This window comes from Bacteroides sp. L008, from assembly GCF_040812255.1.
Classification (GTDB): domain Bacteria; phylum Bacteroidota; class Bacteroidia; order Bacteroidales; family Bacteroidaceae; genus Bacteroides; species Bacteroides vicugnae.
The window spans coordinates 3,344,948-3,512,500 of record NZ_JBFNXO010000001.1 but is presented as its reverse complement, the minus strand read 5'-3'; the positions used below and the strand labels follow the sequence as shown (position 1 = coordinate 3,512,500).

At 41.9% G+C, this 167,553-nt stretch carries 133 protein-coding genes, 3 tRNA genes and 2 pseudogenes (2 of these 138 only partly in view); 75 read left to right on the top strand and 63 right to left on the bottom strand.

The genetic code is table 11. The features are described from left to right. The 10 genes from AB3G73_RS14060 to AB3G73_RS14015 form a co-directional block, all read left to right on the top strand. Positions 1–524 carry the 3' portion of a MotA/TolQ/ExbB proton channel family protein gene (locus AB3G73_RS14060; protein ID WP_148367038.1) on the top strand. Its footprint begins 274 nt before the window's first position, so the window shows 524 of its 798 coding nt (coding positions 275–798); its start codon lies off the left edge, out of view; the stop codon is at positions 522–524. Positions 525–557: 33 nt separating this feature from the next. After that, the gene (locus tag AB3G73_RS14055) at positions 558–1,163 is read left to right on the top strand and encodes a biopolymer transporter ExbD (protein ID WP_004296287.1); all 606 of its coding nucleotides are present in this window, start codon (positions 558–560) and stop codon (positions 1,161–1,163) included. Between the two features lie 15 nt (positions 1,164–1,178). Continuing rightward, positions 1,179–1,832: a biopolymer transporter ExbD gene (locus AB3G73_RS14050; RefSeq protein WP_122138839.1), complete on the top strand. Its 654-nt coding sequence runs from the start codon at positions 1,179–1,181 to the stop codon at positions 1,830–1,832. 26 nt (positions 1,833–1,858) lie between these two features. Next, a complete protein-coding gene (locus tag AB3G73_RS14045; protein WP_148367039.1) occupies positions 1,859–2,674 on the top strand; it encodes an energy transducer TonB in 816 nt (271 codons plus the stop codon). A gap of 3 nt (positions 2,675–2,677) precedes the next feature. Further along, positions 2,678–3,622 carry a PstS family phosphate ABC transporter substrate-binding protein gene (locus AB3G73_RS14040; protein ID WP_148367040.1) on the top strand — a complete coding sequence of 315 codons (945 nt, stop codon included), beginning with the start codon at positions 2,678–2,680 and terminating at the stop codon, positions 3,620–3,622. A gap of 21 nt (positions 3,623–3,643) precedes the next feature. Next, positions 3,644–5,110, top strand: coding sequence for a tetratricopeptide repeat protein (locus AB3G73_RS14035; RefSeq protein ID WP_167511885.1), 1,467 nt, complete (start codon positions 3,644–3,646; stop codon positions 5,108–5,110). Positions 5,111–5,282: 172 nt separating this feature from the next. Further along, a complete protein-coding gene (locus tag AB3G73_RS14030; protein ID WP_148367041.1) occupies positions 5,283–6,128 on the top strand; it encodes an ATP-binding cassette domain-containing protein in 846 nt (281 codons plus the stop codon). A 6-nt stretch (positions 6,129–6,134) separates the two neighbouring features. Further along, the gene (locus AB3G73_RS14025) at positions 6,135–6,959 is read left to right on the top strand and encodes a hypothetical protein (protein WP_367745141.1); all 825 of its coding nucleotides are present in this window, start codon (positions 6,135–6,137) and stop codon (positions 6,957–6,959) included. Between the two features lie 11 nt (positions 6,960–6,970). Then, on the top strand, positions 6,971–7,339 hold the full coding sequence (locus tag AB3G73_RS14020) for a GntR family transcriptional regulator (RefSeq protein ID WP_004296279.1): 369 nt from the start codon (positions 6,971–6,973) through the stop codon (positions 7,337–7,339). 17 nt (positions 7,340–7,356) lie between these two features. Beyond that, on the top strand, positions 7,357–8,163 hold the full coding sequence (locus tag AB3G73_RS14015) for a hypothetical protein (protein WP_195649943.1): 807 nt from the start codon (positions 7,357–7,359) through the stop codon (positions 8,161–8,163). 171 nt (positions 8,164–8,334) lie between these two features. Here the strand turns inward: AB3G73_RS14015 and AB3G73_RS14010 are convergent, their stop codons facing one another. Continuing rightward, positions 8,335–9,972, bottom strand: a complete 1,638-nt coding sequence (locus tag AB3G73_RS14010) for an alpha-galactosidase (protein ID WP_195649942.1) — start codon at positions 9,970–9,972, stop codon at positions 8,335–8,337. Between the two features lie 976 nt (positions 9,973–10,948). Between AB3G73_RS14010 and AB3G73_RS14005 the strand changes: the two genes are divergently transcribed. The 3 genes from AB3G73_RS14005 (at position 10,949) to AB3G73_RS13995 (ending at position 14,694) form a co-directional block, all read left to right on the top strand. Continuing rightward, on the top strand, positions 10,949–11,137 hold the full coding sequence (locus tag AB3G73_RS14005; protein WP_320980701.1) for a hypothetical protein: 189 nt from the start codon (positions 10,949–10,951) through the stop codon (positions 11,135–11,137). 289 nt (positions 11,138–11,426) lie between these two features. Then, on the top strand, positions 11,427–13,082 hold the full coding sequence (locus tag AB3G73_RS14000) for an ATP-binding protein (RefSeq protein ID WP_298047542.1): 1,656 nt from the start codon (positions 11,427–11,429) through the stop codon (positions 13,080–13,082). A 25-nt stretch (positions 13,083–13,107) separates the two neighbouring features. Next, positions 13,108–14,694: a hypothetical protein gene (locus tag AB3G73_RS13995; protein WP_367745140.1), complete on the top strand. Its 1,587-nt coding sequence runs from the start codon at positions 13,108–13,110 to the stop codon at positions 14,692–14,694. Between the two features lie 104 nt (positions 14,695–14,798). Here the strand turns inward: AB3G73_RS13995 and AB3G73_RS13990 are convergent. Next, positions 14,799–14,871, bottom strand: a tRNA-Pro gene (locus tag AB3G73_RS13990). Between the two features lie 13 nt (positions 14,872–14,884). Continuing rightward, positions 14,885–14,957 (bottom strand) — tRNA-Phe (locus tag AB3G73_RS13985). Between the two features lie 199 nt (positions 14,958–15,156). On the opposite strand from AB3G73_RS13985, the gene AB3G73_RS13980 reads away from it, so the two are divergent. Beyond that, a complete protein-coding gene (locus AB3G73_RS13980) occupies positions 15,157–16,425 on the top strand; it encodes a HAMP domain-containing sensor histidine kinase (RefSeq protein WP_234133713.1) in 1,269 nt (422 codons plus the stop codon). 235 nt (positions 16,426–16,660) lie between these two features. On the opposite strand, the gene gadC is transcribed toward AB3G73_RS13980, so the two are convergent. Next, positions 16,661–18,358 carry a putative glutamine/gamma-aminobutyrate antiporter GadC gene (gene gadC, locus AB3G73_RS13975; RefSeq protein ID WP_322019648.1) on the bottom strand — a complete coding sequence of 566 codons (1,698 nt, stop codon included), beginning with the start codon at positions 18,356–18,358 and terminating at the stop codon, positions 16,661–16,663. A 216-nt stretch (positions 18,359–18,574) separates the two neighbouring features. Between gadC and AB3G73_RS13970 the strand changes: the two genes are divergently transcribed. Then, positions 18,575–19,354: a potassium channel family protein gene (locus AB3G73_RS13970; protein ID WP_148367046.1), complete on the top strand. Its 780-nt coding sequence runs from the start codon at positions 18,575–18,577 to the stop codon at positions 19,352–19,354. Positions 19,355–19,516: 162 nt separating this feature from the next. Here the strand turns inward: AB3G73_RS13970 and glsA are convergent, their stop codons facing one another. Beyond that, positions 19,517–20,482 carry a glutaminase A gene (gene glsA, locus AB3G73_RS13965; RefSeq protein ID WP_148367047.1) on the bottom strand — a complete coding sequence of 322 codons (966 nt, stop codon included), beginning with the start codon at positions 20,480–20,482 and terminating at the stop codon, positions 19,517–19,519. Positions 20,483–20,490: 8 nt separating this feature from the next. Further along, complete coding sequence (locus tag AB3G73_RS13960) at positions 20,491–21,933, bottom strand: glutamate decarboxylase (protein ID WP_148367048.1); 1,443 nt, start codon at positions 21,931–21,933, stop codon at positions 20,491–20,493. A 250-nt stretch (positions 21,934–22,183) separates the two neighbouring features. On the opposite strand from AB3G73_RS13960, the gene AB3G73_RS13955 reads away from it, so the two are divergent. Then, complete coding sequence (locus tag AB3G73_RS13955) at positions 22,184–23,440, top strand: MFS transporter (protein WP_367745139.1); 1,257 nt, start codon at positions 22,184–22,186, stop codon at positions 23,438–23,440. Between the two features lie 3 nt (positions 23,441–23,443). Continuing rightward, entirely contained in the window at positions 23,444–24,340 is an 897-nt protein-coding gene (locus AB3G73_RS13950; protein ID WP_148367050.1) for a DMT family transporter, read from the top strand. A 55-nt stretch (positions 24,341–24,395) separates the two neighbouring features. Here AB3G73_RS13950 and AB3G73_RS13945 read toward each other — a convergent pair whose 3' ends face one another. From AB3G73_RS13945 to AB3G73_RS13935, 3 genes are all read right to left on the bottom strand, one after another. Further along, a complete protein-coding gene (locus tag AB3G73_RS13945; protein WP_148367051.1) occupies positions 24,396–24,788 on the bottom strand; it encodes an HIT family protein in 393 nt (130 codons plus the stop codon). 51 nt (positions 24,789–24,839) lie between these two features. Further along, the gene (gene greA / locus AB3G73_RS13940) at positions 24,840–25,304 is read right to left on the bottom strand and encodes a transcription elongation factor GreA (protein ID WP_032844195.1); all 465 of its coding nucleotides are present in this window, start codon (positions 25,302–25,304) and stop codon (positions 24,840–24,842) included. Between the two features lie 181 nt (positions 25,305–25,485). Continuing rightward, positions 25,486–26,637 carry a DUF4369 domain-containing protein gene (locus AB3G73_RS13935; RefSeq protein WP_074636488.1) on the bottom strand — a complete coding sequence of 384 codons (1,152 nt, stop codon included), beginning with the start codon at positions 26,635–26,637 and terminating at the stop codon, positions 25,486–25,488. Between the two features lie 196 nt (positions 26,638–26,833). Here AB3G73_RS13935 and pnp point away from each other — a divergent pair, with 196 nt between their 5' ends. Next, positions 26,834–28,960 carry a polyribonucleotide nucleotidyltransferase gene (gene pnp, locus AB3G73_RS13930; RefSeq protein ID WP_004323285.1) on the top strand — a complete coding sequence of 709 codons (2,127 nt, stop codon included), beginning with the start codon at positions 26,834–26,836 and terminating at the stop codon, positions 28,958–28,960. Between the two features lie 411 nt (positions 28,961–29,371). Further along, the gene (locus tag AB3G73_RS13925; RefSeq protein ID WP_367745138.1) at positions 29,372–32,356 is read left to right on the top strand and encodes a hypothetical protein; all 2,985 of its coding nucleotides are present in this window, start codon (positions 29,372–29,374) and stop codon (positions 32,354–32,356) included. Between the two features lie 433 nt (positions 32,357–32,789). On the opposite strand, the gene AB3G73_RS13920 is transcribed toward AB3G73_RS13925, so the two are convergent. Then, entirely contained in the window at positions 32,790–33,053 is a 264-nt protein-coding gene (locus AB3G73_RS13920; protein WP_148367054.1) for a hypothetical protein, read from the bottom strand. A gap of 219 nt (positions 33,054–33,272) precedes the next feature. On the opposite strand from AB3G73_RS13920, the gene AB3G73_RS13915 reads away from it, so the two are divergent. Then, entirely contained in the window at positions 33,273–33,752 is a 480-nt protein-coding gene (locus tag AB3G73_RS13915; RefSeq protein WP_217722348.1) for a helix-turn-helix domain-containing protein, read from the top strand. A gap of 29 nt (positions 33,753–33,781) precedes the next feature. Next, complete coding sequence (locus AB3G73_RS13910; protein ID WP_234133709.1) at positions 33,782–35,539, top strand: ATP-binding protein; 1,758 nt, start codon at positions 33,782–33,784, stop codon at positions 35,537–35,539. A gap of 214 nt (positions 35,540–35,753) precedes the next feature. On the opposite strand, the gene AB3G73_RS13905 is transcribed toward AB3G73_RS13910, so the two are convergent. The 13 genes from AB3G73_RS13905 to AB3G73_RS13845 all read right to left on the bottom strand — a co-directional run bounded on the left by AB3G73_RS13905 (position 35,754) and on the right by AB3G73_RS13845 (position 57,753). Next, entirely contained in the window at positions 35,754–38,036 is a 2,283-nt protein-coding gene (locus AB3G73_RS13905; protein ID WP_367745137.1) for a GH92 family glycosyl hydrolase, read from the bottom strand. 480 nt (positions 38,037–38,516) lie between these two features. Beyond that, positions 38,517–41,153, bottom strand: coding sequence for an alpha-L-rhamnosidase (locus AB3G73_RS13900; protein ID WP_259021628.1), 2,637 nt, complete (start codon positions 41,151–41,153; stop codon positions 38,517–38,519). A gap of 26 nt (positions 41,154–41,179) precedes the next feature. Beyond that, positions 41,180–42,298 carry a DUF4972 domain-containing protein gene (locus AB3G73_RS13895; RefSeq protein WP_234133706.1) on the bottom strand — a complete coding sequence of 373 codons (1,119 nt, stop codon included), beginning with the start codon at positions 42,296–42,298 and terminating at the stop codon, positions 41,180–41,182. Positions 42,299–42,302: 4 nt separating this feature from the next. Next, positions 42,303–43,418, bottom strand: a complete 1,116-nt coding sequence (locus AB3G73_RS13890) for a DUF4972 domain-containing protein (protein ID WP_234133705.1) — start codon at positions 43,416–43,418, stop codon at positions 42,303–42,305. A 19-nt stretch (positions 43,419–43,437) separates the two neighbouring features. Then, on the bottom strand, positions 43,438–45,402 hold the full coding sequence (locus tag AB3G73_RS13885; RefSeq protein WP_367745135.1) for a GxGYxYP domain-containing protein: 1,965 nt from the start codon (positions 45,400–45,402) through the stop codon (positions 43,438–43,440). Between the two features lie 33 nt (positions 45,403–45,435). Then, positions 45,436–47,688: a glycoside hydrolase family 92 protein gene (locus AB3G73_RS13880; protein WP_259021627.1), complete on the bottom strand. Its 2,253-nt coding sequence runs from the start codon at positions 47,686–47,688 to the stop codon at positions 45,436–45,438. Positions 47,689–47,699: 11 nt separating this feature from the next. Further along, the gene (locus tag AB3G73_RS13875) at positions 47,700–48,395 is read right to left on the bottom strand and encodes a DUF3823 domain-containing protein (protein WP_234133703.1); all 696 of its coding nucleotides are present in this window, start codon (positions 48,393–48,395) and stop codon (positions 47,700–47,702) included. Between the two features lie 26 nt (positions 48,396–48,421). After that, positions 48,422–50,362 (bottom strand): RagB/SusD family nutrient uptake outer membrane protein, encoded by a 1,941-nt coding sequence (locus tag AB3G73_RS13870; RefSeq protein ID WP_234133702.1) that lies wholly within the window; start codon positions 50,360–50,362, stop codon positions 48,422–48,424. 12 nt (positions 50,363–50,374) lie between these two features. Continuing rightward, positions 50,375–53,800, bottom strand: a complete 3,426-nt coding sequence (locus AB3G73_RS13865; protein WP_321027808.1) for a TonB-dependent receptor — start codon at positions 53,798–53,800, stop codon at positions 50,375–50,377. 138 nt (positions 53,801–53,938) lie between these two features. Beyond that, on the bottom strand, positions 53,939–54,940 hold the full coding sequence (locus AB3G73_RS13860; protein WP_234133701.1) for a FecR family protein: 1,002 nt from the start codon (positions 54,938–54,940) through the stop codon (positions 53,939–53,941). Positions 54,941–55,016: 76 nt separating this feature from the next. Beyond that, the gene (locus tag AB3G73_RS13855) at positions 55,017–55,610 is read right to left on the bottom strand and encodes an RNA polymerase sigma-70 factor (protein ID WP_234133700.1); all 594 of its coding nucleotides are present in this window, start codon (positions 55,608–55,610) and stop codon (positions 55,017–55,019) included. Positions 55,611–55,706: 96 nt separating this feature from the next. Beyond that, positions 55,707–56,768, bottom strand: coding sequence for a butyrate kinase (gene buk, locus AB3G73_RS13850; protein ID WP_367745134.1), 1,062 nt, complete (start codon positions 56,766–56,768; stop codon positions 55,707–55,709). A 25-nt stretch (positions 56,769–56,793) separates the two neighbouring features. Further along, complete coding sequence (locus tag AB3G73_RS13845; protein WP_195649934.1) at positions 56,794–57,753, bottom strand: phosphate acyltransferase; 960 nt, start codon at positions 57,751–57,753, stop codon at positions 56,794–56,796. 179 nt (positions 57,754–57,932) lie between these two features. On the opposite strand from AB3G73_RS13845, the gene AB3G73_RS13840 reads away from it, so the two are divergent. The 4 genes from AB3G73_RS13840 to AB3G73_RS13825 all read left to right on the top strand — a co-directional run bounded on the left by AB3G73_RS13840 (position 57,933) and on the right by AB3G73_RS13825 (position 61,251). Beyond that, positions 57,933–58,736, top strand: coding sequence for a glycoside hydrolase family 16 protein (locus tag AB3G73_RS13840; protein ID WP_367745133.1), 804 nt, complete (start codon positions 57,933–57,935; stop codon positions 58,734–58,736). A gap of 8 nt (positions 58,737–58,744) precedes the next feature. Next, positions 58,745–59,653: an LD-carboxypeptidase gene (locus tag AB3G73_RS13835; RefSeq protein WP_195357894.1), complete on the top strand. Its 909-nt coding sequence runs from the start codon at positions 58,745–58,747 to the stop codon at positions 59,651–59,653. 70 nt (positions 59,654–59,723) lie between these two features. Further along, positions 59,724–60,719, top strand: a complete 996-nt coding sequence (locus tag AB3G73_RS13830; RefSeq protein ID WP_074636473.1) for a M28 family peptidase — start codon at positions 59,724–59,726, stop codon at positions 60,717–60,719. A gap of 109 nt (positions 60,720–60,828) precedes the next feature. After that, positions 60,829–61,251 (top strand): SufE family protein, encoded by a 423-nt coding sequence (locus tag AB3G73_RS13825; RefSeq protein ID WP_074636471.1) that lies wholly within the window; start codon positions 60,829–60,831, stop codon positions 61,249–61,251. A 77-nt stretch (positions 61,252–61,328) separates the two neighbouring features. On the opposite strand, the gene AB3G73_RS13820 is transcribed toward AB3G73_RS13825, so the two are convergent. From AB3G73_RS13820 to AB3G73_RS13800, 5 genes are all read right to left on the bottom strand, one after another. Further along, positions 61,329–62,123 carry a lysostaphin resistance A-like protein gene (locus AB3G73_RS13820; RefSeq protein WP_367745132.1) on the bottom strand — a complete coding sequence of 265 codons (795 nt, stop codon included), beginning with the start codon at positions 62,121–62,123 and terminating at the stop codon, positions 61,329–61,331. A 102-nt stretch (positions 62,124–62,225) separates the two neighbouring features. Continuing rightward, positions 62,226–63,173 carry a bifunctional riboflavin kinase/FAD synthetase gene (locus AB3G73_RS13815; RefSeq protein WP_195357902.1) on the bottom strand — a complete coding sequence of 316 codons (948 nt, stop codon included), beginning with the start codon at positions 63,171–63,173 and terminating at the stop codon, positions 62,226–62,228. Between the two features lie 10 nt (positions 63,174–63,183). Then, entirely contained in the window at positions 63,184–63,807 is a 624-nt protein-coding gene (locus AB3G73_RS13810) for an HAD family hydrolase (RefSeq protein WP_367745131.1), read from the bottom strand. Continuing rightward, entirely contained in the window at positions 63,797–66,502 is a 2,706-nt protein-coding gene (locus tag AB3G73_RS13805) for a calcium-translocating P-type ATPase, PMCA-type (RefSeq protein WP_367745130.1), read from the bottom strand. Before AB3G73_RS13805 ends, AB3G73_RS13810 begins: the two co-directional genes overlap by 11 nt. A 90-nt stretch (positions 66,503–66,592) precedes the next feature. Next, complete coding sequence (locus AB3G73_RS13800; RefSeq protein ID WP_099146908.1) at positions 66,593–67,768, bottom strand: HAMP domain-containing sensor histidine kinase; 1,176 nt, start codon at positions 67,766–67,768, stop codon at positions 66,593–66,595. A gap of 222 nt (positions 67,769–67,990) precedes the next feature. On the opposite strand from AB3G73_RS13800, the gene rd reads away from it, so the two are divergent. Beyond that, positions 67,991–68,155: a rubredoxin gene (rd, locus tag AB3G73_RS13795; protein ID WP_004306971.1), complete on the top strand. Its 165-nt coding sequence runs from the start codon at positions 67,991–67,993 to the stop codon at positions 68,153–68,155. Positions 68,156–68,367: 212 nt separating this feature from the next. After that, entirely contained in the window at positions 68,368–68,988 is a 621-nt protein-coding gene (locus AB3G73_RS13790) for a hypothetical protein (protein ID WP_367745129.1), read from the top strand. Positions 68,989–69,076: 88 nt separating this feature from the next. Here AB3G73_RS13790 and AB3G73_RS13785 read toward each other — a convergent pair whose 3' ends face one another. Beyond that, positions 69,077–70,774 carry a Na/Pi cotransporter family protein gene (locus AB3G73_RS13785; protein WP_074636458.1) on the bottom strand — a complete coding sequence of 566 codons (1,698 nt, stop codon included), beginning with the start codon at positions 70,772–70,774 and terminating at the stop codon, positions 69,077–69,079. A gap of 82 nt (positions 70,775–70,856) precedes the next feature. On the opposite strand from AB3G73_RS13785, the gene AB3G73_RS13780 reads away from it, so the two are divergent. Both AB3G73_RS13780 and AB3G73_RS13775 read left to right on the top strand, forming a co-directional pair. Then, positions 70,857–72,530: a nucleoside kinase gene (locus AB3G73_RS13780; protein WP_074636456.1), complete on the top strand. Its 1,674-nt coding sequence runs from the start codon at positions 70,857–70,859 to the stop codon at positions 72,528–72,530. Positions 72,531–72,747: 217 nt separating this feature from the next. Beyond that, positions 72,748–73,149 carry a hypothetical protein gene (locus AB3G73_RS13775; RefSeq protein ID WP_099146918.1) on the top strand — a complete coding sequence of 134 codons (402 nt, stop codon included), beginning with the start codon at positions 72,748–72,750 and terminating at the stop codon, positions 73,147–73,149. Positions 73,150–73,153: 4 nt separating this feature from the next. Here AB3G73_RS13775 and AB3G73_RS13770 read toward each other — a convergent pair whose 3' ends face one another. Beyond that, positions 73,154–74,464, bottom strand: coding sequence for an acetylxylan esterase (locus tag AB3G73_RS13770; protein ID WP_167511886.1), 1,311 nt, complete (start codon positions 74,462–74,464; stop codon positions 73,154–73,156). Positions 74,465–74,677: 213 nt separating this feature from the next. Further along, the gene (locus AB3G73_RS13765; protein ID WP_195649931.1) at positions 74,678–76,051 is read right to left on the bottom strand and encodes an aminopeptidase P family protein; all 1,374 of its coding nucleotides are present in this window, start codon (positions 76,049–76,051) and stop codon (positions 74,678–74,680) included. Between the two features lie 138 nt (positions 76,052–76,189). On the opposite strand from AB3G73_RS13765, the gene rpoN reads away from it, so the two are divergent. The 5 genes from rpoN to AB3G73_RS13740 all read left to right on the top strand — a co-directional run bounded on the left by rpoN (position 76,190) and on the right by AB3G73_RS13740 (position 81,331). Beyond that, complete coding sequence (gene rpoN / locus AB3G73_RS13760) at positions 76,190–77,677, top strand: RNA polymerase factor sigma-54 (protein ID WP_074636450.1); 1,488 nt, start codon at positions 76,190–76,192, stop codon at positions 77,675–77,677. A gap of 44 nt (positions 77,678–77,721) precedes the next feature. Next, a complete protein-coding gene (locus tag AB3G73_RS13755; RefSeq protein WP_074636447.1) occupies positions 77,722–78,393 on the top strand; it encodes a phosphatase PAP2 family protein in 672 nt (223 codons plus the stop codon). A 29-nt stretch (positions 78,394–78,422) separates the two neighbouring features. Beyond that, the gene (gene gcvH / locus AB3G73_RS13750; RefSeq protein ID WP_074636444.1) at positions 78,423–78,803 is read left to right on the top strand and encodes a glycine cleavage system protein GcvH; all 381 of its coding nucleotides are present in this window, start codon (positions 78,423–78,425) and stop codon (positions 78,801–78,803) included. 51 nt (positions 78,804–78,854) lie between these two features. Next, positions 78,855–79,364 carry a 5-(carboxyamino)imidazole ribonucleotide mutase gene (purE, locus tag AB3G73_RS13745; RefSeq protein WP_004296231.1) on the top strand — a complete coding sequence of 170 codons (510 nt, stop codon included), beginning with the start codon at positions 78,855–78,857 and terminating at the stop codon, positions 79,362–79,364. A gap of 122 nt (positions 79,365–79,486) precedes the next feature. Beyond that, positions 79,487–81,331 (top strand): 4-hydroxy-3-methylbut-2-en-1-yl diphosphate synthase, encoded by a 1,845-nt coding sequence (locus tag AB3G73_RS13740; RefSeq protein WP_217722363.1) that lies wholly within the window; start codon positions 79,487–79,489, stop codon positions 81,329–81,331. Between the two features lie 76 nt (positions 81,332–81,407). Here AB3G73_RS13740 and AB3G73_RS13735 read toward each other — a convergent pair whose 3' ends face one another. Beyond that, positions 81,408–82,730: an ATP-binding protein gene (locus AB3G73_RS13735; protein ID WP_217722365.1), complete on the bottom strand. Its 1,323-nt coding sequence runs from the start codon at positions 82,728–82,730 to the stop codon at positions 81,408–81,410. A 1,637-nt stretch (positions 82,731–84,367) separates the two neighbouring features. On the opposite strand from AB3G73_RS13735, the gene AB3G73_RS13730 reads away from it, so the two are divergent. The 6 genes from AB3G73_RS13730 to AB3G73_RS13705 all read left to right on the top strand — a co-directional run bounded on the left by AB3G73_RS13730 (position 84,368) and on the right by AB3G73_RS13705 (position 91,988). Next, the gene (locus AB3G73_RS13730; protein WP_148367076.1) at positions 84,368–85,003 is read left to right on the top strand and encodes a porin family protein; all 636 of its coding nucleotides are present in this window, start codon (positions 84,368–84,370) and stop codon (positions 85,001–85,003) included. Positions 85,004–85,069: 66 nt separating this feature from the next. Continuing rightward, positions 85,070–87,016, top strand: coding sequence for a heavy metal translocating P-type ATPase (locus AB3G73_RS13725; protein WP_195649929.1), 1,947 nt, complete (start codon positions 85,070–85,072; stop codon positions 87,014–87,016). A gap of 7 nt (positions 87,017–87,023) precedes the next feature. Next, the gene (locus AB3G73_RS13720; protein ID WP_195646102.1) at positions 87,024–87,446 is read left to right on the top strand and encodes a Fur family transcriptional regulator; all 423 of its coding nucleotides are present in this window, start codon (positions 87,024–87,026) and stop codon (positions 87,444–87,446) included. A gap of 251 nt (positions 87,447–87,697) precedes the next feature. Beyond that, positions 87,698–88,942, top strand: a complete 1,245-nt coding sequence (locus AB3G73_RS13715; protein WP_217722369.1) for a hypothetical protein — start codon at positions 87,698–87,700, stop codon at positions 88,940–88,942. A gap of 98 nt (positions 88,943–89,040) precedes the next feature. After that, complete coding sequence (locus tag AB3G73_RS13710; RefSeq protein ID WP_367745127.1) at positions 89,041–91,107, top strand: TonB-dependent receptor plug domain-containing protein; 2,067 nt, start codon at positions 89,041–89,043, stop codon at positions 91,105–91,107. Between the two features lie 2 nt (positions 91,108–91,109). After that, entirely contained in the window at positions 91,110–91,988 is an 879-nt protein-coding gene (locus tag AB3G73_RS13705) for a DUF4249 family protein (protein ID WP_148367081.1), read from the top strand. A 104-nt stretch (positions 91,989–92,092) separates the two neighbouring features. On the opposite strand, the gene AB3G73_RS13700 is transcribed toward AB3G73_RS13705, so the two are convergent. Continuing rightward, the gene (locus tag AB3G73_RS13700; protein ID WP_148367082.1) at positions 92,093–93,094 is read right to left on the bottom strand and encodes a malate dehydrogenase; all 1,002 of its coding nucleotides are present in this window, start codon (positions 93,092–93,094) and stop codon (positions 92,093–92,095) included. Positions 93,095–93,279: 185 nt separating this feature from the next. On the opposite strand from AB3G73_RS13700, the gene AB3G73_RS13695 reads away from it, so the two are divergent. The 4 genes from AB3G73_RS13695 to AB3G73_RS13680 all read left to right on the top strand — a co-directional run bounded on the left by AB3G73_RS13695 (position 93,280) and on the right by AB3G73_RS13680 (position 96,950). Further along, positions 93,280–94,119, top strand: a complete 840-nt coding sequence (locus AB3G73_RS13695) for a S1 RNA-binding domain-containing protein (protein WP_195649924.1) — start codon at positions 93,280–93,282, stop codon at positions 94,117–94,119. 115 nt (positions 94,120–94,234) lie between these two features. Further along, the gene (locus AB3G73_RS13690) at positions 94,235–94,906 is read left to right on the top strand and encodes a DUF4476 domain-containing protein (RefSeq protein ID WP_367745126.1); all 672 of its coding nucleotides are present in this window, start codon (positions 94,235–94,237) and stop codon (positions 94,904–94,906) included. A 26-nt stretch (positions 94,907–94,932) separates the two neighbouring features. After that, positions 94,933–95,616 carry a DUF4476 domain-containing protein gene (locus AB3G73_RS13685; RefSeq protein WP_217722373.1) on the top strand — a complete coding sequence of 228 codons (684 nt, stop codon included), beginning with the start codon at positions 94,933–94,935 and terminating at the stop codon, positions 95,614–95,616. A gap of 14 nt (positions 95,617–95,630) precedes the next feature. After that, positions 95,631–96,950 carry a hypothetical protein gene (locus tag AB3G73_RS13680; RefSeq protein WP_367745125.1) on the top strand — a complete coding sequence of 440 codons (1,320 nt, stop codon included), beginning with the start codon at positions 95,631–95,633 and terminating at the stop codon, positions 96,948–96,950. Between the two features lie 30 nt (positions 96,951–96,980). Here AB3G73_RS13680 and AB3G73_RS13675 read toward each other — a convergent pair whose 3' ends face one another. After that, complete coding sequence (locus AB3G73_RS13675) at positions 96,981–98,930, bottom strand: transglycosylase domain-containing protein (RefSeq protein WP_259021618.1); 1,950 nt, start codon at positions 98,928–98,930, stop codon at positions 96,981–96,983. Between the two features lie 360 nt (positions 98,931–99,290). On the opposite strand from AB3G73_RS13675, the gene AB3G73_RS13670 reads away from it, so the two are divergent. Further along, positions 99,291–99,806, top strand: coding sequence for a DUF3836 domain-containing protein (locus AB3G73_RS13670; protein ID WP_195649919.1), 516 nt, complete (start codon positions 99,291–99,293; stop codon positions 99,804–99,806). A 138-nt stretch (positions 99,807–99,944) separates the two neighbouring features. On the opposite strand, the gene msrB is transcribed toward AB3G73_RS13670, so the two are convergent. The 6 genes from msrB to AB3G73_RS13640 all read right to left on the bottom strand — a co-directional run bounded on the left by msrB (position 99,945) and on the right by AB3G73_RS13640 (position 106,954). Then, entirely contained in the window at positions 99,945–100,973 is a 1,029-nt protein-coding gene (msrB, locus tag AB3G73_RS13665) for a peptide-methionine (R)-S-oxide reductase MsrB (RefSeq protein ID WP_367745124.1), read from the bottom strand. A gap of 85 nt (positions 100,974–101,058) precedes the next feature. Continuing rightward, positions 101,059–102,399 (bottom strand): TolC family protein, encoded by a 1,341-nt coding sequence (locus tag AB3G73_RS13660; protein WP_320979242.1) that lies wholly within the window; start codon positions 102,397–102,399, stop codon positions 101,059–101,061. A gap of 19 nt (positions 102,400–102,418) precedes the next feature. Further along, positions 102,419–103,519: an efflux RND transporter periplasmic adaptor subunit gene (locus AB3G73_RS13655; RefSeq protein ID WP_122136268.1), complete on the bottom strand. Its 1,101-nt coding sequence runs from the start codon at positions 103,517–103,519 to the stop codon at positions 102,419–102,421. Between the two features lie 126 nt (positions 103,520–103,645). Continuing rightward, positions 103,646–104,887, bottom strand: coding sequence for an ABC transporter permease (locus AB3G73_RS13650; protein ID WP_117512779.1), 1,242 nt, complete (start codon positions 104,885–104,887; stop codon positions 103,646–103,648). 4 nt (positions 104,888–104,891) lie between these two features. Continuing rightward, a complete protein-coding gene (locus tag AB3G73_RS13645; RefSeq protein ID WP_148367102.1) occupies positions 104,892–106,151 on the bottom strand; it encodes an ABC transporter permease in 1,260 nt (419 codons plus the stop codon). A gap of 86 nt (positions 106,152–106,237) precedes the next feature. Then, entirely contained in the window at positions 106,238–106,954 is a 717-nt protein-coding gene (locus AB3G73_RS13640; protein WP_117512775.1) for an ABC transporter ATP-binding protein, read from the bottom strand. Between the two features lie 179 nt (positions 106,955–107,133). On the opposite strand from AB3G73_RS13640, the gene AB3G73_RS13635 reads away from it, so the two are divergent. Continuing rightward, positions 107,134–108,114: an ROK family protein gene (locus AB3G73_RS13635; RefSeq protein WP_117512773.1), complete on the top strand. Its 981-nt coding sequence runs from the start codon at positions 107,134–107,136 to the stop codon at positions 108,112–108,114. Positions 108,115–108,384: 270 nt separating this feature from the next. Here AB3G73_RS13635 and rplS read toward each other — a convergent pair whose 3' ends face one another. Beyond that, complete coding sequence (gene rplS, locus AB3G73_RS13630) at positions 108,385–108,738, bottom strand: 50S ribosomal protein L19 (RefSeq protein WP_022011470.1); 354 nt, start codon at positions 108,736–108,738, stop codon at positions 108,385–108,387. 155 nt (positions 108,739–108,893) lie between these two features. Between rplS and AB3G73_RS13625 the strand changes: the two genes are divergently transcribed. From AB3G73_RS13625 to AB3G73_RS13615, 3 genes are read left to right on the top strand one after another with little or no spacing between them, the layout of a single operon-like run. Continuing rightward, positions 108,894–109,679 (top strand): 5'-nucleotidase C-terminal domain-containing protein, encoded by a 786-nt coding sequence (locus AB3G73_RS13625; protein ID WP_367745123.1) that lies wholly within the window; start codon positions 108,894–108,896, stop codon positions 109,677–109,679. A 27-nt stretch (positions 109,680–109,706) separates the two neighbouring features. Further along, on the top strand, positions 109,707–110,546 hold the full coding sequence (locus tag AB3G73_RS13620; RefSeq protein WP_148367104.1) for a bifunctional UDP-sugar hydrolase/5'-nucleotidase: 840 nt from the start codon (positions 109,707–109,709) through the stop codon (positions 110,544–110,546). Beyond that, positions 110,543–113,554, top strand: a complete 3,012-nt coding sequence (locus AB3G73_RS13615) for a glycoside hydrolase family 3 N-terminal domain-containing protein (RefSeq protein ID WP_367745122.1) — start codon at positions 110,543–110,545, stop codon at positions 113,552–113,554. The genes AB3G73_RS13620 and AB3G73_RS13615 overlap by 4 nt, the downstream gene beginning before the upstream one ends. 87 nt (positions 113,555–113,641) lie before the next feature. Here AB3G73_RS13615 and AB3G73_RS13610 read toward each other — a convergent pair whose 3' ends face one another. From AB3G73_RS13610 to AB3G73_RS13595, 4 genes are all read right to left on the bottom strand, one after another. Continuing rightward, positions 113,642–114,268 carry a porin family protein gene (locus AB3G73_RS13610; protein WP_004307005.1) on the bottom strand — a complete coding sequence of 209 codons (627 nt, stop codon included), beginning with the start codon at positions 114,266–114,268 and terminating at the stop codon, positions 113,642–113,644. Between the two features lie 15 nt (positions 114,269–114,283). Then, positions 114,284–114,919 (bottom strand): DUF4136 domain-containing protein, encoded by a 636-nt coding sequence (locus tag AB3G73_RS13605; protein WP_074558601.1) that lies wholly within the window; start codon positions 114,917–114,919, stop codon positions 114,284–114,286. A 223-nt stretch (positions 114,920–115,142) separates the two neighbouring features. Continuing rightward, the gene (locus tag AB3G73_RS13600) at positions 115,143–115,496 is read right to left on the bottom strand and encodes a MarR family winged helix-turn-helix transcriptional regulator (RefSeq protein ID WP_148367106.1); all 354 of its coding nucleotides are present in this window, start codon (positions 115,494–115,496) and stop codon (positions 115,143–115,145) included. Between the two features lie 31 nt (positions 115,497–115,527). Beyond that, positions 115,528–118,035: an FAD-dependent oxidoreductase gene (locus AB3G73_RS13595; protein WP_367745121.1), complete on the bottom strand. Its 2,508-nt coding sequence runs from the start codon at positions 118,033–118,035 to the stop codon at positions 115,528–115,530. A gap of 129 nt (positions 118,036–118,164) precedes the next feature. Between AB3G73_RS13595 and AB3G73_RS13590 the strand changes: the two genes are divergently transcribed. Next, positions 118,165–119,505: a sigma-54 dependent transcriptional regulator gene (locus tag AB3G73_RS13590; RefSeq protein ID WP_195649914.1), complete on the top strand. Its 1,341-nt coding sequence runs from the start codon at positions 118,165–118,167 to the stop codon at positions 119,503–119,505. Positions 119,506–119,541: 36 nt separating this feature from the next. On the opposite strand, the gene AB3G73_RS13585 is transcribed toward AB3G73_RS13590, so the two are convergent. Further along, positions 119,542–120,855: an aspartokinase gene (locus AB3G73_RS13585; RefSeq protein ID WP_367745120.1), complete on the bottom strand. Its 1,314-nt coding sequence runs from the start codon at positions 120,853–120,855 to the stop codon at positions 119,542–119,544. A gap of 224 nt (positions 120,856–121,079) precedes the next feature. On the opposite strand from AB3G73_RS13585, the pseudogene AB3G73_RS13580 reads away from it, so the two are divergent. Then, positions 121,080–121,526 (top strand): annotated as a pseudogene (locus AB3G73_RS13580) (MATE family efflux transporter); the annotation flags it as partial. A gap of 42 nt (positions 121,527–121,568) precedes the next feature. Next, the gene (locus AB3G73_RS13575) at positions 121,569–122,276 is read left to right on the top strand and encodes a TIGR02757 family protein (protein WP_195649912.1); all 708 of its coding nucleotides are present in this window, start codon (positions 121,569–121,571) and stop codon (positions 122,274–122,276) included. Between the two features lie 93 nt (positions 122,277–122,369). On the opposite strand, the gene AB3G73_RS13570 is transcribed toward AB3G73_RS13575, so the two are convergent. The 3 genes from AB3G73_RS13570 to AB3G73_RS13560 all read right to left on the bottom strand — a co-directional run bounded on the left by AB3G73_RS13570 (position 122,370) and on the right by AB3G73_RS13560 (position 125,890). Beyond that, positions 122,370–123,656, bottom strand: a complete 1,287-nt coding sequence (locus tag AB3G73_RS13570; protein ID WP_367745119.1) for a leucine-rich repeat protein — start codon at positions 123,654–123,656, stop codon at positions 122,370–122,372. 11 nt (positions 123,657–123,667) lie between these two features. Beyond that, a complete protein-coding gene (locus tag AB3G73_RS13565) occupies positions 123,668–124,072 on the bottom strand; it encodes a hypothetical protein (protein ID WP_234133684.1) in 405 nt (134 codons plus the stop codon). 162 nt (positions 124,073–124,234) lie between these two features. Then, complete coding sequence (locus AB3G73_RS13560) at positions 124,235–125,890, bottom strand: hypothetical protein (protein WP_148367112.1); 1,656 nt, start codon at positions 125,888–125,890, stop codon at positions 124,235–124,237. 264 nt (positions 125,891–126,154) lie between these two features. Here AB3G73_RS13560 and AB3G73_RS13555 point away from each other — a divergent pair, with 264 nt between their 5' ends. Both AB3G73_RS13555 and AB3G73_RS13550 read left to right on the top strand, forming a co-directional pair. Continuing rightward, a complete protein-coding gene (locus AB3G73_RS13555; RefSeq protein ID WP_195649909.1) occupies positions 126,155–128,041 on the top strand; it encodes an McrB family protein in 1,887 nt (628 codons plus the stop codon). Positions 128,042–128,044: 3 nt separating this feature from the next. Next, on the top strand, positions 128,045–130,351 hold the full coding sequence (locus AB3G73_RS13550; protein ID WP_195649908.1) for a DUF2357 domain-containing protein: 2,307 nt from the start codon (positions 128,045–128,047) through the stop codon (positions 130,349–130,351). A gap of 13 nt (positions 130,352–130,364) precedes the next feature. Here the strand turns inward: AB3G73_RS13550 and AB3G73_RS13545 are convergent, their stop codons facing one another. The 4 genes from AB3G73_RS13545 to AB3G73_RS13530 form a co-directional block, all read right to left on the bottom strand. Beyond that, a complete protein-coding gene (locus tag AB3G73_RS13545; RefSeq protein ID WP_229128654.1) occupies positions 130,365–131,048 on the bottom strand; it encodes a hypothetical protein in 684 nt (227 codons plus the stop codon). A gap of 12 nt (positions 131,049–131,060) precedes the next feature. Beyond that, the gene (locus AB3G73_RS13540; RefSeq protein ID WP_195649906.1) at positions 131,061–131,894 is read right to left on the bottom strand and encodes a hypothetical protein; all 834 of its coding nucleotides are present in this window, start codon (positions 131,892–131,894) and stop codon (positions 131,061–131,063) included. Further along, positions 131,854–132,111, bottom strand: coding sequence for a DUF1653 domain-containing protein (locus tag AB3G73_RS13535; protein WP_009000142.1), 258 nt, complete (start codon positions 132,109–132,111; stop codon positions 131,854–131,856). Before AB3G73_RS13535 ends, AB3G73_RS13540 begins: the two co-directional genes overlap by 41 nt. Positions 132,112–132,233: 122 nt before the next feature. Next, the gene (locus AB3G73_RS13530; RefSeq protein WP_195649905.1) at positions 132,234–132,743 is read right to left on the bottom strand and encodes a hypothetical protein; all 510 of its coding nucleotides are present in this window, start codon (positions 132,741–132,743) and stop codon (positions 132,234–132,236) included. Between the two features lie 549 nt (positions 132,744–133,292). Here AB3G73_RS13530 and AB3G73_RS13525 point away from each other — a divergent pair. Continuing rightward, on the top strand, positions 133,293–134,510 hold the full coding sequence (locus AB3G73_RS13525; protein ID WP_195650413.1) for a site-specific integrase: 1,218 nt from the start codon (positions 133,293–133,295) through the stop codon (positions 134,508–134,510). Between the two features lie 223 nt (positions 134,511–134,733). Here the strand turns inward: AB3G73_RS13525 and AB3G73_RS13520 are convergent, their stop codons facing one another. Then, positions 134,734–135,618 (bottom strand): AraC family transcriptional regulator, encoded by an 885-nt coding sequence (locus AB3G73_RS13520; RefSeq protein ID WP_322019666.1) that lies wholly within the window; start codon positions 135,616–135,618, stop codon positions 134,734–134,736. Between the two features lie 310 nt (positions 135,619–135,928). Between AB3G73_RS13520 and AB3G73_RS13515 the strand changes: the two genes are divergently transcribed. The 11 genes from AB3G73_RS13515 to AB3G73_RS13465 all read left to right on the top strand — a co-directional run bounded on the left by AB3G73_RS13515 (position 135,929) and on the right by AB3G73_RS13465 (position 149,108). Next, positions 135,929–137,158: a fimbrial protein gene (locus AB3G73_RS13515; protein ID WP_367745118.1), complete on the top strand. Its 1,230-nt coding sequence runs from the start codon at positions 135,929–135,931 to the stop codon at positions 137,156–137,158. Between the two features lie 135 nt (positions 137,159–137,293). Beyond that, complete coding sequence (locus tag AB3G73_RS13510; protein WP_367745117.1) at positions 137,294–138,202, top strand: FimB/Mfa2 family fimbrial subunit; 909 nt, start codon at positions 137,294–137,296, stop codon at positions 138,200–138,202. A 45-nt stretch (positions 138,203–138,247) separates the two neighbouring features. Next, positions 138,248–140,041 carry a DUF1566 domain-containing protein gene (locus AB3G73_RS13505; protein WP_367745116.1) on the top strand — a complete coding sequence of 598 codons (1,794 nt, stop codon included), beginning with the start codon at positions 138,248–138,250 and terminating at the stop codon, positions 140,039–140,041. A gap of 18 nt (positions 140,042–140,059) precedes the next feature. Continuing rightward, the gene (locus AB3G73_RS13500; RefSeq protein ID WP_367745115.1) at positions 140,060–141,808 is read left to right on the top strand and encodes a fimbrillin family protein; all 1,749 of its coding nucleotides are present in this window, start codon (positions 140,060–140,062) and stop codon (positions 141,806–141,808) included. Between the two features lie 25 nt (positions 141,809–141,833). Further along, positions 141,834–143,657 (top strand): DUF4906 domain-containing protein, encoded by a 1,824-nt coding sequence (locus tag AB3G73_RS13495; protein WP_367745114.1) that lies wholly within the window; start codon positions 141,834–141,836, stop codon positions 143,655–143,657. A gap of 38 nt (positions 143,658–143,695) precedes the next feature. After that, entirely contained in the window at positions 143,696–144,352 is a 657-nt protein-coding gene (locus tag AB3G73_RS13490; RefSeq protein WP_320982680.1) for a DUF1566 domain-containing protein, read from the top strand. A gap of 19 nt (positions 144,353–144,371) precedes the next feature. Continuing rightward, positions 144,372–144,701 (top strand): hypothetical protein, encoded by a 330-nt coding sequence (locus AB3G73_RS13485; RefSeq protein ID WP_320982681.1) that lies wholly within the window; start codon positions 144,372–144,374, stop codon positions 144,699–144,701. Between the two features lie 26 nt (positions 144,702–144,727). Continuing rightward, positions 144,728–145,291, top strand: coding sequence for a DUF3575 domain-containing protein (locus tag AB3G73_RS13480; RefSeq protein WP_320982682.1), 564 nt, complete (start codon positions 144,728–144,730; stop codon positions 145,289–145,291). A 30-nt stretch (positions 145,292–145,321) separates the two neighbouring features. Beyond that, positions 145,322–148,384 (top strand): hypothetical protein, encoded by a 3,063-nt coding sequence (locus AB3G73_RS13475; protein WP_367745113.1) that lies wholly within the window; start codon positions 145,322–145,324, stop codon positions 148,382–148,384. Further along, the gene (locus AB3G73_RS13470; protein WP_309569287.1) at positions 148,378–148,707 is read left to right on the top strand and encodes an HU family DNA-binding protein; all 330 of its coding nucleotides are present in this window, start codon (positions 148,378–148,380) and stop codon (positions 148,705–148,707) included. The genes AB3G73_RS13475 and AB3G73_RS13470 overlap by 7 nt, the downstream gene beginning before the upstream one ends. 2 nt (positions 148,708–148,709) lie before the next feature. Then, a complete protein-coding gene (locus tag AB3G73_RS13465) occupies positions 148,710–149,108 on the top strand; it encodes a hypothetical protein (protein WP_148367127.1) in 399 nt (132 codons plus the stop codon). Between the two features lie 195 nt (positions 149,109–149,303). On the opposite strand, the pseudogene AB3G73_RS13460 reads toward AB3G73_RS13465, so the two are convergent. After that, a pseudogene (locus AB3G73_RS13460) lies at positions 149,304–149,517 on the bottom strand (helicase); the annotation flags it as partial. Positions 149,518–149,700: 183 nt separating this feature from the next. Between AB3G73_RS13460 and AB3G73_RS13455 the strand changes: the two are divergent. The 7 genes from AB3G73_RS13455 to AB3G73_RS13425 all read left to right on the top strand — a co-directional run bounded on the left by AB3G73_RS13455 (position 149,701) and on the right by AB3G73_RS13425 (position 155,248). Further along, positions 149,701–150,000, top strand: a complete 300-nt coding sequence (locus tag AB3G73_RS13455; RefSeq protein WP_004315028.1) for an RNA-binding protein — start codon at positions 149,701–149,703, stop codon at positions 149,998–150,000. Between the two features lie 354 nt (positions 150,001–150,354). Beyond that, positions 150,355–151,428: a nitronate monooxygenase family protein gene (locus AB3G73_RS13450; protein ID WP_148367128.1), complete on the top strand. Its 1,074-nt coding sequence runs from the start codon at positions 150,355–150,357 to the stop codon at positions 151,426–151,428. A gap of 93 nt (positions 151,429–151,521) precedes the next feature. Next, positions 151,522–152,646: a DEAD/DEAH box helicase gene (locus AB3G73_RS13445; protein WP_148367129.1), complete on the top strand. Its 1,125-nt coding sequence runs from the start codon at positions 151,522–151,524 to the stop codon at positions 152,644–152,646. 56 nt (positions 152,647–152,702) lie between these two features. After that, positions 152,703–153,188 (top strand): cold-shock protein, encoded by a 486-nt coding sequence (locus tag AB3G73_RS13440; protein WP_148367130.1) that lies wholly within the window; start codon positions 152,703–152,705, stop codon positions 153,186–153,188. 60 nt (positions 153,189–153,248) lie between these two features. Beyond that, positions 153,249–153,455, top strand: a complete 207-nt coding sequence (locus AB3G73_RS13435; RefSeq protein ID WP_148367131.1) for a hypothetical protein — start codon at positions 153,249–153,251, stop codon at positions 153,453–153,455. A gap of 302 nt (positions 153,456–153,757) precedes the next feature. Beyond that, positions 153,758–154,468 (top strand): type 1 glutamine amidotransferase domain-containing protein, encoded by a 711-nt coding sequence (locus AB3G73_RS13430; protein WP_367745112.1) that lies wholly within the window; start codon positions 153,758–153,760, stop codon positions 154,466–154,468. Between the two features lie 42 nt (positions 154,469–154,510). Then, entirely contained in the window at positions 154,511–155,248 is a 738-nt protein-coding gene (locus tag AB3G73_RS13425) for a nitroreductase family protein (protein WP_164727235.1), read from the top strand. 154 nt (positions 155,249–155,402) lie between these two features. Here AB3G73_RS13425 and AB3G73_RS13420 read toward each other — a convergent pair whose 3' ends face one another. The 8 genes from AB3G73_RS13420 to sppA form a co-directional block, all read right to left on the bottom strand. Beyond that, positions 155,403–157,016 (bottom strand): hypothetical protein, encoded by a 1,614-nt coding sequence (locus AB3G73_RS13420; protein ID WP_195650403.1) that lies wholly within the window; start codon positions 157,014–157,016, stop codon positions 155,403–155,405. A gap of 1 nt (position 157,017) precedes the next feature. After that, a complete protein-coding gene (locus AB3G73_RS13415; protein ID WP_148367136.1) occupies positions 157,018–158,052 on the bottom strand; it encodes an HlyD family secretion protein in 1,035 nt (344 codons plus the stop codon). Beyond that, positions 158,049–159,362, bottom strand: coding sequence for a TolC family protein (locus tag AB3G73_RS13410; protein ID WP_148367137.1), 1,314 nt, complete (start codon positions 159,360–159,362; stop codon positions 158,049–158,051). The genes AB3G73_RS13415 and AB3G73_RS13410 overlap by 4 nt, the downstream gene beginning before the upstream one ends. Before the next feature lie 364 nt (positions 159,363–159,726). Further along, a tRNA-Phe gene (locus AB3G73_RS13405) sits at positions 159,727–159,799 on the bottom strand. A gap of 161 nt (positions 159,800–159,960) precedes the next feature. Beyond that, entirely contained in the window at positions 159,961–160,998 is a 1,038-nt protein-coding gene (thiL, locus tag AB3G73_RS13400) for a thiamine-phosphate kinase (protein ID WP_367745111.1), read from the bottom strand. Positions 160,999–161,014: 16 nt separating this feature from the next. Beyond that, entirely contained in the window at positions 161,015–161,824 is an 810-nt protein-coding gene (locus tag AB3G73_RS13395) for a purine-nucleoside phosphorylase (RefSeq protein ID WP_004327187.1), read from the bottom strand. Next, entirely contained in the window at positions 161,781–162,911 is a 1,131-nt protein-coding gene (gene lpxK / locus AB3G73_RS13390; RefSeq protein ID WP_148367140.1) for a tetraacyldisaccharide 4'-kinase, read from the bottom strand. The genes AB3G73_RS13395 and lpxK overlap by 44 nt, the downstream gene beginning before the upstream one ends. A 10-nt stretch (positions 162,912–162,921) precedes the next feature. Further along, positions 162,922–164,700, bottom strand: a complete 1,779-nt coding sequence (gene sppA / locus AB3G73_RS13385; RefSeq protein WP_074558579.1) for a signal peptide peptidase SppA — start codon at positions 164,698–164,700, stop codon at positions 162,922–162,924. A 230-nt stretch (positions 164,701–164,930) separates the two neighbouring features. Between sppA and AB3G73_RS13380 the strand changes: the two genes are divergently transcribed. Together AB3G73_RS13380 and AB3G73_RS13375 are read left to right on the top strand one after the other, a co-directional pair. Further along, positions 164,931–166,205 carry a histidine-type phosphatase gene (locus AB3G73_RS13380; RefSeq protein WP_148367142.1) on the top strand — a complete coding sequence of 425 codons (1,275 nt, stop codon included), beginning with the start codon at positions 164,931–164,933 and terminating at the stop codon, positions 166,203–166,205. Positions 166,206–166,237: 32 nt separating this feature from the next. Further along, positions 166,238–167,553, top strand: the 5' portion of a protein-coding gene (locus AB3G73_RS13375; protein WP_195650400.1) for a GH92 family glycosyl hydrolase. It continues 883 nt past the right edge of the window; the window shows 1,316 of its 2,199 coding nt (coding positions 1–1,316); the start codon lies at positions 166,238–166,240; its stop codon lies off the right edge, out of view.

Here is a 167,553-nt window from a genome sequence, read left to right as displayed (position 1 = left end):
CATTGGCTAAGTTTGTAGCTAATATCAAAGACGCTTTAGCTGCAGGTGACATGAAGAAAGCACAGGAAATCTGTGACAAACAACGTGGTTCTGTTGCTAACGTAGTAACTTCTACTTTGCGTAAGTATGAAGAAATGGAAAAGAACACTGCTCTTCCTAAAGAACAGAAGCTGTTGGCTATCCAGAAAGAACTTGAAGAAGCTACTGCTTTGGAAATGCCTATGATGCAACAAAACCTTCCGATCATCGCTACTATCACTACTTTGGGTACATTGATGGGATTGCTTGGTACTGTAATCGGTATGATCCGTTCATTTGCTGCTTTGTCTGCTGGTGGTGGTGCCGACTCTATGGCTTTGTCACAAGGTATCTCTGAAGCTTTGATTAACACTGCTTTCGGTATCTTGACTGGTGCATTGGCTGTTATCTCTTACAACTATTACACTAACAAAATCGATAAATTGACTTACGGACTCGACGAAGTCGGATTCTCTATCGTGCAAACTTTTGCTGCTACTCACTAATTCTGCGAACCCTTATAAAATCTATTATTAATCATGGGTAGAGCGCAAATTAAAAAGAAAAGTACGTTCATAGATATGACAGCTATGAGTGACGTTACTGTATTGCTTCTGACTTTCTTTATGTTGACTTCAACATTTGTGAAGAAAGAACCAGTACAAGTTACCACTCCGGCTTCCGTATCGGAAATCAAAATTCCGGAGACGAATGTACTCCAGATTCTGGTTGATCCGGAAGGAAAAATATTTATGAGCCTCGACAAGCAGCAGGATATGCAGGCTGTATTGGAGAGCATGGGTGAAGAGTATGGCATTAAGTTTACTCCGGAACAGGAGAAGAGATTTATCTTGTCTTCTACTTTTGGAGTACCTATCAGAAGTATGCAGAAATATCTTGATCTCCCGGAAGATCAACGGGATAAGATCTTAAAGAATGAAGGTATTCCATGCGATAGTGTTGACAATCAGTTTAAATCGTGGGTACGTAATGCACGTACTGCTAACGCTGATCTACGTATTGCTATCAAGGCAGACGCTACGACTCCATACTCAGTGATAAAGAACGTTATGAACTCACTTCAGGATTTGCGGGAAAATCGGTACAATCTGATTACTTCTCTCAAAGCAGAATCTGAAAATTAAAAAGGAGGAAATACAATGAGTGCTGAAGTACAAGAGAGCGGCGGAAAAAGAGGAAAAAGCAAGCAAAAGAAAATATCTGTCCGGGTGGACTTTACACCGATGGTGGACATGAACATGTTGCTGATTACTTTCTTTATGCTTTGTACCACACTGAGCAAACCTCAGACGATGGAGATAAGCATGCCGAGTAATGACAAAGATATAACTGAACAACAAAAGAGTATGGTGAAGGCTTCACAAGCAATTACGTTATTGCTGGGAGCTGATAACAAACTCTATTATTACGAGGGAGAACCTAATTATAAGGATTATACCTCGTTGAAAGAAACTAGCTACGGCGCAGATGGACTGCGTGCCGTACTTCTTCAGAAGAATGCTGTTGCTGTCAATAAAGTAAGGGAATTGAAGCAGCAAAAACTTGATCTAAAGATCACGGATGATGAATTTAAGAAGCAGGTTTCTGAGATAAAGAGCGGAAAGGATACACCGACCGTAATTATCAAAGCTACTGATGATGCTTCTTATATGAATCTGATTGACGCGCTGGACGAAATGCAGATATGTAATATTGGTAAATATGTGATAACAGATATCGCTGAAGCTGATGAATTCTTGATTAAGAATTACGATGCGAAAGGTGGATTGTCACAGAACTTAGCCGATAATTGATGTAACACCTAAAAAAGAAAAGTAAAATGGCAAAATTAGATTTAGCTTCTTCGGAATGGTGTCAACTGATTTTTGAAGGCAAAAACCAAGCATACGGCGCATATAGACTGCGTGCCAATTCAACAAAACGACATAATGTCGCTATGTTGATTGTAGTGGTCATAGCAGCGGTTGGATTTAGTATCCCTACACTGCTTAAGTTGGCAACTCCGGAGCAGAAAGAAGTGATGACAGAAGTAACTACTCTGTCAAAATTGGAAGAACCTGAAATCAAACAGGAAGAGATGAAACGCGTTGAACCGGTGGCACCTCCTCCCCCTGCATTGAAGAGTTCTATCAAGTTTACAGCTCCTGTCATCAAGAAAGATGAAGAAGTGCATGAAGACAATGAAATCAAGAGCCAGGAAGATTTGAATGCTACCAAAGTATCTATCTCCATTGCCGACGTAAAAGGTAATGACGAGGCTAACGGTAAAGATATCGCAGACCTTAAGCAGGTGGTAACACAGGCTGCACCGGAACCGGAAAAAGTTTTCGATATGGTAGAACAGATGCCGACTTTCCCCGGTGGACAGTCTGAATTGATGGCTTACCTGGGTAAGAATATCAAATATCCGACTATTGCACAGGAGAATGGAACACAAGGTCGCGTTATTATACAGTTTGTTGTGGAACGTGATGGTTCTATTTCTGACGTACATGTGGCTCGTGGTGTAGACCCTTATTTGGATAAGGAAGCTGTTCGTGTGGTAAAAAGCATGCCGAAATGGCTCCCTGGTAAGCAGAATGGAAAAGCGGTACGTGTGAAGTTCACCGTTCCGGTAATGTTTAAACTACAGTAAAGAATGATGAAGAGACAATTAAGGCTGATAGGAATTGTTGTGTTAGCGACGTTGAGTGCTTGTAACTCAAAGTCAAAAGGACCGACGGATACTTATTCTTCCGGTGTGGTATCTATCGCAGCGGATGAGAGTTTTGAACCTATCATACAAGAAGAGATAGAGGTGTTTGAAAGCCTTTACCCTTTGGCCGGGATTGTCCCTCGCTACACAACTGAAGTGGAAGCGATAAATTTACTTCTGAAAGACAGTGTCCGGTTGGCTATTGCAACCCGGACACTGACTAAGGAAGAAATGAATTCATTCCACAGCCGTAAGTTTTTCCCTCGCGAGATAAAATTGGCTACGGATGGTCTGGCATTGATTGTGAATCGTGCTAATCCGGATTCTTTGTTGAGTGTACGTGATTTCCGCCGCATCCTTACCGGTGAAGTGAAAAACTGGAAAGAGGTAAATCCGAATTCCCGTTTGAAAGGGATTCAGGTGGTGTTCGATAATAAGAACTCCAGTACCGTACGTTTTGCAATGGATTCAATCTGTGGTGGAAAAGAGTTGGCTGAAGGTAACGTCAGTGCCTTGAAAACCAACCAGCAGGTGATAGATTATGTAGCGAATAATCCCGATGCTATGGGAGTTATTGGAGTAAACTGGTTGGGGAACCGCAGTGATACAACCAATCTTTCTTTTCGCGAAGAGATCAGAGTGATGTCAGTGAGTGCAGAGGATGTAGCAACTCCTGCTAACAGTTATAAACCTTATCAGGCTTACTTGTTTTATGGTAACTATCCGTTGGCACGATCTATTTATGCATTGCTGAATGATCCTCGCAGTGGGCTGCCTTGGGGATTTGCTTCTTTTATGACATCCGACAAAGGGCAGAGGATTATATTAAAATCCGGACTTGTTCCGGCTACTCAGCCGGTACGTATTGTCCACGTGAAAGACGAATAATAACTAAAATTAGAGACTATAATGAAAAGAGTACAAATGTTTTTGGCTGGAGCGTTTATAGCAGTAGGGTCGCTCTATGCGCAATCATCTGATGCCGAATGGCAGGCCGGGGTTGCGAAATTGAAAGAAACTATTCAGACGAATCCGGCACAGGCTGCTGAAGAAGCTGAGCATCTGATTAAAGGAAAAAATAAGAAAAATGTGGAATTGCTGGTAGCTATTGGAGATGCATATCTGAATGCTGACAAGATTCCAGAAGCGCAGGAGTATGCAGCTCTTGCCAGAAAAGCGAATGGTAAATCGGCTCTTGCTTCTGTATTGGAAGGAAATATTGCCGTAAAACAGAAAAATGCGGGTCTGGCTTCTCAAAAGTATGAGGAGGCAATTTATTTCGATCCGAAATGCACGGAAGCTTATCTGAAATATGCAGATATTTATAAATCAGCCAATGCAAGTCTTGCCATTGAGAAGCTGAACCAATTGAAGGAACTGGAACCGTCCAACACAGCTGTAGATAAAAAATTAGCCGAGATTTACTATTTAAAAAATGATTTTAATAAAGCGGTAGAGGCTTATGCGAATTTTGCAATGGGACCTACTGCTACGGAAGAAGATTTGGTGAAGTATGCTTTTGCTCTATTTTTGAACCATGATTTTGATAAATCACTCGAAGTAGCTAATATGGGATTGCAAAAGAATGCCCACCATGCTGCGTTCAATCGTTTGGCAATGTATAATTATACTGACCTGAAGCGTTTTGATGAAGCGTTGAAGGCTGCAGATGTCTTCTTCAAGGAATGTGATAAAGCCGATTATTCATATTTGGATTATATGTATTATGGACATCTGCTGGAGAGTCTGAAAAAATATGATGATGCAGTGGTACAATATGAGAAAGCGGTAAAGATGGATCCGACAAAGACGGATTTATATAAGAATATCTCTTCTGCATACGAACAGAAGAATGATTATAAGAAAGCAATCAGTGCTTACCAGAAATATTATTCATCTCTTGATAAAGAAAAACAGACTCCGGACTTACAGTTCCAGTTTGGTCGACTTTATTACGGTGCTGGTACGCAACCTGATTCATTAGCAATCACTGTTGAAGAACGCAAGCAAGCGTTAATGTCCGCCGATTCTACTTTCCATGCAATTGCAGAAGCAGCGCCGGACAGCTATTTGGGTAACTTCTGGAGAGCTCGTGCCAATTCAGCACTTGACCCTGAGACAACTCAAGGACTTGCGAAACCTTTCTATGAGGAAGTGGCCGCTTTATTGGAAAGCAAAAACGATCCTCATTACAATTCAGCTTTGGTTGAATGCTACAGTTATCTTGGATATTACTATTTGTTAGCTATCGAAAATCCGGCATTGAAAGCCGAAGCAAAGGCTAATAAAGATAAATCCATCGAATACTGGAGTAAAATTCTGGCTATAGACCCCGCTAATGCTACTGCTAAAAGGGCATTGGACGGCATCAAATAGTGAATAATTTTAGTTGTTTGTCGTGACAGGAGGAGTGGAGAGTGATCTTAGCTCCTCCTTTTTTTGTACTTTTTTCTTCTTTTCTATTGGAATATTCAAAAGATTGTCTACTTTTGTGGTGTACTATTACACTAATACACCTAAAGAACATTATTCATTAAACAGAAATACTATGATTACAGTAGAAAATCTTTCATTTACTTATCGTAAATCGAAGCGTGCGGTACTACATGATTTTTCGCTTTCGTTCGAATCCGGCAGGGTATATGGACTGTTGGGAAAGAATGGCGCGGGAAAATCTACTCTTCTCTATCTGATGTCCGGCTTGTTGACTCCTAAAAACGGTAAAGTGATGTTCCACGATACAGATGTGCGCCGTCGGTTGCCGGTTACTTTGCAGGATATGTTTTTAGTTCCCGAAGAATTTGAGTTGCCTTCGGTTTCTTTGGTCAGCTATATTGAGTTGAACAGTCCTTTTTATCCTCGTTTCAGTAAGGAAGAGATGATCAAATATCTTCATTATTTTGAGATGGATATAGATATTGATCTCGGAGCGCTTTCTATGGGGCAGAAAAAGAAAGTGTTCATGAGTTTTGCGCTTGCTACGAATACCTCTCTTTTGTTGATGGATGAACCGACCAACGGGCTGGATATTCCCGGCAAAAGTCAGTTTCGTAAGTTTATAGCATCAGGTATGTCGGACGATAAAACGATTGTGATTTCCACGCATCAGGTTCGTGACATAGACAAAGTGCTCGATCATGTGTTGATTATGGATGACAGCCGTGTGTTGCTGGATGAGTCGACAAGTAATATTTGCGACAAACTTTTCTTTGTGGAGAGTGATGATCGGGAATTGGCCAAAAGTGCACTTTTTGCAATTCCTACTATTCAGGGTAACTACCTGATCCTTCCTAATGAAAAGCAGGACGAGTCGGAACTAAACCTGGAACTTCTTTTTAATGCTACACTGGCTACTCCTGAAGAGATTGCCCGATTGTTTCACACTCAAAAATAAAAGACGATGATAAAAGATACTTTTTTCAGTTTGCCTCGTTTTATAAATCTCTGCCGTAAGGAGATGGTGGAGAATTGGAGATCGAATGTGCTTCGTATGGTGTTGATGTATGGAGTGATGGCAGTGGTAATGGTTTGGAATGGATATTTTGAGTATAGAAGTACTTATAATTATCAGGAGGATCCGGCGTGGGTATTTCTTCTTGTCACTTTTATCTGGGCTTTGTGGGGATTCGGCTGTTTGAGTGCTTCGTTTACAATGGAAAAGATGAAAACGAAAACGAGCCGTACTTCCATGTTAATGATTCCGGCAACTCCTTTCGAGAAGTTTTTCTCCAGATGGTTTGTATTTACGGTTGTGTATCTGGTTGTTTTCCTGATATGTTATAAGTTGGCGGACTATACGCGCTTTGCTGTCTATTCTTTAGCCTATCCGGAGAAGGATTTTATTACTCCTGTCGACTTGTCACATTTGGTTGGTGATGAAAAATATTATACTTTATGCAGGCGAGGGTTGGAATTTGGAGCGCTGATATCAGGGTATTTCTTTGTTCAATCCTTATTTGTGTTAGGTAGCTCTATTTGGCCTAAGAATTCTTTTTTGAAAACATTTGCATCGGGAACGATTATAGGCATAGTATATTTTTTAGTGGCTGCTTTGGTGAGTAGGGGGTTGTTGGAAGGCAGTAACAAGCACTATTCAGGAGGCGTATTGGAGTCACAGGAAGTTGTCATGTGGATCGTAATTGGCGTCGGCATCTTTTTTGCGTTGGTGAATTGGACACTGGCTTATTTCCGCTTTAAGGAGTCTGAAATTATTAATAGAATGTAATACCTTAACCTATGAATTTTAAAGAAAGTAAAGCTATTTATTTACAGATTGCAGATAGAATCTGTGATGAGATATTGCTGGGGCAATATCCGGAAGAGGAGCGGATTCCTTCTGTCAGAGAGTATGCTGCCATTGTGGAGGTGAATGCTAATACGGTGATGCGTTCCTTTGACTATCTTCAGGTACAAAATATTATTTATAATAAACGTGGCATAGGGTATTTTGTAGCTTCGGGAGCAAAAGAATTGATTCATTCTCTCCGTAAAGATACCTTTTTGAAGGAAGAATTGGACTATTTCTTTCGTCAGTTGTATACGCTTGATATACCGATAAAAGAAATAGAGACAATGTATCATGAGTTTATAAAAAAGCAGAAATAGAATAAAGACGAAATATTATGAAACGTACTACTTATATATTTATAGGCCTTCTCGTTTCCGGATTGATTGTAATTGTGGCAACTATTATTTTCATATTTATGTCGGGGAAGCCGTATCAGGAAGATGGAGCCTTTTTGGGTAATGAACAGGTGAAGATGGATTTGAATGGCATACATGTTATAAAGGTGTTTACCAGCCAGGATGGAGTACCTGAAACGAGACGTGTGTTTATTAGCGGCGAAATGAAAATAGGATCTACTGCCGCTTCGTCAGGGAAAGAACAGGTTTCATATCCCAAAGGGGACTATTTGAATGTTACCCAAAAGGATGATACTTTGTTTATGAAGTTAGATCTTAATGTGAACAATAGTCCGGAAAAGTATCGGGACAGAGATTATATCTTTGTGAGTGGTTTTGATGTGAGTTTGGCTGTGGATTCGCTGGCCAGTATCATTGCTGATGCAGAAGGCTTGAAATTGAATCTGATAAATGTTGAAACAGATTCATTGTTTGTTCGTGGTAATCGTTATAACATATCATTGGATTCTTGCCGACTTGGTTCGTTTGATATTCAGGGAAATGGACTGGACTTTCATGCAAAAGATAGTAAAATTGAAAACTTCTATTTGAATTTGGATGGTGTATGGAGATGGACATTTGAGAATACGGAAGTGGGGACGGAATATCTGAGTGGCAGCGATCGTCACTCTAATGATCTGCAGAAAGGAGAATGTAAGCGGGTGGTCTGGACACCTCTGACAGAAGATGCACGTTTGCAGGTGAATGTAAGAGAGGAAGCGGTGATTATGATAACACCGGAATAAACAGGAATAAGTATGAAGAGATCAAATATGATACGGATTACTAGACAGTATCTAAACTAAAAAGGAGCAATAATGGATTTTAAAGTGCCTCCTAAAAGTAAGATGAAAAACTTTTAGGGGCACATTTATTCCGTTATTGCTCCTTTTAATAGATGAGGTTATATAGTCAAATTACAGCGCTTTCTTCAGAGTGAAGCAGTCGATATCCGGTGCCCAGTTATAACTATTACCCATGCGAATAGTGTTGTATCCGGCTTTTAATTCGACGGGAACTGTGATTTGGTTATGACCATTATCCTCTCCCAGAGAGTCGATTTTGGTAATGATGCCGTTTACGTCCAGTTCTATTTGTCGTCCTTTGCCATATAAATAATGGATGGTCATATCATAGCGTCCGCCATCTTCGCTATATACTTCCCGCCATTCGGCATAATTTTCCGGTTGTCCGCCAAGGAAACCTACTTTCATTTTGCCGGAGGCTTCCTTATCATGGGCATAAAGAATACCTTTAGGATTTTTGCCAAGGTCATTGAAAAGAGGTAAATAAGCCCATTCCGCTTCGTACAAGGTCGGTTCCAAGCGTGTTTCACCTTCTATGCGGAGAAACATGGCACTGTGTGCAGGAAGCGTTTGTTCGAAGGTACCGGAGAAGTTTCCTAAATCACTATGTTTTACCAGATCACGTACTTTTACGTTTCCTCCAAATTCCAGTGAAGAGAACGGCACGGAGAAACTGCAGATGGTATCGGAAGGATTGTAAAGAGCTACTGCACGTACATTCCCACGTTTCTGTTCAATATCTTTAACGAGTACATAGCCTTCATTTTCATGCTGCACTACATAGGCCTGCAAGCCCAGCGGATCTTGGTTGAGGGCAATCAGTTCTTTATTAGTCAGCAGTTCGAGCGAAGAATCCGGTATGTTTTCCAGATTGCATCCGATAAGCAAAGGAGAGCTCATGATACACCATAAACCGAAATGAGCTTCTTCTTCTGTCTGAGTAAGACCTTGTCCGCCTACTTTACTGTCGTTACGGAATCCGATGACCATCATATCCATGTCATTATAATGTCCGTTTCCGGCATAGGCTGACAGGTAGAGATTCTTTCCTACTACATATCTTAATGATCCCCAATGTGCATTAATATCTCCACTGATACGCCAGGAAGTTGCTGCATCTTTAGCCCAAGTGCCTGGAAAAGCCCATCGGCAGATGTTGATGGAAACATCTTTGTTTACTTTGTCTATACTGTTCCGGATGGAAGTGTATCGTTCCTTTTCATTAAGTCCCAGCGCATCTCCTCCACAATAATCAATTTTGATAAAGTCGAAACCCCAGTCGCCAAAGTACAATTGGGCGTCTTGCGGTTCGTGTCCATAGATACCAGCTCCTATACCTGCTGTATCATTGTCCCACATGGAGCCACATGTGCTGTTGCCCGCATCGGTATAGAGACCGGCTTTCATTCCCAAGCTGTGAACGTAATCCGCAATCGGTTTCATCCCATTCGGGAAACGTTGTTCGTGGGTATGCATAATCCCGTTGTCATCGCGCTTTCCGAAATAGCCGTCATCAACATTGACATAATGATATCCGGCATCTTTCAGACCTTTTTTCACCATCAGGTCGGCTTGATGCTTGATGATGTCTTCGCTGATATCTACACGAAATGCATTCCATGAACTCCATCCCATGATGGGAGGATTGACTGTCTTTTCATTCTCGGAAAGGATAGTTTGAGTCTTTGTGCAACTGATGCACATAAATGAAGCTACTGCTACTGTAAAGAGATAAATCCTGTTTTTCATGATATAATGGGTTGTTTTTTATTACATATCCGTCCTGAATTTGTTCAGGTGACTGAATAGAAATAAAGGGCAACTTGCTGTACTCCAGAAAGCTACCCTTTGTTTTTGTCGGAATGAGGCGAATTGTCGCGCAATTATTCTCTCGCAAGGGTAACTGATTATTAAATAGTTATACTCCTTAAAATCTCACGGTTAGAACTTTCTCGTCCCGATTGCATCCCGGATAACGGGGCTTCATTCTTACTATTATTTTTCATAATGTTCATCAAAATTATTGCATTGTTAATTAGTATTTTGAAACTATATAGATTATTTCTCCAAATCTGATTCGCTTACATTGGCTTAAACCTTTATATTTTATAAAATTTATAAGTCTTTCTTTTACAGTCATGTATCGGTTTGCTAAATTGTTTTTAATTGTACAGAGAGAAATTCTATAAATTGGTTGAATTTTACAGATAAATGCTCCATGTTTGCATCGTGTTATAAAAATAACACCACGAAGTTAATAAAACATCTTGTAATAACATTAGTATAAATTAAAATTTTATCAATCATGGCATTTAGTAAGTATATAAAGCTTTCCGAATTAGCAAACTGATACAATAAAACGGATTGCTGACTTGCCGAGCTCGACTACTGCATCTGTGTACCGATGGATAGCAGGTAAAGCTTCCCCACCTTTTTTTAGAAGAGAATATATCAAGGCTTTTACGATCTTAAGATTGCTGCTTGGCTGAAAGAGCAGAAAATGTCAAGACTAAGATGCAAAAGGTTGACTTTTAATTAATTAGAAAGATTGAAAATCTTTTGGTCAAAAGGATAATAAATCCTATCATAATCATTAACGTAACGGTATGGAAATGAATCAAATGCTTATGATTCTTTTTAGGCACGGATTACACGGATTTCACGGTTTTAGCGTAGTGAGTGCGCAAAGCTACCGTGTAATCTGTGTAATCCGTGCCTAAATTTTATGACTTGTTTAATTCAGAACCGTACGAAAGAGAATCAAATCATGAAAAAAAACTTATGGATTGATGTGGTTGGTTCAGTAGAAGAAGTTGAACTGATGAAATGTAAATTGTATGCTAATAATGGGACTAAAGTGGTTAGAAAACTTTATATAATATACAGCGGTATTCTGTTGTGTAATTTATACTGATATATTAATTTTTATATCAGACTATAGCTATGATGAGGCCCTCTTCGGGCTGCTAAAACAATTAAATAATACAAATTAGAAAGTTCTAATAATTTCCTATATTATAGTGTTCATGGGAATTTCAAGCATAAATCATTTCTTTCTGATAGCCTGCATATTAACCTTGGAATATACTGGGCTGAACCTATTCGTTTTGCTGTATGTTCTCTTTACATAGACGAAGAAATCAGAATCGTCACATTTGGTCGGTGAATGTGGCATATTGTTTCACTTTTAAATGTATACGAATATGAAAACTTTATTTGTTTTTCTGTTTGTTTTGCTTGCATTTTACTCCTGTGATATGGACGATCCGATTAATGCAGAAGATTCATTGGTTACAACCGATAAGGAGACTGATGCTATCGAGCTAACTGCCCAATCTGGTAGTTATCTCATCTGGCTTAATGGAGCAAGTGCAGAAACAAAGAAGATTGCAGATCAGCTGCAAGCAGTGAACCACTATGACAAGGCGTTGTCTTTTAACGATTTACCTGGAGTTGATAAGTCGGCAACATTGGTCGCGATGGCAAGAGATACACTGAATGACTTGACTATCGTTGGTAATGTTGCCGATTTTATCGCGGGTACATATACTCCTGAAATGATACAAGATGTTCGTCACAATCGTCAGGGAGTGATCCTGATTGCCAATGACAGCAAAGGCGAAGATTTGAAAGAACAAATGCTGAAACTTTTCGGACTTTATGTAGATAAGGGATATTATAAAGTTAGTTTTCCGCGTGAGCAACGGTACGCTTATTATGATGTGAATGATCCGGATGCTTTGAAGAAACTTTGTGGTACTGGAGGGCTTATTCCCAATACACGTGATATGTTTTCTGCTCCCGGACCTACAGATGATCCATCGGCTCCGGAAGTAACTGCGCGGGCATTGCATGCTATGAAGAAAATTTATATCAGCAACCGTTTTTATGTTTATACTAGCGACTACAAATATCATATGACGGGATATGAGTCGCTTTTGCCTTATACGGCGGAAATTCGGAATTACGTTCCAAGAGATGATAAAAGGTATGATGGACTGGTAGACAGGGAATGGACTATTGATGTATATAATCTACGCATTTATGCTCCGACCAATGGAGATAATATGATTGCCGTCTACAGTTCGGGTGGCAATGGATTCTCCAACAGGCTTGACAATTCACTGGTATCGCTCAACAATCCACCCATGTATGAAGTTTGGGCACTAATTTGGGGATTGCGTAACAATGCCTATACGAAGATTAATATCCGTGATGGCCAGCGCTCGCAACTGAACCTGAAACTGATTGATTTTGCACCCGGGCTGCCGGAAACCGAAAGTACCATCGGGCATTCGTACAGCAAGAGCGTAGGCTTTGATTTGGGAGTAAGCCCCGTTTTGAAAGGTGATTACTGTTGGGGGAAATCCATCACTTATCAATTATCGGAGATGACTCGGGAGGTGACTCGTACTATCACCGATGCCGAGATGGAGTATTGCTGGAAGTGGTATCCTGAAACTCTCTTTCGGGGTAGTAAGGCTATGAAAGCGAATGGCATGATTGATGGTGCTGCTATGATTTCGCCTGCATGGTATGATATTCTCTACGATCATGTGGCGGGTACTCCAGGTACGGACAATGTTTTCTGCGACTATGATAACGATTTGCAGTTTAATCAAAACCTGCTCAATTACCAACAGGAGTGTGCTATCACTGCTCGGACAACTGGGGCATCGGCAGGTGTGGTAGCTGTTGAAATTACTGATGGGATGGCGTTGCAGCGTGGAGGAGCCTGGTTCACCAGCTGGGGGCAGGCCGTCCTACATCCTTTGCCCAGTAGTGCCGGCACAGCCTATGATACAACGGTAGATGTGCATAAAACCACTACCGTATGGATTGATTATAATAATTGGTAAAACGAACTATTAAAAAGGGATTACGATGAGAACAAGAATATTATATAAGACACTCTTGCTTGCAAGCCTTTTTTTCGAGGCATGTGTACAGGATGATATCAACGATGATCCGGTGGCTAATTATAGTAACGAAGAAAAGAAAGATGTCGTCCTGATTCGTATGGGAACCGATGATGCTGAAGTAAAGGATATCACTTCCCGCCTGTTTAACAACATTCCTGCGTCTTGGGAGATTGGGAAAAAAACGATTGTTGACTATGATAAAATGGCAGATCCGGAGGCGGAGCTTAATACTGATATTAAGAACCCGGATATCTATGCGACGGTTGTATTAAATATCAATGATGTGATTTCCGGCAAATATCCGGTATCTTTATTTCGTATGCTGAAGTTTTATAAACGGGATTTCTACATTATAGCAACCGGGACTACGCAGGATCAAAAAAATGAAATGCTTTCTTTGATAGGGGTATATATGGAACCGGGCTATTATGGTATCAACTATGATAACGTTCAGCATTATCGTATCTTCCCTTCTGCCGATCCCTATGCTAAGGATAATATGATAGGCAAGGGAGTGAAATCTTTCAGCCGGAGGTTATTGACCCATTCTGTCGATAATCTGCCTGAAAGTCTGGAATTAGATCCCGGATACAATGCACAGATGGCTGACAAAGAAGCTTTGAAACGTATTGAAATTTATAATCGTATTTATGGCTATGCTCAAGGAGATATGAATTATTCCATGCAAGCGGTTCCTTATAAGATGAAAGAGGGCGCCACTCCGGATGTGATAATAGATAATGCTTGGTCAATAGATGCCTATAACTTTCAGATATATAGTAAAAACAATAACTGCATATTGAGTGTAACAAACACTGCCGGCAATGGTTTTACGGCTAATATCAAGGATTATACAACTCCCAAGGGGATTGATGTATATGCTTATATCTGGAATATGATGCGGCAAGCATCCAGTGAGGTGACAATTCACTCTGATGGAGGTATTTTTCGGGAAGTCAGTTATCAACCGCAAACGGTGAATCATGGAGCTAGTTATACAGAGAACTCTTTTTGGAAAGTATCTGTTGAAGTATCGCCCGTCAAGTTGGCAGAGAAACCTTGGGAAGCTCTTCAAGTATCATTTGGCAAAGAGTCATCTACAGATGTATCTTATAAAACTCTGTCCATGGATTATTCTTGTAAAGGACAATTTGGAAACGGGGTGTATAGTAAACTTTGGCAATTTATTCCCGGTGAGTTTTACGACAAAGCGGAAGCTTTTGTTTACGAAACAAGCGAAGGAAAGCGATGGATTGATGCTGCGCAGGCTATGACCCCCAATTACGTGACATGGGGAGGTTATACGCTACGTCAGAACTATTTAAGCCATATCAATAACAGTATGAAATTACATCAACAACAGTGTATCTATTCTTTGAGTTCAGATGCACAGCCCGGTGTCGTTTCTGTTGTCATTACTGATGCCATTGATCTGCAAAAGTCTTATGTGCATTATAACTGTGGTATCCGCTATGGGCACGATTCAGCCAAGACAGATCTCAAAATGACGAAGATGGTCTGGATTGATTTTAGACAATGGGATAATTGAAAAGCTATTAGATTAATATAGGGTAGCCGTCCCGATTTCGTCCCGGCTGTTATTGAAAAATCGGGGATAACTTTCTGCTAATCAGCTAGTTAACCCCGATTTTGTCGGAATGAGGCGACTCGAACGCCCGACCCCTACGTCCCGAACGTAGTGCGCTACCAACTGCGCTACATTCCGATTGCTTAAGAAGTGGTGCCACCAGGAATCGAACCGGGGACACAAGGATTTTCAGTCCTTTGCTCTACCAACTGAGCTATGGCACCTTTCTCGTTTGCGGGTGCAAAGATAAGTATATTTTTTAATACCGCAATAACTTAAGGGGAAATTTTTACCAATTTTAGACTCGTAGAAATATAAATGCATTTTTGCTAGAATAAATATGTAGATAAACAGCTGTTTGTGCGACATATTTTATAAATTTACGGACTGAAACGATCAAAACAATATAAACACTCTATTACTATGTCATTACTGGCGATTATTGTTATAATAGTTTTGTTAGCTGCCTTCATTTATATGTGGGCAAAGTGTCAGTCACTCCAGAAAGAGGTGCATTTGAAGGAAAACAAAGAGAATGAACTTAAAAAGTTGGCTCTGGTTTTGCAGAACATCAATGCTTACTTTTTATTGATTGACAAAGATTTTGTAGTTTGTGATACCAATTATTATTCTTTGAACCATCTTCCAGTTCAGGTAGGTGGAGTTACAAAAAGAGTGGGGGATTTGCTGCATTGTAGAAATGCGATTGCAGCCGGTGAATGTGGTCAGCATGAACAATGCAAACTATGTTGTATCCGTGCGTCTATCGGTAAGGCTTTTTGCAAGAAAGCAAGTTTTAAAAATCTGGAAGCTTCCATGAAGTTATTGAGTGAGGATGAAACGAAAGTGACTCCTTGCGATGTATCGGTATCGGGTACTTATTTGAATATTCATGGCGAAGATTATATGGTGTTGACTGTTTATGATGTGACGGAGCTGAAAAATGCGCAAAGGCTACTGTCTATTGAAAGAGAACATTCTGTTTCTGCCGATAAATTGAAATCTGCCTTTATTGCTAATATGAGCCACGAGGTACGTACACCGCTAAATGCGATTGTCGGATTTTCGGGCTTGATGGTATCGGCTTCCAGTGAAGAGGAACGAAAAATGTATGCTGATGTTATTGCAGAGAATAATGAACGCTTGTTGCGCCTGGTGAATGATATTTTTGATCTTTCTCAAATAGAATCGGGAACAGTAGATTTTGTTTATACAGATTTTGATGCCAATGATTTACTAAGAGAGTTGGAGGGAATTTTTAAAACGAAATTGAATAACTCGTCGGTGGAATTGGTTTGTGAGGCACACATACAACCTATAATGATGTATTCGGAGCGGGAACGTATCATTCAGGTATTGTCCAACCTATTACATAATGCAATGAAATTCACCGAATCGGGTGAAATTCGTTTTAGTTGTAGCCAGAAAGGAACGGAAGAAGTTTGTTTTGTTGTGTCCGATACAGGCATTGGCATACCGGAAGAGGAACAGAAAAAAATATTCTCACGTTTCATAAAACTCGATCGTGAAATGCAGGGGACAGGACTTGGGCTGACTCTTTCACAAACGATCCTCCAAAATCTGGGTGGAAGTCTCGAACTTGATTCGGAAATTAACCGGGGATCTATTTTCAGCTTTGTGTTGCCACGGGTGATAAAGCCGGAACGGATAAAGCCACAGGCAATAAAATAAGATTCTTCAATCGACAGGTATTGTATCGATTAAATGATGGGGAACATACTTCTAAATAAGAAGGCTGGAGAAAATCCCCTAAAATAAATCACCCTCACTACAACCGTGGAGTGCATCCCAAAGGTTTTATAACTGACTTTAGGGGAGCACTTCACTGTAGTGAGGGTAATTTTATAAGTTCAAGGCTGTTTGAATAACCTCTTACTTTTTTGTGAACAGGATGGACACTTAGTCTTTACGACTTAGGTGCATCCTTATCTTTGTCTCCGGTTCCCGGAGATGCTTTGCCGGAAGTAGAATTTCCACTGGATGTAGCAGAACTGCTGTTTGATGGAGTAGCACCGGAGGCGGTGGCACCAGAGGATGCCGCATCAGAAACTGCTGTACTTGTCCCGGTTGCGCCTCCTGTATGTACAGAAGTTGCGGTAGGACGGGCAGCATTAGTGTTATTTGCACTGACATTGACAGTGGCTGGTTGAGCTTGAACTTCCCAGTGGAACGGTTCGAAATTAGAGTTAGGATCTACCCAAGACGGTTTCTTGGAAGCGTAGATAATAAACGGAGCAACAACAACGATAATAGCACCGATAATCAGTACGGAGAACCAAACGGTGTTGCTACCTGTAGAGATCTGGCTGGGCGGGATGAAGCTGAGGATAAAGGCAAGTAATGATCCGCAGAAACCAAGGCCACCGACAAACCACATCAGACCGTTGCCGGATTTACCGATACGGAACGGACGGTTGAGTTTCTTCATCTTATAACGCAATGCGATAGCTCCGGAGAACATCAACAAGTACATAATCAGATAAAGAATAACTGTCAGCTGTGACAGAATCTGATAGAAGCTCTGTACGGACGGCATGACAACGAACAACAGACTTAATACAGTTACAGCGATACCTTGTACGAACAGGATATTCTTCTGTACACCCAGTTTGTTTGTTTTCTGGAAGAACGGAGGCATATATCCGGCTTTGCCTACGGCAAATATACCTTTTGACGGACCGGCAACCCATGTTAATACACCAGCCAGTACACCAAATGCAAGGGCGACGGCAATGATTGGTGACAACCAGGAAGCATGGATATACTTGAAATAGTTGTCGAAACCGACAAGCAGACTTTGAGTCAGGTTGATATCTTTTGCAGGGATAATCACACCTAATGCAAAAGTACCCAAAACGAAGATCAACACTGTGATAAGTGCACCGATGAATACGGCTTTCGGATAATTTTTAGAAGGATTCTCTACGTCTTTTACGTGGATACCCCCCATTTCCATACCGGCATAAAACAAGAAGATACTGGCAGCAAGAACGACATTGTCAAAGTTGGTAAAGTCGGGGAAGAAGCTGCTATTGAAATCCATATTGGAATGTCCGCCGCTTGCCAGATAAATGATTCCCAAGATAATCAGCAGGGCAGCCGGGATAATTGTACCGACCATACCACCGACTTTGGCAACTTTACCTACCCAGCTCATACCTTTCAGGGAAATGAAAGTAGCCAGCCAGTAGATGATAAGTACTACGACGAGCGTATAATACTTATTGTTTGCCAGTGACATGTCATGTACGTCATTCATTCCGATGAAAGCGATAGATACGGCACCAAACGTTAACACTGTCGGATACCAGATCGTACTTTCGATCCATTGTACCCAAATGGCGAGGAATCCCAGCTTTTTGCCGTAGGCTTCGCCTACCCACCGGAACACACCACCCTGTTTATCCTGAAACATCGCCGCCAATTCGGCTGCAACGAGCGATGTAGGGATTAGAAAGACAATAGCTGCAAAAAGATAATAGAAGGCCGAACTCATTCCATATACGGCCTCGGCTGGTAGTCCACGCAAGGATACTACTGCCGTAACATTCATGATAGCCAGGGTAAACACGCCTAGCTTCACTGCATTTTTAATATTCGCCATAAGTTAAGGTTTTAAGTGAAAAATATTTTAAAGTCAGTGTTATAACAACATTTTGCGTGAGATGTTTCCGCAATCTCTTTCAAAGTTCGTTAATTAACATCCCCGAAATGGGAGATTGTAATCCCGGATTTACTTCTTCCGAAACAATCGCTTTCTTCGATTGTTTCTAAACCATCTAAATAATATATGAATCATTTTATTATAAACTAAGTAGTTATGAAATCAGCGCTTTCAGATTTTATTTCCGGGAAAAAGGGAATCTATGGTATTCTTCACATTATTATATTAATAATGTCCCTATTCCTGGTTATCAGTATCTCGGTGGATACTTTTAAGGGAATACCGTTTTATACACAGTCTTCGTACATGAAAGTACAGCTATTTATCTGTCTTTGGTTTCTTTTTGATTTTGTATTGGAGTTCTTTCTGGCAAAACATAAGGGACGTTATTTGCGGACGCATTTTATCTTTTTATTGGTGGCGATTCCTTATCAGAATATTATCGCTTATTATGGGTGGACATTTTCGGATGAGATCACCTATCTGCTCCGTTTCATTCCTTTATTGAGAGGAGGATATGCACTTGCCATTGTGGTCGGCTGGTTGACTTACAACCGGGCTTCGAGCTTGTTTGTTTCTTACCTGACGATGTTGCTGGCAACAGTCTATTTTTCCAGTCTGGCATTTTTTGTGTTGGAGCATCGGGTGAATCCTTTGGTGAATGGTTATGGAGATGCTTTGTGGTGGGCTTTCATGGATGTCACTACCGTCGGCTCGAATATCATAGCGCAGACGGTGACCGGACGTGTACTTTCCGTTTTGTTGGCTGCTTTAGGCATGATGATGTTTCCTATCTTTACGGTTTATATAACCAATCTGATTCAGCAATCCAACAAACGTAGAAAACAATATTACGAGGAGGAGGAACAACAGAAAAAGGCTTCCGCACAAAAAGAATTGGCGGAAAAAGCAGCCGTGCAAAAAGCAAGTACATAATAATGTGCTTGCGGATAAGGGCAAGAACAATAGTATTCGTTACTAAATGAATGAACTCCACCTTGTCCCCCCCCAAAAAAAAAAAGGTATGGGGAATAGAAAAAGGTTACTATCGGGAGATAGTAACCTTTACCTTTCTTATAAAAGAGATAGAGAGAGTTTTTAGTCAACAACGGTGATATGGTTGTTGCTAAATACATTCAATTCCAGCTTGTTCATGATGTATTGAATAGCTAACTGCGCTTTCACGGAGTTGCCCGAACCATCCAAAGGAGGAGCAAATGCGGCAATACCGAACTGTCCGGGCAGAACACCCATCACACCGCCACCTACACCTGTTTTAGCAGGAATACCGGAAGTATACATCCAGTCGCCGGTATGTTCGTAGAAACCTACTGCGGCAATCATGGCAGTGATCTTGGGAGCTAGTGCGGCATCAAAAACCTCTTTTTTAGTCACAGGGTTCACACCACCGTTGGCGATTGTACCAGCTGCAATGGAAAGCTGCAATGCGGTAACTCCCAATGAGCATTGGCGGGTGTAAAGGTCTAATGACATATCCGGGTCATCATAAATCCGGTTGTAATTCTTCAGCAGCCATGCGATAGAACGGTTGTTGAAGTTGGTGTCCGATTCAGATTTGTACAATTCATCAATCAGTTGCGGGGCACTTCCGCATAGGTCTGTTACATTTCCTACGATGGCCTCCCATTTCCCGGCAGAGTCTCCGATAGGTTTCACCATGCTGCAGGCAGAAATGGCTCCGGCGTTTACCAGCGGAGTAGACGGATGGTCGTTCTCCAGCAAGATAGCGATGATTGAATTGAAGGGCAAGCCTGTTGCGTCCGCTCCAATCTTGTCCAGGATTTCTTTAGCACCGTATTGGCGCAGTGCCAGGATAGCCGTATGCACTTTGGATACGGATTCTATACCGAAGCGATAGTCAGTGTCTCCCACATGGATGGTCTGCCCGTTGAGCAGGCAGACACTGATTCCAAAGAGATCCTTGTTGACATTTGCCAGATAAGGAATATAGTCGGCATTCTTGCCGCCGGTATTGGTCTTTACCTGATCGTATGCCTCCTGTACCACTTCTTTCAATTGAGCGAGTGTTACTTTTTTATCCATAGATCCTTTTATTTTTTTACGGTTTTACGGCGACCACCGTGGTTGAACATCTTGGCTTCTACCGGAAGATTCTTTTCTTGAGCCATGCGGGTAGGAGTCGGATATTCCAGTTTTTCCAGTTCGGCGATGGCATTGTTGATGTCGCCCAGAAGCATATCTGCCATGTCGCGGCTGAATCCCTGACGAACAACGACACGCATCACTACATAATCTTCCAGTTTAGAAGGCAATGTGTAAGCAGGAACCATCCAACCGTGTTGAGACAATTTGTCTTGCAAATCATACAAAGTCCATTTGGCGTTCTTTGCATATTCCGGTTTCATATACCAGATGAATAGTGGGTTCACGACATCTTCGGAGTAGTTGACGAATGGAACCATCTTAGCTATTTCGCTATGGATATATTTGGCTATTTGCAGAGAGTTGTACTGCACTTCTTTGTAACCCTGGAATCCTAAACGGATGAATTGATAATATTGTCCCAGAATTTGTGCGGCCGGACGAGAGAAGTTCAAACCTACCTGTGTAATGTTGGCTCCCAGATAATTGACGCTGAATGACATTTCTTCGGGCAGATATTCTTTGCCTTTCCAACAAACCCATCCGAGTCCCGGATATACCAAACCAAACTTGTGGCCCGATACACTGATAGAAAGTACCCATTTCAAACGGAAGTCCCATTTCTTTTCCGGATACAGGAACGGAAGGATGAAACCACCACTGGCGGCATCTACGTGGATAGGAATGTCATAACCGGTCTTGGCATTGTAAGCATCCAGAGCTTTGTCCAATGCTTCGACATCATCATTCAGTCCAGTCCATGTAACACCTTGAATCGGTACGATACAGATGGTGTTTTCATCACACATTTTTAGAGCTTCTTCGGGGTCAAGAGTGGTTTTTTCAAGTGTCAAAGGCACTTCACGCATTTCGATCTGCCATAACTGTGCAAACTTTTCCCAAACAACCTGGAAACCTGTAGAAATAACAAAGTTTGGTTTATCAAACGGTTTGCCCTGTGCTTGTCTTTTCTTACGCCAACGCAACCAGGCAGCTACACCACCCAACATACATGCTTCTGAAGAACCGATAGCCAAAGCACCTGTTTTCCAAGTCTCTTTTTCAGGAGAGTTCCACAAGTTGGCAACGATGTTGATACATTTGCCGTTCATCACAGCGATACGCGGATATTCTGTTTCATCAATGTAGTTGATGTTGATGGCCTCATTCATCAGCTTGGTAGCATATTCGTCCATATAAGTGGTAACGAAAGTAGCCAGATTCAAACGGGGCTGAGTTTGAGCAAATGTTTCATCTTTCACCATTTGATAGGCGACTTCAGGAGTAGTAGGTCCATCAGGTATTTTCTCTACCGGAGAGGGTTGTAACATTCTGTCTGAACCAAATACATCGGTTTTTGCATCACCTTTTCTGAAATTTAAATCTTCCATACTAATTTGTTTTTTTTTAAAGGTTTAGGGCGATGGGGATTTTCCCCGTCGAATTTCCCACAACAACAGCAGATAGGTTTGAAAGTTTCCGGCTTTTACATTATTTGGCGTTTATTAAGGGGGTGGGTTTGCCTGCACGGAAGAACTTCCCGGGATGCTTTTAAAGCAATAAAGTCCGGATATACGTCTTTTGAACTTTATAAGAAGACTATTGTTTTCTTCAAACCTAAACTTTTAACGAATAAGCATTATGAAGATACAGACGGGACGGGGAACAATTCCTCTTATTACTTTAATTGCCATCTGGTCTATTTCGGCATTGACTTCATTGCCGGGACTGGCTGTTTCACCTATATTGGGTGATCTTACGAAGATATTTCCGGAAGCTACGGATCTGGACATACAGATGTTGACTTCGCTACCATCACTGCTCATTATTCCTTTTATATTGCTGGGTGGTAAACTGACAGAGAAAGTCGATTATGTCCGTGTATTAAAGGTCGGACTCTGGCTTTTTGCCGCGAGCGGCATTTTGTATCTGATTTCCAATCGAATGTGGCAATTAATTGTGGTAAGTGCTTTGCTCGGTATCGGTTCCGGTTTGATTATCCCTTTATCTACCGGATTGGTTTCCAGATACTTTGTAGGAACCTATCGGGTGAAACAGTTCGGATTAAGCTCCGCTATTACTAATTTCACGTTAGTGATAGCAACTGCTGTAACGGGCTATCTTGCAGAAGTCAGCTGGCATTTGCCTTTCCTTGTCTATCTCCTCCCATTGATTTCCATTCTGCTGGTAGGACATTTGAAAGAAGACCGGACGGGAGAAGTCGCTTTTACGCCCTCTCCTTCCTCTTCTGCAGATACTACAAAAGACAACGAAGCCTCCGAACAATCTACTTCCATAGATATAGGAGGCAGCAAATACGGTATTCACATCAAACATCTGATAGAGTTGATGCTCTTCTATGGCGTGATAACATATATCGTGGTAGTAGTGATCTTCAATCTACCTTTCTTAATGGAAAAGCATCACTTTTCCAGTGGCAATTCCGGATTGATGATTTCACTTTTCTTTCTGGCTATCACCGCTCCGGGTTTCTGTCTGGATAAGATCGTAGCCCTGCTGAAAGGACGTACGAAAGCATACAGCCTGCTGTCAATAGCGTTGGGACTGCTATTAATCTGGATAGCTCCAATCGAATGGCTGATTATTCCCGGATGTATCCTGGTTGGTTTGGGATATGGCATTATTCAGCCTATGCTTTATGATAAGACCACTCAGACCGCACTGCCGCAAAAGACCACATTGGCTTTGGCGTTTGTGATGATGATGAATTATCTGGCTATCTTGCTTTATCCCTTTATTGTCGATTTTTTCCAGTGGATATTCCATACCCAATCACAGGAGTTTCCTTTTATCTTTAATCTTCTGATAACTATTGTTACTCTTTTCTGGGCATATCGGCGCCGTAATACCTTTTTGTTTAACGACCAATTGAAATAAAAAATGAAGAATAAGAAACTGGAGGCCAATCTTAGCATGGCTGTCTCGAAAGTATTTAGCGGTTTAAATATGAATGCCTTAAAGTATCTTCTGCCTTTGTGGATGAGTCCATTGACGGGAGCCGCGCTTCGTTGCACATTTGCGGCGGCGGCTTTTTGGGTGATCGGGTGGTTTATGCCTCCGGAGAAATCGTCAGCCAGAGATAAATGGCTCCTCTTTCTGTTGGGGGCTTTGGGACTTTACGGTTTTATGTTTCTCTATCTGTCCGGATTGAGTAAAACAACTCCTGTTTCCAGTTCCATTTTTACCAGTCTCCAGCCTATTTGGGTTTTTCTAATGATGATATTCTTTTATAAGGAGAAGGCGGGCGCTAAAAAAATAATAGGAATTTCTATCGGTCTGATAGGAGCGTTGGTTTGCATCTTAACCCAGCAAAGCGATGATTTGGCCTCTGATGCTTTTATGGGGAATATGCTTTGTCTTCTTAGTTCTGTGGTGTATGCTGTCTATCTGATTCTTAGTCAGCGCATCCTCACGGCCATTGGAGCAATAACGATGTTGCGATATACCTTTTCCGGTGCTGCCGTGTCTGCCATTATAGTCACATTTATTACAGGATTTGATGCCCCGGTATTCTCCATGCCGTTCCATTGGACACCTTTCCTTATTCTGATGTTCGTATTGATTTTCCCTACCACTATCAGTTATATGCTGCTGCCTGTCGGTTTGAAATATCTGAAGACAACGGTCGTTGCTATTTACGGTTATCTGATTCTGATTGTGGCGACCATTGCCTCCCTTGCTCTAGGACAAGATCGCTTTAGTTGGACGCAGACGTTTGCAATCATCTTTATTTGTATTGGAGTTTATCTGGTTGAAGTAGCCGAAAGTAAAGAATAGTAAAGAAAAAAGGCATTCCATCACGGAATGCCTTTCATTATTTCATCATCATGTTTTATAGAGAGGAGTTGATTGCTTGTGCTATGGACTTGAATTCCTCGTCCGACAATTTCAGTTTCGGATTCGAAAACAGCATATCCGATTCCTTTTGAATAGGAATTAAATGAATATGTGCATGAGGCACTTCCAGTCCGATAACAGCTTCACCTACCTTTCGGCAAGGGAATGCTTTCTCAATGGCACGGGCTACTTGCTTTGCAAACACATGCATAGCAGCCAGGTCTTCATCGCTCAAATCGAAAATATAGTCTACTTCCTGTTTGGGCACTACCAATGTATGTCCCTTTACCAACGGATTGATATCGAGAAAAGCAAAAAACTTTTCGTTTTCCGCTACCTTGTAGCAGGGTATCTCGCCTGCGATGATTCTACTGAATATTGTTGCCATAACTTTTATTGATAAATTAAGGCAAGCCCCACACGGAGACCTGCCTTTACGTTAAATTGATATGTTTACTACTTCCAGTGCAATTTTACCTTGTGGAACAGTGATTTCTGCTACATCACCCACTTTCTTGCCAAGCAGACCTTGTGCAATCGGGGTATTAACGGAAATCTTTCCTTCCTTCAGGTTAGCTTCACTTTCTGAAACGATGGTATAAATCATCTTCATGCCATTCTTTACATTCTTCAGTTCCACCTTATTTAAAATCTGTACGGAATCTGTTTTCAATTTAGATTCATCGATGATTTTTGCATCTGCAATGGTAGCTTTCAATTTGTTGATACGCATTTCGAGCATACCTTGCGCTTCTTTTGCTGCATCGTATTCAGCGTTTTCAGACAAGTCTCCTTTATCTCTGGCTTCGGCTATTGCCGCAGAGATCTTCGGGCGTTCCACTGTTTCCAGTTCCTTCAGTTCCGCCATCAGTTTTTTGTAACCTTCTTCTGACATATAAGCCATGATGTTTTCCTCCTTTAATTGTTTTAAATGGTCATATAAACAAAAAAGAATTCCAACATGAGCCATGTTGGAACCCTCTTTTCATTATTTCTTTGCAAAGATAGCTTTTTATGTGATACGTGTCAAGTGAAAAAAGATGCTATGTAACATATTTAAAAGAAATATGCTAAATTATAACAACTTAGAGTAATGACTTGACAGCTGCTTCCAAATCCTTAATATCTTCGCCACGAAGCTTCAATTCGTTGTTACGATTAATCAAAAAGATAGATGGAACCTGACGAACATTATATACAGCTACGTTGGTAGAGTAAACTCCGTTTCCATCGCGCACACAGACCCATGGAAGGTTGTCTGCCGCTGTTTTCCAGTAGTGTTCGTCCGCGTCGAGAGATACCTGGTATATTTCCAGTCCTTCTTTAGCGTATGTATTATATAGTTCGCGAAGCATCAGGTTGTGAGGAGCTCCGGCAGGTGACTGGAACACAGAGAAATCAAGCAAAACGACTTTGCCTTTCAGGTCGGTCAGCTTGCGCACATTTCCTTTCACATCACGCAAGGCAATGTCGATGATGCCGGTTTCTACGATCTTATCCTGTGGAATTTCCAGTGCTTTCGTTTGCGGTTGGCGCGTGTTCTTCATTCCTTTGATTACAATATTATAAAGGTTTTTGGAACGTACCGCATGAGGGAACGAGTTGTTGAGGCTCGTAGCAACAGCAGCGAAACATTTCACATCGTCTTTATTGTTCAACGGATCGAATATCAGATAATTATTGAGCTTCTGGAACAGGGCAAAGTAAGCCGCAGCCGTGTTGGGAGCAGCGAAAATATAGTTCACCTTGACATCTTCCTTATAGTTGTTGAGCAATGTTGCCAAGCTATCTTCGAACACATCGTGCCCTATCCTGTTGCTGCGCAAGGATGCCAGCAAATCGTCCACCTCTTTTTGAAGGCGGATCTGCTTCAACGTCAGTTCTTTGATTTTATTGCTGTTTTCCGAACCTTCCACCGCATAAGCAGTAGAGAAGTCCACATACGGAGCTTTGATCTGGATCGTTTCGATAGAATCTACAGAAAAATTGATGATTTTGTCGTCAATCCGCAAACGGTAAAATTCGGGTGACTCAGGACGAGGCTGCTTGAAACTGAATGTGCCTTCCCCTTTCAGCTTTACTGAATCGAGCGGAACAATACCTTCCAGACCGGAAGCTTCGAGATAAAGCATTTTACCGTCGGCTCCTGATACATCCCCGTTCACCTGGAATTTAGGGCCGGAACTACAAGCAGTAATAGTAAGTGCGGCGAGCGCTGCAAAAGTAACCTTTTTCATATAGTGTGTGTTATTAACGAGATGCAAATATACTTCTTTTCGAGATTAGTCAAAGCATTTTGCTGTGTTCTTCATCCTAATTTTGAAAAAAAATCAGTTCACCACTAACTTTTTACCTCATTTCCACCTGATTACCACGATAAATGTATATCTTTGCAGGAATTTTGAAAGAAAAAGTATAGATAAAACAATTTTTATGATTAACCCAATTGTTAAGACAATCGAGTTACCTGATGGAAGAACCATCACACTCGAGACGGGAAAGTTGGCAAAACAGGCAGACGGTTCTGTAATGCTCCGCATGGGAAATACCATGTTGTTAGCTACTGTTTGTGCCGCTAAAGATGCAGTTCCCGGAACAGATTTTATGCCTTTACAGGTAGAGTACAAAGAAAAATTTGCGGCATTCGGCCGTTTCCCCGGTGGTTTCACCAAGCGAGAAGGTAGAGCTTCTGATTATGAGATTTTGACTTGCCGTCTTGTCGACCGTGCTCTCCGTCCTTTATTCCCCGATAATTATCACGCAGAGGTATATGTAAACATCATCCTCTTTTCTGCTGATGGTGTGGATATGCCGGATGCATTGGCAGGACTTGCCGCTTCTGCAGCACTTGCCGTTTCAGATATTCCTTTCAACGGACCGATTTCTGAAGTACGTGTAGCACGTATCGACGGTCAGTTCGTTATCAATCCTACTTTTGAACAACTGGAAAAAGCTGATATGGATCTGATGGTAGCCGCTACTTATGAGAATATCATGATGGTAGAAGGTGAAATGCACGAAGTATCCGAAGCTGAATTGCTGGAAGCAATGAAAGTAGCTCATGAAGCTATCAAGGTTCATTGTAAAGCTCAGATGGAGTTGACTGAAGAGGTTGGAAAAACAGTGAAACGTGAATACAACCATGAAGTGAACGACGAAGATTTGCGCAAGGCTGTTCGTGAAGCATGTTACGAAAAAGCTTATGCTGTTGCCGCTTCCGGAAACAATAACAAACACGAACGTTTTGCTGCTTTCGAAGCTATCCGTGAAGAATTTAAAGCTCAATTCTCTGAAGAAGAGTTGGACGAAAAGGGTGCGTTGATCGACCGCTACTACCACGATGTAGAAAAAGAAGCAATGCGCCGTTCTATCCTTGACGAAGGTAAGCGTTTGGATGGTCGTAAGACTACTGAAATCCGCCCGATCTGGTGTGAGGTTGGTCCTCTGCCTGGTCCTCACGGATCTGCTATCTTTACTCGTGGTGAAACACAATCACTGACTTCCGTTACTCTGGGTACCAAACTGGATGAGAAGATCATTGACGATGTTTTGGAACACGGAAAAGAACGTTTCTTGTTACATTATAATTTCCCTCCTTTCTCTACAGGCGAAGCAAAAGCACAACGTGGTGTAGGCCGTCGCGAAATCGGTCACGGTCACTTGGCTTGGCGTGCTTTGAAAGGACAGATTCCTGCTGACTATCCGTATGTAGTACGTGTGGTTTCAGATATTCTCGAATCTAACGGTTCTTCTTCTATGGCTACTGTATGTGCCGGAACATTGGCATTGATGGATGCTGGTGTGAAGATCAAGAAACCGGTATCAGGTATCGCTATGGGATTGATTAAGAATCCGGGCGAAGAGAAATATGCTGTATTGTCTGATATTCTGGGTGACGAAGACCACTTGGGTGATATGGACTTCAAAGTAACAGGAACAAAAGATGGTATTACGGCTACTCAGATGGATATCAAGGTAGACGGTCTGTCTTACGAAATTCTGGAACGTGCTTTGAATCAGGCAAAAGAAGGACGTATGCACATCCTGGGTAAGATTACTGAAACAATCGCTGAACCACGTGCCGACCTGAAAGAACATGCTCCACGCATTGAAACGATGACAATTCCTAAAGAATTTATCGGTGCTGTGATCGGTCCTGGTGGAAAGATCATCCAAGGTATGCAGGAAGAAACAGGTGCTGTGATTACTATCGAAGAAATTGATGGTATGGGACGCATCGAAGTTTCCGGAACAAACAAAAAATGTATTGATAATGCAATGCGCATGATTAAAGCAATCGTTGCTGTTCCTGAAGTGGGCGAAGTTTATAAAGGTAAAGTTCGTTCTATTATGCCTTATGGTGCATTCATCGAATTCTTGCCGGGCAAGGATGGTTTGCTGCACATCTCTGAAATTGATTGGAAGCGTCTGGAAACAGTAGAAGAAGCCGGAATTAAGGAAGGTGATGAGATTGAAGTAAAACTGATTGATGTTGACCAGAAAACTGGTAAATTCAAACTCTCAAGAAAAGTGTTGATGCCAAGACCGGAAAAGAAATAAAAGAGTCATATCTTCTATATAATGAATAGTCTGAAAACTTAGTTTTCAGACTATTTTTTTTAATTCCACTTCTCAGAAAGTATAGTATCAATGAGGTGATACCCTCCCCTTGAAGCGTGATTGTTCAAGGGCTTTTTTGTATATGGATGTATAGGGATCTATTCGTTGCGAATTTCGAATATCGAAACTTGGGTTTTACGGATTTTGTGAAATCCGCAAATGCTGATGCGCTGTCAATACGCTTTTTGCATTTTACAATGTATGTGCCTTTGATTTGCATAATCAGTTGTTATTCAATACGTTTATTGCTTATATCAGAAATGGATATAATTCATAGAGTTACGCGAATTCACGATATTTGCATATTGAGAATAGAGAGAGAATTTGATGTTGTGTAAAAGGAAACAATGAATGATGAAGAGTGGAAATAGAATATATAGAAATTGGCTTTATGCGTTATTGCTGATTGTCTTTTCTTCTTGTATAGATGAAACTTTCACCGAGAATACTGTGGAAGGGACATTTCTGACAGTGAGAGGGATAACACCTCTGGGAGCAACCACACACGAGGGTACTCCGGAAGACCGAGTAGTGCGCACCCTGCGTATTCTGGCATTTGACCGGACGACTGGAAATAAGATTAGTAATGTATCTTATGCTGCATCAACAGGAGATATCATTCGGCATCCTATTGATCCGGGAACGTATGATTTTGTGTTTTTGGCCAATGAACCTCCTCATATACCGGTTAAAACCAAGTTGGAAGCTATTGGTAATTACAGTGATTTGAATCATATTGCTTATCCGGCAAGTTTTTTCTCATCGGAGCAACTCATCCCGATGATGCAGGAGATAAAGAATGTAACCGTACTTTCCAATGGTCAGGGGGCCACACTGGAAAATGGTACGACAGTGTCCATGCTACTATTGGCTTTGGAACGACTTGGAGTGAGGGTAGATGTTGAACTGAAAGCAGTGGATGACTTGAATAGTGTTTTTAAAGGAGTAATATTCAGTAATATCCCCAATCTCGTTCCCTTGACGGCAGGTTATGATGGTCCGGCTATTGAACGGAATGTGGTACGTAAGTTTACCTTAACCGACGATGGGGGGTATTTTGCTGACGGCACTGCTACCGCCGAATGGGGATGGGGCAAGAAAGTCAACCGTATTATCTTGCCGGCAAGCGAACCGGCATCTGTCAATGACGAAGATGAGGCTGTGATTTTCACCGTTGATATGGTAGATAATTATAGTCCGTCTTGCGAATTGAAGATAAATTCGAGTCCGGTGAATTATAGTTTGCCTAAAAATACGAAGCTCGACTTGACAGGATATATACAAGACCCATTGCAGGTGAATATAATAGCATCGAAGTGGGAAGATGTGGATGAAGATTGGGACATAGTAGGTGTCAAAGTCTTGAATGTATCGACTTTGGAAACCGGTATTACCGATTTTAATGGGGCGCGGATCTCTTTCAGTTCCAATATGCCGATAGTGAAAGTGTTACCCGAATTGTATGTGGGTGCTACGGGAACTACTAAGGCCGAAACAGAAAAGATATTTAATGACCTTGTATTAAAGTCTAATGATACCAAAGATAATGGGGCGACGATCACATACGCCACTTCCCGTTTTCTGTACACCTATGATAAAACATCTCAAACCGGTACAGGATATATGGATGTGTTGCTTGATGAACAGAATGTGAAGGGTGCGCGGGAAACTTATCGGATTGTTTTGTCTGTTGAAGACGAAGACGGTGGCAAACTGCAAAGAGAAATAAAAGTCAATACAGTTCAAGACGGAAAACGTTTTGCATTTAATGCATACGGAACTGGGTACATAGGTGCTTTTTTTAGAGATGATGAGGTTGGTGAAAGAATTATTACCGGACAGCAGGCTAGGATAGCGGGAGCAAGCGAGCGTCCGGAAGATTTGGGAGCAATTTCTCCTTGGAAGGCGACTGTGGAATCCGGTGATTTTGTAGTCTTGAGTTCTACTCCAAGCTTCGACCCTCGTGTCGGAATGGATGATCCGGGGAATCCAGAACACTATCAGGTGCTCCCTAATGCATATAAAGGAGAGGGAGGAACCTATGTGGAAGGTAGGGGACGTGTCTATTTTCGTATTGGTGTAAAAGGGAAGAATACGGGAACAACTCCAAGGTATGCCAGAGTTAAAATTGAACGTTATGGAGGTAGATGGGGGACAGGGGACAATCAAGTGTGGTACAGTGCAGAATATCTGTATGTCCGGCAGGGGGAAGAGCCCGATTATATTATGAGGCCGGGAACTGCAGACCCTATATCTAAAGGGCCATTGCAAGGTAAATCCCGTGATTATGCTCGTAAAATATCACCTTATAATCTGACCTCTCCGGCCTATTATAACGGTAGTAATGCCCTGTATACTCCGGTGGATCATAAGCAGGCAAAGTTTGTAAAGTATCCAAGTCAGGCTGGGGCTTTCTTTCAATGGGGACTTCCCAAGAAGGCGAATCAGGATTATTTCCGGTTAGCTTATCATCCTACTGCCCTCACTGTAGACCATTGGATTAAAGATATACAGTTCCTCAATGAAACGTATAAGCTGTTTTTACCGGTATGGGGAGCGGCTCCTTCATCACCGGAAATTATATATGATTATGGATACACAGAGGTTTTTGAATCTTGTCCTGAAGGATATCACCGCCCGTCGGATGGGTATATTGATAGAGTCTCTTATAACGGACCGTATCCCAATAATTTGGATCAGAATGGCGATCATGTCATTGTTGATACCGATAAAAATGTCATAAAGGCAAATTTGGTGGATTATAGCGATGATATAGCTTTTTCCGAGTTGCGGCAATCTTTATTTATAAATCCATTAAGTGGAGATGCCGGTTTGAATTCGAATATTGGAGGATATGATGGTTCGGCGGGAGTGGGTGGAATTAAGGTAGACCGATATCAGAACTTTTGGAAGGATAGAAATAGTACAAGTGAAGCACAAGAACATATGAAATTCTCTATAGGTTTTTATGCTGATGGTTTCTTTGACCGCCGACCTGTCAAAATGGGATCGGGTGACGGGAATTATCCTTATTGTGTTTCATCGGAGAATGCGCAGGCTGCGTATATGGGAATTCTGGTCTATAATGAGTCGAATGGTGCTTCTGTTTTCTTTCCTTCGGCGGGAAGACGTCGTAATCAGAATAGTAGTCTGGAGTATGCTGGGCAGACAGGTTATTACCATACCTCTTCCATAGCTGCATCGTCTGCCGAAGATCCTCATGCTGTATGGAGTATGTTTTTGGGTAAATGGCCGAATCCGGGACTTATGTATCAGTTGCCGACATTTGGGCAGTCTATCCGCTGTGTTAAAAATGAAACATCGGGTACGAGATAACCCACAGTATATTCTAATCTGACTCTGACTTAATTTATTGCTTTGGTTAAGCCGAGTCTGTTTTTCTTTGCATTTAATCCCGTTTTTTTTAAAAAACGGGATTTTTTATTAGTAACATTCAGAGTTGACCTGTTTTATATAAAAAGAATCGGAAAGTACCCCCATACTTCCCGATTCGAAACAGTCAAAAATCGACCTTAATCAATTTATTAACTTAACACGTCGCAAAGATATGAGAAAAATTTCTTTGAAAGAGCTTTTTTGCTCAAAAAGTTTATGATACAGGCAAATATACCCGCTAATAAAGCCGCTTTTCTTGCTTTAAAACCAACACTTCGTTCCTTTTAAAGGAAGAGGCCGTTGGTTTAAAAGGAACTGATAGGGTGTTTATATAGAGATTAGGATTAATGATTTTTCGATTATATCAGTTAGTTTATAAGTTTGTTTTATACTCCTCTTCTATTCGTTTTATATGTGCGAGGTTTCTTTCCAGTAATTCATTTAGCTCGTGATTAGAAAAGCAAGCTCCTAAATAGATCGTGCTTTCTGCTTCAAAGTCAAACGATTCATTGTCTTCATTCACTACAATCTCAATTTTTCCTTGTGCATCTGTAGAGATTACTACATTGTATCTAGCCATCAATCCTTTGAGCTCTTTTATGAATCTATATTCTTTGTTTGTTAATATTCTTTTCATGTCGGTCAGCTCTTTTGTTTTGCTATTCTTTCGTGTGGTAAAGTTCGTAATTATTTAACACATTACACGCTATTTGAAGTATTCATTTTATTCTATTTGTCAGGTTGTAATATTCCTTTTATTCATATTATCACATCTATTCGTTTTTTTCGTATATTTGCTTCGAGCGAAACTTTTCATTTGTATATTTGTTGGATTTTAAAAAGAAAGAAAATAAAAATGGAAACAGAAGAATTGATTATTGGGAGAGTCCATCACGGACGCAATATACGTCGTACCCGTGTTGAAAAGAATATGAACCAGGAGGGTTTGAGTGAATTAGTACATCTCTCACAGCCTGCTGTTTCTAAATATGAGAAGATGAGAGTGATTGATGATGAAATGTTGCAACGCTTTGCACGGGCGTTGAATGTGCCTTTCGATTATCTCAAGACTTTGGAGGAGGATGCACAGACGGTGGTGTTTGAGAATAATACGGTGAATGATTCGGAACAAAACACAGGTGGAGCAAAGATTAGTATTGGTACTGTGAAATCTTATACAGAAGATACTGACAGTAGCAATGATAATCGAGTAAACAACTTCAATCCTATCGACAAAATCACTGAACTTTATGAGCGTCTTTTAAAAGAAAAGGATGAAAAGTATGCCGCTTTAGAACGTCGTTTGCAGCATATTGAAGAAAGTTTGCAGAAATAAAGAATAGATAAATTGAAAGGAATCGCAATATGATGAAACAAATACCTTACGGAATAACTGATTTTGGTAGAATCCAGAAAGAAAATTATTATTATGTGGATAAGACAATGTTCATTGAAAAAATAGAGATGCAACCACCTTATCTATTTCTGATTCGCCCTCGCCGATTTGGTAAGAGTTTGACTTTGGCAATGTTAGAGGCTTATTATGATGTTAGTTATGCTGAACAGTTCGACGAGTTGTTTGGTCAACTATACATAGGTCAGCATCCGACGAAGCTTCACAATCAGTTTCTCATTATGCGATTTAATTTCTCGGAAGTGAGTTCTAATGTCAACGAGGTAGAGCGTTCGTTTAAACTTCATTGCTGTAACAAACTACAAGAATTCGTTTACAAATACGAATATTTGCTGGGCAAAGAAATATGGAGTGTTCTCAACGAGGATATACAAGAGGATCCCGGAGCATTTTTATCTGCAATAGGTTCTTATGCTACTCGTAAGAAAAATCTTCGTATTTATTTGCTTATTGATGAATATGACAATTTCACCAATACCATTCTTTCAACCTATGGTACGGAATTCTATAGAAAAGCAACGCATGGTGAAGGTTTCATTCGTGGCTTCTTTAACGTGATAAAATCCGCTACAACAGGAACGGGCTCTGCCCTTGAACGGTTGTTTATTACAGGAGTGAGTCCGGTGACGATGGATGATGTTACTAGCGGTTTTAACATCGGGACTAATATCACAAATGATTCATGGTTTAATGATTTGGTCGGATTCAGTGAGAAAGAGTTGCGTGAGATGTTGATATATTATAAAGAGCAGGGAGTGCTTGAAGAATCTATAGATGAAATAGTTGCCATGATGAAACCTAATTATGACAATTATTGCTTTAGTGAAGACACATTAGAGCAGTGTATGTTTAATTCCGATATGACTCTTTATTTTCTGAAATCTTTTGTACTTCATCATAAAAAGCCTAAAGAAATTGTAGACCCCAACATCCGTACTGATTTCAACAAACTGACATACTTGATAAAACTTGATCACGGATTGGGAGAGAACTTTTCCGTTATAAAAGAGATAGCCGAGCAGGGAGAGATTACTACTGACATCGTTACTCATTTTTCTGCATTGGAGATGACGGATCCTAGTAACTTCAAGTCTTTGCTATTCTATTTCGGGCTTCTCTCCATTAAAGGTGTAGATATGGTGGGAAGACCCATTTTGCATGTGCCGAATTTAGTTGTAAGAGAGCAGCTGTTTAATTTCCTGATACAAGGCTACGTCAAGCATGGTATCTTTAAAATGGATATGAACAAGATGAGTGCTTTATTTGAGAATATGGCTTTCAGAGGGGACTGGAAACCGTTGTTCGATTTTATTGCCGACGCTGTTCGTGAGCAAAGCCGTATTCGTGAATATATTGAAGGTGAAGCGCATATTAAAGGCTTCTTGCTTGCTTATTTAGGAATGTATCGGTATTATCAGCTCTACCCGGAATACGAATTGAATAAAGGCTTCGCAGACTTCTTCTTCAGACCTAGTCCGTCGGTTCCCGTACTGCCTCCTTTCACCTATCTGCTTGAGGTGAAATATGCAAAAGCCGGTGCTTCGGAAAAAGAAATACGTACCCTTGCCGATGAGGCACGTGGTCAGTTGCTGCGTTATAGCGAAGACGAACTGGTGGCAGAAGCCAGAGCGAAAGGTGGGTTGAAGTTAATTACGATTGTTTGGCGTAGTTGGGAGCTTGCCTTATTGGAAGAAGTTACTCTTTCTTAAAAGACAAATTCCATAAATGTTGCTAGATGGTTTGCGGTTCATCTATTTTTTCCTGATTTTGAAACGTTGATGAATAAGGAGATAACTTTTTCCTTTTAATGAATATCTCTAATAAGTCTTGAAGAATAAAATTTGCCTCTGCTATGGATTCCCATAATAGAGGCAAACTTATCAACATGAGACTTAATTAAACAGTCTCTTGTTTTTTATGAATTTAATGAATCTTTTTTAGGACTTTAGAGAAGGAGTAAGGAAAGCTTTCCTCTTCTGTTCCTCTGCTTAAATTGGGCTGGCTTCCCATTTGGAAGTTGATGTTTCCTCCTTTTAATAAGTCTTCATGGCGTAGATAGTTCTTTTTATATTCTGTGCCGTTCAGATTTATTGTTTGAATATACATATTCTTCTTGTTGTTATCGGTTGCCTGGATGATGAGGCTGTTACTGTTTTCAAGATGTAAGGTTGCTTTTTTAAAAAGAGGAGCACCAACGACGTATTCGTCGGTTCCCGGACATACGGGGTAAAAACCTAATGCGGAGAAAACATACCATGCCGAAGTCTGCCCATTATCTTCATCTCCACAATATCCGTCAGGACCCGGTGTGTACATTTTATCCATGACCTGGCGTAGCCAATACTGCGCTTTCCAGGGTTGACCGGCATAGTTGTATAGGTAGATCATGTGTTGGATTGGTTGGTTGCCATGTGCGTAATTCCCCATATTCATGATTGTCATTTCACGAATCTCATGAATAACCTGCCCGTAATAACTTTCATCAAAGACAGGAGGTACGGAGAATACAGAATCCAGCATAGTGATAAACATATCTTTTCCTCCCATTAAGTCAATTAATCCTTGTGGATCGTGGAATACAGACCATGAGTAGTGCCAGCTGTTTCCTTCGGTAAATGCATCCCCCCATTTCAATGGTGAGAATGGAGATTGGAATGTTCCATCTTCATTTTTTCCTCGCATGAGCTTGGAGTCTTTATCGAATACATTCTTATAGTTCATCGCCCGTTTGGCAAAGAGCTGTATTTCTTTTTCCGGTCGTTTTAATTCTTTGGCTAATTGGTAGATACACCAGTCGTTGTAGGCATACTCCAAAGTTCTGGCAGTGTTTTCATTGATTTTTACGTCATAAGGGACGTAGCCTAGCTTATTATAATATTCGTATCCGCGTCTTCCTGTGGAAGATACGGTGGGATGTACGCTTTTTGTTCCATGTATTAACCCTTCGTACAAGGTTTTCACATCTTCTACTTTAATACCTTTTAAATAGGCATCTGCCAGTACGGAAGCCGAATTATTTCCTATCATGCAGTCTCTGTGTCCGGGGCTGGCCCATTCGGGGAAGAATCCGCTTTCTTTGTAGGTATTGATGAGCCCTTCCTGCATTTCTTTATTCATCGACGGATACATCAGATTCAGTAATGGGAAAAGACACCGGAAGGTATCCCAAAATCCGGTGTCGGTAAACATATATCCCGGTAGAACTTGCCCGTTATAGGGGCTGTAATGAACAGGTTTTCCGGCTTCGTCCAGTTCGTAGAATTTTCGGGGGAAAAGTAACGAACGGTATAAGCAGGAGTAGAAAGTGCGGTATTGATCGAGATTTCCTCCTCCCACTTCGATTTTTCCCAGTACCTGGTTCCATGCTTTCTGTCCTTTTTGTTTTATCTGCTCCAGATTGTCATTTCCTAATTCTTTCATATTCCTTGCAGCCTGTTCGAAGCTGATAAAGGAAGAAGCGATGCGTGCATGTACTTGTTCTCCACGTTGAGTTTTAAAACCTATAATGGCTCCTGCATGGTCAGTAGTCTGTTCGGTTGCATTTTCTTGAATACTTCCATTATTCACAGTGGCTTTATAGGTGAAAGGCTTATCGAATTGAATAATGAAATAGTTCTTGAAGTTTTCGGGAACTCCTCCGCTATTGCGTGTACTATAACCGATAATTTTGTTTTCTTCTGGGATAATCTGAATAAAAGACCCTTTGTCAAATGCATCGACTGCAATATACGAATGTTCGTTTTCCGGGAAAGTGAACCGGAAGAGTACAGCACGTTCAGTAGGAGACATCTCCGTGACAATATCGTATTCGGCCAGATACACCTTGTAGTAATAAGGAGTTGCTTCTTCTCCTTTGTGTCCGAACCAGCTAGCCCGCTTTTCTTCGTCGAATTCAGGTTTACCTACCATCGGCATAATGGAGAACTGTCCGTAATCGTTTATCCATGGGCTGGGCTGATGGGTTTGTTTGAATCCACGGATTTTATTGGCTGTATAGACATATTGCCATCCGTCTCCCATTTTTCCGGTCTGTGGCGTCCAGAAATTCATTCCCCAAGGGCGGGCAATGGCAGGGTAGGTGTTACCTGTTGATAATTCAAAAAATGATTGTGTTCCCATTAACGGATTAACGTATTGTGTCCAGTCTTTGGACTGGGCAAGAAGCGTGCAGCTAAGCACTAAAAATAATAACCAACATTTCTTCATAATTTTCTTTTTGAGTTTATAGCTTGCGAAGTAATCACAGCGTTTTCATGCGTTGCCAACGTTGAATGTTCCAACGGGTTGAGACATGACAAAAGTATAGCTTCGTGGTTAAGGTCGTGGTTAAAATCGTGGTTAATGCGATGGCTAATAGGCGCTTTTTTTATTAACCCCGCTAAAGAAACTATCGCAAAAGTATTTTTTACTATGTTATTTAACTATCTATGTGAAATAGACAAATATACCTTACTGTTATTATTTGTATTAGTGTTCTTTTTTTGTCGAACCATTTATGTGCTCAAGGCTTAAAATTTCAGAGAGACGAAAATTCGATTGAAAACAGAACCTCATACAATGACTTTGCCTATAAAAGTCGCACGTTTAAAGACTGGCTTGATATTGCCATTGACTATGCGTCCGCCCTGTAGGGAGGAAATAAGATAATAAAGGCATGAATCAACATGCCTTTATTATTCTCTTGATTCATTTTGCAGTAGTTTGTAATTCAAAGACATGTGTGCCTGGTTCCAAAGCAACTGTACGACTGTCTTTTATATTAGCAGGCATTGTGAATGTTGCTGTACAGTTAGCAGGAATTGTCACTTCATAAATAATCTTTTTCCCTTTACGTTTCCAATTGGAAACAATCAGACCACTTGGTGATTGATAGCTGATGTTGGCGTAAGTTAGCCCTTTTACAAAATGGGGGGCAAGAAGAATATGCCTGAATCCAGGGTGTTTGGAGTCCGGTTTGATTCCTCCTAAAGCTTTATAGAACCATGCCCCAATCTCTCCGAACATCATGTGATTATCTGAAAATTCACCTGCTCTTTGATAATCCCAATCCTCGATGAGTGCTGTTGCCCCGTTGCTAATCCACCATCCCCAGGAAGGATAGTCTTTTTGAGCGGCCACCTGAAAAGCAAGATCGGCATAACCATTCTCACTTAAAGCATTCAACAATGCTTTGCAACCTAATACTCCTACATCTACATGACATCCGTCTTTCTGTACTTTGTTCGCAAGATTTGCGGCTACTTTGGCTTTCATATCTTCCGGAACCACTCCCCACATAAGTGGAACACTTAATTCTGTCTGACTGCCTCCGGCATATATGCCAGTGTCCCGGTTCAGGTATTTCTTGTTAATCGCTTCTTTGATATTTTCAGCTAAAGTAGTGTATTTTTCGTAGTCATCCTGTTTCCCGAATAGCTTGGCCGCATATGCCAATATGTTGGTATCTACATAATAATAAACGGAAGAGGTTAGTTCTTTGGATGATAGTGTTTTGACAGGTACCCAGTCTCCGCGTCCCCAATCACTTAAATATTGCGGGCTATTACGATCTACATAATCTACATACCTTTTGATGTTTTCGTAACAGTCTTCCAGTAGTTTACTGTCTCCATAGAATAAATAGACATTCCAGGGAATAAGTGCGATTGTACTTGTCCAGTCAAGTCCGTTCTCTGTTCCATATCCCCATCCCGATGTCGGAATAATATCAGGGAGAACCCCGTTAGGTTGTTGTTCATCCCGATGATCTGCAAGCCACTTTTCATAGATAGTCAGTGCGTCATAGTTATACAATCCTGCTTCTATTCCCAGATGTCCGTCTCCTGTCCAACCGTTCTTTTCCCTTTGTGGGCAATCGGTAGGATATCCGAATAAATTAGAAAGATAAGACACATTTGTAGCCTTCCATATTTTATTAATGATTGGATCGGAGGTAGTTACATTTCCTACTTCCGGTACATCATTATGCATGAAATAACCGGTCAGGCATTCTTTCTTTAATTCCGTCGGCTCACTACATGACACTTCCACATACCTGAATCCTTTATAATTGAATTTAGGCATAAAGGTGTCTTTCCCTTTTCCGGAAAGGATATAAGTATCGGTTTGAAATAAATCCTCTTCATCCGTCGGACGATGGAAATTGCTGATACGTCCTAAATCTACTCTGCCGTTTGGTGAGAGCCGTTCGGCATGTATCAGCCGGACAATCGTTCCTGCTTTTCCTTCAATTTTCAGTTGTGTAACTCCTGCTATATTTCTTCCCAAATCGAATACATAGAGTGAATCATTCAATTTATTCATGTATTGTGCCGGGATTGTTTCTACATTCCGGATAGGATATAACTGTTGAGCCACTATATTCTGTGACGGAGCAGAACAAAGATTGACATTGTTCCACTGCGAATCATCAAAATTTGCGGAGTTCCATCCTAGTTGAGCCTTATTAGCATCTTGGTTTTCACCGGTATAGATGTTATTCCTTGTTATTTTCCCTCCCGATGTTTTCCATGTCAGATTGCTGGAGATGATTTCTGTAGAATTGTCATCATACGTGATTCTCAAGTCCAGGCAGAAAGTAGGTCTGTTTCTCCAGGGAGCATTGTTGAAGTTCCATACTCCCAGTGCCTGATGATTATACCAGCCATTGCCAAGGACGACTCCAATAGCGTTGTCTCCCTGATTAATATAGTCAGATACATCATACGTCACATATAATATTCTACGGTCAAAACGTGTAAACATTGGGTCCAGACGGTGATTTCCCACTTTCTCCCCATTGAGTGAAAGTTCATACAAACCTCCCACTGCGATATATGCCCGTGCAGATTTGATTTTTTTGCCAATACTAAACTCTTTTCTAAAATAGGGAGCCGGATGATATTCTTTGGATTGTCCATCACTGATCCATGCACCGTTCCAATCAGAAATATTCATCATTGCAGTCTCGAAAGACGAAACTGCAGATTGATAACGTTCGCCTTCTTTATTGCAAATCCGGACACACCAGTAATATTTGGTAAATGGTTTCAGTTCGTTACCAGCATATACTGTTTGCATTTTGTCGGAAGTAACTTCTCCAGTGTCCCATACTCTTCCGTTATTGTTTATAAGAGAGAGTGAATCTGTGTCTACCATAATACGGTATGTTTGTTGACACGCGCCTTGGCGCGTGTCTTCTAATACCCATGATAACCTCGGGTGTTTATTGTCTATACCTAAAGGGGTCACCAGATGTTCGCATTTTAAAAGGGTGGGAACACCGGTCTGTCCATATAAGTAAGAACACCCTGTTATAAATAAAAGAAATAAAATCTTTTTCATATTTATCTATGTTTCTAGTGGGCAGATTAATTTGGAATCTCGTTCCATTGATAAGCTCCGATAAGCTTAGCTGTATATTTTCCTGTTAAATCTTTTATGTTATTATTGTCTTTCGGTATGGAATTTAACGTCCATCCGCATATCAGGTCTGGTTCTTCTCCCGTCACTTCAGTTTCTCCGGAGTATAACTTCTGAATTTCCTCTCCGGTTTTTGCCGTACTCCAGATATGGATATGTTTCATACTACCATTGGCTGCTTCATTCGTTTTGGTAACTCCTTCCGGTGTTAATTGAGTGAATGCTACCATTGGAATTCCATTATCGTTACTTATGTAATATCTGTCCGGCTTATCAGATTGCTGTGAAGCTACTTCGTTTCCGTTCAGATACATCTTGGTAGTCAGTGCGCCTAGAGTTTCGTCTGTGACAATGGCGACGTGTACCCATTTGTCATAGTTGCCGTCGAAGCTATAACCCGGTTCGAACAAATCCAGATCTTTCGTTCCGTAAGTCATTCGGAAGCGTCCGTTCCATTTGTTTACTCCCCAGCCTTTTCTGATTCCGTTTGCATAATTCTCAATGAAAGTGGAAAGGATATAGGTCGTCTGATCTATGTAATCTAATTTTAGCCAGAACTCCACAGTGAATTTCTGTTGTCCGTCATTACCGAATCTTGAGAATTCCGGATGGACACCGAAGTCGATATAACCGCCTTCACGTCCCTGAACGTATAGCTCTGCCGGAGCCGGTACATAATCTTCTAGGCGGATAGTAGATTTAAAGTTGGATTTCACTTCATTAGATTCAATAATGATACGATCCATCTCGCTGGCAGTTAGCTTTTTGGAGTTCTCCTTCATCTTGGTTAATACTTCCTCTAGTCGGGTGATTTCATTATCCAGTAGCTCTTTGCTGGTTTCAGGGTAGTCTCCTTTCTTCTCGCCATAGGTGGATTCATCCCTCAAAGATTTTATATCTGTAATAATGCTTTCGAGCCTTTCAATGAAAATCTCTGTTTCCTCATTAGCATTGATAGGTGTAGATTGACATTCATCCTCCGAGCAGCCAACAAAAAATAAGGCTAGCAGTAGATATGACAATATGACTATTGCCTGTGGTTTTATATTAAAAAGTTTAGTTTTCATACTCTTATTCGTTTGATGTATTTTTTTCAACCCAAGTGTAGTTGCCTACCAGTTTAGCTGAATATTTACCGGTTAAATCTTTAATATCATTTTCATCCATAGCCAGTTTGTCAAATGTCCATCCGCAAACTAAGTCTGCTTCTTTACCGGTTACGGCAGTCTCACCGTTTTTCAGTTTGACAATTTCTTCCTGGGTCTTGGCAGAACTCCATATATGAAGATGTTTGATACTTCCATCTGCGCTTTCCCATGTTTTGAGAGCTCCTGCAGGAGTCATAGCGACGAAGGCGGTCATTGATACATTGTGGTCATTGGATATGTAATATCTTTCCGGTTTGCTGGATTGTTCGGAAGAAACCTCTTCACCGTCCATGTATATCTTTGTAGATAAAACTCCTGAACGTTCGTCGGTAACGATCGCTATATGTACCCATTTATCATAATTATCACCAAAACTGAATCCCGGTTCAAACAGGTCGACCTCTTTTATACCGTAAGTGATACGGAACCGGTTGTTATCCCGGAAACGGTTGATTCCCCAGCCCTTTCTGATACCCGCACCATAATCTTCGATGAAAGTCGATAAAATGTAGTTGGTTTGATCTGTCGATTTCAAATCTATCCAGAACTCGATGGTGAAGACTTGTTGACCGTCTTCTCCGAATCTGGAAAATTCCGGGTGTACTCCAAAATCAATATAACCTCCTTTGGAACCATAGACATATAAGTCCGCAGGAACAACCAAGTCTTCCGTTCGTATCGTATTTTTAAATTGTAGGATTAAGTTGTCCGCTTCTTCCAGCATCTTTGCCGTTGCATCGGGTAGTTCCTGGGTGTTAACTTTATTCTCTTTAATGTCTTGCAGGAAGTTTTTCAGTTTAATTTCCGCTTCTTCGAGAATAGCTCTGCTACTTTCCGGATACATTCCTTTCCGCAACCCATATTTAGCTTCGTTCTGTATGTCTGTCACTACTTTTATCTTCTTTCCTATTTGTTCAGTATATTCGTATACTTTCACTCCATTATCTTCATTGTCGGAGCAAGCACTAAAAGAGAATACAAACAATATTTGTATGACTAATAACCAGATGATCTGATGTCTTATTATGATGGTTTTCATATTCGTATACTTTTTATAGTTAGTAGATTCCTCCTTCTTGTATATACTTTTTGATTGTTGCAGCCAAATCCATCGGGAGCATGTATTCATAAGTATTTGGATAGTCACGATCCAGCTTTTCAAGTTCTTTAATCAGCCGTTCGTACATCACAACTTTTCCTGCTTCCACTCCGTAATCGGATACAAGAATATAGATATTCTTGAATATAGGTCTGCGCTCACTGGGAGATGTGGAAAGTAGTGCACGATAGACATCGCCTTCTTTGGAACATTGTTCTCCCTGATCGATACGTACAGTGCCATTCACATACTTGCAATTAGCTCCTTCTGCATTGGTACGGCTGGAACCGTCCATTACCAGGTCAAGGCCGCTTCCTTCCATGTATTGCTTGAAATTAGCCTGATTGTCCGTACTCCATAAATGGGCTGTATGGAAACCGGCTGTTGAGAGCCACTTTTTATTTAGAGCCAACCATTCATCGTATTTACCACTAAGGGCGTATTTGTCTCCGAAGATGAATTGCATACCCGAAGGACCGGCTGTTAATTCATCATTCTGTGTCATGTTCTTATAAAAGAATTCCAGCAGGTTAGGATTCAGCTCCTGTAAAACGGCAGGCATTGTTACAGCAACAGGCACCTCGCCGCGTCTCTTACCCTCTTTGAAGATCCGATATAAGATATTAGCAGCATACTGTATATTATCTCCATCGCTCAAACTGATTGAAACATATACCTTACCCGGTTGGACTTCTCCGGCAATACCCCGTCGCTGTTGGAAAGACTTGTTGGGATAGCTGCACCAGAAACTGGCATTGGCATAATAATCACTGACAACAAATCCCAGATTGTGTGTATTGATTGCCAGATTCAGGTCGTCTCCAATTGTATTCATACCGAATCCTAAAACAGAAGAACCGACCGGATAATCAATCTTATTGAAGATACGTTCCATGAGAGTCTTGTCACTTTCATTCGTTTCATTCAACCAAAATACAAAACCTTTGGATGCAGCTGCATAATCGTAAATTTTCCAGGGACTGCTGACATAGTCTCCTCTCAACCCGGCAGAGAAGCACAGTGTCTTGTGGCAATTGACAGCCAGATTATCAATAGCCCAATTATAGGCGTCATTTTTGTTGGTCCATCTGCCTCTGATATCTACGATCTCTTTATTCCAGCCTCCCAAGTCGTTGATGATATAATTTTTGAGATCTTCTGTGACAGGGATCGCATGTTCCTGTGCAGCCATCATTTGGGCGATACACCAGGTCCATTGATCGTCCGGACTCCAAACGATTAGTTTGTTGAATACATCTTTATACTTGTTGTAGAAAGCTGTGAAGCCGGGATTGTTCGTCTGGGGAGCAGTGATTAGTTGATAATTACATCCGGCATCGTTCAACTGATCTAAATGCTGGTCTTCCCATATCAGATAGGTCTTGGCAAACTCTTGATTGACTATCCCCTGCATGACTGAAGTCACCACTTTGGCAAGGCTCTCATCTTTTCTTACATCGAAAACATCCAATTCGCTTGCTGGCTTATTCTTGAAGAATAAGCCGGATTGCGGTGTCTCCTGACTATTGTAATCAATCAAAGGGTGTATCTTTTGTGCCCAATTATTTACGATACGAACGGTAATTCCTTGCGATAATTGTCCGCTGGCCGTTTCCACTTTCAGTTCAAATTGATAACTTTTCGATTGATCGTTATTGGTAATGCTGAACTTTGCCTGTTGCACTCCCTTGGCAACAGATTCCTGCTGATCGGTCTGCAGATCCTTGACGATCACGTTCTTAATGTTTTTGATATAGGGATCTATCCAAGTTACTACCGCTTTATCATCCACTAATTTAGCCTGTGCTGCTCTGACTTCATTAATAGGTTCTGTGACAGCTCCCGAACAATCCTTATCGCTGCATGACCACATAGCGGTCAATATCACCATAAGGAAAAATCTTAAACTATTTATTGTATTCATCGTATTATTTTTTATTATTTACACAATTAGTCTTTAATCATATTTTTCTGCCGATGGAGGGATACTACCAGAATTGGAACCCCAATTCTTGTTTGCCCTGTTTCCCATCGTTACTATTAATTGTCCGCCATCTTTTATATCCTCCTGTCCAAACCACGGCTTATCCCATACTTTGCCGTTGAGAGTGGCTGACTGGATATAAATATTATCGGGAGAATAATTCCGGGCTATAATTTCAAAATAGCCATTATTCCCTATATTGATTTTTACCTTCTTGAAAACTGGGCTTCCAATATTATAAGCAGGTATTCCCGGAGTTACAGGATAAAATCCCATCATTGAGAACACTACGAAGGCAGACATGCCACCACCGTCTTCATCTCCCGGAACGCCCATCAAGTCATTGCGAAACCATTGATTGAGTAACCTGCGAATCCGTTTTTGCGCCATCCACGGCTGGCCTGCATAATTGTACAGGTAGGGGATATGTAAACAGGGTTCGTTGGCCATTGAAAATTGTCCTGCATTTCCTGTATGATCGGGCAACTGTTGGTAGAAATCATATCTGTTTCTACCCAAGGGTTCTCTGAAAGTCTGATTTAGATTTCTGATGAAATTCTCATTGCCTCCCATCAGGGATATTAGGTCTGCAGGATTATGCTGCACATCCCAACGATAAATCCAACCATTGTTCTCTCCATAATAATCCCTGCAACCCTGTCCGCCAGAAAAACGGTAATCGAAAGGTTCGATGAAGTTTCCGTTTATGTCTTTCGGATGAAAGAAACCTGTAGCGTGATTATAGAGGTTACGATATGCATAAGAATCTTTCAAATACAGTTTATAATCCTGTTCTTTGTGCAAACTTTTAGCGGTTTGGGCTAAACACCATTTGTCGTAACAATCTCCTAATGTGACGGCTACGGCCTGACGCTTTTCGCCGTTATGTACCTCCTGGCAGGTTTCTGCTTCACCGGGGTGTAATGCCGGAAAGAAACCGTTTTTATGATAAAACCTATCAAGTTCGGTTAATGGAAGTTTCTGCCAGGGGAGCAATGTCTTTTCCATAATGGCTTTTTGGCAAGCTTCGTAGGCTCTCTCCAATGAAAAGTTTGTCAATCCTTTACTATATGCATCCCATATAACAGCAATAGCATGATTGCCGTTCATCCGATGGCTGTCGCCTGTTACTTCCGGGAAAGTAGGCATCCACCCTTGAGGGGTTTGCTCGGCCATACGGATGTAGGAGCTTATCATATCACATTCTATTTCAGGCTCGATGAGAACCCGTAATGGATGAGTAGCCCGGTATGTATCCCAAATCCAGTCATCGGTATAAAAGGGAATTCCGTTATCATCGTGCACCTTACAGTCGAATGCGCTGTAATATCTGCCATCTTCAGAGATGTTTATCATGCGTTCATAAGTGCGGTACAATGAAGTATAAAACACACTTTTATCGTTTTCCGTGCCTCCTTCTACTGTGATTTTACCGAGTTTCTTATTCCAGATTTTTTTTCCTTGGCTAGCTACGGTTTGCACATCATAGGTCCGGATATCACGTTTTAGGTTTTTCTTTGCCTGCTCTTCGCTGATGAAAGAGATTCCATAACGAAGGTGTATTTTCTTCTGTGCTCCAAAAGAGATGATAAGGCTTTTTCCTTGTTTTTGCTTATCATCTAGTGAACCGTTGATTAACGCTCCCGCTTTTTTATATCTCTGCTCTGTCTCTAAATATAAAAAGATTCGGGTGGGTGTTCCGTCTATGATCTGGTATCCGCTAATGCCGTCAGGAGTCACTTTTAGCAGACCGTCACGGGAGTGTATGATAATGTGGTTATCTCCCTCTTTTTCGAAGTTGATCTGATAGATACCTGCTTGATAAGACGGAGCATAATTTACATTTATATCCACTTCATCCAGATAAACAGAATAAGTATACGGGGTTAGTTTCTCCGAGTTGTATGAATAGTTGATGACCTCTTCGGGATAATAATCCCCCTGAACAGGACTGATCCGGAAGGCGGAACTACCTCTGTGACTGGTAGTAGCAACCGGCAAACCGTGAATCATATCTGATGTAAAATCACCTCTTTCAGGACAAACACGCAACATGGAATTTGGCAGGTGCACAGTAGGGTAGGTAGGAATCAACAGGTGACTGATATTCCCCATATATGGGTTCACATAGTCCACCGGAGACTTCTTTTCTGTACTGTTAGGGGCACCTGAAAGCGCCAAAGGAAATACCATGCATAATGTGCTTATTATGGTAATTAGTCTCATTGTTCTTTTTCTTATAGATTTAATTTTACAGCAGTAGCATAATTATATTTAGTCTCGCTTCCTTGAGACTGTGCTCCGATACGAAAGTAGTAACTTTTCCCGCTTAGTAATGTCGAAGAATATTCGTCCAGATTGATAGACAACTGGAATTCTTCGCCATCGGCGATTGCTCTGTTCAGTTCGATTGTCTTATTTACCAGATTTAATTTGCTGGAGACATCGATGTGAGAGTAAGCAAACAAAGAAACACGGTATACTTTGTTGCTAGTCACTTGTTCCAATTTGAACTTGGCTGTTACTACTCTGTCTTTCAATTGTATTTCTGGTTCGATAATTCTTAGATAAGGCACTACCTCAAATACTTTGAAGTTGTCTCCCGGATGAATCTTCATGTCAATCGTATCCTGTGCTACAAAGTTACCCCGGTTCAGAATGATCTTATAATTGCCCGAAAACATCAGGCTGTTATTGAATGTTCCGTCTTTCTTGATGACCATATTCTGTACGGAGGGATTTTCCCAACCTTGTTCTATGTAATAGATGCGGGAACCGTCGGAGATTTCTTGTGGAATCAGTTCTCCTGTCTTTTTATCTCTGATTTCACCCGAGAAGGTCGCATCCGGTCCGTCGAAATTATCTTTTTCGCAAGATGTAATAAGCATGATTGCTGCCAGTACAATACCAGATATAAATAAGTTTCTTTTCATATTCAAATGATTTATATTGTTCTGTATTATGGATTTTGTACCAATCCGTTTGATTCAATGCCCGGAATATCTTTATAATACCATGAATATTCGAACGTTTTTGCTTCCAGTCCCAATGGGTTGACACGAACAAAGATGTAGCAGGGAGGATTCTTTCGCAAATCAATGAAAGGTACTAATCCTTTTCTGGTTCTGGTTTGGAATTCTTTATGGAATGTACGCCAGCGAACAAGATCCCAACGCCTTTTGTTTTCAAAAGCCAGTTCGACGAAACGTTCTTTTCTGACATTGCTTTGTGTCAAGGCTATTTCATCTTTATGGGCAGCTCTTTTACGGACTTCATTCAATGCTTTTTTTCCTTTCTCTATTTCGGCGGAAGTCGGTTCGGATTTCTCGATAATTGCTTCAGCGTAATTCAGAAGAATTTCTCCGTAGCGATAGTCTATCCAATCTTGGGTACTTCTGCTCCATTCTTGTTCTACCGGATTTTCTATTTGCATAAACTTCTTGAATAAGAATCCGCTTCGGGTATAGTGTCCCAATGTCGGGTCGAATCCGGAGTATAACGTTCCGTTTTCTGCACCGTATGTATAATAAGTCAGCCCGTCTTGTCCTTTTTCAGAAGCTTGGGTACGATAGTAATAACCCGAACCGTCGGATTTTACCAACCCGCCTTGAATGATGATTTTTGTGCTTCCCCAATTTTGGCCGGGAAAAAGTACCATTGCATTTAAACGGGCGTCTCTTCCTTCAAAAGCCTTGAAAGGGTTGTCTTTGGGGAACGTCAGATAGTCGGTGGAAAGTCCGAAACCATTGTAATCATTTTCATTTCCGTCTGTACGGGTTTGGATAGGTTTCACCTTTCCTTGTCCGTCATCGGTATAATCTTCGAATGAGTCGATAAATTCCAGAGTTGGATTCATTCGTCCCGGAAAAAGGTTTAAGTTTGTTTGCCGGGGACTAAACCATACATCGTAATTATGTGCCAGAGAGGTGTTTGCTACATAGCTTTTTATGAATATAGGCTCTCTGACGCCATCCAGACATTGGCTTGGATGTTCAAAAAGTTTCTGATAATTGGTTGCTGCTTCTGTCGGATCTGCCGGAGTCGGTTTGTATAATCCGAATTTACCACTTTCCATAATCTTTTCAGAGGCATCTATGCATTGCGAGTAGAATTCGTCGGCATATATTGCTTCTATCCCTGCCAGGTGTTGTTCAACGGCGGGACCGGAGAATGACACGTAGGGCTGATGAGAAAATTTGGCAACAGATGCTGCAAATAATGCTGCTCTGGATTTTAATGCTAAAGTAGCCCATTTGTCTCCTCTTCTCGGATTATTTTCTATTAATGTCTGGTCATCTATCCCCTCAAATGCTGCTACTGCACGGTCGCAGTCAGCTAATATAAAATCCCAGGTTGCTTTTTCTGTGCTTCGGGGGACTTTAAGCGATTCGATGTTCCCTTCATATTCCTGCGGCTTTTCTATCAGGGGCACACCGCCATACCGCCTGGCTAAGGCAAAGTAGGTATATGCTCTTAGAAAGTATGCCTCTGCATTGAGTTTCTTTTTTTCGTTCTCGCTGATAATGGTCAGGGTAGGAACGATCTCCAGTAGACTGTTGACATCACGGATTAATTTGTATCCTTCCTCCCAATAGTCAAAACGTTCTTCACCCCAGTCGTTGTATTCGGGATGGATGGCTTCGTCGCAGTAATGGGCGGCCATAAAACCTCCGTTGTTCACTTCATTTCCCATACCGATGTTAAAGCCTCTGTTAGGAGAGTAGTTGAAATCTTCAATGGGGAGTCTTCCGTATAAATTAGCTAAATGAGCCTGTATACCTTCGGAAGTTGCAAATAATTGGTTCGGTAATATCTTATTTCTAGGTTCTAAATCCAGAAAATCACTGCAACTGACCAGTGTAAACAATGTGCATAGTAATAAATAATGTACCTTTTTCATATCATAGTCGATTTAAAAGTTCATTGTCAATCCAAAATTAAAAGTACGGTTCAGAGGATAATTTAATCCGGCGTTATAGTCACCCTCTATTTTTTCAGGATCGAAGGCTTTAACAAACGGATCGCAGAAAGTCAATAGGTTGTATCCGTTGATGTAGAGCCTTAGTTTGTCAATTCCTACATTCTTCAATAGTTTAGAGTCGAACGTATATCCGATTTCAACAGATTTAAGACGCAGGTAGGAGGCGTCTTTACGCCAGATTTCCGAGTCTCTTGTATATAAGGCTCCCATATCCTGTTCCAAGCGGGCAGCCGGCCATTTTCCGGGAATCCATTTACTGTTTGCATCATAAGGATCTTCCCGATGCCATCTGTCAAAGAAATATTCAGGGAAGTTTCCTCCTTTCAGGTATAGCATGGTGGCATATACTTCATTAAACTGGACGGTGTATAGGGCAGACCCTTGAAACAGTGCATAGAAGTCGAAGTTCTTCCAATTGGCCTGAACATTGAAACCGAAGTGGATAAGTGGAGAGCTTGACCAGAATAAAGGTACTTTATCCATGTCGTTTACGACACCGTCACCATTCAGGTCTTTTAAAATGTAATCTCCCGGCAGTTCTTTAGAGTTACCGTTATCACCATTTTGGATAGGAGAGGTCGCTATCTGGTCCTCATTTTGGAAACGTCCGTCTACCTGATATCCCCAGATAAAATCATTCCAACGTCCTGATGCCTTGTTCTTCCACTGGTCCCAGCTGCTTGTAAATGGGCCGCGTTCGATATGCCGGTTTTTAGTACGTGCCAGATTGAAATTTCCACTGATAACATAATGAAAATCTCTGAATGTCTTTTCGTGCGACAAGCTGAATTCGATACCTTGGGTTCTGTCTCCGTTTAAGTTTTCTTGAGGCAGGGAAGCTCCGAATGTATTGGGAAGTGAACCGTATCTATTGGCTAACAAACCGCTACGTGTTCTTTGATACAAATCAAACTCAACAGAAAACAATCGGTTGAAGATTGAAAAATCCACTCCGACATTGAACATGTTGATCTTTATCCAGGTTAGATTTTGGTTAATCATTACCGGACTTGATACTCCATTGGTATATTTTCCGGCAGAAAAGGAGTATCCTCCGTTATTTAAGCCGTAGCCGGCAATATATTGGAACGGATCACCGGCGTCTTGTCCGGAAAGCCCTGCGGATGCTCTTAATTTGAGGTTATCGATAAAAGTGAAATTATCTTTTATGAAATCTTCTTCCGAGATTCTCCAGCCTATTGAACCTGAAGGAAAAAATGCCCATCGGTTTTCCGGTGCATATCGGTAGGAACCGTCGTATCTGAAAGCGGCTTCTGCCAGATATTTTCCTTTATAATCGTAAGTGAGTCGTCCTATATGAGATAGGAACGCCTGATGATCTGAAGAACCCGATACTAGCTGGTCGGCTGCACGACCATAATCAAGTTCGTCAATGGCATAAAAATCGAATTTCCGTTCTCCGTTGGTCCAGTTAGCTTTTTCTTCTCTGCTTTCAAAAACATAGGTTGCTGAAAGGTGATGATCTTTAAAAGTTTTGTCGTAAGAAAGCTGTAATTGCATATCCATACGTTCCGACTCTTTGTTGTTAGCCTGGATGAGGGCGGGCAAGTAAGCATCTGTCGGAGTATATTCACCTGTGTATTCTCCATAAGTATATGTTCTTAACCCTTTTCGTACTCCTTTATAAGTATAGTTGTTATAATCATATACAAAAGAAGCTTTGGCCTTTAGTCCTTTGACATACGGGACACTGTATTCCAAAGAAAACTGCGTTTGCAGATTCTTGTTTTTCTCGAGTCCGTATCCTGAATAGTCTTTGTCGCTGATGGCAGCAGGATTGGCCTGATAAGAGAAGTTGTTGTAATAGTTCGGATTCCCGTTTGCATAAATAGTGCTGGTTGGCGGATTGATACGGGTTCCTTTGAAAATATCAAAGAAAGACAACCACGGACGGTCTGTAACATCATATCTTCCACCGATATTCATGGATGCGGTTAAATTATCAGTTATCTTTAAACTTACATTCGAACGTAGTGTGAATTTGTCATAAGTGAGTGCACGGTTCTTTAGTAAGCTATTGTCGGTTGAGTATCCAAGGCTACCGTAGTAAGTCATTTTCTCCGTACCTCCTTCTAGTGACAGGGTTGCTTGGTATTGAGTGGCCACGTCGTTGAATACGGCATCATATAGGTCTGTGCTTTGATAACCGGGAGCTCCTTGTTGCCATTTAACCAATTCTTCCGGTGTAATGTATCCCGGACGACCGGCATTCAATTCCGCTTCGTTACGAATCGTCATGTATTGAGCGGCATTGGCCATTTTAGGAACATCGGTTGGCGAAGAAATACCTGCATTGGCATTTACTGTAATCCGGGGCTTTCCTAAAGCTCCTTTTTTAGTAGTGACAATAATCGCTCCATTCGCGGAATTCATTCCGTAAATAGCAGCTGTTGCATCCTTTAGAAAAGAAATGTTTTCAATGTCTTCTGGGTTCAATCGCTGGAATTCACTGGAACCGTCTCTGACTACTCCGTCAATGATGAATAAGGGATTTCCCAATCCTCTAAGGTTGATGTCAGAACTGAACTTACCCGGTTCGCCATTTTGTTGCCTGATTCTCAATCCTGATACCTTTCCTTGTATGACTTGAGCCAAACTCGGTGATTTTGTTTTAATAATATCCGATGATTTCAGGTTGTATATGGCACCGGTCAGACTTTCCTTTTTTTGTACTCCGTAACCAACGACTACCACTTCTTCTAAAGCCAGAGAAGAAGGTGCTAATTTGATAATTCCTAAATCTGACTGTTCTTTAACTTGTATCTCTTTATTCTCATAACCTAAATAAGAAATACTTAAAATGGTAGAATTTTCGGAAATGTCGAGACTGAATATACCGTCCAAGTCCGTAATGCTTCCCATTCCACTTTTTTTGTTTTGTACACTGGCACCTATTACGGGACTACCAGTTTCGTCAATAATTCGTCCGGTGACTTTACGTTTGTCACTTTTTTGTGCTTTCTTTATTGGCCGATATACGGTAATACGTTTATTCTCAACTTCATATTTCAAATCTGTTCCTGCAAATAACATAGCCAAGATCTCACGTACTGTTTTGTTTTTGGCATCGATAGAAACTATTTGCTTGAGATTGACATCATTGTTTCTTACTAAAAATGAATAACTAGTTTTCGATTCGATATCATTGAATACAGTGCCTAATGCAACATTTTTATGTTGTATTGAAATTTTAATGTCCTGTAATGGCAGTTCTGAAGCTGATACTGGGATTTGAAATAAGATGAATACGATTAAAAACGACCATCGTATAGATACAAAATCGGCTTTCGAATGATAAAATAAATAAATCATTCTCCTATACAGATTATTTTTCATACATTTGTATTGATTAAAAGATTATTTAAAAAATAATTTGATCGCGGATCGGAGTAACATGGCCCATATGTGACTCCGATTCTTTTTTAAGAGGTGTCTTTCATTGCTATAAGATTAATTTTGGTGTTAAACATTTGTTTATTTATCAGTAATAGTAATCGTATCTCCGCTTCGTTTCCAGTCGTATTTATCATCTACGTCAATATAATCCAAGACTTCATCAATTGACAGTTTGGTGCTGATACTACCCGAAAAAATCTCATCCTGCATGAATTTGCTCTGAATTACGATTCTTACGTTATATTTACGCTCTATGTCCTTTATGATATCAATTAATGAGGCGTTGACAAAGCTTAGGCGTCCTACTGTCCATTGAGCAGAACGGAGCGCATCTACTTTATCTATTTTTATTGTTTCTGATTCTTTGTTATACGTCATTCGTTCGTTGGGAGAAAGTATCCTGCTTTCTTGGGTAGTTGATGCTGATACATCTACTTTTCCTTCTATCAGGTTTACTTCAATTTCCGAAGAATTGTGATAAGCGCGTACATTAAAGATGGTTCCTAATACTTCGATGTTGATATCTTCGGCATGTACAATAAACGGCTTTTCTGGATTTTTCTCGATTTTAAAATATCCTTCGCCGATTAAATAAACCTCTCTTTTTGAATGATTGATTAAATCAGGAGAGTATTTTAGGATAGAGCCGGCATTCAGACATACAACAGATCCGTCCGGCAATGTCATTTTGGTCTGTGAACCCAAAGGTACTTCTATCTCGCATAAAGTGTTTGATTGTATTTGGGGCTCGTCATTATAAAGATAGATGCCGATTGATGTTGTAATGACAAGGGCAATAACGGCTGCGATACGGGCGTAGAAAACTGGGATCACCAAGCGTTTTTTATGGGGAGTATTAAAATTCAGACTTTTGGTCAGTTCAGCATAATTATCCTTCTTCTCTTTTTCGAATTTAGATATAAATGATTGGGCGTGAAGTTTAGCCAATTCATCATATCTCCGCTGATAAAGCATATCAGACTGTAAGAGGGTGTAAAACTTGCCCGTATTTTCTTCTGAAAGACTACCGGTGAGATAATCAATCATTAATTCATCAAATTCTATAAGGTTCTGCTCCATAAACTTTTTGTCCTTGTTTATAGAGTATACACATCTCGAGTGCAAAACATTTAGGTGAAACCTGTTTTTTTGAATTTTATTTTTGAAACAGGAAAAGAAGCAGGATTCCAAGTGATGTTCCTAGCTTCACTTTCATTTTATCCATTGCATTTTTTATTTGTACGCGCACCGTGTTTACGGATATATCCAGCTCTTCTGCAATTTCTTGTGGTGACTTATTATTGTAGAGGTATTTTTCAAAAATAATACGGCATCTCTCCGGTAATGAATTTACGACATTGTGTACTTGTTTTTGCAGGTCTTCTATCTCTAACAGTTGTAGGGGAGTATTGTCATTGGCACAATATTCCTCCTGGTAGTTGAGTAATTCCTTGCGATATTCGTCCATTACTCTTTCCCTGTTTTTTAAAGCTCGTATATAGTTGAGGCACCCATTCTGAACGGATTGTAAAAGATAGGAATGGATAGGAAATACCAATCGTTCTTTTTTATACCAGATATTTAGAAAGACGTCGTTTACGATTTCTTTAGCTTCATCCGGATTGAAAATATAAGTGGTGGCATACATACATAAATAGCTAAAATAGCTATCGTATAAAGTAGCAAAAGCCTCTTGCTTTCCCTGATTTATGCCGATAATTATTGATTCATCTATTTTAGTAGTTGCCATACTTCAGATATGAGATAAGTGCTGCAAAGTTACATATAATATTTAATTATGCAAGATTTGCAGTTTTGAAGGTGATGCCTTTATAATGAGCACCACTTATTTATAGATTTGTATCGGCAATTCCCCCTTTAGTGCTCCTACGGCATTAAATGCTAACGACTCCATTTCATTCTCTCCGGGATAAACATAGATGGGAGCCAGAAAAGAGATTTTCTTTTTCAGTCTTGAAATCACATAGTCCGAATAGGCGATACCTCCTGTCAGAAGGATGGCATCTATTTTTCCACAAAGTACGGTGGCACTAGCTCCTATTGCTTTTGCAACATTGTAAATCATGGCATCCAGTATCAGTTCCGCTTTTTTATCTCCTTCTTCGATAGATTGTATAATGGCGGGAACATCGGTTGTACCTAGATGGGCGGTCAGTCCGGCGCGTCCGGAGATACGTTTTTTCAATTCGTCTTTGGTGAGTTGACCGCTAAAACATAGGTCGATCAGTTGACCGGCGGGAAGTGTACCGGCACGTTCCGGTGAGAAAGGACCTTCACCGTCCAATGCATTGTTGGCGTCAATGGCTCGTCCGTGGTGATGGACTGCGACAGAGATGCCACCTCCCAGATGGCAGATAATTAAATCCAGCTTTTCGTATTGGGTTCCCTGCTCTTTGGCAAAGCGGCGGGCGATTGCTTTCTGGTTTAATGCATGCCAGATAGTAATCTTCGGCATTAAAGGAGAACCTGTGATGCGTGCTATGTCTTCCAGTTCATCCACCACTCCCGGATCAGCAATGAAAGCCGGACAGCCGGGCAATGTAGCCGCCAGTTCGCTGGCAATCAATCCTCCTAAGTTACAGGCATGGGTACGCATGGCATGTACGGTATCACGTTTCATGGCTTCATTTACCTCATACACTCCGCCCGGTATCGGTTTTACTAAACCGCCGCGTCCGATGATGGCATCAAAAGAAAAAGGTATCTTATTGTTTTCCAATTCTTGTAACACCAGGTTTTTCCGGAATTTAAACTGGTCTATCACCTCGGGAAAAGCGGATAGTTCTTCTACTGAATGTTTTATATTGCTGACGAACAGAGGAGTGTCATTTTCGTAAACCGCTATTTTGGTAGAAGTAGAACCGGGGTTGATGACCAGAATTTTCATGAATAGTAGGCTTTTAGTGGTGAATTTAGAATGATGAGCCGGTGACTTGGCTGACTTGTTTTCTGCATTTGCAATCTCCTGACACTTGTAAGCATGCCATCGCAATGCTGTAATATTTGGACAAGCCGGAATCACTACGCGATGGAAGCACTACAGGGCAAATGGGGCCTTGCAGCAATCCTGCCATTTCTGCCTGTGCAAACAGGGAAACGGATTTGTAGAATGTGTTACCCGATTCAATGTTCGGGAATATCAACACATCCGCTTGTCCGTTGATAGGAGATACAATCCCTTTAATATCACCACTTGCTTGTTCGCAGGCAGTACGTACATCCAGCGGACCGTCAATAATCACATTTCCGAATTCTCCCGCTTCGGCAAGTTCTACGATATTCACATAGTCTAGTGAATGAGGGAACTTGGCACTCACTTTTTCTGTGCAGTGAATCAGTGCGACACGCGGTTGTTCGATACCAAAGTGACGGCAGGTACAGATAGCATACCAGACCATTTCTATACGTTGCTGTAGCGTGGGACGCGGAATGACAGCAGCATCCGAGAAGAAAAGCAGTTTATGGTAAGTCGGAATTTCCATCACTGCCAGATGCGTGAGAATTTTCCCTTTCGGTAACAAACCTTTTTCTTTGTCGAGTATGGCACGCAGTAAGTTGTCCGTATTGATAATCCCTTTCATCAAAATATCCGCTCCTCCTTCACGGACAATGCGGACAGCTTCGCGCGCCGCTTCATCCGGATTTTCTATGTGGATGGTTTTTACGTATTCGGGATATTGCTTGAGCGTGGGATATTTCTTCAGAATGGTAGAATCTCCAATCATCAGAAATTCTGCAATCCCTTCTTCCAAAGCACGGGAGATGGCATATTCAGTATTAGGATCGTTCGCACAGACCACGGCAATTCGTTTTCTATGGTTTAGTTTTTTAAGATGAGCCGTTAACTGGGCAAAATTTAGAATAGGTTCCATAACGTTAGATTTTTAGCAAATATCAGAAAAATGATTGAAAAAATAACGATTATAACCCGAAAAATTACATCCATTATGTAACATTTTGCTATATTTTATTTGTTTTGGCCGTTGGATGTGCATGGAACCGTTTTTTCCTGTATTTTTGCAAATAAATCCCCCAATAAAATAAAAGTACCATGAAACAGTTTAAAAATCTATTATTTCTTAGCTTAATTCTCCTTTGTTGGACGCTTGTTTCCTGTAAAAGCAGCAAGACATCTTCCGGTTGGTCTTTGATCTGGGAAGAGAACTTTAATCAGAAAAAGAACTTTGATTCACAGGTCTGGAGCAAGATTCCACGAGGAAAGTCAGACTGGAATAACTATATGACGGACTTTGATTCCTGTTATGCCATGCGTAAAGGCAAACTGGTGTTGAGAGGTATTGTCAATCATACCCAACCCAATGACACTGCCCCTTATTTGACAGGTGGTGTTTATACGAAAGGTAAAAAGGCTTTTACGAACGGGCGTATTGAGATTTGTGCCAAGCTGAATGCGGCGGGAGGAGCATGGCCTGCCATCTGGATGCTGCCTGAAGGAGCGGCATGGCCATCCGGTGGTGAGATTGATATCATGGAACGTTTGAATAATGATTCTATTGCTTATCAGACCGTTCATTCCCATTACACTTATACGCTGGGAATCAAGGATCACCCGGTATCACATTCTACGGGAGTGATTCACCCCGACCGCTACAATATTTTTGCAGTCGAAATGTATCCTGACAGTCTTTCATTTTATGTCAATGATGTGCATACGTTTACTTACCCCCGCATACAAACGAAAGAAGAGGGACAATTCCCTTTTAATCAGCCATTTTATCTGCTGATTGATATGCAGTTGGGAGGCTCGTGGGTGGGAGCAGTCTCTCCCAAGGATCTTCCGGTAGAAATGGAAGTGGACTGGGTACGTTTTTATCAACGAAAGTCAATAAAATAAGAACATATATGGATATTCAATTTCCTCCCTTTTTGCAGAATGGTGATAAAGTGGTTATTGTATCACCTTCGAGTAAGATAGACCAACAATTCCTGAAAGGAGCCAAGAAACGGATGGAATCATGGGGCTTGAAAGTGGCTATAGGAAAACATGCCGGAAGTTCATCCGGAAGATATGCCGGGACAATCAAGCAGCGGCTGAAAGATTTGCAGGATGCGATGGACGACCCTAAAGTGAAAGCTATTCTTTGTAGCCGTGGAGGGTATGGGGCGGTACATTTGATCGATAAAATTGATTTTACGGCCTTTCGTGAGCATCCGAAATGGTTACTGGGGTTTAGCGATATAACCGCCTTGCACAATCTGTTTCAGAAAAATGGATATGCGTCCCTTCATTCATTGATGGCTCGTCATCTTACGGTGGAACCCGAAGATGATCTTTGTGCAAACTATCTGAAGGATATTTTATTGGGAAATATTCCTTCTTACACGTGCGAGAAGCATAAATTGAACAAGCAGGGAACTGCACAAGGTGTTTTGCATGGCGGTAATATGGCGGTAGCCTACGGTTTGCGTGGGACTCCTTATGATATTCCGGCGGAAGGGACTATACTGTTTATTGAAGATGTTAGCGAACGTCCGCATGCTATCGAGCGTATGATGTATAATTTGAAACTAGGAGGCGTACTTGAAAAACTGTCCGGATTGATTATCGGTCAATTTACGGAATATGAAGAAGACTGTTCACTGGGTAAGGAATTGTATGCCGCTTTGGCAGATTTAGTAAAAGAGTATGATTATCCCGTCTGTTTCAATTTCCCGGTGGGGCATGTGACTCATAATCTCCCGCTTATCAACGGTGCAAAAGTAGAGCTTGTGGTGGGAAAGAAAAATGTGGAACTGAAGTTTATATGTTAATAATCCATTCCATCTGAACGATGCTGTGGTGAAAATGACTAATTTTGAGGCTTTAATAGATAAAAGGACGATGAAAAAGAAAACTATGATAGTATTAATGAGTGCCTTTTTGTTATTGTCAGCATTCTCTTGCGGTGGAGGTAACAAGGCAAATAGTACGAGTGAACAAAATGAAGAAACTGTCGTGAATGTACCTCAATTTGATGCGGATAGTGCTTATTTGTATGTAAAGAATCAGGTAGATTTCGGACCTCGTGTTCCTAATACAAAAGAACATGTTGCCTGTGGCAATTACCTTGCCGGTCAGTTGGAGGCTTTCGGTGCTCAAGTGACTAACCAATATGCCGATTTGATTGCTTATGACGGGACGTTGTTGAAAGCGAGAAACATTATCGGTTCTTATAAGCCGGAAAGTAAAAAGAGAATCGCTTTGTTTGCACATTGGGATACACGTCCATGGGCGGATAACGATTCTGACGAGAAGAACCATAAAACTCCGATTCTGGGTGCAAATGATGGTGCCAGTGGGGTAGGAGCTTTGCTCGAAATAGCCCGTCTGGTCAATCAGCAACAACCGGAATTGGGAATTGACATCATTCTATTGGATGCAGAAGACTATGGTGCGCCACAGTTTTACACGGGGCAGCACAAGGAGGAGTTCTGGTGTCTGGGATCGCAGTATTGGGCACGTAATCCTCATGTACAAGGATATAATGCACGTTTTGGTATCCTGCTCGATATGGTAGGAGGTGAAGGCAGTGTGTTTATGAAAGAAGGATATTCGGAGGAATTTGCTCCGGACATAAATAAGAAGGTTTGGAAAGCGGCAAAAAAAGCGGGTTACGGAAAGACTTTCATGGATGGAAACGGAGGATTTGTAACAGACGACCATCTGTTCATTAATCGTCTGGCACGTATTAAAACGATTGATATTATTCCATATAATCAGGAGGGTGACTTTACCCCGACATGGCATACTGTCAATGACAATATGGAACATATTGATAAGAATACGTTGAAAGCAGTCGGTCAGACCGTATTGGAAGTGATTTACAATGAGAAATAATAGAATCGAGAAATAATATAATAAGGTGTCGATATACTGGTGTGTCGTTTTTAAATACGGCATCTGTTATTCGCACATTGGTATATTGTCTAATTAAATAATTACTATAATGTCAATTAATGAACTACAAGACGAAGTGATTGCAGAATTCAGCGACTTCGACGATTGGATGGACCGTTATCAATTACTTATTGATCTCGGAAATGAGCAGGAACCACTTGAAGAAAAATATAAGACGGAACAAAATCTGATTGAAGGATGCCAGAGCAGGGTATGGCTTCAAGCGGATGATGTGGATGGTAAAATTGTTTTTAAAGCAGAAAGCGATGCTTTGATTGTAAAGGGAATTATTGCCTTGTTGATTAAAGTCCTTTCCGGACATACTCCTGATGAAATCTTGAATGCAGATCTTTATTTTATAGACAAGATCGGACTGAAAGAGCATCTATCGCCAACGCGTAGCAATGGTTTGCTGTCGATGGTAAAACAAATACGAATGTATGCATTAGCATTCAAAGCGAAAGAGAAATAAAATTCACCACAGAGGACGCTGAGTACACAGAGTCTTTTTTGAATTACACATTTTGCGATTACTACATATCCCTGCTGTCAGTATAAACCTTTGTGTCCTCTGAGTCCTCTGTGGTGAAAATTCATGGTCAGTATGATACCGATAAACAGGAGGATTGACCCGAATAGGACGATGAGATACGGGGTACCGTTAATCAGGTCGTCCATATTTTCTGCTTCGGGATATTTGATACTAAGATAGACTGACAATGAGTTGTTTAGTACATGCATGAGTATACAAGGTATCAGACTGCCTGTTTTGTAATAAGTCCATGCCAACAGGATACCGATCAGAAATGCCGGAAGGATCTGGGCGGGATTTATATGAAAGATACCGAACAGAAGTGCGGAAATCAGAATTGCTTTAGTCGGATTGTATTGCTGAAGTAAAGCGTGGGTGATGGCTCCGCGAAACAATAACTCTTCAAGTACGGGGCCTACGATAGCTATTGCAAGAATACCGCCCCAGCCGGATTGGAGAATGTTGAAAGATTGTTCCATGATATTAGGAATCCAATCCAGCAGGCTCATTAATGAGGAGACTGCAAACCCGCAAGTGAGGATTGCGATGGCACTGCAAACCAGATAAGAGGCCGATACTGGTAACCATGTTGCCCTCTTTTTACTGATATAACCGGCTTTCCATAGATAAATACCCATCATAATCTGACCGGCTAGCTGTGCCGGAATCATAATCATTTGCGTCAGAGTGACTTTATCCAGATTTCCCGTGGTGACGAACAAATAGATCGTACAAGGAATCATAATCAGGATTGGAGCAACAATCTGCGCAATGAGAAGGTCTATTAATACTAATTTGATAGCCGTTTTCATGGTTTTTTATTTAGTGGTAAAGAAACTATAGATAAACATTGCTAACATGGATATAGCTATTACCACCAAAGAGATACTCATAAATGACTTTTGCATAAGAATCTATTTTTTAAGAATTGTTTCTGTCTCTTCAGCATCCTTATGGAGCTGTGTTATTAACTCGTCGATACTGGAGAATTTCAGTTCGGGACGTGTCCGTTTTACAAAAGTAAGCCGGATGAATTTATCATATATGTCGGAATGGAAGTGGAGGATATTCACCTCAATCGTCCGGTTCGGACCATTGTCAATCGTCGGGCGGACACCTATATTCAGCATCCCCATATACGTTTTCCCGTCAAATGTCACCCATACGGCATATACTCCATCGGCAGGAATCAGTTTATCGGGATCATCCACCCGTAAATTGGCTGTTGGGAAACCTATTTTTCTGCCTACCTGATAGCCGCCTACTACTATCCCGTCGAGGAAATATTCATATTTCAGACAATGGGCGGCCAGGCTAACTTCTCCTTCATGAAGAAGTTTACGGATCAGGGAAGAGCTTACCGGAATGTTGGGCTCGTCCCCTATTTCTATATTGCTGGTATACGCTTTGGCGCGAATTACTTCTATGCCAATTTCTTTTCCATAACGTACATAATCCTCGAAACCTTCGCTGCGGTTATGCCCGAAACGATGGTCATAGCCGATTACCAGATATTTTACCAGATAACGCTCTTTTAGCAACTGTGTCATAAACTCCCGGGCAGTGAGCCGGGAAATTTCAGGAGTGAAGTCAAGCATCAGGCAGTAATCTACCCCGATGTCTGCAAGCAGGCTTATTTTTTCTTCGGGAGTAGTCAGCAGTTCCGGACGATACTTCGCATTCATCACTTTTCGGGGATGAACGGGAAAAGTAACCAATGCAGAGCGTAGACCTTTCGCGGCGGCTATCTCCTTCACTTGCTGAATCAGATAGCGATGTCCTGCATGCACCCCATCAAAGAAACCGATAGTAGCTACGCAGGGTTCCGGGGTAATTGCCGATGTGTCACGTATAATCTGCATATCTCTAAATTTATTTAAGGTTGAAAAGATGGCTCCAGTCTTCGCCTGCTTTCGCTGTATAGGTGGAAATACCTAAATTTTGGGCTGTCTTACAGTTCATTTCAGAGTCATCAATAAAGAGCGTCTCTTGCGGTTCGATTCCGGCATCCTCTATGATTGCCTTGAAGATCTCCGGTTCGGGCTTGGCCATTTTCATTTCAAAAGAGAGGTATGTTTTTTCAAAATAATCTTCCACCTTAAAGGTGCGGTAAGGAAACAAATGAACGCATGTCCATTCCCAATGAATTTGGTTAGTATTGCTCAATAAGTAGACGACATATTTCTCACGTAATTTTAATAATAAATCAAGTTTTTGTGTGGGTATATCTACTAGAAAACTATTCCAGGCTGCATCTATTTGTTTGTCGCTAACTGCTTTGCCTATCATTTTACGAACTCCGTCACGGAATTCGGCAGGTGTAATCAATCCTTTTTCTTGTTGCATCAGGATTCCGTCCTGATTCTGGATATCCAGCAAGTCATCCACGTTTTGGAGCCCTAACTTCTGAAAGTGCTCAATGCAACGTTGGCGGTCGAGATTGATAAGTACACCACCCAAATCAATAAGAAGGTTTTTTATTCCTTTACTTTTCATTTCTGTTTTTTTTGTGAATAATACGTTGAACAAGGCGAATAAGTTCTCCAACCCATAACACCGTGGACGAAACGCCTATAATAAGAAGCCAGGTTTGCCAGTCAAGCGGTTTCGTACGGAATACAGCTCCACCGAACTGTACGATGAGGAATTGTCCGCCAAGAATAGCCAATACAATAAGTTCCATTCCATACGATTTGGAAAGTCCCTTGAATGCCGAATCGGTAGTGCCGAATACACGGGCATTGAACAGATTCCAGAATTGCAGCATGACAAAGAAGGTGAAGAAAATGGTCAGGTTGTGCACATTCATTCCTTGTGTACTGTGGTCGAAATAATAAATCATTCCGAGCAATACGATGAGGAAGATAGAGCCCACACCTATTATATTAGATCTCATTGCCTTACTGATAATAAAATCGGTACTGCGACGGGGTTTCTCAAGCATGACAGTTTCGCTGGGTGGAATGGAGGCAAGAGCCAAAGCGGCAAAAGTATCCATAATCAGGTTCACCCATAACATCTGTGTTACAGTCAGCGGAAGTTCCGTACCGATTACGGAGCCTAGCAGAACGATAAGCAATGCCACAAAGTTGATTGTCAGCTGGAAAACTATGAAACGCTGGATATTCTTATATAATGAACGTCCCCACATAACAGCGGTTCCGATACTGTTGAAGGAGTCATCGAGCAATGTGATATCACTGGCCTCTTTGGCTACAGAAGTACCTGTACCCATTGACAAGCCTACTTGGGCATGATTTAAAGCCGGGGCATCATTCGTTCCGTCTCCGGTCACAGCTACGACAGCTCCTTTTTGTTGGAGCAGTTGTACCAGACGCTGTTTGTCTGTCGGGCGGGCGCGGGACATGATTTTTAAGTCCATCACTCTGTCCAGTGCTTCTTCGTCGCTCAATTCGGCAAATGCAACACCGGTGATTCGATTTCGTTCCGTATCAGTTTCGGGGTTCCAGAGACCGATCTGGCGTGCGATTTCCGTGGCAGTTCCCGGAGTGTCACCGGTCACGATCTTGATGCCGATACCTGCAGACTGGCATTTCGCAACCGCAGCAGGCACATCCGGACGAATCGGGTCGGAGATGGCAACCACTCCCAAGAAATTGAGGTCGTTGGCTGAAACTAGTTCCGTGCAATCGTTCGGCTCATTTTCTCCGACAATCTTGAATGCAAATCCAAGTGTACGCATAGCCATATTTTGATAGCTCAACAGTTGTGCTTCCACTGTAGAACGATACTCTATCGCATCCACTCGCCGTCCATCCAGAACAACTTCTTTACACTTGCCCAGAACAATTTCAGGAGCTCCTTTTATATAAAGTATTTTTTTGCCGATCAGGGGAGATTCAACAAGAGTTGCCATGAATTTCCGTTCGGTAGAGAAGGTGAGTTGATCGAGGACATGTGCTTGCTCGCGGAGTTGCAGGTAATCTCTTCCCTGTTTGTTAAGCCAGAGCAATAAAGCCACTTCGGTTGGATTTCCTACACCTTTCGGTTTCTCTCCATGGGTTGATTCTTCAAGGAAAGCTGTTGAATTAGCACTGATTCCCTCTGCGATAAGTGCGCTGATATCATCATCAGACAAGTCGCTGCCATTTTTGATACCATAGAAATTGGGTTCGTGCACTTGCATCAGATTTTGCGTCAGTGTGCCGGTTTTATCCGTACAAATCACGGTGATGGCTCCCATTGTTTCGCAAGCGTGCATTTTCCGCACCAAGTTGTTGGTGGAAAGCATACGGCGCATATTCAATGCCAGACTAAGCGTGACACTCATTGGCAATCCTTCAGGCACAGCTACTACAATCAGTGTAACTGCCATCATAAAATATTTCAGTGTCCGTTCGAAAACCGGAAGCCACTCATGCCACCCGTTCAGCGAACCGAAATCAAAAAATAACAATACATCCTTGACAAAGAATATGAGAAAAGCAAGACCGGCAACGGTAAAACCGATCTTTCCGATCAGATTTGCAAGTTTGGTCAACTGTATGTTCAGCGGGGTGGGCTCGAGGTTGTCCTCTGTGCTCTGCCGGGCTACTTTCCCGATTTCAGTAGCATCACCCACATGCTGCACACGCATGGTTCCATGACCATCCACTACTGTAGTACCACGCATCACCAGATTAGAAGCATAAGTCGCTTCTTCATCAAAATCCGTTTCTACAGTGGTTTTATTGATAACAGGTTCTCCGGTCAGATTGGATTCATTCACTTGCAGAGAGATAGCTTCCAGTAACTCTCCATCAGCGGGAATTTCTTCACCTGTTTCCAGGATCACAATATCACCTACCACTATGTCTTTACGAGGGATTTCCTGTACACGTCCGTTCCGGATCACTTTTACCAATGTTTCTTCATTGACTGCATTCAGCAAGTCAAATTTCTTGCTGGCATCATATTCGAAAAAGAAACCGATTCCGGTAGCCAGTAAGATAGCGGCTATGATTCCGATCGTTTCAGCATATTCGTTTTCGATGATGGAGATGATTAACGAGAAAGCGGCTGCCACTAATAACACACGCACAACCGGGTCTTCAAATTTTTCCAGATAGAGCTTCCAGAGAGAAGGACGCTTGGGGGGCGTTAACAGGTTAATACCATTTTTCTCCCTGCTTTGTAGGACTTCGTTATCCGTAAGTCCTAAATGATAATAGTCATTTTTATTTGTACTCATGCAGATACATGCGTTTAATTTGAACTGCAAAAATACAACATATAATTGTGATAGAATGTTTAATTAAAACTTTTTATGAAGTCGAATATGTTAGCGTGGTTTACCGCATGACCGATAAGGGATTGTAAACCAGAATGTGGAGCCTTTGCCCTCTACGGAATCCGCCCCGATTTGCCCGCCAAGTTTGGCGACAATGGTTTGAGAAATGGAAAGTCCCAGTCCCGCTCCCTTCTTATCTTTGTTCAGTTTCACGAAGCGCTCGAATACATCCGGTAATTTCTCTGCCGGAATTCCGGCTCCGGTATCCTTGACATAAAAGTAAAGTTCGGTGTCTCTGGCTTCATAGCCGAGGCGGATACTACCTTCATGGGTGAACTTAATGGCGTTGCCGGCAAAGTTGGAAAGCACTTGTGCCACCCGGTTCCGGTCTGTTTGAATCATGCAGGAAGAGCGAGACGGCTCTGCTATAATTTGTATCTTTCCTCCGACGTCATCAACTCTCATTTGAAAAAGTTGTTGTAAATCTGAGAGTAACAGATTGACGTCGACTGTTGCCTGCACAAATTCCAATGTTCCGGCTTCGATTTTTGACATATCGAGTATGTCGTTGACCAGTTGCATCAGGAGGTCGGCATTCATTTTTATGATTTCCTGATATTGAGCTTTCTCCTCTTCTGTAGTTGCACTGCCTAATACCTCTGCAAATCCGGTAATAGCATTGAGAGGGGTACGGATTTCATGGCTCATGTTGGCTAAGAAGGCAGATTTTGAAATATCAGCTTTTTCTGCTTTTTCCTTGGCTAGTAGCAGTTCCTTTTCAGCTTGTTTCCGCCGGGTAACATCGTGTACGGTGATTACCATATTCTCTTCTTCGTTAAGGAGGAAGTAAGAACCGGATATGACAGCATCACATTCTACGGTAGTATTATCAGACGTAACTACGGATAAAGTGGCTTCCAGATCCGTGAAGTTTCGTCTCTGTTCGAAAGCTTGGCGTATGGCGGTACGTATCGGACAAGAACCGCAGAAGCTATGTGTGCCGCAACCTCCCTCGGCTGCTAATGCATTGCGACATTGCAACAGGTCGCCCACTCTTTTTTCTTCTGTTCCTTTTTTTGTTCCGGTTTTTTGGTAATAGTTGGTTTTCAGAACTTTAAAGTCATTATCTATTAATAGGATAAAGGCGTGTACATTCTTTAAGATGGCACCGGCGATATGGCTGGTGCGTTCCAACTTTCTGGATTCACGGAACAATCGTTGTTGCATCCGCAGGCATTTTCTACGCTCCCATAAAAAACTGATTAGTAGGACTGCGCATAAAACTATTAAGGTAGACAATAGTGCTATAAGCATAGTATGATATTGTTGTTTTAGCTTGATAATATGGATACAAAGATAGTTTTTTTCTTTAGTTTGGAAATAGTGTTGAACAAATATCTTGCTGTTTGTGTTATATTATTTAGAAAACCAATTAAAAATACGAACGTTATGAAAAAGTACATTTGCACGGTCTGTGAATATATTTACGACCCCGAACAAGGAGATCCGGAAAGCGGAATTGAGCCAGGAACAGCATTTGAAGATATTCCTGATGATTGGACTTGTCCATTATGTGGAGTCGGAAAAGAAGACTTTGAACCGTACGAAGGATAAAACCAAGAGAGAGAATTATTAAGAGGAGAATGACTGGGTGTATGAATATATGCCCGGTCATTTTTTTATTTTTATGGCTGGAAATTATTCTGCTGATTATAAATGTAATATCTTTGACGCAAAAATCGGAAGTTATGTATAATAAAGCAACTGTTATGACCGATCTGAGATGTTTTTTATCTCTCTCTCTGTTATTAATATGCGGCCTTCTGATGGCTGGTTGTAGTGATGATGAAAATGAAGAACAGCCTCCTGCTCCGGATGTTCCGGATTATAGCACGATCATAGTGAAAGATATACAGAATATACCTGCGGATTTTACATTCGACCGGGTTGAGGTGAAAGTGACGGGGGCGGATTGGCAAGTGATTGAGACTCTTGAATTTCCTTATAAGGACGGACAGATTGTGATGATACTTCCCACGAGTTTTCCTTCGGAAAAGCTTCAGGCGGTAGACCGGCGTAATGGCATGGGCGGTTACTGGACCGGGACCTCGGATGATGCGGATGCTCTTGTGGCGACCCTAGGGGATTTATTTGTTTTTAATGGCGATAAGAGAGTGGGACGGATTGCTATTTCTAACTGGTCCGGTAAAGAGTCTTCTGCCGGAAAAGCTACACTGGTGGGGTATCAGTATGCCGACCGTCCTTTTACGTTGACAGGCAGTGACAAATCGTATTATTATAATAATTGTTCTTTTAATAAAGGGTGGAATATATTTGCCAATATCAATCCGACCTCGGAAGACGGGACTGCAAAAGTGCTTCGTACAACTACTGTTCCGGAATCTACGTTATTTTGGCGCTTGGCTGAATCATACATATACAATTAATTTATAAAAGATAATGCTATAAATAAAAAGGAGAATCAGTTGTATCAATACATACTTGATTCTCCTTTTATTTTCTTTATTTTATCTATTAAGAAGCTTTTTTCTCTTTCACATCACTGCTGGCTTCCACTACATTCACCACATAGTCACCAAGTTTTTCACATTCGGCGATGATATCCATGTAGTAAACTCCCATTTGATAATCATATTCTTTGTTGTTCACATCCAGAATATTTTGATTCTTCAATTGGTTGCGGTAGTTATTGATTTCGTTTTCAAGATTGAAGGATTTGTTAATGTCGATGCTTTGATGTTCCGGTTTCTCTACCACCACAATCATTTGAGCAAGCGCATCGTTAGTCAGTTTCATCATGAAGTGGATATGTTCGTATTGTTTTTCGGTAAAGTCCAGATTAGTCTGGCGTTTCCGGTTGATGGTACGTGCCAGGTTATAGCAGCTATCGCCGATGCTTTCGATTTCTGTCACTTCACGCAACATAGCACGTATTTGTAGCTTACTTTCAGAACTCAAACGGCCTTCGGACACCTGATTCAGGTAGTTGGCTATTTCAAGTTCCATATTGTCACTGATATTTTCATATTTCTCTATCCGGCTGAACAATTTATTAAAATCGTCATCCTTTTCCGTATGCAACAGATCCTGCACCATGCCGAACATCCGGTGTGTACGTTCTGCGAAAAGATGGATTTCCTTGCGTGCCTGAAGGATAGAAAGTTCGGCAGTGGAAAGCATACCGCCGGTGATAAATCGCAGGCGGGGTTCTTCGTCTTCTTCTTTCGGATGAATTAAAGCACATACGGTACGCTCAATCAGTTTCACAGCCCATATCAGTATACAAACGTTACAGATGTTGAAGATTGAGTGGAAAGCCGACAATTTGTAGGAGATGGCAACTTCCGGATTATTGCTTTGGAAAAAAGTATCTACTACCCAGTTTACCAGTTCCATGAAAGGGTGGAAGACAATCAATACCCAGATAACGCCGAACACATTAAAAACAAAATGGGCCAATGCTGCCCGCTTAGCCTGTGTGTTGGCTGTAAGTGCGGCAAGATTGGCCGTGATAGTAGTTCCGATGTTTTCTCCCAATACGAGTGCTGCTCCCAGTTCCAGGCTGATCCATCCGTTGGCACACATAATTAATGTGATTGCCATGGTGGCTGCGGAGGCTTGCACAATCATCGTCAGTATCGTACCGATAAGCAAGAACAGAATGATGGAGAAAAATCCCATATCCGTGTAGTTCTGTACGAAGGCAAGCATTTCCGGGTTGGCATTCAGGTCGGGTGCATTTGATTTCAGATAAGAAAGCCCCATGAAAAGGAAAGAAAAACCAAAAATGAATTCACCGATGGATTTGCGGTTACTTTTACCGGAGAAGATAAATGGAAGGGCGATGGCCAGGAGAGGAAGGGCAAAGGCAGCCATATCAACCTTAAATCCGAAAATTGAAATGATCCAGGCGGTTACGGTAGTACCGATATTGGCACCCATAATGACGCTGATGGATTCGGCGAGTGTGAGTAGTCCGGCGTTAACGAAACTGACGACCATTACCGTCGTTGCTGAAGAAGACTGGATAAGGGCCGTGATTAACACTCCTGTTAGAACTCCCGTTACCCGGTTGGTGGTCATTGCCGTTAGAATACTTCGCAATCTATCACCTGCGACCTTTTGTAAGCCCTCGCTCATGATTTTCATTCCGTAGAGGAAGAGTCCTAATGAGCCTATGAGCTTTAAAAAATCATAAAAAGAATATTCCATCTATAATATTTTTAATGGTTATTTGTTCTCTATCTGATTATAAGTATATTAGTACCAAATTATTCACCTTTTAACGAACTCGATGAAACAGATGTTACAAATATGTTGCAAAAATAACAATATTTCTAAAGAATTCCCTATCGGAAGCTCACTTTTGGATATTTATTACGGTTTTAATCTTAATTTTCCTTATCAAGTAGTGAGTGCCAAGGTCAATAATCGCTCCGAGGGACTTAATTTCAGAGTATATAACAATAAGGATGTAGAGTTTCTGGATGTGAGAGATCAGTCCGGTATGCGTACTTATGTCCGTTCGCTTTGTTTTGTCTTGTTTAAAGCTGTCACGGAATTGTTTCCCGAGGGAAAATTGTTTGTGGAACATCCTGTGTCAAAAGGCTATTTCTGTAATTTGCGGATTGGGCGCCCTATTGAACTTGAGGATGTGAAGCGTATCAAGCAACGGATGCAGGAGATCATTGCGGAAAATATTCCTTATCACCGCATTGAATGTCATACGGCAGAGGCAGTACGGGTTTTCAGTGAGCGGGGGATGAATGATAAAGTGAGGTTATTGGAAACTTCCGGTTCCCTTTATACCTATTATTATACGTTGGGTGATACTGTTGATTATTATTATGGTAATCTGCTGCCCAGCACCGGATATCTTAAATTATTCGATATTGTGAAGTATTATGACGGGCTGCTGCTCCGGATTCCGAGCCGGGAAAATCCGGATATGCTCGAAGAGGTCGTGAAACAGGAGAAAATGCTGGATGTCTTTAAGGAATATCTGAACTGGAGTTATATCATGGGACTTAATAATGCCGGAGATTTTAATCTTGCCTGTGAGGAAGGACATGCCACTGACTTGATTAATGTTGCGGAAGCATTGCAAGAGAAAAAGATAGCGCAGATAGCCGATACTATTTTCCATCGTGGCGAAAATGGTAACCGGGTAAAACTGGTCTTGATTGCCGGACCGTCTTCTTCGGGAAAGACAACTTTCAGCAAACGGCTTTCTATTCAGCTGATGACAAATGGATTGAAGCCATTCCCGATCTCTTTGGATAATTATTTTGTAGACCGTGAAGAAACCCCTTTGGATGAAAACGGAAACTATGATTATGAATCACTTTATGCGCTCGATCTGGAATTGTTTAATCAACAGTTGCAGGCGCTTCTCCGTGGCGAAGAGGTGGAACTGCCCCGTTTTAATTTCTCTCTAGGCAAAAAGGAATATAAAGGGGATAAACTGAAAATAGAAGATAATACAATTCTGATTCTGGAAGGTATTCATGCCCTAAATCCGGAACTGACACCGCATATACCGGCTGAACGGAAATTCAAGATTTACGTTTCAGCATTGACCACTATTTCGTTGGATGATCATAACTGGATTCCGACTACTGACAACCGTTTGTTGCGCCGCATTATCCGCGACTTTAACTATCGGGGATACTCTGCACGTGAAACCATATCACGTTGGCCTAGTGTGCGTGCCGGTGAAGATAAATGGATATTTCCTTATCAGGAGAATGCTGATGTAATGTTTAATTCAGCACTACTCTTTGAATTTGCCGTACTTCGTTTGCATGCCGAACCTATTCTGATGGGTGTCCCGCGAAACTGTCCTGAATATTGTGAGGCCTACCGGTTACTGAAGTTTATCAAATATTTTATTCCGGTGCAGGATAAGGAAATTCCGCCTACTTCTTTGTTGCGTGAATTTTTAGGAGGAAGCAGCTTTAAATATTAAGTAGAAAAATTAGGATATATTCGTGATTTGTATTTCCTTTGCAGAAAATACAAATAAACCTTTTGTTGTAGTGAAGCAAAGGAACACAAAAATAAACAATATTTGAGTGATATTTAGGGAAAGAATGTTATGGTTGTTATACAAAACTTTAAAATATTGAACCTTTGATTGCTTTTGCTGTTAAGAAGGGACTACATGCAACAAAAAAAATGTGAATATGATTTTTTATAATAGTCTTTTAGCGAAGTGGTTCTTAGGAAAAGGGAAGAAACACTATTTTATGTTAGGCTGGTTTTTCTTTACCCGCTATAAATATCTGGAAGTCTGGGAAGAAATGGAACTACGGATTCATGCCAGACAGTATTGGGAATGTTTTTCTTTAACCCTGATACCAGCACTTATTTTATCAATCCTGTTTTCATGGTGGTGGATGGTGTTGCCATTCGTGACTTATCACATACTTTATTGGTTTGAAAAGATCCTCCGTCCTCATTCTATCTTTAATTGGGAGGCGATAAAGCATAGTGGCGATACGCTTTATCTCAGGAAGAGAAAAGCGTATGCCTGGAAGAAATGGTACGGGAAGAAAGAATTGCCCGCATCCAGATGGAATGATTAAAACTTCACTTTAAATGCTTCTTTATCCAAAGCAGATGTCCATACTCGGTATCGTTGGAAGTCCAATGCTCATTAATGGGAGTAATCAGTGCTTCTTTCGGACAGTCTAGTACATTGTATACGATGTAGCTGGTTGTCGGAGGACATACATCATCGTTGAATCCCCATGTCATATAGGTATCTGCTTTGATTAATTTCGCAAAGTTCACAACATCATAATAGGCCATTGTCTTTATTTTTTCAGGAGTATCCATATCTACCGAATTCCTGAAGAAATGAGGATATCCGCCGGCACGTCCGGCTTTATAGCCTGCCATGTCACTTAATGCAGGATGATTGGCGACACAGGCTGTCACCCGTTGATCCAGTCCGGCAGTGATTAATGCCAAGGCTCCTCCCTGGCTACCTCCTTGTGCTATTACGTTTTTACCATCCCATTCAGGTAGGGAAGTCAGGAAATCAATAGCGCGTACACAGGCCAGATATACCCGTTTCATATAATAATTGTCGCGGCTGTCGAGTCCATTGGTTAAGTAGCCGTTCTCTCTGCCATTAAAAGCATTGCTGATTTCTTTGAATGCTTCGTCACTCATTTCCGGATGAAGGCCGTGTATCTCCATCTCAAAACGGATGCAGCCTTGCTCTGCATAATATTTGTGTCGCAGTGGTTCTTTGATTGTTTTGATTCCTGCTCCCGGAGGGCATAATACAACCGGAAATTTGCCCTCTTTCTTGGGATAGAACAAATATCCGTAGACGCATTGCCCGCGTTTGTTCAATTGCAATTTTACGAGATAACAATCTATTTTATCGGTTGAGTATTTTTCTACATGCTCTTTGGTGTACGTTAGAGGAAATTCTTTTTGTTCCGCTTTTGCTTTTTCCCAGAATTCATTGAAATCCGAAGGCATGGTAGTATATGGAAGAAGCTTTTCCGGCGAAAAACCGACTTTTACATGATGTGAGTAAGTCTTTCCATCTACGGTCGCTTTCAGCCGGCAATCACGGAATCCGGGTTCTTTCATTGTGCCGAGAGGAATTACGGCTTTGCCGTTTTTCAAAGTCACACTCCCTTTGGTGTCAGCGTTAGGCATCATGTCTCCTCCTATTTCATAGGTGACGGTTACGTTATCCCTGGGTATACCATATTTATAGAATTGTACTTCTACAGTTGCTTTTTCTCCTGTTTGATAGAGCCAGTCGGCATGGTTGGGAACTGTGACCCAAAGAACGTCACTTCTATAAGGGTAGTTTTCGGCTACGGCGGATAACAAAGTTAGTGACAATAGCCATACGGATAAAAGTAGTCTCTTCATGGTGTTATTCATTGTTTTTATGGATTTGAAATAGTAAGTTGTTTTAATTCTGTTGCAATATTACGCAAGATTCGGGAAAAGGAGGGTAGAAAAAATGTGATTTTAGATGGACTATTTGGTACTCTGACAAAAATAGCGGAAGTTTTTCACCCGGATGAAAAGCTTCCGCTATTGAACAGAAGAAAGGTTCTTCTTTTATCAGGATGGAACCTTTTATCTTAAGGCTTCCACCTCTTCCGGTGTCAATGGAATCTTTTTGCCTAATCGGCGGGCACCGGTTTCTGTAATCAGATAATCTTCTTCATTGCGGATACCGCCGAAGTTTTTATAAGTTTCCACTACATCATAGTTAATGAAATCAGTGAACTTCTTTTCTGCTTTCCACATATCGATCAATTCAGGAATAAAGTAAATACCCGGTTCTACGGTATGTACAAATCCCGGCTCCAATGGGATGGCGAGGCGTTGCGATTTGCGACCGAACTGTGTGCTCTTCGGCTGGCCGTTGTAACCTACCCATATCTCTCCCAGATTCTCCATATCATGTACATCCAATCCCATCATGTGACCTAATCCGTGCGGATAGAACAACGCATGGGCACCTTCGCGTACAGCATCCTCGGTATTTCCTTTCATCAATCCGAGCGTCTTCATGCCATCCACCATGACGCGGGCCGACAGTTCGTATACGTCCATATAAGGAATACCCGGGCGGAGAGCTTTTACAGATTCCAGGTGCATCGCATTCTGAATTTCGTATACTTCACGCTGACGGGTGGTGAACTTCTTATCGGCAGGAATGGTAGACGACATATCACCCGCATAACCGGATTCAACTTCTGCACCGGCGTCGATTAAGAACAAATCACCCGGCCTCACTTTATTTCCGTGATAATGGTTGTGCAGAGTCTGCCCGTTGATAGTGGCGATGGTGGCGAATGAAAGTTGGCAGTTGTTAGATTCGGCCACCCGGTTCATTTCAGCTACCACTTCATATTCATACATACCCGGACGAAGTACCTTCATGGCTGTAATATGCATATCGGCAGTAACATCGCAAGCCTTTTCTATCTCTGCGATTTCTTCTGCAGATTTATAGTTGCGTTGAGCGATCACGGCACGGATGAATGGAACAGAACCTTCCTGATGTGCGGGAGGAATACCCAGCCAGTCCATCAGCTTCAGCTTATGTTCGGGGCGGTAAGGAGGCAGATAGTGAACTGCTTTCCCTTTCTGCACACACTGATGGAGATAGCTTACAATGTCAGCAGACGGCATCAGATTTTTTACGCCTACACGTTCGCATTTTTCGTGCAATGTCGGTTGTGACCCCATCCATACGATTGCGTCGATAGACAACTCATCACCAAAGATGATTTCTTTGTCTTCATCTATATCGATAATAGCCGAAAGTCCGGCACATGAAAGTCCGAAATAATAAAGGAAAGTGGAATCCTGACGATAACGGAACGTGTTATCTTCGTAATTCAGTCCGCACTCGTCATTTCCGAGAAATAACAACACTCCGGAGCCTAAGTTCTTTTTCAGCAGGGCTCTCCGCTGCATATACGTTTCTTTGGCAAACATATGGTCCTAGTTTTTAAGTTCGTGCAACAAAGATAACGAATTTTGTGTTATAGGATTAAAAATTATCTCCCTAATCTGTGTAATCTCTCGTTAAAAAGTTACTTTTGTAGCGAGAAACAGTAGAAAGCAAAAACGAATATGGCACAAGGTTCCCGTCAAATACAATCTCAGGCGCAACAGCAGGTACAGACGCTCTCGCCCCAGCAGATTCTGGTCGTGAAACTGTTGGAGCTTCCCGCAGTAGAGCTGGAAGACCGTATCCATGCTGAACTGCTTGAAAATCCGGCACTTGAAGAAGGTAAAGAAGAGAATGCTACGGATGATGAATATTCTGATACCGACAATGCAGAGGATGGCATGGATAGCGATGCCAACGACTATGATTCTTTGAGTGACTATCTGACAGAAGACGATATTCCCGATTATAAATTGCAAGAGAACAACCGTTCGAAAGATGAACAGGCGGAGGATATTCCATTTTCCGACTCCACCTCTTTTTATGAAATCCTGAAAGAACAGTTGCGTGAACGTAACCTGACAGAGCACCAGTGTGACTTGGTGGAATATCTGATCGGTTCATTGGATGATGACGGATTGCTTCGCAAATCTTTGGAAAGTATCTGCGACGAACTGGCGATTTATGCCGGTATCGAATCGACCGAGGAGGAACTGGAAGAAGCATTGAGCATCTTACAGGACTTCGATCCGGCAGGTATCGGTGCGCGTAGTCTTCAGGAATGTCTGTTGATACAGATTTGCCGGAAAAAAGAAGAAGAGAAAACTCCCAGTCCTATCTTGAATCTGGAAGAAAGGATTATCAGAGAATGTTACGAAGAATTCACCCGTAAACATTGGGAGAAGATTATAAAGAAACTGGATATTGATGAAGAGACTTTCCGGGAAGCCATTACTGAAATAACCAAACTGAATCCACGTCCGGGTGCTTCTTTGGGAGAAGCAATCGGCAGGAATCTCCAACAAATAGTTCCCGACTTTATGGTGGAAACGTATGATGACGGAACCATCAATGTAAGCCTCAATAACCGCAATGTTCCCGAACTCCGTATGAGTCGTGATTTCACGGAAATGGTGGAGGAGCATACAAAAAACAGGGCCAACCAGTCTAAGGAATCTAAAGAAGCGATGATGTTTCTGAAACAGAAAATGGATGCGGCACAAGGATTTATCGATGCTGTCCGTCAGCGTCAGAATACCTTGATGACTACCATGCAGGCGATTATCGACCTGCAACGTCCTTTCTTTTTGGAAGGAGATGAATCGCTGTTGAAGCCGATGATTCTGAAAGACGTGGCGGAACGTACGGGATTGGATATTTCGACCATCTCCCGTGTGAGTAACAGTAAATATGTACAGACGAATTACGGTATCTATCCGCTCAAATACTTTTTCAGCGACGGATATACTACAGAGGATGGCGAAGAGATGTCTGTCCGTGAGATTCGTAAGATTCTGAAAGAGTGTATTGAAGGCGAGGACAAGAAGAAACCCCTGACCGATGATGAATTGGCGGATATATTGAAGGAGAAAGGGTATCCCATTGCCCGCAGGACAGTAGCCAAATACCGTCAACAGCTGAATATCCCCGTAGCACGACTGCGGAAATGAGAGTTTTTTAAGTATTAAGTATAAAGTATTAAGTATTAGTGCTGATGGACAGAGAGAGAGAACATATCATAGCGGATAAGACGATGTTGCAGGTGGCGAGAGTCACTTCGATGGTCTTTACTCCATTTTCTATTCCGTTTTTATCGTTTCTGGTGTTATTCCTGTTTTCTTATCTTCGTATCATGCCGATACAATATAAGTTGATAGTGTTGGGAATCGTTTACTGCTTCACCATACTGACACCTACTATTACCATTTTCCTGTTTCGTAAAATCAATGGATTCGCCCGTCAGGAGTTGAGTGAACGTAAGAAACGTTATGTGCCTATCCTGCTGACCATCATCTCGTATGTGTTCTGTCTGCTGATGATGCGCAAGCTGAATCTCCCGTGGTATATGACCGGTATCATTCTTGCTTCTCTGGTAGTGTCCATCATTTGCATTGCGGTAAACCTGAAATGGAAGTTGAGCGAACACATGGCAGGAATGGGCGGAGTGATCGGGGGATTGATTTCTTTCAGCGCCTTGTTCGGTTACAATCCGGTCGCATGGCTATGCCTGTTTATTTTGATTGCCGGTATATTAGGTTCTGCGCGCATTGTGTTGGGGCATCACACGCTGGGTGAGGTGCTTTCCGGTTTTGCTGTCGGTCTGATATGTGCCCTTTTGGTACTTCATCCGGTGAGTAACATCTTATTTCGAGTATTTTTATTTTAAAACAGTATAAATCCTAAAAACTAATCATTATGAATTTTCCACAGAATTTGAAGTACACGAACGAACACGAATGGATTCGCGTTGAAGGAGACATTGCATACGTTGGTATCACCGATTATGCACAGGAACAATTGGGCGATATTGTGTTCGTAGATATCCCGACTGTTGGTGAAACGTTGGAAGCCGGTGAAACTTTCGGAACGATTGAAGTAGTGAAAACTATTTCCGATCTTTTCCTGCCTGTAGCAGGTGAGGTGCTCGAACAAAATGAAGCATTGGAAGAAAACCCGGAACTGGTAAATAAAGATCCCTATGGCGAAGGTTGGCTGATTAAAGTGAAACCGGCCGATGTAAAAGCGGTAGAAGATTTGCTGGATGCCGAAGCCTATAAAGCTGTGGTAAACGGATAATTCTTACCGTACTTAAATTGTAAATAGTAAATTGTAAAATAGTAAATTGAAATGACTCCAATTGTAAGTATTATCATGGGCAGCACGTCCGACCTTCCTGTTATGGAGAAGGCTGCACAGCTACTGAATGATATGCATGTACCGTTCGAAATGAACGCTCTTTCTGCTCACCGCACGCCAGAGGCTGTGGAAGAGTTTGCGAAGAATGCCCGCAACCGTGGCATTAAAGTAATTATCGCTGCTGCCGGAATGGCTGCCGCCCTTCCCGGTGTGATTGCGGCTAATACTACATTGCCGGTGATCGGAGTACCTGTAAAAGGTTCCGTGCTCGATGGTGTGGACGCACTTTATTCTATCATTCAGATGCCTCCGGGCATTCCTGTAGCAACGGTTGCCATTAACGGAGCGATGAATGCCGCTATCCTTGCCATCCAGATGCTGGCATTGAGCGATGAGAAACTGGCAGAAGCTTTTGCTGCTTACAAGGAAGGACTGAAAAAGAAAATCGTAAAAGCAAACGAAGAACTGAAAGAAGTGAAGTTTGAATATAAAACAAACTAATGTGATTTACGATTTGACAATTTACGATTTACGATTGAAATATCTTCGTGAATCGTTTATTGTCTGCACATTTGTTATACTCAAAGTGCTTTTAATCGTAAATCGTTAAATCGTAAATTAAAATGGTTGATCTATTCAATTATTTTCGAAGAGAGACCACAGAAGTAAATATTGGGGCTGTGCCGTTGGGCGGCCCCAATTCTATTCGTGTCCAGTCGATGACAAACACGTCTACGCAGGATACACAGGCTTGTGTGGAACAGGCGAAACGTATTGTTGATGCAGGTGGAGAGTATGTCCGCCTCACAACCCAGGGCATCAAAGAAGCCGAGAACCTGATGAACATTAATATCGGACTGCGTAGCCAGGGATATATGGTTCCGTTGGTTGCCGATGTGCATTTCAATCCGAAAGTGGCGGACGTGGCTGCTCAATATGCGGAAAAGGTGCGAATCAATCCGGGAAATTATGTAGATGCTGCGCGTACTTTTAAGAAACTGGAATATACAGACGAGGAGTATGCGCAGGAAATACAGAAAATCCATAACCGGTTTGTCCCGTTCCTGAATATCTGTAAAGAGAATCACACGGCTATCCGGATCGGAGTAAATCATGGCTCTCTGTCCGACCGTATCATGTCCCGTTATGGCGATACCCCCGCAGGAATGGTGGAGTCCTGCATGGAGTTTCTCCGTATCTGTGTAGAGGAAAACTTCACAGATGTGGTGATTTCCATCAAGGCCTCCAATACGGTGGTCATGGTAAAAACCGTCCGTCTGTTGGTAGACGTCATGGAGAAAGAAGGGATGGCTTTCCCGTTACACCTCGGAGTGACAGAAGCCGGAGACGGAGAGGATGGGCGTATCAAGTCCGCCCTTGGCATCGGTGCATTGTTGAGTGACGGATTGGGAGATACCATTCGGGTATCTTTGAGTGAAGCTCCTGAAGCTGAAATCCCGGTAGCCCGCAAATTGGTGGATTATGTTCTGTTGAGGCAGGACCATCCTTATATCCCGGGATTGGAAGCGCCGGAATTCAATTATTTGTCTCCCGAACGCCGCAAGACAAAAGCTGTCCGTAATATCGGAGGTGAACATGTGCCTGTGGTTATTGCCGACCGCATGGACGGGAAGACAGAGGTAAATCCGCAATTCACACCGGACTATATTTATGCCGGAAGAGCTTTGCCCGATCAACGGGAAGACGGAGTGGAATATATTCTTGATGCGGATGTATGGCAGGGAGAAGACGGAACTTGGCCTGCATTCAATCATGCACAGTTGCCGTTAATGGGAGAATGCAATGCGGAGCTTAAATTCCTGTTTATGCCCTACATGGCACAAACGGACGAAGTGATAGCCTGCCTGAAACATCATCCGGAAGTGGTGGTGGTTTCCCAAAGCAATCATCCGAACCGTTTGGGTGAGCACCGTGCACTGGTTCATCAACTAATGACGGAAGGTTTGCAAAATCCGGTTGTCTTCTTCCAGCATTATTCGGAAGATGATGCGGAGAATTTGCAGATAAAGTCCGCAGCCGATATGGGAGCCTTGATTTTTGACGGTCTTTGTGATGGCATCTTCCTGTTCAATCAGGGCAACTTGAGCCATGCCGTGGTCGATGCCACTGCTTTCGGAATCTTGCAGGCCGGACGTACCCGTACCTCCAAAACTGAATATATATCTTGTCCCGGTTGCGGCCGTACACTTTACGACTTGGAAAAGACCATTGCCCGTATCAAGGCAGCCACTTCACATTTGAAAGGGCTGAAGATCGGCATCATGGGATGCATCGTGAATGGTCCCGGTGAGATGGCAGATGCAGACTACGGCTATGTAGGAGCAGGACGGGGGAAAATCAGTCTCTATAAAGGTAAGGTGTGCGTAGAGAAAAATATTCCTGAAGAAGAGGCGGTGGAACGACTTCTGGAGTTTATCCGGACAGATCGGGAAGAAAACCAACAATGATATTATATTGGGCACGGAATGCAGGTGATGAGGTACTGATCTCATAGAAAACCTGTAATCCGTGCCTGACTAAGTACTACATATCTTCCAACGACAAACACATTGTTTCAATGGTATAACGAGGCAGTAGCTTTTTCTTCAAATGTTCAACTTTCTGTTCCAGCAACTCCGGCTTAAAGTTTTTACGTTGGCGTTTTACTTCAGCAACTACTGCTTTGTTTTTTTCAAGACAGAGTGCAACAATGTCTATCTCGTTTTGATTCCCTTTGGCTTCCCACCATGACCCGATAGCACGGAATTGATAACTTTCAGCGAATTTCTGTTTGAAGTAAAGTTCTAATATCTTTCCGCTGTAGGTTGGATAATCAGCTTCTATGATATTACGCAGCCCTACAAAGTTTTTAATTTCTATCAATGAACGGTTACGGTCGAAGTAATTGAACCAAAACCTAATAAAATTATCGCATATTTCATATCGGACAGTTGTTGAGCTTTCTTTAGCTAAAATGGGACGTTGGCGTATGATAATATTATAATCGTCTATCAAGCGTTTCAGATAGCCGCCTACGCTTTTTTCTCCTAGTGTTGCCTCAATTTCTGCTTGTGTATTTCTACCTCCGGCAATTGCACTTAAAATAGAAAAGTAGGTCCCGTAATTTTTCCCAAATTCTTCTATCAACAGATTTTTTCCTTCTTCGGTAAAGGGAGAATTGTCGCGAGCCATAAAATGGATCATGCTTTCCACGTGGAGCGTATGGTTGTCACAAAAAAGTTCCACGTATTTAGGTACCCCGCCAGTAAAAGTATAAAGTGCTAAAAGATCATCATTCGAATGTGCCGGGGCATATTCACACATGATTTCTTTCAGAACAGAGAGCTTGAATGCTGACAGCTTGATTATGTTATCAGCTCTTCCGAAGAGCGGCTCTTTATTGTCTTGGAAAATTCTCTGCATCAGAGAATAGATGGAACCACTGACGATCAAATTCATGTGTGAGGACTTCCGATATTGGTCCCAAATATTTTGCATATCGCTGAATATGGATTCATTAATAGTATAGAATTCCTGAAATTCATCAATAACCAGATTGAAAGTCCGTTGAGTCGAAAGCTGCATTAGGTATTGGAATAAGTTTCGGAAACTTCTGATTTCTGTCGGAACAAAGATTTGCAGGGCTTGTGCGATAAGTGGGATGAATTCTTCGCACAAGGTTGCCTCATTTTTACGTCCTATAAATAGATAGACAGTGGGGGTCTGTTCAACAGCTTTCATGATGAGGCTTGTCTTCCCAATTCTACGGCGGCCGGTAACGACTGTCATTTTTGAACTTTCCTCAAATGCCAATTTCTGAATTCGTTTTAACTCTTTTAGTTCTTCTTCTCTATTATAAAACCTCATAGTCTGTGAATTGTATTAGTAACCGTGGTTACAGTAACCACGGTTACAAAGATATTTATTCTTAAGAGAACGGCAAACTTTTTCTTTCTTTTTATAAATTCTTTGCCCTTCCCTATTAAAAACTTTATGATTATCTCTATTGATTTGTATCTGTTTTATTGTCAAACTGTCAGGATGATATTTAAGTATATGAATATCAGTATTATATTACTTGACAATAGATGCTGATAATAGGCTGACAATAAAATATATCTACTTTTACTGTCAGCCTGTTTTTATCTCTTATGCTACCTTTAATAACTTGATAAACAATAGCTTTATGGGCACCTTTCGAAATAATACCGCATTTTTATAACAGCTTTCCAAAGTGATATCCTTTCATTAATATACCTGTATAGTTCCGCTAACACGCCAGTATAGTTCCTCTAAAGTGTTAGTATTGTTCCACTAAAGCACCGGTATCTTTAGTTCGTCACAGCCGTGGTAACTTCTTCTCACGGCCGTGACAAATTCCTACCACAGCCGTGGGAAGATCTCGTCACGGCCGTGGGGAGTTAACAATACCGACACTTTAATGAAACAATACCTGCTTGGTAAGTGAAAGATACCGGCTATATAGCATTCATTTAATAGGGGCATACTCATTTTATAAAGCGTATGTGTTTCTTATGTCGATGATATTGTTACTGTAGACAATGATAGTCTTCAGTAGTTTATAACATGGATCAAGCTGGGAATTAAGTCAGAGTATATCGACACATTGGAACGAATCCCATAATCTTGCCCCAAAGGGGTCAAAGAACAGGCTGACAATAAAAGTTCTAATTTTTTATTGTCAGCCTATTGTCATGGCTTATTGTCAGCATGTAAACCGATGATAATCATTATACTATCGGGAAAAAACTTTGGTTGACAATAAGAATCATTAATTTTATATGTAAATCTGATATCTGTCTTTCCAATAGTACACATCTTTACAAAAATAGAGGGGAACTCCTGGATGAATCCATTTGTTCCCCTTGCAGGTGTAGCTAGCCTCTGTCTCTTATATTTTTAAAGGCAAGTAGCAACATATAGATGTTACGTTTTCGACTTTGCAGTCGTTCAAGTGCCGCTCCACTCGAATTGACTTGCCTTTGTAATTATTACTAATTTGTTGTTTGTATCTATTGCAGCAAATTTATAGGCACAAAAAAAGCGGAGAGCATTTGCCTATCCGCCAGTGAGGGAGTCCAAGCCCTAAACACACAAACAGGAAACACTCCCCGCATATTGCAAGGAGCATTTATCTGCTTCTCTGTGTGTTTGGAATTTTTGGACTTTTCACTAGCACAGAAATCAGCTAAACGCTTTTTTTCTTAAAACAAACAATACAGTCGCGCTACGACTGATTGTGCAAAGATAACAATTAATTAAGTTATACAGTCTTTCATTCTTTGTTTTTTCTCTGTACGGAGTGTTTTTGTTCTATATCTCGTAAAATCGTTTGAAATAGTCCGGTTCCCTTGCTATGACTATACCTCATAAGATTCATATCGTTTATTTTTTATATTTTCACCAAATCTCTCGGAGTTATGCGAATTATTGTTATTTTTGCCTCACATAATTTCTAAACAATAATTAAATTATTTATTCGTATGAAAAAGGCCTTATTATTATTCGCTTTAGTAGCGATAAGTGCGGTGAGTATCAATGCTCAAGATAATCTGAAATGGGGTGTGATGGCAGGTATGAATGTTAGTAAATACACCATTACAGGTTTTGACAGCAGGATAGGTTTTCACGCAGGTGTTAAAGCAGAGTTGGGATTGTCTCAGGATGCGAATGGTAGTGGTGCCTATATGGACTTCGCTGCATTGCTTACATTGAAAGGTGCTAAAATTGATGGAGGATCACTTGCGAGCATAAAATTTAATCCATACTATTTAGAAGTACCGGTACGTGTCGGGTATAAATATGCTGTCAATGATGATTTTTCGTTATTTGGTAGTGTCGGTCCTTATATGGCTGTCGGTCTGTTTGGAAAAGCAAAATTGAAAGTGGACGGTGATATTGCAGATATTGCGGAATTAGGAGATAACTCCATGTCTGAAGATATATTTGGAGATGATGGTCTGAAACGATTCGATTTCGGTCTTGGACTGAAAGCCGGAGTTGAGTTCAGTAAGAAATATCAAATTGCCATAAGCTATGATTTCGGACTTGTTGAAGTGGCAAAAGATTTAGGAATGAAGAACAGAAACCTGATGATCTCATTGGGATATATGTTCTAAAACCGATTTTGCAACTTTGTTGCATGAATCATTTGCTACCTTTGCATCAACTAAATGATGAATGTTATGGGACATTGTAGTTGTGGCGCTCATTCATGCGCAGCAGAAAAAAAGGTTGATGCAAAGGTTTCGGTATTTCATGAATATGGGAAAGTGATATTCTCTCTCCTGCTTCTGGCAGGTGGAATAATTATGAATGCTCTCGATTTAGCATTCTTCCGTGAAGGATCTGTTGCTTTGATATGGTATATCGTGGCCTATCTTCCGGTAGGAATACCGGTGATGAAAGAAGCCTGGGAAAGTATCAGGGAAAAAGACTATTTCAGTGAGTTCACTCTAATGATTATAGCTACTTTGGGAGCTTTTTATATTGGTGAATATCCGGAAGGAGTAGCCGTGATGTTATTCTATACAGTAGGAGAACTGTTTCAGGATAAAGCGGTAGATAAGGCCAGGCGTAATATCGGAGCCTTATTGGACGTAAGACCTGAAAAAACATTAGTGTTCCGGGAAGGCAATCTTGTTATTGAAAGCCCTAAAAAGATAAAAGTCGGTGAAATCATAGAAATAAAGGCAGGCGGACGGGTACCATTGGACGGAGCCATGCAGAATGAAGTGGCTGCCTTTAATACAGCCGCATTAACGGGCGAAAGCGTTCCTCGTAATATTCGGAAAGGTGAAGAAGTTCTTGCCGGAATGATTGTAACTGACAAGGTTATCCGGATCAAGGTAACGAGACCTTTTGATAAGAGTGCACTTGCCCGAATATTGGAACTTGTTCAGAATGCCTCCGAACGTAAGGCTCCGGCTGAATTGTTTATTCGTAAGTTTGCACGCATTTACACACCTATTGTTATAGTGCTTGCAGTATTAATTGTGTTGTGTCCATTTGTCTATTCACTTATTAATCCTCCATTTGTATTTGCATTTAATGACTGGCTATACAGAGCTTTGGTCTTTCTCGTGATTTCGTGTCCCTGTGCGTTGGTGGTTAGTATTCCGTTAGGCTACTTTGGGGGGATTGGAGCAGCATCCCGATTGGGTATTTTATTCAAGGGTGGTAATTATCTGGATGCTATCACCAAGATCAATACGGTGGTATTCGATAAAACAGGAACCCTGACAAAAGGAACCTTTGAAGTACAGGCTTGTAAAAGTGCAGGTGAGATTTCTGAAGAAAAATTAGTGAAACTGGTTGCTTCGGTAGAAAGTGATAGCACACATCCGATTGCCAAGGCTGTTGTGAATTATGCGAAAGAACAAAATATTGAATGTGTAGCTGTTACCGGTACGAAAGAATTTGCCGGCTATGGTCTGGAGGCGACGATAAACGGGACTACGGTTCTGGTCGGTAACTGCCGGTTACTTTCTAAGTTTGATATATCCTACCCGGAAGAACTGTTGGAAATAACGGATACCATCGTAGTCTGTGCCGTTGGAAACCGTTATGCAGGTTATCTGCTGTTGGCTGATGCCCTGAAAGAGGATGCAAAGGCAGCTATTGACAATTTAAAAGCTTTAAATATTGAAAACATCCAGATACTATCCGGTGATAAACAGAGTATTGTTACTAACTTTGCAGAGAAGCTCGGTATATCGGAAGCTTATGGCGACTTGTTGCCGGAAGGAAAAGTGAATCATCTGGAAGAATTGCGGCGGGATGAGGCAAACCGGATCGCGTTTGTCGGTGATGGAATGAACGACGCACCGGTGCTCGCTCTAAGTCATGTCGGCATTGCTATGGGAGGACTGGGTAGTGATGCGGCTATTGAAACAGCCGATGTCGTGATACAGACAGACCAACCGTCGAAAGTAGCCGAAGCTATCAAAGTTGGAAGGCTGACACGAAGAATCATTTGGCAGAATGTATCACTGGCATTTGGAGTGAAATTGCTTGTATTGATTTTGGGAGCCGGTGGAATCGCTACTCTTTGGGAAGCTGTCTTCGCAGATGTAGGCGTTGCGTTACTTGCCATAATGAACGCCGTCAGAATACAGAAAATGATAAAATAGGAGAAAGATGGAAGAAGATATTTATTTGGATAAACTGGTCAGAAGAGACATCAAGCCAACTGCAATAAGGCTTTTGGTGATAAAAGAGATGATGCAGGCAGAGCGTGCAGTGTCATTGCTTGACCTCGAAACATTGCTCGACACAGTCGATAAATCGACCATATCCCGTACTATTGCTCTCTTCTTGTCTCATCACCTCATACATAGCATAGACGATGGAAGCGGCTCGTTGAAGTATGCCGTTTGCGACAACTCTTGCAATTGTGTGGTACAGGATTTACATTCGCATTTTTATTGTGAGAAATGTCATCGTACATTCTGCCTGGAAGGCACCCATATCCCGGTGATTGATTTGCCTGAAGGATTTACTTTGCACAGCATTAATTATGTCCTTAAAGGGATTTGTCAGGAATGTTCTTCTCCAAAATAAGAAAACTTCTATGATGATGTAGCAGAAAGCCTGGAGCTATTTATTAATTTGGACATAATAATCACTGTTTTATATGACTTAAGCGCCTAAAATGTCTATATAGGCACTTTCTTTGTTTTAATCATTTTTTTATTCTATAAAATATTCTCACCTTTGCGAAGTAATTGGGGAAGCCGATGTTCTATATGAAAAATATGAATAATAAAACGGCAATAAAAAATGCAAACATAACATTTTAAATCCATTAAAATATGACTAGAAAATTGTATTATTTAATTCCTTGCCTGATGATGGCAATGATAACATTCACGGGGTGTGGTGACGATAATAATGATGGACCGACAGGCGGTGATGTATTATCAGCCGAGAAGAGTAAAGAGAAGTTGAGTGAAATTGGACAGAACTTAATCAATCTGGTAAATGCTGACGATCAGAAACAGTTGGCACAAGTAGGGAATTACTTCTCGGAAATCGTAGGCTCTTTGGAAATTCAGGAAAAAGCAAATGTACAGCAAATGGTACATTCTTTAGTAGCTGCTTCACAGGGTGATATGGCTAAAGTGTACGCTATGGCGGCTGTCAACAATGAAATGTATCAGGCCAGTGACTATTATGGTGTTTATACCTATAATGACAGCAAAGACAAGTGGGAACGTACCGATTCTGATTCTGAACTCGCATTGAAGTTTGGTTGTGAGGGTCAAACAGCTGAAATCAAGATTGCAGCTACCGGCAATACAACAGATTTTACTTATGATGGCGTTATAGTGAAAGTTCCGGCTAAACTTACTTCTACTATTAAACTAGGAACAACTATTTTGACTTCTCTTGAGATTGCTACAGCAAACGTAAGCAGCTCTCCAAGAAAAGCAGATATTACAGTAAATATAGATGCCAACGGTTACAAAGTATCTACTTCAGTAAGCGCAACACCGCAAGTTGTGAAAGCTAACTATTCAATCAACATAAAAGGAACAGAAGCCGTAAAAGGTGAAGCTTATCTGAATGGTAGCAACATGACAGCAGACGAAGGCGCAAACGAGAATGTTGGAGACCGTTTTAAAGATGCGCGTATAGAGGCAAATATTATGGGTGAAGCTGCTGTGCTTATGCAATGTAGCAGTTACAAGGATTTAGCTCGTGAACTGGAACAAGTGGATGACCAGTATGATAATGCTACTGGAATGTGGGGTGAATCTCATGAAGCTGCACAAGCTACTGCAAATGTATTTAAGAAGTATCTTAGTGGAAGCCTGACATTCGGAGGAAGCAATGAAGCGTCTGCTACTTTGACATTCCAACCTTATATTGACTATTCATACATAGATTCTCAGGGAGTGAAGCATGAATACTGGTATACAGAGCCTCTGTTACAGTTTGAAGATGAATCTCTGATTAGCTTTGAAGACTATTTTGATACTGCTTCCGGACCATTCAAATCATTAGCTGACAGCTTCGATGCATTGGTTAGAAGTTTTGAAGGATTCATAGAATAAGCATGGGGTATAGATAAATGTGAGTAAATTGACGAGGACCGAGGAAGGGAATAATTCTCTTCTTCGGCTTTCTTTTTTATAGGTAAAGTGAATTGAATGTGATAAGATACATATTGGTGCTGTTTGCGGTATTGGGAAATATAAGTGTATATGCCCAAACGGAAACGTGTGACGATGATACGATTCGAACCGATTCTATTTGGAGGATTCAGGAGGTGGAAGTGGTGGCGTCCAAGAAATCTCCTGCGTTGCAGCGTAGTGCAAAAGGTGATTGGAAGCTTGATCCGAATGTGGTAAACTTCATGCCGCGTATGCTGGGAGACAGCGATCCGATCAAGACTTTTCAGTTGCTGCCGGGAGTGACTACTGCCGGCGAATTGAATGGGGGACTTTATGTACATGGCAGCGAACCGGGACATAACCTGATATGTATAGATGGGGTGCCTGTGTACAACTCTTCACATCTGCTGGGCTTTTTTTCTATATTCAATAATGATCATTTTTCTTCTTTTTCACTCAATAAGTCTTACCAACCGGCAGACCGCGGCGGAAGATTGGCAGCGGTAGTAGAAATGACTCCTCGTGATTCGGTGGTGCAGCGGGTAAGCGTGTCCGGTAATGTTGGTATATTGGCTTCGAGAATTACCGGTGCAATACCGGTTACTCAAAATAGTGCTATTTATCTATCCGCGAGAGTCACTTATGTAAATCCGATAATCTCCTTGATAGAAGGGGGATTTGAGGATAACACAAGGCTTCGTTACGGTTTTCAGGATTATAACCTTACTTATGTGTGGAAGCCGAACCCTAAAAACAAAATAGTACTGAACAGCTATGTCGGCAATGATTTGTTGAAACTGAAAGAACATCAGTATCAGGTAGATTTCAATATGCAGTGGCTCAACGGAATTGCTTCTTTGAAGTGGGAACGCAGCTGCAACGAAAAGACGTTGTTGACACAAAGAATCTATATGACGCATTACCGTACCAATCTGCAAGCAAACCAGAATACACTACGTATGAAAATGCCTTCCCGATTGACCGATTTCGGATATATGGGAAATGTAGACTGGCGGTTGGGGACATGGAAAATGAAGTCAGGCGGAAATTTCATACATCATATACTTTATCCGCAATACCCTGAATCGGTGAATATCTTCGAAGGTATCAATGCCGGAAATCCCGGTAGATACGAAATGGAAGAGTTTGCTGTGTATACCGAAGCGGAGAAAAAATGGGGGAAATGGACGATGAATATGGGATTGCGTTATAGTGGCAGCATACAGGGTGATTATTATAATGGAGGAGCCGAACCACGTATTCGTCTGGAATACGAATTGCCGGGGAACAGGACATTGAGCTTTTCCTACCAATTGAACAGGCAATATATGAATCAGATTACGGTATCGAGTGCCGGATTGCCTATTGATTTTTGGATGCCTTCGACGAAAGATATATCAGGGCAGAAAGTTCATTCATTAGATGTCTCTTTCTCACAGCCGCTTCGGAATGGAGATTATGAATTGTTGGTGGAAGGGTACTATCGGAAACTGTCTCATCAAACGATATTCAACGGTGGATTGTTAGATATGTTTAATCAGACATACCGGATAGAAGACCATGTACTGACAGGAGAAGGGCGGAATTACGGTGTAGAACTGATGTTGCGGAAAAGCAGAGGACGATGGAATGGCTGGATTGGCTATACGCTTGCCTGGGCTGATCGGCAATTTCCGGAATTGAGAAAAGGAAATATATTTCCTGCCAAATATGACCGTAGACATAATTTGAACGCGATGATTCATTATACGTTGGATAATCATTGGGATTTTGCGATGGCATTTGTGTATGCTTCGGGTAATGCGGTAACATATCCGAGGGCCATGTATATGATAGGCGAGAATGCGGTTTGTGTATACGATGAGTATAACAGCAGCCGCATGCCGGCTTATCACAGAATGGACTTGTCGGTGAACTACTGGCTGGGGCATACAAAAAAGAATTGCATCAATTTGTCGCTTTATAATGCTTATATGAGACATAATCCGGTTTTTGTGCAAGTAGGCGTCAAGCCTTCAGAAGATAAATCCGGTTTGCTGATTAAGAAGAAAAATATGTCTCTTTATAGTTTGTTGCCTTCAGTCAGTTATATATTTAAATTTTGAAGATGTTGAAAGCTTTTTTATATAGTTGGATAGTGATGCTGGTTGCAGCTTTTACCTCCTGTGAGCCGGATTGGGATTTTGACAGTGACTATGAATCGGAAGTTGTGGTGGAAGGTGGTATTACGGCAGACGGATTTGCAAAGGTTTACCTTTCACAAAGTAAAATCCTGAATAGTACATGGGATAGTATAGCACTTTCCAAACTGCCTGTTATGAGTGCTAAGGTAACTGTGAGTGATGGGAGTCAGACCGAAATTCTGGTGGGCAGAATAGATAAAGGCAGATTGCCTTATTTTGTCTATACCGGTTCACAAATCAGGGGAGAAGTGGGCAAGGTGTATATGTTGACTGTCATGTATCGCGGGAAAGAAATAACAGCACGTACTACCATTCCTGAACCGATCCTACTGGATAGCATACGCTTACAGCCAACCGAAGGGTGTGATACGCTTTATCAGGCTACTGCGTATTTTAATGACCCGAAGGGGGAAGCTAACTATTATAAAATATTCACTCAGGTAGAAGAAAAAGATGAGGACTATTATAATGCGTTTATGGGTACGTTTTCTGATGAAATATTAGTGTCTCCTGTCGCAACAGCAGAGATTTACCGGGGATTCCGGCATACGGAACTCAACAAGTATACTCCTTTTTTTACTCCTGGTGAAAAGGTGAATATTTGTTTCTCACAAATAACGGAAGAAGGGTTCCGCTTTTGGAGTCAATATGAAAATGAAGTAATCAACAGTGGTAATCCTGTGTTTCCCAATACGACTAATCTACCTGGTAATATAGATGGAGGATTGGGCATTTGGATGGGGTATGGAACTGCCGTTTATCATGTTGAAGTGAAGAATACCTGTTATCATTACAAGCATTGATGAATTGTTTTATTTTCCCTGGAATGGAATAAAAAAAGGCTGAAACCTGACGATCTTTTCATCGTTCCAGGTTTCGGCCTTCTGCTTTCGCTAATATTGTTTGATTAGTTAATATTTGGATTCAATGCATGCCAGTCTTTAATGGCTGGGATAATCCCCATTTCAATCACTTCATCACGAAGTTTGCATAAATGCTCGTAGCTCTTTTCCAATTCTTCCTGTTCGGCAGGAGTTCCGGCTACTTCTTTATAAGTGACGCCGTCTTTAGTAATTGAAGTTTCCATCGCCATCATGATATGGTCGAATTTGCCGTTAGAAACATACGTTCCGGCAGGCCAGCGGAAAGGTTGTCCACCCATAGCAGCGGCAATCATTTCGATAGAAAGATAAGCCGGGCTTTGGAAAGAAGAACGACCGCGCAGGTCGATAATATGCTTACCACCCTGGATGACACGTACTTTCAGTGCTTCCCAATCTGCCAATGGAAGGCGGGTAGTGCCGATGAAATCGGTCAAAGGTTCTCCTTTTATTTTGGTTGTAGAGGCGAATACAGCCATTTGTTCGCCATGACCACCATACGTACGGCAATTCTGAATGTCGGAAGCCGGGATATGGAAGAATTTCACCAGTTCGTTTTGCAGGCGGGTGCTGTCCAGGGCAGCCAGTGTAGAAACTTGAGAGGGTTTCAAACCTGAATACAACAAAGTTATCAGTCCGGTGATGTCCGCCGGATTAAAGATCACAACGATATGTTTTACGTTCGGGCAATATTGATGAACATCTTTACCGAATTGAGCGGCAATTTCTGCATTTCCCTTCAGCAAATCTTCGCGGGTCATACCTGCTTTACGGGCAGCTCCACCGGAAGAGACAATGTAAGAAGCTCCTGTCAGTGCTTCTTTGATATCGGAAGTAAATGTAAGGTTGACACCTTCAAAACCGCAGTGATACAATTCTTCAGCTACTCCTTCCAGAGCCGGGGCAAATGGATCATACAGGCAAATATTCGGAGTGAGTTTCATCATCATGGCTGTTTGTGCCATATTGGAGCCGATCATTCCGGCAGCTCCTACAATCGTAAGTTTCTCGTTGGTTAGAAATTCCATAAGTTTATATGTTTAAAGGTGAATATTTTACTCTTTCTTTTTGTCGCTACAAAGTTAACATATTAGAAAGCAGATTGTTCATTGCAAATAGTTTTGCCCGATAACGAAAAGTTATGGCTGACTGTTTGAGGGATCTATTCAAAATAGATTATCTTTGTGTTTTATTACAATAAATAGATAAGAATATGAGCATCGAATTAGGAAAGTTCAATCAGCTTGAAGTCGTGAAAGAAGTAGATTTCGGCGTATATCTCGATGGTGAGGAAGAAGGTGAGATTTTGTTGCCTACCCGTTATGTGCCTGAGGACTGTAAGATAGGAGATTTTTTGAATGTGTTTCTCTATCTGGATATGGATGAGAGATTGATTGCTACGACACTGACTCCGTTGGTGCAGGTAGGTCAGTTTGCTTGTCTGGAAGTCTCCTGGGTAAATCAATATGGAGCTTTTCTGAACTGGGGATTGATGAAAGACCTGTTCGTTCCATTCAGTGAGCAGAAGATGAAAATGCAGGTTGGGCGGAAATATGTGGTTCATGCGCATTTGGATGAAGAGAGTTATCGTATTGTGGCTTCAGCAAAGGTGGAACGTTATCTGTCGAAAGAAAAGCCGGAATATGCTCCGGAAGCAGAAGTGAATATCCTTATCTGGCAGAAGACGGATTTGGGCTTTAAAGCGATTATAGATAATAAGTATAGCGGTTTGCTGTATGAAAATGAAATATTCTGCCCGTTGGAAACAGGGATGGAGATGAAAGCTTTTGTGAAACAGGTGCGTGAAGATGGTAAGGTAGACCTGATTCTTCAGAAACCCGGTTTTGAAAAGATTGACGATTTTTCGAAAACGCTGCTCGACTATATCAAAGCGCATGGAGGACGAATCTACTTGAATGATAAAAGCCCTGCGGAAGATATTTATGATACGTTTGGCGTCAGCAAGAAAACCTTTAAGAAAGGGGTGGGCGACTTGTATAAGAAACGTCTGATTACCTTGCATGAGGATGGCATTGCTTTGGCGGATTCCTAAACAGAATAGGGATTTCCCTACATACGAATAGAGAGAATCATTGGGGTGGGGAGTTTCCTCACCCTATTTTTGTGCTATCAGATTAAAGATATAAATAATAAAAACTAGATAAGCTATGCGTAAGATTATAATAAGTTTCTGCATCCTGTTCGCTGCCCTCTCTTTACAAGCGCAGTCTGTTAACGGAATCCGTATCGATGGCGGGAATACTCCGATTCTTGTTTACTTGGGAGGGAACCAGATATGTTTACCCACTACTACCTGCTTTATAGCCAATTTAAATCCCGGACATTATACTGTTGAAGTGTTTGCCACCCGCTTTACCCGTGCGGGAGAGCGAGTATGGAAAGGAGAAAAATTATATAAAGATTTCGTTTATTTTGATGGGAGAGGAGTGAAAGAAATATGGGTGGACGGACGTGATAACATACGCCCGGAAAGCCCCGGCCGTCCAGACCAGGGAGAACATCGTCCGGGATATGGTCATAACAGGGTGATGAACGATCAGCTCTTCCAAACGTTTTATAAAGAGATGAAGAATGAGCCTTTTAAAGATGACCGTATGAAGTTGCTCAATGCTGCATTGGCTGGTTCTGATTTCACATCTGCCCAATGTCTCCAACTGACCCAACTGTATACATTCGACGATGACCGGATGGAGATTATGAAGATCATGTATCCCCGGATTGTAGATAAGGAAGCTTTCTTTACGGTGATTAATACCCTGACATTTAGCTCCAGCAAGGAAAAGATGAAGGATTTTATGATAGGGTACGGTAAACGTTAATACTATTAACTAAAAACGATACGGTTATGAAAAAGATACATATTATGCTGTGTTTGGCGTTGGGAATATTGGTCAGTGGCTGTTTTACCAGCTATGTATCTACCAAACAGATGATGGGTATAAATCAGGGAATGACTCAATCGCAGGTAGAGTCCGTTTTAGGAAAACCTGATTTCCGGCGTTTTGACGGTGATATGGAAGAATGGGAATTCCATCGTGATAACGGTACGCCTGTACTTACTTCGGAACCTGTGACGATAATCGTTCAGTTTGTAAATAGAGAGGTGGTTAGTATGGATACGTTCAAAGGTTATGGCAGACCTTCACCGCATCCGGTCGTTATTCCTCCACCAGTCAGTAATACTGTTCAGCTCTTTCCCGACAATAATGAGCCGGTCAAGGAAATACGTTTAATGACTGATAGTGAGTTTAAAAGCTTCATAGATAAGCTGAAATTTACGATTCCGAGGGATGACCAAAAGGCGTTGATTAATAGTATGCTGGAAAACCATGATGTCAATTCAACTCAATGTGTGGCGATAGTAAAAGAATTTTCTTATACTCCCGATCAAGTGGAGGTGATGAAGAAGTTGTATCCGTATGTTAGGGATAAGCAGAATTTTAACAAGGTGATTGATATCTTATTCACTAACATATATAAAGACGAGGTGCACAAGTTTATCAGAGAATATCATCAGAATAATAAATGATAGGAGATTGAATTATGAAACGAATACTGTTTTTACTCTTTGCTGTCGGTCTGACTGCCAATATGACCGTAATGGCTGGAATGAGCACTAGCAAGGTACGTAAGGAGACGCGTTTTCTTACCGATAAGATGGCATATGAATTGAGCTTGAGTACACAGCAATATAATGATGCGTATGAGATTAATTACGACTTTATTTATTCTGTCCGTAATATCATGGATTACGTAGCACGTGGTTACGAATGGGCATTGGATGATTATTATGAAGCGCTGGATATCCGTAACGACGATCTTCGTTGGGTATTGAGTGATGCACAGTATCGCCGGTTCCTCGATGCCGAGTATTTCTATCGGCCGATCTACGTAACCGGAGGGAAATGGAGTTTCAGGGTTTATGTCAATTACCCGAATCGTAGTTTGTTTTATTTTGGTGTGCCTTACCATTACCGTACTTATTGTGGAGCACATTATCGTCCGCACTTTCACCATGTGAGTTATTATCGGGGCAGATATACTAATTTCAACCATTATTCTGCACCGCATCGGGTGAGAGATCAGCGAGTATTCCACTCGTATCGTCGTTCGGATTTCGGTTCTGTCCGGTTCCGTCCGAATACTTCCACTCGTCCGCATAATGCACCGACACGTCCGGGTAATTCTTCCCGTCCGGGTTCATCGACAACACGTCCTGGTACATCTCGCCCAAGTACCTCTACTCGCCCAGATGCTTCTACTCGCCCCGGAACGACAACAAGACCTGGTACGTCGACACGTCCCCGTCCGGAATCTGGAGCAGATCGGCCTTCGACTTCTGTCAGACCATCTACACCGTCCGGAAGTGGAAGACCTGGTAACAATGTTGCTCCTGATAAAAATGGGAATACGAATAGAGTAGAAAGTGATCGTAATTCTGGTCGTCGTCCGGAAATGGGTTCCGGTTCTTCAAGCTCTAATCGCAGACCAACAAGCGGAAGTTCAACTGGTTCCAGTTCCTCCAATCGTGAAAGTGGAAAAACAAGTAGCAGTTCGAGAGAAAGTTCAAGTAGACGAAACGATAGTAGTTCCTATAATAGAAATAACAGCTCCGATAGAAATAACAGCTCTTCCAGTTCCAGCCGTAGTAGCTCCAGTCGCAGTGATTCTGGTCGCAGCAGCGGTAGTACGACCAGTCGTAGCAGCAGTACCACTTCTAACCGGAGTAGCGGTAGCTCTACCCGGAGCAATGTCTCTAGCGGACAAACAGAAAGGCGCTCTTCTTCCGGAAGTACGAGAAGCAATAGCACTAAAAGCTCTTCCCGTTCCTCTGAAAGAAACAGCAGCAGTTCAAGAAGATAACCTATTCCTTTATTATTTATATCAATCTCATTACTCCTCAGCGGAAGGAGAACTAGACTCCGGGTTTTCACCGGCTAGACTATTCCGGGCAGCGCCCGTAACTTGGATATCGGGGCGGATACTATCCGCCTCGATTTCACTTATTATTCCTTTCTGTGCAAGCCGCTTGGCAATCAACTTATAATAGCCTTCCATATTCTCCTTTAACTGTCCGCCTTCTGCAAAAGAGCTGCGGAAATGCTTGGGCTTCGGGATAATGGAAGCCAGGAAAATACTTTCTTCCGTGTTCAGTTGTGAAGGGCGTTTATTGAAATAATAAATAGAAGCTTCCTGAATACCATAAACGAGCGGCCCCCATTCAACAATGTTCAGATATACTTCGTACATGCGTTCTTTAGAAGTTAATCTTTCATTCTCTATTAGCCATACAATCAATGCCTCTTCCAATTTACGTGCAAAGTTCTTATTACGGTTCAGGAATACATTCTTTACGAGTTGCATGGTGATCGTGCTTCCTCCACGAGCAAAGCGTTTCACTTGCAGGTCGTAAATCAATGCTTCCCGTAGGGCGTCGGGCAGGAAACCGCGATGGTAAAAGAATGCTCCGTCCTCACTTTGCATAACGGACATTCTTAGGATGGGGGAAATGCTATCCAATGGTGTAAAGTGTTCGCACGAAGGGCCAATAGGAAAAGTCCGCACCGGTATTCCGTTCTCATAAGCTGTATAAATGAACTCATCGGACATTTTGGAGAGTGAAGTGGCCCCATAGCTTGTGATGCGGAAGTCTTTCTCTTTCAGTTCGGATTCCAGTTTGAGACTATCCAGTTGTGCAAAATCAATATCTAATAGAAAATGATAGGCTAGCTCGCCACTTGTCTTGATGCCTTCCAGATTGCTGAATAATCCTTTGGGGAGAGAGCTGAACAGATCATCTGCCGGAAACCAGGATTTGTTGACCGCAGCAGTGAAATGCCAGTTTCCTTTCTCTTTCTCGGCTCGCAAATAAGGATGAAACTGGAGTTTGTTGAAATCAACAATGGTCGTACTATCCAGCTCGAGTGAGTGCCCGCTTATGTTCATCTCGTAACAGAGTTGTCCACGATCGAGATGAATTACTTCAGGAGAGAGGGCTTTATGAAATACGTCAAGTCCGTTCACTCTCGCTTTTCCTTTGAGGAGCAGTTGATTGGATGCCCGCTTATCTTTAGTCATATTATAAGATAGGGTGTCGAAAGTGACTTCTGCTCCAAAACGGCGGGTTATATAAGGTAGTGAGATTTTTCTTTTTTCCGGGGCAAAGAGAGATGCTTTTAATGTATAGTCTCTTCTGTTCAGTTCGCCTGCCGTTTCCCATAGTTGTTGAGGCAGTGTATCTTCTTTTATCTGAATGGTTGATTGGAAATGATTGTTCTCAATAATAAAAGAAGGAATGTTGACTGCAACGAAATTACTATCTTTACGTTCGGTTATATTGATTTGACTGAGTTGCCCGTTTTCAGGCAGGAAACCGTAAATGAGGTTTAATATCCGGTCAATACGGTTGGCATAGTCACTTTCTATGACAGGTTTGGGGGCTGCTTCTTGTTGCCGTTTAAAGAACAGGAAATCGTAGTTAGCTATGCTGTCATGCTTGATGAAGTTGATTGCCAGCCCGTTCATAAGTACATTCCGTACTTCGATTTCTCCTTTTAGCAATTCCCAAAAACTTAGTTTTACATTGACGGATTGTAATGTCAGGAGGGTATCCCGTTGGTTGGGAACAATAGAAAGTCCTTGTAAAGCCACTTCATTGCAGCCTTTCATTCGTAACTCCTGATAATGAATTTGCAGACCGTATGTTTGTTCGGCACGTGTAGTTCGTTTGTCAACGATATGGCATAAAATGACATTGCGGAATGCAAAGAGACAAATGAGGCTGGTAAGCAAGATACCGATAGCCGATAGAATGATAATTCTTTTTTTGCTGGACGTTTCCATCTTCTTTTTCTTGATGTGATAATCGCTGCAAAGGTAGATAATAATTCGGGCAACAGGCGGAGTATTTTCCTCTTTTTTAGAGTTATATCCATCAGTAGAAAAAAGAAAATACGAAAAAATGGTTGGTTGTTCGCTTTTGAGCGTACAACTGTCCGTTTTCGTACACCGCTCTGTTTTGTGATTCCGTTGATTATTAGTTGGTTATCTTTTTGGCACGCTCGTTGCATCTCTATAGTCGCAAGCGGACAACGAAGAAAAATGAGAAAAACTTCAGAAGGTTGCAACCGTTTGAGACGCTTGATCCGTCTAATAAACAGAAGAATAAAAACAGAATGTTGAACAAATAAAAAATATACAATTATGAAGACTACAGTATTATTCAGAATGATCGTTTTAGTTGCTATGGTATTTGCAGGAATCGCTAATGCAACAGTGAAGGCACAGGGTAATAACTTCATTACTAATGAAGAAAAAGTAGATGATCTCGTAGTATCGAAAGTGATTTACAGACTCGATGGTTCTCTCTATCGCCACATGAAATATGATTTTACTTATGACGATCAGAAGAGAATATCCTCCAAAGAAGCTTTCAAATGGGATGCTTCTATTGAAAAATGGATACCGTACTTCAAGATTGATTATACTTATTCATCTAATGAAATCACTTTGGTATACGCACGTTGGAATGACTCTCACAGAGCTTACGACGCATCTGTTGAAAAGAGTGTTTATGAACTGAACGACGCTAATATGCCGGTTGCTTATATGAACTACAAATGGAATGATAAATGGATTGAAGAATCCGGTTCCAGCTGGGCTATGAATGTTTCTGCTCCGGCAACTAATGAAGCAACTCTGCTGACTGCCAGCAGATAAAAATAAATCGGAGTTGTGAAACTCCTTCTCTCTCTTTTAATTTAACTACATTAAAAACGGTGGATTTCCTTATGGGATAATCCACCGTTCTGTTTATCTGATGAACAGTTATGATTAGCTTTTGTAACTCTTCAATATTTATTTAACGAGTGGTAGATATTCTCCATAACCTTCCTCTTTCATTTTATCTTTCGGGATAAAACGAAGTGAAGCGCTATTGATGCAATAACGTAATCCACCTTTCTCTTTCGGCCCATCTGTGAATACGTGTCCCAAATGAGCATCTCCGGTTTTACTGCGTACTTCCGTACGTATCATGCCGTGCGAAGTATCTTTCTTTTCTGCGATCAGATCTTTTTGAATTGGTTGGGAAAAGCTTGGCCACCCGCAACCTGAATCGAACTTGTCAGTAGAAACAAACAGAGGTTCTCCGGTAGTAATATCTACATAAATGCCGGGACGATGCTCATTCCAGTATTCATTGTGGAAAGCTGGTTCGGTGGCATTCTTTTGGGTTACGGCATATTGTTCCGCCGACAATTCCTTACGAAGGGTTGCATCATCCGCTTTTTGATACGCTTTAGCTTTCGGCGCATTCGCTTTGCGTGCCATTTCGAATAAAGCAGGATTGATATGGCAGTATCCACCCGGATTTTTATCCAGATAGTCCTGGTGGTAAGTCTCTGCCGGATAGAAATTAGTCAATGGCTTTACTTCTAGGACAATAGGAGTTTTATATTGTGCGGATAATAATTGAATTGCCTGCTTGATGGCAGGGAGATCTTCTTTATCTACATAATAAATTCCGGTTCTATACTGTGTTCCCCGGTCATTACCTTGCCGGTTGAGGCTGGTAGGATCTATTGTCTTGAAATATAGATCGAGCAGTAAATTCAAATCTACCGTTTTCGGATCATAAACCACCTTTACTGTTTCGGCAGCATTGGTTTTTCCGGAACAGACCTGTTCATAACTCGGATTGGCAACATTACTGTTGGCATATCCTACCTGAGTACTTTCTACTCCTCGAATTTGTTTCAGGAAATGTTCTGTTCCCCAGAAACATCCTCCCGCAAAATAGATTTCTGCTTGATTCTTCATTGGTTTAGCAACTCCTAAAAATATATTACTAATCATTATAATCACTATGACGATAAAATACTTCATATCCGTTAGTTCTTTCTATAATAACGAATGAACCAACGGATATGTTTTAAGGAACTACTATACTAAACTCAACTTTATTTCTTTTTTATTCAATGACCTGTCCTTTGTAGAAATCCAGAATTTTAGTCCGGAACAGATACTCGTATTTAGATTGTAATTTATCAGAAAGAGCCTTGGTCATATTTAGTTTGGCTTCATTATATTCCACAAAGGTAGCTTTGCCATTATTAAACTTTTCGTTCATGAGTCGGAAAGACTCTTCGCTGGCTTTCACTGCCACTTCACTGGAATTGTATTTGCTTTCTGCAGCTAAAGCATTGTACCAAGCCTGCTGAATCTCTTTATAAAGAACCTTTTTGGCATTATCCAGTTTCAGATTCTGATTGAAGTGTTGTAAACGTGCTGTACGAACGCGGTTCCGAGTAGCGAACCGATTGAATAAAGGTACACTGAGACTAAAAGCAATGCTTTTGTTTCGATTCTCTCGCATTTGAGTACCGAAATTATTTTTTAAATCAGAAGAGAATCCCGTTCCCCAATTTCCCCCTAGATTGAGTTGCGGATAGAAACCGCTTTGTGCAATACGGATACTTTTTTCACTCCCCAATAATCTGTATTGTGCTGCTTGAATCTCCGGTTTGTTGGTAACTGCATATTGGTAAATTTCATCTGGAGGCGTCAGCAGGGTAGTGACAAATGTGGTGTCAGCCTTCTGTATGGAGAGAAGGTGCGGATTACTTAATTCTAGTAGTTGGCTTAGGTCGAGGAGTGCTAGTTGGTAATCATTATCGGACTGCGTTACACTTAATTCGTCTTGAGCAACACGGGATTTCGCTTCCGCTACTTCTGAAGGCGAAGCTTTGCCTACTTCAAAAAGCCGGACGATTCGGTTGGACTGCTCTTTGCTGAGTTCAACCTGGTTGATTGCTACTTGTTTCAGTTCCTGAGTTAACAGAACTTTTAAATACGCAGAAGCAACCTGAATCGCTATATCTTCTTTCGCTTTCTCCAAATCGGCTGTGGCTGCTTTGAAATTTAGTTTGGCTAGTGCATATTGATTGGGTATCTCAAAACCAGTGAAAAGCGGAATTTCTGTCGAAAGAGATGCGTTAGTTCCATAATTATATGTGTTCTTATAAACTTGATATTGATTTCCATCTTTATCAGTCTCTGTCACACTGTTACGTCCCCAGCGCCAATTTTGTCCGGCAGAGCCGTTAAGGTTTGGCAAGCGTGCCCACTTGGCGGTACTTATATCAACGGCACTTTGTTCTACATTATTGGCAGATTGGCGAACGGTGATATTATGACTGATGGCGTAGTCAATACATTGACGTAGCGAATAGTTGTGTAACGGAACTTCAGATTCTTGAGCGGAGCAAGTGATTGCTCCCACAAGGCATATGATTGCTGTTTTTATTCTCATTGTTATAGGTCAAACTAAATTATTTATCTTTTTTCTCTGCACCACGTATTTTGTCCTGAACGGTTACCCCTTTCTTGATTTCTATCTTGATTCCATCACTCATACCGGCAGTCACCTGTGTACGCTGGAACTTTTGTTCGGGCACTGAATCTGTCATGATGTACACAAATGTAGAGTCACCACTAAATTCAACAGTGCTTTCGGGCACTGCCAAAACCTGATTGGCTCTTTGTAACACGATTTCCGCATTAGCCGAATATCCGGAACGAATCTGAACAGAATCCGGAATGGTAATCGCAGCCTTGATTTCAAACTGGTTGGCTCCATTGGTTTCCACCCCTTTCGGAGAGATATATTCCAGAATGGCGTTGAATGTCAGATTCTGTAAAGCTCCGATGGTCAGCTTGATCGGCATTTGTTCGTGGATACGTCCCACTTCTGTTTCATCAATATTACCACGGAAAATCATGTCGTTCATGTTGGCTACCGTAGCAATCGTGGTTCCATCATTGAACGTGTTACTCATAATCACGGAATTACCCGCTTTTACAGGTACGTCCAGAATTAACCCGTCAATGGTAGAGCGAATCATCGTGCTACTGAAGGAGGCACTGTTTTTGGTAATTCCTTCTTTTACGATTTCCAGATTGTCTTTGGCCGTCTGTCTCTCTTCGCGAGCCTGCTTCAAAGCCACTTCACTTTTCTCGTATTCCTCCCGGCTGATTAACTGACCGTCATACAACTTCTTCACACGGGCGAAATCCGTTTCTGCCTGTGTTGCATTAATTTCTGCCAGGCGCACACGACTTTCTGCAGAATTCAGTTGTCCGAGTTCAGGGATTACTTTTACTTTGGCAATAACTTCCCCTTTTCTTACGGCTTGTCCGGCTTCTTTATATACTTCGTCGATAATGCCCGAAATTTGCGGTTTGATTAAAATTTCGTCTCTCGGTTCCACCTTTCCGGTAGCTACTGTCGTTTTTTGGAGGTCAGTCATTTCCGGTCTTACTGTTTCGTAAGTGATTACCTTAGGCTTGGATTTCTGATAAAGGAATACGAATGTTCCGACAAGAATGATAGCAACGACTACCAATAATGTGATTTTCAGATACTTTTTCATGATTTTATTTATGATTTTATTATTTACGGTTGATGATTGTCTCTACGTCTCTAAACAACTGAACAACACCCGCTCTACAATGATTTCTCAATCGTAAATCGTAAATTGTCCAATCGTCCAATCTCCTTATTCATCCCGGATTGCTTCAATCGGTTTGATAGCCATGGCCCGGTAAGCAGGTGCCAGACCTGCCAACATGCCCAGTGCAATCAGAAGCGCACAAGTACCGATTGCCAGTCCGAAAGTAACTTGAAAACGGACATCCCCTCCGTCAGCATTTGCTCCCATCTCAACCAGTTGCAATACCATGACGGCAAAGGAAATTCCACACATTCCCGCAATGGTAGTAAGTACCATACTTTCCGATAAAATTTGTTGCAGGATATCTTTCGGTCGTGCGCCGATCGCCCGGCGGATTCCAATTTCAGTGGTACGTTCTTTGACCGTCACCATCATAATATTGGATACGCCGATGGCACCTGCCAGCAAAGTTCCCAATCCTACCATCCAAACCAGTATGTTGATACCGATAAACAAGTTATCGACCATAGAGAACATGGCTTCGGCATTCAGGCACATGACAGCTTGTTTGTCATCCGGAGAGATATAATGTGCGGCTTTAATGACCTGTTCCATTTTGGGTTGTACTTCAGACACTTTGACTCCATGCTTCGCGGTGAAACAGATCACATCGATTTGTCCTCCCATGTTGTAAGTCTGCTGCATCGTAGTGAAAGGAAGAGTGACGGCTTCCGACGCCCGCCCCTGTATATTCATATCACCTTCGGAAGAAGACATGCCAATCACTTGATAATAAATGCCATCTACTCTTACATATTTGCCACACGGGTCTTCTCCCGGTTTGAAAAGACTTTCATAAATTCGTTTTCCGATGACACATACTTTGCGTGCTTCCTTTATATCCACCTCATTGATGAACCTGCCGTATGCCATTTCCTGCGATTCAATGTGGAGATAATCCGGATACAGTCCTTTCACGCTACAATCATATTTCTTATCTTCATATACGGCTTTGGAACCCCAACGGGCTACGGACGGAGTAATGATCTCCACCTCTTTCACTTGGGAACGAAGACGGTCGATGTCGGTAGATTCCAGATTCCACCATCTCCCTTTGCGGAAGCCTTTGTAAGCCTCACCCGTTCTTTGCGAGGCAAGGAAACCGGAATTGGTGGCAAATCCTTCAAAGTTCTTTTTCATCATGTCCTCCAATCCTTGTCCGCCGCCGATGAGGGCGACGAGCATGAAGATTCCCCAGAAAACACCGAATGCAGTCAGCAGGCTTCTCGTCTTATTTCTTGTAATGGTGATGAGGATTTCCTCACACGTATCCATGTCTATTCTCATAGTCTTAATCTGCTCTAAGTGCTTCGATTGGCCGGATGCTGACTGCTTTTCGGGCAGGGAATAATCCGGCTAACGTACCAGCTATTATTAATGTGAGTGTAGCCTGTATGGCGATTCTTATATCTACTGTCGGGTTCAGGAAAACAGTTTCCGTCCACATTCCGGTATCCATTGTCTGATTGCCGAAAGCGCTGTTCATCCATTCGGTCACTCCGATACCGGCTACCATGCCGATGTATCCGAATATGGTGGTGATGGTGACACTCTCTACGATAATCAACCAGAGAATGGAAATAGGTTTGGCTCCCAAAGCCTTACGAATACCAAATTCGCGGGTACGTTCTTTTACGGTAATCAGCATAATGTTGGAAACTCCTACGATTCCGCTTAGCAATGTGAAGATACCGATTACCCAGATAGCAATACGTAGCATATTCGAGCCTTGCTGCTGTTGCAAATAGTTGGTAAACCGATTCCAGATCCAGATAGCGCTGTGGTCTGTCGGGTCAAAACGATGATTGGCTCCCAATACTTTGCGGTAATGGGCTTCAAAAGCCTCATTGGCCTCAATTGTTTCCAGATTTTTGGTAGTCATGACCAGGTTATTCAGCTTGTCTCCTTTGTTATAAATCGTTTGAAGAGTGGTAAAAGGAATGTATGCATCGCTGTCACCGCTATCTCCTTTATCATTGTAGAGACCTACTACCTGATAAACCACATTACCGGCATTGACAAACTGTCCGATTGGTTCGGTATGGGTTTTATCAAAAAGAATTTCTGCTGTCTTTTTATGGAGCACAATTACTTTCCGGCGCTCTTTAATATCAATCTCATTGATAAAACGTCCTTTGAAGAGTTTCACCACTTCTACCTCTGTATGGTTGGGATATACGCCGGAAAGGCTCAAACTGACGTATTCTTGCCCGAAGCTAAGATTTACATCTCCTTGCCATACGGTTGCTCCGGCCTTGATGACATGATTCGGGAAATAATGACTGGTAGCATCCATGTCTTTATTGTCCAGTTGCACCCGTCTTCCTTCTTTCAGTCCGTCGTATGATTTGCTGGTCCATCCCGGAAAAATCTTGATGGAGTTCATGGCACGTTCGGAAGCCGATTGCTCGAATGCGTGGATCAGTCCGTTGCCTGCACCTAGCAGGACGATAAGCATAAAGATTCCCCATGCCACGGCAAATCCTGTGAGAAAAGTCCTAAGCTTGTTACGTTTGATGGTACTATATATTTCTTGCCAGATGTCAATCATTTTTTTAAGTATTAAGTAATGAGTATTAAGTATTAAGTATTAAGTATTAGGCTGCGCTGTGGCCGCATGGAATTAATACTTAATACTTATTTCATAATCCCGTCTTTTCCGAAAGGAGAAGCGTCATGGTCGATATTATCTTCAATACGTTCGATGATTCCGTCTTTGATATGTATAATCTTGTCTGTCTGGTTGGCGACTCCACTTTCGTGGGTGACAACGACAATCGTCATTCCCTGTTTATGAAGATCTTTCAGAATCTGCATTACTTCTACAGAAGTTTTACTATCCAAAGCTCCTGTTGGCTCATCTGCCAGAATGATTTGTGGTTGAGTGATTAAAGCCCGTGCGATGGCCACACGTTGTTTCTGACCGCCACTCATTTCGTTCGGCATGTGATGCGCCCAGTCTTTTAAACCCAGGCGGTCGAGATATTCCAATGCAAGTGCATTCCGTTTTTTGCGACTTATTCCTTGATAGAATAAAGGAAGTGCTACATTCTCTACGGCATTTTTAAAGGAAATCAGATTGAATGACTGGAAGATAAACCCGATCATACGGTTGCGATATTCGGCAGCTTTGGTCTCGCTCAAGTTCTTGATGAGTACGTTGTTCAGATAATAATCTCCGGTATCGTAGTTGTCGAGGATTCCCAATATGTTGAGTAAAGTTGATTTTCCAGACCCGGATGCTCCCATGATAGAAACAAATTCTCCCTGTTCGATATTGAGATTGATACCTTTAAGTACATGGAGAGGCGCTCCGTTGTTGTAGGTCTTGTTGATATTCGTTAGTTGTATCACAATTTTCTTTATTTAGTTTCTGTTTTCTGATAATTTTCTACTATTAGACGTGTGAAAGATACGAAAAGTTGCAAACAGGTTGAACTTTTTTCAAAAAACATTTTGTAGACTCAATCTTCTTTACGTAATTTGTGTGCAGTAAACTTAATGATTAACTAACCCTTTTAAATAGAAGTATCATGAATTCAAACATGGAAAAACCCTACGTAGTAGGTATTGACATAGGCGGAACGAATACCGTCTTTGGAATTGTAGACGCACGCGGAACTATTATTGCCAGCAGTTCAATCAAAACATCCGGTTACCCTACAGTGGAAGAATACGCTGATGAAGTGTGTAAAAGTCTGCTTCCATTGATTATTGCTAATGGTGGTGTTGATAAAATCAGAGGTATCGGTATCGGTGCTCCGAATGGTAACTACTATACGGGAACGATTGAATTTGCTCCGAACCTGCCTTGGAAGGGAATTCTTCCGTTGGCAGCCATGTTTGAGGAAAGACTGGGTATTCCCACTGCTTTGACAAACGACGCAAACGCTGCTGCTATCGGTGAAATGACTTACGGTGCTGCCCGTGGTATGAAAGACTTTATCATGATTACACTGGGTACTGGTGTGGGTAGCGGTATCGTTATCAACGGTCAGATGGTGTATGGTCATGACGGTTTTGCAGGTGAGTTGGGACACGTTATCGCTCGTCGCGATGGTCGTCTTTGCGGTTGTGGCCGTAAGGGATGTCTGGAAACTTACTGCTCGGCTACCGGTGTAGCTCGTACAGCCCGCGAATTCCTTGCTGCCCGTACGGATGCTAGCTTGCTTCGTAACATTCCTGCAGAAAACATCACTTCAAAAGATGTGTATGATGCAGCTGTACAAGGTGATAAACTGGCACAGGAAATCTTTAGCTTTACAGGTAACATCTTGGGTGAAGCACTGGCAGATGCTATTGCATTCTCCAGCCCTGAAGCAATTGTATTGTTCGGTGGTTTGGCTAAGTCCGGTGACTATATCATGAAACCAATTCAGAAATCAATTGATGATAATATCCTGAATATCTATAAAGGTAAGACTAAATTGCTCGTTTCCGAATTGAAGGATTCTGATGCTGCTGTACTGGGCGCCAGTGCATTGGCTTGGGAACTGAAAGATTTGAAAGAATAACATTTCATTATTATAATAAAGGTAATGAAGCCTCGGGAGTTTATGACTTTCGGGGCTTTGTTTTATTTAGTCCTTTCTGACGTATACGGCTTATTCAGACAAAGGGTTATTCTCACCGTAGTGAGAAAATATTCTCATACCTATGAGAACTTATTCTCATTGCAGTGAGAATTTTTTCTCATGGGCATGAGAATGTTTGAGAAAATGCACAATAAAAAAGGGAACCTCATAATGAAGTTCCCTTTTTTATTTCGAATCGAAAAGTTCGGCTTATCCGTTAACTCTTTTTTCTTTGATTCTAGCTTTCTTACCAGTAAGAGCACGCAGGTAGTACAATTTAGCGCGACGAACTTTACCTACCTTGTTCACTTCGATGCTATCGATAGCCGGTGATTCGATTGGGAAAATTCTTTCTACGCCTACAGTTCCTGACATTTTACGTACAGTAAAACGTTTTTTGTCTCCGTGACCGGCGATTTTGATAACAACACCACGGTACAACTGTACACGTTCTTTGTTACCTTCAATAATACGATATGCTACTGTTACAGTGTCTCCTGCTTTGAAGCTCGGGTGCTGTTTTCCGGTAGCGAATGCTTCTTCTGCAATTTTAATTAAATCCATTGTTGTTATTATTAAATTGTTTCATCGTTACAACGCAACATACCAAGTATCTCTTCTCTTGACAGCGATTGCGCGAAAGCGGTGCAAAGTAACGAATTATTTGCCAGATAGCCAAATGTTTTTGTATATTTGTAGCATATCTAAAAATAGCGAACATGAAACAGACTTATGCAAAGTATCTGATGGTGGCAGCGTTGGCAGGAGGCTTCCTGTTTACTTCCTGCCGGACCGCACGCGAGACTACGGCTCAGTACGAAGTAACTAAAGTAGAGGGTAGCATGATAACGATTGATTCCGTTTGGGACACCCATCCCAACGCGAAAGCTGCCGAAATATTAAAGCCTTATAAGGAAAAGGTGGACGCGATGATGTATGAAGTCATCGGTACCAGTGCGATGAAAATGGAAAAAGGAGCTCCTGAAAGCTTGCTTTCCAACCTTGTTGCAGGTGTTTTACAACAAGCGGCGGTTCAGGTGTTGGGGAAACCTGCCGATATGGGAGTGGTAAACATGGGCGGCTTGCGAAATATTTTGCCTGCAGGAGATATCACAGTGGGAGATGTTTTTGAAATTCTTCCTTTTGAGAACTCCCTTTGCGTGCTGACTATGAAAGGGACGGACTTGAGACGTCTTTTTGAAGCGATTGCATCTTTACATGGGGAAGGAGTGAGCGGTATCCGCCTTGAAATTACCAAAGATGGAAAGTTGCTGAACGCCTTTGTCGGTGAAAAGCCACTAAAGGATGACCTGCTTTACACGGTGGCTACTATCGACTATCTGGCAGATGGAAACGGACGGATGGATGCTTTTCTGCAGGCAGAAAAGAGAGTATGCCCTGAAAATGCAACCTTGCGCGGACTATTTCTTGATTATGTACGCAAACAGACTGCCGAAGGCAAAGCGGTTACCTCCAAACTGGATGGACGTATTACCATAAAATAAAAAGGAGAATCTAAAAATATATTGAATATGAAAAGATTTCAGATATTATTCCTGTTATGTCTTGCATTGGGCTTTACTTTCTCAATCTTTGCGCAAGATAAGGATACCAAAGAAGTGATTATTTTACAAACAAGCGATGTGCATAGCCGTATCGAACCTGTCAACCAGAAGGGGGACGAATACTATAACAAAGGCGGTTTTCTTCGTAGGGCTGCTTTTCTCGAACAATTCCGCAAGGAGCATAAGAATGTGCTGCTTTTCGACTGCGGAGATATTTCGCAGGGAACACCTTATTATAATATGTTCCGCGGAGAAGTGGAAGTTAAACTAATGAATGAAATGGGTTATGATGCTATGACTATCGGTAACCATGAGTTTGATTTCGATGTGGATAATATGGAACGCATTTTCAAGATGGCTAATTTCCCGGTTGTTTGTGCCAACTATAATCTGGATGCTACGGTATTGAAAGATATAGTTAAACCCTACGTCGTTCTTGAGAAATATGGTTTGAGAATTGGTGTGTTTGGCCTTGGAACCCAACCGGAAGGGATGATCCAGGCTAATAAATGCGAAGGAGTCGTTTATGAAGATCCTATCCGCGTATCCAACGAAATTGCTGCTTTGTTGAAAGACGAAGAAGGTTGTGATTTGGTAGTATGCCTGTCTCATCTGGGCATTCAAATGGATGAACATCTGGTTGCCGGGACACGCAATATCGACGTGATTCTGGGCGGGCACTCTCATACATTTATGAAAGGCCCCAAAACATACTTGAATATGGACGGAAAAGAGGTGCCTGTTATGCACACGGGAAAAAATGGTGTTCGTGTAGGCCGTCTCGATTTGACTTTGAAACATAAATGAAGATAATCCCCTCAATAGTAACTTTTTTATTCTTTATCGCAGCCGGCACGGTTTCAAGTCCGGCGCAAAATGCTACAACCGTTGAACCTCTGCTGGTGTATAAAGCCCTTCAGGACAAGGACTGCCGGCATTGGGTTGATTCGGTTATGGATAAGCTTTCCTTTAAAGAAAAGGTAGGGCAGTTGTTCATCTATACTATTGCCCCGGTAGATACCAAACGAAACCTGGAACTGTTGCGCGAAGTGATCGACACCTATAAAGTGGGTGGACTTCTCTTTTCCGGTGGGAAGATGCAAAATCAGGTTGAACTGACAAACCGGGCGCAACGGCAGGCTAAAGTCCCTTTGATGATTACCTTCGATGGAGAATGGGGACTGGCCATGCGTCTGCGTGGTATGCCTGTTTTTCCACGGAATATGGTATTGGGGTGTATCCGTGACAACCGGCTGCTCTATGAATACGGGCGTGAAGTTGCCCGTCAATGCCGGCAGATTGGAGTACAGGTCAACTTTGCTCCGGTGGCGGACGTGAATATAAATCCTAAAAATCCCGTTATCAATACCCGTTCTTTTGGAGAAGATCCGATACAGGTGGCTGACAAGGTAATCGCTTATGCTTCCGGTTTGGAAGGTGGAGGGGTTTTATCTGTGTGCAAACACTTTCCCGGGCATGGAGATACCGATGTCGATTCGCATAAGGCACTTCCGGTACTTCCTTTCACTCGTGAACGTCTGGACAGTGTGGAACTTTATCCATTTAAAGAAGCCATCCGTGCCGGATTGGGCGGTATGATGGTAGGACATTTGCAAGTTCCGGTGATAGAACCGATTGGTGGACTTCCGTCTTCCTTGTCCCGCAATGTAGTATACGATTTGCTGACAGATGAACTGGCGTTCAAAGGACTGATATTTACCGATGCGCTTGCCATGAAAGGAGTGGCGGGAAATGGAAATGTCAGTTTGCAGGCTTTGAAAGCAGGTAATGACATGGTATTGTCTCCCCGAAACTTGAAGGAAGAGATACCGGCCGTATTGGAAGCCATTGAAAAAGGGGAGTTGACCCGCGAAGATATTGAAAGCAAATGCCGCAAGGTCTTGACTTATAAATATGTGTTGGGACTCAAGAAAAAGTCGTATGTACAATTATCCGGTCTGGAACAACGGATCAACAGTCCGCAAACGCGTGATTTGGTTCGTCGGTTGAATTTAGCGGCAATAACAGTTCTGAACAACAAGAATCATATTCTCCCTCTGCATACAGACAAAGAGCAGACGATTGCATTGCTCGAGGTAGGAGATCCCGGAGAAACTGATGCGTTGGCGAAACAACTTTCCCGCTATACGTCTTTGGCTCGTTTTTCCCTTCGTGCCAATCAACCGGAAGGGGTAAATCAGCGGTTGCGTGATTCTCTGTCTACCTATAAACGGATCATTGTAGCCGTCAGCGAACAGCGGCTGGCTCCTTATCAGCCTTTCTTTGCGAAGTTTGTTCCCGAAAGCCCGGCCATTTATCTGTTTTTTACTCCCGGGAAGATGATGTTGCAGATTCAGCGGGCGGTGGCTCATGCTTCGGCAGTTGTGCTGGGACATAGTTATAATAGTGATGTACAGCGGCAGGTAGCAGATGTGTTATTTGCCAAGGCATCTGCAGACGGGCAGCTGTCGGCAAGTTTGGGAGAGCTGTTCCCGGCGGGAGCAGGAGTGACCATTACTCCCAAAACACCGTTGCATTTCGTTCCGGAAGAATACGGGCTTTCCTCTGTTCATCTTAAACGGATTGATTCCATTGCACTGGATGGTGTCCGTCAGGGAGCTTATCCCGGTTGCCAGGTGGTGGTGCTGAAAAACGGTCATATTATGTTCGATAAGGCTTTCGGTACTTATACGGGCAAAGGAAGTCCTCGTGTCGAATCTACGAGTATTTACGATTTGGCTTCCCTTTCAAAAACGACGGGTACTTTGCTTGCCATTATGAAACTCTATGATAAGGGACGTTTTAATCTGACAGATAAGATTTCGGATCATTTGCCGTTCTTGCAACGTACTGATAAGAAAGATATAACGATTCAGGAAATTCTGTATCATCAATCCGGTTTACCCTCCTGGATTCCTTTCTACCAGGAAGCTATTGACAAGGATAGCTATGATGGAAGGTTATTCAGTGCACGAAAAGATGCACACCATCCGTTACAGTTGGGGACCACCTCATGGGCGAATCCGAAATTCAAGTTCAAGAGTGAATATGTCTCTTCCGTTAAAACCGGTGATTATATTGTTCAGATCTGTGACAGCTTGTGGTTAAACCGTTCTTTCCGGAAGGTGATAGAAGAGAAAATAGCAGAAGCTCCGTTAAAGCAGAAACGCTATGTATATAGTGATGTAGGATTTATACTCTTGGGAATGTTGGTGGAACAACTGGCCGGTATGCCTATGGAAGTCTATTTGCAACGTGAGTTTTATGAACCGATGGGGTTGGAGCATACTGGTTATTTGCCTTTACGCCGTTTTGCCAAGTCGGAAATTGTTCCTTCTAATAAAGACCGTTTCTTGCGTAAAGAAATTTTGCAGGGATTTGTGCATGATGAGGCTTCCGCTTTCTTTGGCGGATTGGCCGGAAATGCCGGACTTTTCTCTACTGCCCATGATGTAGCCCGCGTTTATCAGATGTTGCTGAATGGAGGGGAAATAGACGGTCAACGCTATCTGAGTAAGGAAACCTGTCAGTTGTTTACTACTGAAACATCGAAGATCAGCCGGCGTGGTTTAGGCTTTGACAAGCCCGATGCAGATGATCCGAAGAAAGGGAATTGTGCTCCTGCCGCACCTGCCGAAGTGTATGGCCATACCGGATTTACCGGTACATGTGCATGGGTGGACCCGGTGAATGAACTGGTTTATGTATTCCTTAGCAACCGGATTTATCCGGACGTAACGAACCGCAAATTGAACCAGCTGCACATTCGTGAGCGAATACAGGGAGCTATTTATGATGCGATGAAGAAAAAATAAAAAAAGAAAGGTAAAAGGTGCCTATATTAAAAGCTACCTTTTACCTTTTTTATTATTAACGTAATATTCTGATAGTTGCAGTTCTTTTTAGAACGATACACCCAAGCGGAAACCGAAGTTACTCAATCCGTCTACACTGTAATGCAGTACGTCAGCCTTGTTGGTACCATAGCTGTAGTACAAAGCAAAGTGCAAGCCCGGTCCGTAAACCCATGGGAATACATTGATACCTACTTCAGGAGAAGCGTAGAATCCCCAGCTGTTTTCTCTTGCTTCCAGCATATTGAAGTTAGAGCGGACTTTTGCATATTCAGCACCTAATTTAGCACTGACATAAGGTTGGAAAGACCCGCCACGATTCCACTGGTAACGTGCAGCAGCACCGAAAGGCAATTGGAAAATAGTATGCTGTTGGTCGGTAGTAACTTCACCGGCACCCATTTGGAAGGTTTCGCGGCCTACATATTCGTGGTTACTGTGATAGTTCAGGAAAAGACCCAAGCCAATGTTAGGAGTAACGAAATAACCACCTTCGAAGTTCATACCCCAACCGCTTGCTTTATCTGCAAAGTGATTACTTAATGGAGCGTTGAACTGCCAGTCTATATTCGCATATCCGTTGTCTGATAACTGTGCCTTAGCCGGCATAGCGAAGGCGATGGCAATAGCCGCCAAGGCTACTACCTTGAAGTATATATTTTTTCTTGTTTTCATAACAGTTGTAGTTGTTTATTTGTTAGTAAGATAAGGTGACTGAGTGAATGATTGGTTGACAGCTTCTACTGCGAGAGTGCGGTTGATAGCTTTGGAACCAGTTTCAAATCCGGTCAGATAACTTGTCCATACAACAGGCAGTTTTTTACTGTCCCCTTGTTCAGCTTTCAAGTTCACCATTTCTGTCAGGAAGGAGTTAGTACTATAACTGTAAGTTACAGCGTACGGGTAGTACCATCCGCCACCCCAGTTGCCACCCCAGTAGCCAGGTCCCCAGTATCCGGGATAACCCCACCACCATTCAGGTTGTGCGTAGCTGGTGAAATAATAAGTACTTGCGATGTAGCTCACTTGGATACCAAGATCTGCACTTTCCTGGTCGGCTGCCGCTTCGTAACCTCTAGCTTCCATATTGTCTGTATAAGCAGCCAGAATTTGTTCTGCGCCTTCGCCTTCGAGATATTCCGGTTCTTTACTGTCACTAATCACCAGAATCTGGGGTGCCAGATAGAATGTAGGAACTTTGAAATCGGCTTTCTTGTCGTAGTTAGTGTATACCAGATAATTGTCATCCAGCTTACCCATGTCCGGGTCTTTTTCACATGAAGCGAGTGCAAAGACCGCCAATAAAATAGGAATTAATTTCTTCATATCTTTTATAATGTTTAGGTTATATAAAAATCGCGCCCAGGTACCTTGGGCTTTTGATAGAAACAACAAGAAAGGTGGAAAAAGGTTCAGATGGAAATTTCTTTTGCCGGAAAATTAACATATATCTTTTGCCCTGTTTAAAGAAAAACGGTGAGCACTCTGCCCCATTATCAGGGAGTTTGCTCACCGTTCATTATTTACAGATAATTGTTTGAAAATCCGTTTATTTAAACAGGGGTTTAAGCAGATCGGGTATCTCTACCTTATCAAGTTCCAGTTCATTTACTCGTTGCTTGCCCGTATGGGTCAGGTGGAAGTACATCTGTCTCCGGTCTTCACTTCCGAGCGACCGGATGATCAGCCCTTTTTCCTCCAGTATTCGCAGCATTTTGGATGTGTGTGAGGGGCTTAGCTCGGTTTGCTTGGACAGATTGGTAGCCGTCACTTTCTCCGATGCCTCTTTGAGGGCACACAATATCATTGCTTCATTTAGCGTTATCTGGTACATTTTTTCAAATGCTGTTTCAAAGTTTCCCATTGCTTTGAATACATCACGCATTGCACATATTGTTTTCATACCTTATTTGAATATTTTATTAGTTCATTTTTTAAATAAATAGATTAACGTTTGCGTTATCCGCTCGTTCCATATACGTTGCTACGCCGCCAATGGTCACCTCATCCAGAAGTTCTTCTTGTTTTACTCCCATCACATCCATTGACATCTGGCAAGCGATAAATTCCACACCGTTTTCCAAAGCTTGCCGGCGCAAAGATTCCAGTGAATCAATCCCTTTCTTGTTCATGATATACCGCATCATTTTTCCGCCCATTCCGCCCATGCTCATCTTAGAAAGTTTCAGTTTCTTGGAGCTGGAAGGCAGCATCATACCAAACATTTTTCCGAAAATATCCTTTTCGGTTTCCGGTTTGTGCAACTTCTTGATAACGTTCAGTCCCCAGAAAGTAAAGAAGATGGTGACTTTTTGTCCTGTAGCCGCTGCGCCGTTTGCCAGTACAAAAGTAGCCAAGGCTTTATCCAAATCATCACTGAACATGATGAAGGTTTTTCCTTTGCCCTCACATGAAGTAACAATATTGCACGATTTTGGTTCTCCTTTTTCTATGACAACAATAGATTTTCCTCCGGAGGTATCTTTCGAAATCAGTTGATTACCCGTCGAACTGCACCATGCGGCGGCGTCGCGCGGAAAACCGGGATCGGTAGAGGTGATTTCCACCCGTTCGCCTGAAACCAGTGTATCCATTGTTTTCTTCATTTTCAGAATCGGACCGGGGCATTGCAACCCGCAGGCGTCCACCCGGACTGTTTTGGCAGGGGTAGCGGAAGCATCAGTTACAGTAGCAGTGACGGGAGCCGTAGAAACGTTGGCCTGACTGGCTTGGGAAGTAGTTTCCTGCTGTATGGGTGATTCGTCTATTGGGTTTCCATTTTCTTCCCGTATGATGATGGGAGCAGTGGCAGCCCGATAAGTCTTTAACCCTCCCGAGAGATTACGTACCTTGTCAAATCCGTGTTGTGTCAGTATACGGTAAGCAAGATAGCCCCGTAGCCCCACCGCACAGAATGTATAAATCATTTTATCTTTCGGCAATTCTGCCAACCGGTCGCGAAGTTCATCCAACGGAATATTCACGGCACCCGGTAAGCTACCCAATGAAAATTCATCCGGGGTGCGGACATCCAGCAGGAATTTATTTTCCATTTCAATGTCCCGCAGTTCTCTCCAGTATACAGGATTGGTTCTACCTGTGATTATGTCTTCAGCTACATATCCTGCCAGTGCTACCGGATCTTTGGCCGAAGAGAACGGAGGAGCATACGCTTGTTCAACTTTCATCAAATCGTAGATTGTTCCTTCGTGCTTGATGACAAGTGCGAGTTCGTCAATCCGTTTGTCCACCCCATCGTAACCGACGATTTGTCCGCCATACAATCTTCCTGTCTTTTTATCGAAAGTGATTTTAATGCTCATCGGCATGGCATCCGGATAGTAGCCGGCATGGGAAGCGGGATGAATGGTAGACGACATATAGTCTATCTCTTCCTGACGCAGACGCTTGCCGGGTAAGCCGGTTGAAGCAACGGTCATGTCGAAAACCTTTGCGATTGAAGTACCGATAGAGCCTTCGTAAGGAATCTTTGCTCCGAGGACATTGTCCGCAACGATACGTCCCTGACGGTTGGCAGGTCCGGCGAGATAGTTGAGCCAGGGTTTGCCCGTGATCGGGTGGCGGAACTCGATCGCGTCACCGATAGCATAAATAGACTCGTCAGAGGTTTGCAGGTAATCGTTTACGGCGATACCTCCTGCAGGGCCGATAGTCAGTTCGGCAGCCCGTGCCAGATTAGTTTCCGGGCGGACGCCGATAGATAGAATAACGATGTCGGCAGAAATTGACTGGCCATTCTTGAAAGTAACTTTCAATCCTCTTCCATCCCGGCTAAAAGAGGCGACAGCTTGTTCCAAGTAGAGGTTTACTCCTTTATCCATCAGATGTTGGTGAACAAGTGATGCCATCGAAAAGTCGATAGGGGCCATCACTTGATTGCCCATTTCCACAATCGATACTTTCGCTCCCTGTGCCTGTAAGTTTTCCGCCATTTCAAGGCCGATAAATCCGGCTCCTACGACAACAGCTTTTCGTGGGGCGTGGTTCTTGATATATTCTTTGATCCGATCTGTGTCGGTGACATTCCTTAGTGTGAAGATTCCACTTAGGTCGATTCCGGGAAGAGGGGGGCGTACCGGAGAGGCTCCGGTAGATATGACTAACTTATCATAGCTCTCTTCATAAGTATCTTCACTGCTTTGGCGGACAGTCACTGTTTTTCTTTTCCGGTCAATGAAAATCACTTCATTTTCTGTGCGTACATCTACGCGGAAGCGTGTAGAAAAGGCTTCGGGTGTTTGCACGAATAATTTATCCCGTTCCTCTATCACTCCTCCTATATAATAGGGTAGGCCACAATTGGCATATGATATGTACTTTCCTTTTTCTAAAAGGACAATTTCAGCTGTTTCATCTACTCGTCTGATTCGGGCAGCAGTGGTGGCTCCTCCTGCAACTCCCCCAATAATAATTATTTTCATCTGTTTATAGCGTAAATAGTTTCCTGTGGAAATAACAAACTGTATCGAAGAAATGTTCATGGATTCAGATAAAAAAACTATATTTGCGCACCCTGTTTTTCATTCTTCTATTTAATGTAGATAAATTGTATGAGTAAAATTCTTATTATTGACGATGAAGTCCAGATTCGCAGTCTTTTAGCTCGTATGCTGGAACTTGAGGGCTATGAAGTGTGTCAGGCAGGTGATTGCAAAGCTGCCATCAAACAACTGGAAATTCAATCGCCCGACGTAGCATTATGCGATGTTTTTCTTCCTGATGGAAACGGAGTGGATCTGGTGTTGAACATCAAGAAAATAGCTCCCAATGTAGAGGTGATTCTTCTTACTGCTCACGGCAATATTCCCGACGGGGTGCAGGCTATTAAAAACGGTGCATTTGATTATATAACAAAAGGAGATGATAATAACAAGATTATCCCTTTAATCAGCCGTGCCGTGGAGAAAGCAAAGATGAATGTCCGTTTGGAAAAACTGGAAAAGAAAGTCGGGCAGATGTACTCGTTCGATTCTATTCTGGGTGAGTCAAAGGTGTTGAAAGAGGCTGTATCTCTGGCGCAGAAGGTATCTGTGACAGATGTTCCCGTATTACTGACGGGGGAAACAGGAACAGGAAAGGAAGTTTTTGCGCAAGCTATACATTATAGTAGTAAACGGAGCAAACAGAATTTTGTGGCAGTCAACTGTTCGTCTTTCAGCAAAGAATTGCTCGAAAGCGAGATGTTCGGACATAAGGCCGGCTCGTTTACCGGTGCGCTGAAGGATAAGAAAGGACTTTTTGAAGAAGCTAATAACGGAACGATCTTTCTGGATGAAATCGGAGAGATGGCTTTCGAACTGCAGGCAAAGTTACTGCGTATCCTTGAAACGGGAGAATATATAAAGATCGGTGATACCAAGCCGACAAGAGTCAATGTGCGTATCATTGCTGCTACCAACCGCAACCTGCAGGAGGAGATCAAAGCAGGACATTTCCGTGAAGACTTGTTTTATCGTCTTTCGGTTTTTCAGGTGCATCTTCCTTCGCTCCGTGAACGTACCGGTGATATCCGGATTCTTGCAACTGCTTTCGCCAAGAGTTTCTCCGAAAAACTTTCGTATGCCATCAATGAGATGACTCCCGCTTTTCTGGAAGCTCTGGAACAACAGCCGTGGAAAGGGAACATCCGTGAATTGAGAAATGTGATTGAGCGTAGCCTGATTGTATGCGAAGGGGGACGGCTGGATATCTGCGACCTTCCTTTGGAAATCCAGAACACTCATTATGAATGTTCGGACGATAGTGTAGGCTGTTTTGAGTTGGCCGCAATGGAACGCAGACATATTGCACGTGTGTTGGAATATACGAAAGGGAATAAAACGGAAGCTGCCCGTTTGTTGAAAATCGGACTTACCACCCTGTACCGGAAGATAGAGGAATATAAAATCTAAGCATACATTTCCGGTTTCTTTTTATCCGGCTTTGAGTCAGGCTGCGCACTGACTCTCGAAAAATTGTCTGGATAACGAACTAATCAGTCTGTTTTTATCTGTGGTATGTACAGATAGTGTGAAACAATGATCGCTTCCTCCATAAGAAATGAGAAATACGGGGATATCTTTGATAGTATCCATAATATGACTTTCTACTTGTGTGTGTTCCCAATGAAGGGAGCCGATGATATGTATCACAGACATATTTTCGTCCATAACCATTTCGGCATATTTATGTAGTTCCCTTTGAATGATTCGCAGGGTGTCCCGGCTGGCTGTCAGCATCATCGAGATGGATACATTGGATGAGGCCATTGAGATGACATTGATTTGATATTTGTTGATAACTTCCAATATCTTACCCATAAACAAATATCCGGGCAATACATTTAATGAGGTAAAACGTACAAAGGTAGCCGAATCCTGTGAGAGGATGGCCTTGACACTGTTGCCTGTGTCATGGGAAGATATATAGAGGCGTTCTGTTGACAGATCGTGTGTATCGGTTAGGCGGATAACTATATTAGAGCGTGCCGCAAGGGTGATACAATCTGCGTAGAGCAGGTGTACTCCGCTGTTAATCAGTTGTTCGGCTTCTATGTAAGTTAGTGAATGTTGTTCTCGCAGGCAATTCCGGTTTGCGTAGATATGATTGATAGGGGTGGATAACAGTATTTCGTCCGCTTTGAATAGGGTGGCAAGCACTGTTGCATAGTAATCGTTGCGTTGTTCGCTCATGAAGTCTATTTCACCATACACATTCCTGCAAATGGAAAGTGGGGCGATAAAAATATCTACATTCCGGTTCTCGTCAATGTATTGTTGGATAGATTCCTGAATATATGGGATATCCGGCTTTCTTTCCAGATTGATCTGTATAAGTTTGCCGGTATCTAATGTTTGGGCACGAAGACCCTGTTGACGTAAGCAATAAGTGAATAAATCACTGGATAATCCGTATACTTCCGCTTTTATCATTTTATCAATCAGTAAATCTGCTTTGTCTTCTACAAGTATATGTATTTTCTTTATGCATTCCAGAATCCGGTTTTTAATTTCCTGATTTAGGTGCGAATCTGTAATGAGATGATTGGCAAGGGTACAGCAATATGTTTCGATGGCATTGACTGTGGCATGAGAAGCTTCATCTTCTTCGTGAAACCAACTGATGGAAATAGCCTGTAACCACTCCTGTAATTGTGCCAATATAGGGACTACAGCTACATAAGGATGTTCTTTCTGAATACAATTGATTACTTGCTTCATTTCATCCTCATCTTTAATTTTCTCGAATTTACAAACTTTCATTGTTATCTGGTTATTTATTGGTTACTACTCTTTTCAAAATGATATGCCTTTTTTCAAAAGAGAAAGATATTTAAGAATCATTCTTTAGCTTTAGAATATGGTATATCTTTATAAGTCAATCTGTTAATGTTGTAATCAATGTTTTTAATACATCTCTTTGCTATAAGTAATCTGCTAATACCGTACCACATTGTGATATAAAGTAAGATTTATTATCTTTGGTATCCACTACGGGAGCGTTAGTCAGTAATTTGATTGGAGCAGGAGCGGGGAAAGAACTTTTTCCTGTTTGTCGTAAAGTTCTTAAGCTGGGCTATGTGGTGGGACTTCCGTTGATAGGGATAGCTCTTTGGAGCAATCAATGGATTGTCGGATTTTATACGAATAACGATAATCTGGTGAGATTAGCTTTCTATCCTTTTATAGTTATGCTGTTGAATTATGCTTTTGCACTGCCCGGATATGTTTATATCAATGCTGTTACCGGTACAGGAAAGACGAAGCTCGCCTTTATCTTCCAGTTAATCACTATTCTGATATATTTGATTTATCTGTATCTGTTAAGTGAATGTTTTCATGCTTCTCTGACTGTATATATGACGGCAGAATATCTGTTTGTTATTTTATTAGGGATACAATCCGTCATTTACTTAAAGAGGAAATCCAACTAGAATATGTACTTTTGTGCTTTCAATACTTGATACTTTCTCAAAATGACTGAAGATATAAAGAATAAACTTTTGATGTGTGCGGAGATTTATCATCGTGCAGACTTTATTATAAGTGATCCGGTGCAGTTCCCTCATCGATATACGTTGAAACAGGATATTGAAATCAGTGGTCTGTTGACGGCAATTATGAGTTTTGGCAATCGCAAACAGATATTGAAGAAGGCGGACGAACTGCATAGATTAATGGGAGATTCACCTTATCAATATGTATTGTCCCGCCAGTGGGAGAAGGATTTTCCTTCGGGAGCGACCAATAGCTTTTATCGGATGTTGTCGTATGCTGATTTTTATGGATACTTTCGGCGATTATATACAGCTTATACACAGTTTGAAAGTCTGGAGGAAGCTTTGATGTTATATCCCGGAATACCAATGGAAAAGTTATGTGCATTTCTTGAAGTCTCTGCTAAAAGTCCTCAAAAGAAACTGAATATGTTTTTGCGTTGGATGATTCGTCGGGATTCGGAGGTCGATTTGGGGATTTGGGAAAGTTTTGATCGCAGAGATTTGATTGTTCCTTTAGATACACATGTCTGCCGGGTAGCGCATTATTTCAAGTTGACAGATACGGAAACTTTTTCTTTGAAAAATGCCCGTCAGATAACGATGGCATTGGGTGAGGTCTTTCCGGAGGATCCTTGTTTGGGCGATTTTGCCCTGTTTGGATTGGGAGTGAATGGGGAGATTTAATATATGTCCTAATAAAATGAATTTTTCGATTATAATCGGAAAAGTGGATGTTAAACCAACTTTTGGGATTATAATCGAAAAAATAGAGAACTGTTAAAACGTTGTTATTTTGTTTGTGAAATCCCTCCAACCATTTGCATTCTTGTATTTTTCCACAGATCCGGCAGGAACACGAATGACAGTAATATCGTCCGGGAATCCGTACCATATTTTTTCAAATACCTGCGGAGGTGTTATCCCTTCTACCTTTACTTCTTTAATACCTGTATTATTGAAAGCTGAAAAATTAATCTGTGCGACGTTTGACGGAATGGTTAGTTGAGTCATTTTTCTATTACCACCCAGTAATCCCTGCCCCAATATACGAATACTTTTAGGGATTTCGAAGTGAGCTAATTTCGGACATCCTTCAAGGCAGTAGGCGTGAATCATAGCCTCGGGATCATCATTGAAAACGGTTCCGTAGGTTGTCACTTCCGTTAATTCCGGACAGTAATAAAAGGCTCTTTGAGCTATAGTTGTAATACCATTCGGCAGCTTCACGGTCGTAATACCACTTTCCCGAAATGCTTCCAAACCTATTGTTCTTACATTTTCCGGAATCTCAATCGTTTTCAGTTGGGAAGTATTAAGAAATGCCTGCGCATCGATTTCCTTCAGTGTCACAGGTAACAGCACTTCTTCAACGCCTGCATATACAAAAGTGCTGGCGGGAAGTTTGGTGAGCTTAGTCCGGCTCAAATCTGCTTTTTTCAGATTCCGGCAATAATAGAATATGTTTTCTTCAAGTTGTTCCAGAGTCGTCGGAAATACAATTTCCTGAACGGTTGAATTGAAGAAAGCCATATCTCCAATAGATTGCAATCCTTCGTTGAGTACCACCTTGTTTATTTGACTACCTCTGAAAGCAGCCTTAGGAATGGACTTCACACTATTGGGAAGTGTGATTTCATTATGTCCTTTCAAAACTTCCGTCAATACTCCATTTTCTACACGGACGGGTGAAATCTGAACGGAAAAGCTTTTCTGTTTTCCTTCTATTGTGATGGTTACTTCCTGTTTTTCGACAGGCGCAGATGAAGAGAAACCACTAAGCTGTTCCGGAGAAACTTTCACAGGTCGTTGTTTCCCGTCATCATATTTTCCTGTCACGTTAAGGCCGGTTAAGTCTATATTCTCTCCTAATGCATAAATTGTTTTTGCGGGCAATTGTTCTATGGAGAAATCCTCAAGTAAGGCTCCGGTGGATTCAGAAGGATTTTCAGCCGAAGGTGAATCTTTCTTGTATTCATCATTTTCGGTGCTGCAACTTAATAATACAGCTCCTAAAATTATTTGCAAACAAGATGCCACAACTATATAGAGTATAGTTTGTTTCATGTGATAAAAGTTTAGTTAGGGAATTGGGTTAAACGTATTTCAATTTTTATGATTTTTCCGGCTTCTACAGTTTTGCCGGCAGACCATATCTGGTAGTTGTCGGGACCGCCTCCTTTTTGTACCACGAATGTCAGTAACCGTTGCGATTGTGTTGCGAACCATTCTTCGCGTGGTAGTACAAAGGTTGCTATACCACTTTCATTTGTTTGGATGACTGCAGTAGGTCGGGTTAAATTATCTTTTTCAAAAATCCTATAATCTTTTTCATTATACATTTTCACGGGAACATCCGTTATAATTTTTCCATTCTCATCATAAACAGCTACTATTACCTTAGCTTCTCTCACTTCTTCATTTCCTTTTTCGCATGCTACCATGAAAAGCATGGTGCATAGTAGAATAACAATCTTTCTCATAATCTTTTCTTTTTTCATTTTTTCGAATGCAAAAATAGTAAGATCGCATCAATTTTGAGTTATGAAGTAATCTGATAAATCTAACACTTTGTTTTTGAATATGTTGGTATTCAGTGTATTAGTTAAACTGTGTTTTGGGGATTTCTAACACTGGTCTAACACCTATCCGAAAAGTGCTAAAAACAGGTCTTTATTAGTGGATTCTGCCGATTTGATACGTGATTTGAGTCGTGATTTACGGGCATATACATTAGCAACGGTATCTTTCATAAACAAACTGATTACTTGTGGAGAAAAACCTACGAAAATATAGCAGAGCAACCGGATGTCAGCTTCTTTCATTGCCGGAAAATCATTCCGTAGTTTTTCCATAGCATTGTCATGGCAGGTGTTCACGATAAGTTCCAGCTCTTGCAGCATTTCATTGTTCTCTGCAAAATCAGTGATAATCTGTTTCACTTCGTGGAACATGGCTGCCTGTTGCGATGCAGTATTCTCTCGCTCGTAGTAAGTTTTTCCCAGTTTGTCAATGATGTCAAAGCGTGAAGCTACCAAACCTTTTAAATGATTTTCCGCATTCTGCTGTCCTTCCATGTATTCTGTCAAGGTTTTGTATTGAGAGTTGGCTTCTTCTGCCAATAGCAGATAGCGGTCGGTACGTTCGCGTTGCAAGCGCAGACGTTGGCGGATGATGTAGTATGCTACCCCTATTATCAGAAGAATTACGGTTGCTACGGCAATCTCCCAAATAGTACGGTTCTTCATCCGGTATTCGGCAAATTTGGATCGTTCCTTGAAATAATCACGTTCCACCATACCGGCAGAGAATTGCATATTCGAACGTGTCAGTGAGTCAGTCAGATAGATATAATGATGTATCTTCTCCGTCGCTTTCTCGAAGTTCCTGGCCTGTGCTTCAATCCGATAAGCGGTATATTGCAGGTCTGCCATATCACGAATATCGGTTGTGTGTGCTTCTGCGAGTGCCAGATAGTAGCGTGCGCTGTCTATACGGTTCTTTAGAAGATTCACATCTACTAATGTATGATATCCGTATAACGTATCTTGTCGGGCAGAGAGTTCGATACGTTGCAGCAGGTCATGAGGAATCTGTTTTTTGCTTGACACCACATAAAGAGAGGCAAGATTGGTGAGACTGGCTTTGGCTAACTTATCGTACTTGTGCTCATCAGCTAAATCAAGGGCGGCAGAATAGAGCCGCATAGCTTTCTCTATATCTTTCGAATGAAAAGTTGCGGCTGCCATATCAAGAGTTGATTCTGTTTCTTCGCGAGTGTTATCAGATTGTCGGAAGTTATTGCGAGCTTCGCGAAAATAATGATAAGCCCGGCTATAGTTCATCTGTTCATAATACACTTCACCGATCTGCCTGTATAAAAGCCCTGCATAATAAGGTTCATTGGTATCTTTCAATTTCTCTTCAACTTTCAGGAAAAGGCGTAACGCTCCCGGCTTGTCTCCTGCGCGCAGTTTGACTTTTCCCCAATAATAGAGAGTTTTGCATTGACTGCGTAAATCTTTGGGATGATGTTTGTAATACTCCCAAGCCCGTCGAATCAGCGAATCATTTGTTGCTTTGATATGATTTTTGTCTAAAGCTTCGGAATAAAGCAACGCATATCTGGCCTGTTCAGCCTGACTGCCTTCCGATTTGAGTTGTTGTAATATTGTTAAGGCACTATCCGGCTTATTTTGTAACAGTGCTTCCGCCTCGTCGAGCCGGGAAATCTGTTCTCTGTTATAGCATCCTGTAAAAAAGAGAATAGCTAATAGTATGAGTATAATTCTGCATTTCATGCTGTGAATGTAATAAAAATATTTTGAATGTAGTTTGGAATCGTCATATCTTTTTTGAGAACTATCGTGTACATGCATCTAAATATAGGCTATATGTGATTTTATATTGGAATTATTTCTGTATATATTGTGGATTATGTGTATTTGAAAACAATTCTCTTAAATAATAATTGTGATTTATCCGTTTTTGGTTTGATTTATATAAATAATTTGTACTTTTACGATGATTTAGTTAGGATATTTAAAAGTGTAAATAACTTTATTATGAAAGAATTACCTAGAAACATAAAACGTGATGATATTCTTCAGGGTATCCGTAAAATAGAAGAAGAAGGTATTCCACCTCAAGCTCATTCGTCCACTTATGATCTGTTATACAATGGAAAAAGGTTTCCACCTAAATTGGTTTTGGCTTATGCTAATATTTTTGCAAATGGAGAAGAATTAGATCGTAATGAATTTGAAGGCGGAAAAGGTACTACTTGTTTTAAGATATTGAAAGATAATGGTTTTAAAATAGTTTTGAAGAGCGAATCCAATTCTATATCGGAAACATTAGTAAAGTTTTTGGAACAAGCTAAAGGTAATAGTTTGAAAACCAAAGATTATATAAGGTATTTTGATGATTTACAAGTGAAAGTAAGTTTTGGAATGGCCAGTTTAGCACGTGTACCATGGATTTCTTTTTTAGCACAGGGACAAAAAACAAGTAATGGAATATATCCTGTATATCTCTTTTATAAAAAATATAATATTTTGGTATTGGCTTATGGTGTCAGCGAAGGGACTGTGCCAGTTGTTACCTGGAATTTAGATACTAATGTAGAAACGATTAATTCCTATTTAAAAAAAAGAAATATAATACCGGATAGATATGGAGATTCTTATGTTTATGCGGTGTACGATACAACCAAACCTTTGAATTATACTTTAATTGAAGAAGACTTGAAAAGAATAATAGCCCAGTATAAGAGCATAGTAACTTCAGATAAAAACTCGTTGATTGCTTTATCAGGTCAAAGTAAAAAGTACGACGAAAAAGATTTTGAGCCTGAATCATTTATGAGTGATTTAAATTCTACAGGGCTTGTTTTCTCATCAGAGTTTGTTTCTCGTTTTATTTTGTCATTGTTGACAAAACCTTTTGTTATTTTAAGTGGTTTAGCTGGTTCTGGTAAGACACAATTAGCTATGATGTTTGCAAAGTGGATTTGTGAAGATATAGATAAACAGGTTTGTATGATTCCTGTTGGAGCAGATTGGACAAATCGAGAATTCTTGATTGGATATCCCAATGCACTGGAAAAAGGGGCTTATGTAAAACCAGATAATGGAGCATTGGATCTTATAATAGAAGCAAACAAGAATCCAAGAAAGCCATATTTCTTAATTCTTGATGAAATGAATCTAAGTTATGTTGAACGTTACTTTTCTGATTTTTTGAGTGTAATGGAGTCAGAAGAAGGGATTCCTTTAATGAAGAATTGTGTAGATAAAGAAATTACTTCTATTATAAAATTGCCTCGTAACTTATTTATTATAGGAACGATTAATGTAGATGAAACGACTTATATGTTTAGCCCTAAGGTTTTAGACCGTGCTAATGTCTTAGAATTTCGTATTATGGAGAAGGACATGAAAGATTTCTTGCAGAAGCTTCAGCCTATTCATAAAGATATTATCAATAATAAAGGCGTTGAGCAAGCAACTTCTTTTGTGAATATGGCAGTTAATTCTTGGGACTTGCAAATTCCTGAAGAACGTAAAGCGTCTATTATTGCTTCTTTAGAATGTTTCTTTTATGAGTTGAAAAAGATACATGCAGAATTTGGGTATCGCACAGCCTGTGAGATTTTTCGATTTATGGCTTTAGCAGAGAAAGTTAACACAAAGTTGGAAGGTGATGCTATTGTTGATGCCGCAATTATACAAAAATTGTTGCCAAAACTACATGGTTCTCGTAAGAAAGTGGAACCTGTACTAAAAGCATTATGGAATCTTTGCCTTGTTAAGGGCTCCGAGTTAACCCTGGAAAATACAATAGAGTTTGTTCACAATGACCAATTTAAATATCCGCTGTCTGCAGAAAAAATATGGCGTATGTATTGTGTAGCGTTGGATAATGGTTTTACTAGTTTTGCTGAAGCATGATGTATGGATGAGTTATCAATACATATTGCTTTAAATAATGGTGATTGTATAACCTTATATGTTTTTGCTAGGCGAAAGAATACTTTGTTTAAAAGTGAGGATGCCAAAGAATATGGAGAATCTCCTTTTCAATTACAAGAAGGTTGTATGTATGATTTTGAGCTTGATAAGAATAGCTACTATTTACAAGAAGATAGAGATATTTTAACTAATAGCAAAAGTCGCCAAGCGATTAGTCGTGGATGTATATCTACAGGAATTTATGTGGGTACATATAGTATTGATGTTTTACAAAAAAAAGATAATAAAAAGGTAGGTGAGGTTGTTTTTGAGATTCGTTCTGCCAAAGTCGGTTATCGTGATGACTACCGTAGAATGTTAGAGGATATCACAGAGTTTTGTACAGAACTACTTATGCAGCAAAGTTCCCCTGTGATACAACGTTATGAGGTAGATATAACTAAAGATCCTAGATCAGATTATCAGCGTTTTGCTTTTGTTCGTTCGCTTGTTGATAGCGACTCTTTTGCAGATGCGATGTATCAGATTCAATTGTCTCCAGTTAAGAGATGGATTGATTCAGAAGAAGAAAGACAACTTTGTAATGTAAAACGTTGGGGGCAACATACGCTAAGGCAACTTGCTCATGCAACTAATAGAGTTTCTTTGTCTAATCAACATCCTTTGAAAGATCGTTTCGATACATTGCCACGCTGTGTACCTGTTGCTTTTAGAAAAGAAACTGCCGATATTCCAGAAAATCGTTTTATAAAGCATGTATTGTGTTCATTTTTAACATTTTGTTCTTCTATACAACATCATTCTAAGGCTAGACAACGATTAAAACAGGAAGCTTCTTTAGTTTGTGAGAAGTTGTTACAGTATCTGTCATATCCTTTGTTCCGCAATATTTCAGAAATAAATGTACTGCCTTTAAATAGTCCAATTTTACAAAGAAAAGAAGGGTATCGGGAAATCTTTCAGAAATGGTTAATGTTTGATATGGCTGCTCGACTTACTTGGCAAGGTGGTGAAGATGTGTATGGAGCAGGAAAAAAGGATGTTGCCAGATTGTACGAGTATTGGCTTTTCTTCAAATTATTAGATGTTTTGAGCCAGAAGTTTCACATTCCCTCAAAAAGTAAAGAAGAGCTCATTGATTGTAGTAATGAGTTAAACCTAACCTTAAAGCAAGGTAAAATGATTATGTTGAGTGGCATATATGAGACAGATAGTCGTAAATTAAATATATGTTTTTCTTATAATCGAACTTTTAGTTATACAGATAACTATCAATTATCAGGAAGCTGGACTCGGAATTTTCGTCCCGACTATACATTGACAATATGGCCAGGAGACATAACTAGTGAAGAAGCTGAACGAGAAGAGTTGATTACGCATATACATTTTGATGCGAAATATAGAATAGAACAATTATTTCTTCGTGACAATACAAATAAGAATAATGATGAAGTATCCGATGACTTATCGGAGATGAAGCGAGAGGAAGAGCGAGGAACTTATAAGCGCGCTGATTTATTAAAAATGCATGCCTATAAAGATGCTATTCGAAGAACAGGAGGAGCTTATATCCTTTACCCAGGAACAGAAAATCAAGTTATTCATGGCTTTCATGAAATCATTCCTGGGCTAGGAGCCTTTGCTATTTCGCCTAAGGATTATGATAAGAGTATACAGGCTTTTCTAACTTTTTTTGATGATGTAGCTGATAATTTCTTAAATCGCACCTCTTTACGTGAGAAGCTAGCTTATCATACATATTCTATATTGAGTAAAAATAATAGTCGTAGTTTACGTGAGCCTTTACCGGAACCTTATGGGAAAAATCGTGATTTATTACCTGATGAGACATACGTCTTAATTGGGTATTATAAAAATGAACAACAATTAGATTGGATTCTAAAAAGAAAATTATATAATACTCGTACTGGTAGTGCTAATGGTTCTTTACATTTGAGTAAAGAGGTTATATCTGCGCGTTATTTATTGTTACATGGAGAAGGAGAATTATTGACTGGAAGATTATATAAATTGCTTCCTAAAGGGCCTCGGATCTTTTCGAAAGAGAAGTTGGAAAAAATAGGGTATAAAGAACCTTCGGGAGATTACTATTTAATTTATAATATAGAAGGAATACCTGAACCTGAATTTGAAGGCATGAAATGGGATATAAGGCTTTTAGATGGATATAAGAAAGGAAATTTGTCAGCAAGTGCTTTTGCTGTTTCGTTGGCTGATTTGATGAAAGTTAAAGTTTTTAATAAATACGAGTATACTAATGAAATTTAATTTCCCTGTTTTGTTATAGCGCCATTCGTTCCTTGACAAGATTGGGTATATATCTATTTTTTTCATGTATATCACCTAATCCGAGTTTGGGGTATATCATTCCACCAACTCCGGGTAATACACTTCCTTGCGCATCTTTGGATGTATCGATAGCAAATGTCAGAAATTCGAATTTATTGCTTATAGATTCAGGAAACTCTTTTTGCAAGTTCTTTTGAGCATCCTTATACATTACTGGAGATAATATATAAATATTAAGCGGGTTCATTTTTTCCACCAATCTGGTTAGTTGTGTTTTTACCACACAGGAACTGCTTATAATTGATTTTACAACAATTAGAGTTTGACACTCTTCAATCGGTTCTATATAAGATTTTACAATCGGACTATATTCCAATTTTGTTGTTTCATCCAAAGTGATTCTCTGATTCCAAAAAACGGCTAATGCAACATTTTTCTGTGAAATAGAGCTTAAAACACCTTGTGCCAACCAGTCAGCATCTTCTGATGCACATGCCAGCATGGTATTTCCATACCTGCTATGTTTCTTTTCATCCAGCAAAGCTCCTAGTGCTTTGCCTAGTTTGTAGAAGGTATTACGATAAATTTCAATTGAGGTACTGGGATTGGATAAGATATGCATCAATTGAATAATATCTCTGTTCTTTTCGTATGTTATATTGGTATAAGTTCTCATATTCATTTTATTTCAACTTAATAATTCCATTAAATCCCAAATATTTGCAGGATTGGCTTTCTGTAACTTTTGTTCAATTTCGCTTGTCCAGACAACCTCTCCATTCATGTTGTGATAGTTCCAGTATACAGTAGTCCCTTTTTCAAGAAAACTGATTCCAAACTGATTTAAGAGAATCTTGCATTTTTCTGATATTTCAACGTTTGGATATGTTTTTATGTTCACATACCCTTTACCTATTGAATGTACAATATCCAAAATCTGTTGTAGAGATACACTTTCTTGTTCAACAGAATTCCATGCTCCTAAAATAGCAGCTGCAATTCCAAATAATTCATCATTTTCTGCTTGTTGTGATACCGTTATTTGCTGGATTGCTTCCTTAAATATAGGATGTGATAGAATTAATTGGTTGATACTAGAACAAGAAGGAAAATATTCTGATGTTGTATACGAACTAATTTCAGAAGGAATAGTAGATACTGAACTATTAGGATTTGAATAAATTAGTTTCAGTTTGAAGTTCTCGTTTCTTTCTGACGAAATCTCTGTTTGTCTTTTAAAATCATATTTTAACTTACTAGTTTCCCATGTTAAATCTTTCACATCTTTTAGTTGATGATAGGTTTTATGAGCATTAGGTTCTTCAATAAAAAGATCATCAACAAAGGCGTCATGTAGTTGTGTCGTTAGGTGGACGTTACTTAATTGGGTAATATATTGATTCATAAATGAAACAATTTGGTAAGTTGTGTAGTAGCTTTCATAGATAGCTCCTTTGCTATTATTTTTCCCACCTTTGTGTTTATTCTTCAGATATTTCTTTTCTTTCTGGGTAATAGGCATATATTTCTTTTTCTGTTATTTCTTTAAAACGATCTATTTTAATACCATTTCGTACTATCTTATCAAAAAACATAGTTTTAGGACGAACCCATATTTCATGCTTACCATATAGTGCCTGATAAACAACCATCTCTTCAAGTGTCTCACTATGCTGGGCAATACCCAGCATTTTATACAGTCCACCTTTAAAATGAATGAAATATCGTTCTTTTTCCATAATACTACCATTGTTCTTATGCAGGTATAAAAGTAGTAAATTCTTAGAAAATAAGAGCCGGTTGTTTCTGATATTTTTTTTTTTAACGTTGTATAACCTGTCGTTGTTAAATGATATCGCTATTAAATAAGGTATGATTTCTTCGTAGCGTCATTTTTCATTTTCTTCCTCCACCTCTGAAACCCTCTCATCAAACTTTCCTCTTCCACTGATTCCACCATATCGTACTTCACCACGAACTCATGCATTGACTTTATATACATCACCCCATTTTTGAACTTATTTTCTAGTAGGAATGAATAAAGCTCCGCTTTCATTTCCACCTCAATTTCCTTTTCAATAATAAAGATACTGTCCTGACCGAAATAATTATAAACTTCCGGATTCTTTCCTTGCCTTGGGCTGGGAAGAACAAAAGTGATATTTCCTGTTTCTTTCCAGGAGAGGCCTTGCGGATGGGGAACGGATAATTGATGTAAGAAGTGATAAATGGGAGTGAGGTGGGAGAGGTGGATTGGAATAGGGAGCCTTGAAGGCGGATTGTTGTGCGATAGAGGTTCTGAACTTAGTCCGTACCGGACATACATATACTTCGCCAGATATGGCTTAATGGCAAACGTAACTGTAACCATGGGATTTGAATTTTGAATTGTTGAAATTTCTTGTATGCTAATTGCCGCTTGAGTCGGCAGATTCCGTCGTGTTTGTTAGAGAAAATTCCATGGGTACGGGGACGGAATTTTAATTTAGTAAGAAGTTGAAATTCAAATGGTTACAAATGATGGCTTTCCTTTAAAACCAACGGGTCGTTCCTTTAAAAGGAACGACCCGTTGCACACCGAGGAATGACCTCTTCCTTTTAAAGGAACGGACGGCTCCTTAAAATCCATATTGCAAAGCTATACGTAATATTCTGATTTTTCAAAATGAATAATAGCTTGAATATATTATTCATGTAATAAAATATGACTATTTTCGTACTTATTTAATTTATGCGCATATATATAGAAGCTATGTAATTAAAACAGAATAAATATATGAGCGTATAATTTAACTATATTTATACTCCAAGTATTCTTGAACTTGCAAAACCTTTTATGGCACTCCTTGTTTTGGCTTGTGAGGGGCAGGTTGGAAATTTAAATAATGTGCAAATAATAGCAAAAAAGGAAGGGAAGAATATGACAACATCAGTTAGGCTTATGCTGAATAAGGGCAGGAGATTGAATAATGGTACTTATCCTTTGGTGTTTCAAGTGATACATAGTAGGAGAAAGAAACTGTTATATACCGGATTCCGGTTAAAAGAGGAAGCATTCAATGAGGCAGAGGAAAAGATTGTTGATGGTACGGATGCCACACTAACCGCTACGGACATCACAAAGATGAATCGTGAACTGCGGAAAATGAAAAATATGATTCATACACGGATCCGGCAGCTTGAACGGACAACGGAGCCTTTTACAGTAGAAGATGTATTGGCACAATTCACCCGTGCGAACGTAAGACAGCAATTTTACATACTGCGCTATATTGATACACAAATTGAACGGAAAAAAAAGTTGAAGAAAGAGGGGACGGCTGCGGCATATAAAAGCACGCGTTCATCATTGGCTAAGTTTCTGGACGGTTCGGACATCCGGATGCCAGAGATTGATTTACGTTTTATCCGGCGCTATGAGGATTTTTTGTATAATAATGGAGTTGCCGAAAATACGGTGAGCTATTATTTGCGGAATTTGCGGACTCTTTATAATCAGGCTGTGGTGGATGGCTATCATCCTCATGGAGAATATCCCTTTGTGAAAGCGCAGACGCGTCCGGCTAAAACAGTGAAGCGTGCCTTGAGCCGTGAGGATCTTCAAGCTCTGGCGAATCTCAAACTAGAGGATGCTCCTGAACTGAAGTTTGCCCGTGACCTGTATTTGTTTAGCTTCTATGCGCAGGGAATGGCCTTTGTGGATATTGTCCTTTTGAAGAAATCTGATATTTATAATGGTGTGTTGACCTATTCCCGGCATAAGTCTAAGCAATTTATTCGCATTGCCGTAACGCCTCAAATGCAGGAGTTGATGGATAAGTATGAAACAGAAGGAAAATATGTATTTCCGATTATCCGTGACAATTCTTCTTCAGAATATACGCAGTACCGTCTGGCCTTGGGGCGTATAAACCGGCATTTGAAAAGAATAGCTGCCATGATTGATGTCAAAATACCTTTGACTACTTATACAGCCCGCCATACTTGGGCTACCCTCGCCCGTGACTGTGGTGCGCCGGTTTCCGTGATTAGTGCAGGATTGGGACATACATCAGAAGAAATGACCCGTATTTATTTGAAGGAATTCGACGTTTCCCAACTTGATAAGGTGAATAGTATAGTGACTAAATTGTTCTAAAAGTAAGATTTTTCATACTATAATTCCTGATAAAAAAATTGCAGATATTAATATTTTATATATATTTGCATTATTGTAATCTATTCCATAATAGAGAGTAGTACAAAAAGGGTTCTATTGATTTATTTGTTTTCACGTTGCAAAGTTAGCCTATATTTATTTTATATTAATTGCAATAAAGTCCGAAAATTTGTTCATTTTGTACAAACATGGAAAATACTTGCTAATTTGTTTCATTATTAGCCTGACAGCGCTTAATTAATTGTTTGGGAGTGCATCCGAAATGCTGCTTGCAGTAACGGCCAAAATAACCTTGTGACTCAAATCCCAGTTCTTCAATGACATCTTTTATACATACCCCGGGTTTAGTCAGTTTTTTCAAAATCAGTTGGTTTCTTTGTTTCAGCATCCATTGTTTGGCTGTCATTCCGAATACTTCGTTGAATCTTGCAAAAAAATAACTTCTCCCCAGATTGGACAGAGAAATAAGTTTCTCGATATTATTCACTTTGGTATAGTTGTTCATGATAAAATCTTTAAAGTCAATGCTTTTTCCAATAATAGGATAAAACAATGTTGCAATATCTTTTTTCTCATAAAACCCGCGAAGTAGGAAGAATAATTCCTGTTGCATCAGTGTGTGCAGGTGTAAACAGTTCATGCCATTTCTGATGCAGTGGATCAGCACCTCTAAAAAGGGAGTCAGCGGATAACGTATTCTAATCGGTTCGAACAGGTATTCCATATTTTCGCAAATATTTGATAATGATTGCAATAGTAGTTTGTCGCAGTTGTTTTCTGGTATATCGAAAAACATTAAAAGCAACTTCGAATCCTTGGGGGCCACTCCTTTAAATAATGAAGAACGTGGAATCAATACCATGTCGCCTGTTTGAAACGACTTGTCGCGAAACTGGTTGTAGCTTATAGTTATGTCACCTTTGAGAAAGAATAAAAGGTAGTTTTTATTTGTGTGGTCTTCTCCAAATTCTGCATCTTCCGTAAATTCAATAAATTTGAATCCGGTTTCAATGGCAGTCATATAGTTTTGACATGACAAATGCTCTTCGATGTATAGCAACTCGCTTTCCATATGTTTTGTTTTTATGAATATTATCAAAATTGTTTGACCTGTCCGATTTTCTTTGTTTCACAATTGTTTCAGAATCTATTTTCTTAATAAATTAAATATCAGCTTTTTGTTTGAACATTGTTTTGTTTTATTCTTCATTTATTGATTCTGAAACAGCTGTTACGTTTGTAAATAATTGTAATGTATTGATATATAGTGATATACGGTGATGTATATGCAGTTTATTTGTGCTACTCTCTATTATGGAATAGAGATGGATAAAGGTGGAGTAAGCTATTTTAATTTAAAAGATATAGTTATCAATTTTTTTTAAAAAAAACTACTAATGAAAGTAAAAAGTTTATTTTTGTCGATGTGTGCGATAGCGGCATTGGCAAGTTGTTCACAAAGTGACGATGTGGCTCTTACAGGGGGTGATGCCCCGGAAGCAAAGGTTATCCTTAAATTGGAAGGAGATGGAGTAAACGCAACAAGGGCGGCGGGTACCGAGGAAGCTGCTACCGAACCCGGTGCTGCTATTAAGAATGTTACTGTGTTTTTCTTTAACCCGACAGGCTTCATTGTGGGCAAACCACAGTTTAAGACGGTTTCTGATGCCTCTAAGCCGATAACTATTTCTACTACTACGGATGCCGCTGAAGTAGTTGTAATAGCCAATCTCGGTGACAAGACCCAGGATACCACATTTGATGGCATAGCCAGTCTTTCCCAGCTCCAAGCGCTTGATTTCTCTTCTATTGCCGGCAGTACGGGTAGTTATACTGTAAACCAGAGCAAGGACAATTTGTATTCAAGTGGAATGGGTGATATCACATTTTCTGATAATGCGGGTACAGCTGAAGTCCAGTTGCATTTTGTGGCAGCTAGGATCAAGACGGTAAAGATTGCATGGACAGCTGACCAGAATTATGCTGCTACTGAAACAGAATTGACTTCTGAAAAAACAAAATGGTTTACCATTAAAAAGGTTTATATGATGACGGCCCAGACAAATTCACCTCTTATTCCGGCCACTACTGGAACGTGGAAAGGATTTGTTCCGCAGAATTACGCTTTTGCAGGTGGTGTGGCATGGGGTGCTGCACCGTGGACATGGACAGACAACAACATCGGTGAGCCGAAGCAAACAGATGATTATCTTGCACTCGCTGCGGATCTTGTGGAGAGCACTTCTAATACCAATCAAATAGATAACGCCCTTGCAAGTAAATCCTGGTATCTGTTTGAAAATTCATCTGCTTCTTCCCATCCGACCGGTCTTGTTATTGAGGTTTTATGGAGATCAAAAGAACAGTCAGAGAAACCGGAAGACCTTTTGACCAAGTACTTTACAATGTATTTTGGTGAATCTGGAACTAGTGGTGCTGCCCAACCGCTTCTTGAAGCCGGAAAGACTTATGCCATGACTCTGTCTTTGAAAGGTAGTTTTAAACCCGGCGGCAACGCAGGTGGCGGTGGTGACGATCCGACTAAGCCGAGTGTAGACGCTTCAGTTGAGGTAACTGTAAACGCTGCAAAATGGACAACTGCCGAAATCACAAAAGATTTCCAATAATTCTCGCATCCCCCTCTATTCTTTATAATTAAACAAAAGAAAAATTCTTAGAAATCGGTATGTGCCCGATTGTAATCCGCATTCGGGCACACTCCGTTCTTAGCAAAGATAAAAAAACAAGAAAGAATATCCATTATGACAGGTGACTACAAATTCCGGTTCATGCCGGGGATATTATACTCTATGTTCACACTATTGCTGTTATCAGGATGCATAGCTGAAAATAACGACGATTGTTTCAAGGGTGTCCCTCTGAAAGTGAAACTTCCTGCCGGTATTTCACAGGAAACCATCAAGGATATGAGCCTCTATGTATTTGATGACAAAGACTTGTTGCTTGACATACTCCCTGTGAACAGTACGGAACCTGTTAATCTGGATTATCCGGGTATTCCTACCCTTCATTGTGTAGCCTTGTGCAATACGCAGGACGGTACGATGCTCGTCAGCCCCCTGAAAAAGGGCGATTCATGCTCCGACGGTTTCATCTCTATGAAACCCTCCGCACCCACAAGGGATGCACAGAGCATATCCTACACCCCTCCGGCCGATTTATTCTACGGAGAGCTTAAAATAGAAAACACTTCGACGTCCGCCCGGGTAGAGGAACAGACTTTGGCTGTTTCACGGATGGTAGCGTCAATGAATATAACCGTACGCGGTCTGGAACTTCTTAGTGGAAGTAGTGAAGGCGATTATTCGCTCGTTGTGCATGAAACTGCCAGTCGTCTGGATTTTGAAGGTCATTATGGCGGTACTCCCGCTTCCTATCGATTTTCGCCCCCTTTTGAAGCGGGAAAAGATTATAAGATTCCTCCTTTCAACCTGTTCCCTACTCTGGAAGGAGAAAACCAAGGAGTGACCATCGATATCTATCATGGCACAGAGCGGATCAAAAGTCTGAACACGGACAGCAGCCACCAACCCATCATCCCGGTCGTGGGACAAACCCTGAACGTGCTGTTGGATTTCAAATTGAGCGTCAGTGTAGAGGTCAAACTCACCGAATGGGGAGTAGAGACTGTCTGGAAAGAATATAATTGAATCACCGGACGGTGATTGTACATACAGAAGATAATGTCATAGAATATGAAGAATAACCATATATCGAATTTAAGAAAGTGGGCAATGATTGCCGTTGCAATGATATTGCAAATATCATGTCAGCAGGACGATTCATTCTCCCCGGCTGCGGATTCTGCCATCATCAACCTGTCCGTATCCGCTGCCAATAGCGGAACGACAATGGATAATGATGATACCGCCTCGGCCATTAAGTCCCTTTGTATTCTTCAGTTCAATGCGGATGGAAATGCCTTCGGTACCTTGCGCCATGTGGGTATGGGTACGGAGACAGCTCCGAACAGTGGAAAATACAGCGCTACACTGCTGCAAAGTGTAGACAACAATGACAAATACAAACTAGTCATCCTTGCCAACTTTCCCGATGGCGATTACGGAATCTTTTATCGTATGGGGGGGAAGAGCTATGCGGAAGTGCAGCAGGCCTGCCTGAGCGCGGAACTTAGTGGAGAAAGCAATGTGCTTGAATTTACTGCCGCTCAACCGTTTCCGATGTTCGGGATAGCTAAAGACGGAGCTCCCCAGATTATTACTGAGATGATGAATCTCGGCACGGTGTCATTGGTACGTGCGGTAGCGCGGGTAGATATCGGCATCGGGACAAAAAACGCCGATAACAATACCTGGAACAAAGGCGGCGTGCCGTTTGCCATGACCCAGGTCCAGATATGGAAAGATGGAAAACAATACGCGTATATGCCTGTAGAAAACAAGTTCTCTTCTTCGGCAGGGGCATTGGCTATCAACAGTCCTTCCCCTGTCGGAGGTACGGAAACAAAGATCTACGGCAGCGCGTACATTACCGGCACCACTTACTGCTCGGAAAAGATTTACCTACCCGAAGCCGATTTGCTATGGGGAGATGTATATGACGACAATCACTCCAGTCGCCTCGCGATTATCGTAGGAGGAAAGTATAACGGCTCGGATGCGGAAACGTTCTACCGTGTAGACTTCAACTACGATGAGGGGAGTAAGGCTAAGATGGACATCCTGCGCAACCACGTATACCGGTTTACCATCAAGAGGGTGGAAGCCGCGGGCTATGCCACTGCCGAACTTGCGTACAACAGCAAGCCGAAAAACTTGGATTTCAGCGCCGAAATCGAGCCCTGGGTATCAAACGAACCGACTTCCGTACCTTCCATCCAGGGATACTACCTGACTTATGAGGGATTTAATGGAGAGAATGTGAGATGGACTTACGGCAATCTATCAACCCAGAAAATTCCCAAGAAGAAGCCCTATTGGGGTACCAATGTATATCTTCCATTCAACTACAATAATTTTTATAAGGAAGGAAATAGTATTTATGCTCCGGATATGCCGGGAGGACAAAACGGGAGATTGTATACTACGGTGGAGGAGACCCTTAATTATGAAGGTACCTTTCCCAATCTGATGGTTTCCGGTGATGATATAGTGGATGAATCGGGTAATGATAAGGTCCAGTGGAAGACCGGAACTACGCTGACAGCCTTTGACTTATGCCGGGATCTGGAAGAAAACGGATATGACGACTGGAGACTTCCGCGACTCTCGGAACTGGCGTTTATCTATGTGAATCAGGAAAGCTTGAAAGCATTGCGAGGCTTCACACCGTTGTCCGGGACTTATTGGTGCGGGAGCGAGTTTCAGGAAGGTACAAGCGACGAGCAACGGAAAAAGTCCGAATCAGCGTGGGCTGTCGATTTTACTGGTACTACCGCCGGATACGCGTCGCATCATAAGAAAGCGGAAACATTGAAAATCCGTTGCGTACGTCAGCAACAGGATAATCCGAGTTTGAAAAAAAAGTGATTGAAACGATATACAAAGATGAATATGGATACAAACAAGAAATATACCTCGCCCCGGGCAATCCTCCTGACAGCCTTCTCTTTACTTCTGGCAGGAGCCTGTGACAACCGTATCTATGACGGACCGGAGCCGGATACTTCGGCAAGGGAGGTTTCTCTGGACTTCAACGCGTCCATAGAAAAGACGGAGACCGTTCAATCAAGAAATATTACACAGATAGATGGTTTTACCGGAAATTCCTATTCCTTTGGAATGTCCGTCACTAAACGTGATAACGGGAATGAGATTTTCAAGGGATCATCCGACATGAAAGCGACTATGGAACGCTCCGACGTCTCCGCACCGTGGAATTGGTCTTTTATTGATAATTCAACTCATACAAGTGTCACTCCCGTGGGGGCGGAAGGTAAAGCGTTAAAAGTGGTTGCTTACTATCCGCCTGTCTCATCCGCTACCAAGGATGTCTATACGGATGGCATCCCGTTTGATTTCTCCGCCAGGACCGGTCTCCAACAGACGGATCTGCTCTACAATACCGACACCATCTATCCGTTCGCTCCATCCAACGACCCGAGGGTAACTATTCCTTTACGCTTCCGGCATGCCTATACGTGGATTGTTCTTAACATCACGAAATATGTGGATAAAGGACCGGAGTTCAAGCTGAGCAGTGTCTCCCTGGATAACCTGGGGGGCGGCTGGATTAAAAACAAAGGAGCGATTGACCCGGAAACAGGGTTGGCAAAGGATGGAGCCACCGCCGGTCCGATAGGAGTAACCGTAGACCCTGCTGCGGTATTGTCCACTACGAAGGTTCTCACCTACGAGTTTCTGGTTCCCTCGTTCATGGATTCCAAAGTCGGTGACGGCGACCTGCTCATCGTATTGAATGTCAATGGAATTAATGAGCTGTTTACGCTGAGTAAGCTCTATCTTAACAAAAGTGACGATGGTAAGTCGTTCGGTTTCAGACAGGGATATAAAAACACGTATAATCTGGTCTATAATAACTCCGCTCTGAGTTTAAGTATTCAGAGCTGGAATTCAGAGGTAATTAGTGGTAATTTTGGAGATGATGTAACGCCTCCCGGCTCCGGAAGCTATATGCGGATAGATTTTTCAAAGATAAATGCCGTTCCAGCTCTTAACGGATATTATTGGCCGACGGCCGTTCTACCGGGCAGTCAATATGCAACTACATATCCTCCAAAACCTACCTTTTTAGCCACCGGTACGCATACGTACAAAAACTACTTTACTACTGTGGCCTATGGCGGTAACGGATCTTATGTGGGTGCTAAAGCACCAGATCCCTCAAAACTGCCCACGGGCGACGACGGTCTAAAGATTACGGATGATGTAAACGTCTATACAAACGAAAAAGCTTATCCGGTAATTCAGATAACCAAAGAAGATGTCTCCGTCATGCCTGTTCCATGGCAAAATGAAAACGGTGAGTTGGTTGCGAAAGAACTTTGCAGAAAATATAACGGGGGTGGTTTTCATGACTGGAGACTTCCGAGAGCCACAGAGTTGCGGGCGGTATGGGTACTGGTAGCGTCTAATGGAAATATATATAAAGAATTGAACTTTGGAAAGGACGAGAATCGAAATAAACCATACTGGACCGGTACGGAAGTAGCTACAGGCGAAGCATGGGGCATGTCTTTTGATTATGGAAATGGTCTTGCCGATACTAAGTTGGTGATATCTCCGTATGATAAGAAAACGACGGGTTCTGTGCGCTGTGTCCGTGATGCTTCATAAGTAATGATATTATAACAATATGCAAATGAACGATATTATCATGATCAAAAAAATAATTCCGGTATGTATCGCCTGCCTGATCTTAGGGGGATGCACGGAGGACAGCCTGTTGCCCGGCCCGGGAACAGCTTCATCCCCGGAACCGGTGACCGTGAAGCTCACCCTGGGCATAGACGGTTATAATACCTCGTCCGACGGGAAAACACGTGCGGAAGAAATGCCTCCTGTGCTTAGGATGTCTTCGCCGGATATGGATGTGGAACTTGTGGCGACACCTGCCGTCACAAGGGCAGCTTCGTCTCCTGCCGTGACTATTGCTGAAGATTATGCCGTTTATTCGTACATGGGCTTCCAGTTTGACGGAACACTATCGAGCGGAACACTGGTGGAAAAGAAATATTTTACTTCTCCGGACGGCTCCATCAAGACAGATGAGGTGGAGATTAAATCTACGGGAGGGAAGAAAAACATGATTGTGGTTTTGGCCAACGTCAATGAGAGTGACTTTAGCAGTATAACAGTAGGCAGTTCCACCTATGCGGATTTACAGAAACTCTGTATGACACGGGTGGCGGATAATGATGCTATTTTCCCCAGAAAAAAGCTGACACTGACAAAGGACGGCGCCCCGCTACAGGAAAACGGAAAGGACATGGAAAGAACAGGAATCGTCATGTGCGGCCAGGTTGCCGCTGAAATCTCTGATGGCAAACAGCTATACGTCTCTTTGAAGCGCACCGTGGCAAGAGTGCAATTCAATATAACAACCACTTATGACCATTTTAAAACAGTTCCGCATACGTGGGAGGTAGACTTGATGAACATTCCCACGCAGAGTTATTATAATGTGATTGGAAGAAAAGCCGTTTTCCCTTTAGTGGATTTGACCAGATCCGACTTTTTTTGGTCTGAAAAACTCGCTGAGAAGACAACCGTCGCAGATCCTGTGATTAATACGGCGTCTGTATACATCCCGGTCAATCTCCAGCAGAGCGTACCGACCTCTACGCAGAGTACCCGCCGCGATAACTCACCGAAGGGCGGCACTTACCTTCAGATTATAGGACTGGAGAGTAAGAAGGTCGAGGGTACCGTTGATTTGCATATTATAAAAGATTTCTCTATCTACCAGTTGTTTTTGGGAAAGAACTTCACGACTGATTTCAGCGTGTACCCCAATTACGACCTGACTTACAACATTGTCCTGAAAGGAAATAGCGAGGAAGACACCAATGTAGTCCGGTTGATACCGGGCTATTTCTCGGGAGAACTTACGGCATACGATGCGAATGGTAATCGCTTGTCGTCGGTCACTGACGCGAATGCCGTTAAATGGAAATACCCGAACAAGATCGAGGTTTACTTTTCGGACGGATACTATCCGGCGGGAAGTTCGTCCGCAACGCCGGGAGATAAGGAACTGAAATGGTATGCGGGAACGGCGCCACTCGACAAACAGGGAGCCACTTCGTTGACGGACGGACCTGCGAATACCGCACGATTGCAAGCCGCCGGCGTTCCTTGGGAAGACTATGCGGCTGCCCATACCTGCTACCGCGGACTGAATGGATACGACCAGGGAAAACCGGCCGGTGATATCCTGTGGTATCTTCCTTCTATCGGCGAGTTGATAGGAACCTGGATTTCCTCTTCAAGTACGGCAATCCAGCTGAGCCCCAGTTACTGGTCGTCTACCGCCTGTCCGGATACCGATAAGGCCTTTGTCATCACGAATGAAGGGAAGGTGTACTCCGACGATGTCGGCAATACGCATTATGTCAGAGGTTTCCAGGACCCGGGCAAAGCTCAGCATACGGAACTCGGACAAAGCCCCACATGGAGCAATTAGCGATAAGTAAACGAAATGCAACCTAATAAGAAATGAAGATGATGAGTTTCAATACCTGTTCCATTCTATGGACCGTTTTATTCTGCTTCGGCCTTCCTTCGGGAGTTTTCGGGCAGCATATCCAGAAAGAGACTGTCGGCGGAAAAACGTATGCCGTTATTTATGCGGACAGCCTGGCTGGAGCCGCCCAATGGGGAAGCGGAGTAAAGATGATGCGGGACGGCACTACCATCCGGCATCAGGTTTCCAAAGGAAACGGAGCAAATTTGAGCGTCAATGACAGAATACCGTTTCGCTTTATTGTGGCATCCGAGGATGTGGGGAACAATGATGAGAATTGGATGGTAGCGCAAGGAGTAAATGATGGCGGGCGGGATGATAATCCGTATTTTACCACCACTGCAGATACAGGATGCCGTTTGTATGGTAAGTCCGGCCAACCGGGTGCAGGGCGCACATGGCGTGTTCCCACTCAACGCGAGCTGCAACTGATGTGGATGTTTCGTGAAGCCATCGGGGTGATATATAAGGACAAACCGATGGAAGAAGCCGGCAAGGCGAAAAGATACTGGACTTCCACTGAAAAGGGGACGGACAATGCCTGGTTTTTCGACTTTACTCCGGGGAAACCTCACTGTGATACCCAGGATAGACGTACGGCGACCGGTATGGTGAGATGTGTAAGTGATTATTAACCCAATGACAAAATGTAACATGAGAATTCCGGAATTAGTGTTCGACAAGGAAGGTGAAAACCTGTATCATATCTACCTGTTTTTCATCGAAGATAAGTGGTGGTGCTTCGGCTATTCCGCCCATTACCTGAGTATGATCTATCCGCAGCTGGAGGCTGTCAATGCAAAGAGTGAAGGTCCTGCCGAATCCATACCTTGTGTATATGTACCGGAGCGCTACCTGGTAAATCTTACCGACCGCTATGACACGCTGGTTTCGGACACATGCCTGCAGGTAAGTCCTCCGCCTGCCGTTTATAGTTACCGGAAAGAATATGACAATTGGTGTACACAACTAACTGTCTGTTAATATAAACTCCTTATATTGAAATATCAATGAGACAAATTGTACGATATTGCTTATTGTCCTTTTTCCTGCTGCTTGCAGGCAGTCTGACGACCCATCTGCGGGCGCAGTTCTATTCAGTACAGACCAATACGCTAAAATTGGCCACTACCACCTTCAACGCCGAGGGCAGCATGATGCTGAGTACCCACTGGACGCTGAACCTGGGCTTTTCCTATAATCCGTGGAATTTCAGCGACACGCGGAAGATCAGGCACTTCCTGCTGGAACCGGGCGCACGCTATTGGTTCTGGCAAACTTATGCCGGTAGCTTTATCAGCATGTATGCCATGGGAGCGCGCTACAACGTGGCGTGGGACGGACTGCTGGATGGTAAATATCGTTATCAGGGCTGGGGCTATGGTGCGGGAATGACCTACGGGCGTTCGTGGTTGCTGGGGAAACGCTGGAATATGGAAGTGGAAGCAGGTTTGGGACTGTTGGTAACCCCCTACACGAAATATCGTTGCGAACACTGCGGTGACAAGGTGAAGTCGGGCACTTATTTTCTTCCGACACCCAAGCTGGCATTTAATCTTGTTTATTTATTCTGAGGTTGATCCTTATCGTCAACCCATGGATGTATGAAGAGTACTAAAAGTTTCTATATTCTGTTCCTGATCATGCTTGTCACCGCATGCTCTCCATTCGGCAGGCTCTACAAAGAGCAACCGAGGGTGACGCTTGCATTGCCCGCCGCGCGGAAGAGTCCGCCGAAGCGTCCGGTGGTGGTAAAACATGACTCGGTTATCTCCACCCCGTCTTCGAACTTCGTCTTTGTCACTTCCAGACCGGGTGTGTCCATGGAATGGGACAGTATCCATAAAGAGAACCTGACTACCATGGCATTGGATGAAATTGTGATCTCTGCCAGTACCACCCGCAACACGGCGGAACGCAACGGGCTGATTGACGTTGAATTTGTAGTAACGGTGCCCCGCGCCTTGCAACAGGACAACTGGATGGTGAATGTCCGTCCGGTTCTGATGCGGGGAGATACGCCCGATTCCCTGAAAGAACTGCGCTTCACCGGACAACGGTTTCGCGAGTTGCAGGAGCGTGACTACCGGCGTTATGACCGCTTTCTGGAAAAGATTATCCCGGATTCGGTCAATTTTTACCGGACCTATGTCGACTATCGCTCTTTCGAGCGCTATCTGGAACGCCTGAAATGGTATAAACGAGGCTTGGAGAAACGCTGGGCGATACAGGATGCCAGGAAACGCCGCCCGGACCCGTTGCTGCTGCGCTTTGAGATGTTCAACCGTCAGTCTGCCGAACGGGACAGCCTGTTGAAAGACCGTCTGCTGGAGAACTCGTACCGGATGATCACACGCCAGTGGTGGCAGTATGACCGTGCCTTGGCACGGGTGAACGACACGTTGCAATATCAAAACAAATACCTGCTGGAACGCTTCCGCTTCTTCAACGACAAATGGGCGAATTATGCCCGAAGCCTGGAAGATGATTCCCTCACCTGCGCGGAAAATGCCAAAGCGCGTGCGGAAGCATTGATTGCCCGTAAAAGCTACTTCTATGACCGGGCGTTGAGTGCCGCCGCCTGGCAGGCGGAACGCAGATTCAACCGGATACATGAAATAGGAGCGGAACCCGGTGCGCGGATCTACTCTCCCCGCTTTGATTATTTCAATGAAAAGATGGAACGGCTGGACGCCGGCCTTTACCGGTATTACCGCATCAGGGGCGCGCGTGCCGAAAAGAAGGAAAACCTGAAATTCCTGCGCGCTTTTCTGGCAGGGAATGACACGACACACCTGAACCGTGAGCAACTCACGGAAAAATATATCCGTCGTTATGAGAAAGTAAGGAATTTCCTCCCGATGTTCCATTTTCGCCGTCCGGACTTGGACACCCTGCCTCCTTCGTGGGTAACGGAAACGCAATATCAGGAGAGGCCGGTCCGGCCGGATACGGTACGGACACGTAAGGTCCTGCTGTCGCAGTTCTCGAAAGAAGAAATATACGCATATTATGAATCGCACGGACAGGGAATGCCCGACAGGGGACCCGCCGGATTTTTCCGTGGATTGTCGCCTTTATTGACTTATCACCGCATTCTGCCCGACTCGATGCAGCGACGTACTCCCGGACCTAAGGCATTCAGGAATTTAGAGCGCAGCCGGGTGGACTCGGCAGCTACGGTTGACCGCTACATGCGTCGTTACGAAACCCTGCGGTCAGCTTATCCGCAGTACCGTCTGAAACGTGAATTGTATAATATCAATCCGCCCGCCCTTCGTCATGCCGCCAAGCAGGCAGGCTATGGAGAACGGATAGCGCGCATCAATTCGCTCGATTCTACCGCTCTGGTAAAAATGTTCTATAAAACGCAGAAGATTGCCCGCAATGAGGCTCGCAAAGCGATGAAAGACGAGAAATACCGTGATATTGTCCGTTTCCCGTTCAACCCGGAAGCTAAACTCGACACTGTGATTTATGCTGCCGACCAGGTACGCTTTCTCTATTCGCAGAAAGTGCCCGCGGATGAAAACTCGGCGCGCATGAAGGTTTATGTGGTGGGCAATGTGCTGAACAGCAACGGTAGCGAATACCCGCTTCCCAAATCGGATACGCTGACTTTTCTGGTGAGTTCGATGACGAAGTTCGTTGACAAGACTCCCCGCTTTGTGCGTAAAATCGTCACTCGCGACGCGGAAGCGAATACCAGTGTGAATTTTTATTTTCCCAAAAACCGTTTTAGTCTGGATGAATCCATCGATGTGAACCGGAAGGGAGTGAAACAGGTGCGCGATCTTACCCTGGCGCTGATGACCGATCCGGTGTACATCATAGACAGCCTGACACTCTTTGCCACCTCTTCTCCGGAAGGTAACTGGCGCATCAACGGAGAGATAGCCCGGAAACGTGCTGAATCTATCCGTAACATTCTGGTGCGTGACTTCACGCAACTGTATGATTCCCTGTCTGTCGGTGCCGCCATGGAGATAGACGATGCGGGAAATATCCGGAAACGGGAGGTGAAAGACGAGATCCCGAACCTGCCGCAACTGATAAAAGTGCGTACCATTCCTGAAGGATGGGACAAATTGCGACGCCTGATCATGGAAGATGAGCATTTTGTCGGTAACAGGGGTGCCGTCTTGCGGATAATAGATAAGGAGACGGATCCCGACCGGCGTGAATGGCTGATTAAGAGCCAGTATAAGGCAGAGTATGCCTACATGCTCGACAAGCTCTACCCGTCCGTACGTGCGGTAGACTTCCGCTTTACCCTTTCCCGCCGGGGTATGCAGCAGGATACGGTGTATACCACCGAACCGGATACGGCGTATGCACGGGGAGTGGAGTGTCTGGAGAAACGCAAATATGCGCAGGCACTGGAAATTCTGCGCCCGTACGAAGATGTGAATACGGCCATTGCCTATATGTCACAGGGGTATGACAAAGCCGCTTTGCGGATATTCGGTAATTTGCCTCAGACAGCCGACGTCAAGTACATGCAGGCCATTCTTCAGGCACGTTTGGGGAATGAAGAACAGGCGGTACGGCTATTGCTCAGTGCAGTGGATATGGACGAAAAAATGAAATTCCGCGCGAACCTTGACCCCGAACTGTCTGCACTGGTGAAGAAATACGATCTCTTCAAGGAAGAGGATGATTGGTAATTAGAAAGAGTGAAACAGATGAATCTGGTTTGTCATTGATAATATTAAAAACTAAAAGGATGAATAAGAAAGAATTGATTCAAAAGGTCGCTATTCGTAGCGGCATGTCACAGGCAGATGTGGAAAGGGTCTTAAACCATATCACCGACACCGTCAGAGACAGTTTGCATAATGAAGAGTCCGTAACACTTGTGGGATTTGGAAGTTTCCGGGTACAGGAACGTGCGTCACGCGCGGGGTATAATCCGTCAGCCGGTCAGAAAATGCAGATTCCCGCAAAGAAGATTGTTAAATTCAGACCGGGTAAGGCGCTGGAAATTTAAACATGATTTTATATAATAGTATATGGGCGAAGGCCTTTTTAAATAAGAAGAAGTATTATTTCATGCTTTTCGGATGCTGTTTTACCCGTTACAAATATTTGGAAGCATGGGAGGATATGGAACTTCGTATTCATGAGAGGCAATATCTCGAATGTTTTTTGTTGGCGTTGTTGCCTGCGTTGGTTCTTTCCCTGTGGCTTTCATGGTGGTTCATGTTATTGGCATTTGTTAATTATCATCTGCTTTATTGGATAGAGAGATGGTTCGGGCACCATTCTTCATTTGATTGGGAAGCGTTGGAGCATTGTGGCGATTCGCTTTATTTGAGGAAACGGAAATTTTGTGCCTGGATGAAGTGGTATGGTAAAAAAACGCTGCCGCCTTCCGAATGGGATGACTAAATAATTCTCTTGTTATATGTTAGTTGCTGTGAAGCAACTCATTGCCCCAGAATCCATATCCTTTGCCATTCTTTGATATAAAGGAATGGATTTATGGATTCACTGCCTGTGAAGGTAGACTATTGTTTGTTTTGTTTGTGTGGTGCGCCTCTTTCCCGGTGGGGAAAAGGCGCACTTTTTTTGTTAAATGTATGTTCACAGGAATCGACAAATGCGCAAAGGACCAGAATAGGTTAAGGTAAGTTTGTGCATTGTTTGCCATGTGGGCAGAAGTGATGATGATACCTTTTATATAGGTTGAACTTTGGTCAGATAGCAGTGAAATACAATCTGTATATGGCTGGAGCTTTTGAACAAGTTCTTTCTGTTTGGTGCGATAGGCGTGCTAACAAATGATAATAATTGAACTTCTATTGAAAAATATAGAATAAAAACATCGTTATCTAATTTATTGTGTTACCTTTGTTCCCAGAGTTTGAGTTACGAATCATTATTGTGCAGTTCTTCTTTTTAATATATTATTAGTAAGTAGTCCTCTTCTGTAATTATCCTCCTCACTCCAAATTAGTATTTATTTTAATAAAATTTTTAGATGAACATTTACATTTCAGGTTTAAGCTATGGCACAACTGATGCCGACTTAACAAATTTATTTGCAGAGTTTGGAGAAGTTTCTTCAGCCAAAGTTATTTTTGATAGAGAGACTGGCAGATCCAGAGGATTCGCTTTCGTAGAAATGACGAACGATGGAGAAGGACAAAAGGCAATTGATGAACTGAATGGAGTTGAATACGACCAGAAGGTTATTTCAGTAAGCGTTGCACGCCCTCGTACTGAAAGACCGTCAAACGGTGGAGGCCGTGGTGGTTATAATAACTCTAGAAGATATTAATATCCAGATAAAAGCAGAAGATTCTGTCTTCTGCTTTTATTTAAAAGCTGTTTCCGTTTCATGATTTAACGGAGGAATCTCTACTGAATAGGGAGGACGAAAAATCATTTTACATTTAAGTTCTGCTAATTCTGGCTCTTCTATGCAAAATTAGGAATTTCTAATCCTGTACTTTCCATTCTGAAAATAGATTTATTAGGCTTTTTTGTAATACAATACTCCTGAAATAGTCAGGAGCAAATAGTTTAATAAATTATCCAATAAGGTAAATCGTTAGTGGCAGGCTAGTATTGAGTACTTGGATAAAGTATACTCACTTCTGTCTATCTGTTTTGCCCATACAAAATAAAACATATGAAATCGTTCTTTATAGGAAATATTGAAATTAAAACACCTGTTATACAAGGTGGAATGGGAGTAGGAATCTCACTGTCCGGTTTGGCATCTGCAGTAGCAAATGAAGGCGGAGTAGGGGTTATATCATGTGCGGGTTTAGGATTGTTATACCCCAAAGGAAAGGGCACCTATCCGGAGAAATGTATAAGCGGACTGAGAGAGGAAATTCGCAAGGCACGTACAAAGACAAAAGGTATAATCGGAGTAAACGTCATGGTTGCCTTATCTAATTATGCCGATATGGTGCGTACTGCGATTGAGGAAGAGATTGACGTGGTATTTTCAGGTGCGGGACTTCCGCTCGATTTGCCATCATACCTGCCCTCGGGAAGTGTTACAAAGTTAGTTCCTATCGTATCTTCTTCAAGAGCAGCGAAAATTATTTGTGACAAGTGGCAAAAGAACTATAACTATCTGCCCGATGCAATCGTGGTAGAAGGACCTAAAGCCGGTGGGCATTTAGGATTTAAAAAGGAACAAATACAGGATCAGCATTATGCTTTGGAAGCATTGATTCCGGAAGTGGTAATGATTGCATCCAGCTATAAAGAACAGAAACAAATTCCGGTGATTGCAGCCGGAGGGATTTCAACAGGTGAGGATATAGCGCATTTTATGGAACTGGGAGCTTCAGGTGTGCAGATGGGAAGCATTTTTGTAACTACTCTTGAATGTGATGCTTCAGAGACATTTAAAGAAGTATATATTCATTCCAAATCTGAAGATGTTCTTATTATTGAAAGTCCTGTCGGGATGCCGGGACGGGCTATTGATGGAGAATTTATTCACAATGTGAATAATGGTTTGGAGAGACCTAAGAACTGTTCGTTCCATTGTATCAAGACCTGTGACTACACAAAAAGTCCCTACTGCATTATCAAGGCTTTATATAATGCAGCTAGAGGAAATATGAAAAAAGGATATGCATTTGCCGGTAGCAATGCCTTTCTCGCAGAAAAGATTAGTAGCGTAAAAGAAGTAATGGCTACATTGGAACGCGAGTTTTTCTTGGCAACCCATAAACTGGCTTAATTAGGAGGACTTTGCATTTCCATTCCGGATTTGTTTGCGTCTTTCAATCTATAAAAACAAAATCGCTGTTTCAATACAGTATAAATAACAATTATGACATTTAAAGAATTAAATATAACCGAACCGATTTTAAAAGCTATTGAAGAAAAAGGATATGCCGTACCCACTCCTATACAAGAGAAAGCAATTCCGCCTGCATTAGCAAAAAGGGATATACTGGGCTGTGCGCAGACGGGAACCGGGAAGACTGCTTCATTTGCAATCCCTATTATCCAGCATTTGCAGATGAATAAAGAGCTGACGAAACGTCAGGGAATTAAAGCTTTGATCTTGACACCTACCCGTGAACTTGCATTGCAGATCAGTGAATGTATTAACGACTATGCCAAATATACCCGGGTACGTCACGGAGTTATCTTCGGAGGAGTGAATCAGCGCCCGCAAGTGGATATGTTACACAAAGGAATTGATATTCTCGTTGCTACCCCCGGACGTTTACTCGACTTGATGAATCAGGGGCATGTACATTTAGATAGTATCCGGCATTTCGTTCTTGATGAAGCAGACCGTATGCTTGATATGGGATTTATTCACGATATCAAACGGATATTACCAAAACTTCCGAAAGAAAAGCAGACTTTGTTTTTCTCGGCTACAATGCCTGATACGATTATTTCTCTAACTAACTCTCTGTTGAAGAATCCTGTGCGAATCAGTATAACTCCGAAATCATCGACTGTGGATTCTATTGAGCAGATGGTCTATTTTGTAGAGAAAAAGGAGAAGAGCCAGTTGTTGATTTCGATTTTACAGAAGTCGGAAGATCAATCGGTACTGGTATTCTCACGTACGAAGCATAATGCGGATAAGATCGTCAAAATATTGGGCAAGGCAGGGATTGGCAGTCAGGCTATTCATGGAAATAAAAGTCAGGCGGCACGACAGTCGGCATTGGGCAATTTTAAGTCCGGGAAAACACGTGTGATGATCGCTACTGATATTGCTGCCAGAGGTATTGATATCAATGAGCTACCTTTGGTGATTAACTATGATCTTCCCGATGTACCGGAAACGTATGTCCATCGTATCGGACGTACCGGAAGAGCTGGAAACACTGGGACGGCACTTACATTCTGTTCGCAGGAAGAGCGTAAGCTGATTAATGATATTCAGAAATTGACAGGAAAAAAACTGAATAAAGCTGATTATGTAATCTAGAGATCGGTTTTATTGCATTATTCATTCATATCTAGTATAAATAAAAAATAAGTTCTATGGCAAAATCCATGACAGTTGGTAAACGTGAAAATGAAAAGAAGAGACTCGCTAAGCGGGAAGAGAAACAAAAAAGAAAAGAAGACAGGAAGTCATCTAACAGGGGCAGTAGCCTTGATGATATGATTGCTTATGTAGACGAGAACGGGATGATTACTTCAACTCCCCCGGCAAATAATACAAAGAGAGAAGAAATTAATGCCGAGGAAATCATTATTGCCACTCCTAAAAAGGGAAAAGAGGAACCGGTTATTTTAAGAGGAAGAGTCGAATTCTTTAATACATCAAAAGGATATGGCTTTATTAAAGATCTTTCTGGTGTTGAGAAGTATTTTTTTCATGTGAACAATGTGGTTACCGCAATTTCGGAGAATGACATTGTGACGTTTGATCTGGAACGTGGACAAAAAGGGATGAATGCAATTAATATTTGTCTGGAAAATAAACTGAAACCGGAAGATACGGTTAAAGCCGATCCTGTATAAAAACATGGATTTATATTCTGCTTGTGTAATCGTGTATAAACAAAGATATTTAATTGATATATGAAAAAAGGTAATGTAATGCGTGAGTTTGTTTCTTCCAGCCAAGTGATGGAGAATGCAATCAAAGAGTATAAAAAAAGTGTAGGTAAGGTAGTATTGGTTGCCATTACTCCACGAACTACCATTGAACTTCCTGCGCATTTAACCCAGGCAGAAATAGACGCTCGAGTAGAGGTTTATAAAAAACTACATAGTTCAAAAGTGTAGCTGCTTGTACTACGGAAGTAGGTGCAAAATGGACAAGACAAAAATCCCTTGAATTTTTAAAGTTCAAGGGATTTTTGTTATTGGTCTATTGGCGTGTCTTGAATTGACGGGGAGCCATGTCCCCTATGCTGTTCAATGATTCTCACAATATTGTTCCATTGGTATTGACTTAGATATTCCATTTCTATAACTTACTTGTTTTCTTCCTTTTCTTATGGATTGAATATGTTAAAACTTCTGCAATTTGAGATACATTTGCTTGCAGAAGTGTTTTAACCCCGTATTCATCAAAAGACAGTTGTATGTATATTCAGAAGATTCTATTAGTAGTGACGGGAACCGGGACTTATGCGAATAGTGGCCTGGCAACCGGATTATGGCTTAGTGAGTTTACTCACATCTATCATTGTGCCGGAGAAAGAGGATATGAAATGACGATAGCCAGTCCCGAAGGAGGAAATACGCCTGTTGATCCTGAGAGTTTAAAAACAGTCGTTCTGGATAAGATATCCAGGGAGTATTGGGAGAATCCTGAGTTCAGAGAAATGCTGCGTCATGCCAAAAAACTGGATGATGTTCGGGAGCAGCTATTCGATTGTATTTATTTGGCTGGCGGACACGGAACCATGTACGACTTTCCGGATAATGCCGTTTTGCAGGCAATCATTACGGAACATGATGAAAACAACAAGATAGTGGCTGCAATCTGTCATGGAGTAAGCGGACTGTTGAATGTCAAATCATCCAATGGTGAATATCTGATTAAAGGCAAAGAAATAACAGGGTTCAGTTGGCTGGAAGAAAGCCTTGCCAATCGGAAGAAAGAAGTTCCTTTCAATCTTGAAGCATCACTCAAAGCGAGAGGGGCCAACTATCAAAAGGCATTGATACCTATGACCTCAAAAGTAATTGTTGACAATAATCTGGTGACGGGACAAAATCCGTTTAGCTCTAAAGAAATGGCGGAGGTTGTGCTGCAACAGTTGCATGAGAGGGAGATGACAGACCTGTGAAAGAATGAGATATCTATAAAATATAAACTAATGATTAAGCCTATGAATTTAGATGAAGTACTCCAGTATCGCCGCTCTGTGCGTGTGTATGATAAAATGAAACCGATAGATACGGAGAAGGTGAAACATTGTCTGGAACTGGCAACACTGGCTCCCAACAGTTCGAATATGCAGTTGTGGGAATTCTATCACATCACACAGCCTGAACTGTTGGCGAAAGTTTCGAGAGCCTGCCTCGACCAGAAATCGACAGCCACTGCACCGGAAGTGGTGGTTTTCGTGGTCCGCCGGGATGTCTACAGGAAGCGTGCGCGGTTTGTACTTGACTTTGAACGGGATAACATTCATCGCAACAGCCCGAAAGAACGTCAGGCAAAACGAATCAAAGACCGTGAATTGTATTACGGAATATTAATGCCATTTGTGTATGCCCGCTTCTTGGGGCTTCTGGGGCTGTTCAGGAAGCTGTTGGCTAATATTATCAGCATTTTCCGTCCGATGATGCTCGAAGTGTCCGAGAATGATATGCGTGTGGTTGCCCATAAGTCCTGTGCGCTTGCTGCCCAGACATTTATGATTGCGATGGCGAACGAAGGGTATGATACTTGTCCATTGGAGGGGCTGGACAGCCGTCGGCTAAAAAGAGTGCTGAAGCTACCGCATGGTGCCGAAATAAATATGGTTATCCCCTGCGGAATACGGGATGGGAATAAAGGTATTTGGGGTGAACGGTGCAGAGTGCCGTTTGATGAAGTTTATCGAAAGATTTCTTCTTCTTGATTTTCGAAGTGCTGACGACCTGTACTTACCTGCAAATAAGCAATTATCATAATTGAAATGATTTCACTAGTGTCCCAATTTTAATGGGACACTAGTGTCTTGTCTCATATTCTGACAGATTATAATGGTCAATGCTTATATTATATAAGAACGACTACACTGACTGGATTCCTGTATTACCCTTAGTTCGGACTATATGTTTGATACTCCTCCGAACAGTACTCCACTTCGGGAATATCGCAAATGGTCGTACAGGTCCATAGCTGGCGAGTATAATCAAGAGCGATACTAATGCCGTGATAAGCAGCCAACCGTAGATTTCTTTCATAGAGACAACGAGAGCCTGCGTCTGCACCATTCCATAAAGTTGACCGATAGGCACATGGTCTATGGCAGGATTGAAATCTACGATATTTGAACTGAGTAGTGAAGCGTTTTTAGCCATTGTATGTCTTAGGAATTCCCCAATGAGTGCCGGCCCGAGTGTCGCTCCCATAACCGCTCCTGTGAATCCGTTGATGGTAAGGGCCTGTGGAAATACCTGAAATGGAAGTCCGCTCTGTACAATTGAGGTAAGGAAAACAATGGAGATTATCACGGATGCGGCACCACGAAAAAACAGCGGAATGAAAAGCATCTCTTTCTCAATGCCATAATCTATGAAGAAATAGAAACAGGCAAGGTAACAGGCAGCAAGGACAAATGCTATTGCCGCCATGGTCTTGTACCTCCATTTACGTAGTGCGAAGGTGAAATATGTGAACGCACACCCGGCGATGATTCCAGCGAAAACATACCAGTTCAAGTCGATCAGATTGGTTTCATCAAATCCGAGTATATTTGCTGCATAACTGTGTTCAAACACATGTTCAGTGGCAATCAGGGTGAAGAAAACGAGGTAGATGCCCGTTGCTCGTATCACGTTGTGGTTTCTCATCGCCCTGAATGATATGTAGGGATGGTGAAGGAATGTGGCTCTCCACAGGTTTATGCCGAGACAGGCAAGCCCGATAACTGTTGCACCTCTTATCTCCGTGGCATCCCACCAGTCATAGAAATTGCCATAGACGCAGATGAAAGTAAAACAAAGCATGAATCCCGCCCATAAGATTGCGCCTATCCAGTCGATACCGAGCAAAGGAATGAACATTGGCCCGCGTACAGGCTTCACTAATATCATAACCAGCAGTACCATTAGGGCGAGCAGTCCGGTCATAATCCAGTGCATATATTCCCATTGCGAGAAGAATATAATATAGACGGTGGTGATACCGTTCAATTGTATTACGCTGTCAACTATTATATAGACGTAGCAAAAGAATATCGCCATGTCACGTACAGGAGTCAGCCATAACTGTATTGTGGAGTTACAGGCAAGTGTGGCCTGCATCCTGAACCATCCCGCCACGAAACAAGTGCCGACAAGCAACGGTACACTTGTTGTGTGGGCACATATAATATTGGCAACTATCAGGACTATACCTGAAGTAACCAACTGGGTTCGGGTAGAGAAACGGAACTTGATGCGGAACATGACGGCAAAATTGATGGCCAACCCTATCAGTGAGGCATAGCCTGCCATGAGAATATCCTCTTGCATAAGTGCCGTACTACCTACCATGTCAGATGCGGCGGCAAGATAAACTCCGCTTGAGAACTGGATTATCAGTACAAAAAGAATAAACAGATACGGCTTTAGCTGTCGTGGAATGAAATTGGGAACATCCGGAATGTCGAATGGTCCCTGTGGAACGTGCCAGTCTGCCATATCAATACTTTACGTAACATTCCACATTCATACCAGTACGGAGCCGTTCCATATCTTCCGGCTTGTTGTCTTCCGTAAATTCAATCCTTACGGGTATTCGCTGACGCACCTTTACGAAATTTCCGGCTGAATTGTCCTGCGGGATCAGTGAAAGTGAAGCACCGGTAGCTGTGGAGATTGACCGGATATTTCCGTTGAAAAGAACTCCCGGGATAGCATCCACCCTTATTTCCACCTTACTTCCGGGAACTATGTGGTGGAGTTGAGTTTCCTTATAGTTGGCGGCAACCCACACGTCGCCTGATTCAATAATATCAAGCAGTGTTTGGCCCGGTTGTACGAGTTGACCGACCTGTATCTCCTTACGTGAAGTGTAGCCGTTGCACGGGGCGGTAATTATAGTGTAGCTGAGATTAAGTTCTGCAGTTTCAAGGAGAGCTTTGGCAAGTTCAATTCCTGCTTCTGACTGCGATATGCGTTGACGGTTGACATCGACGACCGATGAGGTTGCCGAACGTTGCCTCACAAGCATTTCGTATCGGGCTTTTTTTACCCCATAGTCCGTCTTGGCACCATCATACTGCTGGCGGGTGACGGCATCCTGTGCCAATAGTTTTTCGTATCGGGCCAAATCTGTAGCTGCATTATCCATCAGCACTTTGGCTTCAGTGATAGATGCCTCATTGACGGCTACATTTGCCGAAGCTGATACAACTGTCCGGTCAGCGACACCGCGTCCGGCGAGGGCATTCTGGTAATCTGCGTTTGCACGGGCTACATTAAGGCGCATATCGGCATCGTCAATTATCACAAGTGTGTCCCCTTTCTTAACCTTCTCGTATTCTTTGAAACGGATTTCTTTGATGTAACCTTGTACGCGGCTATTGAGGGGCACTATCTGCCGACGCACCTGCGCATTGTCGGTAAATTCTACATTGCCAAGGTGAATGAACTTGCTGCCGACCCACAATGCTGCGACAGCGATTACTGCGATGGTGATGATATAAGAAAGTATCTTTTTGCTACGGTGTTTCATATTTTTCCGGTGGTGAATAAAAGTTTATAATAATAGTAGATGATGTTTATACGAGCGTTAACCAGCTGCTTCTCCGCATCGAGTTTTGCATTGGCCGCGTCGAGCATATCGGTAATCAATGCCATATCTGCCGAGTATCGCGTAGAAATCGTGCGGTAATTTCGTTCGGCAAGCTCTGCGCTTTTCCGTTGGTTCTGTAGCTCTTCATAGGCCTCTAAATAGTGTATATGGTCGGCTCTTACAGCAAGCGAGACACTTTCACGTGTGGCGGCAAGTTCTTCTATTGTCCTTTGTGTGGCAGCACGGCTCTTTGCCAAAGACTTGTTGCTTTTATATAGTGAGGAAATGTTGTAGCTGACCCCGACCCCGATATACCAATAGCTTAAGTTGCGATTGATTGGCGGTACTTCTACAAGAATGGGACCGTCAATGCTCCAACCTGCCTGAAGCCCTATCTTGGGCAGACGCTCGGAACGGATGATATTTTCCGCTTTGCGACTTATGTCAACACCGGAACGTGCGAGGCTTAATGACGGAGAGTTCAACATAGCCTCCTGCTGCCACCATTGTTCTCCATTCATCGGTAAAGAACGAGTCAGAATGGTGGAATCCGGTACAACGACAGTTCCCTCGGGCAATCCTGCCGTTGTTACAAGATTGACATTAAGGATGTCGAGAGTATTGTTTATCTTGACAAGCTGTAACTCAAGATTCGATACCAAGAGTTCATAGCGTGTGATGTCATTTTGAAGAGCTGTCCCCTGCTCATAGCGTGCCTGCATTTCTTTCAATACCTTTTCGGCTGCGGATATATTGCTTTCCATAACCCGGCGCAGATTAGTATATTTATAGATGTCAAGATAGAATCCTGTAAGTTGGAAGCGGATATTGTCTCGCTGAAAGTCGGTAGCATACCGTGTGGCTGTTGATTTCAGCCCGGCAAGTTCTATGGCATTTGCCACGGCTCCGCCTGTATAAACCGGCTGGGTGACATTCAATGACAGTCCATTTCCCAGATGTGGTATGGGAGCTTTCTGATAGTCGCTGAAATTGCGTTTGGTTGTAAAACCATCGCCTATATAACTGATCGAAAGCGATGCTTTGACATCTGGTAGGCGACCTGCACGCGCAACGCTTATTGCATGCCCGGCTTCGGTCTGTGCAGAAAATGAAGGGCGGAGTTGTGCACTGTTGGCTTCAGCGGTCTCGAAAATTTTTTCCAAAGTTATTACCGACTGGGCATAAGAGCACACCCCACCGCTCAACAAGGTCACGGAAAGCAACCCTGTGAGCAATCGAAGATTGTTCATGAAGAATTTGTTTTTTATGATATAAATTGATTATTTTGTCAGTCATGGTGTATGACCGAACCTAACTCGCAGATTTACGAGCCATAAACTGAAGCTGTGCTTTTCCAGTTTTCCAAATATCCCCAGTTTCTTACAGGGATATCAATAGTTGTGATACATTTATTCTTTATAATCATACAAGTGCAACTTTTTGTGAATTGCGTTGCAAAATTACAAAAATATGTTGATTTTATGATTATATTGGACTATTATTTTATGTACAAATGGTGGTAATGCAAAATGTAAGACTGGGCACTCATTTGGACTCCCGAAAAGAAAAAGCCTTGTAAGTCGTTGTCTTACAAGGCTTTTTGGCTTTCGTTTGTGGTGCCACCAGGAATCGAACCGGGGACACAAGGATTTTCAGTCCTTTGCTCTACCAACTGAGCTATGGCACCATAATATTAACCTGATTCAGTTAAATCTCTTTTGCGGTTGCAAAGGTAGTGAAACTTTTGGATTCTGCAAGTCTTCTGGAAATAAAAAACACTGATAAAAAGTTAGTCAGCTAATTATCAGTGTTGTATAAGATGAAAATATTTCAAGTATGTGATGAAATCTATTGCTTATCCTCCTTTAATGGATTCCATCCCTGCGCTTTTAATTCGAATTCTTGTCCATCACGAGTAATCAATGCACAGCCAAGTTCGGGCTTGGTAATATGTCCAATGAGACGGACTCCTTCCATTTGTGATACTTTCTCATGATCGGCGATGGAAACAGTAAAGAGTAGTTCATAATCTTCTCCGCCGTTTAAGGCACAGGTTGTAAGATTCATATTAAACTCTTCAGCCATAACAGCCGTCTGATAATCGATTGGAATATGCTCCTCGTAAACGCGGCAACCAGCATTGCTTTGTTTGCAGATATGCATTAGTTCTGATGATAGGCCGTCAGAAATGTCCATCATAGAAGTTGGGACAATATTGGCGGTTGTCAATTGCTCGATGATATCCTTGCGGGCTTCCGGTTTTAACTGGCGTTCCAATAGATATTCTTTGCCGGTGAAATCCGGTTGAATGTCTTTATCGCCTTTTAATACCACTTTTTCACGTTCCAAGAGTTGTAACCCCATATAGGCTGCTCCCAAGTCACCGCTGACACAGATCAGGTCAGTGTCTTTAGCTCCATTACGGTAAACTACTTTATCCTTGTCGGCATCGCCGATACAGGTGATGCTGATAGCAAGACCTGTCAGGGAAGAAGTTGTATCACCTCCCACAATGTCGACATTGTATTGCTGGCAAGCCAGACGGATACCGGAATAAAGTTCATCCATATCTTCCACGCTGAAACGCTTGGAAAGACCAAGAGATACCGTAATCTGCCGGGGAGTACCGTTCATGGCATAAATATCGGAGAAATTAACTACTGCTGATTTATATCCCAAATGTTTCAAGGGAACATAAGTCAGGTCAAAATGCACACCTTCCATAAGCAGGTCGGTTGTTACCAATACTTGCTTTTCTGAAGGGTAGGAGAGAACGGCGGCATCGTCGCCCACTCCATATTTGCTGGATTCGTTTTCCAGTTTGATTCCCTCGGTGAGGCGGTCAATCAGACCAAACTCACCGAGAGATGCTATTTCAGTTCTCATAAATCGGGATGGTTGTTTAGGCACGGTTGATAAGTTCGCGCATGATCGTGGTCATTTTCGGTTGAGCAGCGTCAGCGGCTTTCTGAACTTCTTCGTGTGTTACTTCTACGATTTTTCCTTCTACTCCCAAGTCGGTGATGACGGAAATACCAAATACTTTGATACCACAATGGTTGGCTACGATAACTTCCGGAACGGTAGACATACCAACCGCATCAGCACCAAGGATATGGAATAGCTTATATTCAGCAGGAGTTTCGAAAGTAGGACCTTGCGTACCAATATACACTCCGTGTTGTACTTTAATTCCTTTTTCTTTGGCAATCTCGTCAGCCTTACTAATCAATTCCTTGCTGTATGCTTCGCTCATGTCCGGGAAGCGAGGTCCGTAAGGGATATTTTTTCCGCGAAGCGGGTGTTCGGGGAAATAGTTGATATGGTCAGTGATGATCATCAGGTCACCGATTTCGAAATCTGCATTTGTACCGCCACTGGCATTGGATACAAACAAGGTTTTGATACCTAACTCTCGCATGACACGTACAGGGAAAGTTACTTCTTTCATGGAATAACCTTCGTAATAGTGGAAGCGTCCCTGCATAGCCATGATATCCTTATTGCCTAGTTTGCCGAAAATCAGCTTACCGCTATGACCTTCGACGGTAGATACCGGGAAGTTGGGGATATCCGAATACTTTATTTCATACTTCTCGGTGATTTCGTTTGCCAAACTGCCAAGCCCGGTGCCTAGTATAATGGCAGTTTCCGGACTGGTATGCATCTTACCTTTCAGATAAGCTGCGGTTTCTTGTATTTTCTCTAACATAGTCAATAATATGTTGGTTAAATTTATCTTGTTGATTTTGTAATATTTCAATTTCAATAGGCAAGGCGTAGATAAATGGTTTCAACTCCTTGTCCAAAGCCGGATGGTTAATCAGGCGTGTTGCATCTTTCTCGGTGGTAATAATCAACCGGTGTTCTCCTTTCAGTTTATGAAACCGTTCTTTGATAAGCTGTATATCCCGATGAGTGAAATTGTGGTGATCGTCAAACGATAGTAAATCTATCTGTTTGCTACAACCTTCCAGTCTTTCGAGAATGGGAGCAGGTGAGGCAATTCCCGTCATCAATAATATATCAGTGTTTGCCAGTGAGGACAAAGTAATCTCATGGTTTGCCGGAATGGCATTTGTGTCCGGAGACATGGTAGGGAACACAGGTTGCAGGTTACCATACCGGAACGATGAGAAGAATAACTGTTGATATGGATAAAGATTCAGTCGTTTCGTGATAATGTTGTAATCAATAGGCTTGATGTCTTGCGGGCATTTGGTGACAATAACGATTTGCGCCCGGTTCTTGCCGCTAATTGGTTCACGAAGCCGTCCTGCGGGGAGCAAAGTGTCATCACAGAATAACCGGTGATAATCCGTTAACAGAATACTCAATCCCGGTTTGACGTATCGGTGCTGAAAAGCATCGTCCAATAGGATAACATCTACTGAAGGCTTTTGCAGTGCAAGCAACTTCTCTATGCCATGACAACGCTTTTCGTCGACAGCTACTGTGACAGACGGGAATTTTTGATGCATCTGGTAAGGTTCGTCGCCAATGCTTCTTGCCGTACTTTCCGGAGTTGCCAGTACATAGCCTTTCGTGTGCCGTTTGTATCCCCGGCTTAATACAGCTACCTTATATTGGTTACAAAGAAACTTTATCAGATATTCAGTGTGCGGAGTTTTTCCTGTCCCTCCTACAGCGAGATTACCTACGCTGATGATAGGTATATCAAAGCTCTTTGATTGGAGAACTTCCCAGTCAAAGAGTTTATTTCTCATCATTACCACTGCTCCGTAGAGCCAGGAGGCAGGGTAGAGCCACTTATGTATCTTGATAAAGTGTTCGTCCATGTATTACGGTTTATTTAATATTCAGTTCGAACGGAATACGTGCCTGAATCATGGATTGTTCTTGCAGATTTTTCAGTAAACCGAATTGCTGATAGTACTCTCCTAATTTACTTTTCAGTAATTGTGATTCTACATAATTCGTCGGTTTCGTATCAAGCAGGGAAGACAGGAAATCTTGTTTCTCCGGATAAGACACAACGGTATAACCTTCGATACCAGCTTTTGCAACAGCAATATCCAGTGCCTTGTCAATACCACCTAACTCGTCTACTAATCCCAGTTCTTTAGCAGTTTCTCCAGTCCATACGCGACCTTCAGCAATCTTCTCGATAGCTTCCTTCGTCATGTGACGTCCTTCGGCACAACGAGTTACAAAGGTATCATATCCTTCAGTTATCATCATTTGAAGCAATGATTTCTCATCCTCGTTAAACGGACGCATGATATTTCCGAAATCAGCGTATTTATTCGTTTTTACGACATCATAACTTAAACCGATTTTATCAGTCAATCCTTTCACATTAGGAATCATACCGAAGATTCCGATAGAACCGGTCAGGGTAGTAGGCTCTGCAACAATCGTATCGGCAACGCAAGAGATATAGTAACCTCCTGACGCAGCATAATCACCCATAGAGACAATGACCGGTTTCTTTGTTTTCAGCTCTTTCACAGCATGCCAGATTTGTTCCGAGGCGAAAGCACTTCCACCTGGAGAATTGACACGGAGTACAACAGCTTTCACATCATCATTATCCTTCAATTTGCGCAAGTCACGAATGACTTTCGAACCGACAATCCCATCTTCGGAAGTTGCAGAGCTCGGATAGTCTGTAATCTCACCGGATGCATAATAAACAGCTACGATATTACCGCTTTTATCTTTCGGCACATTTTTCCTTACGTTCATCATGTCGCCCAATCCTAATATAGGAAGATTATCATCTTCATTGATCTCTACCAATTTCTTAAGATAATTGCGCACATCATTGCGATAAATCAGAGTATCAGCCAATCCGCATTTTACACTCTCTTCTGCCGGATAGAACATGAGCATGCGATCTGCATAAACATTCAGTGAGTCTACAGAAATATTACGTGAAGTAGATACCCCTTCCGTAACCTGTCCCCAGATAGAAGTGATAAATGTGGTAACCTGTTCGCGGTTGGCAGGACTCATTTCCGTAGCAATAAACGGCTCTACGGCAGATTTGTAAGTTCCCACCTTGAACACTTGCATCTCAACTCCTATTTTTTGCAGCAGATCTTTGTAGAACAGGGGAGCAGAGGCGATACCCCGCCATTCAATCATTCCTTTGGGATTGAGCAACACCTTATCGGCTGCGCTGGAAAGATAATAAAGTCCCTGCGTATAGGAGTCGGCATAAGCAATAACGAATTTTCCACTTTCTTTGAAGTCGAGCAGTGCGTTACGGATTTCCTGTAAAGAAGCATAGGAGGTGCCTAATGAATTTGCCTGCAGATAAATCCCTTTAATATTTTCGTTTTCTTTAGCCTTCTGGATGGAAGAAAGAATATCGTCCAGTCCGTATGTGTTAGATCCGTCACCCAACAACTGTGATAAAATACCTAGCGGATCTTCTTGCGTACGTTCAACCAACGTTCCGTTTAAGTCGAGCATCATTACAGAATTCTTTTTTACGATTGTTTCTGTGTCCGAAGCAGACATGATGCCAAACAACGTTACCATGCTGATTATAAATAATACAATACTTGACAAAATGATACCTGTCACCGTGGCAAGTGTAAATTTCAAGAAATCTTTCATTATACTTATTGTTTTTTGCGCCAGCTTGTTATTAAGCTAACAAAGATAAATAATTGAGTTGATATTTATTCAATAAGTCGTACGAATTTTTGTTTTATCACAGCGAATCCACATAAAAAGGAACTTCCTCCATTTAAGATTTAAGTATATTTGTCTGTATCAAATCCTTTTAAATGAGAAGAAATCTCTAATTTTGTGGCACAACTATTAATACATTGAATAATACTATCATGAAAAAACTCACGTCTATTCTTTTATTGCTCTTGTTTGTATGGACGGTACAAGCGCAAACTGCTCGTGAAGAGATCCGTGCAAACCGGTATTTATCCGCTAATAATTATTATGCATATCCTACGCCTACTGCCAAGCAGACAGCTGCTCCTAAGGGGTACGAACCTTTTTATATCAGCACATATATGCGTCATGGCTCACGGTATCTGATTGATCCGAATGATTATCGTTTCCCCAAGCAAACTTTATTAAAAGCCGACTCTTTAAACAAACTTACTGCAACAGGTAAAAACACACTGGATATTGTTTTGCGCATGGCTGATATGGCGGAAGGTCGTCTTGGTGAACTGACTTCGGTGGGAGCACGCCAACACAGAGGAATTGCAAAGCGTATGTATACTAATTTCCCACAGATATTTGCTGATGGAACAGAAGTGGATGCCCGTTCCACAGTTGTCATCCGGTGTATTTTATCCATGACATCCGAATGCCTCCAATTGCAGGCGATGAATCCTAATCTATGTATCAAGAATGATGCAAGTTACCATGATATGTATTACATGAATCCTCCTGCCAAGGATTTGAGTAAAATAGCTGGTTCCGATAAAGTGAAAAAGGTTCAGAAAGATTTTGAAGCTACCCATGTACGTCCGCAACGCTTGATGAAAACATTGTTTACAGACGAAGCGTATGTAAAAGCAAATGTTGATGAAGCGCGCCTGATGAGACGTCTTTTTGATTTGGCTTGTAATATGCAGAGTCATGATACAGATATGCAGCTATATTCTCTTTTCACAGATGAAGAGTGTTATGATCTATGGAGTTGTAACAACTTATATTGGTATCTGACACACGCTTGTTCTCCTGTAACGGATGGTTTGATGCCCTATCGGGAAGCCGACTTGTTGCGTAATATTTTAGATAGGGCAGATGCTGCTTTGAAAGAAGGTAAGAACCAGGCCACTTTGAGATTTGGTCATGAGTCTTGTCTGTTACCGTTAGTCGCTTTATTGGAACTGAATCATTATGGAGAATCTTACCCTGATGTAGAAAAGTTATCCGAACAATGGAGAGCGTATGATATTTTCCCGATGGCTAGTAACGTGCAATTCGTCTTTTTCCATAAAAAAGGAAGTAACGATGTATTGGTAAAAGTATTACTTAATGAAAAGGAAACTAAACTACCGGTGAAAACAGACGTAGCTCCTTATTACCACTGGAAAGATGTAGAAAGCTACTATCGTGAAAAATTAGATAAATATCAGCATATATAATGCGACATTAACTTAACATTATTATATTTACCATGAGAAGAAAAACCCCTTTTATGGCTGCAACTCTGGCAGCAGGCTTGTTTTTTTATTCTTCTTGTACTCCGGCTGAAAAGACGGATACAAAAGATTATACTCAATACGTTAATACCTTTATCGGTGGCGCGGACAACGGGCATACATTTCCCGGCGCATGTTATCCTTTCGGTATGATACAAACCAGCCCTGTGACTGGTGCAGTCGGTTGGCGTTACTGTTCTGAATATGTTTATGAGGATTCTCTGGTTTGGGGATTTACACAGACACATCTGAATGGAACAGGCTGTATGGATTTAGGCGATATTCTAGTGATGCCGGTCACGGGTACACGTGTCCGTGCGTGGGATGCTTATCGTAGTCATTTCCCTAAAGACAAAGAAGCGGCTACTCCGGGATATTACACTGCGGAACTTTCCGATCCACAGGTGAAAGCGGAACTGACAGCATCTATCCATGCTGCCCTTCACCGCTATACTTATCATAAAGCTGATTCTGCCTCTATATTGATCGACCTGCAGCATGGTCCTGCATGGAGAGAAGAGCAATATCATTCACAGGTCAACAGTTGCGAAGTAAATTGGGAAGATGCGCAGACACTGACAGGACATGTCAATAATACGGTATGGGTGAATCAGGATTATTTCTTTGTGATGAAATTCAACCGTCCGGTAGTCGATTCGATTTATCTTCCGATGGGAGAAACAGAAAAAGGCAAACGTATTATTGCCTCTTTCGATATGCAACCGGGAGACGAGCTGATGATGAAAGTGGCTCTTTCTACTACCAGTGTTGATGGGGCTAAAAAGAATCTGGAAGCAGAAATTCCTGCCTGGGATTTTGAAGGAGTGAAGACTGCTGCCCATAATGAATGGAATAACTATTTGAGTCGTATTGAAATAGACGGTACGGATGATGAAAAAACTAATTTCTACACTTGTTTCTATCATGCATTGATTCAACCCAATCAGATTTCGGATGTTGACGGTATGTATCGCAATGCCGCTGATTCTATAGTAAAAGCCGGAACGGGTACTTTCTATTCCACGTTCTCTTTGTGGGATACTTATCGTGCCGCTCATCCATTTTATACATTAATGATTCCCGAACGTGTGGATGGCTTTGTTAATTCTCTCATTGAACAAGGTGAAGTGCAAGGCTTCTTACCCATTTGGGGATTGTGGGGGAAGGAGAATTTCTGTATGATTGGTAATCACGGCGTATCAGTTATTGCCGAAGCCTATCGTAAAGGATTCCGCGGTTTTGATGCTGAACGTGCTTTCAATATAATAAAGAAGACGCAGACGGTGTCTCA

Bases quoted from the DNA above. Each gene is read 5' to 3' on its own strand.
- AB3G73_RS14055 (WP_004296287.1), top strand. From the start codon at position 558: ATGGGTAGAGCGCAAATTAAAAAGAAAAGTACGTTCATAGATATGACA.
- AB3G73_RS14050 (WP_122138839.1), top strand. From the start codon at position 1,179: ATGAGTGCTGAAGTACAAGAGAGCGGCGGAAAAAGAGGAAAAAGCAAG.
- AB3G73_RS14045 (WP_148367039.1), top strand. From the start codon at position 1,859: ATGGCAAAATTAGATTTAGCTTCTTCGGAATGGTGTCAACTGATTTTT.
- AB3G73_RS14040 (WP_148367040.1), top strand. From the start codon at position 2,678: ATGATGAAGAGACAATTAAGGCTGATAGGAATTGTTGTGTTAGCGACG.
- AB3G73_RS14035 (WP_167511885.1), top strand. From the start codon at position 3,644: ATGAAAAGAGTACAAATGTTTTTGGCTGGAGCGTTTATAGCAGTAGGG.
- AB3G73_RS14030 (WP_148367041.1), top strand. From the start codon at position 5,283: ATGATTACAGTAGAAAATCTTTCATTTACTTATCGTAAATCGAAGCGT.
- AB3G73_RS14025 (WP_367745141.1), top strand. From the start codon at position 6,135: ATGATAAAAGATACTTTTTTCAGTTTGCCTCGTTTTATAAATCTCTGC.
- AB3G73_RS14020 (WP_004296279.1), top strand. From the start codon at position 6,971: ATGAATTTTAAAGAAAGTAAAGCTATTTATTTACAGATTGCAGATAGA.
- AB3G73_RS14015 (WP_195649943.1), top strand. From the start codon at position 7,357: ATGAAACGTACTACTTATATATTTATAGGCCTTCTCGTTTCCGGATTG.
- AB3G73_RS14010 (WP_195649942.1), bottom strand. From the start codon at position 9,972: ATGAAAAACAGGATTTATCTCTTTACAGTAGCAGTAGCTTCATTTATG.
- AB3G73_RS14005 (WP_320980701.1), top strand. From the start codon at position 10,949: ATGACTTGTTTAATTCAGAACCGTACGAAAGAGAATCAAATCATGAAA.
- AB3G73_RS14000 (WP_298047542.1), top strand. From the start codon at position 11,427: ATGAAAACTTTATTTGTTTTTCTGTTTGTTTTGCTTGCATTTTACTCC.
- AB3G73_RS13995 (WP_367745140.1), top strand. From the start codon at position 13,108: ATGAGAACAAGAATATTATATAAGACACTCTTGCTTGCAAGCCTTTTT.
- AB3G73_RS13980 (WP_234133713.1), top strand. From the start codon at position 15,157: ATGTCATTACTGGCGATTATTGTTATAATAGTTTTGTTAGCTGCCTTC.
- gadC (WP_322019648.1), bottom strand. From the start codon at position 18,358: ATGGCGAATATTAAAAATGCAGTGAAGCTAGGCGTGTTTACCCTGGCT.
- AB3G73_RS13970 (WP_148367046.1), top strand. From the start codon at position 18,575: ATGAAATCAGCGCTTTCAGATTTTATTTCCGGGAAAAAGGGAATCTAT.
- glsA (WP_148367047.1), bottom strand. From the start codon at position 20,482: ATGGATAAAAAAGTAACACTCGCTCAATTGAAAGAAGTGGTACAGGAG.
- AB3G73_RS13960 (WP_148367048.1), bottom strand. From the start codon at position 21,933: ATGGAAGATTTAAATTTCAGAAAAGGTGATGCAAAAACCGATGTATTT.
- AB3G73_RS13955 (WP_367745139.1), top strand. From the start codon at position 22,184: ATGAAGATACAGACGGGACGGGGAACAATTCCTCTTATTACTTTAATT.
- AB3G73_RS13950 (WP_148367050.1), top strand. From the start codon at position 23,444: ATGAAGAATAAGAAACTGGAGGCCAATCTTAGCATGGCTGTCTCGAAA.
- AB3G73_RS13945 (WP_148367051.1), bottom strand. From the start codon at position 24,788: ATGGCAACAATATTCAGTAGAATCATCGCAGGCGAGATACCCTGCTAC.
- greA (WP_032844195.1), bottom strand. From the start codon at position 25,304: ATGGCTTATATGTCAGAAGAAGGTTACAAAAAACTGATGGCGGAACTG.
- AB3G73_RS13935 (WP_074636488.1), bottom strand. From the start codon at position 26,637: ATGAAAAAGGTTACTTTTGCAGCGCTCGCCGCACTTACTATTACTGCT.
- pnp (WP_004323285.1), top strand. From the start codon at position 26,834: ATGATTAACCCAATTGTTAAGACAATCGAGTTACCTGATGGAAGAACC.
- AB3G73_RS13925 (WP_367745138.1), top strand. From the start codon at position 29,372: ATGATGAAGAGTGGAAATAGAATATATAGAAATTGGCTTTATGCGTTA.
- AB3G73_RS13920 (WP_148367054.1), bottom strand. From the start codon at position 33,053: ATGAAAAGAATATTAACAAACAAAGAATATAGATTCATAAAAGAGCTC.
- AB3G73_RS13915 (WP_217722348.1), top strand. From the start codon at position 33,273: ATGGAAACAGAAGAATTGATTATTGGGAGAGTCCATCACGGACGCAAT.
- AB3G73_RS13910 (WP_234133709.1), top strand. From the start codon at position 33,782: ATGATGAAACAAATACCTTACGGAATAACTGATTTTGGTAGAATCCAG.
- AB3G73_RS13905 (WP_367745137.1), bottom strand. From the start codon at position 38,036: ATGAAGAAATGTTGGTTATTATTTTTAGTGCTTAGCTGCACGCTTCTT.
- AB3G73_RS13900 (WP_259021628.1), bottom strand. From the start codon at position 41,153: ATGAAAAAGATTTTATTTCTTTTATTTATAACAGGGTGTTCTTACTTA.
- AB3G73_RS13895 (WP_234133706.1), bottom strand. From the start codon at position 42,298: ATGAAAACTAAACTTTTTAATATAAAACCACAGGCAATAGTCATATTG.
- AB3G73_RS13890 (WP_234133705.1), bottom strand. From the start codon at position 43,418: ATGAAAACCATCATAATAAGACATCAGATCATCTGGTTATTAGTCATA.
- AB3G73_RS13885 (WP_367745135.1), bottom strand. From the start codon at position 45,402: ATGAATACAATAAATAGTTTAAGATTTTTCCTTATGGTGATATTGACC.
- AB3G73_RS13880 (WP_259021627.1), bottom strand. From the start codon at position 47,688: ATGAGACTAATTACCATAATAAGCACATTATGCATGGTATTTCCTTTG.
- AB3G73_RS13875 (WP_234133703.1), bottom strand. From the start codon at position 48,395: ATGAAAAGAAACTTATTTATATCTGGTATTGTACTGGCAGCAATCATG.
- AB3G73_RS13870 (WP_234133702.1), bottom strand. From the start codon at position 50,362: ATGAAAAAGGTACATTATTTATTACTATGCACATTGTTTACACTGGTC.
- AB3G73_RS13865 (WP_321027808.1), bottom strand. From the start codon at position 53,800: ATGAAAAATAATCTGTATAGGAGAATGATTTATTTATTTTATCATTCG.
- AB3G73_RS13860 (WP_234133701.1), bottom strand. From the start codon at position 54,940: ATGGAGCAGAACCTTATAGAATTTGATGAATTAATGATTGATTATCTC.
- AB3G73_RS13855 (WP_234133700.1), bottom strand. From the start codon at position 55,610: ATGGCAACTACTAAAATAGATGAATCAATAATTATCGGCATAAATCAG.
- buk (WP_367745134.1), bottom strand. From the start codon at position 56,768: ATGAAAATTCTGGTCATCAACCCCGGTTCTACTTCTACCAAAATAGCG.
- AB3G73_RS13845 (WP_195649934.1), bottom strand. From the start codon at position 57,753: ATGGAACCTATTCTAAATTTTGCCCAGTTAACGGCTCATCTTAAAAAA.
- AB3G73_RS13840 (WP_367745133.1), top strand. From the start codon at position 57,933: ATGAAACAGTTTAAAAATCTATTATTTCTTAGCTTAATTCTCCTTTGT.
- AB3G73_RS13835 (WP_195357894.1), top strand. From the start codon at position 58,745: ATGGATATTCAATTTCCTCCCTTTTTGCAGAATGGTGATAAAGTGGTT.
- AB3G73_RS13830 (WP_074636473.1), top strand. From the start codon at position 59,724: ATGAAAAAGAAAACTATGATAGTATTAATGAGTGCCTTTTTGTTATTG.
- AB3G73_RS13825 (WP_074636471.1), top strand. From the start codon at position 60,829: ATGTCAATTAATGAACTACAAGACGAAGTGATTGCAGAATTCAGCGAC.
- AB3G73_RS13820 (WP_367745132.1), bottom strand. From the start codon at position 62,123: ATGAAAACGGCTATCAAATTAGTATTAATAGACCTTCTCATTGCGCAG.
- AB3G73_RS13815 (WP_195357902.1), bottom strand. From the start codon at position 63,173: ATGCAGATTATACGTGACACATCGGCAATTACCCCGGAACCCTGCGTA.
- AB3G73_RS13810 (WP_367745131.1), bottom strand. From the start codon at position 63,807: ATGAAAAGTAAAGGAATAAAAAACCTTCTTATTGATTTGGGTGGTGTA.
- AB3G73_RS13805 (WP_367745130.1), bottom strand. From the start codon at position 66,502: ATGAGTACAAATAAAAATGACTATTATCATTTAGGACTTACGGATAAC.
- AB3G73_RS13800 (WP_099146908.1), bottom strand. From the start codon at position 67,768: ATGCAACAACGATTGTTCCGTGAATCCAGAAAGTTGGAACGCACCAGC.
- rd (WP_004306971.1), top strand. From the start codon at position 67,991: ATGAAAAAGTACATTTGCACGGTCTGTGAATATATTTACGACCCCGAA.
- AB3G73_RS13790 (WP_367745129.1), top strand. From the start codon at position 68,368: ATGGCTGGTTGTAGTGATGATGAAAATGAAGAACAGCCTCCTGCTCCG.
- AB3G73_RS13785 (WP_074636458.1), bottom strand. From the start codon at position 70,774: ATGGAATATTCTTTTTATGATTTTTTAAAGCTCATAGGCTCATTAGGA.
- AB3G73_RS13780 (WP_074636456.1), top strand. From the start codon at position 70,857: ATGAAACAGATGTTACAAATATGTTGCAAAAATAACAATATTTCTAAA.
- AB3G73_RS13775 (WP_099146918.1), top strand. From the start codon at position 72,748: ATGATTTTTTATAATAGTCTTTTAGCGAAGTGGTTCTTAGGAAAAGGG.
- AB3G73_RS13770 (WP_167511886.1), bottom strand. From the start codon at position 74,464: ATGAAGAGACTACTTTTATCCGTATGGCTATTGTCACTAACTTTGTTA.
- AB3G73_RS13765 (WP_195649931.1), bottom strand. From the start codon at position 76,051: ATGTTTGCCAAAGAAACGTATATGCAGCGGAGAGCCCTGCTGAAAAAG.
- rpoN (WP_074636450.1), top strand. From the start codon at position 76,190: ATGGCACAAGGTTCCCGTCAAATACAATCTCAGGCGCAACAGCAGGTA.
- AB3G73_RS13755 (WP_074636447.1), top strand. From the start codon at position 77,722: ATGGACAGAGAGAGAGAACATATCATAGCGGATAAGACGATGTTGCAG.
- gcvH (WP_074636444.1), top strand. From the start codon at position 78,423: ATGAATTTTCCACAGAATTTGAAGTACACGAACGAACACGAATGGATT.
- purE (WP_004296231.1), top strand. From the start codon at position 78,855: ATGACTCCAATTGTAAGTATTATCATGGGCAGCACGTCCGACCTTCCT.
- AB3G73_RS13740 (WP_217722363.1), top strand. From the start codon at position 79,487: ATGGTTGATCTATTCAATTATTTTCGAAGAGAGACCACAGAAGTAAAT.
- AB3G73_RS13735 (WP_217722365.1), bottom strand. From the start codon at position 82,730: ATGAGGTTTTATAATAGAGAAGAAGAACTAAAAGAGTTAAAACGAATT.
- AB3G73_RS13730 (WP_148367076.1), top strand. From the start codon at position 84,368: ATGAAAAAGGCCTTATTATTATTCGCTTTAGTAGCGATAAGTGCGGTG.
- AB3G73_RS13725 (WP_195649929.1), top strand. From the start codon at position 85,070: ATGGGACATTGTAGTTGTGGCGCTCATTCATGCGCAGCAGAAAAAAAG.
- AB3G73_RS13720 (WP_195646102.1), top strand. From the start codon at position 87,024: ATGGAAGAAGATATTTATTTGGATAAACTGGTCAGAAGAGACATCAAG.
- AB3G73_RS13715 (WP_217722369.1), top strand. From the start codon at position 87,698: ATGACTAGAAAATTGTATTATTTAATTCCTTGCCTGATGATGGCAATG.
- AB3G73_RS13705 (WP_148367081.1), top strand. From the start codon at position 91,110: ATGTTGAAAGCTTTTTTATATAGTTGGATAGTGATGCTGGTTGCAGCT.
- AB3G73_RS13700 (WP_148367082.1), bottom strand. From the start codon at position 93,094: ATGGAATTTCTAACCAACGAGAAACTTACGATTGTAGGAGCTGCCGGA.
- AB3G73_RS13695 (WP_195649924.1), top strand. From the start codon at position 93,280: ATGAGCATCGAATTAGGAAAGTTCAATCAGCTTGAAGTCGTGAAAGAA.
- AB3G73_RS13690 (WP_367745126.1), top strand. From the start codon at position 94,235: ATGCGTAAGATTATAATAAGTTTCTGCATCCTGTTCGCTGCCCTCTCT.
- AB3G73_RS13685 (WP_217722373.1), top strand. From the start codon at position 94,933: ATGAAAAAGATACATATTATGCTGTGTTTGGCGTTGGGAATATTGGTC.
- AB3G73_RS13680 (WP_367745125.1), top strand. From the start codon at position 95,631: ATGAAACGAATACTGTTTTTACTCTTTGCTGTCGGTCTGACTGCCAAT.
- AB3G73_RS13675 (WP_259021618.1), bottom strand. From the start codon at position 98,930: ATGGAAACGTCCAGCAAAAAAAGAATTATCATTCTATCGGCTATCGGT.
- AB3G73_RS13670 (WP_195649919.1), top strand. From the start codon at position 99,291: ATGAAGACTACAGTATTATTCAGAATGATCGTTTTAGTTGCTATGGTA.
- msrB (WP_367745124.1), bottom strand. From the start codon at position 100,973: ATGAAGTATTTTATCGTCATAGTGATTATAATGATTAGTAATATATTT.
- AB3G73_RS13660 (WP_320979242.1), bottom strand. From the start codon at position 102,399: ATGAGAATAAAAACAGCAATCATATGCCTTGTGGGAGCAATCACTTGC.
- AB3G73_RS13655 (WP_122136268.1), bottom strand. From the start codon at position 103,519: ATGAAAAAGTATCTGAAAATCACATTATTGGTAGTCGTTGCTATCATT.
- AB3G73_RS13650 (WP_117512779.1), bottom strand. From the start codon at position 104,887: ATGAGAATAGACATGGATACGTGTGAGGAAATCCTCATCACCATTACA.
- AB3G73_RS13645 (WP_148367102.1), bottom strand. From the start codon at position 106,151: ATGATTGACATCTGGCAAGAAATATATAGTACCATCAAACGTAACAAG.
- AB3G73_RS13635 (WP_117512773.1), top strand. From the start codon at position 107,134: ATGAATTCAAACATGGAAAAACCCTACGTAGTAGGTATTGACATAGGC.
- rplS (WP_022011470.1), bottom strand. From the start codon at position 108,738: ATGGATTTAATTAAAATTGCAGAAGAAGCATTCGCTACCGGAAAACAG.
- AB3G73_RS13625 (WP_367745123.1), top strand. From the start codon at position 108,894: ATGAAACAGACTTATGCAAAGTATCTGATGGTGGCAGCGTTGGCAGGA.
- AB3G73_RS13620 (WP_148367104.1), top strand. From the start codon at position 109,707: ATGAAAAGATTTCAGATATTATTCCTGTTATGTCTTGCATTGGGCTTT.
- AB3G73_RS13615 (WP_367745122.1), top strand. From the start codon at position 110,543: ATGAAGATAATCCCCTCAATAGTAACTTTTTTATTCTTTATCGCAGCC.
- AB3G73_RS13610 (WP_004307005.1), bottom strand. From the start codon at position 114,268: ATGAAAACAAGAAAAAATATATACTTCAAGGTAGTAGCCTTGGCGGCT.
- AB3G73_RS13605 (WP_074558601.1), bottom strand. From the start codon at position 114,919: ATGAAGAAATTAATTCCTATTTTATTGGCGGTCTTTGCACTCGCTTCA.
- AB3G73_RS13600 (WP_148367106.1), bottom strand. From the start codon at position 115,496: ATGAAAACAATATGTGCAATGCGTGATGTATTCAAAGCAATGGGAAAC.
- AB3G73_RS13595 (WP_367745121.1), bottom strand. From the start codon at position 118,035: ATGAAAATAATTATTATTGGGGGAGTTGCAGGAGGAGCCACCACTGCT.
- AB3G73_RS13590 (WP_195649914.1), top strand. From the start codon at position 118,165: ATGAGTAAAATTCTTATTATTGACGATGAAGTCCAGATTCGCAGTCTT.
- AB3G73_RS13585 (WP_367745120.1), bottom strand. From the start codon at position 120,855: ATGAAAGTTTGTAAATTCGAGAAAATTAAAGATGAGGATGAAATGAAG.
- AB3G73_RS13575 (WP_195649912.1), top strand. From the start codon at position 121,569: ATGACTGAAGATATAAAGAATAAACTTTTGATGTGTGCGGAGATTTAT.
- AB3G73_RS13570 (WP_367745119.1), bottom strand. From the start codon at position 123,656: ATGAAACAAACTATACTCTATATAGTTGTGGCATCTTGTTTGCAAATA.
- AB3G73_RS13565 (WP_234133684.1), bottom strand. From the start codon at position 124,072: ATGAGAAAGATTGTTATTCTACTATGCACCATGCTTTTCATGGTAGCA.
- AB3G73_RS13560 (WP_148367112.1), bottom strand. From the start codon at position 125,890: ATGAAATGCAGAATTATACTCATACTATTAGCTATTCTCTTTTTTACA.
- AB3G73_RS13555 (WP_195649909.1), top strand. From the start codon at position 126,155: ATGAAAGAATTACCTAGAAACATAAAACGTGATGATATTCTTCAGGGT.
- AB3G73_RS13550 (WP_195649908.1), top strand. From the start codon at position 128,045: ATGGATGAGTTATCAATACATATTGCTTTAAATAATGGTGATTGTATA.
- AB3G73_RS13545 (WP_229128654.1), bottom strand. From the start codon at position 131,048: ATGAGAACTTATACCAATATAACATACGAAAAGAACAGAGATATTATT.
- AB3G73_RS13540 (WP_195649906.1), bottom strand. From the start codon at position 131,894: ATGCCTATTACCCAGAAAGAAAAGAAATATCTGAAGAATAAACACAAA.
- AB3G73_RS13535 (WP_009000142.1), bottom strand. From the start codon at position 132,111: ATGGAAAAAGAACGATATTTCATTCATTTTAAAGGTGGACTGTATAAA.
- AB3G73_RS13530 (WP_195649905.1), bottom strand. From the start codon at position 132,743: ATGGTTACAGTTACGTTTGCCATTAAGCCATATCTGGCGAAGTATATG.
- AB3G73_RS13525 (WP_195650413.1), top strand. From the start codon at position 133,293: ATGACAACATCAGTTAGGCTTATGCTGAATAAGGGCAGGAGATTGAAT.
- AB3G73_RS13515 (WP_367745118.1), top strand. From the start codon at position 135,929: ATGAAAGTAAAAAGTTTATTTTTGTCGATGTGTGCGATAGCGGCATTG.
- AB3G73_RS13510 (WP_367745117.1), top strand. From the start codon at position 137,294: ATGACAGGTGACTACAAATTCCGGTTCATGCCGGGGATATTATACTCT.
- AB3G73_RS13505 (WP_367745116.1), top strand. From the start codon at position 138,248: ATGAAGAATAACCATATATCGAATTTAAGAAAGTGGGCAATGATTGCC.
- AB3G73_RS13500 (WP_367745115.1), top strand. From the start codon at position 140,060: ATGAATATGGATACAAACAAGAAATATACCTCGCCCCGGGCAATCCTC.
- AB3G73_RS13495 (WP_367745114.1), top strand. From the start codon at position 141,834: ATGAACGATATTATCATGATCAAAAAAATAATTCCGGTATGTATCGCC.
- AB3G73_RS13490 (WP_320982680.1), top strand. From the start codon at position 143,696: ATGATGAGTTTCAATACCTGTTCCATTCTATGGACCGTTTTATTCTGC.
- AB3G73_RS13485 (WP_320982681.1), top strand. From the start codon at position 144,372: ATGAGAATTCCGGAATTAGTGTTCGACAAGGAAGGTGAAAACCTGTAT.
- AB3G73_RS13480 (WP_320982682.1), top strand. From the start codon at position 144,728: ATGAGACAAATTGTACGATATTGCTTATTGTCCTTTTTCCTGCTGCTT.
- AB3G73_RS13475 (WP_367745113.1), top strand. From the start codon at position 145,322: ATGAAGAGTACTAAAAGTTTCTATATTCTGTTCCTGATCATGCTTGTC.
- AB3G73_RS13465 (WP_148367127.1), top strand. From the start codon at position 148,710: ATGATTTTATATAATAGTATATGGGCGAAGGCCTTTTTAAATAAGAAG.
- AB3G73_RS13455 (WP_004315028.1), top strand. From the start codon at position 149,701: ATGAACATTTACATTTCAGGTTTAAGCTATGGCACAACTGATGCCGAC.
- AB3G73_RS13450 (WP_148367128.1), top strand. From the start codon at position 150,355: ATGAAATCGTTCTTTATAGGAAATATTGAAATTAAAACACCTGTTATA.
- AB3G73_RS13445 (WP_148367129.1), top strand. From the start codon at position 151,522: ATGACATTTAAAGAATTAAATATAACCGAACCGATTTTAAAAGCTATT.
- AB3G73_RS13440 (WP_148367130.1), top strand. From the start codon at position 152,703: ATGGCAAAATCCATGACAGTTGGTAAACGTGAAAATGAAAAGAAGAGA.
- AB3G73_RS13435 (WP_148367131.1), top strand. From the start codon at position 153,249: ATGAAAAAAGGTAATGTAATGCGTGAGTTTGTTTCTTCCAGCCAAGTG.
- AB3G73_RS13430 (WP_367745112.1), top strand. From the start codon at position 153,758: ATGTATATTCAGAAGATTCTATTAGTAGTGACGGGAACCGGGACTTAT.
- AB3G73_RS13425 (WP_164727235.1), top strand. From the start codon at position 154,511: ATGAATTTAGATGAAGTACTCCAGTATCGCCGCTCTGTGCGTGTGTAT.
- AB3G73_RS13420 (WP_195650403.1), bottom strand. From the start codon at position 157,016: ATGGCAGACTGGCACGTTCCACAGGGACCATTCGACATTCCGGATGTT.
- AB3G73_RS13415 (WP_148367136.1), bottom strand. From the start codon at position 158,052: ATGAAACACCGTAGCAAAAAGATACTTTCTTATATCATCACCATCGCA.
- AB3G73_RS13410 (WP_148367137.1), bottom strand. From the start codon at position 159,362: ATGAACAATCTTCGATTGCTCACAGGGTTGCTTTCCGTGACCTTGTTG.
- thiL (WP_367745111.1), bottom strand. From the start codon at position 160,998: ATGAGAACTGAAATAGCATCTCTCGGTGAGTTTGGTCTGATTGACCGC.
- AB3G73_RS13395 (WP_004327187.1), bottom strand. From the start codon at position 161,824: ATGTTAGAGAAAATACAAGAAACCGCAGCTTATCTGAAAGGTAAGATG.
- lpxK (WP_148367140.1), bottom strand. From the start codon at position 162,911: ATGGACGAACACTTTATCAAGATACATAAGTGGCTCTACCCTGCCTCC.
- sppA (WP_074558579.1), bottom strand. From the start codon at position 164,700: ATGAAAGATTTCTTGAAATTTACACTTGCCACGGTGACAGGTATCATT.
- AB3G73_RS13380 (WP_148367142.1), top strand. From the start codon at position 164,931: ATGAAAAAACTCACGTCTATTCTTTTATTGCTCTTGTTTGTATGGACG.